The 223,933-nt window shown below is 46.0% G+C and carries 255 protein-coding genes, 1 tRNA gene and 5 pseudogenes (2 of these 261 only partly in view); 175 read left to right on the forward strand and 86 right to left on the reverse strand.

What is annotated here, in order from left to right:
- From rplD to dsbD, 29 genes are all read left to right on the forward strand, one after another.
- Window positions 1-64: the 3' portion of a 50S ribosomal protein L4 gene (gene rplD / locus C2747_RS00300; RefSeq protein WP_215328351.1), read on the forward strand. The gene continues 557 nt to the left of window position 1, outside the view; only the last 64 of its 621 coding nucleotides appear in the window; its start codon lies off the left edge, out of view; the stop codon is at window positions 62-64.
- Window positions 61-375, forward strand: a complete 315-nt coding sequence (gene rplW, locus C2747_RS00305) for a 50S ribosomal protein L23 (protein WP_076024545.1) — start codon at window positions 61-63, stop codon at window positions 373-375. The genes rplD and rplW overlap by 4 nt, the downstream gene beginning before the upstream one ends.
- A 2-nt stretch (window positions 376-377) precedes the next feature.
- Window positions 378-1,208 (forward strand): 50S ribosomal protein L2, encoded by an 831-nt coding sequence (rplB, locus tag C2747_RS00310; protein ID WP_215305633.1) that lies wholly within the window; start codon window positions 378-380, stop codon window positions 1,206-1,208.
- Between the two features lie 19 nt (window positions 1,209-1,227).
- Complete coding sequence (gene rpsS, locus C2747_RS00315; RefSeq protein ID WP_046329379.1) at window positions 1,228-1,506, forward strand: 30S ribosomal protein S19; 279 nt, start codon at window positions 1,228-1,230, stop codon at window positions 1,504-1,506.
- Between the two features lie 7 nt (window positions 1,507-1,513).
- Window positions 1,514-1,846 carry a 50S ribosomal protein L22 gene (rplV, locus tag C2747_RS00320; protein ID WP_205621309.1) on the forward strand — a complete coding sequence of 111 codons (333 nt, stop codon included), beginning with the start codon at window positions 1,514-1,516 and terminating at the stop codon, window positions 1,844-1,846.
- Window positions 1,847-1,854: 8 nt separating this feature from the next.
- Complete coding sequence (rpsC, locus tag C2747_RS00325; protein ID WP_215331773.1) at window positions 1,855-2,676, forward strand: 30S ribosomal protein S3; 822 nt, start codon at window positions 1,855-1,857, stop codon at window positions 2,674-2,676.
- Window positions 2,677-2,678: 2 nt separating this feature from the next.
- A complete protein-coding gene (gene rplP, locus C2747_RS00330; protein ID WP_088526677.1) occupies window positions 2,679-3,092 on the forward strand; it encodes a 50S ribosomal protein L16 in 414 nt (137 codons plus the stop codon).
- 14 nt (window positions 3,093-3,106) lie between these two features.
- Window positions 3,107-3,301, forward strand: coding sequence for a 50S ribosomal protein L29 (gene rpmC / locus C2747_RS00335; RefSeq protein ID WP_015420239.1), 195 nt, complete (start codon window positions 3,107-3,109; stop codon window positions 3,299-3,301).
- A gap of 12 nt (window positions 3,302-3,313) precedes the next feature.
- A complete protein-coding gene (rpsQ, locus tag C2747_RS00340) occupies window positions 3,314-3,583 on the forward strand; it encodes a 30S ribosomal protein S17 (protein ID WP_046329381.1) in 270 nt (89 codons plus the stop codon).
- Window positions 3,584-3,769: 186 nt separating this feature from the next.
- Entirely contained in the window at window positions 3,770-4,138 is a 369-nt protein-coding gene (rplN, locus tag C2747_RS00345) for a 50S ribosomal protein L14 (protein WP_015420241.1), read from the forward strand.
- A 9-nt stretch (window positions 4,139-4,147) separates the two neighbouring features.
- The gene (gene rplX / locus C2747_RS00350) at window positions 4,148-4,456 is read left to right on the forward strand and encodes a 50S ribosomal protein L24 (RefSeq protein ID WP_011901911.1); all 309 of its coding nucleotides are present in this window, start codon (window positions 4,148-4,150) and stop codon (window positions 4,454-4,456) included.
- Between the two features lie 16 nt (window positions 4,457-4,472).
- The gene (gene rplE, locus C2747_RS00355; RefSeq protein WP_215331774.1) at window positions 4,473-5,015 is read left to right on the forward strand and encodes a 50S ribosomal protein L5; all 543 of its coding nucleotides are present in this window, start codon (window positions 4,473-4,475) and stop codon (window positions 5,013-5,015) included.
- A gap of 9 nt (window positions 5,016-5,024) precedes the next feature.
- Window positions 5,025-5,330: a 30S ribosomal protein S14 gene (rpsN, locus tag C2747_RS00360; protein ID WP_015420244.1), complete on the forward strand. Its 306-nt coding sequence runs from the start codon at window positions 5,025-5,027 to the stop codon at window positions 5,328-5,330.
- A 24-nt stretch (window positions 5,331-5,354) separates the two neighbouring features.
- Complete coding sequence (gene rpsH, locus C2747_RS00365) at window positions 5,355-5,750, forward strand: 30S ribosomal protein S8 (protein WP_015420245.1); 396 nt, start codon at window positions 5,355-5,357, stop codon at window positions 5,748-5,750.
- A gap of 10 nt (window positions 5,751-5,760) precedes the next feature.
- Window positions 5,761-6,294 (forward strand): 50S ribosomal protein L6, encoded by a 534-nt coding sequence (gene rplF / locus C2747_RS00370; protein ID WP_215326128.1) that lies wholly within the window; start codon window positions 5,761-5,763, stop codon window positions 6,292-6,294.
- A gap of 13 nt (window positions 6,295-6,307) precedes the next feature.
- Complete coding sequence (gene rplR / locus C2747_RS00375) at window positions 6,308-6,661, forward strand: 50S ribosomal protein L18 (protein ID WP_046329386.1); 354 nt, start codon at window positions 6,308-6,310, stop codon at window positions 6,659-6,661.
- A gap of 18 nt (window positions 6,662-6,679) precedes the next feature.
- Entirely contained in the window at window positions 6,680-7,198 is a 519-nt protein-coding gene (rpsE, locus tag C2747_RS00380; protein ID WP_015420248.1) for a 30S ribosomal protein S5, read from the forward strand.
- Window positions 7,199-7,222: 24 nt separating this feature from the next.
- The gene (gene rpmD, locus C2747_RS00385) at window positions 7,223-7,411 is read left to right on the forward strand and encodes a 50S ribosomal protein L30 (RefSeq protein ID WP_046329387.1); all 189 of its coding nucleotides are present in this window, start codon (window positions 7,223-7,225) and stop codon (window positions 7,409-7,411) included.
- Window positions 7,412-7,438: 27 nt separating this feature from the next.
- Window positions 7,439-7,879 (forward strand): 50S ribosomal protein L15, encoded by a 441-nt coding sequence (gene rplO, locus C2747_RS00390; RefSeq protein ID WP_215308693.1) that lies wholly within the window; start codon window positions 7,439-7,441, stop codon window positions 7,877-7,879.
- 17 nt (window positions 7,880-7,896) lie between these two features.
- Window positions 7,897-9,234, forward strand: coding sequence for a preprotein translocase subunit SecY (secY, locus tag C2747_RS00395; protein WP_215331775.1), 1,338 nt, complete (start codon window positions 7,897-7,899; stop codon window positions 9,232-9,234).
- Between the two features lie 4 nt (window positions 9,235-9,238).
- On the forward strand, window positions 9,239-9,457 hold the full coding sequence (infA, locus tag C2747_RS00400; protein WP_015420252.1) for a translation initiation factor IF-1: 219 nt from the start codon (window positions 9,239-9,241) through the stop codon (window positions 9,455-9,457).
- 35 nt (window positions 9,458-9,492) lie between these two features.
- Window positions 9,493-9,609, forward strand: a complete 117-nt coding sequence (rpmJ, locus tag C2747_RS00405) for a 50S ribosomal protein L36 (protein WP_012357167.1) — start codon at window positions 9,493-9,495, stop codon at window positions 9,607-9,609.
- A 24-nt stretch (window positions 9,610-9,633) separates the two neighbouring features.
- Window positions 9,634-9,999: a 30S ribosomal protein S13 gene (gene rpsM, locus C2747_RS00410; RefSeq protein ID WP_215305638.1), complete on the forward strand. Its 366-nt coding sequence runs from the start codon at window positions 9,634-9,636 to the stop codon at window positions 9,997-9,999.
- An 18-nt stretch (window positions 10,000-10,017) separates the two neighbouring features.
- Window positions 10,018-10,425, forward strand: a complete 408-nt coding sequence (rpsK, locus tag C2747_RS00415; RefSeq protein WP_011901923.1) for a 30S ribosomal protein S11 — start codon at window positions 10,018-10,020, stop codon at window positions 10,423-10,425.
- 118 nt (window positions 10,426-10,543) lie between these two features.
- Window positions 10,544-11,167: a 30S ribosomal protein S4 gene (gene rpsD, locus C2747_RS00420; protein ID WP_173959392.1), complete on the forward strand. Its 624-nt coding sequence runs from the start codon at window positions 10,544-10,546 to the stop codon at window positions 11,165-11,167.
- A 23-nt stretch (window positions 11,168-11,190) separates the two neighbouring features.
- Window positions 11,191-12,171 carry a DNA-directed RNA polymerase subunit alpha gene (locus C2747_RS00425; protein ID WP_046329391.1) on the forward strand — a complete coding sequence of 327 codons (981 nt, stop codon included), beginning with the start codon at window positions 11,191-11,193 and terminating at the stop codon, window positions 12,169-12,171.
- A gap of 16 nt (window positions 12,172-12,187) precedes the next feature.
- Window positions 12,188-12,580, forward strand: coding sequence for a 50S ribosomal protein L17 (rplQ, locus tag C2747_RS00430; protein ID WP_015420256.1), 393 nt, complete (start codon window positions 12,188-12,190; stop codon window positions 12,578-12,580).
- A gap of 68 nt (window positions 12,581-12,648) precedes the next feature.
- Window positions 12,649-12,981 carry a divalent-cation tolerance protein CutA gene (gene cutA / locus C2747_RS00435; RefSeq protein ID WP_215331776.1) on the forward strand — a complete coding sequence of 111 codons (333 nt, stop codon included), beginning with the start codon at window positions 12,649-12,651 and terminating at the stop codon, window positions 12,979-12,981.
- Window positions 12,982-12,985: 4 nt separating this feature from the next.
- Entirely contained in the window at window positions 12,986-14,659 is a 1,674-nt protein-coding gene (gene dsbD / locus C2747_RS00440) for a protein-disulfide reductase DsbD (protein ID WP_215331777.1), read from the forward strand.
- A gap of 26 nt (window positions 14,660-14,685) precedes the next feature.
- On the opposite strand, the gene hemB is transcribed toward dsbD, so the two are convergent.
- Both hemB and yihA read right to left on the reverse strand, forming a co-directional pair.
- Window positions 14,686-15,681, reverse strand: coding sequence for a porphobilinogen synthase (gene hemB / locus C2747_RS00445; protein ID WP_215333002.1), 996 nt, complete (start codon window positions 15,679-15,681; stop codon window positions 14,686-14,688).
- A 7-nt stretch (window positions 15,682-15,688) separates the two neighbouring features.
- Window positions 15,689-16,354 carry a ribosome biogenesis GTP-binding protein YihA/YsxC gene (yihA, locus tag C2747_RS00450; RefSeq protein ID WP_215331778.1) on the reverse strand — a complete coding sequence of 222 codons (666 nt, stop codon included), beginning with the start codon at window positions 16,352-16,354 and terminating at the stop codon, window positions 15,689-15,691.
- 114 nt (window positions 16,355-16,468) lie between these two features.
- Here yihA and C2747_RS00455 point away from each other — a divergent pair, with 114 nt between their 5' ends.
- Window positions 16,469-17,194, forward strand: coding sequence for a c-type cytochrome (locus C2747_RS00455; RefSeq protein WP_215331779.1), 726 nt, complete (start codon window positions 16,469-16,471; stop codon window positions 17,192-17,194).
- A 91-nt stretch (window positions 17,195-17,285) separates the two neighbouring features.
- Here C2747_RS00455 and lysA read toward each other — a convergent pair whose 3' ends face one another.
- Window positions 17,286-18,584, reverse strand: coding sequence for a diaminopimelate decarboxylase (gene lysA / locus C2747_RS00460; RefSeq protein WP_215331780.1), 1,299 nt, complete (start codon window positions 18,582-18,584; stop codon window positions 17,286-17,288).
- A complete protein-coding gene (gene lptM, locus C2747_RS00465; protein WP_215331781.1) occupies window positions 18,581-18,772 on the reverse strand; it encodes an LPS translocon maturation chaperone LptM in 192 nt (63 codons plus the stop codon). The genes lysA and lptM overlap by 4 nt, the downstream gene beginning before the upstream one ends.
- Window positions 18,773-18,819: 47 nt before the next feature.
- On the opposite strand from lptM, the gene cyaY reads away from it, so the two are divergent.
- Complete coding sequence (cyaY, locus tag C2747_RS00470) at window positions 18,820-19,203, forward strand: iron donor protein CyaY (RefSeq protein WP_215331782.1); 384 nt, start codon at window positions 18,820-18,822, stop codon at window positions 19,201-19,203.
- A 12-nt stretch (window positions 19,204-19,215) separates the two neighbouring features.
- Here cyaY and aroB read toward each other — a convergent pair whose 3' ends face one another.
- From aroB to C2747_RS00490, 4 genes are read right to left on the reverse strand one after another with little or no spacing between them, the layout of a single operon-like run.
- Window positions 19,216-20,298: a 3-dehydroquinate synthase gene (aroB, locus tag C2747_RS00475; RefSeq protein WP_215331783.1), complete on the reverse strand. Its 1,083-nt coding sequence runs from the start codon at window positions 20,296-20,298 to the stop codon at window positions 19,216-19,218.
- A gap of 8 nt (window positions 20,299-20,306) precedes the next feature.
- On the reverse strand, window positions 20,307-20,831 hold the full coding sequence (locus C2747_RS00480; protein ID WP_215331784.1) for a shikimate kinase: 525 nt from the start codon (window positions 20,829-20,831) through the stop codon (window positions 20,307-20,309).
- 12 nt (window positions 20,832-20,843) lie between these two features.
- Window positions 20,844-21,965 (reverse strand): secretin GspD/PilQ domain-containing protein, encoded by a 1,122-nt coding sequence (locus C2747_RS00485; RefSeq protein ID WP_251374768.1) that lies wholly within the window; start codon window positions 21,963-21,965, stop codon window positions 20,844-20,846.
- Window positions 21,962-22,642, reverse strand: coding sequence for a hypothetical protein (locus C2747_RS00490; RefSeq protein ID WP_215331785.1), 681 nt, complete (start codon window positions 22,640-22,642; stop codon window positions 21,962-21,964). The genes C2747_RS00485 and C2747_RS00490 overlap by 4 nt, the downstream gene beginning before the upstream one ends.
- A 137-nt stretch (window positions 22,643-22,779) precedes the next feature.
- Between C2747_RS00490 and C2747_RS00495 the strand changes: the two genes are divergently transcribed.
- The 16 genes from C2747_RS00495 to hisD all read left to right on the forward strand — a co-directional run bounded on the left by C2747_RS00495 (window position 22,780) and on the right by hisD (window position 41,370).
- On the forward strand, window positions 22,780-25,116 hold the full coding sequence (locus tag C2747_RS00495) for a penicillin-binding protein 1A (protein ID WP_215331786.1): 2,337 nt from the start codon (window positions 22,780-22,782) through the stop codon (window positions 25,114-25,116).
- Between the two features lie 12 nt (window positions 25,117-25,128).
- The gene (locus C2747_RS00500; protein ID WP_215331787.1) at window positions 25,129-25,833 is read left to right on the forward strand and encodes a transposase; all 705 of its coding nucleotides are present in this window, start codon (window positions 25,129-25,131) and stop codon (window positions 25,831-25,833) included.
- 194 nt (window positions 25,834-26,027) lie between these two features.
- Window positions 26,028-30,773: a glutamate synthase-related protein gene (locus tag C2747_RS00505; protein ID WP_215331788.1), complete on the forward strand. Its 4,746-nt coding sequence runs from the start codon at window positions 26,028-26,030 to the stop codon at window positions 30,771-30,773.
- A gap of 48 nt (window positions 30,774-30,821) precedes the next feature.
- A complete protein-coding gene (locus tag C2747_RS00510) occupies window positions 30,822-32,285 on the forward strand; it encodes a glutamate synthase subunit beta (RefSeq protein ID WP_215331789.1) in 1,464 nt (487 codons plus the stop codon).
- 10 nt (window positions 32,286-32,295) lie between these two features.
- Complete coding sequence (locus C2747_RS00515) at window positions 32,296-33,162, forward strand: ABC transporter ATP-binding protein (RefSeq protein ID WP_251374769.1); 867 nt, start codon at window positions 32,296-32,298, stop codon at window positions 33,160-33,162.
- Window positions 33,159-33,956 (forward strand): lipid asymmetry maintenance ABC transporter permease subunit MlaE, encoded by a 798-nt coding sequence (gene mlaE / locus C2747_RS00520; RefSeq protein WP_215331790.1) that lies wholly within the window; start codon window positions 33,159-33,161, stop codon window positions 33,954-33,956. The genes C2747_RS00515 and mlaE overlap by 4 nt, the downstream gene beginning before the upstream one ends.
- Before the next feature lie 21 nt (window positions 33,957-33,977).
- Window positions 33,978-34,460 carry an outer membrane lipid asymmetry maintenance protein MlaD gene (gene mlaD, locus C2747_RS00525; RefSeq protein WP_215331791.1) on the forward strand — a complete coding sequence of 161 codons (483 nt, stop codon included), beginning with the start codon at window positions 33,978-33,980 and terminating at the stop codon, window positions 34,458-34,460.
- On the forward strand, window positions 34,460-35,206 hold the full coding sequence (locus C2747_RS00530; RefSeq protein WP_215331792.1) for an MlaA family lipoprotein: 747 nt from the start codon (window positions 34,460-34,462) through the stop codon (window positions 35,204-35,206). Before mlaD ends, C2747_RS00530 begins: the two co-directional genes overlap by 1 nt.
- A 73-nt stretch (window positions 35,207-35,279) precedes the next feature.
- Window positions 35,280-35,927: an MlaC/ttg2D family ABC transporter substrate-binding protein gene (locus tag C2747_RS00535; RefSeq protein ID WP_215331793.1), complete on the forward strand. Its 648-nt coding sequence runs from the start codon at window positions 35,280-35,282 to the stop codon at window positions 35,925-35,927.
- Window positions 35,928-35,985: 58 nt separating this feature from the next.
- Entirely contained in the window at window positions 35,986-36,222 is a 237-nt protein-coding gene (locus C2747_RS00540; protein ID WP_251374770.1) for an STAS domain-containing protein, read from the forward strand.
- A 1-nt stretch (window position 36,223) separates the two neighbouring features.
- Window positions 36,224-36,976 (forward strand): ABC transporter ATP-binding protein, encoded by a 753-nt coding sequence (locus tag C2747_RS00545; protein WP_215331795.1) that lies wholly within the window; start codon window positions 36,224-36,226, stop codon window positions 36,974-36,976.
- Complete coding sequence (locus C2747_RS00550) at window positions 36,973-37,761, forward strand: ABC transporter permease (RefSeq protein WP_215331796.1); 789 nt, start codon at window positions 36,973-36,975, stop codon at window positions 37,759-37,761. Before C2747_RS00545 ends, C2747_RS00550 begins: the two co-directional genes overlap by 4 nt.
- Window positions 37,762-37,827: 66 nt before the next feature.
- Complete coding sequence (locus C2747_RS00555; protein ID WP_215305660.1) at window positions 37,828-38,076, forward strand: BolA family protein; 249 nt, start codon at window positions 37,828-37,830, stop codon at window positions 38,074-38,076.
- A 34-nt stretch (window positions 38,077-38,110) separates the two neighbouring features.
- Entirely contained in the window at window positions 38,111-39,385 is a 1,275-nt protein-coding gene (gene murA, locus C2747_RS00560) for a UDP-N-acetylglucosamine 1-carboxyvinyltransferase (protein ID WP_215331797.1), read from the forward strand.
- 20 nt (window positions 39,386-39,405) lie between these two features.
- Window positions 39,406-40,032 (forward strand): ATP phosphoribosyltransferase, encoded by a 627-nt coding sequence (hisG, locus tag C2747_RS00565; RefSeq protein WP_215331798.1) that lies wholly within the window; start codon window positions 39,406-39,408, stop codon window positions 40,030-40,032.
- Between the two features lie 12 nt (window positions 40,033-40,044).
- On the forward strand, window positions 40,045-41,370 hold the full coding sequence (gene hisD / locus C2747_RS00570) for a histidinol dehydrogenase (RefSeq protein WP_215331799.1): 1,326 nt from the start codon (window positions 40,045-40,047) through the stop codon (window positions 41,368-41,370).
- A gap of 3 nt (window positions 41,371-41,373) precedes the next feature.
- Here the strand turns inward: hisD and hisC are convergent, their stop codons facing one another.
- Entirely contained in the window at window positions 41,374-42,441 is a 1,068-nt protein-coding gene (hisC, locus tag C2747_RS00575) for a histidinol-phosphate transaminase (RefSeq protein ID WP_215331800.1), read from the reverse strand.
- Window positions 42,442-42,567: 126 nt separating this feature from the next.
- Here hisC and hisB point away from each other — a divergent pair, with 126 nt between their 5' ends.
- The 13 genes from hisB to tatC all read left to right on the forward strand — a co-directional run bounded on the left by hisB (window position 42,568) and on the right by tatC (window position 50,476).
- Window positions 42,568-43,155: an imidazoleglycerol-phosphate dehydratase HisB gene (gene hisB, locus C2747_RS00580; protein WP_215331801.1), complete on the forward strand. Its 588-nt coding sequence runs from the start codon at window positions 42,568-42,570 to the stop codon at window positions 43,153-43,155.
- Between the two features lie 62 nt (window positions 43,156-43,217).
- The gene (gene hisH / locus C2747_RS00585) at window positions 43,218-43,880 is read left to right on the forward strand and encodes an imidazole glycerol phosphate synthase subunit HisH (protein ID WP_215331802.1); all 663 of its coding nucleotides are present in this window, start codon (window positions 43,218-43,220) and stop codon (window positions 43,878-43,880) included.
- 20 nt (window positions 43,881-43,900) lie between these two features.
- Window positions 43,901-44,662 (forward strand): 1-(5-phosphoribosyl)-5-[(5-phosphoribosylamino)methylideneamino]imidazole-4-carboxamide isomerase, encoded by a 762-nt coding sequence (gene hisA / locus C2747_RS00590; protein WP_015420287.1) that lies wholly within the window; start codon window positions 43,901-43,903, stop codon window positions 44,660-44,662.
- A gap of 11 nt (window positions 44,663-44,673) precedes the next feature.
- The gene (gene hisF / locus C2747_RS00595; RefSeq protein ID WP_215331803.1) at window positions 44,674-45,432 is read left to right on the forward strand and encodes an imidazole glycerol phosphate synthase subunit HisF; all 759 of its coding nucleotides are present in this window, start codon (window positions 44,674-44,676) and stop codon (window positions 45,430-45,432) included.
- An 89-nt stretch (window positions 45,433-45,521) separates the two neighbouring features.
- Window positions 45,522-45,848, forward strand: coding sequence for a helix-turn-helix domain-containing protein (locus C2747_RS00600; RefSeq protein ID WP_215331804.1), 327 nt, complete (start codon window positions 45,522-45,524; stop codon window positions 45,846-45,848).
- On the forward strand, window positions 45,845-47,092 hold the full coding sequence (locus C2747_RS00605) for a type II toxin-antitoxin system HipA family toxin (protein ID WP_215331805.1): 1,248 nt from the start codon (window positions 45,845-45,847) through the stop codon (window positions 47,090-47,092). The genes C2747_RS00600 and C2747_RS00605 overlap by 4 nt, the downstream gene beginning before the upstream one ends.
- 172 nt (window positions 47,093-47,264) lie before the next feature.
- Window positions 47,265-47,522, forward strand: coding sequence for a type II toxin-antitoxin system Phd/YefM family antitoxin (locus tag C2747_RS00610; protein ID WP_215331806.1), 258 nt, complete (start codon window positions 47,265-47,267; stop codon window positions 47,520-47,522).
- Window positions 47,523-47,662: 140 nt separating this feature from the next.
- A complete protein-coding gene (gene hisI / locus C2747_RS00615) occupies window positions 47,663-48,115 on the forward strand; it encodes a phosphoribosyl-AMP cyclohydrolase (protein ID WP_251374771.1) in 453 nt (150 codons plus the stop codon).
- 20 nt (window positions 48,116-48,135) lie between these two features.
- Window positions 48,136-48,516 (forward strand): phosphoribosyl-ATP diphosphatase, encoded by a 381-nt coding sequence (locus C2747_RS00620; RefSeq protein ID WP_215331807.1) that lies wholly within the window; start codon window positions 48,136-48,138, stop codon window positions 48,514-48,516.
- Between the two features lie 3 nt (window positions 48,517-48,519).
- Complete coding sequence (locus tag C2747_RS00625; protein ID WP_215331808.1) at window positions 48,520-48,876, forward strand: histidine triad nucleotide-binding protein; 357 nt, start codon at window positions 48,520-48,522, stop codon at window positions 48,874-48,876.
- Window positions 48,877-48,892: 16 nt separating this feature from the next.
- Window positions 48,893-49,135 (forward strand): Sec-independent protein translocase subunit TatA, encoded by a 243-nt coding sequence (gene tatA / locus C2747_RS00630; RefSeq protein WP_215331809.1) that lies wholly within the window; start codon window positions 48,893-48,895, stop codon window positions 49,133-49,135.
- Between the two features lie 28 nt (window positions 49,136-49,163).
- Window positions 49,164-49,640, forward strand: coding sequence for a Sec-independent protein translocase protein TatB (gene tatB / locus C2747_RS00635; protein WP_215331810.1), 477 nt, complete (start codon window positions 49,164-49,166; stop codon window positions 49,638-49,640).
- A 38-nt stretch (window positions 49,641-49,678) separates the two neighbouring features.
- Window positions 49,679-50,476, forward strand: coding sequence for a twin-arginine translocase subunit TatC (gene tatC, locus C2747_RS00640; RefSeq protein WP_215331811.1), 798 nt, complete (start codon window positions 49,679-49,681; stop codon window positions 50,474-50,476).
- On the opposite strand, the gene C2747_RS00645 is transcribed toward tatC, so the two are convergent.
- The gene (locus C2747_RS00645) at window positions 50,461-51,975 is read right to left on the reverse strand and encodes a tetratricopeptide repeat protein (protein ID WP_215331812.1); all 1,515 of its coding nucleotides are present in this window, start codon (window positions 51,973-51,975) and stop codon (window positions 50,461-50,463) included. The two genes, tatC and C2747_RS00645, sit on opposite strands and share 16 nt — an antisense overlap.
- A 208-nt stretch (window positions 51,976-52,183) precedes the next feature.
- Between C2747_RS00645 and C2747_RS00650 the strand changes: the two genes are divergently transcribed.
- Both C2747_RS00650 and C2747_RS00655 read left to right on the forward strand, forming a co-directional pair.
- Entirely contained in the window at window positions 52,184-53,482 is a 1,299-nt protein-coding gene (locus C2747_RS00650) for a porin (RefSeq protein ID WP_215331813.1), read from the forward strand.
- 174 nt (window positions 53,483-53,656) lie between these two features.
- Entirely contained in the window at window positions 53,657-54,835 is a 1,179-nt protein-coding gene (locus C2747_RS00655) for a phage integrase SAM-like domain-containing protein (protein WP_215331814.1), read from the forward strand.
- An 80-nt stretch (window positions 54,836-54,915) separates the two neighbouring features.
- Here the strand turns inward: C2747_RS00655 and C2747_RS00660 are convergent, their stop codons facing one another.
- Window positions 54,916-56,157 (reverse strand): porin, encoded by a 1,242-nt coding sequence (locus C2747_RS00660; RefSeq protein WP_215331815.1) that lies wholly within the window; start codon window positions 56,155-56,157, stop codon window positions 54,916-54,918.
- Between the two features lie 169 nt (window positions 56,158-56,326).
- Between C2747_RS00660 and C2747_RS00665 the strand changes: the two genes are divergently transcribed.
- Complete coding sequence (locus C2747_RS00665) at window positions 56,327-56,680, forward strand: winged helix-turn-helix domain-containing protein (RefSeq protein WP_215331816.1); 354 nt, start codon at window positions 56,327-56,329, stop codon at window positions 56,678-56,680.
- A 17-nt stretch (window positions 56,681-56,697) separates the two neighbouring features.
- Here C2747_RS00665 and mscL read toward each other — a convergent pair whose 3' ends face one another.
- Entirely contained in the window at window positions 56,698-57,120 is a 423-nt protein-coding gene (gene mscL, locus C2747_RS00670) for a large conductance mechanosensitive channel protein MscL (protein WP_215331817.1), read from the reverse strand.
- Window positions 57,121-57,256: 136 nt separating this feature from the next.
- Here mscL and petA point away from each other — a divergent pair, with 136 nt between their 5' ends.
- The 6 genes and pseudogenes from petA to C2747_RS00700 all read left to right on the forward strand — a co-directional run bounded on the left by petA (window position 57,257) and on the right by C2747_RS00700 (window position 61,308).
- Window positions 57,257-57,859 carry a ubiquinol-cytochrome c reductase iron-sulfur subunit gene (gene petA / locus C2747_RS00675; RefSeq protein WP_215331818.1) on the forward strand — a complete coding sequence of 201 codons (603 nt, stop codon included), beginning with the start codon at window positions 57,257-57,259 and terminating at the stop codon, window positions 57,857-57,859.
- Window positions 57,860-57,869: 10 nt separating this feature from the next.
- A complete protein-coding gene (locus C2747_RS00680; protein ID WP_215331819.1) occupies window positions 57,870-59,270 on the forward strand; it encodes a cytochrome b in 1,401 nt (466 codons plus the stop codon).
- 26 nt (window positions 59,271-59,296) lie between these two features.
- Complete coding sequence (locus tag C2747_RS00685) at window positions 59,297-60,070, forward strand: cytochrome c1 (RefSeq protein ID WP_215331820.1); 774 nt, start codon at window positions 59,297-59,299, stop codon at window positions 60,068-60,070.
- A gap of 99 nt (window positions 60,071-60,169) precedes the next feature.
- The gene (locus tag C2747_RS00690; RefSeq protein WP_215331821.1) at window positions 60,170-60,781 is read left to right on the forward strand and encodes a glutathione S-transferase N-terminal domain-containing protein; all 612 of its coding nucleotides are present in this window, start codon (window positions 60,170-60,172) and stop codon (window positions 60,779-60,781) included.
- A gap of 31 nt (window positions 60,782-60,812) precedes the next feature.
- Window positions 60,813-61,181, forward strand: a pseudogene (locus tag C2747_RS00695) (ClpXP protease specificity-enhancing factor); the annotation flags it as partial.
- A 51-nt stretch (window positions 61,182-61,232) separates the two neighbouring features.
- Window positions 61,233-61,308: transfer RNA gene (locus C2747_RS00700), tRNA-Thr, on the forward strand.
- 76 nt (window positions 61,309-61,384) lie between these two features.
- Here C2747_RS00700 and C2747_RS00705 read toward each other — a convergent pair.
- The 6 genes from C2747_RS00705 to hemA all read right to left on the reverse strand — a co-directional run bounded on the left by C2747_RS00705 (window position 61,385) and on the right by hemA (window position 67,678).
- Complete coding sequence (locus C2747_RS00705; protein WP_215331823.1) at window positions 61,385-62,704, reverse strand: MFS transporter; 1,320 nt, start codon at window positions 62,702-62,704, stop codon at window positions 61,385-61,387.
- 3 nt (window positions 62,705-62,707) lie between these two features.
- A complete protein-coding gene (locus tag C2747_RS00710) occupies window positions 62,708-63,982 on the reverse strand; it encodes a DNA recombination protein RmuC (protein WP_215331824.1) in 1,275 nt (424 codons plus the stop codon).
- A gap of 28 nt (window positions 63,983-64,010) precedes the next feature.
- Window positions 64,011-64,319 carry a Grx4 family monothiol glutaredoxin gene (gene grxD / locus C2747_RS00715; protein ID WP_046329433.1) on the reverse strand — a complete coding sequence of 103 codons (309 nt, stop codon included), beginning with the start codon at window positions 64,317-64,319 and terminating at the stop codon, window positions 64,011-64,013.
- A gap of 102 nt (window positions 64,320-64,421) precedes the next feature.
- A complete protein-coding gene (prmC, locus tag C2747_RS00720; RefSeq protein ID WP_215331825.1) occupies window positions 64,422-65,270 on the reverse strand; it encodes a peptide chain release factor N(5)-glutamine methyltransferase in 849 nt (282 codons plus the stop codon).
- 11 nt (window positions 65,271-65,281) lie between these two features.
- The gene (gene prfA / locus C2747_RS00725) at window positions 65,282-66,361 is read right to left on the reverse strand and encodes a peptide chain release factor 1 (RefSeq protein WP_215331826.1); all 1,080 of its coding nucleotides are present in this window, start codon (window positions 66,359-66,361) and stop codon (window positions 65,282-65,284) included.
- Window positions 66,362-67,678 carry a glutamyl-tRNA reductase gene (gene hemA / locus C2747_RS00730; protein ID WP_215331827.1) on the reverse strand — a complete coding sequence of 439 codons (1,317 nt, stop codon included), beginning with the start codon at window positions 67,676-67,678 and terminating at the stop codon, window positions 66,362-66,364.
- A gap of 42 nt (window positions 67,679-67,720) precedes the next feature.
- Between hemA and C2747_RS00735 the strand changes: the two genes are divergently transcribed.
- A complete protein-coding gene (locus tag C2747_RS00735) occupies window positions 67,721-67,978 on the forward strand; it encodes a GlsB/YeaQ/YmgE family stress response membrane protein (protein WP_215331828.1) in 258 nt (85 codons plus the stop codon).
- Window positions 67,979-67,983: 5 nt separating this feature from the next.
- Here C2747_RS00735 and C2747_RS00740 read toward each other — a convergent pair whose 3' ends face one another.
- From C2747_RS00740 to C2747_RS00765, 6 genes are all read right to left on the reverse strand, one after another.
- On the reverse strand, window positions 67,984-68,310 hold the full coding sequence (locus C2747_RS00740; RefSeq protein ID WP_215331829.1) for a type II toxin-antitoxin system PemK/MazF family toxin: 327 nt from the start codon (window positions 68,308-68,310) through the stop codon (window positions 67,984-67,986).
- Window positions 68,307-68,522, reverse strand: a complete 216-nt coding sequence (locus C2747_RS00745; RefSeq protein WP_215331830.1) for an antitoxin MazE family protein — start codon at window positions 68,520-68,522, stop codon at window positions 68,307-68,309. The genes C2747_RS00740 and C2747_RS00745 overlap by 4 nt, the downstream gene beginning before the upstream one ends.
- Before the next feature lie 70 nt (window positions 68,523-68,592).
- On the reverse strand, window positions 68,593-69,363 hold the full coding sequence (locus tag C2747_RS00750) for a uracil-DNA glycosylase (protein WP_215331831.1): 771 nt from the start codon (window positions 69,361-69,363) through the stop codon (window positions 68,593-68,595).
- Entirely contained in the window at window positions 69,363-71,147 is a 1,785-nt protein-coding gene (locus C2747_RS00755) for a M61 family metallopeptidase (RefSeq protein WP_215331832.1), read from the reverse strand. Before C2747_RS00755 ends, C2747_RS00750 begins: the two co-directional genes overlap by 1 nt.
- A gap of 12 nt (window positions 71,148-71,159) precedes the next feature.
- Window positions 71,160-71,876: a DsbC family protein gene (locus C2747_RS00760; RefSeq protein ID WP_251374772.1), complete on the reverse strand. Its 717-nt coding sequence runs from the start codon at window positions 71,874-71,876 to the stop codon at window positions 71,160-71,162.
- On the reverse strand, window positions 71,869-73,143 hold the full coding sequence (locus C2747_RS00765) for an FAD-dependent monooxygenase (protein ID WP_215331834.1): 1,275 nt from the start codon (window positions 73,141-73,143) through the stop codon (window positions 71,869-71,871). Before C2747_RS00765 ends, C2747_RS00760 begins: the two co-directional genes overlap by 8 nt.
- 39 nt (window positions 73,144-73,182) lie before the next feature.
- On the opposite strand from C2747_RS00765, the gene ychF reads away from it, so the two are divergent.
- Window positions 73,183-74,277 carry a redox-regulated ATPase YchF gene (gene ychF / locus C2747_RS00770; protein WP_215331835.1) on the forward strand — a complete coding sequence of 365 codons (1,095 nt, stop codon included), beginning with the start codon at window positions 73,183-73,185 and terminating at the stop codon, window positions 74,275-74,277.
- A gap of 69 nt (window positions 74,278-74,346) precedes the next feature.
- Here the strand turns inward: ychF and C2747_RS00775 are convergent, their stop codons facing one another.
- Window positions 74,347-74,697: a hypothetical protein gene (locus tag C2747_RS00775; protein WP_215331836.1), complete on the reverse strand. Its 351-nt coding sequence runs from the start codon at window positions 74,695-74,697 to the stop codon at window positions 74,347-74,349.
- A 110-nt stretch (window positions 74,698-74,807) separates the two neighbouring features.
- Here C2747_RS00775 and C2747_RS00780 point away from each other — a divergent pair, with 110 nt between their 5' ends.
- Entirely contained in the window at window positions 74,808-75,362 is a 555-nt protein-coding gene (locus C2747_RS00780; protein ID WP_215331837.1) for a hypothetical protein, read from the forward strand.
- Here the strand turns inward: C2747_RS00780 and trpC are convergent.
- From trpC to rpe, 5 genes are read right to left on the reverse strand one after another with little or no spacing between them, the layout of a single operon-like run.
- Complete coding sequence (gene trpC, locus C2747_RS00785; RefSeq protein ID WP_215331838.1) at window positions 75,359-76,162, reverse strand: indole-3-glycerol phosphate synthase TrpC; 804 nt, start codon at window positions 76,160-76,162, stop codon at window positions 75,359-75,361. The two genes, C2747_RS00780 and trpC, sit on opposite strands and share 4 nt — an antisense overlap.
- 11 nt (window positions 76,163-76,173) lie before the next feature.
- Window positions 76,174-77,196 (reverse strand): anthranilate phosphoribosyltransferase, encoded by a 1,023-nt coding sequence (gene trpD, locus C2747_RS00790; RefSeq protein ID WP_215331839.1) that lies wholly within the window; start codon window positions 77,194-77,196, stop codon window positions 76,174-76,176.
- A 24-nt stretch (window positions 77,197-77,220) separates the two neighbouring features.
- Complete coding sequence (locus C2747_RS00795; protein WP_215331840.1) at window positions 77,221-77,787, reverse strand: aminodeoxychorismate/anthranilate synthase component II; 567 nt, start codon at window positions 77,785-77,787, stop codon at window positions 77,221-77,223.
- Window positions 77,771-79,276 carry an anthranilate synthase component I gene (gene trpE / locus C2747_RS00800; RefSeq protein WP_215331841.1) on the reverse strand — a complete coding sequence of 502 codons (1,506 nt, stop codon included), beginning with the start codon at window positions 79,274-79,276 and terminating at the stop codon, window positions 77,771-77,773. Before trpE ends, C2747_RS00795 begins: the two co-directional genes overlap by 17 nt.
- Window positions 79,276-80,001, reverse strand: a complete 726-nt coding sequence (gene rpe, locus C2747_RS00805; protein WP_215331842.1) for a ribulose-phosphate 3-epimerase — start codon at window positions 79,999-80,001, stop codon at window positions 79,276-79,278. The genes trpE and rpe overlap by 1 nt, the downstream gene beginning before the upstream one ends.
- Before the next feature lie 49 nt (window positions 80,002-80,050).
- Between rpe and apaG the strand changes: the two genes are divergently transcribed.
- The 3 genes from apaG (at window position 80,051) to C2747_RS00820 (ending at window position 82,507) form a co-directional block, all read left to right on the forward strand.
- Window positions 80,051-80,425, forward strand: a complete 375-nt coding sequence (gene apaG / locus C2747_RS00810; protein WP_215331843.1) for a Co2+/Mg2+ efflux protein ApaG — start codon at window positions 80,051-80,053, stop codon at window positions 80,423-80,425.
- A gap of 126 nt (window positions 80,426-80,551) precedes the next feature.
- Window positions 80,552-81,706, forward strand: coding sequence for a murein transglycosylase A (gene mltA, locus C2747_RS00815; protein WP_215331844.1), 1,155 nt, complete (start codon window positions 80,552-80,554; stop codon window positions 81,704-81,706).
- Between the two features lie 24 nt (window positions 81,707-81,730).
- On the forward strand, window positions 81,731-82,507 hold the full coding sequence (locus C2747_RS00820) for an enoyl-CoA hydratase (protein WP_215331845.1): 777 nt from the start codon (window positions 81,731-81,733) through the stop codon (window positions 82,505-82,507).
- A gap of 22 nt (window positions 82,508-82,529) precedes the next feature.
- Here the strand turns inward: C2747_RS00820 and C2747_RS00825 are convergent, their stop codons facing one another.
- The 4 genes from C2747_RS00825 to bioA are packed head-to-tail and all read right to left on the reverse strand — an operon-like array spanning window position 82,530 to window position 87,034.
- On the reverse strand, window positions 82,530-83,723 hold the full coding sequence (locus C2747_RS00825; RefSeq protein WP_215331846.1) for a M20 aminoacylase family protein: 1,194 nt from the start codon (window positions 83,721-83,723) through the stop codon (window positions 82,530-82,532).
- 19 nt (window positions 83,724-83,742) lie between these two features.
- Window positions 83,743-84,465 carry a dethiobiotin synthase gene (gene bioD / locus C2747_RS00830; RefSeq protein WP_251374773.1) on the reverse strand — a complete coding sequence of 241 codons (723 nt, stop codon included), beginning with the start codon at window positions 84,463-84,465 and terminating at the stop codon, window positions 83,743-83,745.
- Window positions 84,462-85,691, reverse strand: a complete 1,230-nt coding sequence (locus tag C2747_RS00835; RefSeq protein ID WP_215331847.1) for an aminotransferase class I/II-fold pyridoxal phosphate-dependent enzyme — start codon at window positions 85,689-85,691, stop codon at window positions 84,462-84,464. The genes bioD and C2747_RS00835 overlap by 4 nt, the downstream gene beginning before the upstream one ends.
- Window positions 85,688-87,034, reverse strand: a complete 1,347-nt coding sequence (gene bioA / locus C2747_RS00840; RefSeq protein ID WP_215331848.1) for an adenosylmethionine--8-amino-7-oxononanoate transaminase — start codon at window positions 87,032-87,034, stop codon at window positions 85,688-85,690. The genes C2747_RS00835 and bioA overlap by 4 nt, the downstream gene beginning before the upstream one ends.
- Window positions 87,035-87,123: 89 nt before the next feature.
- Between bioA and bioB the strand changes: the two genes are divergently transcribed.
- From bioB to lpxC, 19 genes are all read left to right on the forward strand, one after another.
- Window positions 87,124-88,161, forward strand: a complete 1,038-nt coding sequence (gene bioB, locus C2747_RS00845) for a biotin synthase BioB (RefSeq protein WP_215331849.1) — start codon at window positions 87,124-87,126, stop codon at window positions 88,159-88,161.
- 13 nt (window positions 88,162-88,174) lie between these two features.
- Window positions 88,175-88,804 carry a 2-polyprenyl-3-methyl-6-methoxy-1,4-benzoquinone monooxygenase gene (gene coq7, locus C2747_RS00850; protein WP_215331850.1) on the forward strand — a complete coding sequence of 210 codons (630 nt, stop codon included), beginning with the start codon at window positions 88,175-88,177 and terminating at the stop codon, window positions 88,802-88,804.
- Window positions 88,805-89,078: 274 nt separating this feature from the next.
- Window positions 89,079-89,507 carry a division/cell wall cluster transcriptional repressor MraZ gene (gene mraZ, locus C2747_RS00855; RefSeq protein ID WP_215333006.1) on the forward strand — a complete coding sequence of 143 codons (429 nt, stop codon included), beginning with the start codon at window positions 89,079-89,081 and terminating at the stop codon, window positions 89,505-89,507.
- A 12-nt stretch (window positions 89,508-89,519) separates the two neighbouring features.
- The gene (rsmH, locus tag C2747_RS00860) at window positions 89,520-90,470 is read left to right on the forward strand and encodes a 16S rRNA (cytosine(1402)-N(4))-methyltransferase RsmH (protein ID WP_215331851.1); all 951 of its coding nucleotides are present in this window, start codon (window positions 89,520-89,522) and stop codon (window positions 90,468-90,470) included.
- Window positions 90,467-90,733, forward strand: coding sequence for a cell division protein FtsL (ftsL, locus tag C2747_RS00865; RefSeq protein WP_215331852.1), 267 nt, complete (start codon window positions 90,467-90,469; stop codon window positions 90,731-90,733). The genes rsmH and ftsL overlap by 4 nt, the downstream gene beginning before the upstream one ends.
- Window positions 90,734-90,780: 47 nt before the next feature.
- Window positions 90,781-92,502, forward strand: coding sequence for a peptidoglycan D,D-transpeptidase FtsI family protein (locus C2747_RS00870; RefSeq protein ID WP_251374840.1), 1,722 nt, complete (start codon window positions 90,781-90,783; stop codon window positions 92,500-92,502).
- The gene (locus C2747_RS00875) at window positions 92,499-94,052 is read left to right on the forward strand and encodes a UDP-N-acetylmuramoyl-L-alanyl-D-glutamate--2,6-diaminopimelate ligase (protein WP_215331853.1); all 1,554 of its coding nucleotides are present in this window, start codon (window positions 92,499-92,501) and stop codon (window positions 94,050-94,052) included. Before C2747_RS00870 ends, C2747_RS00875 begins: the two co-directional genes overlap by 4 nt.
- Complete coding sequence (locus C2747_RS00880; protein WP_215331854.1) at window positions 94,049-95,497, forward strand: UDP-N-acetylmuramoyl-tripeptide--D-alanyl-D-alanine ligase; 1,449 nt, start codon at window positions 94,049-94,051, stop codon at window positions 95,495-95,497. Before C2747_RS00875 ends, C2747_RS00880 begins: the two co-directional genes overlap by 4 nt.
- The gene (gene mraY / locus C2747_RS00885; protein ID WP_215331855.1) at window positions 95,488-96,657 is read left to right on the forward strand and encodes a phospho-N-acetylmuramoyl-pentapeptide-transferase; all 1,170 of its coding nucleotides are present in this window, start codon (window positions 95,488-95,490) and stop codon (window positions 96,655-96,657) included. The genes C2747_RS00880 and mraY overlap by 10 nt, the downstream gene beginning before the upstream one ends.
- A 10-nt stretch (window positions 96,658-96,667) precedes the next feature.
- Window positions 96,668-98,287, forward strand: a complete 1,620-nt coding sequence (murD, locus tag C2747_RS00890) for a UDP-N-acetylmuramoyl-L-alanine--D-glutamate ligase (RefSeq protein ID WP_215331856.1) — start codon at window positions 96,668-96,670, stop codon at window positions 98,285-98,287.
- Window positions 98,284-99,555: a putative lipid II flippase FtsW gene (ftsW, locus tag C2747_RS00895; protein ID WP_215331857.1), complete on the forward strand. Its 1,272-nt coding sequence runs from the start codon at window positions 98,284-98,286 to the stop codon at window positions 99,553-99,555. Before murD ends, ftsW begins: the two co-directional genes overlap by 4 nt.
- A complete protein-coding gene (murG, locus tag C2747_RS00900; protein ID WP_215331858.1) occupies window positions 99,552-100,625 on the forward strand; it encodes an undecaprenyldiphospho-muramoylpentapeptide beta-N-acetylglucosaminyltransferase in 1,074 nt (357 codons plus the stop codon). The genes ftsW and murG overlap by 4 nt, the downstream gene beginning before the upstream one ends.
- Complete coding sequence (murC, locus tag C2747_RS00905; protein ID WP_215331859.1) at window positions 100,622-102,058, forward strand: UDP-N-acetylmuramate--L-alanine ligase; 1,437 nt, start codon at window positions 100,622-100,624, stop codon at window positions 102,056-102,058. Before murG ends, murC begins: the two co-directional genes overlap by 4 nt.
- Entirely contained in the window at window positions 102,051-103,064 is a 1,014-nt protein-coding gene (locus C2747_RS00910; protein ID WP_215331860.1) for a D-alanine--D-alanine ligase, read from the forward strand. The genes murC and C2747_RS00910 overlap by 8 nt, the downstream gene beginning before the upstream one ends.
- A complete protein-coding gene (locus tag C2747_RS00915; RefSeq protein WP_251374775.1) occupies window positions 103,061-103,927 on the forward strand; it encodes a cell division protein FtsQ/DivIB in 867 nt (288 codons plus the stop codon). Before C2747_RS00910 ends, C2747_RS00915 begins: the two co-directional genes overlap by 4 nt.
- A gap of 9 nt (window positions 103,928-103,936) precedes the next feature.
- Window positions 103,937-105,166 carry a cell division protein FtsA gene (gene ftsA / locus C2747_RS00920; protein WP_215331861.1) on the forward strand — a complete coding sequence of 410 codons (1,230 nt, stop codon included), beginning with the start codon at window positions 103,937-103,939 and terminating at the stop codon, window positions 105,164-105,166.
- A 45-nt stretch (window positions 105,167-105,211) separates the two neighbouring features.
- Window positions 105,212-106,552, forward strand: a complete 1,341-nt coding sequence (ftsZ, locus tag C2747_RS00925) for a cell division protein FtsZ (RefSeq protein WP_215331862.1) — start codon at window positions 105,212-105,214, stop codon at window positions 106,550-106,552.
- A gap of 110 nt (window positions 106,553-106,662) precedes the next feature.
- Entirely contained in the window at window positions 106,663-107,163 is a 501-nt protein-coding gene (locus C2747_RS00930; RefSeq protein ID WP_215331863.1) for a peroxiredoxin, read from the forward strand.
- A 27-nt stretch (window positions 107,164-107,190) separates the two neighbouring features.
- Window positions 107,191-108,105: a UDP-3-O-acyl-N-acetylglucosamine deacetylase gene (gene lpxC / locus C2747_RS00935; protein ID WP_215331864.1), complete on the forward strand. Its 915-nt coding sequence runs from the start codon at window positions 107,191-107,193 to the stop codon at window positions 108,103-108,105.
- A gap of 2 nt (window positions 108,106-108,107) precedes the next feature.
- On the opposite strand, the gene C2747_RS00940 is transcribed toward lpxC, so the two are convergent.
- Window positions 108,108-108,641 (reverse strand): hypothetical protein, encoded by a 534-nt coding sequence (locus tag C2747_RS00940; RefSeq protein ID WP_251374776.1) that lies wholly within the window; start codon window positions 108,639-108,641, stop codon window positions 108,108-108,110.
- Between the two features lie 24 nt (window positions 108,642-108,665).
- On the opposite strand from C2747_RS00940, the gene secA reads away from it, so the two are divergent.
- From secA to C2747_RS00960, 4 genes are all read left to right on the forward strand, one after another.
- Window positions 108,666-111,431, forward strand: coding sequence for a preprotein translocase subunit SecA (gene secA, locus C2747_RS00945; protein WP_215331865.1), 2,766 nt, complete (start codon window positions 108,666-108,668; stop codon window positions 111,429-111,431).
- A 69-nt stretch (window positions 111,432-111,500) separates the two neighbouring features.
- Window positions 111,501-112,736 (forward strand): bifunctional glutamate N-acetyltransferase/amino-acid acetyltransferase ArgJ, encoded by a 1,236-nt coding sequence (gene argJ, locus C2747_RS00950; RefSeq protein ID WP_215331866.1) that lies wholly within the window; start codon window positions 111,501-111,503, stop codon window positions 112,734-112,736.
- Window positions 112,737-112,747: 11 nt separating this feature from the next.
- Window positions 112,748-113,608 carry an ATP-binding protein gene (locus C2747_RS00955; protein WP_215331867.1) on the forward strand — a complete coding sequence of 287 codons (861 nt, stop codon included), beginning with the start codon at window positions 112,748-112,750 and terminating at the stop codon, window positions 113,606-113,608.
- A 13-nt stretch (window positions 113,609-113,621) separates the two neighbouring features.
- Window positions 113,622-114,038, forward strand: coding sequence for an NUDIX domain-containing protein (locus C2747_RS00960; protein ID WP_215331868.1), 417 nt, complete (start codon window positions 113,622-113,624; stop codon window positions 114,036-114,038).
- On the opposite strand, the gene zapD is transcribed toward C2747_RS00960, so the two are convergent.
- Genes zapD through C2747_RS00990 form a run of 6 tightly spaced genes read right to left on the reverse strand, consistent with a single transcriptional unit; the run spans window position 114,035 to window position 119,360 of the window.
- Complete coding sequence (zapD, locus tag C2747_RS00965) at window positions 114,035-114,787, reverse strand: cell division protein ZapD (protein ID WP_215331869.1); 753 nt, start codon at window positions 114,785-114,787, stop codon at window positions 114,035-114,037. The two genes, C2747_RS00960 and zapD, sit on opposite strands and share 4 nt — an antisense overlap.
- An 11-nt stretch (window positions 114,788-114,798) precedes the next feature.
- On the reverse strand, window positions 114,799-115,485 hold the full coding sequence (gene coaE, locus C2747_RS00970) for a dephospho-CoA kinase (RefSeq protein WP_251374778.1): 687 nt from the start codon (window positions 115,483-115,485) through the stop codon (window positions 114,799-114,801).
- The gene (locus C2747_RS00975) at window positions 115,440-115,940 is read right to left on the reverse strand and encodes a prepilin peptidase (RefSeq protein WP_215331870.1); all 501 of its coding nucleotides are present in this window, start codon (window positions 115,938-115,940) and stop codon (window positions 115,440-115,442) included. The genes coaE and C2747_RS00975 overlap by 46 nt, the downstream gene beginning before the upstream one ends.
- Window positions 115,940-116,998 (reverse strand): type II secretion system F family protein, encoded by a 1,059-nt coding sequence (locus tag C2747_RS00980; RefSeq protein WP_215331871.1) that lies wholly within the window; start codon window positions 116,996-116,998, stop codon window positions 115,940-115,942. Before C2747_RS00980 ends, C2747_RS00975 begins: the two co-directional genes overlap by 1 nt.
- A 5-nt stretch (window positions 116,999-117,003) precedes the next feature.
- Window positions 117,004-118,074, reverse strand: a complete 1,071-nt coding sequence (locus C2747_RS00985) for a GspE/PulE family protein (RefSeq protein ID WP_215331872.1) — start codon at window positions 118,072-118,074, stop codon at window positions 117,004-117,006.
- On the reverse strand, window positions 118,071-119,360 hold the full coding sequence (locus C2747_RS00990; RefSeq protein WP_215331873.1) for an HlyC/CorC family transporter: 1,290 nt from the start codon (window positions 119,358-119,360) through the stop codon (window positions 118,071-118,073). Before C2747_RS00990 ends, C2747_RS00985 begins: the two co-directional genes overlap by 4 nt.
- 117 nt (window positions 119,361-119,477) lie before the next feature.
- On the opposite strand from C2747_RS00990, the gene C2747_RS00995 reads away from it, so the two are divergent.
- A complete protein-coding gene (locus C2747_RS00995) occupies window positions 119,478-119,972 on the forward strand; it encodes a methylated-DNA--[protein]-cysteine S-methyltransferase (RefSeq protein ID WP_433915498.1) in 495 nt (164 codons plus the stop codon).
- On the opposite strand, the gene C2747_RS01000 is transcribed toward C2747_RS00995, so the two are convergent.
- Window positions 119,969-120,958: a squalene/phytoene synthase family protein gene (locus C2747_RS01000; protein ID WP_215331874.1), complete on the reverse strand. Its 990-nt coding sequence runs from the start codon at window positions 120,956-120,958 to the stop codon at window positions 119,969-119,971. The two genes, C2747_RS00995 and C2747_RS01000, sit on opposite strands and share 4 nt — an antisense overlap.
- A gap of 108 nt (window positions 120,959-121,066) precedes the next feature.
- On the opposite strand from C2747_RS01000, the gene C2747_RS01005 reads away from it, so the two are divergent.
- Window positions 121,067-122,500 (forward strand): high affinity choline transporter 1, encoded by a 1,434-nt coding sequence (locus C2747_RS01005; protein WP_215331875.1) that lies wholly within the window; start codon window positions 121,067-121,069, stop codon window positions 122,498-122,500.
- 82 nt (window positions 122,501-122,582) lie between these two features.
- Window positions 122,583-123,602, forward strand: a complete 1,020-nt coding sequence (locus C2747_RS01010; protein WP_215331876.1) for a 2-dehydropantoate 2-reductase — start codon at window positions 122,583-122,585, stop codon at window positions 123,600-123,602.
- Between the two features lie 122 nt (window positions 123,603-123,724).
- On the opposite strand, the gene C2747_RS01015 is transcribed toward C2747_RS01010, so the two are convergent.
- Window positions 123,725-124,492, reverse strand: a complete 768-nt coding sequence (locus C2747_RS01015) for a fumarylacetoacetate hydrolase family protein (protein WP_215331877.1) — start codon at window positions 124,490-124,492, stop codon at window positions 123,725-123,727.
- A 55-nt stretch (window positions 124,493-124,547) separates the two neighbouring features.
- On the opposite strand from C2747_RS01015, the gene C2747_RS01020 reads away from it, so the two are divergent.
- The gene (locus tag C2747_RS01020) at window positions 124,548-125,483 is read left to right on the forward strand and encodes a reductase (RefSeq protein ID WP_215331878.1); all 936 of its coding nucleotides are present in this window, start codon (window positions 124,548-124,550) and stop codon (window positions 125,481-125,483) included.
- Here C2747_RS01020 and C2747_RS01025 read toward each other — a convergent pair.
- The gene (locus C2747_RS01025; RefSeq protein ID WP_215331879.1) at window positions 125,480-126,484 is read right to left on the reverse strand and encodes a polyprenyl synthetase family protein; all 1,005 of its coding nucleotides are present in this window, start codon (window positions 126,482-126,484) and stop codon (window positions 125,480-125,482) included. The two genes, C2747_RS01020 and C2747_RS01025, sit on opposite strands and share 4 nt — an antisense overlap.
- Before the next feature lie 75 nt (window positions 126,485-126,559).
- Here C2747_RS01025 and rplU point away from each other — a divergent pair, with 75 nt between their 5' ends.
- From rplU to proB, 4 genes and pseudogenes are all read left to right on the forward strand, one after another.
- Window positions 126,560-126,871 (forward strand): 50S ribosomal protein L21, encoded by a 312-nt coding sequence (gene rplU, locus C2747_RS01030; RefSeq protein WP_041484800.1) that lies wholly within the window; start codon window positions 126,560-126,562, stop codon window positions 126,869-126,871.
- A 34-nt stretch (window positions 126,872-126,905) separates the two neighbouring features.
- Window positions 126,906-127,166 (forward strand): 50S ribosomal protein L27, encoded by a 261-nt coding sequence (gene rpmA / locus C2747_RS01035; RefSeq protein WP_015420374.1) that lies wholly within the window; start codon window positions 126,906-126,908, stop codon window positions 127,164-127,166.
- Between the two features lie 87 nt (window positions 127,167-127,253).
- Window positions 127,254-128,348, forward strand: a complete 1,095-nt coding sequence (gene obgE, locus C2747_RS01040; RefSeq protein ID WP_215305744.1) for a GTPase ObgE — start codon at window positions 127,254-127,256, stop codon at window positions 128,346-128,348.
- A gap of 11 nt (window positions 128,349-128,359) precedes the next feature.
- A pseudogene (gene proB, locus C2747_RS01045) lies at window positions 128,360-129,154 on the forward strand (glutamate 5-kinase); the annotation flags it as partial.
- Window positions 129,155-129,189: 35 nt separating this feature from the next.
- On the opposite strand, the gene C2747_RS01050 reads toward proB, so the two are convergent.
- Window positions 129,190-129,756, reverse strand: a complete 567-nt coding sequence (locus tag C2747_RS01050) for a CNP1-like family protein (protein ID WP_251374779.1) — start codon at window positions 129,754-129,756, stop codon at window positions 129,190-129,192.
- The gene (locus tag C2747_RS01055) at window positions 129,753-130,349 is read right to left on the reverse strand and encodes an RNA pyrophosphohydrolase (protein ID WP_215331881.1); all 597 of its coding nucleotides are present in this window, start codon (window positions 130,347-130,349) and stop codon (window positions 129,753-129,755) included. Before C2747_RS01055 ends, C2747_RS01050 begins: the two co-directional genes overlap by 4 nt.
- A gap of 50 nt (window positions 130,350-130,399) precedes the next feature.
- Here C2747_RS01055 and C2747_RS01060 point away from each other — a divergent pair, with 50 nt between their 5' ends.
- Entirely contained in the window at window positions 130,400-132,142 is a 1,743-nt protein-coding gene (locus tag C2747_RS01060; protein ID WP_215331882.1) for a proline--tRNA ligase, read from the forward strand.
- Window positions 132,143-132,161: 19 nt separating this feature from the next.
- Here the strand turns inward: C2747_RS01060 and ffh are convergent, their stop codons facing one another.
- Window positions 132,162-133,544: a signal recognition particle protein gene (ffh, locus tag C2747_RS01065; protein ID WP_215331883.1), complete on the reverse strand. Its 1,383-nt coding sequence runs from the start codon at window positions 133,542-133,544 to the stop codon at window positions 132,162-132,164.
- Between the two features lie 149 nt (window positions 133,545-133,693).
- On the opposite strand from ffh, the gene C2747_RS01070 reads away from it, so the two are divergent.
- From C2747_RS01070 to C2747_RS01090, 5 genes are all read left to right on the forward strand, one after another.
- The gene (locus C2747_RS01070; protein ID WP_251374780.1) at window positions 133,694-134,413 is read left to right on the forward strand and encodes a cytochrome C assembly family protein; all 720 of its coding nucleotides are present in this window, start codon (window positions 133,694-133,696) and stop codon (window positions 134,411-134,413) included.
- A gap of 4 nt (window positions 134,414-134,417) precedes the next feature.
- The gene (gene ampD, locus C2747_RS01075) at window positions 134,418-135,233 is read left to right on the forward strand and encodes a 1,6-anhydro-N-acetylmuramyl-L-alanine amidase AmpD (RefSeq protein ID WP_285896673.1); all 816 of its coding nucleotides are present in this window, start codon (window positions 134,418-134,420) and stop codon (window positions 135,231-135,233) included.
- Between the two features lie 348 nt (window positions 135,234-135,581).
- Window positions 135,582-138,473 (forward strand): ribonucleoside-diphosphate reductase subunit alpha, encoded by a 2,892-nt coding sequence (locus C2747_RS01080; RefSeq protein ID WP_433915508.1) that lies wholly within the window; start codon window positions 135,582-135,584, stop codon window positions 138,471-138,473.
- Window positions 138,474-138,518: 45 nt separating this feature from the next.
- Window positions 138,519-139,685, forward strand: a complete 1,167-nt coding sequence (locus C2747_RS01085; protein ID WP_215331886.1) for a ribonucleotide-diphosphate reductase subunit beta — start codon at window positions 138,519-138,521, stop codon at window positions 139,683-139,685.
- Between the two features lie 334 nt (window positions 139,686-140,019).
- Window positions 140,020-140,328: a hypothetical protein gene (locus tag C2747_RS01090; protein ID WP_433915499.1), complete on the forward strand. Its 309-nt coding sequence runs from the start codon at window positions 140,020-140,022 to the stop codon at window positions 140,326-140,328.
- 203 nt (window positions 140,329-140,531) lie between these two features.
- Here C2747_RS01090 and C2747_RS01095 read toward each other — a convergent pair whose 3' ends face one another.
- The 7 genes and pseudogenes from C2747_RS01095 to C2747_RS01120 all read right to left on the reverse strand — a co-directional run bounded on the left by C2747_RS01095 (window position 140,532) and on the right by C2747_RS01120 (window position 146,259).
- Window positions 140,532-141,491 carry a carbohydrate kinase family protein gene (locus C2747_RS01095; RefSeq protein ID WP_215331887.1) on the reverse strand — a complete coding sequence of 320 codons (960 nt, stop codon included), beginning with the start codon at window positions 141,489-141,491 and terminating at the stop codon, window positions 140,532-140,534.
- Between the two features lie 57 nt (window positions 141,492-141,548).
- Complete coding sequence (locus tag C2747_RS10535) at window positions 141,549-142,067, reverse strand: DUF3426 domain-containing protein (protein WP_251374841.1); 519 nt, start codon at window positions 142,065-142,067, stop codon at window positions 141,549-141,551.
- 99 nt (window positions 142,068-142,166) lie between these two features.
- Window positions 142,167-143,096: pseudogene (gene prmA / locus C2747_RS10540) on the reverse strand (50S ribosomal protein L11 methyltransferase); the annotation flags it as partial.
- A gap of 34 nt (window positions 143,097-143,130) precedes the next feature.
- On the reverse strand, window positions 143,131-144,495 hold the full coding sequence (gene accC / locus C2747_RS01105; RefSeq protein ID WP_215331889.1) for an acetyl-CoA carboxylase biotin carboxylase subunit: 1,365 nt from the start codon (window positions 144,493-144,495) through the stop codon (window positions 143,131-143,133).
- Window positions 144,496-144,547: 52 nt separating this feature from the next.
- Window positions 144,548-144,997, reverse strand: a complete 450-nt coding sequence (gene accB / locus C2747_RS01110) for an acetyl-CoA carboxylase biotin carboxyl carrier protein (RefSeq protein WP_215331890.1) — start codon at window positions 144,995-144,997, stop codon at window positions 144,548-144,550.
- A 36-nt stretch (window positions 144,998-145,033) separates the two neighbouring features.
- A complete protein-coding gene (gene aroQ, locus C2747_RS01115) occupies window positions 145,034-145,483 on the reverse strand; it encodes a type II 3-dehydroquinate dehydratase (RefSeq protein WP_215331891.1) in 450 nt (149 codons plus the stop codon).
- A gap of 248 nt (window positions 145,484-145,731) precedes the next feature.
- Entirely contained in the window at window positions 145,732-146,259 is a 528-nt protein-coding gene (locus C2747_RS01120) for a TlpA family protein disulfide reductase (RefSeq protein WP_215331892.1), read from the reverse strand.
- A gap of 26 nt (window positions 146,260-146,285) precedes the next feature.
- On the opposite strand from C2747_RS01120, the gene mpl reads away from it, so the two are divergent.
- From mpl to mtgA, 6 genes are read left to right on the forward strand one after another with little or no spacing between them, the layout of a single operon-like run.
- Complete coding sequence (mpl, locus tag C2747_RS01125) at window positions 146,286-147,692, forward strand: UDP-N-acetylmuramate:L-alanyl-gamma-D-glutamyl-meso-diaminopimelate ligase (protein WP_215331893.1); 1,407 nt, start codon at window positions 146,286-146,288, stop codon at window positions 147,690-147,692.
- 5 nt (window positions 147,693-147,697) lie between these two features.
- On the forward strand, window positions 147,698-148,426 hold the full coding sequence (gene fabG, locus C2747_RS01130) for a 3-oxoacyl-ACP reductase FabG (RefSeq protein WP_215333013.1): 729 nt from the start codon (window positions 147,698-147,700) through the stop codon (window positions 148,424-148,426).
- 2 nt (window positions 148,427-148,428) lie between these two features.
- Complete coding sequence (locus tag C2747_RS01135) at window positions 148,429-150,417, forward strand: ribonuclease catalytic domain-containing protein (RefSeq protein ID WP_215331894.1); 1,989 nt, start codon at window positions 148,429-148,431, stop codon at window positions 150,415-150,417.
- Window positions 150,401-151,261, forward strand: coding sequence for an energy transducer TonB family protein (locus C2747_RS01140; RefSeq protein WP_215333014.1), 861 nt, complete (start codon window positions 150,401-150,403; stop codon window positions 151,259-151,261). The genes C2747_RS01135 and C2747_RS01140 overlap by 17 nt, the downstream gene beginning before the upstream one ends.
- Window positions 151,262-151,302: 41 nt before the next feature.
- A complete protein-coding gene (aroE, locus tag C2747_RS01145; protein WP_215331895.1) occupies window positions 151,303-152,211 on the forward strand; it encodes a shikimate dehydrogenase in 909 nt (302 codons plus the stop codon).
- A gap of 17 nt (window positions 152,212-152,228) precedes the next feature.
- Window positions 152,229-152,972 (forward strand): monofunctional biosynthetic peptidoglycan transglycosylase, encoded by a 744-nt coding sequence (mtgA, locus tag C2747_RS01150; RefSeq protein ID WP_215331896.1) that lies wholly within the window; start codon window positions 152,229-152,231, stop codon window positions 152,970-152,972.
- Window positions 152,973-152,974: 2 nt separating this feature from the next.
- Here mtgA and pyrF read toward each other — a convergent pair whose 3' ends face one another.
- Window positions 152,975-153,820: an orotidine-5'-phosphate decarboxylase gene (pyrF, locus tag C2747_RS01155; RefSeq protein WP_215331897.1), complete on the reverse strand. Its 846-nt coding sequence runs from the start codon at window positions 153,818-153,820 to the stop codon at window positions 152,975-152,977.
- 73 nt (window positions 153,821-153,893) lie between these two features.
- Between pyrF and corA the strand changes: the two genes are divergently transcribed.
- Window positions 153,894-154,865, forward strand: coding sequence for a magnesium/cobalt transporter CorA (gene corA, locus C2747_RS01160; RefSeq protein WP_215305764.1), 972 nt, complete (start codon window positions 153,894-153,896; stop codon window positions 154,863-154,865).
- 18 nt (window positions 154,866-154,883) lie between these two features.
- Here the strand turns inward: corA and C2747_RS01165 are convergent, their stop codons facing one another.
- Genes C2747_RS01165 through thiL form a run of 3 tightly spaced genes read right to left on the reverse strand, consistent with a single transcriptional unit; the run spans window position 154,884 to window position 157,005 of the window.
- Window positions 154,884-155,408, reverse strand: a complete 525-nt coding sequence (locus C2747_RS01165) for a CinA family protein (protein ID WP_215331898.1) — start codon at window positions 155,406-155,408, stop codon at window positions 154,884-154,886.
- Window positions 155,405-155,986, reverse strand: a complete 582-nt coding sequence (locus C2747_RS01170; RefSeq protein WP_215331899.1) for a phosphatidylglycerophosphatase A family protein — start codon at window positions 155,984-155,986, stop codon at window positions 155,405-155,407. Before C2747_RS01170 ends, C2747_RS01165 begins: the two co-directional genes overlap by 4 nt.
- Window positions 155,983-157,005, reverse strand: coding sequence for a thiamine-phosphate kinase (gene thiL / locus C2747_RS01175; RefSeq protein WP_215331900.1), 1,023 nt, complete (start codon window positions 157,003-157,005; stop codon window positions 155,983-155,985). Before thiL ends, C2747_RS01170 begins: the two co-directional genes overlap by 4 nt.
- Window positions 157,006-157,088: 83 nt before the next feature.
- Between thiL and C2747_RS01180 the strand changes: the two genes are divergently transcribed.
- Both C2747_RS01180 and C2747_RS01185 read left to right on the forward strand, forming a co-directional pair.
- Window positions 157,089-159,416, forward strand: a complete 2,328-nt coding sequence (locus tag C2747_RS01180) for an NADP-dependent malic enzyme (RefSeq protein WP_215331901.1) — start codon at window positions 157,089-157,091, stop codon at window positions 159,414-159,416.
- A 138-nt stretch (window positions 159,417-159,554) separates the two neighbouring features.
- On the forward strand, window positions 159,555-160,175 hold the full coding sequence (locus C2747_RS01185; protein WP_015420405.1) for a barstar family protein: 621 nt from the start codon (window positions 159,555-159,557) through the stop codon (window positions 160,173-160,175).
- A 53-nt stretch (window positions 160,176-160,228) separates the two neighbouring features.
- Here C2747_RS01185 and C2747_RS01190 read toward each other — a convergent pair whose 3' ends face one another.
- Window positions 160,229-160,990 (reverse strand): 16S rRNA (uracil(1498)-N(3))-methyltransferase, encoded by a 762-nt coding sequence (locus C2747_RS01190; RefSeq protein WP_215331902.1) that lies wholly within the window; start codon window positions 160,988-160,990, stop codon window positions 160,229-160,231.
- Window positions 160,991-161,033: 43 nt separating this feature from the next.
- On the opposite strand from C2747_RS01190, the gene tkt reads away from it, so the two are divergent.
- Together tkt and gap are read left to right on the forward strand one after the other, a co-directional pair.
- Complete coding sequence (tkt, locus tag C2747_RS01195) at window positions 161,034-163,028, forward strand: transketolase (protein ID WP_251374781.1); 1,995 nt, start codon at window positions 161,034-161,036, stop codon at window positions 163,026-163,028.
- Window positions 163,029-163,084: 56 nt separating this feature from the next.
- The gene (gene gap, locus C2747_RS01200) at window positions 163,085-164,113 is read left to right on the forward strand and encodes a type I glyceraldehyde-3-phosphate dehydrogenase (protein ID WP_215331903.1); all 1,029 of its coding nucleotides are present in this window, start codon (window positions 163,085-163,087) and stop codon (window positions 164,111-164,113) included.
- A 106-nt stretch (window positions 164,114-164,219) separates the two neighbouring features.
- On the opposite strand, the gene fur is transcribed toward gap, so the two are convergent.
- Window positions 164,220-164,672 (reverse strand): ferric iron uptake transcriptional regulator, encoded by a 453-nt coding sequence (fur, locus tag C2747_RS01205; RefSeq protein ID WP_215331904.1) that lies wholly within the window; start codon window positions 164,670-164,672, stop codon window positions 164,220-164,222.
- Window positions 164,673-164,720: 48 nt separating this feature from the next.
- Here fur and C2747_RS01210 point away from each other — a divergent pair, with 48 nt between their 5' ends.
- The 10 genes from C2747_RS01210 to hemL all read left to right on the forward strand — a co-directional run bounded on the left by C2747_RS01210 (window position 164,721) and on the right by hemL (window position 175,502).
- The gene (locus C2747_RS01210; RefSeq protein WP_251374782.1) at window positions 164,721-165,440 is read left to right on the forward strand and encodes an outer membrane protein assembly factor BamE; all 720 of its coding nucleotides are present in this window, start codon (window positions 164,721-164,723) and stop codon (window positions 165,438-165,440) included.
- 69 nt (window positions 165,441-165,509) lie between these two features.
- Window positions 165,510-166,310 carry a 4-hydroxy-tetrahydrodipicolinate reductase gene (dapB, locus tag C2747_RS01215; RefSeq protein ID WP_215333017.1) on the forward strand — a complete coding sequence of 267 codons (801 nt, stop codon included), beginning with the start codon at window positions 165,510-165,512 and terminating at the stop codon, window positions 166,308-166,310.
- Window positions 166,311-166,350: 40 nt separating this feature from the next.
- Window positions 166,351-169,023 (forward strand): leucine--tRNA ligase, encoded by a 2,673-nt coding sequence (gene leuS, locus C2747_RS01220; protein WP_215331905.1) that lies wholly within the window; start codon window positions 166,351-166,353, stop codon window positions 169,021-169,023.
- A 36-nt stretch (window positions 169,024-169,059) separates the two neighbouring features.
- Window positions 169,060-169,587 carry an LPS-assembly lipoprotein LptE gene (locus C2747_RS01225; RefSeq protein ID WP_215331906.1) on the forward strand — a complete coding sequence of 176 codons (528 nt, stop codon included), beginning with the start codon at window positions 169,060-169,062 and terminating at the stop codon, window positions 169,585-169,587.
- A gap of 19 nt (window positions 169,588-169,606) precedes the next feature.
- Window positions 169,607-170,668 (forward strand): DNA polymerase III subunit delta, encoded by a 1,062-nt coding sequence (gene holA, locus C2747_RS01230; protein ID WP_215331907.1) that lies wholly within the window; start codon window positions 169,607-169,609, stop codon window positions 170,666-170,668.
- Window positions 170,669-170,701: 33 nt separating this feature from the next.
- The gene (locus C2747_RS01235) at window positions 170,702-171,988 is read left to right on the forward strand and encodes a glutamate-5-semialdehyde dehydrogenase (protein ID WP_215331908.1); all 1,287 of its coding nucleotides are present in this window, start codon (window positions 170,702-170,704) and stop codon (window positions 171,986-171,988) included.
- A 45-nt stretch (window positions 171,989-172,033) separates the two neighbouring features.
- On the forward strand, window positions 172,034-172,459 hold the full coding sequence (locus tag C2747_RS01240) for a CopD family protein (RefSeq protein ID WP_215331909.1): 426 nt from the start codon (window positions 172,034-172,036) through the stop codon (window positions 172,457-172,459).
- A 34-nt stretch (window positions 172,460-172,493) separates the two neighbouring features.
- A complete protein-coding gene (locus C2747_RS01245; protein WP_215331910.1) occupies window positions 172,494-173,960 on the forward strand; it encodes a THUMP domain-containing class I SAM-dependent RNA methyltransferase in 1,467 nt (488 codons plus the stop codon).
- A gap of 22 nt (window positions 173,961-173,982) precedes the next feature.
- Window positions 173,983-174,153, forward strand: a complete 171-nt coding sequence (locus tag C2747_RS01250; RefSeq protein ID WP_215331911.1) for a rubredoxin — start codon at window positions 173,983-173,985, stop codon at window positions 174,151-174,153.
- Window positions 174,154-174,209: 56 nt separating this feature from the next.
- Window positions 174,210-175,502, forward strand: a complete 1,293-nt coding sequence (hemL, locus tag C2747_RS01255; protein ID WP_215331912.1) for a glutamate-1-semialdehyde 2,1-aminomutase — start codon at window positions 174,210-174,212, stop codon at window positions 175,500-175,502.
- Between the two features lie 25 nt (window positions 175,503-175,527).
- On the opposite strand, the gene C2747_RS01260 is transcribed toward hemL, so the two are convergent.
- A complete protein-coding gene (locus tag C2747_RS01260) occupies window positions 175,528-176,367 on the reverse strand; it encodes a symmetrical bis(5'-nucleosyl)-tetraphosphatase (RefSeq protein ID WP_215331913.1) in 840 nt (279 codons plus the stop codon).
- Between the two features lie 40 nt (window positions 176,368-176,407).
- Window positions 176,408-177,898 (reverse strand): cryptochrome/photolyase family protein, encoded by a 1,491-nt coding sequence (locus C2747_RS01265; protein WP_215331914.1) that lies wholly within the window; start codon window positions 177,896-177,898, stop codon window positions 176,408-176,410.
- A gap of 78 nt (window positions 177,899-177,976) precedes the next feature.
- Here C2747_RS01265 and C2747_RS01270 point away from each other — a divergent pair, with 78 nt between their 5' ends.
- The 8 genes from C2747_RS01270 to C2747_RS01305 all read left to right on the forward strand — a co-directional run bounded on the left by C2747_RS01270 (window position 177,977) and on the right by C2747_RS01305 (window position 184,527).
- Complete coding sequence (locus C2747_RS01270; RefSeq protein ID WP_215331915.1) at window positions 177,977-178,795, forward strand: YdcF family protein; 819 nt, start codon at window positions 177,977-177,979, stop codon at window positions 178,793-178,795.
- Window positions 178,796-178,953: 158 nt separating this feature from the next.
- Window positions 178,954-179,493, forward strand: a complete 540-nt coding sequence (locus C2747_RS01275; RefSeq protein ID WP_251374842.1) for a YqgE/AlgH family protein — start codon at window positions 178,954-178,956, stop codon at window positions 179,491-179,493.
- A complete protein-coding gene (ruvX, locus tag C2747_RS01280; protein WP_215331917.1) occupies window positions 179,486-179,911 on the forward strand; it encodes a Holliday junction resolvase RuvX in 426 nt (141 codons plus the stop codon). Before C2747_RS01275 ends, ruvX begins: the two co-directional genes overlap by 8 nt.
- 1 nt (window position 179,912) lies before the next feature.
- Window positions 179,913-180,419, forward strand: coding sequence for a bifunctional pyr operon transcriptional regulator/uracil phosphoribosyltransferase PyrR (gene pyrR, locus C2747_RS01285; protein ID WP_215333018.1), 507 nt, complete (start codon window positions 179,913-179,915; stop codon window positions 180,417-180,419).
- 5 nt (window positions 180,420-180,424) lie between these two features.
- Window positions 180,425-181,396: an aspartate carbamoyltransferase catalytic subunit gene (locus tag C2747_RS01290; protein ID WP_215333019.1), complete on the forward strand. Its 972-nt coding sequence runs from the start codon at window positions 180,425-180,427 to the stop codon at window positions 181,394-181,396.
- Between the two features lie 23 nt (window positions 181,397-181,419).
- Window positions 181,420-182,772 (forward strand): glycosyltransferase family protein, encoded by a 1,353-nt coding sequence (locus C2747_RS01295; protein ID WP_215331918.1) that lies wholly within the window; start codon window positions 181,420-181,422, stop codon window positions 182,770-182,772.
- Between the two features lie 5 nt (window positions 182,773-182,777).
- Complete coding sequence (locus C2747_RS01300; protein ID WP_215331919.1) at window positions 182,778-183,698, forward strand: DUF6492 family protein; 921 nt, start codon at window positions 182,778-182,780, stop codon at window positions 183,696-183,698.
- 22 nt (window positions 183,699-183,720) lie between these two features.
- Complete coding sequence (locus C2747_RS01305; RefSeq protein ID WP_215331920.1) at window positions 183,721-184,527, forward strand: DUF5672 family protein; 807 nt, start codon at window positions 183,721-183,723, stop codon at window positions 184,525-184,527.
- On the opposite strand, the gene C2747_RS01310 is transcribed toward C2747_RS01305, so the two are convergent.
- Window positions 184,508-185,437: a glycosyltransferase family 9 protein gene (locus tag C2747_RS01310; RefSeq protein WP_215331921.1), complete on the reverse strand. Its 930-nt coding sequence runs from the start codon at window positions 185,435-185,437 to the stop codon at window positions 184,508-184,510. The genes C2747_RS01305 and C2747_RS01310 overlap by 20 nt on opposite strands.
- A 235-nt stretch (window positions 185,438-185,672) precedes the next feature.
- Between C2747_RS01310 and rfbB the strand changes: the two genes are divergently transcribed.
- The 5 genes from rfbB to waaC are packed head-to-tail and all read left to right on the forward strand — an operon-like array spanning window position 185,673 to window position 190,280.
- Window positions 185,673-186,731: a dTDP-glucose 4,6-dehydratase gene (gene rfbB / locus C2747_RS01315; RefSeq protein WP_215331922.1), complete on the forward strand. Its 1,059-nt coding sequence runs from the start codon at window positions 185,673-185,675 to the stop codon at window positions 186,729-186,731.
- A gap of 7 nt (window positions 186,732-186,738) precedes the next feature.
- A complete protein-coding gene (rfbD, locus tag C2747_RS01320; protein WP_215331923.1) occupies window positions 186,739-187,701 on the forward strand; it encodes a dTDP-4-dehydrorhamnose reductase in 963 nt (320 codons plus the stop codon).
- Between the two features lie 25 nt (window positions 187,702-187,726).
- The gene (gene rfbA / locus C2747_RS01325; protein WP_215333020.1) at window positions 187,727-188,650 is read left to right on the forward strand and encodes a glucose-1-phosphate thymidylyltransferase RfbA; all 924 of its coding nucleotides are present in this window, start codon (window positions 187,727-187,729) and stop codon (window positions 188,648-188,650) included.
- Window positions 188,647-189,213 (forward strand): dTDP-4-dehydrorhamnose 3,5-epimerase, encoded by a 567-nt coding sequence (rfbC, locus tag C2747_RS01330; RefSeq protein ID WP_251374783.1) that lies wholly within the window; start codon window positions 188,647-188,649, stop codon window positions 189,211-189,213. The genes rfbA and rfbC overlap by 4 nt, the downstream gene beginning before the upstream one ends.
- Before the next feature lie 41 nt (window positions 189,214-189,254).
- Entirely contained in the window at window positions 189,255-190,280 is a 1,026-nt protein-coding gene (gene waaC / locus C2747_RS01335; protein ID WP_215331924.1) for a lipopolysaccharide heptosyltransferase I, read from the forward strand.
- Window positions 190,281-190,284: 4 nt separating this feature from the next.
- On the opposite strand, the gene C2747_RS01340 is transcribed toward waaC, so the two are convergent.
- Window positions 190,285-191,904, reverse strand: coding sequence for a TolC family protein (locus tag C2747_RS01340; RefSeq protein WP_215331925.1), 1,620 nt, complete (start codon window positions 191,902-191,904; stop codon window positions 190,285-190,287).
- Window positions 191,905-192,022: 118 nt separating this feature from the next.
- Between C2747_RS01340 and C2747_RS01345 the strand changes: the two genes are divergently transcribed.
- The 3 genes from C2747_RS01345 to trmB are packed head-to-tail and all read left to right on the forward strand — an operon-like array spanning window position 192,023 to window position 194,188.
- Window positions 192,023-192,868, forward strand: a complete 846-nt coding sequence (locus C2747_RS01345) for an undecaprenyl-diphosphate phosphatase (RefSeq protein ID WP_215331926.1) — start codon at window positions 192,023-192,025, stop codon at window positions 192,866-192,868.
- A gap of 42 nt (window positions 192,869-192,910) precedes the next feature.
- Window positions 192,911-193,369 (forward strand): DUF2721 domain-containing protein, encoded by a 459-nt coding sequence (locus tag C2747_RS01350; RefSeq protein ID WP_215331927.1) that lies wholly within the window; start codon window positions 192,911-192,913, stop codon window positions 193,367-193,369.
- Window positions 193,370-193,396: 27 nt separating this feature from the next.
- Window positions 193,397-194,188 (forward strand): tRNA (guanosine(46)-N7)-methyltransferase TrmB, encoded by a 792-nt coding sequence (gene trmB / locus C2747_RS01355; RefSeq protein ID WP_215331928.1) that lies wholly within the window; start codon window positions 193,397-193,399, stop codon window positions 194,186-194,188.
- A gap of 35 nt (window positions 194,189-194,223) precedes the next feature.
- On the opposite strand, the gene nusB is transcribed toward trmB, so the two are convergent.
- From nusB to ribBA, 3 genes are read right to left on the reverse strand one after another with little or no spacing between them, the layout of a single operon-like run.
- Window positions 194,224-194,733 (reverse strand): transcription antitermination factor NusB, encoded by a 510-nt coding sequence (gene nusB, locus C2747_RS01360; RefSeq protein ID WP_215331929.1) that lies wholly within the window; start codon window positions 194,731-194,733, stop codon window positions 194,224-194,226.
- An 8-nt stretch (window positions 194,734-194,741) separates the two neighbouring features.
- Window positions 194,742-195,260 (reverse strand): 6,7-dimethyl-8-ribityllumazine synthase, encoded by a 519-nt coding sequence (ribH, locus tag C2747_RS01365; RefSeq protein ID WP_215331930.1) that lies wholly within the window; start codon window positions 195,258-195,260, stop codon window positions 194,742-194,744.
- Window positions 195,261-195,275: 15 nt separating this feature from the next.
- Window positions 195,276-196,415: a bifunctional 3,4-dihydroxy-2-butanone-4-phosphate synthase/GTP cyclohydrolase II gene (ribBA, locus tag C2747_RS01370; protein WP_215331931.1), complete on the reverse strand. Its 1,140-nt coding sequence runs from the start codon at window positions 196,413-196,415 to the stop codon at window positions 195,276-195,278.
- Window positions 196,416-196,636: 221 nt separating this feature from the next.
- Between ribBA and C2747_RS01375 the strand changes: the two genes are divergently transcribed.
- Genes C2747_RS01375 through C2747_RS01400 form a run of 6 tightly spaced genes read left to right on the forward strand, consistent with a single transcriptional unit; the run spans window position 196,637 to window position 200,146 of the window.
- Window positions 196,637-196,894: a hypothetical protein gene (locus tag C2747_RS01375; RefSeq protein ID WP_215331932.1), complete on the forward strand. Its 258-nt coding sequence runs from the start codon at window positions 196,637-196,639 to the stop codon at window positions 196,892-196,894.
- Window positions 196,824-197,450, forward strand: a complete 627-nt coding sequence (locus tag C2747_RS01380; RefSeq protein WP_215331933.1) for a PilW family protein — start codon at window positions 196,824-196,826, stop codon at window positions 197,448-197,450. The genes C2747_RS01375 and C2747_RS01380 overlap by 71 nt, the downstream gene beginning before the upstream one ends.
- Before the next feature lie 7 nt (window positions 197,451-197,457).
- Complete coding sequence (locus tag C2747_RS01385) at window positions 197,458-197,787, forward strand: hypothetical protein (RefSeq protein ID WP_215331934.1); 330 nt, start codon at window positions 197,458-197,460, stop codon at window positions 197,785-197,787.
- Complete coding sequence (locus C2747_RS01390) at window positions 197,780-198,328, forward strand: GspH/FimT family pseudopilin (protein WP_251374784.1); 549 nt, start codon at window positions 197,780-197,782, stop codon at window positions 198,326-198,328. The genes C2747_RS01385 and C2747_RS01390 overlap by 8 nt, the downstream gene beginning before the upstream one ends.
- Window positions 198,329-198,376: 48 nt before the next feature.
- The gene (gene ribD, locus C2747_RS01395) at window positions 198,377-199,492 is read left to right on the forward strand and encodes a bifunctional diaminohydroxyphosphoribosylaminopyrimidine deaminase/5-amino-6-(5-phosphoribosylamino)uracil reductase RibD (protein ID WP_215331935.1); all 1,116 of its coding nucleotides are present in this window, start codon (window positions 198,377-198,379) and stop codon (window positions 199,490-199,492) included.
- A gap of 39 nt (window positions 199,493-199,531) precedes the next feature.
- The gene (locus tag C2747_RS01400; protein WP_215331936.1) at window positions 199,532-200,146 is read left to right on the forward strand and encodes a riboflavin synthase; all 615 of its coding nucleotides are present in this window, start codon (window positions 199,532-199,534) and stop codon (window positions 200,144-200,146) included.
- 200 nt (window positions 200,147-200,346) lie between these two features.
- On the opposite strand, the gene queC is transcribed toward C2747_RS01400, so the two are convergent.
- Genes queC through pal form a run of 3 tightly spaced genes read right to left on the reverse strand, consistent with a single transcriptional unit; the run spans window position 200,347 to window position 202,345 of the window.
- Complete coding sequence (queC, locus tag C2747_RS01405; RefSeq protein WP_215331937.1) at window positions 200,347-201,087, reverse strand: 7-cyano-7-deazaguanine synthase QueC; 741 nt, start codon at window positions 201,085-201,087, stop codon at window positions 200,347-200,349.
- Window positions 201,088-201,113: 26 nt separating this feature from the next.
- Window positions 201,114-201,845, reverse strand: coding sequence for a tol-pal system protein YbgF (gene ybgF, locus C2747_RS01410; RefSeq protein ID WP_215331938.1), 732 nt, complete (start codon window positions 201,843-201,845; stop codon window positions 201,114-201,116).
- Entirely contained in the window at window positions 201,845-202,345 is a 501-nt protein-coding gene (pal, locus tag C2747_RS01415) for a peptidoglycan-associated lipoprotein Pal (protein ID WP_215331939.1), read from the reverse strand. Before pal ends, ybgF begins: the two co-directional genes overlap by 1 nt.
- A 174-nt stretch (window positions 202,346-202,519) precedes the next feature.
- Here pal and C2747_RS01420 point away from each other — a divergent pair, with 174 nt between their 5' ends.
- Both C2747_RS01420 and C2747_RS01425 read left to right on the forward strand, forming a co-directional pair.
- Window positions 202,520-203,020 carry an Xre family toxin-antitoxin system antitoxin gene (locus C2747_RS01420; RefSeq protein WP_215331940.1) on the forward strand — a complete coding sequence of 167 codons (501 nt, stop codon included), beginning with the start codon at window positions 202,520-202,522 and terminating at the stop codon, window positions 203,018-203,020.
- A complete protein-coding gene (locus C2747_RS01425; RefSeq protein WP_215331941.1) occupies window positions 203,017-203,490 on the forward strand; it encodes an RES family NAD+ phosphorylase in 474 nt (157 codons plus the stop codon). Before C2747_RS01420 ends, C2747_RS01425 begins: the two co-directional genes overlap by 4 nt.
- Window positions 203,491-203,501: 11 nt before the next feature.
- Here C2747_RS01425 and tolB read toward each other — a convergent pair whose 3' ends face one another.
- The 4 genes from tolB to tolQ are packed head-to-tail and all read right to left on the reverse strand — an operon-like array spanning window position 203,502 to window position 206,726.
- On the reverse strand, window positions 203,502-204,809 hold the full coding sequence (gene tolB / locus C2747_RS01430; protein WP_251374785.1) for a Tol-Pal system beta propeller repeat protein TolB: 1,308 nt from the start codon (window positions 204,807-204,809) through the stop codon (window positions 203,502-203,504).
- Between the two features lie 3 nt (window positions 204,810-204,812).
- Complete coding sequence (tolA, locus tag C2747_RS01435) at window positions 204,813-205,628, reverse strand: cell envelope integrity protein TolA (RefSeq protein WP_215331942.1); 816 nt, start codon at window positions 205,626-205,628, stop codon at window positions 204,813-204,815.
- Window positions 205,629-205,647: 19 nt separating this feature from the next.
- Window positions 205,648-206,067 carry an ExbD/TolR family protein gene (locus tag C2747_RS01440; protein WP_215331943.1) on the reverse strand — a complete coding sequence of 140 codons (420 nt, stop codon included), beginning with the start codon at window positions 206,065-206,067 and terminating at the stop codon, window positions 205,648-205,650.
- Window positions 206,068-206,069: 2 nt separating this feature from the next.
- On the reverse strand, window positions 206,070-206,726 hold the full coding sequence (gene tolQ, locus C2747_RS01445) for a protein TolQ (RefSeq protein WP_215331944.1): 657 nt from the start codon (window positions 206,724-206,726) through the stop codon (window positions 206,070-206,072).
- A 76-nt stretch (window positions 206,727-206,802) separates the two neighbouring features.
- On the opposite strand from tolQ, the gene glyA reads away from it, so the two are divergent.
- Both glyA and nrdR read left to right on the forward strand, forming a co-directional pair.
- Window positions 206,803-208,047 carry a serine hydroxymethyltransferase gene (gene glyA, locus C2747_RS01450; RefSeq protein ID WP_215331945.1) on the forward strand — a complete coding sequence of 415 codons (1,245 nt, stop codon included), beginning with the start codon at window positions 206,803-206,805 and terminating at the stop codon, window positions 208,045-208,047.
- Between the two features lie 11 nt (window positions 208,048-208,058).
- Window positions 208,059-208,505 carry a transcriptional regulator NrdR gene (gene nrdR, locus C2747_RS01455; RefSeq protein WP_215331946.1) on the forward strand — a complete coding sequence of 149 codons (447 nt, stop codon included), beginning with the start codon at window positions 208,059-208,061 and terminating at the stop codon, window positions 208,503-208,505.
- A gap of 100 nt (window positions 208,506-208,605) precedes the next feature.
- Here nrdR and C2747_RS01460 read toward each other — a convergent pair whose 3' ends face one another.
- From C2747_RS01460 to C2747_RS01495, 8 genes and pseudogenes are all read right to left on the reverse strand, one after another.
- Window positions 208,606-208,833 (reverse strand): helix-turn-helix domain-containing protein, encoded by a 228-nt coding sequence (locus tag C2747_RS01460; protein ID WP_251374786.1) that lies wholly within the window; start codon window positions 208,831-208,833, stop codon window positions 208,606-208,608.
- 79 nt (window positions 208,834-208,912) lie between these two features.
- Window positions 208,913-209,298 (reverse strand): annotated as a pseudogene (locus C2747_RS10610) (type II toxin-antitoxin system RelE/ParE family toxin).
- Window positions 209,299-209,399: 101 nt separating this feature from the next.
- Window positions 209,400-210,065 (reverse strand): adenylate kinase, encoded by a 666-nt coding sequence (gene adk / locus C2747_RS01470; RefSeq protein WP_215331948.1) that lies wholly within the window; start codon window positions 210,063-210,065, stop codon window positions 209,400-209,402.
- A 104-nt stretch (window positions 210,066-210,169) separates the two neighbouring features.
- A complete protein-coding gene (gene kdsB, locus C2747_RS01475) occupies window positions 210,170-210,919 on the reverse strand; it encodes a 3-deoxy-manno-octulosonate cytidylyltransferase (RefSeq protein ID WP_215333024.1) in 750 nt (249 codons plus the stop codon).
- Window positions 210,920-210,950: 31 nt separating this feature from the next.
- Window positions 210,951-211,130 carry a Trm112 family protein gene (locus C2747_RS01480; RefSeq protein ID WP_215331949.1) on the reverse strand — a complete coding sequence of 60 codons (180 nt, stop codon included), beginning with the start codon at window positions 211,128-211,130 and terminating at the stop codon, window positions 210,951-210,953.
- A gap of 19 nt (window positions 211,131-211,149) precedes the next feature.
- Window positions 211,150-212,241, reverse strand: coding sequence for a tetraacyldisaccharide 4'-kinase (gene lpxK, locus C2747_RS01485; RefSeq protein WP_215331950.1), 1,092 nt, complete (start codon window positions 212,239-212,241; stop codon window positions 211,150-211,152).
- Window positions 212,242-212,282: 41 nt separating this feature from the next.
- Window positions 212,283-212,729, reverse strand: a complete 447-nt coding sequence (locus C2747_RS01490) for an ExbD/TolR family protein (RefSeq protein ID WP_215331951.1) — start codon at window positions 212,727-212,729, stop codon at window positions 212,283-212,285.
- On the reverse strand, window positions 212,726-213,352 hold the full coding sequence (locus C2747_RS01495) for a MotA/TolQ/ExbB proton channel family protein (RefSeq protein WP_215331952.1): 627 nt from the start codon (window positions 213,350-213,352) through the stop codon (window positions 212,726-212,728). The genes C2747_RS01490 and C2747_RS01495 overlap by 4 nt, the downstream gene beginning before the upstream one ends.
- Window positions 213,353-213,666: 314 nt before the next feature.
- Here C2747_RS01495 and xseA point away from each other — a divergent pair, with 314 nt between their 5' ends.
- The 3 genes and pseudogenes from xseA (at window position 213,667) to C2747_RS01510 (ending at window position 215,558) form a co-directional block, all read left to right on the forward strand.
- Window positions 213,667-214,881, forward strand: a complete 1,215-nt coding sequence (gene xseA / locus C2747_RS01500; RefSeq protein ID WP_215331953.1) for an exodeoxyribonuclease VII large subunit — start codon at window positions 213,667-213,669, stop codon at window positions 214,879-214,881.
- 56 nt (window positions 214,882-214,937) lie between these two features.
- A pseudogene (locus tag C2747_RS01505) lies at window positions 214,938-215,216 on the forward strand (type II toxin-antitoxin system RelE/ParE family toxin).
- A gap of 24 nt (window positions 215,217-215,240) precedes the next feature.
- Window positions 215,241-215,558 (forward strand): HigA family addiction module antitoxin, encoded by a 318-nt coding sequence (locus C2747_RS01510; RefSeq protein ID WP_215331954.1) that lies wholly within the window; start codon window positions 215,241-215,243, stop codon window positions 215,556-215,558.
- A gap of 262 nt (window positions 215,559-215,820) precedes the next feature.
- Here C2747_RS01510 and C2747_RS01515 read toward each other — a convergent pair whose 3' ends face one another.
- Window positions 215,821-216,198, reverse strand: a complete 378-nt coding sequence (locus tag C2747_RS01515; RefSeq protein ID WP_215331955.1) for a type II toxin-antitoxin system HicB family antitoxin — start codon at window positions 216,196-216,198, stop codon at window positions 215,821-215,823.
- Window positions 216,179-217,219 carry a UDP-N-acetylmuramate dehydrogenase gene (gene murB, locus C2747_RS01520; RefSeq protein ID WP_215331956.1) on the reverse strand — a complete coding sequence of 347 codons (1,041 nt, stop codon included), beginning with the start codon at window positions 217,217-217,219 and terminating at the stop codon, window positions 216,179-216,181. The genes C2747_RS01515 and murB overlap by 20 nt, the downstream gene beginning before the upstream one ends.
- A gap of 117 nt (window positions 217,220-217,336) precedes the next feature.
- Between murB and C2747_RS01525 the strand changes: the two genes are divergently transcribed.
- The 5 genes from C2747_RS01525 to C2747_RS01545 are packed head-to-tail and all read left to right on the forward strand — an operon-like array spanning window position 217,337 to window position 219,528.
- The gene (locus tag C2747_RS01525) at window positions 217,337-217,822 is read left to right on the forward strand and encodes a YajQ family cyclic di-GMP-binding protein (RefSeq protein ID WP_215331957.1); all 486 of its coding nucleotides are present in this window, start codon (window positions 217,337-217,339) and stop codon (window positions 217,820-217,822) included.
- Between the two features lie 8 nt (window positions 217,823-217,830).
- Window positions 217,831-218,010, forward strand: a complete 180-nt coding sequence (locus C2747_RS10615) for a CopG family antitoxin (protein WP_215331958.1) — start codon at window positions 217,831-217,833, stop codon at window positions 218,008-218,010.
- Window positions 217,982-218,911, forward strand: coding sequence for a site-specific tyrosine recombinase XerD (gene xerD, locus C2747_RS01535; protein ID WP_215331959.1), 930 nt, complete (start codon window positions 217,982-217,984; stop codon window positions 218,909-218,911). The genes C2747_RS10615 and xerD overlap by 29 nt, the downstream gene beginning before the upstream one ends.
- A 39-nt stretch (window positions 218,912-218,950) precedes the next feature.
- A complete protein-coding gene (locus C2747_RS01540; protein ID WP_215331960.1) occupies window positions 218,951-219,205 on the forward strand; it encodes a type II toxin-antitoxin system HicA family toxin in 255 nt (84 codons plus the stop codon).
- On the forward strand, window positions 219,202-219,528 hold the full coding sequence (locus tag C2747_RS01545) for a type II toxin-antitoxin system HicB family antitoxin (protein ID WP_215331961.1): 327 nt from the start codon (window positions 219,202-219,204) through the stop codon (window positions 219,526-219,528). Before C2747_RS01540 ends, C2747_RS01545 begins: the two co-directional genes overlap by 4 nt.
- Window positions 219,529-219,541: 13 nt before the next feature.
- Here C2747_RS01545 and vapB read toward each other — a convergent pair whose 3' ends face one another.
- Complete coding sequence (vapB, locus tag C2747_RS01550) at window positions 219,542-219,763, reverse strand: type II toxin-antitoxin system VapB family antitoxin (protein ID WP_251374787.1); 222 nt, start codon at window positions 219,761-219,763, stop codon at window positions 219,542-219,544.
- Between the two features lie 93 nt (window positions 219,764-219,856).
- Between vapB and plsY the strand changes: the two genes are divergently transcribed.
- From plsY to C2747_RS01590, 8 genes are all read left to right on the forward strand, one after another.
- Window positions 219,857-220,492, forward strand: a complete 636-nt coding sequence (plsY, locus tag C2747_RS01555; RefSeq protein ID WP_215331962.1) for a glycerol-3-phosphate 1-O-acyltransferase PlsY — start codon at window positions 219,857-219,859, stop codon at window positions 220,490-220,492.
- Window positions 220,489-220,860 carry an MAPEG family protein gene (locus C2747_RS01560; protein ID WP_215331963.1) on the forward strand — a complete coding sequence of 124 codons (372 nt, stop codon included), beginning with the start codon at window positions 220,489-220,491 and terminating at the stop codon, window positions 220,858-220,860. Before plsY ends, C2747_RS01560 begins: the two co-directional genes overlap by 4 nt.
- A gap of 81 nt (window positions 220,861-220,941) precedes the next feature.
- Window positions 220,942-221,193, forward strand: coding sequence for an antitoxin (locus C2747_RS01565; RefSeq protein WP_215331964.1), 252 nt, complete (start codon window positions 220,942-220,944; stop codon window positions 221,191-221,193).
- A gap of 1 nt (window position 221,194) precedes the next feature.
- Window positions 221,195-221,602, forward strand: a complete 408-nt coding sequence (locus C2747_RS01570; protein ID WP_215331965.1) for a type II toxin-antitoxin system VapC family toxin — start codon at window positions 221,195-221,197, stop codon at window positions 221,600-221,602.
- A 51-nt stretch (window positions 221,603-221,653) separates the two neighbouring features.
- Window positions 221,654-222,469: a GTP cyclohydrolase I gene (gene folE, locus C2747_RS01575; protein WP_215331966.1), complete on the forward strand. Its 816-nt coding sequence runs from the start codon at window positions 221,654-221,656 to the stop codon at window positions 222,467-222,469.
- A 14-nt stretch (window positions 222,470-222,483) separates the two neighbouring features.
- A complete protein-coding gene (locus C2747_RS01580) occupies window positions 222,484-222,717 on the forward strand; it encodes a hypothetical protein (RefSeq protein WP_251374788.1) in 234 nt (77 codons plus the stop codon).
- A gap of 147 nt (window positions 222,718-222,864) precedes the next feature.
- Window positions 222,865-223,173 (forward strand): high-potential iron-sulfur protein, encoded by a 309-nt coding sequence (locus tag C2747_RS01585; protein WP_215331967.1) that lies wholly within the window; start codon window positions 222,865-222,867, stop codon window positions 223,171-223,173.
- Between the two features lie 120 nt (window positions 223,174-223,293).
- Window positions 223,294-223,833: an HPP family protein gene (locus C2747_RS01590; protein WP_215331968.1), complete on the forward strand. Its 540-nt coding sequence runs from the start codon at window positions 223,294-223,296 to the stop codon at window positions 223,831-223,833.
- Window positions 223,834-223,877: 44 nt separating this feature from the next.
- Here the strand turns inward: C2747_RS01590 and C2747_RS01595 are convergent, their stop codons facing one another.
- Window positions 223,878-223,933: the 3' portion of a hypothetical protein gene (locus C2747_RS01595; RefSeq protein WP_215331969.1), read on the reverse strand. 274 nt of this gene lie beyond the right edge of the window; the window shows 56 of its 330 coding nt (coding positions 275-330); its start codon lies off the right edge, out of view — the gene reads right to left on this strand; its stop codon occupies window positions 223,878-223,880.

Raw genomic sequence — 223,933 nt, forward strand, 5'->3', positions numbered from 1 at the left:
TCAATACAAAAAAGTATTGGTAAGCAAAGCAGCGATCGCAAAAATTGAGGAGTTGCTGAAATGAGCCAAGTCCGTAAAAACGATCACAGCTTGATGAAGGTTCTGCTTGGACCGGTTATCTCTGAAAAAGCAACTATGGTTGCAGAGAAAAACGAACAAGTGGTATTTCAAGTTACACGCGACGCCAATAAGAGCGATGTGAAACAAGCAGTTGAGTTGCTCTTTAAAGTGCAAGTTGACTCTGTTCAAATCGTAAATCAAAAAGGTAAGCCAAAGCGCTATGGCCGTTTTGAGGGTCGTCGTGACCACACTAAGAAGGCCTACGTTAGCTTGAAGCCAGGTCAAGAAATTAACTTTGAAGCGGAGGCGAATTAATCATGCCTTTGATGAAGACAAAACCGACCTCACCAGGTCGTCGCTCAATGGTCAAGGTGGTCAATCCTGACCTGCATAAAGGTAAACCTTTTGCAGCGTTGGTAGAGCCACAGTTCCAAAAAGCAGGTCGTAACAATAATGGTCACATCACTACCCGTCATAAAGGTGGTGGTCATAAGCATCACTATCGTGTTGTTGATTTCAAACGCAACGACAAAGATGGTATTCCGGCAAAAGTAGAGCGCTTGGAATACGATCCAAACCGCAGTGCGAATATCGCATTGATCGTGTTTGCAGATGGTGAGCGTCGTTACATTCTTGCTGCAAAAGGCATGACTGTTGGTCAGCCATTGATGAGCGGCTCTGAAGCCCCAATCAAGTCTGGTAACAACTTGCCAATTCGCAACATTCCAGTTGGTAGCACCATTCATTGCGTAGAAATGTTGCCGGGTAAAGGTGCTCAAATTGCACGTTCAGCCGGTGGTTCTGCAGTGTTATTGGCTCGTGAAGGCGTATACGCTCAGGTGCGCTTGCGCTCTGGTGAAGTACGTCGTATTTTGATCGAGTGTCGTGCCACTATTGGTGAAGTTGGTAATGAAGAGCACAGCTTGCGCGTTATTGGTAAAGCTGGTGCAAATCGCTGGCGCGGTATTCGCCCAACCGTTCGCGGTGTGGCAATGAACCCAGTAGATCACCCACACGGTGGTGGTGAAGGTAGAACTGGCGAAGGCCGTGTACCTGTCTCCCCATGGGGCACACCAACCAAAGGTTATCGTACACGTCGCAATAAGCGTACAACTTCGATGATCGTTCAACGTCGTCAAAAACGTTAAGCGATAAGGATAAATAGATATGACACGTTCAGCTAAAAAAGGCCCATTTTGCGAAGCCAGCTTAGTAAATAAAGTTGAAGTCGCACAAGCCAACAAAGACAAAAAGCCGATCAAAACTTGGTCACGCCGTTCAACAATCCTCCCAGACTTTATTGGTCTGACGATTGCTGTACATAACGGTCGTCAACACGTTCCGGTATATGTATCAGAAAACATGGTGGGTCATAAGTTAGGCGAATTTGCCTTGACCCGTACTTTCAAAGGTCACGCTGCTGACAAGAAAGTAACGAAGAAGTAAGGGGATGATGATGGAAGTTAAAGCTATTCACAAAGGCGCCCGCATTTCTGCGCAAAAAACACGTTTGGTCGCTGATCAGATTCGTGGTTTGCCAATTGCACGCGCATTGAACATTTTGAATTTCAGCCCCAAGAAAGCTGCCTTCATTGTGAAGAAAGTTGTTGAGTCCGCAATGGCCAACGCTGAACACAATAAGGGTGCTGATATTGATGAGCTCAAGGTTTCAACAATTATTGTTGATAAGGGTACTTCCTTGAAGCGCTTCACAGCACGTGCTAAGGGTCGTGGTAATCAAATCGAAAAACAAACATGTCACATCACCGTGACCTTGAGTAACTAAGGGAAGATATGGGACAAAAGATAAACCCAACCGGATTCCGACTCTCGGTAACGAAGAACTGGACATCGAAGTGGTATGCAAACAATACTGATTTTGCAAAGATGCTCAAAGAGGATGTAGATGTCCGCATCTACTTGAAAAAGAAGTTGAAGAATGCATCTGTTAGCAAGGTAATCATCGAGCGTCCTGCAAAGAATGCACGTATCACTATCTATAGCTCACGTCCAGGTGTTGTGATCGGCAAAAAAGGCGAAGATATTGAAGTGCTCCGCCGTGAACTTCAAAAGCGTATGGGCGTTCCAGTCCATGTGAATATCGAAGAAATTCGTAAGCCTGAAGTGGATGCTCAATTAATTGCTGATTCTATTACTCAGCAATTAGAGAAGCGCATCATGTTCCGTCGTGCAATGAAGCGTGCAATGCAAAATGCAATGCGCCTTGGTGCACAAGGAATCAAGATCATGTCTTCTGGTCGTTTGAACGGTGCTGAAATCGCACGTCGCGAATGGTACCGTGAAGGCCGTGTTCCACTCCATACATTGAAGGCTGATATTGATTACGCTACATCAGAAGCGGAAACAACTTACGGCATCATCGGTGTAAAAGTTTGGGTATACAAAGGCGATACATTGGGTCGCGGTGCTGACGCTCCAGCTGTAACAGCAGAGCCAGCGGCTGATGAAAAGAAGCCACGTCGCGCACCAGCTAAAACAACCGCACGCAAACCAGCAGCTGACAGCAAGCCATTGGTTGCTGCTAAGCCAACAGTGAAGCGTGTACCGAAAGCCGTTGAAGCCGCAAGTGCTGAAGCGCAGAAGTCAGGAGAGTAAGCATGCTACAACCAAAGCGTCGTAAGTATCGCAAGGAACAAAAGGGACGTAACACTGGTGTGGCAACACGCGGTAGTTCAGTAGCCTTTGGTGACTTTGGATTGAAAGCTATTGGCCGTGGTCGTTTGACTGCACGTCAGATTGAATCTGCACGTCGCGCAATGACCCGTCACATTAAGCGTGGTGGTCGTATCTGGATTCGTATTTTCCCAGATAAGCCAATTTCACAGAAGCCAGCTGAAGTACGTATGGGTAACGGTAAAGGTAACCCAGAGTACTACGTAGCAGAAATTCAACCAGGCAAGATTTTGTACGAGATGGATGGAGTGGATGAAACATTGGCGCGTGAAGCTTTCAAGCTTGCCGCAGCTAAGTTGCCATTGCAAACCACTTTCGTGATTCGCCACTTAGGTTGATCGGGATAGAGATTATGAAAAAGACAGAATTAGCATCCAAAGACCTGGTTGCCTTGAACGCAGAATTGACAGAGCTCTTGAAGACAAGCTTCAAACTCCGTATGCAAAAAGGTACTCAGCAACTTACAAACACCAGCCAATTGGGTAAGACTAAGCGTGAAATTGCTCGCGTAAAGACTTTTATTACCCAAAAAACTGCACAGAAATAAGGAAAAAGGGATATGACAGAATTATCTAAACCCTTGCGCCGCACCCTAGTGGGTCGCGTCGTTAGCGATAAAATGCAAAAAACTGTGACTGTGCTAGTTGAGCGCCAAGTAAAACATGCGCTTTATGGCAAATATGTTGGACAGTCCAAAAAATACCACGCTCATGATGAAGCTGGTCAATACAAGATGGGTGATACCGTTGAAATTGCTGAATCTAGACCAATTTCACGTACTAAATCTTGGGTGGTAACCCGTTTAGTTCAAGAATCAAAGGGTATTTAAAGAAATATTAGGGATTTTGGCAAAATCTATTGCCAAATCCCTGTTTTACGTAGTATGATAGTTGGCTTCTCTGGTTTTATTAGGAGAAGCAGTGTTTTTTCATTAATTCCGGGTTTTAGCTTTCGTTAAAGCCCATAGACGGAACCAAGACTGTTTGCCTTTGGCTAACAAGTTGGGGATTAAAAAATGATTCAGACCGAAAGTAGATTACAGGTCGCCGACAACACAGGCGCCAGTGAAGTTTTGTGCATCAAGGTATTGGGCGGCTCTAAGCGTCGTTACGCCAGTATCGGTGATGTCATTAAGGTGACTGTAAAGTCTGCCGCTCCACGTGGCCGTGTAAAAAAAGGTGACATTTATAACGCCGTAGTGGTGAGAACCGCTAAAGGTGTACGCCGTCCAGATGGCTCATTGATTAAGTTCGATGGCAACGCTGCGGTATTGCTCAACGCTAAGTTAGAGCCAATTGGCACACGTATCTTTGGACCAGTCACACGCGAATTGCGTACTGAAAAGTTCATGAAGATCGTTTCTCTCGCCCCCGAAGTTATTTAAGAGGCTGATATGAAAAAGATTCGTAAAGGTGATTCAGTGGTTCTGTTGACTGGCCGCGATAAGGGCAAGCAAGGAACTGTTACAGCCGTTCTCGAGAACAAATTAGTGATCGAAGGCGTAAATATTTACAAAAAGAGCGTTAAGCCAAATCCAGCAGCCGGTGTTACTGGCGGCATGATTGACAAGACGATGCCTGTTCACATTTCTAATGTGGCTGTGGTTGACGGTAACGGCAAACCATCACGTGTTGGTATCAAACTCGTGGACGGTAAAAAGCAACGTTTCCTCAAAACCACTGGCGCAACTTTAAGCGCATAAGGGGCACGGAGAAATTATGAGCACACGTTTTCAAGAACACTATCGAGCAAAAGTTGTTGCTGATTTAATGACCAAGTTTGGCTACAAGTCGATCATGGAAGTTCCACGTATCACTAAGGTAACCCTAAATATGGGCTTGGGCGATGCAGTGAACGACAAGAAAATTATCGAAAATGCAGTTGGTGATTTGACTAAAGTAGCAGGTCAAAAGCCAGTTGTAACAAAAGCCAAAAAAGCGATTGCTGGTTTTAAAATTCGTCAAGGCTACCCAATTGGTGCCATGGTGACATTGCGCGGTCAGCGCATGTATGAATTTTTAGATCGTTTCGTTACTGTTGCTTTGCCACGCGTACGTGACTTCCGCGGAATTTCCGGTAAGGCATTTGACGGTCGTGGTAACTACAACATTGGCGTTAAAGAGCAAATCATTTTCCCTGAGATCGAATACGACAAAATTGATGCCCTCCGTGGTCTCAACATTAGTATTACGACGACCGCTAAGACTGACGAAGAAGCAAAAGCTTTGTTAGCAGCGTTCAAATTCCCTTTCCGCAATTAAGAGGCTAACGTGGCAAAACTATCCCTAATTGAGCGCGAGAATAAGCGCGCAAAAACTGTAGAGAAGTACGCTGTAAAGCGTGCAGAACTCAAAGCAATCATTGCTGATCAATCACGCAGCGATGAAGAGCGCTATGAGGCTCGCTTGAAGCTACAGGCACTTCCACGTAACGCAAGCCCGATTCGTCAAAGAAATCGTTGTTCATTAACCGGTCGTCCGCGCGGTGTATTCAGTAAGTTTGGTTTAGCGCGTAGCAAAATTCGTGAAATCGCTTTCCGTGGCGAAATCCCCGGTTTAACCAAGGCCAGCTGGTAAGCGGCGAAAGAATTAGGAGAACTCATGAGTATCAGCGATCCAATCGCCGACATGTTGACAAGGATCCGCAATGCGCAAGCAGTGCAGAAACCCGTAGTCTTGATGCCGTCGTCAAAAGTTAAAGTAGCTATTGCAAAAGTCCTGCAGGATGAAGGTTATATCGATAGTTTTGAAATCAAAGGTGAAGCAGCTAAGCCAGTGCTACATATTGAACTCAAATACTACGCGGGCCGTCCTGTTATTGAGCGTATTGACCGTGTTTCTACACCAAGTCTACGTATCTACAAAGGCCGTCATGACATTCCTGAAGTAATGAATGGCTTGGGCATTGCAATTATTTCAACCCCACAAGGCGTAATGACAGACCGCAAAGCACGTGCAAACGGCGTTGGTGGCGAAGTTATTTGCTACGTCGCGTAAGGAGAGAAATATGTCCCGCGTTGGTAAATCACCTATTCCAGTCCCTAAGGGCGCTGAAATCAGCATCAACGGTGCAAACATTACTGTTAAGGGTCCATTGGGCACTTTGACACATAACTTGCATCCTTCTGTTGGTTTGAAACAAGAAGACGGCGTATTGACAGTTGTTTTAAATAACAACACACCAGAAGCTGGTGCACAGTCAGGTACAGCCCGCGCTTTGGTAAACAACATGGTTGTTGGCGTAACTGCTGGCTTTGAGCGCAAGCTCAGCTTGGTAGGCGTTGGTTACCGTGCTGCTGCCCAGGGCGATTCACTGAAATTGCAGTTAGGTTTCTCACACGACATTATTTACAACCTGCCAAAGGGTGTAAAAGCTGAGACCCCAACTCAAACTGAAATCATTATCAAAGGTTCCAACAAGCAGCAAGTTGGCCAGGTTGCTGCTGAAGTTCGCGCATACCGTTCACCAGAGCCATACAAAGGCAAAGGCGTTCGCTACGTGGATGAGGTTGTACACCTGAAAGAAACTAAGAAGAAGTAAGCGAGATTAGAAAATGAATAAAGACGAATCCAGACAAAGACGTGCTAGGCAGACTCGTATTCGCATTGCCGAAGCATTGGCAAATCGCTTAACAGTTATCCGTAGCAACACACATATTTCTGCACAGGTCTATAGCCCATGTGGAACCAAAGTTGTAGCAGCTGCTTCAACAATGGAAAAAGATTTGCGCCAAGCGATCAAAAACGGCGGCAACGCTGAAGCTGCAAAACAAATCGGCAAGTTAGTTGCTGAGCGTGCTGTTAAAGCAGGCATTGTTGATGTTGCTTTTGATCGTTCCGGTCATCGTTACCACGGCCGTATTAAGGCCTTAGCTGAAGCTGCGCGTGAAGCCGGCCTGAAGTTCTAATAGGGTTTAGGAAAAAACATGGCAAAAATGCAAACCAAGATGCAAAACGAAGAGCGTGATGATGGTCTTCGCGAGAAGATGATTGCTGTTAATCGTGTAACTAAAGTGGTTAAGGGTGGTCGTATTCTCGGCTTCGCTGCACTCACTGTAGTTGGCGATGGCGATGGTCGTATCGGCATGGGCAAAGGCAAATCAAAAGAAGTTCCAGTTGCTGTTCAAAAGGCAATGGACGAAGCGCGTCGCAAGATGATCAAAGTTTCCTTACGTAAAGGTACTTTGCAACATACTGTGATCGGTAAGCATGGCGCGTCACGCGTGATGATTTCTCCAGCTAAAGATGGTACTGGCGTTATCGCTGGTGGCCCAATGCGTGCAATTTTCGATGTAATGGGCGTAACTAACGTTGTTGCTAAGTCACTTGGCTCAACCAACCCTTACAACATGGTTCGTGCAACGATTGATGGCTTGAGCAAGATGAGCACTCCTTCTGAAATTGCTGCTAAGCGCGGCAAATCAGTTGAAGAGATTCTCGGCTAAGACCAAAAGATTAGGAATCTATAAATGACAACAACTAACTCTAAAGTCAAACTGCAATTAGTACGCAGTTTGATCGGCACACGCGAAAGCCACCGTGCAACTGTTCGCGGCTTAGGCCTGCGTCGCATCAATTCTGTTTCAGAATTGGAAGACACGCCAGCTGTTCGCGGAATGATTAATAAAGTTTCTTATCTAGTTAAAGTCGTTGGCTAATAACTAGCAAGTAAATAGGCGAAGAATATGCAACTCAATACACTCAAACCCGCACCGGGCTCCAATAAAAATCGTCGTCGCGTAGGTCGCGGTATCGGTTCTGGTCTTGGAAAAACAGCTGGTCGTGGTCACAAAGGACAGAAGTCACGTTCAGGCGGATTCCATAAAGTGGGATTCGAAGGCGGACAGATGCCGATGTATCGTCGTTTGCCAAAACGTGGTTTCGTGTCCTTGACACGTCGTCATGTTGGCCAAATTACTTTGAACGACTTAGCAAAAATCAATCTACCAGAAGTGGATTTGTTGGTTTTGAGAGCTCACGGTTTTGCTGGTGAGCAGATTAATTCAGTAAAAGTGATTAAGACTGGTGAACTGTCTATTGCAGTAACCCTCAAGGGTATTACAGCTACTGCAGGCGCAAAAGCAGCTATTGAAGCGGCTGGCGGCAAATTGGTTGACTTGGTTTAATTCCTTTTTAGTAAATAATGGCACTCTCACCTAACAACGCAGCAAGTCTTGCTCAATCAGGAAACAAGTTTGGCGAATTACGCCAACGCTTGGTATTCCTGGTTTTAGCATTGCTAGTGTTCCGTTTGGGTGCGCATATTCCAGTGCCAGGCATTGATCCAGACCAATTGGCACAATTGTTTGCAGGGCAAAAGGATGGCATTTTGGGTATGTTCAACCTGTTCTCAGGTGGTGCACTATCGCGCTTCACAGTTTTTGCCTTGGGAATCATGCCCTACATCTCTGCTTCAATCATTATGCAGTTGATGACGATTGTTATTCCTACTTTAGAGTCTTTGAAAAAGGAAGGTCAAGCAGGGCAGCGTAAGATTACTCAGTACACCCGCTATGGCACTGTGTTTTTGGCAACATTCCAGGCTTTAGGTATTTCAGTTGCGTTGCAAGCCCAACCAGGTTTGGTTATTAACCCTGGCCTGATCTTTGAACTCAACACAGTAGTGACTTTAGTTACTGGCACGATGTTCCTCATGTGGCTTGGTGAGCAGATTACTGAGCGTGGTCTCGGTAACGGTATCTCCATCATTATTTTCGGCGGCATTGTTTCTGGCCTGCCAACTGCAATCGGTAGCTTGCTTGAATTAGTTCGCACCGGTTCAATGAATATCCTCTCCGCATTGCTGATCGTGGTGATCTGTATTGCAGTGACTTATTTTGTGGTGTTTGTAGAGCGTGGTCAGCGCCGTATTTTGGTGAACTACGCCAAGCGTCAGGTCGGCAACAAGGTATATGGCGGCCAGTCTTCATACTTTCCATTGAAGTTAAACATGGCCGGTGTTATTCCTCCAATTTTTGCTTCGTCTATTATTTTGTTCCCTGCAACTATCGCTGGTTGGTTTACATCAGGCGAGCCAACTAATATGTTTAGCAAAGTCATTAAGGACTTGGCTGCAACATTGGCTCCAGGTCAACCTGTTTACACAATCTTGTATGCTGCAGCGATTATTTTCTTTTGTTTTTTCTACACAGCTCTGGTTTTTAATAGCCGTGAGACTGCCGATAACTTGAAGAAGAGTGGTGCTTTTGTTCCAGGTATTCGTCCTGGTGATCAGACTGGTCGCTACATCGACAAAATCTTGGTTCGTTTGACGTTGGCTGGTGCAATTTATATGGTTTTGGTTTGCTTGTTACCAGAATTTTTAGTGTTGAAGTACAACGTGCCATTTTATTTTGGTGGTACTTCATTGTTGATTATTGTCGTTGTTGCAATGGATTTCATGGCTCAAGTTCAGTCATTTGTAATGCAACAACAGTATGGTTCTTTAATGAAAAAAGCTAACTTTAAGATGGGCGCTTAACTGAATGTCTAAAGACGATGTAATTCAGATGGCGGGAGAAATTATTGAGAATTTGCCGAACGCAATGTTTCGCGTGAAGCTAGAGAACGGACATGTGGTTCTAGGGCATATTTCTGGAAAGATGAGGATGCATTACATCCGCATCCTGCCAGGAGATAAGGTGACGGTGGAGATGACTCCTTACGACCTGACGCGCGCAAGAATCATTTTCCGGGCGAAGTAAAGATTAAGTAGTACATATTTTTTTAGAGGTGAGTTATGAAAGTTTTAGCATCCGTTAAGTGTATTTGCAGAAATTGCAAGATCATTAAGCGCAAACGCGTTGTTCGCGTGATCTGTTCTTCAGACGCACGTCATAAGCAGCGTCAAGGCTGATCTGGTTAATTAAGAGGAAATCTCATGGCACGTATCGCTGGGGTAAACATCCCAAATCATCAACATACTGTTATCGGTTTAACAGCAATTTTTGGCATTGGCACAACTCGTGCTCGCAAAATTTGTGAAACCACAGGTGTTGCTATCGACAAAAAAGTTAAAGATCTTACTGACGGTGACTTGGAAAAGTTGCGTGATGAAGTAGGTAAATTTATTACTGAAGGTGACCTTCGTCGTGAAGTAACGATGAACATCAAGCGTTTGATGGACTTGGGCTGCTACCGCGGCGTACGTCATCGCAAAGGCTTGCCTGTACGTGGTCAACGTACTAAGACGAACGCGCGTACCCGCAAGGGCCCACGTAAGTCTGGCGTGCAACTCAAGAAATAATCAAGAAAGTTTATTGACATGGCAAAACAACAATCCGCTTCTGCAGCTTCACAGCGTGCACGCAAGAAGGTTAAAAAGAACGTTGCTGACGGTATTGCACACGTTCACGCTTCTTTTAACAACACCATTATTACGATCACTGATCGCCAAGGTAATGCGCTTTCATGGGCAACATCTGGTGGCCAGGGCTTCAAGGGCTCACGTAAATCAACACCTTTTGCTGCTCAGGTAGCGGCAGAAGTAGCAGGTAAAGCTGCCGTTGAGTGCGGAATCAAGAACTTAGAAGTTCAGATCAAGGGTCCAGGCCCAGGTCGTGAATCAGCAGTTCGTGCATTGAATTCTTTGGGCATCAAAATCACAGAAATTCAAGACGTAACTCCAGTTCCACACAATGGTTGCCGTCCTCCTAAGCGTCGTCGTATCTAAGCTTGGATGTTGGCAGTACAACAGTTTTAGTAGTTTTTTATTAAAGCCCACTGTTCATCTGAATTAAAGGGTGAACTCACCGTCAGTCGTAAGGCTGCGGCAAAGAAAGGAAAGCATCGTGGCACGTTACTTAGGGCCTAAGGCCAAATTAGCACGTCGGGAAGGTACCGACTTATTTTTAAAGAGCGCTCGTCGCGCCCTGTCAGACAAGTGCAAGTTAGATACTAAGCCTGGTCAACATGGCCGCACATCTGGCTCAAGAACATCTGATTACGGTAATCAATTGCGTGAAAAGCAAAAGGTTAAGCGTATGTACGGAATTTTAGAGCGTCAGTTCCGTCGTTATTTCGCTGAAGCTGAGCGTCGTAAGGGCAATACTGGTTCAACATTGCTTCAGTTGTTGGAGTCACGTCTTGATAACGTTGTGTATCGTATGGGCTTTGGTTCTACTCGTGCTGAAGCGCGTCAATTGGTTTCCCACTGTGCAATTTTGCTCAATGGTAGCCCAGTAAATATTCCATCTATTCAGGTCAAGCCTGGTGATGTAGTTGCGATTCGTGAAAAAGCGAAAAAGCAAACACGTATTACAGAGTCACTCAATTTGGTTCAGCAGATGGCAGCAGTTGGCTGGGTATCAGTCGATGCAGCAAAGCTGGAGGGAACATTTAAGCAGGTGCCTGACCGTGAAGACATTAGCGGCGAAATTAATGAAAGTTTGATCGTCGAATTGTATTCACGCTAATTAGGCATTCTCAAGGAAAAAATATGCAAACAAATTTGCTCAAGCCAAAAATTATTTCTGTTGAAGCGCTTACTGCCAACCAAGCTAAGGTTGTTATGGAGCCGTTCGAGCGTGGCTATGGCCACACACTCGGAAATGCATTGCGCCGTGTTTTGTTATCTTCCATGGTTGGCTATGCACCAACTGAAGTAGCAATTGCTGGTGTTGTTCATGAATACTCCACATTAGATGGCGTTCAGGAGGATGTAGTTAACCTTTTGTTGAACCTCAAAGGTATCGTATTTAAGTTGCAGTCACGTGATGAAGTTACTATCAATTTGCGTAAAGAAGGTCCAGGCGTAGTTACAGCAAAAGATATCGACTTACCACATGATGTAGAAATCATTAATCCTGATCACGTTATCGCTCACTTGTCAGCTGGTGGCAAGTTGGATATGCAGATCAAGGTTGAAAAAGGCCGTGGCTATGTACCAGGCAATATGCGCCAATACCACGACGAAACTACCAAGATTATTGGCCGTATCGTGTTGGATGCTTCATTTAGCCCGGTAAGCCGTGTTAGCTATGCTGTTGAATCTGCTCGTGTTGAGCAACGTACCGACCTCGATCGTCTCGTAATGACAATCGAAACAAACGGTGTGTTGTCTCCTGAAGAAGCAATTCGTCAAGCTGCTACCATTTTGGTTGATCAGTTAGTTGTATTCGCAGCCCTCGAAAGCAGCGAAGTTTCTGGTGATCTCGCGCCAAGCCGCTCTTCAATGGTTGATCCAATGTTGATGCGTCCGGTTGATGATCTCGAACTCACAGTGCGCTCTGCAAACTGCTTGAAAGCTGAGAACATTTACTACATCGGTGACTTGATTCAACGTACAGAGAATGAATTGTTGAAGACGCCTAATTTAGGTCGTAAGTCTTTGAACGAAATCAAAGATGTATTGGCGGCTCGTGGCTTAAGTCTTGGCATGAAACTCGAAAGCTGGCCTCCAGCTAACCTCGAGAAATAATTAGAAAGGAAGCATCATGCGTCACGGAAACGGCTTACGCAAACTAAACAGAACATCATCACATCGCTTGGCGATGCTGCGCAACATGTCCAATTCTCTTTTGGAGCACGAAGTGATTAAAACCACTTTGCCAAAAGCAAAAGAATTGCGCATGGTTGTTGAGCCTTTGATTACCTTGGGTAAAAAGGATAACTTAGCAAACCGTCGCTTAGCATTCAATCGCACACGCGACCGCGATATCGTGACCAAACTCTTCACAGAGCTTGGCCCACGTTACGCAACTCGTCCAGGTGGCTATCTTCGAATTTTGAAGTTTGGCTTCCGTCATGGTGATAATGCACCAATGGCTTTGGTTGAGTTGGTAGATCGTCCGGAAGTTGAAGAAACAGCAGTAGCTGAAGAGGCTTAAGTCCTTTAGCAAGATTAAAAGCCAGGCTTCGGTCTGGCTTTTTTCATTTATACAGTTATAAATACCTCATGAGCCCTGATAAATCTGCTGAGTTACTGATTGTTGTCACTACTTTTGCATCGCTAGAGGATGCAAAGAAAATGGCGAATAAACTGATTGCGGATCGATTGGCTGCCTGCGTGCAAATTCAAGAGGGTATACATTCCATCTATCGGTGGGATGGCAAGATTTGCGAAGGCAAGGAAGTTCTACTGTCAGCAAAAACAATTGCAGATAAATGGATTGATATTGCTAATTTCATAAAAAGTCATCACCCTTATGATTTGCCTGAAGTGATTGCGTATGCCCCTGAAAATTATGAGGTGCATTATGGCAAATGGGTGGAGTCCGAGGTAAAGTAGTTCTATGAGATTCCTGAGTAAATTTATTCCTCTAGCAGCTGCATTGCTTTTTGTTATTAGTAATGCATTTGCAGCATCGGAATTCCTCCCTCCTGAAAAAGCATTTCAGGCTGAAGCGACATGGGTAGCCAATACAAATGATGTCGAGATAGAGATTTTCCCAGCCAAGGGTTACTACATCTATCAGGAATCCCTCCATTTCAAGATGGGTTCCGAGCCCAATAAATTAGGGCTTGTAAGGGTATCGCTCCCCACTGGGATTGAAAAGTATGACGCAACTTTTCAAAAGAAAATGCAAGTTTACAAACAAGCATTTCTTATTACCTTAGATAAAAAAGCTGAAGTAGGAAAGCCGCTCTACCTGGAGTTGGAATTACAAGGATGTGCTGAAGCTGGAATTTGTTATCCGCCAATGACCCTGAAATTTTTACTTTCAGGCCCCGGAGTAAAGGCTCGGCCGATACCTGAAGTATTGGATGGAGATAAGGCAAGCAAGGATTCAAAAACAGCATTGAGCTTGATGGACGTTTGGCGTGAGCGTGATGATGTTAATGTCATTAGTCGTTTTTTAGAGAGCACGCCCACAGCATATCTATTCTTGGCATTCTTCATTTTGGGCCTGGCGTTAGCTTTTACGCCTTGCGTTCTTCCAATGTTGCCAATCTTGTCGAGCATCGTGTTTGGAGTGCAGGGTAAGCAATCCATTGCTAAGGGTCGTGCAAGCCTCTTGGCGACCGCCTATGTACTTGGAATGGCTTGTGTCTATGCGTTAGCGGGGGTCTTGATGGCCGCCCTAGGCGGCAGCGTTCAGAGAGCCTTACAAAGCCCTATAGCGCTCATCGCGTTTGCATTACTGCTGCTGGCCTTATCAGGGAGTCTATTCGGCCTATACGAGCTCAGAATGCCCCAGTCATGGCAGCAAAAAATAGATCAATTAGCAGGACGTCACAAGGGGGGCAGCTTTGCGGGTGCCTTTGCTTTGGGTGGAATCTCCACATTAGTTGCGAGCCCTTGCATTACAGCCCCGTTGGCTGGAGTCCTTGCATTTATTGCTCAAACAGGCTCAATGAGCCTAGGGGCAGGACTTCTTTTTGTTATGGCTTTAGGCATGGGATTGCCACTTCTGTTTATTGCCATTGAGGCTCGCATCTTGATTCCATCAACCGGAATTTGGATGGTTTGGTTACAAAGAACATTAGGTGTTTTATTGGTCGCAACCGCTGCCTGGATCGCTTCCCCCTTATTGCAAAGTAGTAGTGGTGAGGCGGGCAAGACAATGGTCAATGGTCAGCGTCAACATCAGATCGGAAAAGCTAGTTTTGTCGTAATTGATTCTAGTGCACAGTTAGACCAATTTTTATCCCAAGCAAAAGAACAAAAGAAACTAGTACTTTTGGATTTTTATGCAGACTGGTGTATCTCTTGCAAGGAGATGGAGGTAAATACTTTTGCCAACCTTGAAGTGAATCAAGAATTACAGAAGTTTATTTTGATACAGGCTGATGTAACCAAGAACAATGCTGAGAATCAGGCCTTACTGAAACGCTTTGGATTGTTTGGCCCACCTGGAATTCTGATCTTTGATCTCAACTCAGGAGAGTTAAAAGATCAACGGGTAATTGGCTACATGCCACCACAACGTTTTGTTGAGCGTTTGAAAAAAGTACTAGGAAATTAAACCGCCTAAAATTGAATCAGCACAGATTATTTGCTTGTTTTGATTAAGTGCGCAGCCTCAAGTGCAAAGTAAGTCAAGATACCATCAGCACCAGCACGCTTAAACGCGAGCAAGGATTCCATCATCACCGCATCATGATCAAGCCAACCATTTTGTGCGGCGGCTTTGAGCATGGCGTACTCACCACTCACTTGATAAGCGTAAGTCGGGTAGTTGAATTCATCACGCACTCTACGAACGATGTCTAGGTAAGGCATGCCAGGCTTAACCATTACCATATCAGCACCTTCACTAATATCGAGCGCAACTTCCCGCAAAGCCTCGTTGGTATTGGCACAATCCATTTGGTAGGTTTTTTTATCGGCCTTACCTAAGTTTTTCGCTGAGCCCACTGCATCACGAAATGGGCCATAAAAAGCCGAGGCATATTTAGCTGAGTAAGCCATGATGCGGGTATGAATCAGATTCTTTTGCTCTAAGGCTTCACGAATCTTTCCGATACGGCCATCCATCATGTCTGATGGCGCAACAATATCAACACCAGCTTGTGCTTGAGCAACAGCTTGTTGTACCAAGATTGCCGTAGTCTCATCATTCAGAATTCGACCCTGATCATCCAAGACGCCATCTTGACCATGGCTTGTGTACGGGTCAAGTGCTACATCGGTCATGATGCCTAAATTAGGAAAGCGTTTCTTGAGCTCGCGCACTGCGTTTGGAACTAAGCCATTTGGATTAAATGCTTCTTTACCGTCAGGTGTTTTGAGGGACGCATCAATGACCGGAAAGATTGCCAACACGGGAATACCTAAGGAGATACATTCCTCGGCAACGTTAAAAAGTAAATCGAGTGATACGCGATTAACCCCAGGCATAGAAGCAACGGCTTGAGATTGATTTGTACCCTCGAGTAAAAATACTGGATAAATCAGGTCGCTTGCATTGAGTTGATTTTCTTGCATCAGGCGACGTGACCAATCATCGCGTCGCATACGACGAGGGCGATGAGCCGGGAAGCTCAATATAGAGTTAGCTTGTGATTTCATCTTCTTGAGTCTCCGCTGCAAATAACCATTTAATAACAATATTGTCGGCCTCTTCAAGACCAATGCGCTTGGTGCTTGAGAATAATTGTGCCGTAAGTTTCTTGGAATCACCATTACCATCAGGTAGCGCCGGATCATATTGCTGTAATTGTTTGCGTACCGCTTCTAAGGCATGCTTACACTCACTTTTATTGAGTTTGTCGCACTTGCTAAGCAAAATATGGATGGGTTTGCCGGTTGGGACGAACCACTGAATCATTTGCTCGTCTAATTCGGTAATGCCGCGCCTAGAGTCCACAATCAGTACCATGCCTACTAGTTGTTCCCGCTCTTGCAGGTAATCGCTGAGAAGGGCATTCCAGTGGTACTTGGTCTCATGATTGACGGCGGCGTAGCCATAGCCAGGCAAATCCACTAAATAGGCTAGGAGATCGTCTTTTGCAAAAAGGCCAAAATAGTTGATGTGCTGGGTGCGCCCAGGCGTTTTACTGGCAAAAGCAAGGCGTTTTTGGTTACAAAGCACATTAATTGCGCTAGATTTACCCGCATTGGAGCGCCCAGCAAAAGCGACTTCTCGGAGCGGAGTGGCAGGCAGGCAATGGGTGTCATTGACTGTGGTCGCAAAGCGGGCTTGAAAGAGTTTAGACATGTCCAGAAGCTATTGTAAAATCACGCAAAATCAATAAATATCTCATAATGTTGGGTGAAAGTTGTAAAAAGAAGGGCCCAAACATTTTTAAGAATTTTTGCCAAGGTAAACATAATGCGTCAAACCCCTAAAATCTCCAAATTAACTAGCTTACGTGCTGGCTTTGCAGTTCTCTCTATTTTCGCTCTAAGCGGTCTTGCACCACAAGCTCTTGCCGCTGATCCGGCACCCATGGCCCCAGATGCAGAAGCAAAGGCTGCTGCTCCAGCTAAGCCAAAAGTGGATGTCGTTGCTGGTGAAGCACTCTATAACGCTGGAGACGCAACTCGCGGAGTTGTAGCCTGTATTACATGTCATGGACCCAAGGGTCAGAGTGCTGTCGCTACTTGGCCGAAGTTGTCTGCTCAACATGCTGCATACACAGCAAAACAGTTAAAGAACTTTAAAGAAGGTACCAGGGCCAATGCCATCATGATGGGCATGGCTATGCCTTTAAATGAGCAAGATATGATCAATATCGGTACCTTCCTTTCTCAGCAGGCTCCATCTCAGGGTGTTGCCCAAAGCAAAGATGCTCTTACATTAGGTAAGAGCATTTATGGTGGCGGTATTGCATCGAAGGGTGTTCCAGCATGCGCTGGCTGCCATAGCCCTAATGGTGCAGGTATCCCTGCGCAATATCCACGTCAAGGTGGACAGTGGGCTGAATATTCCTACAATCAGCTAGTCAATTTCCGTGAAGGCGCTCGTAAAAATAGCACTCAGATGACATCAATTGCTACGAAACTTTCTGATCAAGAGATGAAAGCTGTTTCTGACTACATGGCAGGCTTGTATTAATTCCTGCTTAAGTACAATAAAAAACCCCGCTGATGTCGCGGGGTTTTTTATTGCTTGGAATTTACCAAGAGAAGTTAATTCAATAGCAGTATTAATTTGGTAAGGTGGTTTCACTAGCAAAGAGATCGGCAATATTCTCACGCGCACGAATGACATACGCATTCTTACCATCAACCATAATTTCTGCAGGCTTTGGCCTAGTGTTGTAATTAGATGCCATCACAAAGCCATAGGCACCAGCAGATAGGATGGCTAGCAGATCACCTTCTTCAACCGCAAGCTGGCGATCTCTTCCAAGCCAATCACCAGATTCACATACGGGTCCGACGACGTCATAAGTCGAACTTGCAACTTGCTTAGTTTGTACTGGAACGATCCCGTGATAAGCCTCGTAGAGCGCTGGGCGCATTAACTCTGTCATTGCTGCATCCACAATGCAAAAGTTTTTCTCAGATCCAGGCTTGAGGTATTCCACTTGGGTCAAGAGCACGCCAGCATTGCCTACCAAGGATCTACCAGGCTCTAAGACTATATCGAGATGCCCAAAGCCACGTTCAGCAACACGATTGAGTAAGGTGTTGGTGAACTCAGTAATATCAGGTGGGTTGTCGTCGCCATAAGAAATACCAAGACCTCCACCTAAATCAAGATGGTGGATTTCAATACCTTCTTTTTTCAATTGAGTCACTAGCTCGAGCACTTTATCAAGCGCATCAAGATAGGGTGCAGTGTTTGTGATTTGTGAGCCGATATGGCAATCAATACCAACTACATCAATTTGTGACAGTAATGCAGCTTCACGATATGTTTTTAAAACCTCGTGGTAAGCGATGCCAAATTTATTACCCTTTAATCCAGTAGAAATATAAGGATGCGTTTGTGCGTCTACATCGGGATTCACGCGCAAAGAAACTGGGGCGCGGCAATTGAGCTTATTAGCAACCCGATTAATTTGATGGAGCTCAGCAATCGATTCTACGTTGATACACTTAACGCCGGCCCTCAAAGCTTGCGTAATTTCATGAGCAGATTTACCAACACCTGCAAATACAAAACTTTTTGGATCTGCACCAACAGCAAGGGCGCGCGCTAATTCACCGCCGCTGACTAAGTCAAAGCCAGAGCCTAATTTTTTAAAGCAATCAATCACCGCTAAGTTGCTATTTGCCTTCATCGCATAGTGAACGCGAGCTCGTCTTTTGCCAGAGGAATCTACGCAAGCCTTATCGTAGGCCTGATAAGCCTCAGTTAATGCTTTTTTGCTGTACACATAAAGTGGAGTACCAAATTCTTTTGCCAAATCTGACAAAGGGATTTCCTCTGCATACCAAGTACCATTTCGTTCTGTAAATCCAGCTAAGTCGGGGAGTGGAATCGCTTTACTTGTCATTGCTTGGCCGGTGATGGGTTAGTTGCAACAGGGCTTTGGGGTGGATAGAGCTTGCCTTTGGGTTCTGGCTCAGCAGGAGGGCTAGGTGCTGGCGGTACATTTGGCAAATATAAGGGCCCTCTAACCCCACATCCAACAAGGGATATTAGAAGGCTAATGCCAAGAGTTCTTTTAAGAATCGCTATCATGAATGTCTCTAAAACGAATGATTGAATATAGCATGCAGGACTCTAATATGAAGCCAAGCAATTTAACTGTAGAAACGATTGACGATAAGCAATTTCATCAGTTGGGTAGTAATTTATTGGAGTCGATAGAAGTAGCCCTAGAAGCCGCAGACGATGCGCTAGACCTCGATCTGGATGTGGAGCGCCAGGGTGGAAATGTGATCAATATTCGGTTCAGGGATCGTAGCGTGATAGTGGTGAACACCCAGCCCCCTTTGCATGAGATTTGGGTGGCGGCTAAATCTGGCGGTTATCACTACCGTTGGGCCGGTACTGTAGCCTCACCACTATGGCTGGATACTAAAACTGGGCGAGAAATACTAGGCGACTTGTCCGAATTTGCCAGTGCTCAAGCTGGCCAGGCGATTACTATTGGCCCACTTCAGAAATAAGCAAACCAGGAATTAAGCTGCCCCGGTCGCTGTTAGGGTTTCGATAACCTGAGCATCGGGAACGCTTTTAATTTGGGCTTTACCAATCTTTTCTAAAACGACGTAGCGGATTTGTCCGCCCTCAGTCTTTTTATCCACTTGCATTAATTCCATATAACGCTGGGCGCCAAACTTGGGCGGCGCTATCGGCAGATTCATGGATTGAATGATTTGAGTGAGGCGCTTGGCCTCATCTTGAGTGATGAAGTTCAGGCGTCTTGAGAGGTCTGCACCCATGACCATGCCGCAGCCAACAGCTTCACCATGCAACCACTCGCCATAACCCATACCCGCTTCAATTGCATGACCAAAGGTATGCCCGAAATTCAATGTGGCACGAATGCCACCCTCTCTTTCATCGGCTGACACGACGGCTGATTTAATTTCGCAAGACCGTAAGACCGCATGCGCCATTGCTTCGGTGTCGCAGGCTAGCAATGCTTTTGCATTTGCTTCAATCCAATTTAAGAATTCAGCATCTGCAATAGCACCATGCTTAACTACTTCAGCTAGGCCTGCAGACAGTTCGCGTGCAGGCAATGTCTTTAAAGTATTGAGGTCGGCAATCACTGTTACTGGCTGATGAAACGCCCCGATCATATTTTTCCCGAGCGGATGGTTAATGCCCGTCTTGCCGCCCACAGAGGAGTCCACCTGGGCTAGCAAAGTTGTTGGGACTTGAATAAAACGAATGCCGCGCATAAAACTGGCAGCAGCAAAACCAGTCATGTCTCCAATTACGCCACCACCTAAAGCCACCAACATAGTTTGACGATCAGCGCCAAACTTGAGGAGGTCATCAAAAATCAACTGAAGATTTTTCCAGTCTTTATAAGACTCTCCGTCAGGCAAGACAATCGTTCTGACAGGCTTACCTAGTTTCTCTAAAGTCTTGGTGAGACGCCCTGCATATAGAGGGGCAACAGTCGTATTGGTAACAATATAAATCGATGTTGATTTTTCACAGGCGCTAAATAATTCTGCTTGATCGATTAAATCCGTACCAATATGAATGGGGTAGCTACGATTGCCTAGATCAACTTCTAATGTTTTCATAGATAAATTTATGCAGAGAGTTCGAGTTGCATGATTAAAGTATTGACTAGCTGATTTACGCTGGGTTTTCCAGTCTCAATAACGTAGTCAGCGATTTCGCGATACAAGGGATCACGAATTGTGTACAGGTTTTCTAGAATTTTTTTTGCATCACCATTTTTAAGTAGCGGTCTACTTTCACTACCTTTAGTGCGAAACCACAACTCCATGGGATTGGCGTGGAGATAAATTACTGTTCCTCTTTCGCTAAGGAGCTGACGATTCTCAGGCAGGAGTACAGCACCGCCACCAGTTGCCAAAATGACATCCTGTTCGGCCGTAATGTCATTGATGGCTTGAGCCTCGCGCTTGCGAAACCCCTCTTCACCCTCCATTTCGAAGATGACGGGAATCTTGACTCCACAACGATCTTCAATCACATGGTCAGCATCTAAAAAGCGGCGCCCTAATTTCTTGGCTAGCAATTTACCGACGGTCGACTTCCCAGCGCCCATGAGGCCAATGAGAAAGATATTGTTGGATGAAGAGTTCACCCTGTGATTTTATTAGTGTTTGTCCAGCACGGTGGGGGTTAAGAAGACTAATAGTTCAGTTTTATCTGCCAATTTGGACTTATGGCGAAATAAATGCCCGATCAATGGAATATCGCCTAGGAGTGGAACTTTGATCTCGTCATCGCGTTCAGTGGTTTGAAAGATGCCCCCAATGATGGCCGTACCCCCATTTTCAACGGTAACCTCAGAGCTGAGATTTTTGGTGTCAATCGCATAGCCCTGTTCAGTTTTCATGCCAATGGTGTCTTTATTGATCCCAACCAACATGGAGATCTTTCCATCGGGATGAATCTTGGGTAAGACCTCGAGGCGTAAATTGGCTTTGCGAAACTGTAATTTGCTTCCACTTTGAGAGCTGACTTGGTAGGGTAGTTCAGTTCCCTGCTCAATCGTGGCTTTGACTTGATCGCCAGTCATAATGCGGGGGTTCGAGAGAATCTTGCCCTGGCCATCTGACTCAAGTGCTGAGAGCTCTATTTGCAAAAGTCGTGCCGCATTCTTGGAAACTAAGGTGGCAGCCAATGTGGCTGGATTAAAGCCGGCTAAGCCGGTTCCTGCAAGGTCTAGGTTTGCACTTGCGCTTTGGTCTGGATGATTGCCAATGCCATTGGCTTGATATCCCAACTTCACGCCAAGTTCACGGGCAAAGCGCTGATCAGCTTCGACGATGCGCGCTTCTATCAGGATCTGACGGGGGCTATTAATATGATCACCCCCAAAAGGGAGGGCGGCATCCTCCCGACGAAATTTTTGAAAGCTTTGAATTTCTGCATGTGGACCAATCCAGTAAATATCGCCATTGCGGACAAGGCGCAATCCTCGGCTAGCCAGTATCGAATGGAGAGCGGTCTGCCAAGGGGTGTCCTTGAGGTCGACCGAGATTTTGCCCTGAATGGATTCGCTGAGGAGAAAGTTGGTATTCCCCATTTTGGCCAAAACCTGCAAAAGCTCAGTTATTTCAATTTGGCTAAATTGAAGGCTAATTCGACTCTCTTTAATAGTGCTTGGGGGTCTCACCTCAGGGAGATTTCCTTGCGCAGAATTGAGCAAAAAAACCTGCATCAGGGGGAGTAAGGTGGCGCGGGATTTCTGTAAGATCTTCAATAGAGTCATTCTGAGTTAGTAGATTTAAAGGTGATGGATTTACCTTTGGAATGAGTCAAGATGGCCAGCTCTTTTTCACCCTGAGTGAGGCGCCATTCCCCTAAAGCCAGATCCCCTTTACCCACCATCTTCGTAGACTTGCCGGTATGAAAAAAAGCCTGCTCAGCAGACCCCATCCGAGTAATACCTAGATACCTCCAACGACGAAGCTCTGCTTCATGCGGGATGGCGGCTGGCTTGCTTTGAGTAGCCTGTATTGGCAGCATTATCTTAATTGAGTGAATACTCACTTCTATTTCATCTAATACTTCATATAGATCTTCTCTCTCAGAACGCCATTCATTTTGAGAGGACTCCAATTCTTCTTTGAGGGCTAATAGTTGGCTTTGAAGTGTATTTATTTCTTGTTCAGCCCCATGCTGATTGGATTCAAAATAAAAAAAGACGCCGCCAGCACTGATCAACAGCATTCCTGCGGTTATCCAAATCGGACTTAAATTGATTCCTCTCAGCTCAAACGATTTATTCGAAAAAGGGGGCTTTGGGGTCTTGGCTTGGGGTGGTGTATCCATCCTGGGTGGAGAGCTAGTTTTACGAATTCCATGGGGATCTGGAATGGCGGGGTCATCTCCTAGCTCACTCAGAATGTCATCAAAAGATTGGGGGGAAATGTGGCGTGGAGGCATGCCATATTGTTCGTCTTGGTGACGGGAAAGGCGATCAGGGAAAGCGGAATTGAGCGTCAGAAAAGCACTAGGCAGTCAGTGAAAGGAGAGGTTGTAGACCTGGAGGGGGAATTACGTAAGCACCCTATAATTTGAATATGGCACTCCCCCCAAAAGACAAGCCGCCATTAAACAGGCGGTTTAACCGACAGCCTGATAGACGTCCTAGTCTGCCAAGAGGGGGGTCATTCTCGGCCAATAAATCCGGAAGCAATCCGCTCATCAAAGCACTTTTGATCATCAGCATGGTTTTTGCGGTGGTTGTTACCTTGTTGCTGGGATATGCCTTCTTAATAGCAAAGCCGAATTTGCCGAAGATCTCGGCCTTGGTTGATTACAACCCCAAAACACCATTGCGCATATATACAGCTGACAAAGTGCTGATCGGTGAGTTTGGCGAGGAGCGCCGTAAGGTGATCCCTCTGAATGAAATTCCAATAACGATGCGTAATGCAGTTTTGGCCATTGAGGATGATCGCTTCTACTCTCATGGTGGCGTGGACTACGTGGGTATCTTGAGAGCCACCCTTACCAATTTACGTGGCAATCTCTCCCAAGGCGCATCAACTATCACGATGCAGGTGGCTCGAAACTTCTTCCTCAGCAATGAAAAGACCTTTAGTCGCAAAATTTATGAGGTTCTCTTGTCTTGGGAAATCGAGTCTCAATTAAGTAAAGACAAAATTCTTGAGATTTACATGAATCAGATCTTTTTAGGGCAAAGAGCTTATGGATTTTCTAGTGCAGCTCAAATCTATTTCGGTAAAGAATTAAAGGATATTTCGATTGCTGAGTCGGCTATGTTAGCGGGCTTGCCTAAGGCGCCATCGGCATACAACCCTGTTAGCAATTTCCGTCGTGCCAAGATTCGGCAGGAATATATTTTGCAGAGGATGCGTGATTTGTCGTACATCACTCCCGAGCAGTATCAAATTGCTATGGCTGAAGAGTTGCGCATTCGCGGACTTGGAAATGAATTTAGTACTCGTGCTGATTTCGCTTCTGAGATGGTGCGTCAACTACTATTCACACAATACGGTGAAGCAATTTATTCTCAGGGTATAGATGTCTACACCACGATCTTGAAGGCAGACCAAGACGCAGCTTATAAAGCAGTGCGTCGCGGTATTTTTGAATACGACTTACGTCATGCATACCGTGGGCCAGAGGGATTTATTACTTTGCCAGAAGATATTGTGCTGCGTCAACGCGCGATTGACGAGGCTTTATTGGCTTACCCTCAGTTAGATGATTTGCAGTCCGGTGTTGTGCTTGATATCAAGCCAAAAGAAATGCAAGTGATGATTTCTACTGGAGATACGATCACGCTTAAGGGTGAGGGCATGAAGCTTGCAGCTGCTTCATTAACGGATAGTACTCAACCCAAAAAACGTTTGCGCGCTGGTGCGATTGTTAGATTACTCTCCGATGGCGGTGTTTGGAAGTTAGCGCAATTGCCGCAAGTTGAGGCTGCCTTTGTTTCTATGAATGCTGAGACGGGCGCAATTCTCTCCTTAGTAGGCGGCTTTGATTTCCGTCGCAATCAATTTAATCATGTGACTCAGGCGCAACGGCAACCGGGCTCATCCTTTAAGCCATTTATTTACGCTGCTGCAATTGAAAAAGGTTTTTATCCAGGCATGATGGTGAACGATGCGCCACTATCTATTGGCAGCATGGAGACTGGCAGCCAAGCTTGGGACCCGAAGAACTATGATGGCAAGTATGAAGGCATGATGCGTTTGCGTACTGCTTTGGCTAAATCAAAAAACTTAGTTTCAGTGCGATTGATTCGTGCCATTGGACCTTCATATGCTCAAGAATATATTCAGCGCTTTGGGTTTGAAGCAGAAAAGCATCCACCTTATTTAACAATGGCTTTGGGCGCGGGTTCAGTAACCCCCTTGCAAATGGCATCTGCTTACAGCGTATTTGCCAATGGTGGTTATCGTGTCGATCCATTCTTGATAAACAAGATGACGGATTCAAAAGGCACAGTTTTGTTTGAGGCCAAGCCTACTCGTGCGCGTGAAGATGCGCCCAGAGTGTTAGATGCGAGAACTGCCTTTGTAATGGATAGCATGTTGCAAGAGGTTACGAAAACTGGCACAGCAGGAAGTGCCAGAGCCAAATTGGGTCGCAGTGATATCGCTGGTAAAACAGGCACAACTAATGATTCTCATGATGCTTGGTTTGCGGGATATAACCCAAAGGTAGTAGCCATTGCCTGGATTGGTTTTGATAAGCCCGCGAGTTTGGGTGATCGTGAAACTGGTGGCGGTCTTGCTTTGCCAATGTGGATCTCTTATATGGGTACCGCTTTGAGGGATGAGCCGCAACAAGGCCGAGAAGTGCCTCCAGGCGTTACGCAGGTGGATGGTGATTGGTTTATTCCTGAGTTTTCTAATAACGGCGGCGTGCGCGAACTGCAGTAGTTCGCTTTAGCAATGGCAAGGCAAGCGCGTACCATTATTCCCGGTCAAGCAATGCATGTGATGGTGCGCGGCAATAATCGAGAAACACTTTTTTTTGGTGACGCAGATCGCCGCATCTATTTAGATTGGTTACGAGAGGCTGCCAAGCAATTTGGTAGTGCGGTACATGCATTTGCCTTGATGCCAAATCATGTGCATCTCTTAATGACCCCTCAGAACGCAGATTCACTTGCAAAGACAATGCAATCTCTAGGTAGGCGTTATGCCCAGTATTTCAATCAACAGCAGCAACGCTCAGGAACGATTTGGGAGGGACGCTACCGCTCCTCCTTAATAGATCCAGATTATTTTTTACGCTGCCAACGCTTCATTGAGCTCAATCCCGTGAGATCTGGTTTTGAGTCAAGCCCGCAGGCTTCCACTTGGACTAGTTTTACTTCCCATATTGGCGGTAATGCAGAGCCTTGGTTGGTTGACCATCAGCATTTTTGGAGCTTGGGTAATACTCCTTTTGAGAGGCAAATGCGATGGGCAGCATTCGTGAAAGAGGGTGCGCCTCATTGGGAGGATCAGCAAATCACCGAGGCTCTAGTGAGATCTAAGCCTTGGATCAGCGATAGTTACGCAGAAAAGCTGTTTAAAGACAATCCTGAGCAGGTATTGATACGACGCCGTGGACGGCCTAAAAAATTAATTTCAACTAATTCAATAGCTTAGAGTTTATTAAAGGTATCTTATCCTTAGCCTTACCATCATCAAACTCTGACTATGTCCCTTTTATTGAGATTAGTCTTCACTCCTCCCTAATTTAAATGGGACAGAGTGATTTTATTTCTATTGCTTCAATATGGGTATTCCCCTATATTAGATCCTCCAAAAGTAATCAGGCCCTGAGGGCAAGCGGAAATACTATGACTACACATATGAATACAGACCTTCGTCCAATCGCACAGGGTCTCTACGATCCACAAAATGAGCATGATGCTTGTGGCGTCGGATTTGTCGCCCACATCAAGGGCAAGAAGTCACATGAGATTGTTGCTCAAGGATTGCAAATTCTTGAGAACTTGGATCACCGGGGCGCTGTTGGTGCCGATCCGTTGATGGGTGACGGCGCTGGTATTTTGATCCAAGTGCCAGATACCTTGTATCGCGAAGAGATGGCAAAGCAGGGCATCGACTTACCGCCATTTGGTGAATACGGCGTTGGCATGATTTTTCTGCCAAAAGAACAGGCATCGCGTTTAGCTTGCGAACAAGAGTTAGAGCGCACAGTTCGCCTTGAAGGCCAAGTAGTTTTGGGTTGGAGAGATGTTCCTATTGATGTGAAGTTGCCGATGTCTCCAACAGTTCAAATGACAGAGCCATTTATCCGTCAAATTTTTATTGGCCGCGGCCGCGACATCATGACAACCGACGCACTTGAGCGTAAGTTATATGTGATTCGTAAAACTGCAAGCCATGCAATTCAAGATTTGCATTTAAAGCACGGTAAAGAATATTTTGTGGCGTCGATGTCTGCTCGCACCATTGTTTACAAAGGTTTGCTATTGGCGAACCAAGTAGGCGCGTACTACAAAGATTTACAAGATTCACGTACCGTTTCTGCATTGGCTTTAGTGCATCAGCGTTTCTCCACAAATACCTTTCCAGCCTGGGAGTTGGCTCACCCATACCGCATGATTGCGCACAACGGTGAGATCAATACAGTTAAGGGTAACGTCAACTGGGTCAATGCACGAGAGGGTGCAATCAGTTCCCCAGTGCTTGGTGACGATCTTAAAAAATTATGGCCACTCATCTATCCAGGTCAATCTGATACAGCGTGTTTTGATAACTGCTTAGAGTTATTAGTCATGTCAGGTTATCCATTGGCACAAGCAATGATGATGATGATTCCAGAAGCATGGGAACAGCACACATTGATGGATGAAAACCGCCGCGCATTCTACGAGTACCACGCCGCAATGATGGAGCCATGGGATGGCCCAGCAGCTATGGCCTTTACAGATGGTCGCCAGATTGGCGCTACCTTAGACCGTAATGGCTTACGTCCAGCGCGTTATTACGTCACAGATGATGACTTAGTCATCATGGGCTCTGAGGCTGGTGTTCTACCAATTCCAGAGAGCAAGATCGTTCAAAAATGGCGCTTGCAACCGGGCAAGATGTTCATGATTGATATGGAGCAGGGTCGCATTATTGATGACGTGGAATTGAAAGATGCCGTCTCTAAAGCTAAGCCATATAAGAGTTGGATCGATGCCGTGCGTGTGAAGCTAGATGAAGTCGATGCTAGCAAGGCAGACTTAGTAGACGAAAAAAATACTATTCGGCCTGCTGCAAAATTATTAGATCGTCAGCAAGCTTTTGGTTATACCCAAGAGGACATCAAGTACCTCATGGCACCAATGGCCATGAATGGTGAAGAGGCAATTGGATCGATGGGTAACGATAGCCCACTAGCCGTGCTCTCCAATAAAAACAAGCCACTCTATAACTACTTCAAACAATTGTTTGCACAGGTCACCAATCCGCCGATTGACTCTATCCGTGAAAACATGGTGATGTCTTTGGTGTCTTTCATTGGACCTAAGCCGAATTTGTTGGATACCAACAATATCAACCCACCAATGCGTTTGGAAGTGAATCAACCGATTTTAGATTTCAACGATATGACCAAGATTCGTCATATCGGTCACTACACCAACGGTAAGTTCCGTTCATATGAGTTGGATATTTGTTATCCAGCATCCTGGGGCAAGGATGGCATTGAGGCTCGCTTAGCATCCCTGTGTGCGGAAGCTGCTGATGCCGTGCGCTCTGGTTACAACATCTTGATCGTGAGCGATCGCCAGGTTGATGAGCAGCACGTGGCTATTCCGGCATTGTTGGCAACTTCAGCGATTCATCAGCATTTGGTTGAAAAAGGTTTGCGTACTAGCGTTGGCCTCGTAGTTGAAACCGGTAGCGCACGTGAGACACATCACTTCGCACTCTTGGCCGGCTATGGCGCTGAAGCAGTTCATCCCTACTTGGCAATGGAAACTTTAGCTGAAATGGCCAAAGGTTTATCTGGCGACCTGTCAGCAGAAAAAGCGGTCAAGAATTTTGTGAAAGCGGTTGGTAAGGGCTTGCAAAAAGTGATGTCCAAAATGGGTATCTCTACTTACATGTCTTACACCGGATCCCAGATTTTTGAGGCAATTGGTTTGAATAAGGATGTGATTGATCATTATTTCAAAGGCACTCCATCCAACGTGGGCGGTATCGGTGTATTTGAAGTGGCTGAAGAAGCTTTGCGTATGCACCAGTCTGCGTTCGGTAATGATCCTGTTTTGACCAATATGCTTGAGGCTGGCGGTGAGTATGCTTTCCGTATCCGCGGTGAAGACCATATGTGGACGCCAGATACGATTGCGAAGTTACAGCACTCTACCCGTGCTGGTATCGATAAGGGTTATCAAACTTATAAAGAGTATGCCAACCTGGTTAATGACCAAACCAAGCGTCAGATGACCTTGCGCGGTTTGTTTGAGTTCAAGATTGATCCAGTTAAAGCAATTCCATTGGATGAGGTTGAGTCCGCAAAAGAAATCGTTAAGCGTTTTGCAACAGGCGCGATGTCTTTAGGTTCGATCTCTACTGAAGCGCACGCTACTTTGGCGATTGCCATGAACCGGATTGGTGGAAAGTCTAATACTGGTGAGGGCGGCGAAGATCCAAACCGTTATGTGAATGAACTTAAAGGCATACCAATTAAGAAGGGCGAAACCTTAGCGAGTATTTTGGGTGACGACGTTGTTGAAGCAAATATTCCTTTGCTCGAAGGCGATTCATTGCGCTCCAGAATTAAGCAGGTTGCTTCCGGTCGTTTCGGAGTCACTACCGAATATCTGCGCTCTGCTGATCAGATTCAGATCAAGATGGCCCAAGGTGCTAAGCCAGGTGAAGGTGGTCAATTGCCTGGTGGCAAGGTTTCTGATTACATCGGTAAGCTGCGCTTCTCCGTACCAGGAGTTGGTTTGATTTCTCCTCCTCCACACCACGATATTTACTCTATTGAAGATATCGCCCAGTTGATTCATGATCTGAAGAACGTGAACCCTGCTGCTGATGTATCTGTGAAGTTGGTTTCTGAGGTCGGTGTTGGCACAATTGCTGCCGGTGTTGCTAAAGCGAAAGCCGATCACGTCGTGATCGCTGGACATGATGGCGGTACCGGTGCATCACCACTGTCTTCTATTAAGCACGCCGGTTCCCCATGGGAATTAGGTTTGGCTGAAACTCAACAAACATTAGTACTCAATGGTTTGCGCAGCCGTATTCGTGTACAAGCTGATGGCCAAATGAAAACGGGTCGTGATGTCGTGATCGGTGCTTTATTGGGCGCAGATGAGTTTGGTTTTGCAACAGCCCCATTGGTTGTTGAAGGTTGCATCATGATGCGTAAGTGTCATTTGAATACCTGCCCAGTTGGTGTTGCTACACAAGATCCTGAATTGCGCAAAAAGTTCTCTGGTAAGCCAGAACACGTTGTGAACTTCTTCTTCTTTATTGCTGAAGAAGTGCGCGAGATCATGGCTCAACTCGGCATTCGTAAGTTTGATGATTTGATTGGTCGCGTTGATCTCTTGGATACACGTAAGGGCATTGAGAACTGGAAAGTTCATGGCTTAGATTTCAGTAAGATTTTTGCTGAGCCTAATGTTCCTAAAGATACGCCCCGCTACCAGATCCTGACTCAAGAGCATGGCTTAGGTAGTGCGTTAGATAACATTCTGATTGAGAAGAGTGAGCCCGCACTACAAGGTGGCGAGAAAGTCTCTTTCATTGTTCCTGTCAAGAACGTAAACCGTACTGTTGGTGCAATGCTCTCCGGAGAGATTGCTCAGCGTTATGGCCATGCTGGTTTACCGGATGACACTATTCATATTCAATTGAATGGCACTGCTGGTCAAAGTTTCGCCGCCTTCTTGGCACGTGGCGTCACCTTGGATTTAGTTGGCGATGGCAATGACTACGTTGGTAAAGGCTTATCTGGTGGACGCGTCATTGTGCGTGCGCCACATGAGTTCCGTGGTGATACTGCTAAGAACATCATTGTTGGTAATACCGTTCTTTACGGTGCAATCGGCGGTGAAGCATTCTTTAACGGTGTAGCTGGTGAGCGTTTTGCAGTTCGTAACTCTGGTGCCACGACGGTTGTTGAGGGTACTGGTGATCACGGTTGTGAATACATGACTGGCGGCACTGTGGTGGTATTAGGCGCAACTGGCCGTAACTTTGCAGCAGGTATGAGTGGTGGTATTGCTTATGTTTACGACGAAGATGGCCTATTTGAAAAGCGCTGTAATACCAGCATGGCGACTTTGGAAAAAGTATTGCCTTCTGCTGAGCAGATTGCCCAGATGCCTCAGTCACAGTGGCATGCACCTATTGATGTTAAAGATGGTGGCGAGCGCATGACTGATGAGCAAATTTTGAAGGGCTTGATTGAGCGTCATTTCCGTCACACTGGTTCTGAGCGCGCTAAAGCACTCTTAGCTGATTGGGATAAGGCCCGTAGTCGCTTTGTGAAGGTACTTCCTACTGAGTACAAACGTGCTTTAGGTGAGCTGTGGGAAAAAGCCCAAAACAAAACTGTTGCGGCATAAGTCACTTCATTAATAAAAGACATTAAGAAAAGATACTAAGGATTCGATATGGGTAAGGTCACTGGATTTATGGAGTTTGAGCGCGTAGATGAAACCTACGAGGCTCCCGTTAAGCGCCTCCATCATTACAAAGAGTTTGTTGCGGCACTGACAGATGAGGAAGCTAAAGTACAAGGTGCACGTTGCATGGATTGCGGCATTCCATTTTGTAATAACGGTTGCCCAGTCAATAACATCATTCCTGACTTCAATGATTTGGTATTTCATGATGACTGGAAGAATGCATTAGATGTTTTGCAATCCACCAATAACTTCCCTGAATTCACTGGCCGTATTTGCCCTGCACCTTGTGAGGCTGCCTGTACCTTAGGTATTAATAGTGATGCTGTTGGTATCAAGTCGATCGAACATGCCATTATTGATAAGGGCTGGGAAAATGGTTGGGTTAAGCCGCAGCTGCCTAAATCTAAAACCGGTAAAAAAGTTGCCGTTGTTGGTGGTGGCCCTGCTGGCATGGCGACTGCGCAGCAATTAGCGCGCGTTGGTCACGACGTTACCGTATTCGAAAAGAATGATCGTGTTGGCGGATTATTGCGCTATGGAATTCCTGATTTTAAAATGGAAAAATGGCTGATCGACCGTCGTGTTGAGCAGATGCAAGCTGAAGGTGTGAAGTTTGAGACTGGTGTATTTGTGGGTAAAGAGGCGATTGGTGCTGAAGTAAAAAATTACTCCACAAAAACAGTGTCACCCGATCAGTTAATGAAAGATTTTGATGCTGTTGTGATTAGTGGTGGATCTGAGCAGCCACGTGACTTGCCAGTTCCTGGCCGTGAGTTGAAGGGTGTTCACTATGCTTTGGAATTCTTGATTCCACAGAACAAAGAGAATGCAGGCGATTTCAAAAATGAGATTTCAGCAGCTGGTAAGCATGTCATCGTGATTGGTGGTGGCGATACTGGATCTGATTGCGTGGGAACATCGAATCGTCATGGCGCTGCCAAGATTACTCAGTTTGAATTGTTGCCACAGCCACCAGAGACTGAAAACAAGCCTTTAGTATGGCCATATTGGCCAACTAAATTGCGTACATCCTCTTCGCACGAAGAAGGTTGTGAGCGCGATTGGTCTGTTGCGACTAAGCGTTTTGAAGGTAAAGACGGCAAACTTGAGAAGTTGATCTGTGTGCGCTTGGAGTGGAAAGACGGCAAGATGACAGAAATGCCAAACTCTGAATTTGAAATTAAGGCTGATTTAGTATTTTTGGCAATGGGTTTTGTATCCCCAGCAGCACAAGTGCTCAATGCCTTTGGCGTTGAAAAAGACGCCCGTGGGAATGCAAAAGCTACTGTTGATGGCCAAAATGCCTATCAAACTAATGTTCCTAAGGTGTTTGCTGCTGGCGATATGCGCCGTGGACAGTCTTTGGTGGTTTGGGCGATTCGTGAAGGCCGACAAGCTGCCCACGCAGTAGACGAGTATTTAATGGGGTCATCTGTTCTGCCGCGATAATATCGAGCATATGAACAGTGGCCATGCCAACTCGGTGGAAGTGAAGCAAAAAACCTCTAGCGGTGGCCATGGCGAAGTTGTCGTTTCAATCAAGGACGTCAACTTCTCTTATGCCCCTGGTGAGCGTCAAATTCTATCGGGACTCAATATGGAGTTCCGTCGTGGCCAAGTAGTTGCCGTCATGGGTGGCTCTGGTTGCGGCAAGACTACTATTTTGAGACTCATTGGCGGTCAGTTCACCGCGCAGTCTGGTCAAGTTTTATTTGAAGACCATGACATTGGCAAAATGAACGGCGCTGAATTAATGACCGCCCGTCGTCGCATGGGCATGCTTTTTCAGTTTGGCGCACTCTTTACTGATCTTAGTGTTTTTGAAAACGTCGCCTTTCCTTTGCGTGAGCACACTAATTTAAGTGAAGACTTATTACGCTCTTTAGTACTCATGAAACTCAATGCAGTGGGCCTGCGTGGTGCGCGTGATTTAATGCCGGCGCAAATTTCTGGTGGTATGGCACGCCGTGTTGCTTTAGCAAGAGCAATTGCGCTTGATCCTCCTCTGATTATGTACGACGAGCCCTTCGCTGGTTTAGATCCAATTTCATTGGGAATTACTGCGCGCTTGATTCGGGATTTAAATCAGGCCTTAGGTGCAACCAGTCTATTGGTGACACACGATGTGGAAGAGACTTTTGAAATTGCCGATTACGTATATTTCATTGCCAATGGTCGTATTGGTGCGCAAGGTACGCCAGCAGAATTGAGCCGATCTGCCGATCCGTTTGTTCGTCAGTTCTTGGATGCTTCGCCAGATGGTCCAGTGCCGTTTCATTATCCAGGCCAAAGCCTTGAAGAAGATTTTGGGGTGAGCTTGAAATGAGTCTCCTCCATCACACCTTAGATCTATTTGGCGACCTTGGATTTTTTATTCGTCGAAATCTAATAAGCCTTGGGCTTGCTGCGCGCATGTTTGCAGCCGTTATTTGGCGCTCTGGTTTTTTATTAAAAAGACCTCGCTTAGTTTCTGATCAAATTCTATTTGTCGGTAATCACTCCTTTGTGATCATCGCAGTATCTGGTTTATTTGTTGGCTTTGTTTTGGGTTTGCAGGGTTATTACACTTTGAATCGCTATGGTTCGGAGCAGGCTTTGGGTTTATTGGTTGCTTTATCGCTCACACGAGAATTGGGCCCTGTAATTACCGCCCTTTTATTTGCGGGCCGGGCCGGCACATCGCTTACCGCTGAGATTGGCTTAATGAAAGCCGGAGAGCAACTCAGTGCCATGGAGATGATGGCTGTGGATCCATTGAGTCGTGTGATTGCACCGCGACTATGGGCAGGCATCATTACCATGCCGATTTTGGCGACGATCTTTACAGCAGTGGGCGTGATGGGTGGCTATTTTGTTGGCGTTCCTCTGATTGGAGTTGACTCAGGAGCCTTTTGGTCGCAGATGCAAGGCGGGGTAGATCTCTTCTCTGACATTGGTAATGGCCTCATTAAAAGCTTGGTATTTGGTGTGGCAGTGACTTTTATAGCCCTGTATCAGGGTTATGAGGCAAAGCCTACGCCAGAGGGTGTATCTCAGGCAACTACGAGAACTGTGGTGATCTCTTCTTTATCGGTTTTAGCATTAGATTTCTTGCTCACCGCAATGATGTTCTCGAATTAGAAAGAATAAACTGGGACTCTTATGAGAAAAAGTGCTATTGATGTTTGGGTCGGAATCTTTGTAGCAATTGGTTTGCTGGCTGCTTTGTTTCTCGCATTGAAGGTTGGCAATATGAATGCTGTTTCATTTGCGCCTACTTATAAAATTTCTGCGCGCTTTGACAATATCGGCGGACTCAAGCCACGTGCGCCAGTCAAAAGTGCGGGTGTAGTCGTTGGGCGTATTGCAAATATCTCTTTTGACGATAAGACTTATCAGGCTACTGTCACCATGACCATTGAAGATAGTTATAAGTTCCCTAGGGATTCTTCCGCCAAAATTCTGACTTCAGGTTTATTGGGTGAGCAATACATTGGTCTGGAGGCCGGCGGCTCCGATGATATGTTGGCTGCTGGAGATAAGATCACTCAGACTCAGTCTGCAGTAGTGCTAGAGAACCTCATTAGCCAGTTCTTATATAACAAGGCTGCTGATAGTGGCCAAGACAAGGGCGCAGCAAAATAATGCCTTTACTAGCAAAGCTCAAGCGCATCGTGTTACTGGGCTTGGTTGGGGCCATGGTGGGTTGTGCTTCTATTCCTGCTGGAGTGGCACCTTCCCCACATGATCCTTGGGAGCCCTTCAACCGTTCCGTTTTTGAATTTAATGAAGGCTTAGATGCTTATGTACTAAAGCCGGTGGTTGCTGGTTATCGCTTTGTCTTGCCCGAGTTCGTTCGTGACGGTATTTATAACTTCTTCAGCAACTATAGTGACATCTACACAGCTCTGCAGAACTTATTACAAGGTAAGCCAAGCGATGCCTTTAGTGATCTGATGAGGGTGGTAGTCAACACCACCTTTGGTTTGGGTGGTTTGATTGATATGGCGACTCCCGGCGGCCTTCCAAAGCATAAGGAAGATTGGGGTCAAACCTTTGGTGTTTGGGGTATTCCTTCGGGCCCTTATGTCGTTTTGCCGTTCTTTGGTCCGAGTAGTGTGCGCGATACTTTTGGTACGGCGGCGGATTTGGAGTCTGACTACCTATTTAGCTTTGTCAAAGATATTGGTCTGCGAAACAGTATTACTGGCTTGCGGGTGGTTAACGCACGTAATACGTACTATGAAGCAGGTGACTTATTAGATGGGGCTGCAATCGATAAGTACAGCTTTATGCGAGATGCCTATATTCAGCGGCGTGAGTATCAGATCAATGAAGGGCGTGAAGACGAGGAGACATTAATGCCTCCTTATCAGAATCCCTATGAATAAAGGCGCTCAAGCCTAGCTTAGTTTCCTTAAGGGGCTAAAATGAGATCTAATGACTAGCCATAATCGAGGACACATGAAAAGCCATCCAACCATTCAAAAATACTGCGCAGCATTGCTATCAAGCTTATTTTTGTTTGCAGGTAGTGTTTTTGCTCAAGCGATTGATCAGTCCTCACCAGATGGTTTGATTAAGAACGTTGTTTCTGATGTGATGGCTTCTGTAAAGTCGGATCCGGAGATTCAAAAAGGGAATATCCCGCGCATTGTAGATTTAGTGGAAAAGAAAATTGTTCCTTACACCGATATGCGCCGCACTACTGAAATGGCGATGGGTCCAAACTGGAAAAAAGCGACTCCAGAACAACAGGCTCAATTAGTTTCTGAGTTTAAGAATTTACTGATTCGTACATACTCCGGCGCTTTGAGCCAACTGCGTGATCAAACAATTCAATTTAAGCCTTTGCGTGCCGCTCCAGACGACAAGGAAGTGGTTGTGAAGACTATAGTCATTGGTCGCGGTGATCCAGTGCCACTCGACTATCGCCTTGAAAAAACAGCCAACGGCTGGAGGGTTTACGACATGAACATCATGGGTGTTTGGCTGGTTGAGGCTTATCGCAATCAGTTTGCCAATCAAATTAGCCAGAATGGTGTTGAGGGTCTAGTGAAGTTCTTGCAGGATCGTAATAAGCAGCTTGCTGCGGCGAAGCCGGCCAACTAAAGGCCGCACAAGATCAATCAAAGATAAATATTAGATGCCATTTTTATTGCCTAGTTCAGTGACGCAAGACAATGTATTGCAGTTGGAGAAAGATGGCCTCTTCAATCTTGCGACATTAAGAGTGGTAGATTGCTGCAATCTCAAGGATTTTGACTCTACCGTGCTAACAGTCTTATTAGCATGGCAGAAGAAATTGCAAGCCGATGGTCAGCAGATTGTTGTGCAAAATGCACCTGAAAAATTAATCGTGTTAGCCGGCGTATATGGTGTTGCCCAGTTGCTAGGTTTGTCATAGTATGCACGCTGCAATATCAATTAAAAATGTATCCAAAAATTATGGCGCACTACAGGCGCTAGATGATGTTTCTTTATCCATTGAGCCAGGTGAGTTCTTTGGCCTGCTAGGTCCTAATGGCGCCGGCAAGACAACACTCATCTCCATATTGGCGGGTTTAGTTACTGCAGATGGCGGTCACGCTGCAATCATGGGGGCCGATGTTCAAAGTCAATTCCGTGACGCTCGCCGGATGCTGGGTGTCGTACCGCAGGAGTTGGTATTCGACCCATTCTTCACTGTCAGAGAAACACTGCAATTTCAGTCTGGTTATTTTGGGATTCGTCACAACGATGCTTGGATTGACGAGATCATGGCTAATTTGGATCTCACCGGTAAAGCGGATAGTAATATGCGCTCCCTATCTGGTGGCATGAAACGACGGGTATTGGTAGCTCAGGCCTTGGTTCATAGACCGCCAGTCATTATTTTGGATGAGCCTACTGCTGGAGTTGATGTGGAGTTGCGCCAATCGCTATGGCAATTTATTAGTCGCCTGAATCAAGATGGTCACACCATCGTTTTAACAACCCATTACCTTGAAGAGGCTGAGGCATTATGTCAGCGCATTGCCATGCTCAAGCAAGGAAAGATTGTTGCCCTAGATACCACTGCTAATTTATTGAGTCAGTATGGCTCGGTTAAAAAAGATGGTGAGGGTAAGACGGATCTCGAAGATGTGTTTGTCAACATCATGTCGGGAGGTGCTCGATGAAACCTATTTTGAATAAACTCCCAATCTCTTATGGCAGTGGCTTTCCGACCTTGCTCCGAAAAGAAATCAAACGTTTTTATAAGGTAGCGTTCCAGACGGTCGCCGCACCAGTTCTTACTGCTGTTCTGTATTTAATGATCTTTGGACATGTGCTCGAAGGCAAAGAGGTATATGGCCGCTTAAATTACACAGCTTTCCTGATTCCAGGTTTGGTCATGATGAGCGTATTGCAGAATGCTTTTGCAAATACTTCTTCATCTCTCATTCAGTCAAAGGTGACTGGTAACCTTGTCTTTGTTTTGCTAGCTCCCTTTAGTCATTTGGAGTTTTATGCTGCCTATGTCTTAGCTGCGGTGTTTCGTGGAATTGTTGTGGGTACTGGCGTATTGCTGATTACCGCTTGGTTTGCCATGCCATCTTTTGAATATCCCCTGTGGATCATGGCATTCGCTTTGTTGGGCGCTGCAATTTTAGGAAGCATGGGTTTAATTGCAGGCATCTGGGCTGATAAGTACGATCAATTGGCAGCCTTCCAGAATTTCATCATCATGCCGGCAACGATGCTGTCGGGTGTGTTTTATTCTATTCACTCTTTGCCAGCGGCATGGCAAGTGGTATCGCACTTTAATCCATTCTTCTACATGATCGATGGTTTCCGTTACGGCTTCTTTGGAGTGTCAGATATATCCCCGTGGAATAGTTTGGCGATTGTTACCTGCTTCTTTGTCGCAGTGTCAGCAATTGCTTTACGTTTACTGCAAAAAGGCTACAAGCTGAGGAACTAAGTGCGTAAGGCTTGTTTCAAAATTAGTAATTAAGAATATTTAGAAATTAGAAATCAGGAGATTGTGATGTTCCCAACCCCAGAACAAATTGAAGGCTATATTCAGCAAGGCCTCTCATGCACCCACGTTAAAGTTGAGGGTGACGGCCAGCATTTTTTTGCCACGATTGTGAGTCCAGACTTTGAAGGCAAACGTTTGATTCAGCGTCATCAATTGGTCTATGGCGCTATGGGCGACCGTATGAAGGCGGAGGTGCATGCTTTATCAATTAAAGCATTTACTCCTGAAGAGTTCGCACAAAACACCCCAACTTAAAAATACGACATTAGCTTTTTACTGGAATAGATTCATGGATAAATTACGAATGGTTGGTGGCACCCCCCTAAAGGGTGAGGTGCTGATTGCTGGTGCCAAAAATGCGGCACTACCCATTTTGTGCGCTTGCTTACTCACTGATCAACCGATTACTTTGCGTAATGTTCCTGACTTACAAGATGTTCGGACCATGCTCAAGCTCCTCCAAGAAATTGGTGTGACTGTGACTTTTCCAGATGCGAATGATCGTAATTGCGTAGTACTTAACGCGGCCAATATTAAGAGCTCTGAAGCAACTTATGAGATGGTCAAAACCATGCGAGCCTCTATTTTGGTTTTAGGTCCATTGCTTGCCAGAATGCATAGTGCTAAGGTTTCACTGCCAGGCGGATGCGCTATTGGCGCACGTCCAGTCGATCAGCACATCAAGGGCTTAAAAGCGATGGGCGTAAATATCCAGATTGAGAGTGGTTATATTCAGGCAGAAACTAAATCTGCTACGGGTCGTCTACAAGGCGCTTCCATCTTGACCGACATGATCACCGTAACCGGTACTGAAAATTTACTGATGGCTGCTACTTTGGCATCAGGTACTACCATCTTGGAGAATGCAGCGCGCGAGCCTGAAGTAGGGGACTTGGCGGAGTTGCTCGTCAAAATGGGTGCAAAGATTACCGGCATCGGTAGCGATCGCCTAGTCATCGAAGGTGTTGAGAAGCTCCACAGTGCAGAACATGCCGTGATTGCTGACCGGATTGAGGCAGGTACATTCTTATGCGCAGTTGCCGCCGCTGGTGGTGAAGTGTTGGTAAAGCACTGCCGTCCAGACACATTGGATGCGGTGATTGTCAAACTCAAAGAAGCTGGTTTAGAAATGGAAATCGGCTCCGATTGGATTAAAGCTTCTATGAAAGGCCGCCCCAAGGCAGTGAGTTTCCGCACCTCTGAATATCCAGCCTTCCCAACCGATATGCAGGCACAACTCATGGCAGTCAATGCGATTGCAGAGGGTAACGCCACTATTACTGAGACCATCTTTGAAAATCGTTTTATGCACGTTCAAGAGATGAACCGCCTCGGTGCAGATATCGCAATTGAGGGGAATACAGCAATTGCGCAGGGTGTGGAGAAGCTCTCTGGGGCTATTGTGATGGCTACCGATTTACGTGCCTCAGCCAGCCTAGTGATTGCTGGTTTAGCTGCTCAAGGCGAAACCCAGGTAGACCGGATTTATCACTTAGATCGGGGATATGACCGCATGGAGCAAAAGTTGACCCAATTGGGAGCCAACATTCAGCGCATCAAGTAAGCCTGATGGATAATTAGTCCATGAAGTTAACTCTAGCCCTCTCGAAGGGGCGCATCTTCGAAGAAACCGCTGAGATCTTATCTAAGATCGGTATTCGTCCGCTTGAGGATCCAGAAAAGTCACGCAAACTCATTATTGAAACCTCCAATCCTGACGTGCGACTAATTATCGTGCGTGCATCGGATGTGCCGACCTACGTTCAGTTTGGCGGTGCAGACTTTGGCGTTGCAGGTTTAGATGTCTTAATGGAAAACGGTACTGATGGTCTGTATGTTCCATTTGACTTAAAGATTGCCAAATGCCGTATGTCAGTTGCTGTTAGAGAAGGTTTTGACTATGCAGCAGCTGTTAAGCAGGGCTCGCGTTTGAAAGTTGCAACGAAGTACGTGAATTGCGCACGTGAGCACTTTGCTAACAAAGGTGTTCATATTGACACGATTCATTTGTATGGCTCGATGGAGCTAGCCCCATTGGTTGGTCTGGCAGATGCGATTGTGGATTTAGTATCCACTGGAAATACCTTGCGAGCTAATGGCTTAGTTGAGGTTGAGCCTATTGCTGATATCAGCGCACGCTTAGTGGTTAATCAAGCGTCTTACAAACGTAAGCGCACTCAGCTCCAGCCATTTTTTGAATTACTGAAGTAAAGAATAAATCCCATGTCAGCAATTAAAGTTAAACGCCTTAATAGTAAAGAGGCAGGGTTCAAAGAAACTCTACTCTCCAGTCTTTCTTTGCCTAGTGCAGATGATGAGGCGATTGATGCTGCGGTAGTGAACATTCTGGCGAAAGTCAAAAGTGAGGGTGATGCTGCAGTACTCACCTTTACAAAGCAGTTTGATCGCTTAAATGTTTCCAGTGTTGCTGAGTTAGAAATGTCTCAGGAAGAATTAAAAAAAGCCTATGAAGGTTTATTGGCTGAGCAAAAAAATGCTCTCGACGTTGCTGCGCAAAGAGTACGCACGTATCACGAGAAGCAAAGGATTGAAGCGGGCTGTCACTCTTGGGAATATGAAGAGGCAGATGGCACGCGCCTAGGTCAAAAGGTTACCGCTTTAGATCGCGTCGGCATTTATGTTCCTGGCGGTAAAGCGGCTTACCCTTCTTCTGTTCTGATGAATGCGATTCCCGCAAAAGTTGCTGGTGTCAAAGAAGTCATCATGGTGGTGCCTACTCCAGATGGTGCTCGCAATTCTTTAGTCTTGGCTGCTGCTTATTTATCTGGGGTTGATCGTGTCTTTACGATTGGTGGCGCACAAGCTGTTGGCGCCTTAGCGTATGGCACGCAGACTATTCCTGCGGTCGACAAAATTGTTGGCCCTGGTAATGCCTACGTAGCAGCCGCTAAGCGCAGAGTATTTGGTACTGTTGGCATCGACATGATTGCCGGTCCTTCAGAAATTTTAGTGCTTTGCGATGGTTCTAGTAACCCTGATTGGATTGCGATGGATTTATTTTCGCAAGCTGAGCACGATGAGTTGGCGCAATCTATTTTGCTTTGCCCAGACGAGCAATTTATTGAGCAAGTGCAAGTAAGTATTAACAAGTTATTGCCAGAAATGCCCAGAAAGAAAGTGATTGAAACATCGCTTACCAATCGTGCTTTATTGATTCAGGTAAAAGACATGGGTGAGGCTTGTGAGATTGCCAATGCGATTGCTGCTGAGCATTTAGAAATTTGTGCAACTGAGCCACGCAAATGGGCTGAGTTAATTCGACATGCTGGCGCTATCTTTATGGGCAATTACACCAGCGAATCTTTGGGTGATTATTGCGCAGGCCCCAATCACGTTTTACCAACAGCACGCACTGCACGCTTCTCTTCACCATTGGGTGTGTATGACTTCATTAAGCGCTCGAGCATGATTGAAGTGAGTGAAGCAGGTGCTCAGACCTTAGGTGCTGTAGCTAGTACTCTCGCGCATGGCGAAGGCTTAACAGCTCACGCCCGCGCTGCTGAAATGCGCCTCAAGAAATCGATTTAAGCGCTAGCCCAGAATTTCCTTCAGGGCACCAATCAATTCATTCGTTTGATCATCGGTACCGATAGTAATACGCAGAAATTCTTCAATCCTTGGTGACTTGAAGTGACGCACAATCATTCCACGATCGCGTAAGGATTGATACAGCTTTGCGCCAGCATGATTCGGATGGCGCGTAAAAATAAAGTTGGCTGTTGATGGCAAAGTATCAAAGCCTAGTGAGGCCAGTTCAGTTACTAAGCGTTCACGAGTTTGAATCACTTTTTTACTCGTTGATTCCAAATGGGCTTGATCTTCTATTGCAGCAATTGCTCCCGCCTGAGCCAAGCGGCCTAGCGGGTAAGAGTTAAAACTATTTTTTACACGCTCAAGACCTTCAATGAGGGCTGGGTGTCCCACTGCAAATCCAACGCGAAGTCCTGCTAGGGCGCGTGACTTGGATAGGGTGTGAACAACCAATAAATTCTCTGGGCAAGCGCTTCCACGAAGCAGTGGAATACAAGACTCAGTACCGTAATCCACATAGGCCTCATCGATCACCACTACTGAATCTGTGTTTCTACGCAGAAGAGCCTCAATCTCAGATCTAGGAATAGCTCGCCCAGTTGGGGCATTGGGATTGGGGAAAATAATTCCGCCATTAGGGGTTTTGAGGTCCTGAGTTTGAATCTCAAAATCAGAGCCCAGGGGCACCGTTTGATAGTCAATCCCAAATAATTTGCAATAGACTGGGTAAAAGCTATAGGTGATATCCGGAAACTGAATAGGTTTAGCTTGCTTAAGGAGGCCTAAAAAGACGTGAGCCAAAACCTCATCAGAGCCATTTCCTAAAAACACCTGTTTCGGGTCTAAGCCATGCAGATCGGCAATGGCCTTTTTTAGTGCCGCTCCTTCAGGGTCTGGATAGAGCCTTAAATCATCGGTATTTTGCTCATTTATGGCGGCTAGAGCCTTAGGCGATGGGCCATAAGGACTCTCATTCGTATTGAGTTTTACCAGCCGCTCCATTTGCGGTTGCTCCCCAGGGGTATAGGGGGTCAGGGTCTGAACAACGGGGCTCCAAAAACGGCTCATGAGGGACTCTAGTCAAAAATCAGCAAAAGTGAATAAACGTTAGCAATCAAAATCAGCATTTATATCTGTATTAGGAATGATATTATGAGGCTTCAATCAACACTTCGCCTCGCGGCGCACTGAAGCATGCGGCAAGCCGACGTTACCCGAAACACTTCGGAAACCAAAATTCAAATTGCCATCAATTTAGATGGCACAGGTAAAGCCGAGCTAGCCTCTGGCGTACCCTTCCTGAACCACATGTTGGATCAAATTGCCCGTCACGGCATGATCGACCTGAAAGTAGTGGCAAATGGAGATACCCATATTGATGATCACCACACCGTTGAGGATGTGGGCATTACTTTGGGTCAAGCATTTGCTAAGGCGGTTGGCGATAAAGCAGGCATTACTCGCTATGGCCACTCTTACGTTCCTTTGGATGAAACCCTGTCGCGCGTAGTGATCGACTTTTCTGGACGTCCAGGGCTGGAGTTCAACGTGCCATTTACCCGTGCACGCGTGGGTGACTTTGACGTGGATCTCAGCATCGAGTTCTTCCGTGGTTTTGTAAACCATGCCGGAGTGACTCTGCACATCGATAATTTACGTGGCATTAATGCCCATCACCAGATTGAGACTGTTTTCAAGGCCTTTGGTCGTGCGTTGCGCATGGCTTTAGAGTTGGATCCACGTGCCTCTGGTGTTGTTCCTTCGACTAAGGGCAGCCTCTAATCTAGAAAATTTCTAGCATTGAGTAGCAGACTGTCAAAAAACCACAGAACATAGGCTAATAAGTGGCGCAAACCATTGCGATCGTTAATTACGGAATGGGTAACCTGCGTTCCGTCTATCAGGCCTTTCATCATGTGGCACCAGATGCCAATGTTGTGATCGCGCATACCCCCGAAGAAATTATCTCCGCAGAGCGGGTGGTACTTCCAGGACAGGGGGCTATGCCTGATTGCATGAAGCACCTACAAGAGTCGGGTTTATTGGAGGCCTTGCTTGATGCCGCAAAAAATAAGCCTTTATTAGGTGTTTGCGTGGGTGAGCAGATGCTGTTTGATCAAAGTGCTGAAGTGAGAGCCAATACCAATTCAACTTGGACCCCTTGCTTGGGATTGATTCCGGGCGAAGTGCGACGTTTTGAGTTGACTGGAAAATTACAGCCAGATGGTTCTGCTTACAAGGTTCCCCATATGGGCTGGAATCAGGTTCGTCAGGATCGCCAGCACCCACTGTGGAATGGCATTCCAGATTTGACGAGCTTCTATTTTGTGCATAGTTACTATGTTGTGCCGCAGCGCAAGGAAGATATTGCAGGCTCAACTGAATATGGTGATTGGTTTACTTCTACCGTTGCAAGGGATAATATTTTTGCAACGCAATTTCATCCAGAAAAAAGCGCAGAATACGGATTAAAGCTCTACAAAAATTTTGTTTCCTGGCAACCTTAATACTTTTCTAACGTACCACTATGCTGCTCATTCCCGCGATTGACTTAAAAGATGGTCACTGTGTTCGACTCGAACAAGGTGACATGGATAAAGCCACTGTTTTTTCTGAAGACCCAGGCGCAATGGCTGCACATTGGATTAGCAAGGGTGCACGTCGTTTACATCTGGTTGATTTAAATGGTGCGTTTGCTGGAAAACTCAAAAATGAATCTGCTATCAAATCTATTTTGAAAGCAGTCGGTGATGAGATTCCGGTTCAGCTAGGTGGCGGTATTCGTGATCTAGAGACTATTGAACGTTTATTGGATGATGGTATTAGTACGGTAATTATTGGTACGGCGGCCGTGAAGAGTCCCGGCTTTGTACAAGATGCTTGCACTGCTTTTCCTGGCCACATCATGGTGGGCTTAGATGCCCGTGATGGCAAAGTCGCCACAGATGGTTGGAGCAAGATTACGGGTCATGAAGTCATCGACCTTGCTAAGAAATTTGAAGATTACGGCGTTGAAGCCATCATCTATACCGACATTGGTCGTGATGGCATGATGAAAGGCATCAACATGGATGCCACGATTAAATTAGCGCAAGCGATTCGGATTCCGGTAATTGCTAGCGGCGGCTTATCTAATAACCAAGATATTGAAGCCTTGTGTGAAGCTGAAGCTGAAGGCGTGATGGGTGTTATCGCTGGGCGCTCAATTTACGCTGGTGATTTAGATTTAACTGCGGCGCAAAAATATGCCGACGAGTTAACGCTCAAGTTTGCTAAGAAAATTATCTAAAGTGCTCACCAGTGCTAGCTAAAAGAATTATTCCCTGTCTTGATGTCACGGCAGGGCGCGTTGTTAAAGGCGTGAACTTTGTGGGTCTGCGTGATGCGGGTGATCCGGTAGAGATTGCTAAGCGCTACAACACACAAGGCGCCGATGAACTTACCTTCTTAGACATTACTGCTACCTCTGATGGCCGTGACCTTATATTGCACATCATTGAAGATGTAGCATCGCAAGTATTTATTCCTCTGACTGTTGGTGGTGGTGTACGTGCAGTAGCAGATGTACGACGCTTGCTCAATGCGGGTGCTGATAAGGTCAGCATGAACTCTTCTGCAGTGGCAAATCCAGATTTAGTTTCGGATGCGGCAGCTTACTATGGCTCTCAGTGCATTGTTGTTGCGATTGATGCCAAGAAGACTGAGGCGGGTAATTGGGAAGTATTTACTCATGGTGGCAGAACGGCAACTGGTATGGATGTAGTGACCTGGGCAACTGAAGTTGCTAAGCGTGGCGCTGGAGAAATTTTGCTCACCAGCATGAATCGCGATGGCAGTAAAGATGGTTTTGATCTGGAGCTTACTGCAGCAGTGAGCGATGCAGTAAGTGTCCCGGTGATTGCTTCTGGTGGTGTGGGCAATCTGCAGCATTTAGTCGATGGCATTACCAAAGGCCATGCAGATGCTGTCCTTGCGGCTAGTATTTTTCACTATGGTGAATACACAGTTGGTCAGGCAAAAGAATATATGGCAAGTCAGGGTGTTGCGGTAAGGCTCTGATTGTTGGGTTGCTAACCCCTATTATTTAAATAACGAATATATTATAATAAGTGTTTTTTATCTAACTTATACGTTATATAATATTAAAAATGAAGCCTAAAACAATACCACCCAGAATGGCGCGTTCCCTAGTAAAGCTTGGCGAAGACATTGATATTGCTAGGAAAAAGCGGCAATTAACTATGGCAGCCTTGTGTGAGCGAGCGGGTATCTCAATTCCGCTATATCACCGGCTAGTTGCTGGCTCACCAGGGACTTCAGTGGGTGCTTATGCGATGGTTTTTTTTGCTTTGGGCTTAGGCACTCCTTTTGATGAGCTTTGTGATGTCAGTAAGGACGACACAGGTCTTTTGTTGGATGAGCAACGTTTACCGAAGCGGATTCGTAGTTCCCGCAATCAAACGGGAGCCCTATGAAAAAAAGCATCTCTGTTTTTTTAGGAGACGTTCCTACTGAGGTGGGAGTCCTAAGCTATGAGATCAGGGGGGCGAGGCGCTCCACCTCTTTTTGTTACTCACAAGACTGGTTACAGAATCCAAAACATTTTCCTCTGTCGCCAGACTTACCACTTGTGCCTGGACATCAGTTTCATCCCAATAAAGACCACAATCAATCGGCTTTTTTCACTTGCTTTGCAGATGCCGAGCCAGACGGGTGGGGTCAAATGGTTATCAAGCGAGATTATGCAAGGCAAAGAAAAAAGCTTGATAGCGATCTGACCGCAATGGGCTTACTAGATGACTTTGACTACCTTCTGTGGATAAACGACTACAGCCGGCTTGGAGCCATTCGTTTTCGTGATGAGCGAGGGGCATTTCTTCGGCCCGATGACGGGGAGGGGCAGACCCCACTATTAATTGATTTACCCAATTTATTATCCGCATCAAAAGCAGTGGAGCAGAATAAGGAAACTGCCAGAGATCTCGAATATCTTCGTGGGAATGGCACATCCCTTGGCGGTTTAAGGCCTAAATGCAGCATTATTGATGAGGATGGATCACTAGCTATTGGAAAATTTCCCAGCATCAGTGATACGCGATCAATTGTTCATGGAGAGGTATTGGCGCTCACACTAGCAAAGTCTGCTGGCATAAACGCTGCAAGTGCTCGTGTCATTGAAACTAAGTCGGTGCCGGTAGCCTTAATTAATAGGTTTGATCGATGCAATGGGCAAAGATTAATGTATTTATCTGCAAGATCCTTAATGCAAGCTAGACCAAACCAGCAATACACCTACGTAGATATTGCAAATTCTATTCGAGAAAATGGAAGTCAAGTAAGCAATGACCTAGAGGAGTTGTGGCGTAGGATGGTCTTTAATATTCTCATTAATAACGTAGATGACCATCTTAATAACCATGGCTTTTTACACCAAGCTAATAATCAATGGCGACTAGCTCCAGCATTTGATCTGAATCCATTTCCCGATAAGCAGCGCCTCCTTAAAACTTGGATATCTGAAGAGTCTGGTGATAATTCTTCAATTGCCGATGCTGTTGCATCGGCTGCCCTTTTTGAGTTGTCAGAAAAAACAAGTAGCAAAATCCTCCAAGAAGTTAAGGGGGCCGTTTTAGGTTGGAAAAAAATTGCCAATCAGATTGGTATGAGCTCCCAAGATATTCAAAATTATGAACCAGCTTTTGAACATCCGGAGTACTAGCTTTATTATTGGCAATTCTGTCGCAGGTCAGTAATTTTTGTAGGATCAAAAAAGATTGGGCAATCCAACCTAAGTCCAAAGAATCAAGCTGTTCTTGATCTTTTAATAAGGTCTTACGAAGTTATTAGAAGTTTTTCTTATAAACTAATTTAATAAACCAGTAAGGTAGTTTATGAAGTCAGCTCCTATTAGCATTGATGTTTTCGAAGTAAAAGTCCGTCTAGCAGAACTGTTCAGAAAAGTAAGTGATGGCCAGGTAGTTCGGATTACGCGACGTGGTAAACCAATTGCAGATTTGGCGCCAATTACAAACGATAAAGTGGAGTCAATAGCTATAGCCGCTAAAAAAATGCTGACGCTGATGAAAGGTGCGTCAGCACAGACTGAGATTGACATCAGGCCCCTCATTAATGCTGGTAGAGATACCTGAATTTTTGATTTTTACAGGGCGGGCAACCAGATTGCACACTATATCTAGTAGCTTGAGAGAATAGCGAAGATTTATCAGCATAAATTACGGGCTAAAAGGCCATTATTTCTGTCAAAATGAGGCAAATGTCAGATAAAACAATGAATTCAAATACAAATCCAGAAGACGCAGCCCTATTGGACGCTGTAACTTGGAATGAGCAGGGATTGGTTCCAGTGATCACCCAAGAGGCCGTCAGCAAAGATGTTTTGATGATGGCCTGGATGAACCGTGATGCACTTTTGGAAACCTTGCGTCTAGGCGAAGCCGTATATTGGACTCGCTCACGTCAAAAGCTCTGGCATAAGGGTGAAGAATCTGGTCACACCCAAAAAGTGAAGGAAATTCGCCTCGATTGCGATGGGGATACGATCCTCTTATTAGTTGAGCAAAAAGATCGTATCGCATGCCATACAGGCGCTCATAGTTGCTTTTTTAGAGTAATGAATAAGCCTAAACTGACTTGGGATGACTTTTTTGAGGCGACTAAGGATTTAAAGCCAGAGGATTTAGAAGATTTTCTAAGTCCAAAAGATCGTTATCCGGGCGCATAAAAAATGAAGTTGACTATTAAATGAATATTTCAAAAGTAGATTTAGCATACCTGGCTGACATAGTAGACGAGCGACGTGATGGATTTAAAGCCGGCCAGGTTGATCCCAAGACTTCTTATACTGCCTTACTCTTTTCGAAGGGTGATGATGGGATTTTGAAGAAAATTGGTGAAGAGGCCACTGAAGCGGTGATGGCGGCTAAGGATGCGCGTAACTCCAATCTAGCCCCAGAGCAGCAAAAGCTTTTAGTGGGCGAGATGGCAGATCTTTGGTTCCATTGCTTAATTGCTTTGTCTCAATTTGGCTTGCGTCCAGAAGATGTGATTGCTGAGTTACAGCATCGTCTGGGCACCTCAGGCATTGAAGAAAAGGCTGCCAGAAAAGCGGCTAATCAGGAGTAATGGATGTCTCATGACCCAAATTGCCTATTTTGTAAGATTTCCCAGGGATTAATCCCATCTCAGAAGGTTTATGAGGATGAGGAGATTTACGCCTTTAAGGATATCAACCCAGCTGCCCCCATCCATTTTTTGATGATTCCTAAAAAACATCTACCCATGTTGGAGTCAGCAGAAGTGATTGATGCGCCATTGCTAGGTAGAATGATGGAATTAGCACCGCGTCTCGCCAAAGAGCAAGGTTGCCGTCCTGGAAAAGATGGTGGCTTTAGATTGGTGGTGAACAATGGTGCAGATGGTGGGCAAGAGGTTTATCACTTGCATTTGCATGTGATGGGCGGTCCGCGCCCCTGGAAAAAATAGTCCGAGGAGATTAAAAATGGGTTCATTTAGCATTTGGCATTGGTTAATTGTGTTGGTAATCGTGATGTTGGTATTCGGTACCAAAAAATTGCGCAATATCGGCGCTGATTTAGGTGGTGCTGTTAAAGGCTTTAAAGACGGCATGAAGACCTCTGAAAGTACTGATGAGTCGCAAGACAAAACCAAGGAACAGATTCAGAGTGCATCGGCATCTGCAGAAAAAACTGTGGATGTTCATGCTAAAGATATCAATAAGTAATTGTTGATGGAAATAATGCGCACCCGCAATGATTGATCTTGGAGTTTCAAAGCTTGCACTTATTGCAGTAGTTGCATTGGTGGTGGTTGGTCCCGAGCGTCTACCAAAGGTTGCTCGCATGGCGGGAAATTTATTTGGTCGTGCGCAACGCTATATGGCGGACGTAAAGTCAGAAGTCAGTCGCCAGATGGAAGTGGAAGAGTTCAAAAAGTTGCGTGAAGAGAGTACTTCAGTTTTAAAAGAGGTGGAAAGCAGTCTTCAGTCCACTGTCAACGAAGCAAACGCTAATCTCAGCGACCAAGCTGATATCTTTGAAAATAATTTCACTAGAGCCCCGCTAGACGCAAAAGAAGTATTACGTAAATCGATGCGTCAGGGGCGTCAAAGTTGGGGTGTCAGACGTGCAGCTAGACCAGTTTGGTTTAAGCGCTCTACTGGTATGCGTACACGAGTTCAATCTGGTGCCGCTCGTATGAAGCGCTTTCACCATAGTGCTAACAAGTAATAAAAGAATAAAAATTACAATAATAAAAATATCCACGCATGACTGAAAATAATTCCACAGAAGATTCGGGTCTACAAGAATCTTTCCTTTCTCATTTGTATGAGTTGCGTGATCGTATTATTAAATCGGCCTTGGCCATTATTGCGGTGTTTCTCTGCTTGGTGTACTGGGCGCCTGATATTTTTCATTTGTTTGCGCAACCATTACTTTTGGCATTACCTGCTGGTGGCAAGATGATTGTGACTGATGTGACGGGCTCATTTTTTGTGCCCATGAAAGTCACCATGCTGGTTGCTTTTCTGATTGCACTGCCGGTGGTGATGTATCAGTTATGGGCATTTATTGCCCCGGGTCTCTATCAACATGAGCGTAAGTTGATTGTGCCTTTAGTAGTTAGTAGCTACAGTCTATTTATTTTTGGTATGGCGTTTGCCTACTTCTTGGTATTTCCAACGGTATTTGGTTTTATGGCAAGTTATAACGCTCCCTTGGGCGCGGAGATGTCTACGGATATCGACAATTACTTGAGTTTTGCAATGACAACCTTTTTGGCATTCGGTATTACCTTTGAGGTGCCGGTGGTAGTGGTGGTGCTAGTACGTATGGGCTTGGTTCCCCTAGCTAAGCTTAAAGAGATTCGCCCTTATGTGATTGTTGGTGCTTTTGTAATTTCCGCTGTTGTAACACCGCCGGATGTACTGTCACAGCTTCTGCTTGCAGTGCCGATGAGCCTGCTCTATGAGTTAGGTTTATTAGTTGCTCGCTTTTATGTGCCAAAACCCACGGATGATGACACCGATGCAGCTTCAGGAGCGGATACTCAAGCTAGTGTTTGATCCTGTGCAAAGGTGGCATTAAGCCATTCCATCACTCGGTCAAAGCGATAGCGTCTCTGTCGTAAGTTCCCCTCAAGATTAGTTTCGCTATTAGCAAAGGCTTTTCCAGCAACAAGCAAAGAGCGACGTTGCTGGGTGGTATCAATCTGAATTAGTCGTGGCAAAATTTTGGGTAATTCATGCCGAATATCCACAACAACACAGTGCTCATGTTGTAGTTGACTGACATCACACAATAAAAACTCGGCTTTACTCAAATTAAATTGATTGGCAATCACGAGCCTATGACAGAGTAGAACCCACTCAGCATCTAGCTGATGTTCTGCATGATGGTTTAAGGCTTTCTCGGCATAGGTTGCTAACCCATACCAACCATTTTGCTTTGGGTTGGGCGCACTCTCTAAAACCTTGCTCAACAACTCTTTTGCTTCCGCTACACCTTGTTGTTGTGCCTGCCATATCCAATAGGAGGCCTGTAGTCCACGAACCTTCTCCACAACCTTCTCACGCTTACGCCAGAGACTAGCGCCTCGTCTGAACTGGGCTTGGGCATGGCCTAAATCTGCCGCACGATCAAAGCAGCGATCGCTTTCAGCAGCGCTGTATCCAGAGAACTGGGGGCGGCGATAGATCTCACCTAATGCAAACCAAGCATCACGATCCCCATCTTTAGCCGCTAACTCTAGCCAGTAGGCTGCTTTCTTAAGAGAGGCATTGGATTTGGTAGTAGGTTCGCCAGGATTATTTTCAAGCGAATGCGCTGTATTCAATTGCGCTAACCGTAAACCCAGCGTGAGCTTAGCAATGGTGAGTCCTAGTTCTGCAGCTTGCATTAGCGCCGCTTCATTGTGTTCGGAGAGCCAAGAACCCCAGAGAGAGGAGAGTGTCTCATCCTTAGGTTGTAATTTAATGAGCAGCTCTTTTGCCGAAGTGGTGAACGGTGTTTCTGAATCCGCTAAATTGAATAAAAATTCTTTAGCGAGTTTTTGTAGAGCCGAAAGATCACGATGAACGCCGTTACCGCCAACGCTAAAACCAAAGACGTCATCACCGCCATCTTGCCTTGAGATCCAAATCGCTAGTTCTGATTGCAACTCTCTTTTGCTGGGGTCAAGAAGTAGGTCTGCTAGTTGCCACTGCGCAGCATCACTTGCATCCATATTTGCTTTAGCGATTCTCCAGAATGATTGCCACCCAAAAGAAAAGGCTGCTGAATGCAAGGTGTCTTGCAAAGGTACTGCGGAGATTTGCCTCAAAATCCCCAGCATTTCCGGAGAAGCGTGATCCAGCTCAGGCGTTTCTGTATTGGCAGAGCTCAACTGGCTAACCGTCTGATTTTGAATGGATAAATACGATTTCTCTAGCCAAATCAATGCATTAGCTGGTTGAATCGGGGTTTTAAATGCCCCAGTCAAATAGGCAGATGCCAAATTTTGTTGTGCGGATACATCACCCAATCGCGCAGATTGGAGGATTTTTAAGAATTCACGGCTCGCCATATGACAATTTTGGCATCTAAGCCCCTCAAAAGACAGAAATCAAAGCCCTTGTTGCCCTGATACAACGAAGAAAGCCAAAAAACTGCCTTTTGACAAGCAAAAACAACTCCTAATTGCCCTTACCCCCAGTCTGGGGGATCAATGCAAGCAAAATTCATAAGTCCCAGATTTATTTGGGCATTACTTTCAATTTATGGAGATTTAAAGAATGAAAAAATCGCTATTAGCAGTTGCAGCAATCGGCGCATTTGCGTCAGCAGCTCAAGCTCAGTCCTCAGTAACCGTATACGGTATCTTGGACGTTGGTTTTGTTGGTTCACATTACAACGGTACCTCGCTGACACCCAATTCATCAACAACTGGTATCGCACAATCTGGTTCTGCTGTGGGCGGCGGCCAAGCGGTAAATGCTAGCTCTGCTAGTTTCGGCCAATCTGCAGAATCTACAAGCCGTTTAGGTTTTAAAGGTTCTGAGGATTTAGGTGGCGGAACATCAGCTATTTTCACTGTTGAAGCAGCATTGAATCCTAACGGCCAAGCAAACGCATTTGCTTTTAACCGTCAAACATTTGCTGGTCTGAAAAAGAACGGTCTAGGTTCTGCAACTATCGGTACACAGTACACGCCAATTTTTGATGTAATGGCAACGACTGATGCTGCTGGTATGAATAACTTAGCAGGTAACGCTGTTTACGCTACTAACATTCAGTCTTCTACTGGTACATACAACACCGGTTTGCCTAATTATGTATCCAACACTTCTACTTCAACTACTGGCGCTCCAATCAGTATTGACGCAAACAGCGGTGCTTATGTAACTCGCGCTTCAAATGCAGTGAAGTTCCAGTCTGATCGCATGGCTGGTGCGCAAGTTCAAGCTTTCTATGCTCAATCAAACCAAAGTCAATCAGGCCTTACAGGAGCTGGTGTTAGTGGTGCGTACAACAACACAATGTTTGGTTTTAATGCTGATTATGTTTGGAATAAGTTGAACGTGGTAGCTGCTTATCAGTCCATCAGATCACAAAATGGCCAAGTAGCGCAAACAACTTCCGGAACTTCAACTGGTTTGATTTTGGCCAACGGTACAGCTGGTTCCTTCGGTACTAATAATTCTGATAACCAAACGTATGCTGCTGCGACTTATGATTTTGGTATCGTAAAGACATATGCTCAGTACATTACACGTAAGGCATTTGCAACTGCTGATAACAACTTTGGCACTTCACGCTCTGCTTATCAGTTAGGTGCTAAGAGCTTTATCACACCAACTATTTCTGTATACGCAACATACGGTATGGGTAAGTCAAGCTACGCTCAGGCTGGTACAGCTTATGCTAACTTCCGTACTACTCAGATCGGTTCAGACTACTACTTGAGCAAGCGTACAAACTTGTACGTTGCATACGGTTCATTTAACCAGTCAAGCAACGGTGCAACTGGCACAACTGGCGTATCAGGTGTGTCAGGCATGAACTACGCTTCTGGTATCCGTCACACTTTCTAATTCGATGCTAGCGCAAGCTAGTTAAAGTTGGAAATATTAAAACCACCCTTCGGGGTGGTTTTTTTATGAAAATTTTTTAGTTTCAATCTTATTTCTAATGGTGAAAATTATCTTAAATACTGATGTAAATTTTTATAAATAAGTTGTACAAATACATCAAATTAAGTATCAAAAATGAAATGTATTTATAACCCCCCCCCAAATAATCATTTAGCTGCAAATGATGAATTTATCTGGGGCTCTGAGCACAGCCTTAATCTCTCGCCCATTCAATCTAATCGGGTTGCTCAGTGGCCTAAAGTAGGATTTGAAAGGGCCTCACTACCGTCAAATAAACCCCCTCAGCAAGTCTTCTTTGAAGATGTTGCAGATAAAGCACTTCAGAGAGAAATCTCTAAACATGTCCAAGGGGAGACCACCCTACAAACTCTAGGCATGTTTAAGAGTCGACTTAGAGCTAAGTTGCTCCCTTACTTTCATGGGTGCTTAATTACTAAAATTGGGTATGAGCAGATAGCTGAATTTGTAAATTACCTGCATCAGGCCAAGATCAGGCCAGTAACTATTAAGCAGTATTTGGGCTTACTCAAGCGAATCTTAACCTTAGCCCTAGAGCAGGAGTTAATTTATAAAATCCCACTGTTTCCTAAAATGAGGGCTAAAAGCATTCCAAGGGGAAGTTTTACATGCAGTGAGTATAGGCAAATACTTAATGCGAGTAGGCGCTTATGTGACCCTAATACCCTTGCCATTAAAAATCACAGAGTAACTGCGGGTGGTGCTTATAAGGTACGCGATACAGTTCCTGTAGAGATGACATGGTTAATACAGTTCATGGTGAACTCATTCGTTAGGCCGGTGGATATAAAGCTAATTAAGCATAAACATGTGGAATCGGTCTCAGGAATAAATACTTATTTGCGGCTGAACTTGCCAAAAACAAAGGGGCACTCAGGGCAGATTGTTACCTTGAGTTCTGCAAAATATATCTATGACCGTTTGAAGTGTTATCAGGCCTCTAGGGGATATGGCAATCCCGAGGACTTCTTATTTTTGCCAGAGGCTAAGGATCGGCAGGGCGCTATTCAGCTAATTACAACCCATTTTAGAAAAATACTTAAAAGTGCTAATGCAACATTAGGGCAAGAGGATCAGAATCGAACCTTGTACAGCCTGAGGCACACTGCCATTACTTTTAGACTGCTTTATGGAAGAGGTATTGATTTGCTTACGCTTGCAAGAAATGCCCGAACATCAGTAGAAATGATTGAAAGATTCTATTCGTCTAACTTAACGGCCGAGATGAATATAGAAATGCTGCAATCAAAGCGAACAACACCTTTACTAAAGTGATTAAGAAAAAACCCACTGTGTTGCCACAGTGGGTTAATTAATGCCTAACTAATTATCAACTAGCTTACGCTAGCATCTAATTAGAAAGTGTGACGTACGCCAGCGGCGTAGTTCATACCTGAAACACCTGATACACCACCAGTAGTTGCACCATTGCTTGACTGGTTAAATGAGCCGTATGCTACGTACAAGTTTGTACGCTTGCTCAAGTAGTAGTCTGAACCCAACTGCGCTGTACGGAAGTTAGCATAAGCTGTGCCCGACTGAGCGTAGCTTGACTTACCCAAACCGTATGTTGCGTATACAGAGATAGTTGGTGTAATGAAGCTCTTAGCACCCAACTGATAAGCAGAGCGCTGTGAACCATAGCTGTTATCAGCAGTTGCGAATACCTTACGTGTGATGTACTGAGCGTATGTCTTTACGATACCAAAGTCATAAGTTGCAGCAGCGTATGTCTGTGAATCACTAGCATTAACACCCAAGCTACCAGCAGTACCGTTAGCCAAAGTATAAGCAGTAGTTGGGGCTGCAGCACCATTTTGTGCCCTGAAAGTCTGGTAAGCAGCAACAACGTTCAACTTGTTCCAAACATAGTCAGCGTTAACACCAAAAACTGTGTTGTTGTTTGCGCCAGAGCCTACAGTGTTTGACTGGCTTTGGTTGGATTGTGCGTAGAATGCTTGAGCTTGGAAACCACCCATGCGCTCAGACTGCACCTTCAATGCGTTTGAAGCACGAGTTACATAAGCGGAACTTGCTTCATTCAAGCTTGTGGATGCTGTAGAAGAAGCAGTAGTATATGGAGCCAAACCAGTGTTGTAAGTACCAGTAGTTGATTGCAATGAACCAGAGTAAATGGCGTTACCAACTAAGTTGTTCATGCTAGCAGCATCTGTAGTAGCCATTACATCAAAAATTGGTGTGTACTGAGTACCGATTGCTGCGAAACCTAAACCATTCTTACTTAAACCAGCAAATGTTTGACGGTTAAAAGCAAATGCGTTTGCTTGGCCGTTAGGATTCAATGCTGCTTCAACAGTGAAGATTGCATTCAAACCACCACCTAAATCTTCTTTACCTTTGAAACCTAAACGGCTTGTAGATTCAGCAGATTGACCAAAACCAGCAGAGCTACCGTTAGTAGCTAAACCACCAGACGTTGAGTTACCCATTGAAGCGTTTGCGCCTGTAGAAGTACCGCTGTAATGTGAACCAACAAAACCAACGTCCAAGATACCGTATACGGTTACTGAGGACTGAGCTTGAGCTGCTGACGCAAATGCGCCGATTGCTGCAACTGCTAATAGCGATTTTTTCATTCTTTAAATCTCCATAAACTAAGGAATAAAGACTTAAAGACTTTGAAATCACAATTTGCTATTGAGGTTGGTGGGAATCTTTATGAAGAAAGCCGCTTCTGCGTATCAATGTTTGATAAAATAATGAAATGTCTAAAACTATTACTCATGCAACATTATTGAGTCAGCAGTGAAGCAGGACCCCCTTGGCGATGTATATTTCCGATTTTTGCGGCTCTTAACGATCTTAGAGACCACGCCGACATTCCCGTGTTTAGATTCTGTCGAGAGAAAGTTGCTCGAATTTATTGCAATGCACGAAAGTGATGGCCGTGGACCACTTGTCAGTGAGACAATTTATTCAAGTGATATCGGGTCTCCAGCAACCCTGCATCGTCGGATTGCTGTATTGAAAAAACATGAGCTGCTTCGTTATGGCGACGATATTGATGGCCGTAAAAAGTACCTTGAACTAACACCCAAAGCAAAGAGCTACTTTGCAGAGCTTGGGAAATGCATTCTCAAGTCTGCAAAAGTGACTTAATCTCTTTTCAGGCGCCTTTATTTCTTCAGGCTATCCCTAATTTCTCTAAGTAGCGCGATGTCTTCTGGTGTTGCTGGTGCTGGCGGCGCATCCATGATCCGCACTTTATTGATGATTTTTACCATCTGGAAAATCACAAAGGCCAGCAGGATGAAATTTATTGAGATGGTGATGAAGTTGCCATAGGCAAAAATCGGTACCCCAGCCTTTTTTAAGGCATCAAATGTTCTAGGCACACCCTCTGGAATGTGTCCCAAAATGACAAAAAGGTTGGTGAAATCGATATGACCCCCCAAAAGGGTAGAAATCACTGGCATGACGATGTCATTTACTAGGGAATCGACGATTTTCCCGAAGGCACCGCCAATAATGACACCTACCGCTAAGTCGATGACATTTCCCTTAACGGCAAAGTCCCGAAATTCCTTTAAAACGCTCATAAATAGCCTCCTTTTCTCTCAGATTGAGATTAACCCAGAATTAAGCCCATAACTTTGATGCGTACCTCATTTTTACTTTAAAATCTTACCTTTAAGCAATTTCCACCTATTAATGCCCTATCAAGGAATTTTGTAAATGAGTGACAAGCCCAGTATGGATAAGGATCGTCGTAAATGGTTGATCGCTACATCAGCGGTCGGCGGTGTTGGTGCAGCTGCAGCCCTTTACCCTTTTGTGGACAGTTTTGAGCCTTCTGAGCGCGCTAAAGCCGCTGGAGCTGCTGTTGAGATTGATATTTCTGGCATGAAGCCAGATGAGATGAGAATGGCAGAGTGGCGCGGTAAGCCGGTATGGGTTGTGCGTCGCACACCCGAGCAGCTTGCTGAGTTATCCAAAATTGATGGGGAATTAGCTGATCCAGATTCTCTGCGCAATCCAGCACAATTAACACCAGAATACGCACAAAACCAATGGCGCTCAATTAAGCCTGAGTACTTTGTAGTGGTTGGCATTTGTACTCATTTGGGCTGTTCGCCATCTGCTAAGTTTGAAGCTGGTGCCCAGCCGTCCTTGCCAAGTACGTGGCCAGGAGGTTACCTATGCCCATGTCACGGCTCTACATTTGATATGGCCGGCCGTGTATACAAAAACAAACCAGCTCCAGATAACCTTGAAGTGCCGCCACATATGTATTTGAGCGACACCAAGATTCTGGTTGGTGAAGATAAGAAGGCCTAAGGAGAGATAAATGGCATTTCAAGAAAAAGTAGTTCCAGCAAACGCATCTGCCGCAGTGAAGATGATGGCTTGGGTTGATTCGCGTTTACCGGTGACAGATGCATTTAAGCGTCACATGAGTGAGTATTACGCTCCTAAAAACCTCAATTTCTTCTACATATTTGGTGCTCTCGCCATTGTGGTTTTGGCTATTCAGATTGTTACCGGTATCTTCTTGGTAATGAACTACAAGCCAGATGCTGCTAAGGCATTTGAGTCTGTTGAATACATCATGCGCGAAGTGCCATTTGGTTGGTTGATTCGTTATATGCATTCGACTGGCGCCTCGATGTTCTTTGTGGTGGTCTACATGCATATGTTCTGTGGTTTGATTTACGGCTCCTATCGCAAACCGCGTGAACTGATTTGGATTTTTGGTTGCGCCATTTTCTTGTGCTTGATGGGCGAGGCGTTCTTTGGATACTTGCTCCCATGGGGTCAAATGTCTTACTGGGGTGCTCAGGTTATTGTGAACTTGTTCTCCGCTATCCCATTGATTGGTCCAGACCTCTCCTTATGGTTGCGTGGTGACTATGTAGTTGGCGATGCAACTTTGAATCGCTTCTTTGCATTCCACGTCATCGCCATTCCACTAGTGTTGATCGGTTTAGTTGCGGCACATATTTTGGCTTTGCATGAAGTGGGTTCGAATAATCCAGATGGTGTTGAAATTAAGAACACGCTGGATGCTAATGGCCATCCTGTTGATGGCATTCCATTCCATCCTTTTTACAGCGTTCATGACGTGATGTATTTGGGCGGTTTCTTGATTATTTTTGCTTCGATTGTGTTCTTTGCGCCAGAGATGGGCGGCTATTTCTTAGAGGCGAATAACTTTATTCCAGCAAACCCATTTGTAACGCCATCGCATATCGCACCAGTGTGGTATTTCACACCGTTCTACTCGATGTTGCGTGCCACTACAACGAACTTCCTATTGCCTTTGTGGATTTTCTTGGCAGTGATTCTTGGAATGTTTGCCCTTAAGTCAAAAGACATTAAGGTCAAGGGCGCTTGCGTAGCTATCGCTGTGGTTTTGGCTGCTGGCTTTTATGCACTTGATGCGAAGTTTTGGGGTGTTGTGATCATGGGCGGTTCAGTAGTGATCCTGTTCTTCTTGCCATGGTTAGATCACTCCCCAGTGAAATCCATTCGCTATCGCCCAAAGTTCCATAAATATATTTATGGCATCTTTGTTGTGACTTTTGCGATTTTGGGTTACTTGGGTATTGAGGCACCATCACCCGTGTACGAAAAGATTTCTCAGATTTGCACTATCTATTATCTGGGCTTTTTCTTGGCAATGCCGTTCTGGAGCAAGCTTGGTACATTCAAGCCAGTTCCAACACGCGTTACCTTTGAGTCCCATTAATTCACGCTGAGATATTAGGAAATAGTATGAAACGAATTCTGCAAAATTTGATGGGCATCTGCCAGGCAACTGTTTTAGTTGCGGCACTTGGTTTTGGCTTCAATGCAAATGCAAACGAGGGTGGCTATCCCCTGGATACTGCGCCTAGTCGCGTGAGTAACAATGCCTCCTTGCAAAATGGTGCCAAGATATTTGTGAACTATTGCTTGAATTGTCATGCGGCAGCCAGCATGCGTTACAACCGTTTACGTGATATCGGCTTGAGCGACCAACAGATCAAAGATAATTTGATCTTGACGGATGCGAAGGTTGGCGATCTGATGACGATCTCTATGACACCTAAAGAAGGTAAGGCTTACTTTGGTAAGACTCCACCAGATTTATCTGTTGAGGCTCGTGCACGCGGTACTGACTGGCTCTACACCTACTTCCGTACTTTTTACAAAGATGACACCACGCAAACAGGTTGGAATAACTTGGTGTATCCAAACGTAGGGATGCCACATGTTTTATGGCAACTACAAGGCGAACGTGCGGCAAAGTTTGAGGATCGCCCAGATCCACACGATGCAAACCGTGTAGAGAAAAAGTTCGTTGGATTTGAGCAATTAACCCCTGGAACAATGAAGTCACAGGAATACGATGACAATATTGCTGACTTGGTGGCATTCTTATCCTGGATGGCTGAGCCAGTTCAGCTAGAGCGTAAGCGTCTTGGAGTTATCGTGCTGATCTTCTTGGCAATTTTCACCCTCTTGGCTTGGCGTTTGAACAAGGCTTATTGGAAAGACATTCACTAATTCAATTTGATGGGCCCTAAGGCTAGGGCTCATTAGTGAACCGATTTAACGCTGTTGTGCGTTTGTTGTACGGAAGTAGATATTTAAGGAAATAAATTTATGATGGTGTTGTACTCGGGCACAAATTGCCCATTCTCGCAACGCTGCCGTCTGGTGCTTTTTGAAAAAGGCATGGACTTTGAAATTCGTGATGTGGACTTGTTCAACAAGCCAGAAGACATCTCGGTAATGAACCCTTATGGCCAAGTTCCAATCTTGGTTGAACGCGATTTGATTTTGTATGAGTCAAACATCATTAATGAGTATATTGATGAGCGTTTTCCTCACCCACAGTTGATGCCACCTGATCCAGTTGCTCGTGCACGCGCGCGTCTCTTCCTTTTCAATTTCGAAAAAGAGTTGTTTGTACACGTTGCAGCCTTGGAGAATGAAAAAGGTAAAGCATCTGAGAAGTCTCATGAAAAAGCGCGATTAGCCATTCGTGATCGCTTAACTCAGCTTGCCCCCATTTTTGTGAAGAACAAATACATGTTGGGCGAAGAATTCTCCATGCTGGATGTAGCAATCGCTCCTTTATTGTGGCGTTTGGAGCATTACGGTATCGATCTTTCACGCAATGCTGCCCCTCTCTTAAAGTATGCTGAGCGTATTTTCAGTAGACCTGCTTACATTGAGGCTTTGACACCATCAGAAAAGGTAATGCGTCGCTAAGCGGCTCATTACTCAGGCTGGCAGAATAAGCATGTCTGACATTCCAAGTAATAAACCCTACCTAATCCGTGCCCTGCATCAGTGGTGCACGGATTTTGGTTTTACGCCTTTCATTGCAGTCTTTGTTGATTCTAGTGTTGAAGTGCCTATGGAGTTTGTGAAGAAGGATGAGATTGTTTTAAACCTCTCCTTGGAGGCCTGCCATCAGCTGAATTTAGATAATGATTGGATCAGTTTTCAGGCAAGATTTGGCGGAGTCCCAAGAAAAATCATGGTCCCCGTAAGTCATGTTTTAGCAATCTATGCACGAGAGAATGGCCAGGGAATGTCCTTCCCTTTTGATGCCACTCAGGCCGGCAAACTTAAAGAGGATGCCTCCGAGAATGCTGAAAAACCGAAAGCCAGCAGACCTTCCTTGACGATTGTGAAATAGGTTAAAATATTATTCGTTGCCCCTTTAGCTCATCTGGTAGAGCAACTGATTTGTAATCAGTAGGTGGTCTGTTCGAGTCGGACAAGGGGCACCAAAATTCAAAACCTAAGTTCTCACGAACTTGGGTTTTTTCAATTATGGTGCCAGTATTGAAGTGTGTTGCGTGCCACTTAATTGAGTAGGTTCGCTCTTCTCGTTTCTGGTAAATACAGAATTGCCACGATTGCCCCGCTAGCCAAGAAAATAGTCGGATACCAGAGCCCCGCAAGACTGCTTTCCCAGTGTTGATTCAGCCAGGTCACAATCAATGGTAGAAGTCCGCCTATCCACCCGGCAGCTAGATTGTGCGGAAGGGTAGCTGCACTGTTTCTGGTTTTGGCAGGGAATAGCTCTGCAAGAAGCGCTGTTTGCGGGCCCACTACCAGTGCAAGGATTGCTGATAAGCCAATTAAGATTCCTGCTATCAATAAGATAGATCCGCTATTACTTTGTAGTAAATAAAACGCTGGCAGTATTAGTGTTGCGCCCAAGAGGAGGCCGCTGACAACGACAGGCTTTCTGCCAATCTTATCTGAGAGCCATCCCGCAAATACCGTGAAAGGCAATAATGCAACTGTTGCGTACACACTGAGTTGATCAACTAATTGAGGGGCAAGCCTTACGGTAGTCTTTAGGAAGACTGAGGTGTAAACCTGTACGCAGAAAAACAATACTGCGCCGCCAGCAGAGATACAGAAAAAAAGGAGAAACATTTTCTTTCTGGTTTCTGGATCTTTCAGGTTGTCACGCAATGGGCTTTTAGACTGGGCCTCTGTTTTGCTGAGTTGCAAATAGATTGGCGTTTCTTCCAGAGCCATGCGAGCTTTAAATGCAATCAAGAGCAGAATCAGTGAGACCCAAAATGGCACACGCCAGCCCCAGGATAGAAATTCTTCTTGAGTAAGATAGGTTTGTAGCGAGGCGATTTGGAGTGTGGATATTAAGATCCCAAGCGGCCCCATGAGCTGTAAGAAGCTGGTTTTAAATCCGCGATGAGAGTCACCGGCATGCTCAGTGAGGAAGACAGCACTGCCGCCAATTTCACCCCCTGCTGAGAGGCCTTGAAGCAGTCTAAGGCCTACCAGCAGAACAGGTGCCCAGATACCGACTTGGGTATAGGTTGGTAAAAATCCGACACAGACAGTAGCAAAACTCATCAATACTATAGTGATCATGAAAACAGGTCGTCGCCCAATGCGGTCGCCAATGCTGCCAAATATCGCTGCTCCAATAGGCCTCACCACCATACCCACACCAAAGGTCGCCAAGCTGGCTAATAGGGCGTTATTGGGATCGCTAGAGGGAAAGAAAAGGGGACCAAAAACTACTGCAAGAGTTGCAAAGGTCAGAAAGTCGTACCACTCTAAAAAGGTTCCAAAGCACGCTGCAATGGCTACTTTTCTATAGGAATGCGATGCAGCTTTGATTTCTAATGCGGGAATAGCAGCCAATTTTTATTCTGAGTCGCTTGACGATTCAATTAAGGGTGCGGATAAATTTTTGCTAGGCTTCACACCAAGCTCACGTACTTTTTCCGCAGTACGAATCAGATTACCTTTTCCAGATTTGAGTTTATTAAAGGCGTCGTGATAACTCGTTTGGGCTTGATCTAAGCGTTGACCAAGTTTTTCAAGATCATCAACAAAGCCAACAAACTTGTCATATAGCGTGCCACACTGTTTTGCAATTTCAAGGGCGTTGCGGTTTTGATGATCTTGACGCCATAGGTGGGCAACGGTACGCAGTGTAGCCATCAAGGTACTTGGGCATACCAGCACAATATTCTTGGCTAGTGCCTCTTGGTATAAATTGGGCGCTGTCTTCAAGGCTAGCAGGAATGCAGGTTCAATGGGCACAAACATCAATACAAAGTCTACTGAGCCAATACCATACAAAGAGCTGTAGTTCTTACTTGAGAGGCCTTGAATGTGTTGTCGAAGAGATTGAATATGTGCAGCCAACTCTTGCTCTGAGATTATCGGATCGGTTGCCTCAGCATGACGGGAGTAGGCCGTAATAGAAACCTTGCTATCAACCACTAAGCTTCTACCCTCTGGTAACTTAACTACCACGTCAGGTTGGAGACGCGAGCCATCAGTCTGAGTATGGCTATCCTGAACTAGATATTCTTCACCCTTTCGTAGGCCTGAAGATTCGAGAATGGATTCTAAAACCAATTCACCCCAATTACCTTGTACTTTCGAGTCACCCTTCAGTGCTTGGGTCAGCGAACGTGTCTCATCAGACATGCGTAAATTCAGATTAGCTAGACGCTCGATTTCACTCTTGAGAGCAAAGCGCTCGCGTGCTTCATTTCCGTAGGAGGTATTTACCTGCTCTTTAAATTCTGAAAGCTTAGTTTGTAGTGGTTTCAGAAGGGCATCTAAGCTAGCAACGTTCTGCTCAGTAAAGCGCTTGGACTTATCTTCCAAAATTTCATTGGCAAGATTTTTGAATTGGCTAGTGAGTGCCTCTTTAGCCTCATTAAGGGATTCAATTCTTCCTAAGCCCTGTTTACGCTCAGAATCTAATGCCGCCTCAAGTCGAATGGCATTCTGTAATGCCTGATCACGCTCTACCCGTAAGCTGGCAGAAAGAGCGCCATCAGTTTGAATTTGTTGCTCCACTCTAGTGAGAGCCGAGCGCAAATTGAGTGCATAGACCAAAAGGCCTGCGCATAAACTGAATGGCAGGCCAAATAGTAAAAGAGAGCTTAAGTCAAAAGTCACAAATATGAGCTATGTGTATTTTGTGTAATTAGCCTTGTACAAGCTTTTTCAACTCACCGCTTTCAAACATTTCAGTCATGATGTCTGAGCCACCAATAAATTCGCCATTGATGTAGAGCTGAGGAATCGTTGGCCAGTTAGCAAATTCCTTAATGCCCTGACGGATTGCTTCATCTTCCAGAACGTTAACGGTATGAAGAGTTTCTACACCACTTGCGCGCAAAATATTGATCGCGTTCCCGGAAAAGCCGCATTGCGGAAACTGGGCATTACCCTTCATAAACAAAACAACGGGATGGCTAGTAACGATTTCTTGAATTTTTGCTTGGGTGTCCATATTTTTTCCTGAATTGATGCTAATTAAAGATGATGATGTACTGCTAATAATGGGGTAATTTTAAGTCTATCTGAAGAAAAGGGTTAATTCCCTTTATCGGTTTTAGAGCCTTTTTCGTCCAGAAGCTGCTCGGCAGTGACCTGCTAAATCCAGGTGCGCCTGCACACCTATTAAACCCGCTACTTTCATCAACCCCATCACAGCCTCAGATTGATCAAAGCCATGCTCGACGGCAATCAAGCCGCCAGGTTTGAGGTATTGATCTGCCCCCGCAATAATGATCTCTAAGCAGCTCAGCCCACTAGCGTAATCGGTCAGAGCAGATTGAGGCTCAAAGCGCAGATCCCCTTGAGTAAGGTGGGGGTTCTCATGGGCGATATAGGGCGGATTACTCACAATCACATCAAATTGGCTTGGTTCGGTCAATGCCGTATACCAGCTACCCAGTAAAAACTGGACTTGATCTAATAGCTTCAGAGATTGTGCATTTTGCTTTGCAATAGCCAGAGCCTCAGTCGATTGATCAGTTGCAATCAGCGATGCCAGGGGCGCAGTGCTTGCGATAGAAAGTGCAATAGCACCAGAGCCAGTGCCCAGATCTAATACTCTTATATGTTTATTGAGTTTAGTAATTTCAGTAAGGGCAATCTCTACGAGGAGCTCAGTTTCTGGGCGGGGAATAAGCACCCCGGGGCCCACTTCTAACTCAATATTGTGAAAGCCCTTCCTACCCAAGATATACGCAATGGGTTCCCCCAAAACTCTCCTGGAGACTAGGTTTTCCCATTCTCCAAAAGCTTGCTCATTCAAACCCATACCATCACGAGACAGCAGGGCAGAGCGTGGGAGTTGGTAGTGTTTCTCTAGGATGTGGGCTAGTAAGATCCGCGCTTCATTAGCGGGCAACTCGCAACTGCTAATTAATTCGCGTAAAGATTGGCTGACACTCATCCGGGTTGTGATTAATTGTCACCAAGGGCTGCAAGAAGCTCCGCCTGATGCTCAGACGCAAGGGCATTGCATAGATCGTCAATATCACCATCCATCATGGCATCGATCTTATAAAGCGTGAGATTGATGCGGTGATCGGTAATACGACCTTGCGGAAAGTTATAAGTCCGAATGCGATCGCTACGATCACCAGTGCCAACTAAGGACTTTCTGGTCTGGGCTTCTAGCTGATGTTTTTCACGCTCGCGGGCATCCATAATGCGCGAGACTAGAACCTTCATCGCTTGTTCACGATTACGGTGCTGACTACGATCGTCTTGGCACTCAACTACAGTGCCGGTTGGTAAATGGGTAATACGTACCGCAGAGTCGGTTTTATTAATATGCTGACCACCAGCACCTGAAGCTCTAAAAGTATCAATGCGTAATTCAGCTGGATTAATTTTGACTGCCTCTAATTCATCAGCCTCTGGCATCACCGCTACCGTGCAAGCCGAAGTATGAATACGTCCCTGCGTTTCTGTTTGGGGAACACGTTGCACACGATGGCCACCAGACTCAAATTTGAGACGAGAGTAGACGGACTGACCTACCAAGCGCAGAACAACTTCTTTATATCCACCCAGATCGGATTCAGCTGCATTCACCACTTCTACTTTCCATCCCTGACGCTCAGCAAAGCGCGTATACATTCTGAGAAGGTCGCTGGCAAAGAGTGCGCTCTCATCACCGCCGGTACCCGCCCGAATTTCTAAGAAAACATTGCGCTCATCATTCACATCTTTAGGTAGGAGTAGTTTTTGAAGAACGCCTTCAAGCTCTTCCATAGTGGCTTGAGCTTGCTTCTGCTCTTCATCAGCAAAGTCCTTCATGTCAGGATCCTTGCGCATCTCTTCTGCAGCTTGAGCATCAGCCTCAGCTTGTTTGTATAAGCCGAATTGCTCCACCACGGTTGCAATATCAGAATGCTCACGCGTGAGCTTTCGATAGTTGTCCAGGTCTTTAGTGGACTCTTCGGTAGTCAGTAAGGAATTGAGTTCGGCTAAGCGCGTGTCTAGGTGGTCTAGCTTAGCCCGCATGCTGGGCTTCATCTAATGGTCTTCTGGTTTGGAGTGCGAGGCAAATAATTTGGGAAGCAACTTAATCAGGACATCACGCTCAGCGCCATTAGAATGTTGTAAAGCATGTAGTGAGCCATGCAAGAACTTATTCGTTAAGCCTTGAGCCATCGCATTGAGAACTTCTTGTGGATCATCGCCACGCATCAATCGTTTCATCGCGCGATCGAGTTCAAGTTGCCTGAGGTGCTCGCCTTGTTGCTGAATATCCTGAATCAGCGGCACAGTCTTACGGCCTTGCATCCAGTGCATGAAATTACCAACCCGATCTTCAATAATGGCTTCGGCCTGACTCACTGCCGCTTGGCGTAAGGAGGCACCCGTCTGAATCATGACGCCTAAATCATCGACTGTATACAAATAGATGTCATTTAAGCGGCTAATCTCTGGCTCAAAATCACGGGGAACCGCTAGATCAATCATCACCATGGGTTTGCGGCGACGTTGCTTAAGAGCGCTCTCCACCATTCCTAAACCGATAATTGGCAGTGATGATGCTGTACTTGAAATGATGATGTCAAATTCATGCAATCGACTTGGCAGCTCTGAGAGCTTGAATGATTCTGCTTGAACATCTTGAAGAGAAATCGAGTCTGCTAATTCTTGTCCACGTTCAATGCTGCGATTGGCAATCGCCACTGCTTTAGGCTTACGTGCCACGAAATGGGTGGCACATAAAGTGATCATGTCGCCAGCGCCAATAAACAGAACGCGTTGGTCAGTAATGCTTTCAAAAATACGCTCAGCTAATCGAACGGATGCAGCTGCCATCGAGATTGAGTGAGCACCAATCTCTGTTGAGCCACGAACTTCTTTTGCAACAGCAAAGGTTTTCTGAAAGAGTTGATTGAGATAAGTGCCAAGGACGCCTGCATCATTTGCAGTACGCACAGCATCTTTCATCTGACCTAATATTTGGGTTTCGCCAATCACCATGGAGTCCAGACCGCAAGCCACTCTAAAAGCATGGCGTACCGCATCAGACTGCGGTAGTGAGTAAATGTGTGGCTCTAAACTGCTTGGAGCCAGTTGTTGGGTTTTGGCTAACCAATCAAAAGTGGCTTCATGCAATAGGCTCGCTGCATCTGCATCGTTAGCGGCACAATAGAGCTCGGTGCGATTGCAGGTAGACAGAATGGTGGCTTCAGGCAGGCCGGCCTGATTCGCACCAACAAGATGTTGGCGAAGATCGTGCAACGCTTCTTGAAGAAATTCAGGGTCAAAGGCGACCTTTTCCCGAATGGCGACCGGCGCTGTGTGATGATTGATGCCGAGTGTCAACAACTTCATAATGGTGATTATAGATTTGATGTCAGCAACAAGGGGGTGGCAATGGGGTTTTTAGCTTTTCTGGTGATCGGTGGCTTAACTGGCGTATTTGCCTTGGTTTTTTACCCAGGAAAACGTCAACCCAAGCCCAAGATTCAGAAATTCCTCATGGCAGTCTTGGTTGGCACTATTGCTGCCCTAGCTAGCTCCTACATAGGGCAATTTGTAGGCTTATTTCAGTCGGGTCAGATGCTAGAGTGGCTCAGTGCCATAGTGGCTTCTTGTCTTATTTGCTCTTTTTATGCAGCAGTTGCTAAATAGACTGCTTAGGCCAAGCCTAGCCAAAGAGCCAATGCTCTGTTAACTCGCACCATCATCACATCACTAAGTTCGCCAATAATTGCCCCAATCTTTTCAATTCGAATGGATTGAATTTTGTCGATTTGTACTTGGGAAGGTTTAGTTAGCCCATTAGACCCATCTGGCTCAATATCGAGTCGGAATATTGGGGCTTGCATAAGGTTGCTTGAAATCAAGGCAATCGTTACCGTTGCATGAATATCACTGAATACGTCTGATTGAAGGACTAAGGCTGGTCTAGGCTTTCCAAAGTCACCTTGCATAGCAACCGTTACTACGTTGCCACGCTTCATGCTTCATCCAAATCAGCTAATGAGTCGTCGAGAAAGGCCATCAGCTCATTGTCTGCGCGATCGGCAGCGGCTACTAGAGCTGATTGGCGACGACATTCTTCAAAAAAGCCGGGGGCTTGAGTATCTGGAACCCATATTTGAATAGGCCGTAATCCAGCATCTCTGAGGGCTAGCCGGTGTTTTTGGACTCTAAGTGCGGCATTTGAAGGCATTTTTTTAGACCCTTTATTTAAGTTACATGTAACATTTTAACTTGCTTATTTGTAACATGTTATGCCAAGGTCAATCCCCTGCAGAAAACAAGTCTAAGCTGTTTGGATTGTTCCTATCTACCCAGATGATCGGCTCTAGACCCAGCCTCAGAAGCCAATCATTGGCCTTAGTGAAGTGCCCACAACTTGCCTTTGCACCAGGCTGAAGAAAGGGCTTCTCTGTTTTATAGACCCCCAGCCCAGAAGGATGGGAGGATTGCAGAATTAATTGATGTTGAGCTGCCTCAATTAGGGGTAACTTGGATTGGGCATGACCGCCCCACAGCATCCAAACCAGATTAGGCTTTTGCTGCGCCAAGCCACTAATAAGTCTATCGATAAGGGGTTTCCAGCCTAGGTTGGCGTGACTGCCTGCTTCACCTAATTTAACGCTGAGAGCGGTATTGAGAAGCAGGACACCTTGCTCAGCCCAAGCATGAAGGTCACCATTCGGAAGAGCCCCAAAACCCTCTAGCGCCAGCGCTTTACTGATATTGCGCAAAGAACTCGGAAACTGGCGAGAATTTGTTGGAATATGACTCGGAACAGAAAAAGCCAAGCCCTGGGCTAGTCCAGGAGAGTGATACGGATCTTGCCCCAAGATAACGACCTTGACTTTGGTAAGCGGGGTTAATGTCAGCGCTTTGAAGAAATTCTGCGGCTCCGGACAAATCTTCTTAAGCTCATTGTTGATCTCAGTCCTCAGATTGGTCTGCAGTGTTTGCCACTCAGAAGATTCAAAATAATCTCCGAGTAGGGCGCGCCAATCCTCTGGAATGTCAGCCGCAGAAAATGAATGCATTACTCAGCTGGCGTGAGTATGTACTGGAGTGGAATTTGATCATCCTCAAGAACGGTCATGCACTCGTGCTCTAGATCATCGCGATAAAAACAAATCTGAATGACTTGCCCCGTGATCAAACTAGATAACACCTTATCCCAACGTGCCGCAGTAATCCGTTCACCATTGATGCTGGCTACAAGATCTCCGGTAGCTAGACCAGCTAATTGCGCGGCACCACCGTCAAGTACGTAAGTTACCTTTAGCCAGCCACCTACTTCAGTGTGACGCAACCCAAGTTGTAATTTAATTTGCTCAAGCTTGGAATGGGGTTTTTGCTTCACTGTAATAGTTTGCGAATGAATCCATCTCTGAATGGGAATATCTTCAATGCCAAAAATGTAACGAGACTTAAATTCAACCCAAGTTTTGGAGAACCCCTTCCCAAGTAGTTTGAGTATTAACTCATCCAAGCCGTCTTCAGCAATACCATCTAGCGTGACTCCATGGGTTTGCCAAATGAGACGCATCAAATCATCCAAGGACTGGCGGTTGCTTGTAAAAGCCCGAATCTTGAGATCTAAACCTAAAGCTAGCAAAGCGCCCTTGCCGTAATAACTTACCACTGCATTTGGCGTGTTTTCATCGGCTTGATAGTATTTTGTCCAGGCATCAAAAGAGCTATCTGCTAGGCTTTGCTTTAGTCTGCCTGGGCTACACAAAATACTATTCCAATTATTAGTAACTAACTTAAGGTAGGTTTTGAGATCAATACGTTTACTGCGGAATAGTTGTAAGTCATCGTAGTAGCTCGTAAAGCCTTCAAATAACCACAGTAAACGGGTATGGTTTCTGCGATCGAGTTGATAGGGTTGAAATGCCTTTGGCTGAATGCGCTTGACTAACCAGGCGTGGAAGTATTCATGGCTACAGAGACCCAGAAACTCACGATAGGATGTCTCATCTAAGGGGGTATTGACTTGAGGGATCTGATCACGACGGCACAGCAGAGCAGTGCTATTGCGATGCTCGAGTCCGCCATACCCAGAGAGAACCGCATTCACCAAAAATAAGTAATTCTGGAAAGGTGCTTTCTTAGTCTTTGGTTCAAAGAGGTTAATAGTGCAGGTACAGATTGCCTGAAGATCTTTTGCTAGGCGCTCCAGATCAACTTCATGAATACAGCCCTGAATAGCCATGGCATGTGATACACCATTTGATTGCCAATGTGCAATCTGAAATTCACCCATCGCAATTGGATGATCTAAGAGATCATCATAATTTTTGGCGAGATAAAAGCCGTAACCCTGATCATCTATCTTGGCTGGCTGTAAGCCTGTCTGAACAGTCCAAGCATTTGCATGACTATCTTTAGGTGGAACTAATACTATTGCGCAGGGTGAAGACTCTTGACTTTTGACTGCTATGCAGAGGCTACTTGGATTAATAAACGCACGCTCAGTACCTAGGTAAGCGGCTCGTACTGAAGAATCAAATGCATATACCGTTGTGAGGACTTCTACTGGACCAGCCACCTCGGGTAAGCGCCACTGATCGTTATCGATTCGCTCTAAGATTAGAGCTTCATTTGGCTTATCCAGTGCAAACGCTTCGATCGTTTCAATTTGCTTGCTGAAATCACGTATTAAATAACTTCCCGGAATCCAGGCAGGCATTTGCAGAATCTGTCCGTTGGGTGAGGGATTCTCAATACGTAACTTCACATGAAAGCGGTGACCGTGCAAATCCGCCGACCAAATGGTGTACTGGATTGCTGGTAGATCAGAGGTATTTAATTTGTTCATTAGAATTGCCTGTTACTTCAGACTGCTAAATTTCTTTTCAATATCGGTGACCTGAACAGCGCCAGGAAAGCGGCTGCCATCAGTAAAGAAAATAGTAGGTGTACCTGTGATGCCATAAGTTTTGGCAAAGGCCATATTCTTATCTAAAGGCGTGGTGCAGTCGCTCTTACCGCTAGGGGCAATCCCATTGATCATCCAATCGATGTAGGCTTTCTGGGGGTCAGCAGAGCACCAAATTTGTTTCGACTTTTGCGCAGAGTCAGCTGACAGAATTGGGATAAGGTAGGTGTAGATCGTCACGTTATCTAGTTGCTGCAAGGATTTTTCTAAACGCTTGCAGTAACCGCAATTCGGGTCTGAGAAAATAGCTAACTGTCGACTGCCATTACCGCGTACTACTTTTAAAGCATTTGATGGATTGAGTTCAGACCATTTGATGCGATTGAGATCTGCCTGTTTTTGCTCGGTTATATTTTTCCCGGTAGCGATCTCAATGATTTCACCTTGGATTAAATATTTGCTATTAGCATCGGTATAAAAAACCTCATTTCCAACCAATACTTCATATATGCCGGAGATGGGTGATTGAGAAACACTTTTGATTTTCGTGTTTGGACCAATCTTCTTTTGGAGCTCAGATCGGACTTGCTGTTCCGATTGTGCGTTGACCACTCCTGCTAACAATGCTAGAGAGCAAGCTAAAGCAAGAGTAGAAAGTAATTTATTCAAAATCAGCATCCCCGAGAGCGCGTTCAATGAGGCGCCGTTTAATAAAGTGACTGCGATTGACCATACCCAGCCCCCAATTACGTAATTGCTTTTCAGTGTTACTGCTTGCTGAAAAAAGTTTTTTAAGTTTGTCTGTTACCCAGAGTAATGCGCTGGTGTCACCTTGACGTTGACGCTCGTAGCGACGTAGAAGCACTATGTCATTTGGCGGTCTAAAAGACTCTCGTTTACCTAGAACATGAAGAAGCGATGCAACATCCCTGAGACCTAAATTCAAACCCTGTCCTGCTAGCGGATGAATGACATGAGCGGCATCTCCAATCAGAACTACTTTGGGATTTTCTGCTGGGCCAATAAATCGACTCGCTTGAATTTTTCTAAGAGGGAAAGTGGCTGGCGTTGAATTGAGCGTGAGCTCTCCAAGTTGAGCGGCGATTGCTCCATTAGCAATTAAGGAGAATTTTTCAGCCCACCCTGCAAAATCGAGCTTCAAAAGATCCTCGGCATTTTCTGGTGAGGTGGACCACACCATCGACACTTGTTTATTTGGTAGCGGTAGCATCGCCACAATATCGCCACCTGGCAAAAACCACTGATAAGCAGTTTCTAGATGGGCGTTACTGCAAATCCAATTGGCTACTACAGCATTTTGTGAGTAGCTTTCTTCTTTTGCAGAAATCCCTAACTCTGAGCGGATGGGTGAATTAGCACCATCAGCCGCAATCAGGAGTTGGGCTCTCAAACTTGATCCATCTTTTAGGTGGAGCAGAACTCCATCAGCAATCACTTGAATGTTTTCGACTGCGCCATTAATCCGCTCTAATTTACTTTGGAAGCGTGAGGCTTGGTCAAGGGTGTGCTCAATCACATTCGATTCGCCAATCCAGGCTAGCTGGGGAACGCCTGCTTCAAAAGCAGATAGATGTAGCTGATCCTGGTTTTCACCGCGATCGCCAAAAATGCGCATATCTCGAACAGCTTGCAAGCGGCTGTGATCAACCGCATCCCAGACTTGCAGATGAGCTAGTAATTTTTGAGTGCCGGGAGAAAAAGCATAAATACGCTGACCCCACTGACTGCCCTCGGGGGCGGCAAGCACTTGCCCTAAGTCGGGGGCAATCTGAACCGTTTGCAACCCAAGTTGCGCTAGACCTAAGGCGCAAGCCTTGCCCACTATGCCTCCGCCGACTATAGCGATATCTACAGTCCGTATCTGAGAGGTATTTTTTGGCAATTTAACCGAGCTATTTGAGTGAACTTCTGACATATCTCGATGATATCGAAACTAGCCCTTTACAATACAGCTATGTCTTTGAAATGTGGCATCGTCGGCCTGCCTAACGTCGGCAAATCTACCCTCTTTAACGCGCTTACCAAGGCTGGAATCGCGGCGGAAAACTATCCTTTCTGCACGATCGAGCCTAATGTAGGCGTGGTCGAGGTTCCTGACCCCCGTCTTGCCGCCTTGGCTGAGATCGTCAAGCCTGAGCGCATCCTGCCTGCAGCTGTCGAATTTGTCGATATTGCGGGATTGGTAGCTGGCGCCTCCAAAGGTGAGGGCCTTGGGAATCAATTTTTAGCCAATATTCGTGAAACTGACGCCATTACCCATGTAGTGCGCTGTTTCGAGGATGCTAATGTGATCCACGTAGCCGGAAAGATTGACCCAATTTCCGATATCGGCGTGATCGACACAGAATTGGCCTTGTCAGACTTAACGACGGTTGAAAAAACGCTACAGCGCTCAAGTAAGGCGGCTAAGTCAGGTAATGACAAAGAAGCATCAGCTTTGGTGGCTGTGCTGACCAAAGTGCAAGCCCATTTAGATCAGGCTCAGCCGGTGCGCAGCATGAAGCTGACCGAAGAAGAAAATTTGCTCTTAAAGCCGCTCTGCTTAATTACAGCAAAGCCGGCCATGTATATCGCTAACGTCAAAGAAGACGGTTTTGAAAACAATCCGCATTTAGAGGCGGTGATTCAGCATGCGGCCAAAGAGGGCGCCCCAGTAGTGGCGGTATGCGCCGCAATTGAGGCGGAGATTGCTGACCTTGATGACGCCGACAAAGTGGAGTTCTTGGCGGACCTAGGTATGGAAGAGTCTGGATTGGATCGTGTGATTCGTGCGGGTTATAAGTTGTTGGGTTTACAGACCTACTTTACCGCTGGAGTTAAAGAGGTTCGTGCTTGGACTATTCACCAAGGTGACACTGCTCCCCAAGCTGCAGGAGTTATTCATACGGACTTTGAGCGTGGCTTTATTCGTGCGCAAACTATTGCATATGAAGACTTTGTTCAATTCAAGGGCGAGTCTGGTGCCAAAGAGGCTGGCAAGATGCGTGCTGAAGGTAAGGAGTATGTCGTTAAAGATGGCGATGTCTTAAACTTCCTCTTTAACGTCTAAAGCATCATCTCTAAAGAAAAAGCCCTTATTAATAAGGGCTTTTTTGCTTTCTTGGGTGGGGGTGAGTAATCAACCCGCTTTGACAGCCTTTTCTAAGCACTTAGAAATTTCTTCGTAGCGTTTGATGGCAACCTTAGTGGGTACTACTTCTTTTTTACGTCCATCTTCATTCGCTGCCATCTTGATGTAGCCCATGGCGCTGAGATTCTTCAGGCGCCCGTGCAGTGTGGCTTGGGAGCCAAACTCAGATAGAGAAATTAAATCACCGACCAAGAGGGATTGCCCAGCATGAAAGCTTAGAATGATTTTGTCCAACAGACTTTCTTCAATAGAGTCGAGTTTTTTGCCAGGATTGATGCGGTCTAGTACATCAATCAGATTTAAAAAACGAATGTAGCAAGAAGATTTAGTTGTAGACATTATTTGGTGCGCTGTGTATGAGTAATTAGCCTTAGGGTTAATACTATTGTAGACCTATTCATCTTGTACGCAACTTGTATGTATTTGTAGAATCAACCATACTCGTAGTAATGGATAAAATACTTCGCGAATGGATGGTTGGATTTATCGTAAGCGTGTTTGCTTATTCAAGCCTTTTTTGTATTAACGCATGGCTTACAACGCACCTTAGCTATAGTCTTGGCGTCAATTGGATTTATCTTCCAGCGGGCTTACGTTTATTTCTGACACTCATCTTTGGCTTATCTGGCGCCGTTGGCATTGCCATTGCTTCATTTGTAATTTGTTTTTTTGGACCATTTCCATTCGAGCTCACCACCTACATTGGTATCGGCTTGATTTCAGGCTTTGCACCCTATCTAGCAAAACTCTTTGTTGCGAGCAATATCAGCATCTCATCCGATTTAAGTAACTTAAGCGTACAGAAACTAGCAATTTGTGTTGTGATTTACGCTGCCCTCAGTTCAGGCTTGCACCAATGGTGGTTCGCAGTTCGAGGTATTGATGAGGCTGGAACTCTCAATCATTTTCTAGTCATGGTGATTGGCGACGTGCTCGGGGCAGTAATACTTATCGGGCTTGTTAAGTATGGCTTAGACCTAATGAAGCCCTCTAAATCCAATTAATTAAATAGCTGGCTCAAAGCAGCACCTGGATCATCCGCCCTCATAAAAGCTTCACCCACTAAGAATGCATTGATTTGATGATCGCGCATCAATTGCACGTCTGCACGATTCATAATTCCTGATTCGGTAACCAGGGTTTTTCCAGTGGGAACCATTGATAGCAGGGACAGGGTGGTTTGAAGAGTCACTTCAAAAGTTTTCAGGTTGCGATTATTGATTCCAAGTAGTGGCGTTTTTAATTCAAGGGCTTGTTCTAATTCAGGAGCGTTATGAACCTCAACGAGGACATCGAGACCGAGTTCATGCGCACAAGCTTCTAGATCCTTCATTTGATTGAGCTCTAAGCAAGCCACAATGAGCAAAATAGCATCGGCACCGATTGCCCTTGCTTCATAGACTTGATAAGGGTCGATCGTAAAGTCTTTGCGTAAGACTGGAATATTGCATGCAGCTCTTGCGGCCTGAAGGTAGGCATTAGCCCCCTGAAAATACTCTTTGTCTGTAAGTACGGATAAACAGGCTGCCCCATTTTTTTCGTAGGACTGAGCAATCTCAGCTGGCTGAAAATTTTCCCGCAAGATTCCTTTGCTGGGGCTAGCTTTCTTAATCTCGGTAATCACGCCGGCTTTGCCTGCTGCAATCTTTCGCTCAATAGATTGAATAAAGCCCCGTGGCTTAAAAGATGCGTCACGATTATTTTCTTCAGCTTGATCACGTTGATTGACTAGAGAGATTTTTTTCAAATCAGTAGCAATCTCTATTTTCTTGGTAGCAACAATTTTGTCGAGGATATCGCTCATGAAGATCTTAATTAGTGTTGGGTTGCTGCTACAAATTGGTCTAGCTTTTGACGGGCGGCGCCAGATGCAATGGCTGCTTGCGCCATCTGAATACCGCTAGCGATACTTGGTGCTACATCAGCTACATAAAGTACTGCACCAGCATTGAGACAAACGATATCACTAGCTGGGCCGGATTTTTTATTGAGTACATCCAAAACAATGGCTTTGGATTCTTCGGCATCAGCTACCTTAAAGTCATTAGTCGGAGCCGTACTTAAACCAAAGTCTTTTGGATGAATCTCATATTCATGAACCTGGCCCTCTTTTAATTCGCCAACGAGGGTTGGGCCCTCGAGAGAAATCTCATCCAAGCCATCACGGCCATAAACCACCAATGCATGATCCATGCCCATGGCTTGCAATACACGTGCTTGGATGCCGACTAAGTCCGCATGGAAGACGCCCATCAGGATGCGCTTGGCATCTGCTGGGTTTGTAAGGGGTCCCAGAATATTAAAAATCGTGCGTACACCCAAGTCTTTACGAATCGGCACCACATTCTTCATTGCAGGGTGATGGTTCGGCGCAAACATAAAGCCTGCCCCTACATCAGCAATACATTTTGCAACCTGCTCAGGTGAGAGTGACAGCTTAACGCCTAAGGACTCCAGAATATCTGCGCTTCCGGATTTGCTACTCACGCTGCGATTGCCGTGCTTAGCAATTTTTGCACCAGCCGCTGCAGCGACAAACATGGCAGCTGTAGAGATATTGAAGGTGTGAGCACCATCTCCACCTGTACCGACTACATCCACTAAATTTTTTCTATCCTCTACATACACTGGCGTCGCAAATTCACGCATGACTTGCGCAGCTGCGGCAATTTCACCAACAGTCTCCTTTTTGGTACGTAGAGCAACAAGTAGGCCAGCAACTAAAGTTGGCGGCATTTCACCACTCATGATCAGACGCATCATGGCAGTCATCTCATCATGAAAGAGTTCACGATGTTCAATGCAACGCTGTAATGCTTGCTGTGGGGTAATGGACATAGGGATTGACTGAATGCCTGTGATTTATTTGGCTTGCAAGAAATTCTTCAGCAGTGCATGGCCATGCTCAGAAAGAATTGATTCTGGATGGAACTGCACGCCTTCTACCGCGAGTTCTTTATGGCGTACGCCCATAATTTCACCATCAGAAGAAGTGGCTGTTACTTCAAGCACTGCGGGCAACGAGCTCTTTTCAATTGCAAGAGAGTGATAGCGCGTTACTTTAAATGGGTTAGGCAAATCTTTGAAAACACCAACGCCAGTATGTTGAATATCATCCGTTTTGCCATGCATAACTTTCTGGGCACGAATAATCTTGCCGCCGAATGCTTCACCAATTGCTTGGTGCCCCAGGCAGACGCCTAGGATTGGAATCTGTCCTGCATAGCGTTGAATCGTAGCCACTGAAATTCCTGCTTCAGCTGGACTGCAGGGTCCTGGTGAAATGCAAATACGAGCAGGGTTGATCTTGGCAATCTCTTCAACAGAAATTTCATCATTACGGAAGACCTTTACCTCTTCACCAAGTTCTGAAAAGTATTGAACGAGGTTGTAGGTAAATGAATCGTAGTTATCAATCATGAGGAGCATCGAGTCCTCCCTGTACTAAGTCAGCTGCCATCAATACTGCTCGAGCTTTCACTTCAGTTTCTTTCCACTCGGCAGTGGGGTCAGAGTCTGCAACTACACCAGCACCTGCTTGAGAATGCAATACGCCATCACGAATCACGCCGGTACGAATAGCGATCGCCACATCCATATCTCCAGAGAAGGAGAGGTAGCCTACTGCACCACCATAGACACCGCGTTTCACAATTTCCATCTCATCAATAATTTCCATTGCCCGAATTTTTGGGGCGCCCGATAAAGTGCCGGCAGGGAAGGTTGCGCGCAGAACATTCATATTACTCATATTGTCTAACAGCTCGCCTTCAACAGAGCTCACAATGTGTTGTACGTGAGAATATTTTTCAATCGACATCGAATCTGTCACTTTGACGGTGCCAGTCTTGGCAATGCGACTCACATCGTTGCGTGCTAAGTCAATCAACATGACATGCTCAGCAATTTCTTTTGGATCGGCAAGTAATTCTGTAGCAAGGCGCTCATCTTCTTCAGGTGTCGCACCACGAGGGCGTGTGCCGGCTAATGGACGAATCGTCACAATCTTCTGACTCTCACGTTGCTCTTGGCGTACCAAGATCTCTGGTGATGAGCCTACTACCTGCAGATCACCAAAGTCGTAGAAGTACATATAAGGTGATGGATTCAAAGAGCGCAGTGCACGATAGAGAGCAAGCGGTGAATCTGTAAATGGTTTGCTGATACGCTGGCCAATCACTACCTGCATGCAATCGCCAGCCAAAATATATTCTTTGGTTTTCAGAACCGCATTTTCAAAATCAGCCGCCTTAAACTTGCGGATCAATTCTGTTTTGGTGCTTGGCAATGAGGCTGGCATGCTCACAGGCTTACTTAAGCAAGCAAGTAATTCTTTTAATCGAGCTTGGCCCTTTTCAAAACTATCTGTCACGCTGGGGTCTGCATAAACAATTAAATAAATGCGACCTGCAACGTTATCAACCACTGCTAACTCTTCGGTGAGCATCAATTGAATATCGGGTACACCCAATTCATCTGGCAGATGGTGTTTTGCTAAACGCGATTCAATATAGCGAACCGTGTCATAGCCAAAGTAGCCGGCAAGCCCACCACAGAAGCGTGGGAGGCCGGGTTGCAGTGCTACTTTAAAGCGCTTGAAATAAGCGTCCACAAAATCCAATGGGTTGTCATGATTGCTTTCAACCACCTTGTCATTGAAGAGTACTTCAGTGAGTGGTGCATCAGGCGTTCCTACTGTTCTCAAAATAGTTTTTGCAGGTAGACCAATAAAAGAGAAGCGACCAAAGCGCTCACCACCTAGGACAGATTCAAGTAGATAGGTATTCTTTTGTCCAAAGGCTTGAGTGAGTTTGACGTATAGCGAGAGCGGTGTCTCTAAGTCTGCTAAAACTTCTTTCACTAATGGAATGCGATTGAAACCCTGTTTTGCGAGGGCAAGAAATTCTTCGTGCTGCATTACGCTTTTCCTGATGTCGCTAGTTCTGCGCGCATCGCTTTAATCACGTCGGCATAATTTTCTTTGCCAAAGATTGCGGAGCCAGCAACAAAAGTATCTGCACCAGCTTTGGCTACTTCTGCAATATTGTCGACCTTAATTCCACCATCCACTTCAAGGCGAATATGGCGACCAGTTTCTTGTTGATAACGATCTAGGCGCGCACGTACTTGAGCAATCTTATCTAGCGTGCACGGGATAAATGATTGACCACCAAACCCGGGATTGACTGACATCAATAAAACCAGATCAAGTAAATCAAGTGTGTGATCTAGGTGATGAAGTGGTGTTGCTGGATTTAAAACTAAACCAGCCTGACAACCTTGATCGCGAATCAAATTCATTGTGCGATTCACATGAGGACTTGCCTCTGGATGAAAGCTAATCAGGTTTGCACCTGCTTTTGCAAAATCTGGAATGAGGCGATCTACTGGTTCCACCATGAGGTGCACATCAATCATCGCTGGCTTGCCATCTTTTGTTGCATGTGGGCGAATTGCCTCGCAAACCAAGGGGCCGATAGTCAGGTTGGGAACGTAGTGGTTGTCCATCACGTCAAAGTGAATCCAGTCTGCACCCGCCAAGAGAACATCCTGGACTTCCTTGCCTAAGCAGGCAAAGTCGGCCGACAAAATGGAGGGGGCAATGACAAACTGGCTATTTGAGGGTGATTTCTGGCTATCCATCCCTAGATTCTAGCTTGCAGTTGGGCTTAGGATGGAGCAGAATTCGAGCATGAATCCTCATGAAATCAGCATTACGGTCAAAACCCAGTATTTGGCCGACCAGTCTGACCCCGATAATCGTCAGTTCGCCTTTGCCTACACGGTCGCCATTAAAAATACCGGTACGGCCAGCATCCAGCTCATTGCCCGCCATTGGTTCATTACCGACGGGGAAAATGATGTCCAGGAAGTCCGTGGCTTGGGGGTAGTGGGCCAACAACCCCTTTTGCGGGCAGGGGAACAGTTTGAGTACACCAGCTGGGCAACTTTACCGACGCCGGCGGGAACCATGCGTGGGGAGTATTTCTGTGTCACTGAAGAAGCTCAGTTTTTCCAGGCCCCAATTCCTGAATTTGCCTTGGTAATGCCCAGAACCTTGCACTAGGTTCCCCAAACCCCCTATTTTTTGCCCTTACCAGTCCACAGGACGATAAAAAGCAGCAGGGCTAAGGCTAGGCCACCCTCCAAGGCAAACAAGATCATGGGGTATTCATCGAGTACATTGGCAATCATGATTTCTATATCCAAATTAATAAGTTGCAAAAATACTTCGCAAGTCTTTACCTGCAGTGTATTCGCTGTCAGTATCACCATCTTATTAGCCGCTTGCTCTACGCCTTCTACCCGTGGATCTGCTTATCGATCTAGTGGTGCTGCTCCAACTAGCTACAGCTCCTCGATTGCCAGCTTCCGATCTGTTTCCTGGCAGGACTTATCTGGCTGGCAAGAAGATGATTTAACCCAAGCTTGGCCAGCTTGGCTCAAGAGTTGTGATTCCCTGCGTAAACGTTATAGTGAAATCAATTGGCGCCAAGTTTGCTCCCAAGCCTCAACAATTTCAGGCCGTGATGGACGTGCGATACGCCAATATTTTGAGGGAAATTTTCAGGCATACGAAGTACGTAACATTGCTACAGGCAACGAATCTGGACTAATCACCGGTTATTACGAGCCCGTCATGAATGGCTCCCAGACCCGCACCGCCACTTACTCTGTTCCCTTGTACGGCCTGCCAAATGCCTGGAAAGGCTCAAAACCAAGCCCTGCGCCAGCACGTGCAGAGCTCATGAGTTCTGGCGTACTTCGGGGTTCAGAGATCGCCTGGGTACAAGATCCTGTAGCTGCTGCCTTTATGCAAATTCAGGGGTCTGGAAAAATTCGTTTAGAAGATGGACGTGTATTACGACTTGGTTATGCCGGCACTAATGATCAGCCGTTTAAGTCTTTTGCCCAGTGGTTGCTCGATCGCAAAGAGATCACGCGCGGTGAGGCAACGATGCAGGGTATTTCTACATGGGCTAAGCGCAACCCAGGCCGAGTTGAGGAGATGCTCAATGCCAATCCTCGATTTGTATTCTTTAAAGAGTTGCCGAGTAATGTCAGTCCTGATCTAGGTCCAAACGGTGCTCTAGGGGTGCCTTTAACAGCCGAACGAAGTATTGCCATTGATCTGAAAGCAATGCCCTTGGGTGCCCCAGTCTTCTTGAGCACCACTAAACCCTTGAGCAGCCAAACCTTACAAAAGTTAGTGATGGCGCAAGATACAGGCAAGGCCATTGTGGGCGGGGTACGAGCAGATTACTATTGGGGATCAGGAGATTCTGCAGGTGAGTTAGCGGGACGCATGAAGCAAGATGGCAAGATGTGGTTATTGTTGCCACGCTGAACAAATTATTTTTGAAAGAGATCGATGACCTACAACACCATATTGACTGAAGTGGATGGCAAAGTTGCCGTCATTACTCTCAATCGTCCTCAGGTATTAAATGCTCTCAATGATGAGTTAATGAATGAGTTAGGTAAGGCCTTGTTGAGTTTTGATGCTGACGACAATATTGGTTGTATCGTCATCACCGGTAGTGAAAAAGCTTTTGCCGCCGGTGCGGATATTGCAACGATGGCAAAGTATGGATTTGCCGATGTTTATCGTAGCGGCTTTATTTCTCGTAACTGGGAAGAGATCAAGAAGGTACGCAAGCCAGTGATTGCGGCAGTGTCTGGATATGCTCTTGGTGGTGGGTGTGAGTTGGCGATGATGTGCGACACCATCATGGCAGCTGATAACGCGAAATTCGCTCAACCAGAGGTGAAGTTGGGAATCATTCCTGGTGCTGGGGGCACACAACGTTTGCCCCGCGCAGTCTCAAAAGCAAAGGCAATGGATTTAGCGCTGACCGGCCGCATGATGGATGCGGCTGAAGCCGAGCGCTCTGGTCTTGTGGCCCGTATTTTCCCGCAAGCAGATTTACTAAAAGAAGTGAAGGTAATTGCTACAACTATTGCAGACATGCCACTGCTGACTGCGATGATGGTGAAAGAAGCAATTAATGCCGCATACGAAACTACGCTATCAGAAGGCATGCACCTTGAGCGTCGTCTATTCCATTCTTGCTTTGCAACTAATGATCAAAAAGAGGGTATGGCAGCTTTCATGGAAAAGCGCCCAGCGAAATTTACGAACTCGTAAAAATTTCAGCACTCAGAGTAAATTATTTTTCTAAGTAGCGTTGAGCTAGCTTGACCCAGTAGCTAACGCCTACGGGGATCAGTGCGTCATTAAAGTCATACGAAGGATTATGCAGATGACATGGACCCATGCCATGACCTACCGAGCGGTGATCGCCATCACCATTACCTAGAAACACATAGCAACCCGGTTTCTCCAGCAGCATGAACGCAAAGTCTTCTGCACCCATGGTTGGGTCGATAGAGGTATTGACGTTTTGCGCTCCGACCAGCTCACTCATGACCTCGCTTGCAAAATGCACTTCCTTGTCATGATTGATAAGTGGGGGATAGTTGCGAGTAAAGCCCACTTCTGCTTGACAGTCAAATGCGCTAGATACGTTATGAGAGATTTCTCGTAAGCGTTGCTCAATCAAATCTAAAACCTCTAAGGTGAACGTGCGAACGGTTCCACCAATAAACGCACTATCTGGAATGACATTACTTGTCTCGCCCGCATGGAACTGCGTTACCGATAACACTGCCGCATCTACTGGGCGCTTATTGCGTGTAATGATGCTTTGCAGGGCTTGCACAACTTGAGTACCAGCAAGCACGGGATCAGCACTATTGTGTGGCAAGGCGGCATGTCCACCCTTACCTCGAATGGTGATCTCAAAAGTATTGCTTGAGGCCATCATCGGCCCAGAAGTCACGCCAAAATGACCTTCAGCAAGTCCCGGCCAGTTGTGCAGACCAAAGACAGCATCGCAAGGAAATTGTTTAAAGAGTCCATCGTTAATCATTTCTTTCGCGCCAGCACCACCTTCTTCTGCTGGCTGAAAAATGAAAATGACTGATCCGGTAAAGTCTCGATGATTGGATAAGTATTGAGCGGCACCCAAGAGCATGGCAGTGTGACCATCGTGGCCGCAGGCATGCATCTTGCCGGGATTCTTTGAAGTATGTTCAAAGTTATTGTGTTCTTGTAAAGGCAGCGCATCCATGTCGGCACGTAATCCAACCATTTTTCCTGGACCTAATTCCCCGTCCAGCCTTCCAACAATTCCAGTTTTTCCAAGGCCGCGATACACCGTAATTCCCCAGCTCGAAAGCGCTTCGGCTACCAGATCAGACGTGCGATTTTCTTCAAAACGCAATTCTGGATGCGCATGAATATTACGTCGGATCTCTTGAATAGCTGATGCGGAGTCTATGATTTCTGGAAGTAATCGCATAACTTCATCTTATCTGAATTTACTCAGGCAGTTTTATATGCCCTGCAGCAAATCGCAAGGCCTCTATGGAATAGGGGGCATTCTCTAATTTCTGAAGCTGCTGAGGAAGGGTTGGAACAAGGCCTAAAAAGGGCGCAAAAATTCGGTCCTTTAAGGTTTGAATATTTTCAGCTAACAGAGGCATGTCCTCTGAAAGCGTATTGGCTACCCAACCCGCAATTGTCAACTGGCGCGACACAATGGCTTCACAAGTGAGTAGGGCATGATTAATGCAACCCAAGCGCATGCCCACAACGAGAATGACGGGTAAATCCATCGCCTGCGCTACATCCCCTAAATCTTCCTGCTCGTTTAGTGGGACCAAGAACCCACCTGCACCTTCAACCACTACCGAATTAAATGCTGAGGCCAATGCATTGAATTCATCCAAGATTAAGGTAGCATCTAAATGCACCTTATTTTTTTGGGCAACGAGATGAGGGGCTGCCGCCACATCTAAAACGAATGGACAAAGACTTTGCTCGCCAGAATTAATTCCTAAGGCAATGCGCAATGTCTCTAAGTCTTCATTGAGTTTTTGGCCGCTAGCATCAATATAAGTGCCTGCAACCACGGGTTTGAAACCTATTGCGCGAATACCAGCTTCTCTCAGTTTAAGAATGAGTGCGCCGCTGACCAAAGTTTTGCCAACTTCAGTATCAGTGCCCGTAACAAAAAAACTGGTAGATGTACTCAGTGTCATAAGTTGCTTTTTACTTCTTGCTCAATTATCTGCAATGTCTTGATCAGCTCGCGTAAGTCATCAACACTATGGTTTGCAGAAAAAGTGATGCGTAGACGAGAGCTGCCAACGGGAACGGTGGGCGGTCGGATTGCTGGAATCCAATAACCTGCCTCATCCAAGAGCTTAGCCGCTGCCAATGCGCTGGCATTGCCGCCTAAGATCACTGGCTGGATTGGGGTGGATGAAGGTGTTTTTTCCCAGTTTTGGAAAGTCATTTCATCATGCCAAATTTGAATCAGTTGATTCAATTGTTTGCGACGTGCAATACCTTCCTTGCCCTCGATGAGTTCTAGGCTGGTAAGTAGAGTGTGTGCAATCGCTGGCGGCGTAGCAGTACTGTAAATATAGGGGCGCCCCTTTTGGATGAGCCATTCAATAAAGGGTGCAGCTGCACAAATAAATGCACCACTAACACCAGCCGCTTTACCAAGCGTGCCAATGTAAATAATTCTTTCTGAATATACGTCCGATTGCTCCAGAATGCCATGACCCTGTTCACCAAGCACGCCAAAACCATGCGCATCATCAACCATCAGTAGCGCATCATATTGCTCGGCAAGATGTAGTAGATTTTTTATGGGCGCAATATCCCCATCCATACTAAAGACGCCATCGACCACAATCAATTTGAGTGGATGTGTATCTTGCTGTAATAATTCTTCTAGAAAATCAAGATTTTGGTGATCAAACAAAGTCACCTTGGCTTTAGTTTGTGAACTTGCCAAGCGGACCCCATCAATCAAAGAGGCATGATTGAGTTTGGCTGAATAAATACTGACTTCACCTTGATTGGCAAGTCTACTAAGGCCGGTAATCGCGTTGATGTTCGCAAGATAACCAGTACTAAAGAACAATGCTCTTGCATCGGGGATATGTTTACTCTCACAAGCTGCTAATTTTTTTTCAAGTAAATCATGCGCAACGCTATGGCCGCTGATTAAGTGTGATGCACCGCTACCAACTCCATATCGTTTTGCGCCTTCCGCAAGCGCAGTAACCAACTCAGGGTGATTGGCTAGGCCTAAGTAGTCGTTACTACAAAACGCTTTGAGTTCTCGTTGATCAACCTGGGCCTTGGTGTCACAGGGTGATGCGGTGGTACGCAACTTACGCCTAAGCAACTGCGCATCTAGATCGGCAATCTGATGCTCTGCCATATCTCGAGCTTTAAAGTTTTCACTCATACCAGAACCTGATTGAGAGCGTGCTGTACAGAGACACCCATTTGCATCGTTTCTTCTGAAGAAAGAATATAGGGCGGCATGACGTAAATCGTATTACCAATAGGTCTGATCAGAATACCCTCTGCCATCCCTGCTGAAAACATCTCTCGTGAAAACGTAGCTGAATTATTTAGTGATTCAGGTTTGACATCAAAGGCGAGGATCATGCCCTGCTGGCGCCAATGTTCAATACGTAGATCTGCTTTTGCCCAAGCAAATGCCTTAGCAAGATCTTGGCTACGTTCAATATTTTTTTCAAGAACAGATTCAGTTTCGAAGATTTCTAGGCAGGCGAGGGCAGCAGCGCATGCTAATGGGTTGCCTGTGTAGGAGTGCGAGTGTAAGAAACCTTGTTGCAGTTGATCGCCATAAAAGGCACGATAAATTTTGTCAGTTGTCATGGAGAGTGATAAGGGAAGATATCCACCACTGATGCCTTTAGAAAGCGTCAAGAAGTCCGGCCAAATTTCTGCATGCTCACAAGCAAAAAACTTTCCTGATCGACCACAGCCTACTGCGATCTCATCGGCGATGAGGTGAATGTTGTAACGATCACAGATTGATCTGACAAGGCACAAATATACAGGAGAGTACATTGCCATTTGCCCAGCGCATTGAACGAGTGGTTCAATAATGATTGCGGCGATATTGTGATGTTCTGTCTTCAGTAACTCTTCTAATTTTTCTGCTGCCCATATGGCAACATCGTCAGCGCTTTCACCGGGCCTTGCTTTGCGAGTATCTGGCGACGGTACGGTAAAAACATCTTGCAATAGTGATCCATAAGCTTCTCGAAAGATCGCCACATCAGTGACTGCTAATGCGCCCAAAGTTTCACCGTGGTAACCATTTTCTAAGCAGACAAATTTTTTCTTTTGGGGTTGATGATTCAGTCGCCAGTAGTGATGACTCATCTTCAAAGCAATCTCTACCGCAGACGCACCATCGGATGCAAAAAACACGTGACCCAAATGACCTTGAGTTAGGGCGGATAGTTTCTCGGACAGCTCTATAACGGGAGGGTGGGTAAATCCGGCGAGCATGACATGCTCAATTTTTTCAAGCTGACTCGTAATGGCTTGGTTAATGCGCGGATTGGAATGCCCAAACAGATTAGTCCACCAAGAGCTGATGCAATCTAGGAGGGCATTGCCCTGGTCATCGAAGAGCCAAGCGCCCTTACCTTTAGTAATGGCGATTAATGGCAAGGACTCGTGATGCTTCATCTGAGTGCAGGGATGCCAAACGGCATCTAGGCTGCGATCAACCAGAGAGGTTTGATTTGGATCAGAAATAAGCTTCATGTTTGGTATTTGACCACTAGTTTTTCCTAATTTAGGCCTGTATCTGTTATGTTTATGGCTTGAATTGATCTATTTTCTGGAATTCGACCATGCAGGCCACCCAAACTATTGAAAAACCCCTCACCCAAGTCAAGTCTCAAAAGGATTTGCATAAGGTGGTTGATGCTTTGGGCGCTTGGTCGGTAGCCCAGGTTGAGGCTCTATTTGCTCTGCCATTGAGCGATTTGATGTTCAAGGCACAAGAGACACATCGTGCCCACTTCCCTGATGGTGATGTGGAATTGGCTACGCTGTTGTCAATCAAGACCGGCGGTTGTCCCGAGGATTGTGGATATTGCCCTCAGGCGGCTCGTTATGACACTGATGTCAAAGCGAACAAGTTAATGGATTTAGATGAGGTGCTTGAGGCTGCCAAAGCAGCCAAGGCTGCTGGTTCAAACCGTTTTTGTATGGGCGCCGCTTGGCGGGAGCCCAAAGATCGCGATATTGAAAAAGTCGCCGCCATGATTAAGGGTGTCAAGGCTTTAGGCCTTGAAACCTGTGCGACCCTGGGGATGCTAGAGCCCAATCAGGCTCAAGCCCTACAAGAGGCAGGCTTAGATTTCTATAACCACAACCTAGATACCAGCGAGGACTTCTATCGCTCAGTAATCTCTACTCGGGGCTATCAAGACCGGTTGGACACGATTTCTAATGTGCGTGCTGTAGGCATGTCAGTATGTTGTGGCGGTATTGTGGGCATGGGTGAGTCCCGTGAACAACGAGCAGCCTTCTTGGCGCGTTTGGCTAATTTAAGTCCGTATCCAGAGTCAGTCCCCATTAACCATTTGGTACCTGTAGCAGGAACGCCTTTGGCAGATCAGAGGCCCTTAGATCCATTGGAATTTGTGAGAACCATTGCTGTAGCTCGTATCACTATGCCGCGTGCACGTGTGCGTCTCTCAGCTGGACGTCAGGAGCTGGGTAGGGCAGTTCAGGCCATGTGCTTCCAGGCTGGTGCCAATTCGATTTTCTATGGTGAGCAACTACTCACTACCGGTAATCCCGAGGCAGAACAAGACCGTGAGCTATTGGCTGAGTTAGGCTTGAAGACTAAGCAGAGCAGCAAAACAGAGGTTTTAGTCTAATTTTCACCAGCTTATGGCACTAATCGATCGCTTCATTATTGAGTTTGATACAGCCCTACGCTCGGTAGTCGGGGGTGCTCATGCCCATCGTCCAATGCCGGGTTCCAATGCCCCATCAAGCGGATTATTGGATGCCAAAGAGCGAGAACATGCAGCTGGATTAATGCGTGTGAATCATGTTGGCGAGGTCTGCGCTCAAGCTCTTTATCAAGCTCAAAAATTAGTAGCTCGCAACCCTGAAATTCGGCAGATGTTAGATGACTCTGGCCAAGAAGAAATGGACCATTTGGCTTGGTGCGAAACACGCCTCCAAGAGTTGGGCTCGCACACCAGTTATCTCAACCCGATTTGGTATGCAGGGTCCTTTGCCATCGGCATGGCTGCTGGCTTGGCGGGTGATAAGTGGAGCCTGGGATTTGTTGCTGAAACCGAAAAGCAGGTAGAGAATCACCTCGAGAGTCATCTCGAAACATTGCCTGCAGAAGATGAGCGTTCTCGCGCAATTGTTAACCAAATGCGTATCGATGAAATTGAGCATGGACAAGCCGCAATTTTGGCTGGTGGAGCGGTTTTACCGAAACCCATTCAGGGTCTAATGCAGGTAATGTCTAAAGTGATGACAAGTACTGCTTACAAAATTTAGTTCTAAATTATTTATTTCGGATATTTTTCTTTGAAGTACTGTTCATTAATACAGTATATTTATCTATTATTAGGCTTGATATCTAAGACCTATTCTTAAGTATATTTTCCAAGCCATTGTTTCAAGTAGCATTTTTATAGGCACCATTTTATCAACATATGACGCTAAGTGTTTGTAATCACTAGGAAATTTCCTAAAAAATAAGCCAAAAACACTTGACCCTCTTAATACGATCCTCTAAAGTGGGAGGAAGTGTGAAAAAGTGGGGTAAATGGTGTTTCAAGGTGCGTCAGCTCTCAATTTAGATGCAAAAGGCCGCATGTCTGTGCCGGCAAAGCATCGTGACGCCTTGTTAGTTCAAGGTGAGGGTCGAATTACGCTCACAAAACACCCTAACGGATGCCTACTGCTATTCCCTCGACCCGAGTGGGAAACTTTTCGTTCACGTGTAGCGCAATTGCCGATGGATGCCCATTGGTGGCGCCGTATTTTCCTTGGCAATGCCGCAGAAGTCGATTTGGACAGCGCCGGAAGAATTTTGGTGAGCCCAGAGTTGCGATCAGCCGCTGACATTGAAAAAGAAGTGATGTTGCTCGGTATGGGTAGTCATCTAGAGTTGTGGGACGCCGCTACTTACGCTGCAAAAGAACAGGCTGCCATTGCACAAGGTATGCCTGAAGCCCTGAAGCAATTTAATTTTTGATGACAGGGTGCCATGAACATAACTCATCGCCCAGTATTACTGGCCGAGGCGGTGACGGCGCTGGTCAGTGGACCACTCATCACCTCTTCTGCAGCTTCAAAAAATCTACTCTTGATCGATGGAACCTTTGGGCGCGGTGGTCATACTCAAGCCTTATTGGCGCAACTACCTGCCAATGCGCGAATGATTTCTTTCGACAAGGATTTGGATGCGATCGCAGTAGCGGAAAAAATCAACGACTCTCGTTTACGCATCGTGCACGACAGTTTTGCGCAGATGGATCAGTACGCGGACCCAGAGTCAGTCGATGGAATTTTGCTAGATCTTGGCATCAGCTCTCCACAAGTAGACGAAGCACATCGTGGATTTTCTTTTCGCAAAGATGGTCCGCTCGATATGCGCATGAATACGGATCAGGGCTTGACGGCAGCCCAATGGTTGGAGCAAGCATCGCAAGAGGACATCACCCGCGTGATTAAGACTTATGGTGAGGAACGTTTTGCATCTCAGATTGCTAGAGCTATTGTGGCTAAGCGAGAAGAAGGCTTATCTCCAAAAACAACCTTGCAATTAGCAGGTCTGGTAGCCAGCGTGGTTCGTACAAGAGAAGTTGGTCAAGATCCTGCGACTCGTACATTCCAAGCACTCCGAATTTTTATTAACCGTGAGTTAGAAGATTTAGAGCTCGGATTAAAGGCGGCGCTCAATTTATTGAAGCCAGGCGCGCGCTTAGCAGTGATTAGCTTTCATTCTCTTGAGGATCGGATTGTGAAGCAGTTCTTGCAGTCACACGCCAAGGTTGAAGTGCCTCGAGGTTTGCCTGTCCGCGATCGAGATTTACCGCAAAGTGACTTAGAGATTATTGGACGTGTTAAGCCAAGCGCTGATGAGATTCGAGAGAATCCTCGCGCTCGTTCCGCCATCATGCGTGTTGCTGAAAAACGCGCAGGAGTGCTAGCTTGAATCGCGCCACGCTTACCTTGCTGGTATTGCTATTAGTTTGCGCGCTATCTTTGGTCGCAGCGCAGCAGCGTACGCGTAAATTATTTATTTCGCTAGATCGCGCACAAATCGAAGAGCGCAAACTCAATCAGGACTGGTTACGCTTGGAGTATGAGCAGCGTAATTTATCGAAGTCCGCACGAATTCGTGATGTTGCGCGTAATCAGTTGCATATGGTCCCTATATCTCCAGAGCGTACTTTGTACTTGAAGGAGGCTAGATGAGGACTGTAGGTTTTTCAACTACACCCAATTTAGTCTTGCGTCTGCCAATGTGGCGGTCACGCTTGATGCTGTTCATGTTGTTCTTCGTCTTCATGTTGTTGCTAATCCGCGCTTTTTGGATTCAGGGCCCAGGAAATGCTTTTTATGAAGCTAAGGGTGTACGTGGTACACAGCGTGAGTTGGAGTTACCTGCTTCCCGTGGAAAGATATTGGATCGCAATGGCCAAGTCATTGCTACGAGCTTGGAAGCAAAGTCAGTGATCGCCTATAACGATACTGTCCCCGATGATTTAGCTGCAGATAAGGTGCAAAAGTTAGCAAGTCTCTTACAAATTAGTGAATCTGAATTACGTAAGAAGTTAAAAGAAGATCGCAAGCAGATTTTCTTGAAGCGCCAAGTAGATCCAGTAGTAGCGCAACAAATTAAGCAATTAGAAATTCCGGGAATTGGCTTGAATAACGAATACCGTCGCTTTTACCCAGAGGGTGAAGCGATGGCGCACGTTGTTGGCTTTACAAGCGTAGAAGATCGTGGCCAAGAGGGCATGGAACTTTCAAGGGAAAAAGAATTGGCTGGGCATCCAGGTGCTCGTCGAGTAGTGGTTGATCGCCTCGGTCGTGTTGTTGAAGATGTTGCCATTTTGCAGTTACCGCAAAACGGCAAGGATTTACAACTTTCTATTGATAGCAAGATTCAGTTTCTAGCTTACAACGCTGTTAAAAATGCAGTTGAGCAGCACCGTGCAAGCGCTGGCGGTGCTGTCGTATTGGATACGCAGACCGGCGAGATTCTGGCTTTAGCAAATTACCCAAGCTATAACCCAAACGATCGCAAGAAGCTCACGGGTGAGCAGTTACGTAATCGCGTTTTAACCGACACCTTCGAGCCTGGCTCAACCATGAAACCATTAACCGTAGCGATTGCTTTGGAGAAGGGGGTTATCACCCCCAATACCAATATGGTGATTGGTGCTAAGTACTTGGTGGGTCCAAAGCCGATTACGGATACCCACCCTTATGGTAATTTAACCGTCTCTCAAATTATTCAAAAATCGAGCAATATTGGTACAGCCAAAATTGCGATGAATAATTTATCTGCCGAAGAGATGTGGAATTTTTATACATCTGTTGGCTTGGGTCAGACGCCGAAGATTGGCTTTCCTGGTGCTGTGGCTGGCACTGTGCATCCCTTTAAAAAATGGATGCCAACGGATCAGGCGCGGATTGCGTTTGGTTATGGTATTTCAGGTTCACTCTTTCAGGTAGCTCGTGCATATACGATCTTTGCACGTGATGGTGAATTGGTGCCGCTCACGATTGAGCGTAGTCCAGAATTCAAGCCTGGTACACATATCATTTCTGCCAAGACGGCCATTGAGATGCGCAGCATGATGGAGTCAGTAACCGAGCCTGGAGGCACTGCCATTAAAGCGCAAGCTGAGGGTTATCGAGTTGGCGGAAAAACAGGTACCGCACATAAATTGGTGGGTAAAGGCTATGGCAATAAATACCGCGCTTACTTTGCAGGCCTAGCACCGATTAGCGCTCCTCGCATTGTAGTTGCCGTCATGATTGATGAGCCGACTGGTGGTAGTCATTATGGTGGTGATGTTGCTGCACCTGTCTTCTCCACTATCGTGAGTGAGACCCTGCGTACCTTAAATGTATTGCCAGACAGTAATGTTAAGCAGATGACGCAACAGGATAAAAATCCTACAGAAATTCAAACTGCTGCAGTCAAAACAAATGCAGCGGTTTTAAAAAGATGATGACAATGATCCACATTGAGCCCCATCTCTTAATCTCGCATTTACGTGATCTCACTTCAGCGAATGCAAAAGTAACTGCGGATAGTCGTCAAATTCATTCTGGCGATATCTTCTTTGCATACGCTGTTGGTCATGGTAATGCGCTACGAGATGGTCGCGATTACATTGCGGCCGCCTTAGCAAATGGTGCTGCGGCAGTAGTATTCGATCCTGCTGAGGGCGTTGCTAATCAATACTTAGATCACCCTGAATGTTTTGCTGTCGAGCATTTAGCAATCTTGGCTGGAGAGCTCTGCGCGGAGTGGTATGACTACCCAAGCAAAAATCTCAATGTCATCGGTGTCACAGGTACCAATGGAAAAACCAGTATTACCCAGTGGCTGGCGCAGGCTATGGATGAACCCAATCATCGCACTGCAGTATTGGGCACATTGGGTACTGGATTTCCGGGGGCACTCATTCAGACTGGTTACACCACGCCCGATGCGCCGCAACTACAAACTCAATTAAAAGAATTGCTTGATGCAGGCGCTCAAAATCTGGCCATAGAGATTTCTTCCCATGCATTAGATCAAGATCGTGTTGCTGGCTTGGATGTACGTAGTGCGGTATTTACTAATCTCACGCAAGATCATTTGGATTATCACGGTACGATGGGAGAGTACGCACAAGCTAAGGCTAAACTCTTTAAGTTACCTCAGCTTCAAAATGCCATCATCAATTTTGATGATGCATTTGGGCGAGAGTTGGCGATGAAGCTTCTAGCTAGTGACGATCCTCAAGTATGGGGCTACGCCTTAAGTAGTAATGCATTTGTTGGATTTGAAAAATTTAGCGATCGTCTGAAGCGTACTTATGCAGAAAAGACTTTATTTGCAAATGCTGGCTATGAATCTCAATTTAATTGTGATTCCATGGGATCAAGCGCTGTTCAGCTTGCGGTATTGGGTGAATTTAATCTCAGCAATTGTCTTGCTGTGTGGACTGTCCTTTTAGCGCAAGGTTTTAGCCCACTTGAGGCCTCTAAGCGCTTGAGCAAGCTAAGTGCTATTCCAGGACGTATGGAACTGATTCACTTGAATAAAACACAAAGAACTGAGGGCCCATTGATTGTGGTGGATTATGCCCACACACCAGATGCCCTCACTAAAGCATTGAACGCATTACGCCCAGTCGCAAATCAACGCAATGGAAAAATGTGGTGCGTCTTTGGTTGTGGTGGTGATCGAGATTCAGGTAAGCGTTCCCAAATGGGTCGTGCGGCTCAAGAGTTTGCCGATCATATTGTGATTACAAGCGATAACCCTAGATCTGAAGATCCAGCATCTATCATCGCCATGATTCAAGCTGGTATGTCAGGTGACTTGGGCAATGTTCAAATGCTGCCCGATAGAGCGGCTGCCATTATGGCTGCGGTACGACATGCCGATGTCAAAGACATTATTTTGGTTGCCGGTAAAGGGCATGAGTCTACTCAAGAAATCAATGGCAAGAAATTTGATTTTTCTGATCAAGAACACATTCGTTTAGCAGCAGGAGGTAGCGTATGAGTGCGCCTATGACTACTCTTGCTCAAGTGCATGCTATGTTGCCAGGCAGTAAGCTGATTCACGCTGATATGGAATCTGCGCGAGAGATCACAATTTCTCATATTGGTAGTGATAGTCGCCAGATTCAGTCTGGTGAATTATTTATTGCCTTGGCGGGAGAGCGTTTCGATGCGCATGATTTCTTGGGTGATGTGGCCACAGTAGGCGCAAGTGCAGCGCTCGTAAGTCAAGAAGATAAGTGTCCAACAAACTTAGCTGCAATATGTGTTCAGGATGTTAAGCAAGGTTTAGGTGAATTAGCAAAGGTATGGCGTGCGCAGTTTTCTATTCCAGTGGCTTTGGTAACTGGATCCAATGGTAAGACCACTGTAAAAGAGATGATTGCCTCCATCTTCAAGGTAGCCGCCGGCGAAGAATGTACCTTAATAACCAAGGATAACCTTAATAATGATATTGGCCTGCCTTTAACCTTGCTACGCATGCGACCGACTGATCGCCTAGCAGTGATTGAGTTAGGCATGAATCATCCTGGTGAAACGGCAGAGTTAGCGGTTATTGCTCAAGCCAATATTGCCCTCATTAATAACGCTCAACGTGAGCATCAAGAATTTATGTCGACAGTAGAAGCTGTTGCAAAGGAGCATGCAACTGCCTTAAGTTCACTTCCTGCGGACGGTGTCGCAGTATTTCCGGCGGACTCTGAATTTTCTGATGTTTGGTACCAAGCTGCTGCAGGACGCAAGGTCATTGATTTTGCTTTATCTACTAACGCTGCGTTAGCTACAGCCTCTGTTACAGGCAAGTTATTGGCTAGCGGAAAAATGGAGATTGCAACTGAACTCGGCAAAATTGAAGTCCAGCTCAAGACCTTAGGAAATCACAATGCGCGTAATGCCTTAGCAGCTAGCGCAGTTGCTTTAGGCGCCGGTTTAAGTTTGGAGCAAATTCAAGCGGGTCTGGAATTGTTTGTCCCAGTAAATGGACGCATGCAGTCCAAACCTTTAAATGCAGGCCGCACTCTGATTGATGATAGCTATAACGCCAACCCCGATTCTGTCAGAGCTGCTATTGATGCACTGAAACAGTCTGGAAATACTTCTTGGTTGGTGCTGGGCGATATGGGTGAAGTGGGCGATCAAGGCCCTGCGTTCCATAAGGAAGTCGGCGCCTATGCTGCTGAGCAGGGTGTCAGTAAGTTATTTGCACTCGGGGAGCAGTGCAAATTTGCGGTGCGAGAGTTTAATGAGTCAGAGAAGTTTTCGCTTACCAGTAGCGCTACTCATTTCGCCACATTGGATCAGTTGCTTGAAGAGCTCAATGCAGCACTGGCAAATCAAGAGTCGAGCAAGCATATGCATTTAGATATTTTGGTTAAGGGATCTCGTTTTATGCGTATGGAGCGTGTAGTGCAGGCCTTATTAGAGGAGGCTAAAACATGCTCTTAATGTTGGCGCAATGGTTGCAAGATGATTTTGGATTTTTCCGAGTCTTTAGCTACATCACGTTTAGAGCGGTGATGGCAACAGTGACTGCTTTACTGATCGGTTTGGCGGCTGGTCCGTGGGTTATTCGGAAGTTGACCGCATTAAAGATGGGTCAAGCGGTTCGTACAGATGGCCCACAAACCCATTTAGTGAAATCAGGTACCCCTACGATGGGTGGCGTACTGATTCTGCTGGGTATTTTTATCTCCTGCATGCTGTGGGCTGATCTGAGTAATCGTTTTATCTGGATTGTGATGATTGTGACTTTTGGATTTGGCTTAATTGGTTGGGTTGATGATTACCGCAAAGTAGCGCGGAAGGATCCTAAAGGAATGGCCTCAAGAGAAAAATTCTTTTGGCAAACTTTGATTGGCTTATTTGCCGCTATTTATTTGGCTTTCTCTGTATCCGAAGTGAATAACCTCAAAGTTTTGCAGTTGTTCCTTGATTGGCTTAAGAGCGGCTTCGCTTTGGACTTGCCAGCTAAATCAAACTTACTCATTCCCTTTATGAAAGAGGTGAGTTACCCACTAGGCGTAATGGGCTTCATCATTCTGAGTTACTTGGTGATTGTTGGAAGTAGCAACGCCGTTAATCTGACGGACGGACTAGATGGTTTAGTGATCATGCCAGTAATACTGGTTGGCGCTGCTCTAGGTGCATTTGCTTATGTGATGGGTAATGCGATTTACGCAAAGTATTTGTTGTTTCCCTATATTCCCGGTGCAGGTGAGCTCATGATTTTCTGTGGAGCTATGGGTGGTGCGGGATTGGCTTTTCTTTGGTACAACACGCATCCTGCGCAAGTATTTATGGGTGACGTTGGCGCGCTCGCATTAGGTGGTGCACTCGGAACTATTGCTGTGATTGTTCGCCAGGAAATCGTACTCTTTGTCATGGGTGGGATCTTCGTCGCAGAAACACTGTCAGTGATGCTGCAAGTCTTCTGGTTCAAATTCACTAAGAAGCGTTATGGTGAAGGCCGCCGTATCTTTAGGATGGCTCCGCTGCATCACCATTTTGAATTGGGTGGCTGGCGCGAAACGCAAGTTGTAGTTCGCTTCTGGATCATCACTATTTTATTAGTTCTCATTGGCCTCTCCAGCCTGAAATTAAGGTAAGCCAAAGAATATGCATAACTTAGACCAAGCCTTCGCTAATCCAGCTCTCATCGCAGATGAGGGTTATCAAGTACCCCAACATTTCTTGATCCTAGGATTAGGTGAATCTGGCTACGCTATGGCCAAGTGGTGTTTGCGAAATGCCGCAAAGGTTAGTCTGGCTGATACGCGTGATCGTGAAAAGCTGAATGAACGACAAAAAGCCTGGTTGGCAGATCTTGAATTTTCGGGACTTCAAAAGGCTTATTTTGGCCCTTTAGATGACCTTAATTTAAAGAGTGTTGAAGTTATTGGAATCAGTCCTGGTTTATCGCCATTTCAAGAGCCGACAGCTTCTTTCTTAGCTAAAGCACAAGAATCCAGTATTGATATCTGGGGGGAATTGGAGTTCTTTGCTAGAGCCATTGCTGCATTGGATCGTATGGCTCAGGTTAAACAGTTTCAATACAAGCCCGCTGTATTAGCTATCACTGGAACAAATGGAAAGACAACCACCACGGCGTTGACAGGGCAGTTATGTGAGCGGGCTGGTAAGAGAGTTGCCGTAGCTGGCAATATTAGCCCAGCAGCTTTAGATAAGTTGATGTCGTGTTTGGATGAGTCTGATCAAGTTGCCGACATGCCTGAGATATGGGTACTCGAGTTGTCTAGCTTCCAGCTGGTTTACACAAGTACCTTCAATGCAACAGCGGCGACCGTATTAAACATTACGCAAGATCACTTGGATTGGCATGGTGATATGCAGGCGTATGTTGATGCAAAAGCCAATATTTTTGGGCAGGACACTATCTGTATCTTGAATCGCGATGATTCGCTAGTGATGAATCTGCTTACTGACGAGCAGAAATCCAATAAATCCGTCATTACTTTTGGTGCCAGCCGTCCTGATGAGCGGGGTGCCTTTGGAATCGAACATGATCTGCGTGCCGGTGGAATTGATTGGTTAGTCTGGGCTGAAGTAGATGAAGATCTTGAGCCGCAACCGAAGCGTCGTCGTAAAGCAGTTGTTGTAGAGGATGAGCCATTAAGGCTCAAGCGCTTGATTCCAGCTGATGCTCTACGAATTCGCGGCCGCCACAATGCATTAAATGCCTTGGCTGCATTAGCCTTGGCACGATCAGCTGGTTTGCCAATGAATATGCTTTTGCATGGTTTACGTGATTACCACGGCGAGCCTCATCGTGTTCAAAGTGTTTCGATTGTGTCGAATGTTGAATATGTAGACGACAGCAAGGGCACTAACGTAGGAGCAACAGTAGCCGCTTTGAATGGTCTAAGCGCTAATGAGTCTGGCAAACGGATCTGGTTGATTGCTGGCGGTGAAGGCAAGGGCCAAGACTTTAGCCCCTTGCGTGAGCCTGCATTACGTTTTGTAAAAGGCGTCTTCCTCATTGGTAAAGATGCCCCAATCATTGCTGAAGCTTTGGGTGACTCCGTATCTTATGTCATGAGTGAGACCCTGCAAAGCGCAGTTGCACAAGCCGCAAAACAAGCTCAGTCAGGCGATATCGTTTTGTTATCACCGGCTTGCGCTAGTTTTGATCAGTTCAGTGATTACGTGGCACGTGCTGAGGCGTTTATTGCCGAAGTTCAGGAATTGGGAATGCAATTCGAAGGAGCTGATGCATGAGTTTGAAGGAAAAACTTTTTCCTGAGAATCGTTTGGGCCTTGACCGCTTCTGGAATTTCTCCAGAGGCGGGATAGATAATTTTCGTAGCGGCTTGAGAGATGCAGTCTCTGGCGTTGAGCAAACTCGTTCACGCATGATGGACTATGACCAGCTATTGGTATGGGCAGTATTGTCTTTGGCCTTAATTGGATTAGTGATGGTCTACTCTGCATCCATTACTTTAGCCGATGGCCCTAAGTTCGCAAATTTCAGCAGTAACTTCTTCTTAATTCGCCATTGCATTTCATTAGCAATTGCCGTTGGTGTAGCTATTTGGGTCTTTAAGATCCCAACCCACATATGGGATCGCTACTCTCCAATCATTTTTGGATTCACTGTCCTGCTATTAATCGCTGTGCTCATCCCCGGTATTGGAAAAGGCGTGAATGGTGCGAAGCGTTGGATTCCATTGGGTCTAATGAACTTCCAGCCATCTGAATTAATGAAGTTTGCTGCAGTGATATTTGCTGCAAGCTATACAGTTCAACGCCAAGAGTATCTCCACTCATTTGTTAAAGGCATGCTTCCAATGGGCATTGCTGTTGCCTTAGTTGGCGGCCTATTGATGGCTGAGCCAGACATGGGTGCGTTTGTTGTGGTTGCCTTAATTGCTTTTGGCATTTTGTTCTTGGGCGGTATTAACGCTAAGTTGTTTGGCGGCTTGATCTTAGTTGGCTTGATGAGTGGCGCCACGATGATTGCGCTTTCACCTTTCCGGCGTGGCCGCATGTTGGCCTTTATGGATCCATGGCAAGTCGACAATGCAGCAAATAAAGGTTATCAATTAACCCATTCGCTGATGGCTTTCGGCCGTGGTGAATGGTTCGGCTTAGGTCTGGGTGGCAGTGTGGAAAAATTACACTACCTTCCTGAGGCGCATACGGATTTCATCATGGCAGTGATTGGTGAAGAGCTTGGATTTGTCGGTGTAGTAGTGATGATCTTCTTGTTCTACTGGATCGTGCGTCGCGCATTCCTGATCGGCCGTACTGCATTGCAACTAGATCGTAGTTTTGCTGGTCTTGCCGCTAAGGGTGTGGCGATATGGATTGGTTGGCAAGCATTTATCAATATGGGTGTGAACTTAGGTTTACTTCCCACAAAAGGCTTAACACTCCCACTAGTGAGTTATGGCGGCTCAGGAATCTTGATGAATGCCGTTGCCATAGCAATGCTACTTCGGATTGATTACGAAAACCGAATCTTGATGCGGGGCGGCAAGTTATGACCAAGCCATCCATCTTGATTATGGCCGGCGGTACTGGGGGGCATATTTTCCCGGGGCTAGCTGTTGCTGAGTACCTGCGTATTTGTGGGTGGAATGTATCTTGGCTTGGCAATCAGGGTGGTATGGAATATCGCTTAGTGAAAGCTTGCGACTTCCCATTTGAGGCAATCAACTTTGGTGGCTTGCGTGGCAAAGGTATTAAAGCGACATTGATGCTGCCATTTAATCTTGCTAGAGCCTGTATGCAGAGCTGGAAGATCATGCGCCGCATCAAACCAAATGTAGTTTTAGGTATGGGTGGATACATTACATTTCCTGGTGGCTTGATGACTAAGTTCTTGAAAAAGCCATTGGTTCTACATGAAGCTAATTCCGTAGCTGGAAGTGCAAATCGTGCTTTATCCAAAATTGCTATGCGTACCTTGACTGGCTTTCCAGATACGATGACTCACGCTGAGTGGGTAGGCAATCCAATTCGTGAAGAATTTGAAACTGTAGCAGCGCCAGAAAAACGTTACACAGCGCGTACCGGACGTTTATCGATTCTAGTGGTTGGTGGCAGCTTAGGTGCCGCAGCTTTAAATGAAGTCATTCCAGCAGCCTTAGCGCTAATAGATAAGGATGCACGTCCACATGTAATTCATCAGGCAGGTGATAAACATCTTGTAGATCTACAACAACGTTATGCCAGCCTAGGTATTACTGCTGACATTCGCCCTTTCATTGACGATATGCCAAGCGCCTACGCTCAAGCAGATCTGGTGATTTGCCGCTCTGGTGCGATGACTGTCTCAGAGATCGCAGCTTGTGGTGTGGCATCTTGTTTGATCCCGTTTCCATATGCGATTGATGATCATCAGACTGCAAATGCACGATTTTTATCGGATGCAGATGCGGCTATTTTGTTGCCACAACAAGATCTCAATCCGCAGGATCTGGCATCTATGATTCAAAACTTCAGCCGCCAAGATTTACAAAGGATGGCCAAGCGTGCTCATGCTTTAGCGAAGCCTCATGCAACTGAGCGTGTGGCTGAAGTATGTGCAGATTGTGCAGGAGTAGGTATATGAAACATATCGTGCAGCAAATTCACTTTGTTGGCATCGGCGGCGCAGGCATGAGCGGTATTGCCGAAGTCTTGCTGAATCTGGGATATCAGGTATCTGGATCTGACTTAGCTGAAGGTGCTGTAACGAAGCGCCTAAAAGATTTAGGTGCAGTGATTCATATTGGCCATGACCCTAAAAATATTGGTACTGCAGAGGCGGTGGTAATTTCTACTGCGGTTGCGGGCAATAATCCAGAGGTGCTGGCTGCTCGCGCAGCTAAAGTTCCCGTGATTCAGCGTGCAGTCATGCTCGGTGAGCTTATGCGCTTAAAGCAGGGTATTGCAATTGCAGGTACTCATGGCAAAACAACAACGACTAGTTTAGTTGCCTCAGTCTTGGCTGAAGGTGGTTTAGATCCAACCTTCGTTATTGGGGGTAAGTTAAATTCTGCAGGTGCTAATGCACGTTTAGGTCAGGGTGACTTTATTGTGGTGGAGGCGGATGAGTCTGATGCCTCTTTCTTGCAATTATTTCCTGCGATGGAGGTCGTTACCAATATTGATGCTGATCACATGGATACCTACCAGCATGACATGGCCAGATTGAAGCAGGCTTTTGTCCAATTTATTCAGCGCATGCCTTTCTATGGTGTTGCCGTTCTGTGTATTGATGATGCCAACGTTCGAGACATTATTCCGTTTGTATCTCAGCCAGTACTACGCTATGGCTTATCTGATGATGCAGATATTCGTGCAAGTAATGTACGGGCTGAAGGTACTCAGATGCACTTTACGGTTGATCGTAAAACTGTGCGCCGTCATGGCAATAAGCCAGGCCGTCTTGAGGTGCAATTAAATTTGCCCGGCATACACAATGTTCAAAATGCATTGGCAGCAATTGGTATTGCAACTGAATTAGGTGTTAGTGATGAAGCTATTGTGAAGGCTTTATCTGAATTTAGTGGCGTTGGTCGTCGCTTCCAAAGGTATGGAGAAATTTCTTTGGCCTCTGGCGGAAGCTTCACATTAATAGATGATTACGGACACCATCCTGTTGAAATGGCGGCTACTTTATCTGCAGCCCGTGGCGCTTACCCAGGCCGTCGATTGGTATTGGCATTCCAACCCCATCGCTTTACAAGAACACGTGATTGCTTTGGTGAATTTGTACAAGTTCTTAAAAACTTTGATGCACTCGTATTAACCGAAGTTTATCCAGCTGGAGAAGCGAAGATTCCAGGTGCGGATGGTCAGAGTCTCATGAAGGCAGCGCTTACCGCTGATAAGACTACTCACTCTTCATTGGATAGTAATGCCGTCGCCTTTGCGTCAACCGTTTCGGAGATGCCAGAAAAACTCAGCGTCGTGTTGCGTGATGGTGATGTCTTAATCACGATGGGTGCAGGCTCGATCTCTGGATTGCCTCATGTATTGGCAGAGGCAAAACATGTCTAATCTAAACCAATCGTTGCTGTCTTGGGGTGAGCGAGTGAAGCAAGAGCTCGCAAACTTGGATGTTAAATCTCTCGGTCGGGTGGGTGTATTGCTTGGTGGTCGCTCTGGTGAACGAGAGATTTCCTTGATGTCGGGTAATGGTGTTTTGGAAGCACTGCTCTCCAAAGGGGTTGATGCACATCCATTTGATCCAGGATTACGTTGCCCAACTGAGTTGGCCCAAGAAAAATTTGACCGTGTTTTTATCTCTTTGCATGGACGTTATGGCGAGGATGGCACTATCCAGGGATTGCTCGATCTATTAGGCTTGCCTTACACCGGTAGTGGTGTACTGGCGTCTGCATTGGCTATCGACAAAATTGCGACCAAGCTTGTTTGGCTTAGTAGCGGTCTTTCAACTCCTGAATTTGAAGAGCTTAAAGCTGACAGCGACTGGAATGCCGTAGTAAAGCATTTGGGCTTGCCATTAATTGTGAAGCCTGCACATGAAGGCTCTTCACTTGGTTTAACTAAAGTGAAATCCGTTGAAGAATTACCTGCTGCCTATAAGTTAGCCGCCGGAATGGATAAAAAGGTGATTGCAGAGGCTTGTATTGTTGGTGATGAGTTGACTTGCCCGTTGGTTGGATTTGGAGCAAATGCTGAAGCCTTACCTGTGATCAAAATCATTCCACCAGAAGCGAACTACGATTTCCATAATAAGTATTTCTCTGATGAGACCAAATACTTATGCCCAACTGGACTTGCGCCAGAAGTAAATAAAGCAGTTCAAGAATTGGCCTTAGCATCTTATCGTGCGCTTGGATGCAAAACTTGGGGTCGAGCTGATGTGATGCTCAATCAAAAAACTGGCAAACCTTATCTCTTGGAGATGAACACCTCTCCAGGTATGACCTCACATTCTTTGGTTCCTATGGCGGCAAAAGCGGCTGGTATTGAATATGCCGAACTAGTTCTCTGGGTCATTAGCCAAACCTTAAAAAGCAAAGGGGCTGCGCAAGCATGAGTTGGATTAGCGCCTTTATGAACGGTTTCGGTGAAGTGTTTGCTTCATTGGCATCCCCTCTTTGGAATCATGCAGAGCGGATGCAAAAGTTGAGCCGTTTCTTGATGCGCTGTTTTGCAGTCATGATTTTCCTTGGAATTTTGGTGTGGTTGAGTCAGCGTCCAGTATTTGCATTACGCCAAGTGGTGATAGAGCCAGTGGCTGGTCAAACGCTAAAGCATATAAATAAGCCTGTAGTTAAGCAGCAGGTTTTAGAGACTGTCCAAGGTAACTTCTTTAGCGTGAGATTGGAAGATGTGAAGCGTGGTTTTGAGTCGATGCCTTGGGTACGTCATGCCAACGTTCGCAGAGTCTGGCCTAACGGATTGATTGTGAGTATTGAAGAGCAAAAGCCTTTTGGTACTTGGGGCGGCGCTGACAGTCAAACTTTAATGAATACTCATGGGGAGCTCTTTGCTGGGCGCGTCTCTGATGTGGGGGATGGCATTTCTTTGGTTGATTTCTCGGGGCCAGATGATGCCAGCAAAGAAGTGATGCGTTTGTACGAGAGGGCAAACGCTTGGTTTAAGCCCTGGAGTGCAGAAGTGAAAAGCTTAACTCTTTCTGAGCGCTATGCCTGGCATGTGAAGTTATCCAATGGCATGAAGGTGGAGTTCGGTCGGGATGAAGAGAATTCTGACAAAACATTAACTGAAGATCGTGTGGCACGCCTCTTTAAGTATTGGCCGCAGGTTCAAGAAAAGTGGGCTAACCGAGTAGATGCAATCGATCTGCGCTACGCAAATGGTTTTGCAGTGCATCTTGCTTCGGCAAGTTTGAAAAAAAATGAAGTAGATGGCAAAAAAAGCGAGCAGAAGCAATGAGGAATGAGAATGAGTAAAGACAACCGCGATTTATTGGTCGGATTAGATATTGGAACATCCAAGGTGGTTGCTTTGGTTGCTGAGCTGGCAGCTGATGGTCAATTTAATGTCGTTGGCGTTGGTCAAACTGCATCCAAGGGTTTGAAAAAGGGTGTAGTTGTCAATATTGAAGCTACTGTTCAGTCTATTCAGAAAGCGCTTGAAGAAGCTGAAGTGATGGCCGACCGCCAGATCGTGCAGGTCTTTACTGGCATTGCTGGAAATCACATTGTGAGTTTCAACTCTAGCGGTATGGTGGCAATACGCGATAAAGAAGTTAGTGCTGGTGATGTTGAGCGTGTTTTGGAAACTGCTAAAGCAATCAATATTCCAACGGATCAACAAATCCTTCATATTCTTGTTCAAGAATTCATTATTGATGGGCAAGAAGACGTACGCGAGCCAATAGGTATGAGTGGTTTACGCCTGGAAGTAAAGGTACATATCGTTACTGGTGCTGTTAGTGCCGCACAAAATATTGTGAAGTGTGTACGTCGTTGTGGTTTGGAGGTTAATGATTTAATTTTGCAGCCTTTGGCTTCGAGTTTGGCTGTATTAACTGAAGATGAAAAAGAGTTGGGTATTGTTTTAGTAGATATTGGTGGTGGTACAACTGATATTGCGATTTATTGCCAAGGCTCTATTCGACATACTGCAGTGATCCCGATTGCAGGCGATCAAATTACGAATGACATTGCTATGGCATTGCGTACCCCGACTATTGATGCGGAAGATCTCAAGATTCAATATGGTATTGCTCGCCAAGATATGGCCGATCCAACCACCATGATTGATGTCCCAGGTGTTGGTGATCGTGAGCCGCGCCCAATGTCAAAGCAAGCTTTAGCTGCTGTAATCGAGCCACGAGTTGAAGAGCTATTCACATTGGTTCGAGGCGTTGTACGTGATTCTGGTTACGAAGACATGGTGTCTTCAGGAATCGTACTAACTGGTGGAACATCCCTGATGCCAGGAATGGTTGAGCTTGCTGAGCAAGTGTTCTTGCGCCCAGCGCGTATCGGCACTCCTGAGTACCGCGGGCACCTACATGAGGTTTTACGCAACCCCCGTTTTGCTACCAGCATCGGTTTATTAATGGAAGGCCAGGCGCAGTTATTGCGTGGCCGTCGAGTATCACAATCAGGCGCGCTGCAAAGTGTGATGGCGCGCATGAAGGAATGGTTCGCAGGAAATTTTTAAGTTTTTCGTCGTCGTCAATGTAGTACTTATTACCTAGGAGGGTATATGGAATTTGAAATATTAGATCAAGAAACAGCCGGCAAAACCATTATTAAAGTGGTTGGAGTTGGTGGTGCAGGTGGTAATGCAGTTCAGCACATGATTCGTCGCGGTGTTAACGGCGTAGAGTTTATTTGCATGAACACCGATGCTGGCGCTTTACAGCGTTCTGAGGCATCTGTGAATTTGCAACTAGGCTCTAGCGGACTCGGTGCTGGTGCAAAACCTGAAATCGGTGCAGCTTCGGCTGAAGAAGCGCGAGCACGTATTGCAGATACATTGCAAGGTGCACACATGGTGTTTATTACTGCCGGCATGGGTGGTGGCACCGGTACTGGTGCAGCGCCAATTGTTGCTCAAGTTGCTAAAGAGATGGGTATTTTGACTGTCGGTGTAATTAGCAAGCCATTTGACTTTGAAGGCGTGAAGCGTCTTAAGGTTGCAGAAAACGGCGCGGCTGAACTGGAGTCTTACGTAGATTCATTGATCGTAGTTCTCAATGAAAAGCTCTTTGAAGTCATGGGTGAAGACGCTGAGTTTGATAAGGCATTTGCATGCGCTGATGATGTATTGCATAACGCTGTTTCAGGTATTGCAGAAATCATTAACGTACAAGGTTTGATCAACGTCGACTTTGAGGATGTGAAAACAGTCATGGGCGAACAAGGCAAGGCGATGATGGGAACTGCAACAGTTTCTGGCATGGACCGCGCACGCTTAGCTGCTGAAGCTGCAGTTGCTTCACCACTACTCGAGGGCGTCGATTTGTCTGGTGCACGTGGTGTATTGGTCAATATCACCGCTAGCCGTTCATTGAAGTTGTCTGAGACTCGTGAAGTCATGGCGGCAATTCGTGGCTATGCTGCAGATGATGCGACTGTGATTTTCGGTACTGTTTATGACGAGAGCTTAGGTGATGCCTTGCGCGTCACTGTTGTTGCTACTGGTTTGAATAATCCACAAGCACGTCAACATCATCAACCAGAAGTGGTTTGGAGGCAAGCTACTGGTACGCATGATGCTATGCCAACGATGGCTGACTTAAACAGCTTTGCTCCAGCAAGTGCTTCAGCAGCAATGAGCAAAGTAAATCTTGACTCAGCTTTGAGCACGAGTGCAGGTTTGGCAATGACAGGTATGGGAAGCGCTCCTGCGATTGCTGCTCAACCAGCAACTAGCGGTGTTGATTACAGTCAATATGATTTGCCACGTGTATTCCGTAGTTCACGGGAAGCTACACCAGCCCCTACATTAGGTGCTGATAGCTCGCCACAGGCTAAAACCATGCTTGATAAGGGGGCTGATTACTACGAAATCCCAGCTTTTTTACGTAAGCAAGCAGACTAAACCACTGCTCATACAATAGACCTTGCAGAATGCCAGCGCGGCGCCCCTCCGGACGACGAATCCCGCGCTAGCGTTGGCATACTCATGACAACTATTTCATTGGAGACTTTATGATCGCAGTCGGACAAAAATTACCAAACGCTACTCTTTATGAGTTCTTGGATGAGGCCAGCGAAGGTTGTGCTATTGGACCAAACACATTTGAAGTTGAAAAACTCACTGCCGGCAAAAAGATTGTGATCTTTGCTTTGCCTGGCGCATTTACTCCGACTTGTTCAGCAAAGCACGTTCCTAGCTATGTTGAGCACTTTGATGCAATCAAAGCAAAAGGTGTTGATGAGATTTGGTGTATTTCAGTAAACGACCCATTTGTAATGGGTGCTTGGGGCCGCGATCAAAAAGTGGGTAAAAAGATTCGCATGTTGGGTGATGGTAGTGCTGAATTCACTAAGAAGCTTGGCCTGGAATTGGATTTAACTGCTCGTGGTTTGGGTGTTCGTTCAGATCGTTATGCCATGATTGTTGAAGATGGTGTTGTGACAACCTTGGATCGCGAAGCACCTGGCAAGTTTGAAGTAAGTGATGCCGCTTCTATCTTGAAAAAGCTTTAATCAATCCTTCCTGAATTTAGATAAACCATGATGAAGCAACGCACAATCGCTACTCCGATTAAAACTGTGGGGATTGGTTTGCACTCTGGGCGCAAGGTGACTTTGTCTATTAAGCCTGCGCCGGTAAATTCAGGAATTGCATTTGTTCGTGTAGATACCCCGGAGCAATCGGTTATACCGGCCACTGCTCTGGCGGTTTGTGACACTCGCCTAGCCTCAGTGATACAAAAAGATGGCGTGCGTGTTTCCACTGTGGAACATTTACTTTCAGCTTGTGCAGGCCTAGGACTTGATAATTTATTAATTGAGCTGGATGGTGAAGAAGTGCCCATCATGGATGGCAGTGCAGCTTCATTTTTGTTTCTAATGGAATCAGCCGGTATAGCTGAGCAAGAAGCTTCTAGACAGTTTGTGGTCATTAAAAAATCTGTAGAAGTGAAGGATGGCGACAAGCTTGCGCGCCTAGAACCTTTCTTTGGATTTAAGTTGGACTTCACCATTGACTTTAAACATCCGGCAGTTGATAAAACTGGTCAGCGCTTTGTGGTGGATTTTGCTGAGCATGCTTATCGTAGTGAGATTGGTCGTGCCCGAACCTTTGGCTTTGCTCATGAGGTTGAGGCCTTGCGAGAGATGGGATTGGCGCGTGGCGGAAGTTTAGATAACGCGATCGTGCTCGATGAGCATCGTATTCTGAATAACGAAGAGTTACGTTATGAAGATGAGTTTGTTCGCCATAAAATTTTGGACGCCATTGGCGACCTGTATTTAGTTGGACATCCGATTGTGGGTTCCTATGTTGCTGAAAAATCAGGACACGCCTTAAATAACGCGCTCTTGCGTAAGCTTTTGGAAGATCCTAGTGCTTATGAAATTAGCAGTTTTCCAGAAAATAAGGCTCCCTCAGCCTATTCCAAAGAGAGTCAACCCCTCTTTTTCTAGGTTTATTTAGGCTTACTCTGAAGTAGGCGTTCAACCGCCTTATGAAGCTCCGAATCCGGTGCCAATCTATCCAACAATGATTCCCAAGAAGCCCTTGCAACTGCATTAAAGCCTTTTGGTTTTTGATTGGCCTGGAGCCCCTCGCGGGGCTTGATTTCCCAGGTGGGTGGCGCTGGTTTAAGGCGCACCTTAATGCTGGTGCAGACAACGCCTTTTTTGGCTAACTCATTGATTAAACTAGGTAAAACTTGCTGAAGGCGGGTTGCAATACTCGCCCCATTAACGAGTAAAAAGAGCTCATTTTGAGCTCCAGAACGCCATCCAGCCTCAATTTTGGGCGCTAAGTTATCTAAGTCCAATTCGAATAAGGCTGCTTTCAGGGCAATTTTGAGTTTGGCTAGATCTTCGGTTTTGGCCAAAATTCCACCCAAGCCCTCTGACTCGCGCAAATACTCCAACCACTCATGGGCGGCTTTCGTGCGGATAGGTTTGGGAGCAAAGTTCATATAAAAAGAGGGTGCGGGTGATAAACTCAAGGTCTTAATTTACTTCAATATCCCATGGTAATCGGTCTTCTTAAAACCCTGGTCGGCAGTCGTAACGACCGCCTCTTAAAACAGTATCGCAAAGTAGTTGCCAAAGTTAGCGCTTTCGAGCCTAGCATGCAAGCTTTGGATGATGCCGCACTGCAAGCAAAAACTGCTGAGTTCAAGTCACGTTTAGCTGCGGGTGAGTCATTGGATGATATTGCTCCAGAAGCTTTTGCTGTAGTTCGTGAAGCAAGTACACGAGTGATGAAGATGCGCCATTTTGATGCGCAGATGATGGGTGGCCTCGCATTACATCAAGGCAAGATTGCTGAAATGGGCACCGGCGAAGGTAAGACCTTAACCGCTACGCTTCCTGTATATTTGAATGCCCTCACAGGTCAGGGTGTCCACGTTATTACAGTCAATGATTACTTGGCTCAGCGCGATGCTGAGTGGATGTCAACGCTCTACAACTTCTTGGGTATGAAAGTGGGTGTGAATCTATCGCAAATGGATCACACCACTAAGCAAGAGGCTTATGCAGCTGATATTACCTACGGTACTAATAACGAGTTTGGCTTTGATTACCTTCGGGACAACATGGTGCAAGATCTGGGTCAGCGTGTTCAACGTGGCCTAGCCTATGCGATTGTTGACGAGGTAGATTCTATTTTGATTGATGAGGCGCGGACCCCATTGATCATTTCGGGTCAGGCTGAAGACCATACTGATTTGTATATCAAGATCAATTCGTTACCTGCTTACTTAGAGCGCCAAATCGGTGAAGAGAAAGCGGATGGTACTGGTGTTGAAAAGCCGGGCGATTACTGGGTTGATGAAAAGTCCAATCAAGTTTATTTAACAGAGCGCGGCCATGACAAGGCTGAGACAGTCTTAGTTGAGATTGGCGCCTTGAATGATGGCGGCTCTTTGTACTCACCGCAAAATATTACTTTGATGCACCACGTGTACGCAGCATTGCGTGCGCATACTCTGTACAACCGCGATCAGCAATATGTTGTACAAAACAATGAAGTCATTATTGTTGATGAGTTCACGGGACGCTTAATGCAGGGTCGTCGCTGGTCTGATGGCTTGCATCAAGCTGTGGAGGCAAAAGAAGGTGTGCAGATTCAGAATGAGAATCAGACGCTAGCCACGATCACTTTCCAGAACTACTTCCGTATGTACGGCAAGTTGGCTGGTATGACTGGTACTGCCGATACTGAAGCTTATGAGTTCAAGGAAATCTACAGTCTTGAGACTGTAGTCATTCCTCCAAATCGGATTAGCCAAAGAAAAGATCGTCAAGATCAGATCTATAAGACATCGCGCGAGCGTTACGACGCAGTAATTAAGGATATTGAGGATTGTTATAAGCGTGGTCAACCTGTCTTGGTGGGTACAACTTCGATTGAGAACTCAGAACTCATTGCAGGCTTGTTAGGTGAGCGTCAATTACCCCATCAGGTCTTGAATGCGAAACAGCACGCTCGCGAAGCCGAGATCATTGCTCAAGCTGGTAGACCTAAGATGATCACTATTGCTACCAATATGGCGGGCCGTGGAACAGATATCGTTTTAGGTGGAAACGTTGGCAAACAATCTTCTTTGATCGAAGCGGATGCCGGTCTACCCGATGTAGAAAAAGCAGCCAAGATTAAGACTTTGCAGGACGAATGGCAAAGCTTGCATGATCAAGTATTAGTTGCTGGTGGTTTGCATATTATTGGCACAGAGCGCCACGAGAGTCGTCGTATCGATAATCAGCTTCGTGGTCGTGCTGGTCGTCAGGGTGACCCAGGCTCTTCTCGCTTTTATCTTTCTTTAGATGATTCGCTTTTGCGTATTTTTGCTGGAGATCGTCTGCGTGCAGTCATGGATCGCCTCAAGATGCCGGATGGCGAGCCGATTGAGGCGGGTATGGTGACTCGCTCTATCGAGTCCGCTCAGCGTAAAGTTGAAGGCCGCAACTTTGATATTCGTAAGCAATTGTTGGAGTATGACGACGTTGCTAATGATCAGCGTAAAGAAACATATCGCCTTAGAAATGAGGTTCTCGAGAGCGCCGATGTTGGTGAGTTGATTGCTAACTTGCGCGAAGATGTATTGCGTGGCATTTGCGCTCTATATATTCCTTCGGAGTCCATGGAAGAGCAGTGGGACTTGCTTGGTCTGGAGAAAGCGCTGGCAAGCGACTGGGGTTTAACGGTTGATCTGAAAAATTGGGTTGAAAATGCTGCATCTATGGACGATGAGCAAATTGTTGATCGTGTACTGGCAGCCGCAACAGAAACTTATGATGCAAAAGTAGAGCTTTCCGGACGCCCATCTTTCGCTGGGTTTGAGCGCTCGGTGTTGCTCTACAGTTTAGATACCCATTGGCGTGAACATTTGGCCGCTTTGGACCATTTGCGGCAAGGTATCCATTTGCGTGGCTATGCTCAAAAAGATCCGAAACAAGAGTACCGTCGCGAAGCATTTGAGCTGTATGGTGAGCTACTCAATGTCATCAAGAATGATGTTGTGAAAAGCATCATGACGGTGCAGATTCGCAGTGCCAGTGAATTAGATGAAGCCTCCGAGTCAATCAATGAGGATTTAGCCAAACTCTCTGATGTGCAGTATCAGCATGCCGATGCAGATCTTGAGGTGGCTGGGTCGACTGGCGATCGTGGCGCAGCCATCGAAATAGCTCCAGCACCATTACGCGCTGGTCCTAAGGTGGGTCGCAATGATCCTTGCAGTTGCGGAAGCGGTAAGAAGTACAAGAACTGCTGCGGCGCATTAAGTTAAATCAATTAGGATTAAAAAGAGCTGCCAGACCCGGCAGCTCGGCAATGCCTCATCTACAATTGTCAGATCATGACAGTTAACTTACCACTACCCCAAAAAAATCAACTAAAGCCTGTTAAAGGTTTTCAGATGGGCATCGCTGAAGCTGGAATCAAAAAAGCCAATCGTAAGGATCTATTGGTGATGACCTTAGTCCCTGGCTCACAAGTTGCCGGTGTTTTTACCTTAAACCGTTTCTGCGCTGCGCCGGTTCAGGTTTGTCGTGAGCATTTGGCTCTAGATGGGTCTAAGGGTGAGATTCGTGCTTTGGTAGTCAATACTGGTAATGCCAATGCAGGCACCGGTGAGCGAGGCATGCAAGATGCTTTAGCAACTTGTGCCGAGTTAGCAAAAGAGCTCAAGCTCAATCCAGAACAAATTTTGCCTTTTTCAACTGGCGTGATTTTAGAGCCACTTCCAATTGATAGATTGATTTCTGCTTTACCAAAAGCAGTGGCCAACCTAGACGAAGACCATTGGTTTGATGCTGCAGAAGCCATCATGACAACGGATACGCAGCCTAAGGCGACATCGGTGCTGGTGCAGACTCCTTCTGGCCCCGTGACTATTACTGGTATCTGTAAGGGCGCGGGAATGATTCATCCAAATATGGCAACCATGTTGGGATTCATCGCAACTGATGTTGGGTTTGCGCCAGGCCTACTTGCTTCCTTGACTCAAGAGATTGCTGATCAGTCATTTAACGCAATTACGATTGATGGTGATACTTCGACCAATGACTCCTTCATCATCATGGCAACTGGTCAATCAGCCGTGCAGATTAAATCAACAGATGATGTTGGTTATGGTTTAGTTCGGACTGCATTAATTGATCTTGCGCGTAAGCTTGCTCAAATGATTGTGAGGGATGGTGAGGGCGCAACAAAATTTATTACGATTGATGTGCAAGGCGGCAAGACCAAAGAGGAGTGTCGCTTGGTAGCAGAAGCAATCGCCCACTCGCCTTTAGTAAAGACCGCCTTCTTTGCGAGCGATCCTAATTTAGGCCGTATTCTTGCTGCGATTGGCTATGCTGGCATCACCGACCTTGATGTCAATCAAGTACAAATGTGGCTTGGAGACGTGTGGGTTGCCAAGAATGGTGGCCGCAATCCTGATTACCAAGAGGCTGATGGTCAAAGGGTAATGCAGGCACCAGAAATCACTATCAAGGTTGACTTAGGTCGCGGATCAGCGCAAGAAACAATGTGGACCTGTGACTTATCGCATGACTACGTTTCCATTAATGCTGATTACCGCTCATAGGAATTCGTGAAATGAATGAAAAATTAGAGCAACTCTTAAGTCATCTTGAGACGTTTCTGCCTAAAGCATTGACCGAAGAGCAGTGGAAATCTTCAACTGCTTTTAGATGGCGTCGTCGCGATAGCATCTTTGGAAGCATTGGATTTTTGCAGCCAGTAAAGCATGTCGCCGATATCTCCTTTGATGATCTAAAAAATATCGATCGTCAACGTGACGCTATTCGTGATAATACGAAAAACTTTATTCAAAAAAAACCTGCAAATAATATTTTGTTAACAGGCGCTCGTGGTACAGGAAAATCTTCCCTCATCAAAGCTAGCCTACATGAGTTTGCTAGCCAGGGCTTACGCTTGGTTGAAGTTGAAAAAGAGCATTTGGCGGACTTAGCTGATATCACCGATTTATTAGCTGATCGTCCAGAGCGTTTTATTGTTTTTTGTGATGACCTCTCATTTGAGGATGGTGAGTCTGGCTATAAGGCGATGAAGTCTGCTTTAGATGGCTCTGTATCAGCTCAAGTCGACAATATTTTGATTTATGCTACCTCCAATCGACGCCATCTCTTGCCTGAATATATGAAAGACAACGAGAGTTATGTTCATAGCGACGATGGAGAAATTCATCCGGGTGAAGTTGTGGAGGAAAAAATTTCTCTATCAGAGCGTTTTGGCTTGTGGCTTTCTTTCTATCCACCAAAACAAGATGAGTATCTAGAGATTGTTGCCCATTGGTTACGCCATTTTGGTTTAAGTGATGCGCAGATTGAGGGTGCTAGAGCTGAAGCGTTGGTTTGGGCTCTAGAGCGTGGCTCACGTTCTGGTCGCGTAGCTTGGCAGTTTGCTAAGCACTGGGCTGGTTCACATACTGCTTAATCACTGACGATTTATGAGTGACACCAATCGCCCTGTAAACGAAGTTGCCGCTGGAATTCTGCTAGATGCGGAAGGTCGGTTTCTAATGGGCCAGCGCCCTGAGGGCAAGCCTTATGCTGGCTACTGGGAAGTGCCGGGTGGAAAAATTGAAGCTGGCGAATCTGTATTTGCAGCACTAAAACGTGAATTACAAGAAGAGCTTGGAATAGATATTGAGTCTAGTGAAGAGCTAGTTATTTTAGAGCATGACTACCCACATGCTTATGTACGCTTGCATGTCAGCATCATTCGAAAATGGTCTGGAGTGCCTACAGGTTGTGAGGGTCAGGCGCTCTCTTGGCAGTTGCTTGGAGATGCACTTCCGACGGTAGAGCCTTTATTGCCGGCTGCGTGGCCCATGCTAGAAAAGCTCAAACAGCTAAAGATTTAAAGCTGGCAGAGGGTGAGCCTAAAAGGCACATCCTCATTCATGGTTTGCGGCTTTTTGTCTTGATCGATCTTCAGAAACCGAATAGAGAGTAGATATTTATTGGCGCTGATTTCTGAGAAGAGGGCGTCATCTTCAACAGCAATGCGCATTAATTGATACACCTTGCCTGATGGAGCCTGTTGATAAGCACCTTGATGTGCCACAACATCTTTAGCCTCGCCAGACTGGCGCAGTAGTCTTAAGAAAATCTGGCAAGCTTCATGCCATGGCAAAAGTGGCGCAACATACTTTTCTAACAATTCTCTACGTTGAGTAGAGGGGGTGTTTTTCCAGGCATGGTAGCTTGGTAAATCAATTGGACTTGTCCCACCAGGAATATTTAATCGGGTCCGGATAGCATTAAGCCACTCACTCTCAGTAATTGCAGCGTTGGGCTTACCCACAGACTGATTGATATTTTGCGCAGCTTTGTCAATTTCAGAAAGAGTTTGTGTAAGCGCTTCTTGGTCTACTTTTTGGGAGGACTTTAAACCATTCAAGGTATATCTTTGACGCTCAAATTCTTTGAGAAGCAGGGATTTAATATCGCCTCGAGATCCAATGTCACCCAGGTCAAACAACATGGCAATGGCATTGTGGTGTAGCTCGGGATCATCGGATCGAAGGAAGTGATTAAAGCGGGCGAACAAATACTCTAGTCGAAGCATGCTTCGAACTAATTCATTGAAGGGGTATTCGTAGACAATCACAAGCCTATATTCTATGACGAACTTAAAGGTTCTTCTAAAATTTTGAGCAATTGTTGGTGCAGTTTTAAAACTGCTGGTTTGAGCTCATCTAAGCCACCCTGATTTTCAATTACAGCATTAGCTGCTGTTAGGCGAGCATTTCGGCTAGTTTGTGCTTTGAGAATATTTTCCACATCGGAGCGTGTCATATTGTTGCGGTGCATCACTCGTTGAATTTGGGTTTCTTCTGGGCAATCCACCACCACAAGATGGTCAATGAACTTGATCCAAAATCCAGATTCAATTAAGAGGGGAACCACAAAAACCAGGTAGGGCACTCCAGACTTCGCTAGTTCAAGGGCTTGCTTGGCAGTTTCCTCTTGAATTAAGGGGTGGGTGATGTGCTCTAAAACCTGACGGGCGCTAGGATTTTCGAATACTACAGACCGCATTTTGGATCGATCAAGAGCGCCTTGGGGATTAATAAAGTCGGCACCGAAAGCCTTGGTAATCAGTGGAATGGCTGTTCCGCCAGGAGCAGTGATTTGATGTGAGATCTTATCTGTATCAATAATGCCGGCTCCATGCCCAGCCAGCAGGTCACTAACTGCCGTTTTGCCAGACCCAATGCCACCTGTTAAGCCAATCAGGGGAATTTTCCCTTTCAAGGCTTTTAGATCAGCTTGGGCAGAATCCAAGTTTGAATGAGTTGAGGCCATAACAACTCAATGATGCCAGCAATAGCTAAAAAAGGGCCAAAAGGAAATGCTTCCCTTAAATGATGTCTGCGCAATTTGAGCCAAATAATGCCACCCAGTACCCCTGTAACGGAAGCCATGAGGAGGATGCTAGGTAAAGTGCTCCAGCCTAAGCAGGCACCCAGCGCCGCTAAGAGCTTCGCGTCACCCATGCCAATCCCATCTCGGTTTTTCAGGAGGCGAAAGCTAGTATTTAATACCCACAAAAAACCATATCCTAGAAATGCCCCAAAGAATGCCGAGCTTGGGGTGGTAAAGCGTAAGTCTGAAAATGCGTTGAAAGCAATCCCTAGAAGGATCAAGGGGAGGGTGATTGCATTCGGCAGGCGGAAAGTGCGCCAATCAATATAAGCCAAGTACAGCAAAGCCAGTATCAGCAGAGATTGAACTATCAAGATAGTTACTTTGGGATCCACTAAACGATTTGTCCTAAATTAAAAATGGGTAGATATAAGATTATGACTAAGCTACCAATGACGGCGCCAACAAACAGAATTAATGCAGGCTCCAAGCTTTGGCTGAGTGCATTGAGTCGGCTACTCAGCTGTGAGCCTAGGGTGGTAGCGCGCTTATTTAACATCTCAGCCAATGCGCCACTTTCTGCGCCGATATGAAGAAGCAGTAATGTCTCTACGTCAAGAATTCTTGACTGAGGATCGGCTCGTTTGAGTGATTCTCCCAAGGGCCAGCCACGAGTGAGGTGTTTAAATATCTCCGCACTAAAGTCATGGCTCACCCAGTGATTAGAGGATTGTGCAGTAACCCTCAGAGCATCTGGGAGTGGTAAACCTGTTTCTAATAAATGACCTAGGGTACGACACCAGTGGCTCAGCGTTGCCAGCCTAAAGAGATTGCCAAAGAATGGCATGCGTAATAAGAGGACATCACAGTATTTTTGGAGTGAGCTTGATTTGAGCCAGGTATACACAAAACCTGTGGCCATTAAGAGAATGCTCAGCAATATTTCTATAAAGTAATTTTGAATGCCTGTAGAAATAGAGATGAGGATTCTGGTTGGTGCTGGTAGCTCAGCCTGAAAATGTCCAAAGACTTCCTTAAATACGGGTACAACCCATATCATCATGACTAGGACAAGCAGAAAAGACGTTGCTAAAGTAATGATGGGATATGTTAGTGACTGCAGTACTTTTCTTCGCAGCTCAATCTGGGCTTCTAGTTGTTGTGAGATTGTGCGTAGCGCCAAGCCAAGGTCACCAGTTCTCTCGCTGACCCTGATGAGATTAGTAAATTCTGAAGAGAATTTTCCATCTTGTGCGCTTAGGCAAAAAGAAAAACTATTACCTTTTTGTAGCAGTGCGCGCACATCCTTTAGCCAAACCTGCCAGGATTTTGGTGCAGACTGAATCAGTAGCTGGATGGCATTAAGCAAGGGAAGTCCAGCCTGAAGCAGGGCGAGCATCTGCTCTGCAAAATGGAGTTGCTCAGACTTGCTAAGTGTTTTCTGAAAAAGCATTCGGACTAATGCCAAGTGCCAAGCTCGGCATCTAGCGATATCTGATCTACTAAGCCGGACTGTAGTAATTGCGCCCCTGCTGCGTGGATATCAAGCGCATGAGCTGATTCAAATAAATGTTTGCTTCCCAACACCTCATGGATGCCAATACGTCCAAAATAGCCAGATCCCTTACAAAGCTTACAAGGCGCCTTACTCAGGTTGAGATTGCATTGATTGCAGAGTTTACGAATTAATCTTTGAGAGCTAACGCAACGAAGACAAGATTCAATAGACTCTTGATCTACTCCAAGGCTTTTAAGTCGGCTTAATGCGCCAATGGCATTGCGTGTATGAAGAGTGCTTAAAACTAAATGCCCGGTTTGTGCTGCTTGAATAGCAAGCTGTGCACTGGCAGCATCCCGTATTTCACCAATCATGATGACATCCGGATCTTGGCGCAAGAGTGCGCGAATAATGACTGAAAAATCTAATCCCGCTTTTGGGTGATAAGTCACTTGATTTATTCCAGGTAGCCGAATTTCAATTGGATCTTCGACTGAGCAAATATTACGTTGCACTTGGTTCAATGAGTTCAAACAGCTATATAAGGTTCGAGTCTTACCGCTTCCGGTAGGCCCTGTTACCAGAATCAATCCATTGGTTTGGCTAATAGCGTCTCGAACTATTCCTAGTTGCTCTGGCAGTAATCCAATTTGATCCAGTGCCAACTCTTCCAAGCAGCTGGGCAAAATACGTACTACCGCTTTTTCACCATATAAGGTGGGAAGAATAGATACTCGGCAATCGATATTGGGGTGGCTAAAGTCATGGCCAATCACAAGACGACCATCTTGAGGTAAACGTTTTTCTGCAATATCAAGACGTGCCAATATTTTGATGCGCGTGATTAGACGTTCATGAAAATCAATGGGGTATTGGTTTTGTAGAGTGAGGCGACCATCGATTCTCGTGCGCACTACTGTTTCTAGAGATCTCGCCTCAATATGAATATCCGTAGCCCGATTATTTAATGCATCAACAGCGATGTCATGCCAGGTCCGAATAATGTGAGAGTCATGTAGTAAGTCGCTCAATCTTGATTCGGTTGAGTGAGGGGTTGGTATAGCTTCACTGTTTTTACGCCCTGCTCATCAAACTGTACGATTTCCATCACCACGCCAGCAATTCGAATGCTGACATCATAATCAGGAATTGCTTCGAGCTTTTCTAGGATAAGACCGTTTAAGGTACGGGGCCCATCGAGCGGGAGATCCAACTTCAGAAGTCGATTTAAATCTCGCAATGAGGCAGTACCGCTAGCAAGGTAAGTTCCATCAGCAAGCCAATGAGGTTCATTAGAAAGATTGGAGAATGAAGTGGTGAACTCGCCGATAAGCTCTTCCACAATATCCTCAAAAGTGACTAGACCAAGGACTTCGCCATATTCATTCACGACTAAGCTGAGTCGCTGTTGGTTATCCTGGAAAAATTGCATCTGCTGCAGAACGGGCGTCCCACTAGGAATGAAGTAGGGCTCATTGAGCAGAGATCTAAAATCTTCATGATGAAGCTCTGCATTACCTAGCAATGAGAGTGCTTTTTTCACAGATAGAATTCCGACAATGCGCTCAGAGTCGCCATCGCATACTGGAAGTTTGTTGTGATAGCAGGTTTCTAATTGTTCTATTACCTCGTCAATAGGGCGAGAGAGATCTAGCACTTCAATTTTTGAGCGCGGTGTCATCACATCATCAACCAAAATATTTTCAAGATTGAAAAGATTTAGCAAGATATTGCGATGGTGGGCAGAAACAAATCGATTAGATTCCAGAACTAAGCTACGCAACTCTTCTTTGCTCATGACTCCCTTATCAGTTGAAGCTTGTAATCCTGATACCTTCATCAACCCCGATACAAAGCTATTGATGAACCAGAGTGGTGGCTTCAGTGCAAAGGTGAGGGGGAGAATGAGCCAGCCAACATTACTCGCAATTTTTTCTGGAAAGGCTGCGCCGATCACTTTCGGAGTGATCTCGCTAAAAATAATGATGAGTAGAGCAACAACTAATGTGGCAATAGATAACACTAGGCCGCTATCGCCAAAAATATGTAAAGCAATACCAGTAACTAAGATTGGTAGGATGGTGTTGATAAGATTATTCGATATCAGCAGTACTGAAAGCAGTGAATCCATGCGCTTTAATAGTCGCTCGGCAAGTGCAGCTCCAGCATTGCCACCATGAGCCATGGCGCGCAGGCGATGACGATTGGAAGAAAGCATGCTGGTTTCGGCCATAGAAAAGAAACCAGAGAGTGCGAGTAAGAATAGGACTAATGCGACTTGGCCAATAAAAGGCCAATCATCAAAAAAAGTGTCCATCAGTTATGCCTGCAAAGAATAAGGAACAACCAATATAGCAAAGTGCTATTTCAGTAGCTATAGCTATATCGGAATCCTGTATGAATTTACCCCTCAATCTGTGTCAGAATCTTCTGCATGCCGACCCTTAAATCAATCGAGTATTGCGTGATACCCGCCCCTTTTGGGCGTCTAGGCGTGCAAACTGAGCTAGTAGATGGCAGTCTGATGATCTCAAAAATTGATTATCTGCCACTAGATGCTGCCTTGATTCCTCCCGGGAATGCCTTGGCGAAGGCTTTTTCAAAGCAGAGCATTCAATACTTCAATGACGCTTCATCAACATTTGATATCCCACTCAAGCCTGCCGGCACGCCTCACCAGCAAAAAGTCTGGAATGCCACTCTAGGCATTGAGGCGGGAAGGACCATTACCTATGGTGAGATTGCAAAACAGATTAAAAGTGGACCTCGTGCAGTTGGTACTGCTTGCGGTGCCAACCCTTACCCTTTGGTTACTCCGTGCCATAGAGTAGTTTCCGCTCAAGGTCTTGGGGGTTTTATGAAAGAGGATAGTCCGGGTTTTTATCGCCAGATCAAAATTTGGCTCTTAAAGCATGAGGGCGTGCTTTAGGTATTCTTGGTCGAGAGTTTTCTAAGTTGCTGAGATGCTGCGTAAAAGAATGATTTCATTAAGAGTTTATTTCCGGCCGCGATCTTTGTGAAGGCGTAAAAAATCCAAACGGAATTTCTAGATAGTTTCACTTCAGACTGATTGCTAAATTCTTTTCTGCTGGCAATTTTTTCAAGTGTCATAACAGCAAGCCCGAAGGCTAGGAAGCAGAAGCGTCTCATGCCTATTTCATTCTCTGGAAGTAAAAGAATGTAGCTCATTGAGTCTTGAAGTTTTTCGTAGGCAAGCTTCAGAAGCTCTACTTGGCTCATCTGCGCTGGCTTCCAGGAAACTCCACGTGCACGATCTGCTGGTGAGTCTTTCAGAATATTGGTCATTTGTAAGGCTTGACCAAAAGCGATGGCTAACTGCTCATGTCCTTGAATCCGTTTTGCAAACACAGGGGAGTAGTTACTAAAAATACTTGTCAATAACTCGCCCACTACGCCAGCTACTACATAGCAATACTCTTCAAATTCTGCGAGGTCTTTTAATCCCTCTTGCGATTGTCGATTATGAAAATGGGACATACCATCAGACATAATCGAAACACAGCGGCTAATGGCAGCTTGATCGCTATCTGGGAAAGTGTGCAGAATGCGAAGAACAGTAGGGGTGTGCGCAATTAAATCAAGCTCATCAGCATTGGAATAGCTCTTGAGAGCATCTAGGCAGGGAGTTACAAATGACGCTACTGGAATAGTCCCTAGTGTCGCCTCTAAAAATAGCTTAGATAAGTGCTGTTTTTCTGCTGGATTGAGCTCAGCCGCATCCTCGATCGTGTCGACAATACGGCACAGTAAATAGGTGTTGCCAACCACTATTTCAATCGCTGGTGGCAATAGAGGGATTGTGAGCGCAAAAGTGCGTGATACAGAACCCAAAATCGCTTTTTGATAGGCTAAATCGCTATTGGGGTTCTCTTTAGGGTGCACGGCGGAATTCACCCCTGAATTATGTCAGACCGGCATGCCCAAATTTAACCCTAATTGCTTAAATGCCATAAGTAACAAAGCCATATAATTTGTGCAAATTCCAGAAGGAGAAATTAGGCGATGTTGATTTGGTTTGTCATCATCTATTGGGTGGTTTCTGTAGGCATTGGTCTATGGGCTGCGCTACGAGTCAAAAACACCGCTGACTTTGCCGCAGCAGGTCATAGCCTTCCTTTGCCTATTGTTACCGCCACCGTATTTGCCACTTGGTTTGGCTCGGAGGCAGTTTTAGGCATTCCTGCAACCTTCTTAAAAGAGGGTTTAGGTGGAATCGTATCTGACCCCTTTGGCTCATCTTTATGCCTCATATTGGTGGGCCTGTTTTTTGCTCGTCACCTCTACAACCGTCGAATGCTCACAATCGGTGATTTCTTTAGGGAGAAATACGGTCGTACCGTGGAAGTGCTGGTGACCCTTTGTATTGTGATCTCTTATTTAGGCTGGGTTTCAGCTCAAATTAAAGCCCTTGGCCTAGTTTTTAATGTAGTTTCCGATGGCAGCATCACGCAAACAGCCGGCATGTTGATTGGTGCTGGGAGTGTGCTGATTTATACCTTGTTTGGCGGTATGTGGTCAGTAGCCATAACCGATTTCATTCAGATGATCATTATTGTGGTGGGCATGCTCTACATTGGTGGAGAAATGACAACCCAAGTTGGAGGAGTTGGTATCGTTTTTGATCATGCACTCGCAGCAGGTCAATTCTCTAATTTTTGGCCCGATATGAACCTTGCCTCCATGCTGGGTTTTACTGCGGCTTTGTGCACCATGATGCTGGGCTCCATTCCACAGCAAGATGTCTTTCAGCGGATTACATCCTCCAAGAACGTCAACATTGCCGTTCAGGCAGCCTTATTGGGTGGGGTTCTGTATTTTGTATTTGCCTTTGTGCCCTTATACCTGGCTTATTCAGCAACCATCATTAGCCCGGATTTGGTAAAGCAGCACATCGACACTGATCCACAAATGATTTTGCCTAAGCTTATTCTGAATCATGCTCCATTAATTGCACAGGTAATGTTTTTTGGCGCCTTACTGTCGGCAATTAAAAGTTGTGCCAGTGCCACTCTGTTAGCACCCTCTGTCACTTTCGCTGAAAATATTGTACGAGGGTTTTTTAAGCATTTATCTGATCAACACTTACTGAAGATTATGCGAATCACCGTCCTCTGTTTTACCGTAGCGGTTACCTTTTTTGCAATTAATTCAGAGCTATCTATTTTTAAGATGGTTGAAAATGCCTACAAGATCACGCTCGTAGCAGCTTTTGTACCCTTAGCATTTGGCGTGTATTGGTCAAGAGCAAATTCTTTGGGTGGTTTGTTAGCTGTTTTAGGGGGCTTAGTAGCTTGGATAGGCTGCGAAATGATGGCCCCGACAGCAATCCTTCCCCCTCAATTGGCTGGCCTTTTAGTCAGCATTATCGGCATGCTGTTGGGTGGCTTGATAGCAGGGCCGAGGCCAATAGCACGCTCAGGCGCACTGAATAAGTAGGGCCTCAATATTTTATTGCACCCCTAAATGTTCTCCTCTAATATGAGATTAATTCAAAATTTTTTATCTTTATGGAGTTCCTATGAAAATCTGTGTGATCGGTGGAGGGGGTGCGATTGGCGGCTATCTTGCTGTCATGTTGGCACGAGCCGGTAATGACGTTACAGTAGTCGCCCGTGGCGCAACCTTGGCAGCAATCAAAGAGCGTGGCCTTGCATTAATTATGGATGACCAGCCTGAGCCTTTGGTAGCAGAGGTAAAAGCGGTTGAAAAAATTCGGGATGCCGAAACACCTGATGTGGTGATTTTGGCAGTAAAAGCCCATCAGGTTGAGCCGATCATTGAAGATCTCGCTGCGATCATGGGGCCTGAGACAATTCTAATTCCGATGCAAAACGGAATTCCTTGGTGGTACTTCCAGAAGTTGGGTGGCGACTATCGAGATCACTCGGTTGAAACGGTTGATGCGGGTGGCGTTGCTAAAAATGCAATCAATCCCAATAACATTATTGGTTGCGTAGTGTATCCGGCTACCTTTACTCAAGCCCCTGGTGTGATTCGTCACGTTGAAGGTAATCGCTTCCCATTAGGCGAGCTAGATGGTCAGCAAACTGAACGTATTCAGAAGATATCTGAAATGATGTCAGCAGCTGGATTTAAGTCACCTATCCTGGAAGATATTCGCTCTGAGATTTGGCTGAAATTGTGGGGCAATATGACCTTCAATCCAATCAGCTCTTTGACTCACGGAACATTGGAAGGTATTTGCCAATATCCACTGACTAAAGAGTTGGCCCGCAATATGATGGCTGAAGCACAAACTATTGCTGAGAAGTTGGGTGTCACTTTCCGGGTGGATATTGAACGTCGTATTGCTGGTGCAGAGAAAGTGGGTAAACACAAGACCTCGATGTTGCAGGACTTAGAAGCAGGTCGTAGCTTGGAGATTGATGCCTTATTGGGCTCGGTAATTGAGCTTGGCCAGATTACCAAAATACCAACACCGTGCCTCAATACAGTCTTTGCTTTAACAAAGTATCTTGATGAAAATGTCCAAGCCTCTAAGGGTAGCTTGGCATTGCCATCTGTTTCTGGTTATTAAGAATCTGCTGCAATAGGTCGATTCAATATTCAAAGTAATTGAGCATTAAAAAACCCTCGCTACTAAACATAGCGAGGGTTTTTGTTTTGAGGGTTTAGTTTTAGATCAACAACCTTGATCATTTATTCGAAGCGATTGTCCAGGCGTCCAACACCCTCAATAATGATGCTGACATTGCTACCGGGCTTCATAGAGCCAACACCAACAGAGGTACCACAGGCGATGATGTCACCAGCTTGCAGTGGCACATCTTGAGAGATTAGGCTGACTAATTTTGCTACTGGAAAAATCATGTCGGAGACGGGATAGTTCTGACGTTCTTGATCATTGAGGATTGTTTTAATTGTTAACTTGCTTGGATCTACATCCGTAGTGATGTATGGGCCGAAGACGCCAAAGGTATTAAAACTCTTGGAGCGCGTCCACTGGGCATATCCAGGATCGCGATTTAATATCTCAATTGCAGTGACATCGTTAATACAGGTGTAACCAAAAATAGCATGAGCTGCTTGAGTCTCATCTGCTTCATGACAGGCTTTACCAATGACAATGCCGAGTTCACCTTCATAAACTACTTTTCCAGAGTAAGACTTGGGAGTGCGGATGACTTGGTTGGCTGCCAAGAAAGAATTATTGCCTTTCAGAAAATACAAAGGCTCTGCTGGTACAGCATGCTCAAGCTTGGTCACTAGCGCATGAAAGTTATCTACCATAGCAACCATTTTGGATGGGGTGCATGGGATATCGATAGTGACATCAGATAACTTCAATGTCTCGCCAGTAGCTTGCGGATGATTGAATAGATCACCGGTGTACACGGCAACCTGATCACCTTGTACTTGTCCTAAGCCGGTCTTGCCTTGATGTTGAAACCTGAGCCATTGAGCCATAATGAATTCTCCTGATGGTTAATATTTATAAGCAATATCTTACAGGGATGGATTGATGGCTAAGCATTCTGAATTACTTTTTGCGCCCGAATTAGATCAGCCAGTTCGCTATATTGAGCGTACCCGTAATTACTATCTTGGTTTGGGGTATGAAACGCCGTATGTTTGGGCGCATTACATTGATGTGCCTTTTACTCTGTTGCAAAAGCCTCTTAATCAATCGATCCTGGGTTTAGTAACTACTGCCGTTCCCTTTGATGCTAGCAAGGGCCCTCAAGGACCTGGCGCACCCTATAACGCTGCAGCTAAGTTTTATGACCCCTATATCTACCCAACTGATGAGAGTGTAGATCTGCGTATTGCGCATGTCGGTGTTGATAGGCTCAATGCCAACATGCAAGATAGTAGTTGTTGGTTTCCAATCAGTGCGGCAAAGCGGGCTGTTGCAAAGGGACGCATTCAATCCCTATCCCAGCATTTTTACGGCTTACCAACTAATCGCAGCCAACGCCATACTCTGGAAATGGATGCACCTTTGATTCTGAGCAAGATGCGCGCAGATCATGTTGATGTTGCTGTATTAATTCCAAATTGCCCGATTTGTCATCAAAGTCAAAGCTTATTGGCACGTTATTTGGAGGAGGCTGGTATGCCGACGGTCATTATGGGGGCGGCGAAAGACATTGTTGAATATTGCGGAGTGCCTCGCTTGCTTTTTAGTGACTTTCCGCTAGGTAATGCTGCGGCACTCCCTAATGATGAGCAATCGCAAGACTCTAATTTTGAATTGGCTCTGCGCTTGCTTGAAGGTGCTCCAGGTGCCCGAACCACGGTGCAGTCCCCCTTAGTGTGGTCAGTTGACCCCACTTGGAAATTAGATTATTCCAATCTTGATCGATTGTCTCCGGAGGAGATATCGCGATTGCGTGATGAAGCTGAAAAAGCGCGCATCACAGCGCGTGATATCAGAATGAAAAGTGTTGGCGCTTAGGCCTGTCTAGATAGCGAGTATCTACTCAAGGCATGTAGCGCTGTTGTCGCCTCATTTTGAGGAAATTCTTTAAGGCATTCGAGTGCGAGATCAACTTCTCGCTTTGCGGCAGCTTGGGTGTAATCCAACGCGCCAGAATTTTGAACCGCACTCAGAATCTGTTGGAAGACATCATCTGGCAAATCTTGATTTTGTTCAATTGCTGCACGAACCAGTAAGCGCTCCTCGGTGCTGCCATTTTCAAGAAGATAAATGAGTGGTAGCGTAGGCTTGCCTTCTCTTAAGTCATCACCAGCATTTTTCCCCATTTGGGATGCATCAGCGGTGTAATCGAGAAGGTCATCCATTAATTGAAAGGCGGTGCCAATATGGCGACCAAATGCTGCAGACTGCTCTCTTTGCTTGGCATCGGTCCCAGCCAAAACTGCCCCAAGCTCTGTAGATGCTTCAAATAACTTAGCGGTTTTATATCGGATCACCCGCAAATAGCTTTCTTCATCGACTTCAGGGTCGTTCATATTGAGAAGTTGTAAAACCTCGCCCTCAGCAATCGTATTGGTGGCATCGGACAGAATTTCCATGATTCGTAGGTCATTGGGCCCCACCATCATCTGAAAGGCCCTTGAATACAGAAAATCGCCTACTAGCACGCTTGCTGCATTGCCAAAAGCAGCATTGGCGGTTTCTCTACCCCTTCTGAGGGTGGATTCATCAACAACATCGTCATGCAAAAGGGTGGCTGTATGGATAAATTCCACCACTGCTGCCAGCTCTAGTGCATGTGGGTTCGCTTGGTTATTGGCTAAAGCTTTGCTGACTAAAAGTAAAAGGGCGGGTCTAACCCGTTTGCCACCTGCCTGGATGATGTAAGTCGAGATTTGATCAATTAAGGCGACTTTTGAGGCCAATCGCAGGCGAATAACTTCATCTAAGGCCTTGAAATCTAAGGCAATTGGGGCCAAAATTTGGCTTAATTCGTTGTTTTTGACAGTGCTCCTCATGCAAGATATAATAATTGGCTTAGCTCATCCAGGGTGGATTAGCTTAAATGTAGATATTAATTGAGGTTTCACACCATGTACGCGGTCATAAAAACCGGTGGCAAACAGTATAAAGTTGCTGCAGGCGAAAAATTGAAAATAGAACAGATACCAGCGGAAATCGGCAGCGAAATCACTCTTGACCAAGTCTTAGCCGTAGGCGAAGGCGCTTCACTCAAATTGGGTGATCCATTGGTTAATGGTGCAGCTGTGATGGCCACTGTCGTCTCCCAGGGACGTCACGATAAAGTGACAATCTTTAAGATGCGCCGTCGCAAGCATTATCAAAAGCACCAAGGCCATCGTCAGAATTACACAGAAATTCTGATTAACACGATTAAAGCCTAATTTAGGCTAACGGCTCAATAGCAGGAGAAAAGATATGGCACAGAAAAAAGGCGGCGGCTCGACACGAAATGGCCGCGACTCAGAATCGAAACGCTTAGGCGTTAAAGTTTTTGGCGGCGAGCAAATCAACGCTGGCAGCATCATCATTCGTCAACGTGGTACACGAGTACATCCGGGTATGAACGTTGGTATTGGTAAAGATCACACTTTGTTTGCCTTAGTTGACGGACAAGTGGAATTTGGCGTTAAGGGTGCTTTGAAGAAGGCCCAGGTTTCAGTTCTCCCGCGTTCATAAGACGCCTGACTGAGACACGTTTGATTCAGATTTATTCCGAATTTTACTCTTAGGAACAGGCCTCGCTAAGCGAGGCCTTTTTTATTCATGAAATTTATAGACGAAGCTCGTATTGAAGTCATAGCTGGCCAAGGTGGCGCCGGGAGTGCCTCTATGCGCCGCGAAAAGTTTATCGAATTCGGTGGTCCTGATGGTGGCGACGGCGGCAAAGGCGGAAGCGTTTGGGCTACTGCGGATCGCAACATCAATACCTTGATTGACTATCGCTACGCTAAAACGCACACCGCAAAAAATGGTGAGCCTGGCCGTGGCGCTGATTGCTATGGTCGCGCTGGTGACGACATTGAGTTGCGTATGCCAGTGGGCACCATCATTTCTGATTATGAAACTGGTGAGCCGATTGCTGACTTAACCACTCACGGTGAGCGTCTTTGCTTGGCGCAGGGCGGTGTTGGTGGTTGGGGAAATATTCACTTTAAGAGTAGTACGAACCGCGCCCCTCGCCAAAAGACGAATGGGAAAGATGGCGAGCGTCGTAAGCTCAAGTTAGAACTAAAGGTATTGGCTGACGTAGGTTTGCTGGGCATGCCTAATGCCGGTAAATCGACTTTGATTACCGCCGTATCTAATGCACGTCCAAAGATTGCAGACTATCCATTTACAACGCTGCACCCGAATTTAGGTGTAGTGCGTGTAGGCGCTGAGCGCAGCTTCGTGATTGCTGACATTCCTGGATTGATTGAGGGTGCTGCTGAAGGTGCTGGTTTGGGCCATCGTTTCTTAAGGCACCTACAGCGTACTGGTGTGCTCTTGCATTTAGTTGACATCGCACCGTTTGATGACAATATTGATCCGGTAGCCGATGCCGTTGCTATTGTGAACGAATTGCGTAAGTACGATGAAGCTCTAGTTGAAAAGCCACGCTGGTTAGTGCTGAACAAAGTCGATATGATTCCTGAGGAAGATCGCAAGAAGGTAGTTGCGGACTTTATTAAACGGTTTAAGTGGAAGGGTCCCGTATTTGAGATCTCTGCCTTGACAGGTCTAGGTTGCGATAAGCTGTGCTACTCATTGCAGGATTATTTAGATTCTGTTCGCAAGGATCGGGACGATGCAGATGAGCGTGCTGCTGATCCGCGTTACCAAGATCAAGTTCAGCCAGAAGATAAGACTCCAGATTAATCAGTAGTCACTTGAGATCCGTATTTGTTATGAACACTCAGAAAACTAAACGAATCGTAGTGAAAGTAGGCTCAAGCCTAGTCACCAATAATGGTGAGGGCTTGGATCATGCTGCAATTGGTATGTGGGCCGAGCAAATGGCTACCTTATTAGCCGATGGCCATGAGGTGTTGATGGTCAGTTCTGGCGCGATTGCTGAGGGAATGCAACGTCTTGGATGGAATAAGCGCCCTACAGAAATTCATCAGCTGCAAGCTGCGGCCGCCGTTGGTCAGATGGGCCTGGTGCAAGTTTATGAAAGTTGTTTTGCACGTTTTAATTTACGCAGCGCACAGGTCCTATTAACTAATGCTGATTTGGCAGATGTTGAGCGCAATGCTAATGCCAAGGCAACTTTAGATACCTTGTTGAAGTTGGGCGTTGTTCCCATCATCAATGAAAACGATACCGTGGTTACCGACGAAATTAAATTTGGCGATAACGATAGCTTGGCTGCTTTGGTAACGAATTTAATTCATGCGGATTTATTGGTAATCCTGACGGATCAGGGTGGCTTATATACTGCCGACCCGCGTCAAGATGCCTCCGCTACTTTGTTAAGTGATGCTATTGCTGGTGATCCTACTTTAGAGAAAATGGCTGGCGGCGCTGCAAGCGAGTTAAGTAAGGGCGGCATGCTGACCAAAGTATTGGCCGCGAAAGTTGCCGCTTTAACGGGCGCAGATACTGTCATCGCTTCTGGGCACGAGCCTCAGGTTCTTACTCGCTTGATGAGTGGGAAAAAAATTGGTACCTGCTTAAGTGCTTCCTAAGTCATTAGATTAGCTTCAGATTTTTTAAATTACATCACGCCATTTGAGTTAGTAGGTTTACTCTGCCCAGTAAAGCCGTTCGGATTAAGTGAATTAACGATGGCCTTGATGCTCTTTTCTTGAGAAGAGAAATTGCAAAATGCACCTTGGGCCAATGCGGCTTGATAACGATTTGGTACATTGCTCTGAATAGCACGCCAAGTGGATAAGGGATTTTCTTTCCAGACACCATTCTCTAGGGTGCCATAGAGGCGCCATTGGAAGGAGTCACAGCGAATACCTTCGTATTGGACTTGGCTGTTGCCATTGGGGCTTGTCAGAATCACGGTATATCTGGTGATGCCATCGTTGCCAATCAAAATAGAGTTGGTATCAACTGCAAACTTAAAAATAGTCTGTTGTGAGACATAAAAAGGCTGAATAGTTGCTTTATTGGGAGGATTTAGCGGCATCGCTGTTGCACCCTCTTTAAAGACCATCGGTGCAAATGGATCAACACCACTTTCTAAAGGGTCGCCAGCACATCCAGCGAGGGCCAAACCCAAAACTAGACTGAGGATGGGAAGTCGAAGACTGCAAATAGAGAATTTCATCATGGTTTATCGGTTGGCTTTTCTTCTTTGAACTCATTTTCCTCTTCTCCGTACCAGGATTGAAGTAAATCGAGCGGAGATCCCCAGGCAAGTTGCTGCATACGCATGCCGCGGGATAAATAGCGCGCAAGCTCAGAAAGGGCTAATTGGTAGACTTCGCGCTTGAAATCAATGACGGAATCGAGTTGAATCCAAAAAGGCACCCAGCGCCAAGCATCAAACTCAGGATGCTCCGAGGCGCGTAGGTGAATATCGCTATCAAGGCCTACTAAACGCAGTAAAAACCAGATTTGTTTTTGGCCGCGATAGCTTGCGCGATGATTTTTTGAGGTTTGCTGGCGGCGTAAGAATTCCTCCGGGACGTCATAACGAAGCCAATCCCTGGTTCGTCCAATAATTTGGACATGTTCTGGCAACAAGCCAACTTCCTCATGCAATTCGCGGTACATGGCCTGCTCTGGGCTCTCTCCATGTTGAATCCCGCCCTGCGGGAACTGCCACGAATGCTGCCCAACGCGTTTTCCCCAGAAAACCTCGTTATGGCTATTGAGGATGACTATGCCGACATTGGGTCGATACCCTTCACGGTCAAGCATGAGATCGCGCCTCAAATCCTTTAAAATCAATGATTTGATTATATCCATACATGAAAGCTTCACAATCATTTCTCGCTACGCTTAAAGAAGCCCCTTCAGACGCTGAGGTGGTATCGCACAAACTCATGGTGCGCGCCGGTTTAATTCGTAAGCTCAGTGCAGGCATTTACAACTATCTGCCCTTGGGTTTGAAGTCCATCCGCAAGGTTGAAAATATTATTCGCGAAGAAATGAATCGCGCTGGTGCCATTGAGTTACTCATGCCCATGATTCAACCTGCAGAGTTATGGCAAGAGACCGGTCGTTGGGAAAAGATGGGCCCAGAATTGCTCCGCATCAAAGATCGTCATGATCGCGATTTTTTAATTCAGCCAACCTCTGAAGAGGTAGTGACCGATTTAGCTCGCAACGAAATCAAGAGTTACAAACAGCTCCCAGTGAATTTTTATCAAATTCAGACGAAGTTCCGCGATGAGCGCCGCCCACGTTTTGGAATTATGCGTGGACGCGAGTTCAGTATGAAGGATGCTTACTCCTTTGACCGTGATGCTGAGGGTCTGAAGAAGTCCTATCAAATCATGTTTGATGCATACACTCGTATCTTCAAGCGCATGGGTTTGAAGTTCCGTGCAGTCACAGCAGATAACGGCGCTATTGGTGGATCAGGCAGTCAAGAGTTTCATGTGATTGCCGATACTGGTGAAGATGCGATTGTCTATTGCCCGAGCTCGGATTACGCTGCCAATCTAGAAGCTGCTGAATCAGTCTCATTGATTGGGGCACGTGCTACTGCAACTCAGACGATGACTAAGATCGCGACACCAAATCAAACAAACTGTGCAGACGTTGCTAAGTTTTTAAACTTGCCGCTAGAGCAAACCGTGAAGTCCTTACTGTTTGCTGCTGATCAAGAAAAAGGCCCAGCAAAATTATTTATGGTGCTAGTGCGTGGTGACCATGAGCTTAATGAAATCAAGGCGAGCAAGATTCCTGGTATGACTGAATCACGCTTTGCTAGTGAAGCTGAAATCAAGCAAGCCTGTAATGCGCCAGCGGGTTATTTAGGCCCAGTTGGTGTGACTGCAGATGTTACTGTAGTCGCAGATCGTACCGTTGCCAATATGGCTGACTTTGTATGTGGCGCTAATGATGCTGGTCATCACTTAACTGGTGTGAACTGGGGCCGTGATTTGCCAGAGCCTGTGGTGATGGATTTACGTAATGCCGTAGCGGGAGATCCTTCGCCTGATGGTAAAGGGGTTGTCGATATTTGTCGCGGTATTGAGGTAGGTCATGTATTCCAATTGGGTACGCGTTACTCTGAGGCGATGGGCTGCACTTACTTAGATCAGCAAGGCAAAGCCCAGCCGATGGTGATGGGTTGTTATGGTATTGGCGTAACGCGTTTACTGGGCGCTGCAATTGAGCAGGGCAATGATGAGCGTGGAATTATTTGGCCGATTTCGATGGCACCATTTGAAGTGGTGATCTGTCCAATGGGTTACGACAAGTCAGAGGCGGTGAAAGTTGCTGCTGATCAATTACATGATGAATTGGTTGCTGCCGGCGTAGATGTAGTACTCGATGATCGAGGCGAGAGACCGGGCGCGATGTTTGCTGATTGGGAGCTCATTGGTGTTCCGTTCCGCGTTGTGATTGGTGATCGCGGTCTTGCAGATGCTCAAGTGGAATTTAAAGGTCGTACTGATACTGAATCAGAAAATATCCCACTAGCAGACATTAAAGCAAAAGTGATTGCTGCAGTTGATGCAGCTAAGAAACTTGTTTCTTAAATCAAACAGTTTTTAAGTCTTATTTTTTAAAGAGTCCGCCAATACCTTTGGCGGCTCCTTTAGCTGCCATGGAGGCCATGGTGCGCGCCATCTTGCCGCCCTTGAATTGTTTCATCATGGTTTGCATTTGCTCAAACTGTGCCAGTAAACGATTCACTTCTTGAACCTCGACACCCGCACCAGCTGCAATGCGTCGTTTGCGAGTCGCTTTTAGCAACTCAGGTTTCGCACGTTCCTTTGGAGTCATGCTGTCGATGATGCCGCGCATGCGTTTGGTTTGTTTATCGGCAGCACTCAAATTCGTTTTGGATGCCGCTTGTGCCATATGACTTGGTAACTTATCCATCAAGCTGGCCATGCCGCCCATTTGTTGCATTTGTGCGAGTTGATCCCGAAAGTCGCCTAGATCAAATCCACCTTTAGAAATCTTACTTGCCAGCTTTTCAGCCTTGGCAACATCCACGTTTTGTTGGGCTTGCTCAACTAGGGCAAGAATATCGCCCATGCCTAAAATACGGCTTGCCATTCTTTCAGCATCAAATGCTTCGAGGCCGTCCATTTTTTCGGCAACGCCAATGAACTTGAGTGGTACTCCAGTAACCTGACGCACTGAAAGCGCCGCGCCACCGCGTGAATCACCATCTAGTTTGGTAAGAATTACACCGGTAAGTGGAAGAGCTTCATGGAAAGCTTTAGCTGTGTTGACTGCATCTTGACCCAGCATGGCATCCACCACAAACAGTGTTTCAATTGGATTGAGGTTGGCGTGCAAGGTTTTGATCTCTTGCATCAGCGCTTCATCAATACCGAGACGACCGGCTGTATCTACTAACAACACATCAAAGTAATGGCGGCGCGCCCAATCCAATGCTGCCGCAGCGATTTCACTCGGCTTTTGATTGATGTTGCTTGGGAAAAACTCAGCGCCAACTTGTTTGCTGACAGTCTCTAGCTGCTCGATAGCCGCAGGACGATAGACGTCACAAGAGACAGTGAGCACTTTCTTTTTCTTCTTTTCTTGCAAAAACTTGGCTAACTTACCAACCGAGGTGGTTTTTCCTGCACCTTGTAAGCCGGCCATCAGGATGACTGCTGGTGGTTGGGTTGCCAGATTCAGTTCGCCACTTTGGGTAGCGTCACCTCGCATGACTTGGGCTAGTTCACGCTGAACAACACCAACCAGCGCCTGACCTGGGCTGAGGCTTCCGACCACCTCTTCGCCAAGGGCTTTAAATTTAATTTGCTCAAGTAGGGATTTAACGACTGGAAGCGCAACGTCCGCCTCCAGCAAGGCCAGGCGGATCTCCCGGAGCATTTCTGCAGTGTTTGCCTCGGTAAGGCGCGCTTGCCCCCGCATTGTTTTAACAACACGAGATAGGCGATCGGTGAGATTCTCAAGCATTTATCGATTAGACTTTCTAGATGGATATTTTAGGTTACTCAAGCTTAGGCTGGCTCCCTTCTGCACTTTATTTACTTCTTTTGGTCTTTTTGGGTTCGCGGCCCAAGGGAAAGATTGAATCTCCGGCTTTTACAGGCCTAGTTCAGGCATTGATTCTATTGATTTTGCTGGTGCACGGAATTGAGTTACATGACTCGGTTTTTACACCCGAGGGATTTGTATTTGGTTTCGCTCAAGATCTTTCTCTGATTGCTTGGGTGGGCCTTGCCTTTTACTGGTTTCAGTCATGGTTCCTGCCGATCTCCAGTTTGCGATGGCTTGTCTTGTGTTTTGCTCTGGTTTGCTCTGTATTGCCAGTCATGTTTTCCGGCACCTTGATTTCTCCAAAAGCGGTCTCCGATCCCTGGTTTAAGGGGCACTTTATTGTTGCCACTATTTCAGTTGGATTATTGAGTTTGGCTGCAATGCATGCCATGTTGATGAGTATTCAGGATCGAGCATTACATCGGCAGCTGGCCGTCATCCCTAATAGTCGTATTTCCCATTGGTTAGAAGACTTGCCGCCATTGATGGCAATGGAAAGTCTCCTTTTCAGCTTGCTTTACGTGGGTGTTGCACTGCTGAGTTTGACAGTATTTTCTGGACTCCTGTTTTCGCAAACGCTATTTGGTAAGCCACTTGTTTTCGACCACAAAACTATTTTTGCTTTGATCTCCTGGATCTTATTTTCTGGCCTTCTAATAGCCCGTTGGCGCGTTGGTTTACGTGGGCGCGTAGCTGTTCGTTGGGTCTTGAGTGCTTATGCCGCCTTGCTTCTGGCCTATGTTGGCAGTCGATTTGTGTTGGAAGTGATTCTTCAGAGAGCATGACGTTTTGATTAAGTGGCTTCTATTAATTGCTGGCGCAGGTGCTTTTTACCTTTGGATAAAAGGTAAAAAACAAGTAAAGCTCAATACGGATGAGGCTAGCAAGATAAAGGCAGAGAGAAGTAAGGTTGTTGAGCCGGAGGTAATTGTCCAGTGCAACCATTGCTCTGTGCATCTTCCAAAGTCTGAAGCGATCATGCAGGAGGCGCGCTTCTATTGCTCTCAAGAGCATCTCAATAGCTTGGACGCCCAAGGCTGGCTTGGTTCTGCTGCTTGGCGAAACTCACCTAACCAAGATGTTCGACCAGAAGGCCTTGCGCCGGATTTGGTAGTGATTCATTACATCAGTCTTCCGCCCAGTGGATTTGTTGATAAAAATTCCACCCACTTCATCATGGATTTTTTTCAAAACAAGCTTGATTCTTCCTTGCATCCCTATTTTGACGAAATTGCTGATCAAAAGGTATCCAGCCATTTTTTGATTTCTCGCCGTGGCGAGGTCTTTCAGTTCGTATCCACCCACAACAAAGCCTGGCATGCTGGCGCCTCATCCTTTTTGGGGCGAGAAAAGTGCAATGATTTTTCGATTGGTATTGAGCTAGAGGGGGATGGCGATCATCCCTTTGAGGATATTCAGTACCTCGCCTTGGCTAAATTAAGCTCCCAAATACACTCCGTTTATCCCAATCTTCAATTTGCAGGGCACAGCGATATTGCGCCAGGCAGAAAAGCTGACCCAGGCAGGCAGTTTGATTGGAAAAAGTTTCAGGGTAAAAACAACATACCTTTAGAAAAATTACCCTTTGGATTAGAGCCGCGTTAGGTCTCTAAATTAGTATGTGAGCACACGCTCACTTTCTTACCCTTTAGCTAAAAAGGGCTACAAAAACTGCACCAAGATGAACCCTAATTTCTTGAAAATATAGGGAAAAATACTTATAAATATTCGTCAGAAATGTCTTACTAATTTCTAAATATTTCCCTATACTTAGTGTCCAATGCACCTCAAAACACTAGATGTAGTGTTTGAACACAGCAATACCCTATTGTTTTTTAATGATTTTTGTCCAAATAACTATATAAAAGCAGGAAAAATATGACATACGCCAACCCCCAGACAGCAGGACAGACTGCCGGCACAAATAATCCGGGGATCAGCCCCTCTGAATCGATGAATCAAACCCCATCTGCTGGCTTTGTTGCTGGTGGCGTAGGTGGTGGCCAAGCTACCCAATTGTCTGATTACAAGATTATTCGCCGAAATGGCTCAGTGGTGGCATTTGAGCCATCCAAAATCGCCATTGCAGTTACAAAAGCATTTCTAGCAGTTAATGGCGGTCAAGGCGCTGCTTCTGCTCGTGTACGTGAGCAAGTTGAGCAACTAACCCACGCAGTAGTTCGTGCTTTACTGCGTAGCCGCCCAAATGGTGGCACTTTCCATATTGAAGATATTCAAGATCAAGTGGAATTGGCCTTAATGCGCAGTGGTGAGCACAACGTTGCTCGTGCATATGTTCTTTATCGTGAAAAGCGCAATCAAGAGCGTGCTGCACAGCAGACCACTGCACAAGAAACACAAGCATCTACTCAGGCTGCTGAGCCAGGTTTAAAGGTGTTGGACAACGGTGTTGAGAAGTTATTAGATATGGCCGCCTTGCGCACCATTATCGAAGCTGCCTGTGAAGGCCTTGGTAATAACATTGATGCAAGCCCAATCATTACTGAAACTATCAAGAATTTGTACGATGGCGTACCAATGGCTCAGGTGTATGACTCCGCTATTTTGGCATCACGCACTTTGATTGAAAAAGATCCTGCATACAGTCAAGTAACTGCTCGTATCTTGATGCACGTGATTCGTAAGGAAATCCTCGGTCGCGAAGTATTGCAAGGCGATATGCAGGCTGAGTACGGCAGCTATTTTGCCAAGTACATCAATGAAGGTATTTCTGCTGAGCTCTTAGATCCACGTATGCGTGAGTTTGACTTGCCAAGATTGGCCGCCGCTTTGAATGCGAGCCGTGATTTGCAGTTCAACTACCTCGGTTTGCAAACTTTGTATGACCGTTATTTCTTGCACATTGAAGACCGCCGTATTGAAATGCCACAGGCATTTTTCATGCGTGTTGCAATGGGCTTGTCTTTGAATGAGTTGGATCGTGAGCGTCGTGCAATCGAGTTTTATGAAATCCTTTCTACATTTGATTTCATGTCCAGTACGCCAACCTTGTTTAACTCAGCGACTACACGTCCTCAGTTATCCAGCTGCTACCTGACAACTGTGGATGATGATCTTGATGGCATCTATGAAGCTTTGAAAGAGAATGCACTCTTGTCGAAGTTTGCTGGTGGTTTAGGTAATGACTGGACAAACGTACGCGCCTTAGGAAGTCATATCAAGGGCACTAACGGCAAGTCACAAGGTGTGGTGCCATTCTTAAAAGTGGTGAACGATACAGCGGTTGCAGTGAACCAAGGTGGCAAGCGTAAGGGCGCAGTTTGTGCCTATTTAGAGACATGGCACTTAGATATTGAAGAGTTCCTGGAGTTGCGTAAGAACACCGGTGATGATCGTCGCCGTACGCATGATATGAATACTTCCAACTGGATCCCTGATTTGTTCATGAAGCGCGTAATGGAGGGTGGTGAGTGGACATTGTTCTCACCTTCAAATACACCTGATCTGCATGATAAATTCGGTAAGGCTTTTGAAGAGGCGTATGTTGCCTATGAGAAAAAAGCAGACGCTGGTGAATTGAAACCATTCCGACGCATTCCTGCGCAGCAATTGTGGCGCAAGATGTTGGGTATGTTGTTTGAAACTGGCCATCCATGGATCACATTTAAAGATCCTTGCAACATTCGTAGCCCGCAACAACATGTTGGCGTAGTGCACTCTTCTAATTTGTGTACTGAGATCACTCTGAACACAAACGAGAGCGAAATTGCGGTATGTAACTTAGGTTCTGTGAACTTGACAGCGCATATGACTACCGATGCATCTGGCAAGATGATTTTGGATCACGAGAAGCTCCAGAAAACAATTCGCACTGCGATGCGGATGTTGGATAACGTGATTGACATCAACTATTACGCTGTTGCTAAAGCGCGTAACTCTAACTTGAAACATCGTCCAGTTGGTATGGGCATCATGGGCTTCCAGGATTGCCTGCATATGCAACGCATTCCCTACGCAAGTGAAGAGGCAGTGAAGTTTGCAGATTCTTCAATGGAGGCGGTGTGCTACTACGCTTATCAAGCATCTAATGAGTTGGCTGAAGAGCGTGGTGTCTACACTACCTATGCAGGCTCTCTATGGGATCGTGGCATCCTCCCGCAAGACTCAGTGGCCTTATTGGCAGCAGAGCGTGGCGGTTATCTTGAAGTAGACAGCTCCTCCACCATGAATTGGGATGGCTTACGTGCACGTATCAAGCAATTTGGTATGCGTAATTCCAACTGCGTTGCGATTGCACCGACAGCGACGATTTCCAATATCATTGGTGTATCAGCTTGTATTGAGCCGACATTCCAAAACTTGTTTGTGAAATCTAACCTCTCAGGCGAGTTCACGGTAGTTAACGAGTACTTGGTTCGTGATTTGAAAGATCGCGGCCTCTGGGATGAAGTCATGATTGCGGATTTGAAGTACTTTGACGGTACCTTGTCCAAGATTGATCGTGTTCCACAAGATTTGCGTGATTTATATGCCACAGCATTTGAAGTGGAGCCAAGCTGGTTGGTTGAAGCTGCCTCACGTCGTCAGAAGTGGATTGACCAGGCGCAGTCACTCAATATTTACATGGGTGGTGCATCTGGCAAGAAATTGGATGACACGTATAAATTGGCATGGTTGCGTGGTTTAAAGACTACCTATTACCTCCGCACAATGGCTGCAACGCACGTTGAGAAGTCTACGGTTGCAAGTGGTCAGTTAAATGCGGTATCTAGCGGTGGTGGAGTAAACGGCACAGATGCGGCATCAGCACAAGAGTTAGATGGTCCAGCCTGCACAATGCGCCCTGGAGATGCTGGATTTGAAGAATGTGAAGCATGTCAGTAAGCCTTTTGCTAACTGATATAAAAATATAAGAATTAGGAGAAAGTTATGTTGAATTGGGAAGAAGAAGTCGCACCCGCATTGGCACCAGCCATGCTGACACCACAGCCAGTGGTAGCTGAGGTACAACGTCCGCAGCCAGACCAGGTTGCCATGACCCCACCCGCACAAGCTGTTTCTTCAGCTAGTGGCGCAGCTTTACGTGTCAATGCTGCTGATAAGCGTGTGATCAATGCCAAGACTGACGTGAATCAGCTGGTTCCATTTAAATATAAGTGGGCTTGGGAGAAATACTTAGCTGGTTGTGCAAACCATTGGATGCCACAAGAGATCAATATGAATCGCGATATCGCGCTTTGGAAGGATCCCAATGGCTTAACTGAAGATGAGCGTCGCATCATTAAGCGTAATCTTGGTTTCTTCACGACCGCGGATTCTTTAGCGGCAAACAACATTGTTTTAGGTACTTATCGCCACATTACTGCCCCAGAATGCCGTCAATATCTATTGCGTCAGGCTTTTGAGGAGGCAATTCATACTCACGCCTATCAATATATTGTGGAATCTTTGGGTTTAGATCAGAGCGAAATCTTTAATGCGTACAACGAAATCGAGTCTATTCGCGCCAAAGATCAGTTCTTAATTCCATTTATTAATGTGTTGACTGACCCTAATTTCAAAACCGGGACATTAGAAACTGATCAAATGCTGCTCAAATCATTGATCGTTTTTGCCTGCGTAATGGAAGGATTATTCTTTTATGTTGGTTTTACGCAAATACTTGCAATGGGTCGCCAAAACAAAATGACGGGTGCTGCTGAGCAGTATCAATACATCCTTCGTGATGAGTCAATGCACTGTAATTTTGGTATTGATTTAATTAATCAAATCAAGCTGGAGAACCCGCAGTTATGGACTTCTGCGTTCAAAGACGAGATCAAATCTATCTTCGAAAAAGCAGTGGAATTAGAGTACCGTTATGCAGAGGATACGATGCCTCGTGGAGTGCTCGGATTGAACGCGCCGATGTTCAAAGGTTACCTAAGATACATCTGTAATCGCAGATGTTTGCAAATAGGACTTGACGCGATGTTCCCAAATGAAGAGAATCCATTCCCATGGATGTCAGAAATGATTGATCTGAAAAAAGAGAGAAACTTTTTTGAGACACGCGTTATTGAGTATCAAACTGGTGGTGCGCTAAGTTGGGAATAGGTAGTTAATTAAAAAGCGCATTGCCGGCTAAATAGGAGATTAGACGGTTGGATAGTTTTAAAAGTCAGCAAAACCAGACTCAAATCCGAAAACCCTTGTCCAAGGGTGCCTGGTCTACTCTCTCTATTTTTTCCAGCATATTGAAGAAGCCGTTACCCTTTGGGGTCACGGCTTTTTTTCCAAGATTCATTAGCGTGCAGCACTTAGTATCAAGCCGCGCGCCGATGAATGGCTCGCTCGTCGGCTCCAATCGGTTGCAAAACCAGGCGGAAATGAATGGTCGGGTCTTCTTAATCGGTAGTTTGTACTAATCCTCACGTGAAGGAGCATTACTATGGCAATCGCCAAGAAGAAAGTTGCTGCAAAGAAACCAGCTGCAAAGAAAAAAGTAGCTGCTAAGAAGCCTGCTGCTAAAAAAGCTGCTGCTAAAAAGCCTGCTGCTAAAAAAGCTGCTGCTAAAAAGCGTCCTGCTGCTAAAAAAGCTGCTGCTAAGAAGCCTGCTGCTAAAAAAGCTGCTGCTAAGAAGCCTGCTGCTAAAAAAGCTGCTGCTAAGAAGCCTGCTGCTAAAAAAGCTGCTGCTAAGAAGCCTGCTGCTAAAAAGCGTCCTGCTGCTAAGAAGCGCGTAGCTGCAAAAAAAAAGTAAGTAAGCCTGCTGCGAAGAAAGCGGGCAAAGCTGTAAAAAAGCCCGTGGCTAAAAAAGCTGCAGTTTCAACTACGTTGAATCCAGCCGCTGCTTGGCCCTTCCCAACTGGCACACGCCCATAAGCCCTGCTTGTAGGCGGGTGAAGTTCAAAGGGATCTCTCACGAGATCCCTTTTTTATTGCTACTTCAGGTAATTATTGGCTTTAGAGGGCAAATCCAAACGCGGATTTGAATTGAGCAGCGATATCATCTTTGCTCATTTGGTGATTTTGTGGTCCCTGGTGGGTAATTTTGATTGAACCCATCAAACTAGCTAATCGGCCGGTGGTTTCCCAATCCATGCCATTTTCCAATCCAAACAGCAATCCACCCCGAAATGCATCACCGCACCCAGTGGGATCAACTACTTTTGCTGCTGGTACCGGCGGAATCGCAATACATTTACCCTCAAAGTAGATATCTGCACCTTCAGCACCCTTGGTAACAATCAAAGCTTTTACTCTTTCAGCTACTTTTGCCAGGCTCAGGCCAGTTCTTTGAGAAAGCATTTCACCTTCATAGTCATTTACGGCGAGATAGCTTGCAATATCTACCAGCTCAAGGAGTTCCGGACCATTAAACATCGGTAAACCTTGGCCCGGATCAAATACAAAAGGAATCCCTGCTTCAGCTAACTGGTGACAGTGTTCCCACATCCCTTGGCGGCCATCCGGAGCAACGATTCCGAATTTGGCGGCACCTTTAGCATTCTTACTGCGCTCAGCAATCACTGCAGAAACTTGGTTGAGATGAGATTCACCCATTGCACCCGGATGAAAAGCAGTAATTTGATTATTGGCTTGATCGGTGGTGATCATCGCTTGAGCGGTGAATGCTTGTTCAATTTGACGAATGTGCGTTGCATCAATCTTTAATTGTTTGAGGCGATCAAGATAGGGGGCTGCATCACCGCCTACGGTTGCCATGATGATGGGGTCGCCACCAAGAAGGCTCAGGTTGTAAGCAATATTGCCTGCGCAACCACCGAATTCACGACGCATTGTAGGAACGAGGAAGGCGACATTGAGGATATGAATCTGCTCTGGCAGGATTTGATCGGCAAATTTGCCTTCAAAGTTCATGATGGTGTCGTAAGCGATGGAACCGCAGATCAGGCTGGCCATAAATAATTACTTTCTAATGAAATTCAATTGGAATGAGTGTGAAATAGGATTTACTACCTATTTTTCAGGGTAAAAAATTCTGACACGATAGCCCGCAGCGTTTTGCAGAAGAGAAATCGGCAATGCAGAAGAAAAGATCTCACCAGAAGGGGCGCCTTGACGTAAAAAATCAGGATGCGATTCTTGCCAAGTGCTTGGTAACCATTCTTGCGGAGTAAATCGAATCGTTTTGATCTCAGATTCCTCTGCATCAGTGAGAGAAATTTCTAAATTCGGGAATAAAACAGGCAGTGCAAGACGATTTTGTATTTCAACTTGCAGCACAGATTGATTTGAGGCGTTTTTAAGGCCCTCTCGCGCGTTTTCAGGTGAAAGAGTAACCGAAGTTATTTTCCAAGCAGCAAAATCGCTTACAGAGCGATTTACACACCCTAGTGCGCGACACAATTGTTGATCCAACTTCTGCAAAAGAGAAAAACTCGTTGTTGCAATCGCAGAAGAGCTGCCATCAACACGCGTTGCTAATGTTGGTAGTAAAGAATTTCTAGAAAGGTGCTCGCCAACAATGATGAGCAAAAGGAAAAAAAGGCTGAGAAGGATTAACTTAAGACTTTTTTTTTGAGTCAGAGCTGAAGTAACTCTATTTTTGTCAACTGAACTCGCTTTAGCGCCCTGCTCTGGAAGTGTGCCGTGTAAGCAGACCCAACCTTCACTCTCTTTCCAGATAGATAGGGTTAACCATTGACTATAAGTTGCAATGACTTCCTCTGCTTGACGAGCCAGAACACCTGAGAGAACAATTTTTCCACCAGGGCGCATCTTGTTTACTAAGGCTGGCGCTAGAACTTGTAGCGGATTGGCCAAAATATTAGCCATCACGATGTCGTATTTGGTTTCTGATGCGAGTTCTGGTGCATTTTCGTTAGGCAGGACAAATCGAATGACTGTCTTGTTGATTTCCGCATTGCTACGTGCTGCAACCATCGCTTGTGGATCGATATCAGTGCCAACTACTGGCTTGCATCCCAGTTTCGCAGCGGCAATGGCCAAAATTCCAGATCCGCAACCGTAATCGAGCAAACTTTGGTTCGCAAGCATGGTGTTTTTTTCAAGCCAAAGTAAGCAAAGGTGCGTAGTAGGGTGACTGCCGGTACCAAATGCCAAGCCTGGGTCGACCGCCAAACAAATTGCGTTGGGGTCGGTGGGCGCTTCATGCCAAGAAGGTACTACCCAAATACGCTCACCAATCTGAATCGGAGCAAATTGACTTTGGGTTAAGCGAACCCAATCTTGTTCTTCAACAATCTTTTCTTGCGGGGTTGGGAGATTGAATCCTGCTTCCTGGAGGGATGCGAGAAGCTCGGGGATAAAGTTTGCTGCATCAGAGTCATCCATTTCTGGATTGAATAGTGCAGTTACAGAAGATCGATCCCAAGCTTGAACTTCTGGTGAGAGTCCTGGCTCGCCATAGAGTGGGTTTTCATCGTAACCACCTGCGGCATCATCTTCAACAGTGACTGAGAGTGCGCCCACTTCCAGCAAAGCATCGCCTAAAGGCTCTGCAATCTCTGCTGGGACCGTGAAAATCAGTTCACGATAGGACATGCTTACTCCAGATTGGCATCAGCTGATCTGCAACTCAGGGCTTACCGCGACTAGCGGCTTGCTCTTCGAGGCGATGCTCCAAATAGTGAATACTGGTTCCGCCTTCGATGAAGTTCGGATCGAGCATGAGTTCACGGTGCAGTGGCACATTGGTTGTTATGCCATCGATCACCATCTCAGAAAGCGCAATCTGCATACGGCGAATCGCTTGCTCGCGAGTATTGCCGTAAGCAATCAACTTGCCAATCATAGAGTCGTAATTGGACGGCACTACATAACCACTATAGGCATGTGAGTCGACACGAATCCCAGGACCACCTGGCATGTGGAATGAACCAATTTTTCCTGGGCTTGGTGTGAACTTGAATGGGTCTTCTGCATTCAGACGGCATTCGATGGCATGACCACGGAAAACAATGTCTTTTTGGCGATAGCTGAGTTTTAAGCCGGCAGCGATGCGAATTTGTTCTTGAACAATATCAACGCCTGTAATCATTTCGGTGACTGGATGCTCTACTTGAACACGGGTGTTCATCTCAATAAAGAAGAATTCGCCATCTTCATACAAAAACTCGAAAGTACCAGCACCACGGTAACCAATTTTTCTACAGGCTTCAGCACAGCGCTCACCAATTTTGGCGATGGCACGGCGATCAATGCCAGGTGCCGGAGCTTCCTCAATCACTTTTTGGTGGCGACGTTGCATGGAGCAATCACGTTCACCTAACCAAATGGCATTGCCATGGGTATCAGCCAAAATCTGGATCTCTACGTGGCGAGGCTTTTCTAAAAACTTCTCCATGTAGACTTCGGGATTACCAAAAGCACGACCCGCTTCTTCTTTAGTCATATTGACCGCATTGAGAAGGGCGGCTTCGGTATGCACAACACGCATGCCACGACCACCACCACCGCCAGCAGCCTTAATGATGACTGGATAACCTACTTTTTTGGCGGTAGCAATAATTTCTTTAGGATTGCTTGGTAAGGCGCCTTCAGAGCCTGGAACGCAAGGAACACCTGCTTTGATCATGGCGCGCTTGGCTGAAACCTTATCACCCATCAAGCGAATTGAAGTTGCAGTGGGACCAATAAATGCAAAGCCGGATTTCTCAACGCGTTCTGCAAAATCGGCGTTCTCAGAGAGAAAACCGTAGCCAGGATGAATTGCTTCAGCATCCGTTACTTCCGCCGCTGAAATGATGGCCGGCATATTGAGATAGCTCAGTGGTGATGGCGCAGGCCCAATACAGACTGCTTCATCTGCAAGCTTTACATATTTAGCTTCTTTGTCTGCGGTTGAGTAGACCACCACAGTTTTAATTCCCAACTCGCGACATGCGCGTTGGATGCGGAGAGCAATTTCTCCGCGATTGGCAATCAGAATCTTATCGAACATGTCGGCTCTGAGTTAAATAACGGTGGATTGGAATAGATCTAAGGGAGATCTATTAAGCGATGATGAACAGCGGTTGATCAAATTCAACGCCTTGACCGTTTTCACACAGAATTTGCTTAATAACGCCTGCTTGCTCAGACTCAATTTCATTGAGAAGTTTCATCGCTTCAATAATGCACAGCGTTTGACCCACTTTGACGGTGTCGCCAACTTTTACGAAATCCGGAGACTCGGGGTTTGGGGCGCGATAGAAAGTGCCCACCATTGGTGAGCGAGCAATAAAACCAGTTTCAGCAGGCGCTTCCTCGATATTTGGTGCAGCCGCAGGAGCGGCTTGCGTAGCTTGAGCAGGCGCTGGATTGGCGTAAACCAGTTGACCTGCAGGAGCGGGAGAGCCGGCATTCACAATGCGAACACGGTCTTCACCTTCATTGACTTCTAATTCAGAAATTCCTGATTCAGAAACAAGGTCGATTAGGGTTTTAAGTTTTCTTAGGTCCATGGAAAGGCTTCCTCTCGGGTAATTCTGAATAAATCTTTATTTTTGTAAACGTGCAATAGCTGCTTGGAGAGCCAATTCGTAACCAATGGCGCCCAAACCGCAGATAACGCCGGTAGCAATATCAGACAGGTAGGAGTGTTTGCGGAACTCCTCACGTTGATGAATATTAGACAGGTGTACTTCAGTAAAAGGGATGGCAACCCCAGCCAGTGCATCACGCAAGGCAACGCTGGTATGGGTAAAAGCGCCTGGATTGATGATGATGAAATCCACCCCATCTTGTTTGGCCTTTTGAACTCGGTCAATCAGCTCGCCTTCATGGTTACTTTGGAAGGTAGATAAATCAACTGAGTGGGATTTGGCGATCGCACCTAGCTTTGTATGAATATCTTCCATGGTAGTTTTGCCGTAAACCTCTGGCTCACGGGTTCCCAACAGATTGAGGTTGGGGCCTTGGATAACGAGAATTGAAGTATTTTTCGACATAGATCGATATTTTTAGAGGCAGTTAGGTTTTATTACGGAGATAAAGCTTTCCTCTGAAAACTGCTTATTCAATGATGAATCTTCTTCATCTTGCACTTAAAGTATACCTCCGGAGTGCTGTCCTAAGCCCAAAAATGACCCAATAAACTCACTATTTTTTATGCTTTGAAGTGTAAATACTGCAATATTCAGCTCAAAAACTGCTCATGTTGACCGCAATGGTGATTGCAAAGATCATTTAAAAAGTCTTATAAAGCTGATTTAATTACACTTCTGAGCTCTTCTTCGCTTATCTTTCCTAATTTGCTGCTAGTAGACTTGCCTTGAGAATTAATAATGACGGTGTAAGGAAGTGCACCTTGGGCATTCCCCATCTGCTTCGAGATATTACTGCCCTCAAGTCCGCCAATCACAACTGGGTAAGAAACTGGGGTCATTTCTAGGAATTGACGAATATTAGAGGGTGAATCGATGCCAATACCGACAAATAAGACATTTTGGCTCTTGAACTCTGCTTGTAATTTATCCAAAGTGGGCATTTCTTCAACGCAGGGAGGGCACCAGGATGCCCAGAAGTTCACCACGAGCACTTTTCCGCGCCATTGTTCGGTATCAACTGATTTTCCATCCGGTGTTTGCCATAGGTTGGCAAAAAAGGCCTTGATAGCAGGGTCATCTGCAAGCTCTGATCTGAAGATCCATTGCGAGGTCGCCACTCCTGCAGCAAGGGCTACGAGGCTAAATCCAATGATGCTCACCCACTGTCTTCGATTCATTGCTGCTCCTTAGCTAAAATTCCCCAATGCATATTCATATCTTGGGCATTTGCGGTACTTTCATGGGCGGCATTGCCGCAATCGCTCGGCAGGCCGGACACCGTGTAACTGGCTGTGATGCCAACGTATATCCACCGATGAGCACGCAGCTTGAAGCGCAGGGCATTGAGCTCATTGAGGGATTCTCACCGGATCAATTATTACAGTTTGAGACGATGCCGGATTTATTTGTGATTGGTAATGTCGTTTCTCGTGGCAATCCACTGATGGAAGCTATTCTGAATCAAGGTCTTCCTTACACATCAGGCCCTCAGTGGCTGGGTGAGCAAGTTCTTTTTGGTAGACATGTTTTGGCTGTTGCCGGTACGCATGGCAAAACCACCACCTCTGCCATGCTGGCCTGGATCTTAGAGTTCAATCATTACAAGCCCGGTTATTTGATTGGTGGAGTGCCATTGAATTTCACGGTATCGGCCCGCTTAGGCGAGAGTCAATATTTCGTAATCGAGGCCGATGAATACGATACGGCGTTTTTTGATAAGCGTAGTAAGTTTGTTCACTATCGCCCGCGTACCGCTTTATTAAATAATCTCGAGTTTGATCACGCCGATATTTTTGCTGATCTTGCTGCAATCGAAACCCAGTTTCATCATTTAGTGCGCACAGTACCGGGTAATGGTCTCGTGGTCGTCAACGGCGAAGAGCCCGCATTAGAAAGAGTCATAGCACGTGGCGCTTGGGCGCCTGTTGAAAAGTTTGGTCAAGATAAACACAATGCCTGGTCTTTGATTTCTCAAGATGCTGATGGTTTTATTGTTTTGCAAGAGGGTAAAGAAGTTGCAACGGTCGCGTGGGCCCCAGACTCTGGTGTCATGGGTCGACATAATCAGCTCAATGCATTGGCAGCTATTGCGTCAGCAAATCATATTGGTATTTCACCAGCCGATGCCGCACGCGCTTTAGCTGAGTTTAAAAATGTGAAGCGTCGTTTAGAGACGATTGGCGTAGCAAATGATGTAACCGTTTACGATGACTTTGCGCACCACCCAACCGCAATTATTACTACTGTAGATGGCTTACGTCGCCGCATAGGGCAGTCACGAATTTTGGCAGTATTAGAACCTCGTTCCAATACGATGAAGCTGGGTGTCATGAAAGCGCAACTACCTCATAGTCTAGAAGCTGCTGATAAGATTTTTGCTTACGGCGCAAGCGCTGGTAAGGATTCCTTAGGCTGGGACTTAAATGAAGTCTTAGCCCCATTAAATGCAAAAAGTGACAATCGTGCTGCAGCCTTTGATGATCTAGCTGCTTTAGTTAAGGCTGTTACAAATGAAGCCAAGCCTGGCGATCATATTCTGGTGATGAGCAATGGTGGCTTTGGTGGAGTGCACCAAAAAATATTGACTGCAATACAAGAGAAAGCAAAGTAATGAGTATGAGACTAAAAGATAAAGTAGCCATCATTACTGGTGCTGCGAAAGGCATTGGCCTTGCGACTGCAAAACGTTTTGCGCAAGAAGGCGCAAAGGTCATGATTGCGGATGTCAATCCCGAGGCGGTTAAAGCTGCATCAGATCTCATTCCTAACTCAGAAGCCTATGTCATGAACGTGACTGATCGTACGAGTATTGAAGCGGCTGTTGATCAAACTATGCAGCGCCACGGCCGTATTGATATTTTGATTAACAATGCTGGCATCACGCAAGATGCACGCTTAGTCAAAATGACCGAAGCACAGTTTGATACGGTGATTGATGTCAATTTGAAGGGTGTCTTCAATTGCACGCAGTTGGTCGTTCCACATATGCTGGAGGCTGGTAAGGGCGCTGTCGTCAACGCCTCTAGCGTTGTCGGCATTTATGGAAACTTCGGTCAGACAAATTATTCAGCTACGAAGTTTGGAGTGATTGGATTCACTAAAACCTGGGCGCGTGAATTAGGTCCAAAAGGTATTCGGGTAAATGCAGTATGCCCAGGGTTTATTGCCACTGAGATGGTCAAAGCTATGCCAGAAAATATTTTGAAAGATATTGAAAGGCGCAGTTGGTTGGGTCGCTTGGGCACTCCAGAAGAAATGGCGAACGTGTATTTATTCTTGGCGAGTGATGAAGCTAGTTATGTGAATGGTGTTGCACTTGAGGCCAGCGGCGGGATCTCACTCTAACAATGCATCTTTTATACGAAGAGGGTGGCGACATCAAGGTCGCCACAGTCCAGTCTGCCTCAGGCGCTGGCGATGCTGAATCTTGGCAGGCAACTAGTCTGTCTGGGAAAAAGATTAAGTTAAAGGCTAAAGAAGTTTGGCTCCGTTTTGAAAAGCCAGAACCTCAAGCCTTAATGGATGAGGCAAGCACTTTATCCAAAGAGATTGATCTGCAGTTTTTATGGGACTGTGCCCCTGATGAAGAATTTGGTTTAGTAGATGTTGCTCAAGAGTACTTCGGCGCACAAGCTAGCGTAGCGCAACAGACTGCATTAGCCATTGCATTGCAGGGCGCGCCAGTATTTTTCCGTCGCAAAGGGCGCGGACGTTTTCAAAGGGCGCCACTAGAGCAACTGCAGGCTGGTTTAGCTGCGCTCGAGCGCAAGCAAAAAGAATTAGAGCAGCAGACTGCATGGCAACAAGAACTGGTAGCTGGAGTCTTTCCAGAAACACTCAAGTCTCAAGCACATCAACTTTTATTTTCTCCGGATAAAAATACCTCTGCCTATAAAGCATTGATTGCAGCGTGTACTGAGTCAGGAGAGTCGCCTGCCCAGCTCATGATCCGTTGTGGTGCGATTGACTCACCCTTGCAATATCACCAGGGGATGTTCTTAAAAGCGCATTTCCCACAGGGCTCCGAGCATGACCCAAGTTTGGCGGTGGATCAAGCTGCGTTAGATGCTGCTATTTCAGAATTGCCTATCGCTGAAGTCACTGCGTTCTCAATAGATGACTCAGGTACTACTGAAATTGATGATGCTTTATCAGCCACTACGCTCGAGGGTGGCGGACATCGTATCGGTATTCATATTGCGGCACCTGGCTTGGTGATCGCTAAGGATGATGCTTTAGATAAAGTTGCACGTACTCGCATGTCTACCGTGTATTTCCCTGGCGACAAAATTACGATGTTGCCCGATACGGTGATTTCGCAGTTTTCATTAGATGAAGGCGCTGCTCGTCCGGCCTTATCAATCTATGTCGATATCGATTCGACCGGAGTGCTAGATAAAGACTCCTTGCAGTTGCGTGCCGAGATGGTTCCGATGGGGGCAAATCTTCGCCTTGAGAATTTAGAGCATCTGGTAACAGAAGAAAGTTTGGCAGATGAATCGGCTGACTATGCTTATCGTCAAGAGCTCAGTGTGTTGTGGGCCGCAGCAAAGTTATTGCATGCAGGGCGCCAGGAGCAGCGTGTAGTGAATGGTTTGCGTCCTGAGCAATTAGGGGTCTTGGATCCCAATGCCTTAGCGAGAGACTTTCATTTTCAAATTAAAGAAGTTGATGGTGTGCGGCGGGTAGACATTACTCCTCGTCAACGCGGCTCCATCCTCGATACCATCGTTGCTGAGTGGATGATTTATTGTAATAGTGCCTCAGGACGCTTGTTAGCAGATCATGGGATACCTGGTTTGTTCCGTACTCAAAAGGGTTGGGGCCCCTTACGCACGCGTATGCAGACAACTCCTGGTCCACATGAAGGATTGGGTTTGGAGTATTACGCCTGGTGCACGTCTCCATTGCGCCGCTATTCAGATTTGGTGAATCAATGGCAGTTAATCGCTATAGCTAAACATGGCATTACCGCTAAGATGGTGGCGCCGTTTCCTCCGCGAGATGCGGCATTAATGGGTATCGCTGCTGATTTTGAAGCTTGCTATTCAGCCTATGGTGAATATCAAGATCGCCTTGAGAAATATTGGTGCTTACGCTGGGCTACTCAAGACGAAGTTCCTAAGCAAGTTTTTGTGAGACATCTTAAGGAAGGCATGTCCCGAGTAGAGCCAGTCCCATTGCATCTTCCAGTTCCAGAGTTGGCGACCCATCCACGTATGACTCGAGCTGAAGTCAGTATTGCTGATATTGATCTTCTGCAGCTCACAGCAGGGGTTCGAGTGCTTCATATAGAAACTCCAGAGGTTCCTGAGAGTGATGCAAGTCCCACCTAAGCTGACTCAGCTAGTAGTGCGCTTAGATGCTGGTTGGCGCCGCTACCCATTTCGCTATGCCCTAGGCCTCTCGATTTTGGCCCACCTTATTTTTCTATCGTTCCGCTGGGGCATGGGAGAAATAGAAAATCGTCGTTTAAATACGCCACTCAGTGTTGTCTTAGTGAATGCTAGTAATCAAGTGGCACCTAAGCAGGCCAATAAATTAGCGCAAGCGGATTTGCATGGAGGCGGTAATACCCCCAATCAAGATGCTAGTGCGCTCCATCGAGCGAGGTTGGGCGCGGATGCGCGTCTCGAGGTTTTAGAAAAACAGCAGAAACAAATGCTAGCCAAGCTCGAAGCAGATCGAGCGTTGTCAGGTGGTCGTAAAAGTGGTGATGAGAAAAAAACTGCATCCCAATTGAACTCTTTGGAGGCTGAGCTAGCCAAGCGTTTACAGGTCAATGGTCGCGAGCCTCGACGTAAGGTCATGACTGGTGCTAGTACAAAGGCGGTCGTATTTGCACAGTATTACGATGCGATGCGTCAAAAGATAGAGGCTTATGGCAGCGCATTTTTCCCGCGGGCCAACGGTCGCCCCTTATATGGCAGTTTGGTGATTGTCCTTAGTGTGGATGCCCAAGGACGCATTGCCAATAATGCTCAGGGTAAGGATGGTTTGAGTATTGGACGAAGCTCTGGCAATCCTGAGTTAGATCGCCAGGCCTTAGCGATTGTTCGTGCTTCTGCCCCCTTCGGAGCTTTCCCTGCAGAAATGCGCAATCAGATTGATATCCTGGATTGGGTTTCTACATTTGACTTCACGCGGGATGGATCTGATCGCTTGGATTTGCGTCCTTAATTCAGAAGACATCATTCAACTTCGCTTATCCTGTAGTCACTATGAGTCAAGCCACTTCAGCTGAGTTGCATACAGACCCCACCCAATTTCCTGGTGTGGATGTTTATGCGGTCGCCGGTAATCCAATCTCACATAGCAAATCACCTGTTATTCATAAACGATTTGCTGAGCAGTCCAATCAGAAAATGCATTACGGGCGTTTACAGCCTGAACTTGGTGAATTCAAACCCGCTGTGCAAACTTTCTTTGCTGCTGGTGGCAAGGGTATGAATATCACCGTGCCATTTAAATTAGATGCCCAGGCTTTTGCAGATGTATTAACACCGCGCGCGCAGCTTGCTGGCGCTGTAAATACTTTACGCATTCAAGATGGAAAAATCTTTGGTGATAACACTGATGGTGCTGGCTTAGTCAGAGACCTATTGGCTCAAGGTATTCAGATTCAAGGCTCCCGAATTTTACTGCTGGGAGCGGGTGGTGCTTCTCGCGGAGTGCTTGGTCCTTTATTAGAGCAATCGCCGGCAGAGTTAATTATTGCCAATCGATCCAATGTCAAGGCCGAGGATTTAGTTCAATTATTTAGTGATTTGGCTCACTCCCTACAGGTTGTATTGACTGCAGTTACTTTAGGCGAGCTGGAAGATGTAAGTAAGACCGCATCTCCTTTTGATCTCATTATTAATGCTACTGCTGCTGGGTTGTCAAATGAATCTCCTATTAGCGATGCCGCAGCAAGCAATGTATTTACTCCTCAGTCTTTTGCCTACGACATGGTCTACGGCAAAGTCACTGCCTTGATGCAGCAAGCATTACATCGCGGTGCAAGGGTCAGTGATGGCTTAGGTATGTTGGTTGAGCAAGCCGCAGATGCTTTCTTAATTTGGCGTGGTGCCCAGCTTGCTGATGCGATTGATTCTCGCGCTGTATTGGCAGAGCTTCGTAATTCCTAGTTTCTAGCTGAGCTTCGATGCGCTGGCTTTCTTACTTTCTGAAGTGTTTGCTGGGTGGCTTTGTTGCTATGCAAATGTACTTTGTCATTCAGATTGGATTATGGGCAACGCTTGATCCAAGTAGTACTGCATTTCAGAGGGCTGAACGTTGGCGCCTTTGCGGCCTATCTTGGTCTTGCCCGGTGCAGTCATCTTGGGTGCCATACGACAAAATCTCTGCCAATCTCAAACGTGCTGTTTTAGTGAGTGAAGACGATATCTTCTTTCAGCATATGGGTGTCCGGGTTGAGGATATGAAAAAAGCTTGGACTAAAAACTCACAACTCAATCAACAGGGTAGTGGTAAATCTAAAAATGCTTTGCGTGGCGGTTCTACGATTACACAGCAGCTAGCAAAGAATCTATTTCTTTCATCCGAGCAGAATTATTTTCGCAAAGCGCAGGAGCTCATCATTACCGGTTTGTTGGAGGTAATACTTCCTAAGCAACGTCTTTATGAAATCTACTTAAATTCAGTGGAGTGGGGCGAGGGCATCTTTGGTATTGGCGTAGCTTCTCAGCATTATTACGGCATTAAGCCTGCATCGCTTGATCGCGAACAGGCTGCAGCTTTGGCTTCCGCTTTACCGGCGCCGAAGTGTTTCGATAAATCTCAATACTGTCGCAAGGCCAATATTCATTTCCCTACGCGGCAAGACTTTATTCTGGAAAATATGGACAGGGTTGCTTTAGCACCCACTCAGAAACCAAAAGCGCGCTAGTGTTACTTGGTGCTTGCGGTTCTTAGCGCATCTCTCGTTGCGATGGCGATTTCCCTAGCTGCCTTGGCAAAATCATTTCCTGAGCTTGCATACAAGATTGCTCTAGAGGAGTTGATCATCATGCCTACGCCAGGTTGATTGGGTATACCGCCAGCCTTAACAGTGGCATCGATATCGCCACCTTGAGCGCCAATGCCGGGGATGAGTAAAGGCATATCACCCACAATCGCTCGCACCTGAGCAATTTCCTCGGGGAAGGTTGCGCCAACCACGAGGCTGATTTGTCCTGAGGTATTCCATTGTTTTGCAGCGAGTTTGGCTACATGCAGGTAAAGGGGTTCACCATCAGGCGACACATTTAAGAACTGAAGGTCGGAGCCCCCAGGGTTTGAGGTGCGACATAAAACAATCACACCCTTACCGGCGTGCTTTAGGTAGGGCTCGATCGTGTCAAAGCCCATGTAAGGGTTCACGGTAACGGCATCCGCACCATAACGCTCAAAGGCTTCTAGGGCGTAGTGGTCAGCCGTACTACCGATGTCGCCACGCTTGGAGTCCAAGATGACGGGGATGTGGGGGTATTTATCTTTAAGGTAGCGAGTCAGCTTTTCGAGTTGAGCTTCGGCTCTTTGGGAGGCAAAGTAAGCGAACTGGGGCTTAAAGGAGCAGGCGGTATCCGCAGTGGCATCAGCGATCTCGCGGCAGAACTCAAAAATCCCCTCAGGCTTACCCTGAAATACAGCCGGCAAACGCTTGGGATCTGGATCAAAGCCCACACACAACATACTGCCTTGGGAAGCCCACGCGGACTGTAGTTGTTGGGTAAAGGTATTTGAGCTAGAGTTCATTGGGATTAAGCTTATTTTAGTCAAACTGTTATATCCATAGGATAAACTAGCGACCATTCCTTAGGAGTTCACCATGATCAATTTGTTCGTCCTGCAAAATGGCCGCCTCTCTCAAGAGCAAGTGGAAGATCGCAATGAATTGTTGCAATACTCCAACCCTATCTGGATCGACGTAGTTGACCCTGAAGAGGAAGAACTCCTGTGGATTAAAGAGGCTTTTGGCGTTCTTTTGCCTGAATTGGATGATTTGGGTGACTTAGAGGCTTCTGCGCGGTATTTCGAGGCAGATGACGGCCACCTCCATATTCGGACTGATTTCTTATTGGACGAAGAAGAAACTTCTCGCAACGTACGAGTTGCTTTTGTGATGACCAAGCAAGTCTTGTTCTCCATTCATGACGAAGATTTACCGGTATTCCGCTTGGTGCGTTTGCGTGCCCGTTTGCGTCCAGGTTCAGTCAGTAATGCGAAAGACGTTTTACTTGACCTGTACTCCACTGATGCTGAGTATTCTGCGGATGCTTTGGAAGAGGTTTATGAAAATCTCGAGCTAGCAGGTAAGCGCGTGTTGCAAGATGACATCACCGATAACGATGCGGAAGAGGTACTTGAAACTATTGCCAAGGAAGAGGATACGAACGGGCGTATTCGTCGTAATGTGATGGATACCCGCCGTGCATTGTCTTTCTTAATGCGCAGCAAATTATTGTCTGATGAGCAGCAGGAAGAGGCACGTCAGATTTTGCGAGATATTGATTCACTAGAAAACCATACTGCCTTCTTATTCGATAAGATTAACTTCTTGATGGATGCGACGGTTGGTTTTATTAATTTGAACCAAAGTAAGATCATCAAGATCTTCTCGGTGGTATCAGTTGCCTTAATGCCGCCAACTTTGTTAGCGAGTGTGTGGGGAATGAACTTCCGTTATATGCCCGAACTAGAGCAGACCTGGGGTTATCCAGTTGCCATTATTTCTATGGTGATTTCAGCGATGATTCCATTGGGCTACTTCCGCCACAAGGGCTGGCTGAGCTCACGCTAATTTTGTAGTGCTACCTTGTTAGGCGTTTTTTGGTTTAAGTAACTCCAAAAATTGAGAGAGTGCAAAATCACACGCTTGTTCTCTCACTACCTGACGATCACCGTTGAAGAGTTTGGTCAGGGTGACAGTATTAACAAGATCATGCCCAATATTTTCTTTAATCGCCCAGCCAAAGCAGATGGTACCAACTGGCTTTTCTATTGAACCACCTGTTGGACCAGCGATACCAGTAATGGAGATGGCTGCATTGACATTGGCATTGCGTAGCGCTCCCTCAGCCATCGCTTTGGCAACTGGTTCGCTGACTGCGCCAAAAGATTCAAGGATTTCCACTGGAACATCTAAACATTCAGATTTTGCGGCATTGCTATAGGTGATATAGCCGCGCTCAAGCCAATCACTTGAGCCTGCTAAGTCTGTCAGTGTCGCGCAGACAAGGCCGCCAGTGCAGGATTCGGCCAAAGCGATTCTCCAACCTCGGCTTATTAGAGCTAGGGCAACTGCTCTCGCCAGTTCATGCTGAGGATCGTTATTATTTTTCATGAGAGATAGCCCAACCCAATTTGTATAAGCGCTATTGTGAGAAGCGTAAAAAATGCTGCAGCAAGATCATCTGCAATGATTCCAAAACCACGCCACAACACCACGGTAAAGCTCGATGGAGAAGAAGGATCACTATCCTCTAAATGTTTAAAGTGCCGATCGATCATTCCGATCGGACCGGGTTTTACGGCATCAAAGAATCGAAATAGTGCAAATACCAAAATCTGTATCCATAAGTTTGCTGGCATGATAAATATCAATACAAGCCAGAAAGCGACCACTTCATCAAGCACAATGCCACCAAAATCTTTTTTCCCTAACTCTTCACTGACTTGCCCACAAATCCAACAACCCAGAACAATGCTTAGGCCAATGATCCACCACCACGTTACAGTTGATAGAAAGTAATCACCCAATAAGAAAATAGCCCAAGCCCACAGTGTTCCTGAAGTGCCAGGTGCAAATGGCGCTAAACCACTACCAAGTCCAAACGCTAGGGCGCGACTAGGCTTAGCAAACACCCACTTGAAGCTGGGGGTCAATGTGGAGGTGTCTGGTGAATTGGTTTGGGTATTCATGCGAAGTGATTAAAAGATTTCAGCAGTAAACCTGCTTGCTGAGAATTTACTTCTTTTCCATCGTTATCGATGATGTGTATCTCGGGTGCTGAGTGCTGCATGGATTTGACACTGCCAATTTGAGTGAGTGGAAGATGCAGCTCGTTACTGATTTTGATGATCGTATCTCTTGCACTGCTTGCCGCAGTAAAGCACAGATCGTAATCATCTCCGCCACTCGCTGCATATTGATTCTGAATAGTGGGCGACTGTTTGCGTAGCGTTGTAGATTTAGGTATACGCTCTAAAAAGATTTCTGCATCTTTATTTGATTGCCTGAGGATATGCCTCAGATCACCCAATAGACCATCGGAGACATCTAAAGCAGAATTGGCAATACCTCTTAAAGCAATGCCCAATTGGACTCTAGGAATGGGTTGATGCATGCGTACTGCAATCGCTTCCAAATCCCCGCTTTCTAATTCAAGTTCATGACGCAGTGCAGCAAGAGCAAGTCGGGCATCACCAAGGGCTCCTGAAACCCAAATGTCATCACCCTCTAATGCCCCAGACCTACGAATGGCTTTGTCTTTTGGAATACTGCCAAAAGCAGTGATGCAAATATTGAGTGGACCGGCGGTAGTATCGCCACCAATGAGGGGGCAAGAAAATTGATTGGCGATTGCAAATAAACCTTTACTAAAGGCTTCTAACCAAGCTGAATTCGCCTCCGGTAGTGCCAGTGCGAGTGTGAAACCGAGTGGCCTAGCACCCATTGCTGCTAGGTCTGAGAGGTTGACTGCTAACGCTTTCCAGCCTAGCCACTCTGGATTGGCATCTGCAAAAAAGTGTCGTCCAGATACCAACATGTCGCTGGTAATGGCAAGCTCCTCAGCAGGGTCGGTTTTTAGTAGGGCGCAATCATCACCAATTCCCAGCTTTACTGAGCCAGGCTTATTGGCAAGCATGAGTTCTGACTGCGTTTGAAAGAAACGCTGAATCAGATCAAATTCGCCAAGCGAGGGGGTTTGAGATTGCATGCCCTATTTTATGGCTCTTGGGACTCTTCCATCTGAGAGGAATAGAATTAGAGCTTAAATACGTCTGATTGATGAGTGAACTGATGAGCAAACCAAGCAATAGCAGTAAAGAACAGCAAATAGCAGATTTAAGGGCAGCAGCTCTTCACTACCATGAGTTCCCAACCCCAGGCAAGATTGAAATTGCCCCAACGAAGCAGTTAACCAATCAGCGTGACTTAGCCCTGGCCTACACGCCTGGCGTTGCTGCGCCGTGCGAGGAGATTGTTAAAGATCCCGCCAATGCTTTCAAATACACAGCTCGAGGTAATTTAGTCGGCGTGATCACCAACGGTACGGCAGTATTGGGCCTCGGAAATATTGGACCATTGGCTAGTAAGCCAGTGATGGAAGGTAAAGCAGTTCTCTTTAAGAAATTTGCTGGCATTGATGTTTTTGATATTGAAATTAATGAAAACGATCCAGATAAATTAGTTGAAATCATTGCAGCCCTCGAACCCACCTTTGGTGGTATTAATTTAGAAGACATCAAAGCACCAGATTGTTTTATCGTCGAGCGCAAGTTGCAAGCGCGTATGAAGATTCCGGTCTTTCATGATGACCAACATGGAACTGCGATTGTGGTTGCTGCTGCGATTCTGAATGGCTTAAAAGTAGTCGGTAAAGATGTTGCTAATGTGAAATTAGTCACCTCTGGTGCTGGCGCTGCTGCATTAGCTTGTTTGGATTTATTGGTTGACCTTGGAATCCCACGTAAGAATATTTGGGTTACTGACTTAGTTGGTGTTGCATACAAAGGTCGTCAAGAATTAATGGATCCTGAGAAGGAGCCGTTCTGCCAAGAAACTGATTTGCGTACCTTGGATCAGGTGATTGAAGGCGCTGATATTTTTCTAGGCCTCTCAGCTGGCGGTGTTCTGAAGCAATCGATGGTGAAGAAGATGGCTGATAAGCCATTGATCTATGCCCTGGCAAATCCAACTCCTGAGATTCTGCCTGAGGAGGTCAAGGAAGTTCGTCCTGATGCGGTAATGGCAACGGGTCGTACTGACTATCCAAACCAAGTGAATAACGTGTTGTGCTTTCCATTTATCTTCCGTGGTGCATTAGACGTTGGTGCTACGACCATCACACGTGGCATGGAAGTCGCAGCGGTAAAGGCTGTGGCGGAGTTGGCGCGAGCAGAGCAGAGCGAAATAGTGACCTCGGTATACGGCATTGAGAACTTGTCTTTTGGTCCGGAGTATCTAATTCCGAAACCGTTTGATCCGCGTTTGATTACCGTCATCGCGCCTGCTGTTGCTAAAGCAGCAATGGAGGACGGCGTGGCGCTACGTCCAATTAAAGACTTCGATGCTTACCGCAATCAGTTGCAACAATTTGTGTACCACTCCGGTACTTTGATGAAACCATTGTTTAGTATTGCCAAACGAGTACCGGCCGCACAAAAGCGCATCGTGTTTGCCGAAGGTGAAGATGAGCGTGTATTGCGTGCAGTACAAATCATTGTCGATGAGCATTTGGCTACACCAATTTTGATTGGTCGCCCTGCGGTAATCGAGCATCGCATTGACAAGTTCGGATTACGCATTAAAGCGGGTGAAGACTTTGATATCGTAAACCCAGAGAACGACCCACGCTTCCGTGATTTCTGGCAAACCTATTTAGATTTGACTGAGCGTAAAGGCGTCACTGAATCTTTTGCCAAGTTAGAAATGCGTCGCCGCAATAGCTTGATCGGATCCATCATGATTAGCAAAGGTATGGCTGATGGCATGATCTGCGGAACCGTTGGCAACTTAGCAACCCATTTGAAGTACATCGATGAGGTAGTGGGTCAAGAGCCGGGCGCTAATGTTTATGGCGCGATGTCTGGATTAATTTTGCCTGGTCGCCAAGTGTTCTTGGTAGATACCCATGTGAATATCGATCCAACAGCAGAGCAATTAGCTGAGCTCACACTGATGGCTGCAAACGAAATGCGTAAATTGGGTATAGCACCTAAGGTGGCACTCTTGTCTCATTCTAATTTCGGCTCTAGTAGCGCCCCATCCGCAGTCAAAATGCGTGACGTACTGGCTTTGATTCAAAAAGCAGATCCCGCTCTTGAGGTGGATGGTGAAATGCACGGTGATAGCGCTTTGGATGAAACCATTCGCGCTGGTGCGGTTACTTCATCACCATTAAAAGGCGATGCTAATTTGTTGGTTCTGCCAAATATTGATGCTGCCAACATTTCTTACAACTTATTGAAGACCGCTGCGGGTAACGGTATTGCAATCGGACCATTACTCTTGGGGGTTGCTAAGCCAATTCATATTTTGACGCCAGCAGCTACAGTGCGTCGTATCGTCAATGTGACGACTTTGGCGGTAGTTGAGGCAGCAAGCAACGCTAGGGGGAAAGCCTAAGCCCTAGGGTTAGGCTTTTATTTATGTTAGTTGGTATTAACTAACATAAATAATTTTTATATAAATCAATGGTTTATATAAAATGCACTGTAATTGGGCTTGATTTGATGGCGTGTTAAGGGTAACCTAGCATCCATCATGAATAATCGCTCTGAAAACGGCACTACAGTAGGCTTCGACGAACACAGTCGGGCTGAAAGTTGGGATAGCAACGATCGACTAGAAACCGAGTCATCTGCTGCCAATATCTATGCCGAGGGCGGTTTATCTCGTTTACAAACCTATGCAGCAAATCAAGTTTCGGGGAAAAAAGTGACAGCTTCTTGGCGTGCCGCTTTGGCCGTTCGCGATGCCGGACCGCCGGCAATGTTGCGCAGTGTGCGCCCTAATATCGTGCAATCTATTCGTGCTTTTCGTACTCCTGACCTTCAGGAGGCAGCCACTGAACTTGGCCAGCATTTCATTTACGCCAATTGTGCAAATGCGATGACTAAAGGTGAAGTTTTAGAGGCAATTGCGATTGCTTACACCTTCACTAAGCAACAAGCTAAGAATTTCGATCCTTTATTGGATGCTTTGACCACTACTGTTGATAAGTCAGGCCCCCAGCCAGGCTTCGTAGTGGTGCTCGAAGGCTTGCCTTGTACTCAGAAGTTTGACAAAGAAGCTCGCGAGACCCTGCTTGATGTGTTCCGTGATGCCGTGGACTTCTGGTCCGAGCGCCGCACACCGTATCGCGTGTTCTACTCTTTTGCCTAATCACTCGTTTTAACGAGAGAAGCAGTAAGACAGTAAAACAATAAAAATCGCCACTATTTGAGGCGATTTTGCATTTCTGGGTCCCAAATGCTGTGAACAGCAGTAATTGCCACAATTCCAGCAGTCTCGGTTCTCAATACACGATCTCCTAGAGAAACTAGTTGATAACCCGCTGCTTGAGCTTGCGCCTCCTCTTCTGGGGAGTGCCCACCTTCCGGCCCAATCATCAAAATAACATCCTGCGGCAAGCTATCAAGCAAAACGGAATACAGGCTTTTATCGGTATCAGGACTTAAAAGTAGTTTAAGTTTGGCTTTTTGTGGCTTCTGTAGATAACTTGCAAAACTTTGTACGGGTTCTACAGTAGCTAAGACAGTACGATCACATTGCTCGCAGGCCGCCTGAACAATACCCTCCCAGTGGAGAAGGCGTTTTTGAGCGCGTTCAGCGTCACTCGAGCGAGTTAATTTGATCACTGAGCGCTCGCATTGCAAGGGTGTAATGACCTGAGCGCCAGTCTCTATGGCCTTCTCAACCACCCAGTCCATCTTGTCGCCTCCAGCCAGACCTTGCGCCAAGGTAATGGCATAAGGGCTCTCACGATGCGTGTCTTGGCGAATATCACTTAGCTCGGCTTCCCCTGATTTATTGGTGAGTGAGATCAACTTGGCCTGGGCAACTTGGCCTTTTCCATCGAAGATGGGGAAAAATTCACCGACTTGGATGCGGCGCACGCGCAAGTGATGGGCGAGCTCAGGGGTGAGGGTATTTGGCTTTTGGTTTTCCCATGGGCCGGGAAGATAAAATTGAGGCATTACCGAAATATAGCTAATTAATTTTCTCGAGACCTAATTTACGATGTCAAACCTTCAAATTCGTATGGCAAATGCCATTCGCGCTTTATCCATGGATGCAGTTCAACAAGCCAATTCCGGACACCCTGGAATGCCAATGGGTATGGCTGATATTGCAGTCGGTCTGTGGAATGAACATTTGCAACACAATCCAACGGATCCGCATTGGATGAATCGTGATCGTTTTGTTTTATCCAATGGCCATGGCTCGATGCTGTTGTATTCCTTATTGCATCTCACTGGTTATGACTTGCCGATGAGCGAGTTAAAAAACTTCCGTCAGTTGCACAGCAAAACTGCTGGACATCCTGAGTATGGAATTACTCCTGGAGTAGAAACCACTACGGGTCCTTTGGGTCAGGGTATTTCAAACGCGGTTGGCATGGCGCTGGCAGAAAAATTATTAGCAGGGGAATTTAATCGCCCAGGTCACGATATTGTGGATCACTACACCTATGTGTTTTTAGGTGATGGTTGTTTGATGGAAGGCATCAGTCATGAAGTATGTTCATTGGCCGGCACGCTCAAACTCAATAAACTCATCGCACTCTGGGATGACAACGGCATCTCGATTGATGGCAAAGTAGTTTCTTGGTTTAACGAAGATACGCCAAAGCGTTTTGAGGCCTATGGCTGGAATGTGATTCGTGCGGTGGATGGTCACGATGTAGAAGCGGTATCGAGCGCGATTGCCAAGGCGAAGAAGAGTGATAAGCCAACCTTGATTTGTTGCAAGACTGCGATTGGTCAGGGCTCCCCCAATATGGCCGGTAGTGACAAGGTACATGGCTCACCATTGGGCGCAGCTGAAATCGCTGCAACCCGTGTTGCATTGAACTGGCCATATGCACCGTTTGAAATTCCAAACGATATTTACGAAGCTTGGGATTTCAAGAAGCGTGGTCAAGCTGCTGAGCATGAGTGGAATAAAGAATTCCAAGCCTACAAAAATAAATACCCAGAATTGGCTTCTGAATTACAGCGCCGTATGCAAGGCGATTTATCCAAAGACTTCTCTAAGACTTTAGATGCCTATTTAAAAACTTGTGAAACCAAAGCAGAAACAATTGCTACTCGTAAGGCAAGTCAAAATGCCATCGAGGCATTGGCGCCTGCATTGCCAGAGTTTATGGGCGGCTCTGCCGACCTAACAGGATCGAACTTAACGAACTGGTCTTCATGCAAGCCCGTACGTGGTGATCAGTGGGGTAATCACATTAATTACGGTGTTCGTGAATTTGGTATGAGTGCCATCATGAACGGCATCGCTTTGCATGGTGGATATATTCCATTTGGCGGAACGTTCTTAACTTTCTCCGATTACAGTCGCAATGCATTGCGCATGGCTGCATTGATGAAGTTACGTAGCATCTTTGTCTTTACGCATGACTCTATTGGCTTGGGTGAAGACGGCCCAACCCACCAGTCTGTTGAGCATGTAGCAAGCTTGCGCCTCATTCCGAATTTAATGGTGTGGCGTCCATGTGACACCACTGAGAGTGCAGTTGCGTGGGGCTCTGCAATTGAGCGTAAGCATGGCCCAAGCGCTTTGATCTTCAGTCGTCAAAATTGCCCATTTGTCTCTCGCAATAGCCAGCAAGTAAAGGATATTGCACGTGGTGGATATGTTTTGCGTGATCCCAAGAAATCCAAAATTGATGCGGTGATTATTGCTACGGGATCTGAGATTGCCTTGGCATTACAAACAGCAGAACGTTTAGAGGGTGAAGGCTTTGGTATTCGGGTTGTATCGATTCCGTCGACGACAGTCTTTGATCAACAAGATTCCGCATACAAAGCTAAAGTATTGCCGGCGGATATTCCGCGAATTGCTGTTGAAGCAGGCGTAAGTGATTTCTGGTGGAAGTATGGTTGTGCTGCTGTGCATGGTGTTGATACTTTCGGTGAGTCTGCGCCAGCGCCAGTGCTCTACGAATACTTTGGCCTGACTGTGGATCAGATCTCAAAAACTGTGAAGCAGTGTATTACAAAGAAATAGAAACGATCAGAAACACAGTATTTATTTAAGAATTCAAAATTAGCAAGGGAAATGGAATGACAATTCGTGTCGCAATTAACGGCTATGGTCGTATTGGTCGTATGGTCTTACGTGCATTGTATGAAGATCAAGTCAATGGCAAGCCAAGGCGCGATATCAAAATCGTCGCAATTAATGCGATGGGTGATATCGACATCAATGCGCACTTAACGCAATATGATTCTGCACATGGCCGCTTTCCTGCCGAAGTAAAAGTAGATGGCGATTGCATGGTAGTCAATGGCGATCGCATCAAGATGTTCTCTACTCGCAATCCTTTGGAAACTCCTTGGGGTGAGTTGGGTGTGGATTTAGTACTTGAGTGCTCAGGTAAATTCACCTCAAAAGAAAAAGCCATGGTGCATATTTCTCAGGGCGCGAAGAAGGTATTGATCTCTGCTCCAGGTGAAAAAGATGTAGATGCCACCATTGTTTATGGTGTGAACCAACAAGTTCTAAAGCCAAGCGATATCGTGGTCTCTAACGCAAGCTGTACGACTAACTGTTTGGCTCCATTGGTAAAGCCATTGCTAGAAAAAATTGGGATCGAATCTGGTTTGATGACCACGATTCATGCGTTTACTAATGATCAGGTTTTAACCGATGTGTATCACAAGGATATGCGCCGTGCGCGTTCTGCTGTGACCAGCATGATTCCAACCAAGACAGGTGCTGCAAAAGCAGTTGGCTTGGTATTGCCAGCTTTAGCAGGGCGCTTCGATGGTTTTGCAATGCGCGTACCCGTCATTAATGTTTCTGTTGTGGATTTAACGTTTGCTGCCAGCCGCGCTACTAGTGTGGATGAAGTGAACTCTATCCTCAAGGCAGCCAGTGAAGGCGAATTGAAGGGCATTTTGGGATTCAATACCTTGCCTTTGGTATCCATCGACTTCAACCACGACCCACGCCCGAGTATTTACGATGCTTCCCAGACTCGCGTGTCGGCAGATGGCAAGCTGGTCAAAGTCTTAGCTTGGTATGACAACGAGTGGGGTTATTCAGTCCAAATGCTGAATGCTGCCCAAGCATTAATGGCTGTAAAGTAAGTAGATAGATGGGGTTTTAAAGTTAAAAGTTCTTAAAATCTTGCTTTATATGCAAAAAAGACCTCATTTGAGGTCTTTTTTCGTTATTTGCTCTTATTTTCCTGAATTAGGACTTTAGCTTATTGCGACAATTCTTCTTTTGGCAGTGACCATACATGGCTAAAGAGTGTTCCTGGAGCTTGAAACCGAGGTTTTTAGCAATATCGCGCTGTCTTTTCTCGATAGCTTCATCTACAAACTCCTCAACATGACCGCAATCGAGGCAGACCAAGTGGTCGTGATGCTGACCCTCGTTCAGTTCATAAATTGCCCTGCCATCACCTTTGCTGGACTCAAAATGACTACGGAGTAAGAGGCCTGCTTGCTCAAACTGGGTGAGCACTCGATAAACCGTGGCTAAACCAATTTCTTTGTCATCTTTGGCCAGGGCCATAAAGACGTCTTCGGCGCTAAAGTGCGTGCCACCATTTTGATGAAAAAAGTCCAAGATTTTCATGCGTGGACCGGTTGCCTTAAGGCCAATATCGCGTAAATCTGCTGGAGTCGGGTTTTGGTTCATATTCAGGGTTTGGGAGCTAAAATCAATGTCTTAATGATACGGCCTGCCATGCAAAATTGCCTTCAACTTTTTACCTGTCTATTGAACTCCATTTTTAGGGTTTTTGACCTTGCTCGGATCGGCTTGGTCATTACTGCAGTGAGTTCGGTAATGATTGCTACTGGCTGCACCAGCGCTGTTGATGACACACAACGCGCCTGGATGAATAAAGTCTTTAGACCGTATGTTCCAGATGTGGTGCAGGGCAACTTTATTTCGAGTGAGCAATACGCCAAGTTACAAGTGGGGCAGAGTCGTGAGCAAGTGCGTCAAATTCTAGGTACACCTTTGCTGGCAAGTTATTTCCATGCAAATCGCTGGGACTACGTTTTTGAATTTAAACGTGATAATCAGAAAATGAGTAAAGAGCGTCGCGTCACCGTATTTTTCGAAGGTGATAAGTTAGTTAAGTTCCAAGGCGATGCGTTGCCAACCGATATTGAGTTGGTTGCTGAAATTGATGGCTATGCAAAAACCAAACGCTCATTCTGGGATGTGATGACGGGATCGAACAAGCCTCCAGTAACTCCACCTTTGCAGCAGCCAGAGTTACTGGTTCCTAGCCCAACTAATAATTTGCCCGCCGGGGCTACAGTGCCCGCTGCTCCTGCTAGCAGTTCATTTTGGGACTTTTTTAGCTTTTCAAAAAAGTCGCCAGATGCTCAGCCGGTGCCTCAACAGTTAGGCCCTGGTGCACTCAATGTCCCGCAGGCTAGCGAAGTTAAATAAAGATAATTGTTGTGTTGATGTCGAGTGAAGTTTTTCGGCAACCTTGAATAAGAAATGAAGATACAAATGATGAAAATCGCAATTGCTGGTGCAACCGGCCGCATGGGAAAAATGTTGATCGAGGCTGTGCTCAATTGCACGGATGCTGAGCTTGTTGGTGCGCTGGAGCATGAGTCTTGCCCTTTGCTTGGTGAAGATACGGGCGCGTTCTTAGGTAAAAAAACTGGTGTAGCCATTACATCGGATATTACGAAGGCTTTAAGTGGTGCTGAGTTTTTGATTGACTTCACTCGTCCCGAGGGCACGATGGCGCACTTGGCTGTGGCACAAAAGACGAACACCAAAATGATTATCGGTACTACCGGCCTGAGCCCAGAACAAATTGACAGCCTGAAGAAAGCCGCTGCAAATTTAGCTATCGTATTTGCGCCAAACATGAGTGTGGGCGTGAATGCTACATTTAAGTTGCTAGAGATCGCTGCCAAGATGTTGAACGAGGGCTATGACATTGAAATTGTTGAAGCCCATCACCGTCACAAGGTAGATGCCCCATCAGGTACCGCCCTCAGAATGGGTGAAGTGATTGCGGATGCGCTTGGTGAGAAATTGGAAGATGTTGCGGTATATGCACGCGAAGGTCACACCGGAGAGCGCAAAGTGGGCTCGATTGGTTTTGCCACTATTCGAGGTGGAGATATTGTGGGTGATCACACTGTCTTATTTGCGGGCGAGGGTGAGCGCATTGAGATTAGCCATAAGTCTTCTAGTCGTCAGTCTTATGCACAAGGTTCGTTGCGCGCTGCACGCTTCTTGCAAGGTCAAAGCTCTGGCATGTATGACATGCAAGATGTGCTTGGACTGCGTAAGTGAATTTTCAGTAAAACAGAATAGAAGAAAAGAGTTGTATTGAATGAGTAAGGATTACGATCACCGCAGTATTGAAGCTGCAGCACGCGCTGATTGGGAAAGTGCGCAAGCTTATAAGGTGGCCGAGAACGCAGTAGATTCTTCCGGTAAGCCAAGGCCAAAATACTATGCCTGCTCTATGTTGCCTTACCCATCCGGTAAGTTGCATATGGGACATGTTCGCAACTACACCATTAATGATGTGATGGCCAGACAGTTGCGTATGCAGGGCTACAACGTACTCATGCCAATGGGTTGGGATGCGTTTGGTATGCCCGCTGAAAACGCGGCGATTCAGAATAAAGTGCCCCCGGCTAAATGGACCTACGACAACATTGCTTATATGAAAAAGCAAATGGCGGCGATGGGTCTTGCAATTGATTGGTCGCGCGAAGTGGCTACTTGTAGTCCCGATTACTATCGTTGGAACCAATGGCTCTTTTTAAAGATGCTTGAAAAAGGTATTGCTTATCGCAAGACCCAAGTTGTGAACTGGGATCCAATCGATCAAACGGTATTAGCAAACGAGCAAGTGATTGATGGGCGCGGTTGGCGCTCTGGTGCATTGGTCGAGAAACGTGAAATACCAGGCTACTACTTCAATATCACTGCTTATGCAGAACAATTACTGTCTGGCCTAGATAATTTAGGTTGGCCTGAGCGTGTGAAGACCATGCAGCAAAATTGGATTGGTAAGAGTCGTGGTGTGCGTTTTGCGTTTAAGCATGAGATTGCTGATGCGCACGGTAACTTTGTTCAAGATGGTCAGCTGTATGTATTTACAACGCGTGCTGACACCATTATGGGTGTTACTTTCTGCGCTGTTGCAGCCGAGCATCCACTGGCAACATTAGCGGCTACTAATAATCCAGAGTTAGCTGCATTTATTGAGAAATGCAAAACGGGTAGCGTGATTGAAGCTGATCTAGCTACTCAAGAAAAAGAAGGCATGTTCACAGGTTTATATGTGACGCATCCACTAACTAAAGAGCCGGTACCAGTTTGGGTTGGTAACTACGTCTTGATGTCTTATGGCGATGGCGCCGTGATGGGTGTGCCTGCGCATGATGAGCGGGACTTTGCATTTGCTCTCAAGTACGACTTGCCGATTAAGCAAGTGATTGCTTTGCGCACTCCATCAGAAATATTCAATACTAGCCATTGGCAAGATTGGTATGCCCAAAAGGATGATGTCGTTTGTCTTAATAGCGGTAAGTACGATGGCTTATCGCATGAAGAGGCCGTGGATGCAGTAGCCAAAGATTTAGAGAAAATGGATATTGGTGAAATCAAAACCACTTATCGTTTGCGTGATTGGGGCATTTCTCGTCAGCGCTATTGGGGAACGCCGATTCCGATTATTCATTGTGGCGATGAGCATAATCCTGGTTGCGGAGCGGTCCCAGTGCCTGAGGCAGATTTACCAGTAGTGCTGCCGGAAGATTGCGTGCCAGATGGTAGTGGTAACCCACTCAATAAACGTGCCGACTTCCTCAATGTCAAGTGTCCAAAATGCGGTAAGCCTGCGCGTCGTGAGACTGACACCATGGATACCTTTGTGGATTCTTCTTGGTATTTCATGCGTTACACCGGTCCAGACGCGAAGACGATGGTCGATGAGCGTAATGAATACTGGATGCCAATGGATCAATACATTGGCGGTATTGAGCATGCGATTTTGCATTTACTCTATGCGCGCTTCTGGACTAAGGTCATGCGTGATCTCAATCTCATTACTTTTGATGAGCCCTTCCAAAACTTATTGACGCAAGGGATGGTGCTCAATGAGACTTACTACTCTGAAGAAGCATCTGGTAAAAAAACTTGGTTGAATCCTTTAGATGTTGAGCTCGAGCTCGATGACAAAGGTCGTCCTCAAAGTGCCAAGCTGAAAGGCGATACTTCTGGCACGCCAGTCATTATTGGTGGCGTTGAGAAGATGTCTAAGAGTAAAAACAATGGCGTTGATCCTCAAGCCTTGATTGATCAATACGGCGCCGATACTGCGCGCCTCTTTGTGATGTTTGCAGCTCCTCCTGAGCAACAACTTGAGTGGTCCAGTGCAGGTGTAGAGGGTGCATCACGCTTCTTGCGCCGTGTCTGGATGTATTCCAGTAGTCAGGCGGATGCAATTCGTGCTGCTGGTGAAGTGTTGCCAGGCGATTTAAATGATGCAGAAAAAGAATTGCGTCGTGAAGTACATACCATTCTGAAGCAGGCAAACTTTGACTATCAGCGTCGCCAGTACAACACGGTAGTTTCTGCAGCAATGAAGATGCTCAATGTCTTAGAGCCCGTGAAATTAGGTGACAAGAGCTCTATCCGCCCAGCAGTATTGCGTGAGTGTTTAAGTATCTTAATTCGGGTGCTTTACCCAGTAGTGCCTCACTTGACCCATGCCCTCTGGAATGAGATTGGCTGCGATCAATCTTTTGGTACTCTTTTGGATGCGCCATGGCCTGTGGTGGACGAAGCTGCGTTGATTCAAACTGAGTTGACCATCATGTTGCAAATTAATGGCAAGTTGCGTGGCGATATAAGAGTGCCTGCCGATGCCACTAAAGAGCAAATTGAGGCTTTGGCATTACAAAGCGAGCCTGCTATAAAAGCATTAAACGGCGCTGCACCTAAAAAGGTGATTATGGTTCCAGGTCGCTTGATTAATATTGTTGCTTAGATCGCTAACACTTTATTTTGAATAGAAACTAAACACATGCGCGTAAATCACCTTCGACGTACTATGCTGGGGTTTCTAGCCTTGGTTCCAGTCAGTGGTTTGATTGCCTGCGGCTATCGTTTGCGTGGCATGGTCGATTTGCCATTTAAGGTTATTGCAATTACTGGTAATCCATCACCTCCTTTGCGCGCTGATTTGCAAACAGCTATCTTGACTGGTACTGATGCGAAGGTGGCGATTAACCCTAAAGATGCTGATCTTATCTTAGAGGTTACCAACGATCTAAATGGCCGTGAGATCTTGGCATATAACTCGAATGGTCAGGTTTCTGCTTACCGCTTAAATATTCGGGTTGGATTTAGGGCGTACGACAATTCTGGAGCAGATGTAGTGCCTGAAGCTGAAATCTATATGACTCGCGATATGGACTTCTCGGTATCGACCGTTTTAGCGACCGATGTCCAAATACAACAATTTTTATCTTTGATGCGCAGAGATCTGGCCGTTCAAATTCTGCGTCGTGTTTCTGCATCTGCCCGAGCACCACAGGCTCGAAGCTTTTAAAGAATGACGACCCAATCGCATGGTTAAGAGCGACGCCCTACAGGTTCATTTGAAGTCGCTTAACTCTGCGGCTTCATTAAATCCTTTGTATATTTTTAGTGGTGATGAGCCCCTTTTGATGATGGAGGCGATGGATCAGTTGCGTGCCACTGCCAAAAAAATGGGTTACACCGATCGTGAAGTTTTATTACAAGAGCGCGGGTTTGATTGGAGTGCTCTTTTAAGTGCTGGTCAGACCATGTCTTTATTTGGAGATAAGCGCTGGGTTGAGTTACGCATACCGACAGGTAAGCCGGGTCGTGATGGCGCAGATGCGCTCAAGCAATTCTCCGCTCAAATCGAGTCTCAGTCGCTAGGGTCTGATGGTCCAGATACGATTTTTTGCATCATCTTGCCTAAATTGGATGGCAAGACCAAAACCTCTGCTTGGTTTAGCGCTTTGGATGAGGCGGGTATGGCGATTCAATTGGATTCCTTGGATCGCACGCAATTGCCGCAGTGGATTGCGGGTCGCCTAAAGAAGCAGGGCCAAGAAGTGCAGTCGGGCCCAGACGGCCAACGCGCCTTAGCCTTTATTGCTGAGCAGGTGGAGGGAAACCTCATCGCCGCTCATCAAGAGATTCAGAAGTTGGGTTTGTTGCATCCTGCTGGCGTTCTTACTGAGGAACAAATTCGGTCAGCTATTTTGAAAGTGGCTCGTTATAACGTCTTTGAATTGACTGAAGCAATGCTAGCTGGTGATCTGTCTCGCCTCAATCGTATGTTAGATGGCCTTAAAGGTGAGGGTGAGCCCCTAGTTTTGATTCTATGGAGCGTGACGGAAGAGCTTCGGATACTATCGAAACTAAAAGCTGCAAGTGATGCTGGGGAGTCTGTACAGAACTTAATGCGCGCTAACCGCATCTGGGGCAATAAGGAGCGTTTATATCCTATGGCGCTAAAACGGGTACAGCCTTTAAAGTTGCGCAGAGCGATGCAGGTGGCTGCAGGTTTAGATCGTCAGGCCAAGGGATTGCATGCGGCAGAATTACCAGCAGACCCTTGGGATGGTTTGCGCTTAGTGGGTAATTTATTACGCTAGATAAAACAATATTAATTTTGACATAGTAAATATATGAGTAATTCAACAAATACCATTCAACACATAATGCAAGATATTGGCCGACGTGCTCGTCAGGCATCGCGTGCAATGGCGCGGGCATCAAGCGAGCAAAAAAATCAGGCGCTATTGCATATTGCTAAGTTAGTTCGTGAGCGCTCCGAAGAAATTGTTCGAGTGAATGCATTGGATGTTGCTCGCGCCAAAACCAATGGTCAGGATGCGGCATTTATTGATCGCCTCACCATGACGCCAAAGACTATTGAATCTATGGCATTGGGATTAGAGCAAATTGTTTCCTTAGAAGATCCGATTGGAAAAATTACCCCATTGCAAAAGCAGGCTTCTGGTATCGAACTTGGACAGATGCGAGTGCCACTAGGTGTGATCGGCATTATTTATGAATCTCGTCCGAATGTGACGATTGATGCTGCTGCACTATGTCTTAAGTCAGGTAATGCCGTTATTTTGCGCGGTGGCTCAGAGGCGATTGATTCAAATACCTTGTTGGCGCAATTGATTCAGGAAGGTTTGGATGCTGCCAATCTACCCAAGGATGCGGTGCAGGTTGTGAGCTCTACAGATCGCGCTGCTGTTGGCGAAATGATCACTATGACCCAATATATTGATGTGATCGTGCCACGCGGTGGCAAGAGTTTGATTGCCCGCTTGATGGCAGAAGCGCGCGTACCAATGATTAAGCATTTGGACGGCATTTGCCATACCTATATTGATGCAGATGCGGATGTCGCAATGGCAATCCAGGTTTGTGATAACGCCAAGACTCAGCGCTATGCGCCTTGTAATGCGATGGAAACACTTTTGGTCAACAAAACGATTGCACCTCAAGTGTTGCCAGCGCTTTGTAAGATATACCAAGACAAGGGTGTGGAGTTGCGCGTCGATGACCAAACCAGAAATACTCTTGAGGCAGCCGGTTTTAAAGACCTAGTCAACGCCACTGAAGAAGATTGGCAAACAGAATATTTGGCACCAATTTTGTCGATTAAGACTGTTGCCGATATGGATGAGGCAATGGGCCATATTGAGCAATATGGCAGTAAACATACCGATGCCATCATTACCAATAATCAAGCGCGGGCCAATCGTTTCTTGCGTGAGGTCGATAGTGCCAGCGTAATGGTCAATGCCAGCACCCGCTTTGCAGATGGCTTTGAGTATGGGCTCGGTGCCGAAATTGGCATCTCGAATGACAAGCTGCATGCTCGTGGCCCTGTTGGTCTAGATGGTCTGACTTCTCTCAAATACATCGTCATAGGTCATGGCGAAATTCGTACTTAAATGCGTACTTAATCTAGTCTCATAATAGAACGGAAATAATTGATCATGGGTAATGCATATTTGTGGACCAAGACTTTTCATATTGTCTTAATTGCTTCTTGGTTTGCCGGCTTGTTTTATCTTCCGCGTATTTTTGTGAACTTGGCTGATGAAAAAAACCCCGAGGTCTACGCGCGCCTTTTAGGAATGGCGAATCGCTTATTTCGATTTATGACCATATTGGCAGTACCGGCCGTATTGCTAGGTCTTGCTTTATGGTTGCACTTCAAAATAGGTTCAGGCGAAGTGTGGATGCATGCCAAGATGTTCTTTGTACTTCTAGTGATTGGCTATCACCATGCTTGCTGGGGTTTGCTCAAAAAGTTCCGTAATGGTGTTAATACCCATTCAGGAGTTTGGTATCGCTGGTTTAACGAAGCACCAGTCCTCCTCCTGTTGATCGTGACAGCTCTAGTTGTAATTAAGCCTTAATTTTTTATTTCATCCTTTTTAGATTGCTAGCCTCATGAGATTTTTTGTTGTTTGTCCAGGTGGACTGGAAGTACCTCTTGCACAAGAGCTAGCAAGTATTGCGCAGCGTCCCGACTGTAAAGCCTTGGGTGCTTGGGTGATTGATCCTACGCCTACGAGCCCTACAGGTGGAGTGGGTTTGGCGGCGCCAATATCGGCTGCTATGGCATTGAACTTACATTCACGGATTGCCAGTCGAGTATTGCTCCAGATGGCGGAATCGCCATACCGCCAGGAAGAAGACTTGTATAAGTTGGCTAGTGGTTTAGCTTGGGAAGAGTGGTTTTCTTCTAAACAAACTTTACGTGTTGATGTCACGGCGCATCGCTCCCCATTAAAGAGTTTGAATTTCGCGACCTTGAAGGTTAAGGATGCGATTGTTGATCGCCTCCGTGATGTGACTGGTGATCGTCCAAGTATTGATACCGCATTTCCAGATGTGCGGGTACAGGCTCATCTCACGGCAACTCATGCCACGATCTATTTGGATACTTCTGGTGAGGCTTTATTCAAACGTGGCTGGCGTGATGAAAAGGGTGACGCACCTTTAAAAGAAAATCTTGCAGCAGGTATTTTGTCCATTACTGGGTGGAAGCCTACGCAAACTTTATTTGATCCGATGTGCGGTAGTGGCACCTTTCTGGTTGAGGCCGCGCAAATGGCGCTGGCCATTCCGCCAGGGGCTATTCGAGCGGGGATGTATGGTGATGATGCTAAGCCGAGTCGTTTGGCCTATCGCCCATTAGTCACTTCTGCTCATGGCTTTGGATTTCAGCGACTCAAACCATTCAATGAGTCTACTGAACAAAAGCGCTGGGTCTCTCTAAAAGACGCTGCACATGCTGAAATGATGGAGAAGCGTAAACAGTTTCCAGATTCAGAGTCTTTGGGTATTAGTGGTGGCGATATTAATGAGCGCTTGGTAGCCATGTTTAAGGGTAACTGGCAGCGGGCTCAGTTGCCGGGGTTGCCAGTAACGCGTCAAATTGATGCTTTAGCAAGTAGGCCGCCAGCAAATGCTCAAAATGGGGTGATGCTATTGAACCCGCCTTATGGTGAACGCTTAGTCATCAAGGGTGGACGAGGTCAAGATCGCGCTACGGGTGGTGATATAGAGCGAGACGAGTATGAGCAAGCCGAGGAGCCGGAAGATCGCTATGCCTTTAATCTGGAAACAGGGCGTCAAAGCGCTAAACGCTCTAGCCGTGAGTCTCTCAAAAAGTTACAAGCTCAAGAAGAGCAAGATCCAAAATTTGTAGAGTTCTTAAGGCAATTTGGCCAGCATCTGAAGGATGCTTTTGGTGGCTGGAATGTCTTTGTATTAACCGCGGATATGGCCTTACCAGGACAGTTGCGTATCAAAGAGTCTAAGCGCACCCCTTTATTTAATGGCCCTCTAGAATGCAGGTTGTTTAAGTTCGAGATGCATCAAAAACGTGATGCTGCATCCGATTTAAAATAAATAATAGATAAGGAAGACGGTAATGGAATTTAAAACATATATGTGCTTAATTTGTGGCTGGGTCTATGACGAAGCTGCAGGTGTACCTGAAGAGGGTATTGCTCCAGGCACACTTTGGAAAGATGTGCCCATGAACTGGACCTGTCCTGAGTGTGGTGCACGCAAAGAAGACTTTGAAATGATGGCGATCTAATAGATCAATTTAATTAGACAATATTTAAATTCAATAGCTAAATCGGGAAAAGTATCGTGGGAAAAAATGACATCTTATTTGAGCGCGCACAAAAAACAATCCCTGGGGGTGTGAATTCTCCAGTACGCGCCTTTCGTCAGGTAGGTGGTACACCACGTTTTGTTGCTAAAGCTAAAGGACCTTATTTCTGGGACGCTGAAGGTACGCGCTATATTGATTTAATTATGTCTTGGGGTCCCATGATCGCCGGCCATGCGAATCCAGAGGTAGTGGAAGCAGTAAAGCAGGCTGCAGAAACTAGCTTTAGCTACGGCGCTCCTACCGAAGGTGAAATTGAATTAGCGGAACGCATCTGCCAGTTGGTTCCCAGTATTGAGCAAGTAAGAATGGTATCGAGTGGAACCGAAGCCACCATGAGCGCTCTGCGTCTTGCACGTGGCTTTACCGGTCGCGATCTCATTATTAAATTTGAAGGTTGCTATCACGGCCATGCCGACAGTCTTTTGGTGAAAGCGGGCTCTGGCCTCTTGACCTTTGCAGATTCAACTCAAAATGCACCATCATCTGGGGGTGTTCCTAATGATCTAGTGAAGCACACACTGGTATTGCCATATAACGATGTAGCAGCCCTGAAAGAAGTATTTACAAAGCAGGGTGATCAGGTTGCTGCGGTGATTATTGAGCCGTTTGCTGGCAATATGAATCTCATTAAGCCCTCAAAGGAATTTCTATCGACACTGCGTCAGCTAACAAGTCAGCACGGCAGTGTATTAATTTACGACGAGGTGATGACCGGTTTTAGAGTTGCTTTGGGTGGTGCGCAATCCCTACAAGGCATCACTCCTGACCTTACTTGTCTTGGCAAGGTTATGGGCGGCGGCATGCCGATGGCTGCTTTTGGCGGTAAAAAAGAAATCATGTCCAAACTTGCCCCCTTGGGTAACGTTTACCAAGCGGGTACCTTGTCCGGTAATCCAGTAGCCGTAGCAGCAGGATTAAAGACGCTGGAGATTATTTCTCGAGAAGGTTTCTTCGACTGTCTGACTGGGCAAACTGAAAAACTGATGGCTGGCTTAAAACTGGCTGCGGATGAAGCAGGCGTGCCATTTGCGGTTAGTAGCGTTGGCGGGATGTTCGGCTTCTATTTTGCGAATGAGGTTCCAACTTCTTTTGAGGCAGTGACTAAAACTGATATCGAAGCGTTTAAGAAATTCTTCCACTTGATGCTTGATCAGGGGGTATATTTAGCACCATCTGCGTATGAGGCTGGATTTACTTCGATTACTCACGACAATGCAGTTTTAGAAGAGATCATCACTGCAGCGAAAACTGCATTTAAGAAGCTATAAGAAACTATCAGAGGCAGGGTCAGAATTACATTCTGAGTGGATGGTCATAGCCATCCACTTGGATAATTTCCAGTCTCTTACTCGGTTTACCTGACTCCGGAATTTCCATAGCGGTGAGCTTGCCACCCCAGACGCAGCCTGTATCCAGCCCAATGACATTGTCATGTTGTAGTAGTCCCAAGGTCGACCAGTGTCCAAAATAAATCAAGGAGTCTTGAGTTTTTCTTTTGGGTGTTTTGAACCAAGGGATGTAGCCTTTTGGCCCATCCTCAAAACCTTCCTTGCTTTCAAACTCCATCATGCCTGCTGGAGTGCAAAAACGAATACGGGTTAGCGTGTTGGTGATAACGCGCAAGCGCTCGTAGCCCTTGAGGGAATTACTCCATTTATTTGGGGTATTGCCATACATATTGGCTAAAAAATCTTTATAGGTTTTTTTGCGCAGCGCTTTTTCTACTTCTTGCGCGCACTCAATTGTCTGTTGCAGATCCCATTGAGGTAGTACACCTGCATGTACCGTTAAGACCTTGCCATTACTCAAGGCCATTGGCCGATGGCGTAACCAATGAATTAATTCTGCTCTATCGGGTGCATCTAGGATGGGCTGAACGGTATCTAGACCCTTGGTTTTGCGGATACCCGCATCTATCGCAAGTAAATGGAGATCATGATTTCCAAGAATGCACTCGATGCGTTTGTCTTCTTGTAATTGTTTGAGGTAGCGTAAGGTACCCAAAGAGTCTGGGCCTCGATTAACGAGGTCGCCCAAGAAAATTATCTTGGACTGTTTGGGAAGTTTTTTGACGAGCGCCTTCAAGGAGGGCGCGCAGCCCTGAATATCACCTACGGCATAGATTTTGCTCATTCCCTATCTTAAAGCGGAAAGTATCAAAGTCGTGATTAAGTTAGTCAGTTGCCGATTCTGGATTAACTTTTTTAACCACGCTATAGCGCACCAAGGTCTTTTTGCGCGCCTCATCATGATTCACAACCGGTAGAGGGTAGTCACGCCCTAGAAGAACGCCGGCTGCTTCTAGTTCAATATGACCAGCTTCCCAAGGGGCATGAATGGATTTCTTGGAAAGCTTGTCTAGTTGAGGCAGGTAGCGACGGATAAATTTGCCTTCAGGATCAAACTTCTGAGATTGGGTAATGGGGTTGAAGATTCTGAAGTAGGGTTGTGCATCGCATCCTGAGGAAGAGGCCCATTGCCAGCCACCATTATTAGAAGACAACTCAAAATCATTGAGGTATTTTGCGAAATACATTTCACCCCAGCGCCAATCAATGCCTAAATCCTTAGTAAGAAAGCTAGCAACCACCATGCGCAGGCGATTGTGCATATAACCACTTTGATTGAGTTGGCACATAGCGGCATCTACCAATGGGTAACCTGTTTTGCCATCACACCAAGCTTTAAATAATTTCTTGGCAGTAGCACCACTTTCCCATTCGATATTGTCATAGTCTGGTTTGAAGGCTGCACCCTCAGCAAGACGTGGATGATTTGCCAGAATCATGAAATAAAAATCACGCCAAATCAGCTCACTTAACCAGATCGTTGCACCCATACTGCCAGCAAGCATGCGGCGGTGCGCTTCACGTACCAATCCTCGGATCGAGAGCATGCCAAAGCGGAGGTGTGTCGATAGATAGCTCACACCTTTGATGGCAGGGAAGTCTCGGCCGATTTGGTATTGATCGATGCGGTGGAGGAAGTCTTCTAGGAAGGTCTGGCCACCTTCAGATCCTGGTGGAAGATAGGCTTCAATCCCTGTCGGGCTAAAGCCCATGAATTCTAATGATGGGAGGGTTGCCTCTAATGATTTGGGGATAGCGGCTAGCTGACCTTTTTTAGGATCGCAGTCATAAGCGGCAATATCTTTTTCTTGAAGCGTCTTGAGCCAATTATTTTTATAAGGCGTGAAGATTGAGAAGACGGTATTGGAGTTAGTAAGAATCTCTTTTTTCTCAAAGATGACTTGATCTTTGAAGGTCTCCAATTCAATACCCAGTTTTTCTAGTGATCTGCCAACAGACGCATCGCGAGCAATGGCCGAGGGCTCATAGTCATGATTGGTGTAAACGGTGTTGACACCCAAAGTCTCTGCAATTCTCGGAATGCACGTATTGGGTTTACCGTATTGAGCAATGAGTCCACCACCTTGTTTGCGTAATTGCGCATCTATTTGTTGCAGACCTTGCCAAATAAAGTCTACGCGCCGATCATGTTTAAGACCGCTTGCATCTAGATCTTCAGCTTTTAGCGGATCCAGAATTTCGGTATCGAAGATAAACGCTAGCCAAACTTGATCATTATTTTTTAGGGCGTGATGAAGCGCGGCATTGTCATACAGGCGTAAATCACGGCGGAGCCAAACGAGAGCTTTTTTCATAGCCCTTATATTAGGGCTAATTAGGCGGACTTGCTTGGCTTGCGAGTAATATCCTGCTTATTAATAGATTACTAATTTATGGATACTTTATTTTTTGTTTTCTCTAAGATTGTGCAGTTTTGCATTGAGCCCCTCAACTGGGTAATCGTTTTTGTGGCCTTCAGTTTGTTATTTCTGGGTCTACGAAAACCTCATCTTTGTAAACGATTCTTGCTTTTAGCTTTGGCGGACTTACTGCTGGTTGGATGGTTGCCAACCTCCGAGGTCTTTTTAAGGGCTCTTGAAGATAGCGTCCCTAAAATTCAGCTCACTCAGATGTCAGAGGCGGACTTTGGTGGGATCATTATTTTGGGTGGTGCTATTGAGGGTGGTGATATCGCTCTAGATCGGGGCGAGGTATCCATTTACTCCTCAGCTGAGCGTGTCACTAAAGCCTTTGAGCTCATTCGGAAGTATCCCGATCTACCCTTTATCTTTAGCGGCTTCTCTGGTCGCCTGTCGCCTGTCGGAATGTCTGAAGCAGATGCCTTTAAGCAATTGGTAGCGGAGCAGGGCTTGCCAGACAAAAATGCCCATTATGAAAATCAATCCCGCAATACCTATGAAAATGCCATATTGATGAAGCCCATGATTTTGGAGTTGGGCGCTAGGGGCGCCAAAGATGCTGATGCACCCCCAAAACCTTGGCTATTGATTACCTCGGCATCGCACATGTACCGATCAGTAAAGATTTTCCAAAAACAGGGAATTGCTGTGATTCCGGTTCCTGTGGATTACCAAACAGGCAATCGATTGCGCTGGAGTAGGTTTGATTTGGAGGATGGCGTCCAAGATTGGCATAAGGTAATGCATGATGGGGTTGGGCTTTTGGTCTACTGGATCACCGGAAAGATCTAACTAGGGTAGAGAATTCGGTAAAATAAACTCACATGAACATGGCTAAAAAAGCCCCTGTGGGTCAAGCTGCAGAACCCACCCAGACTTCCCAAGCTTCTGCTGCTGGGTCCTCAATTGCTTATTCCGCTAATCATCTGGCAAATCAATTCCTGATTGCCATGCCCGGGATGGTCGATCCCAATTTTGCAGGTTCAGTCATCTATCTTTTTGAGCATACCGAACGGGGTGCGATGGGTTTGGTAATCAATCGCCCGACTGAGCTCGGTATGGGCGCCTTATTTGAGAAAATTGAGGTCAAGCTGGAGGCTGAGCCAGTATCAGATCAACCGGTCTATTTTGGCGGGCCAGTGCAAATTGAACGTGGATTTGTCTTGCACGAGCCCACCGAAGAAGTGGCTTATAGCTCTTCTTTGGCCGTTCCAGGGGGCTTGACCATGACGACGTCCAAGGATGTGCTTGAGGCAGTAGCTGTCGGTTCTGGGCCCAGTAAATTCTTAATGACCTTGGGTTATGCGGGTTGGAGTGCTGGGCAACTTGAGGAGGAGATTACCCTCAATGGCTGGATGAACGTCCCTCTTTCCCAGCAGCAAATGGTTGAAATTATTTTTGATACCCCTTCTAGCCAGCGCTATGAGCGGACGATAAGTCTATTGGGATTTGATCCATCCCATCTATCTGGTGAGGCAGGGCATGCCTGAGGGCATCAAGAGGGGCACAGAGTTGACGGTCATGGCTTTTGACTTCGGGACGCGACGTATTGGAGTTGCCGTTGGAAATACTCTGACCAAAGCTGGCCAGCCCTTAAAGGTTATTGAGGAGCCATCTGAGGATGTGCGATTTAGGGCTATTCAGGCTCTCATCAAAGAGTGGCAGCCAAATCAGTTGGTGGTGGGGCTGCCATGCCATCCTGACGGTACTGAGCATGAGATGAGTGCCAAAGCTCGCCGCTTTGGCAATCAGCTGCACGGACGCTTTCAGTTGCCTGTGGATTGGGTGGATGAGCGCTACAGCTCAGCTGTTTTGGAGGGTGATCCTGATATGCGAGACAATTTGGATGCGCAGTCTGCTGCCTTAATTTTGGAGCAGTATTTTCTTGAAAAGAATGGGATTAGTTGAGATGAATGCAGAGCAGTCCTATCTAAAATTACTAGAGACTTTGAGTCAGCGCCAAAAGGTAGGCGATGTATTTGAGTTGGCTGGTCTTGCAATGGGAGGGGCGTGGATTGCAGAACGTTTAGCTACCGATTTAAATCTTCCCCACTTTGGCGTAATTAATATGGCGTTTCATCGAGATGACTATGCTGAGAAGGGTATGACAGCGCTTCGTACTGCCAGCACGATGTCTACCTACCTTCCTTTTGAGGTCAATGGTGCAAACGTGATTTTGATTGATGACGTTTTGCTCACTGGCCGTACGGTTCGCGCAGCACTCAATGAGTTATTTGATTTTGGTCGACCTGCCCAAGTGGAGTTGATGGTTTTGGCGGATCGTGAGAATCGTGAGTTGCCGATCTCAGCAGATTTTGTAGGGGAGCAAGTGAGTGTTCCAGAGAATCAAATATTGGTTTTAGAAAAAGATGATGCTGGCAAGTTCAGCTTCCAATTAGAGGAGCGCGCAGCATGAGCGGAATGAATGATTTAGTCAACGCCCCGGTAAATCAATTTAATGCTGCCGGTGAGTTAACTCACTTGCTAACCTTAGAGGGTTTGCCAAAAGAGCAAATCCTCCACATCCTCGATACCGCACAACAATTTGTTAGCGTGACAGATCCTGCGCGAGAAGTAAAAAAAGTTCCACTACTTCGTGGCAAGAGTGTCTTCAATCTATTCTTTGAAAACTCCACGCGTACCCGCACTACTTTTGAGATCGCTGCTAAGCGTTTATCAGCAGATGTCATTAACTTGGATATCTCTACATCCTCTACTGCAAAAGGCGAAAGTCTTTTGGATACGATTGATAACTTAGTGGCTATGCAGGCGGATATTTTTGTAGTGCGTCACAGTGTTTCGAGGGCGCCCATTGAAATTGCACAACACGTTCCTGCGCACGTCCACGTAGTCAATGCCGGTGATGGTAGTCATCAGCATCCGACTCAAGGCTTGCTCGATATGTACACGATGCGCCACTTTAAGAAAGACTTTAGTGGTTTGAAGGTTGCTATCGTGGGTGACATTGTCCATAGTCGAGTTGCTAAATCGAATATCTGCGCCTTAAGAACATTGGGCTGTACGGATATTCGTGCGATTGGCCCTGAGAGTCTTTTGCCAAGTGATTTAGATATGCTGGGGGTCAAGGTATTCCACAGCATGGAAGAAGGACTTAAGGGTGTTGACGTGGTGATGACTCTGCGTATCCAGAAAGAGCGCATGGAAGCAGGACAAGTTCCAGAGGGCGATGCTTTCTTTAAGCAATATGGTTTAACGTCTACACGTCTTGCTTTGGCCAAGCCTGATACCATCGTAATGCACCCAGGCCCCATGAACCGTGGCGTTGAAATTGATTCTGTAGTAGCCGATGGTCCTCAGTCGGTCATTCTCAATCAGGTTACCTTTGGTATTGCGGTGCGGATGGCGGTCATGTCCATCGTTGCTGGTAATTAGCCCTCCTTACGAATCATTTGCTAATGCAAAAAAAGAACTGGTTGATTCTGTCGCATGGCTTCAATATGGATGGGCGCGCATCTAGCCTCACCATTACGGACAAGATTCCTTATCTGTTAGATGCTGGTATCAAGCCGCAGGTCTTTAGTGCAATTACTGGTATTAAAGATGTCCGCTTCCCGCACAAGCAATTTTTAGCTTGGGGTCCAGCAGCCTTTCGTTTTGATTTTCGCCATTGGATTGCAAATCAGTATGGTCGTGGGCCCTTCTATAAAGTTTCTACTGGCTTAGTCTCTTTGTTACTCGCGCCGTTCATCGCGCTGGAGAAATTCTTTCTTGGTTACTCTAGTCAGTGGTCTTGGGCCATGCCGGCCTACGTGCATGGCCTAAAGCTAATTAGAGATGGTAAGGTCGATTTAATTTATTCAACCGGAGGCGCTTGGTCTGCGCACTTAGCAGGTTTATGGCTCAAGAAAAAAACTGGATTACCTTGGATAGTGGAGATTCATGATCCACTGGTGATACGTCAGAGCCCGACCGATCCTGGTTTTGATAAGCCTAAAAATCGCGATGCACAATTTCGTCAATACTTAGAAAAACAAATTTGTAAATATGCGGATTTAGCCTGGTGGTTTACAGACGGCGCTTTGCATTACGCAAAAGTTCGCAATCCGAATCTCAATACACCAAACAACGCCCATGGTTTTATGGTTCTGCCAGGTGCAGAGCCTCCGGGAGGTCTAAGTGCATCGAAGATGCATCAATATTCTGAGCATCTCAATTTATGCCACTTTGGATCATTGGCTAATGATCGCTCGCTCTCAACAATCCTGAAGGCACTTGTCCCACTGTTTAAGAAGTTTCCTGAAGCTAGAGAGTGCATTCGGGTTCATGCTTATGGTGCGCCTTTAGATTCACTAACAACCGAGTCAATTAAGAGTCTTCAGTTCGAAGATGTATTGCTAGCTCATGGTCGATTAGAAAAAGATCCAGTAACTGGTAAATCAGGTAGAGAACGTGTAGCAGAAAAGATGCAATCGGCAGATGTGTTGATTCTCTTGCATGGTAATGATGAGTGGTGCGCTGAATATATTCCTTCAAAGTTATATGACTACCTTTGGACGGGTAGGCCTATTTGGGGTATTACCCATCGCAATCCTCAGCTCGATCAGATGTTATTGGACCGGTCCGCCTACTTGAGTCCGCAGAGTGATGTAGATGCTGTAGAGCTTGCTCTAGAAAGAATCTGGCTTGACTGGAAAAATCAACAATTAATAGAGCCTAAGTGGTTGCCAGTAGCTGTTGATCAAGCTGTTCAGAAAATTCTGGCAACAGTGGATGGAAGTTTATCCGCTAGCACTCAAAAGAAAGATTGAAGACTATGTTGAATTTTGTTTTGTATTGCTGCACTTTCAGAAAAGACTTATTGCGAACTGTGAAGTTAGCTGAAAGCATTCGTAAGTATAATAAAAATAAGATTCCTTTCTATATATCCGTTCCAGCGGATGATGTTGAATTATTCAAAGAATATCTAAAAGAATTCGATGTCATCATTTTTGATGAAAAAGATATTTTTGTAGCCAATCCAAAATTAGATATTCACAAGTTATATTCCATTCGTGGCGGACTAAGACAACAGGTCATTAAGTCTGAGTTTTGGAGATTGGGTATCTCAAAAAACTATTTAGTTCTGGATTCCGACTGTATTTTTATTCGTGATTTTGACGAGAATGATTTCCTCTTTAAAGATGATGTGCCTTATTCCATCATTCATGAGGGTCGTGACCTTCTTCAGGCTACCGAGCGTTTTGGACCTAAGAAAATTCGCCAACATTTTTTAGCGGATCGCGAACCTATTAAGGCTGTCCTGGGGCGAACTGGCGTAACTTATGATTTTGGTTATGCGCCATTCCTATGGAGTGCTAAGGTTTGGGAGTCTTTGGATGCAAATTACCTCACTCCAAATGGCATGAACTTTTTAGATGCCGTTTTGCTTTGTGGTTCTGAATTTACTTGGTATGGCGAGTCGCTAATTAATTTTCATGCGATCCCAATTTACCCGCGTGAGCAGCTATTTAAACACTATCACTATGAGCATCAATTGTGGGCAGATCAAGTGTTGGGCTATCAGGAAAGACTCTTGGCCCATGACTACTTAGGTGTTGTCTATCAATCCAACTGGGAGAGTTGGGGAGATTTTGGCCCTTCCAGTAAGAGCATTGCATCTAGGGTGTGGAGAACAGTCAAGAGAGCCCTCAAGAAGTTGCAGTTCAAGCTTTCGCTTTTGCTTGGCTTCTTTTAGTTTGAATACCCATAACTAAACAATGCTGAATTTATCGAATGTCACCCTGCTTTGCGTTGAAACAAGGGATCCAGAATTAGCGCATTGGGCAATTGATCGATGCCTAGCGGGTACCCACTTTGCTAAGGTGGTGCTGATAACCAATCTGGATTTAGTTAAAAACAAACGAGCAGATATTGAATATGTCCAGGCCCCACCCATTGCTACTACTGAGGATTATTCCAATCTCCTACTAACAGGGATTGATCAGTATGTAGTGGGATCCCATGTGCTAGTTATTCAGTGGGACAGTTTTATTACGCACCCCAATCTTTGGTGTAATGAATTTCTGGATTACGACTATATTGGTCCGGTTTGGCCTCATCATCCAGAGACCCCCGTAGGCAATGGCGGTTTCTCCCTAAGATCTGTCAAGTTATTGCAAGCAATCAAGCGCCCAGGCTTTATCAAGAGGCATCCAGAGGACTATTGCATTTGTGCGGATAACAAAGACTTTCTTGAAAAAGAATGCGATATCCAGTTTGCGCCATCTGAGATTGCTGAACAGTTTGCAGTTGAGCGTTCAGAGTGGCATGACGCATTTGGATTTCATGGATTCTTTAACTTTGGCAGAGTGCTGAGCGACGAAGAATTGACTGCATTTTTGAAAATGATCCCCAACTCATATTTAAAAGGCGTTGATGCGTTCGATTTGGTGAATTATCTATTGCTTGAAAATAAGTTATGCCTAGCTTTATTGATTGGTTCACGTATCCAATTTACTTGGAAGTTTCGAATGCGCTATTTAAAAATGAAATATCGATTGCTTTTTAAGTCAATCCCAATTTGAGATCGACGTTCATTTTTTCTATAGCTTCTATTACTTCAGGTATGCCAAAGCCATGGATTGAATCAGGCTCAGTAGATATGATAATTTTTGAAGAGTCTGAGGTTGGCCCCCATATTATCGATTTTGAGTCACCCTTTTGATAAATTGCGATTATTGGTTTGTTGAGTGCTGACGCAATATGAACAATTGATGTGTCCGGCGAAATAATGACGCTACTTTGTCTACATAATTCAATCAGGCCATAAATGCCTGGGGTTGTAAGATTTAGAACTTCAACAGACTTATCTTTGGCTGATAAGCTAAGGGATATTTCTCGGGCTACATCCTCCGTGTGATCCTCGCAACATAAAATTATTTTAGATTTTGGAATCGATTTTCTTAATTCGCTAATCAACTTAATTGCTGAAATCTTGTTAATTGATCTTTTTGACTCCAAAACTCCACCAAATAGATTGAGGAGAATATGCGGATTTAATGCATTCGTCACTCGGAGTGCTGGTAAAGAGAGCTTAGGTTGAATATCTCGATGAAAAATTTGATTTAGCGCATTCTGTTCTCGCCATAACGCATGCTTATTTGGGTCAATTGCGCTAATTATTAGCTTGCATGGGTTAAGTAATTTAAGAATAACTCGAATTTTTTCAGATCTTGGCTTATTCCAGGAGATAACGTAATCGTATCTATTCTTCCTAAGTTGCCATCCGATCTTGATTACTTGCAGCCAGCTTGGTGAATCCAGTTCATATACAACATTAATCCGACTGTCTCTCTGCCAGAAATTTAGAGTGCCCTTACTTGCGGTGCAGTCAATTCTGGAATTGAGGTCTTGATTTTTTATACCTGACACTAATGCAGTATGAATAATTGCATCACCTAATTTTCCATCATGAGAAAAGAAAAGATAATTCAACAGCTGCTCCTGAGCATGAATCTGCCCTATATATTTTATAAAATTGGTAAAATAGGCTCTTGTTTATGGCTAATAAGAAAATGTATTAATCTCATTCTATATAATTTTAGGAATATTTATCGCTTTGATATTAAAGAACTCATGCCAGTCTAACCTATTATTAGATGGCGAATGTTTCGAGTTTATATAAAGCTTATCTTATGACAGTTTTGAAATTTTAAGTGGGGTGGTGTAATTGATTTTAGTTACTGGCGGCGCTGGCTTTATCGGGGCAAATTTTGTTTTGAATTGGTTGGCTGATCCAAAGGCTGAGGGCATCATCAATCTTGATAAGCTGACCTATGCTGGTAATTTAGCCACTCTCGAGTCCTTGAAGGATGATCCGCGCTATGTTTTTGTGCATGGTGATATTGGCGATAAAGAGCTGGTGACGAAGTTGTTGAAGGAGCATCAGCCGCGTGCGATTGTCAATTTTGCTGCTGAGAGCCATGTGGATCGTTCCATTCATGGTCCTGCTGAATTTGTTACTACCAATATTGTTGGCACATTTAATTTGCTTGAATGTGCTCTTGAATATTGGAATGGTTTAGATGGGTCCGCCAAGCAAGCCTTTCGCTTTCATCATGTATCGACTGACGAGGTTTATGGCTCGCTGTCTGCCACTGACTCTGCATTTACAGAAACCAATTCCTATGAGCCTAATAGCCCATACTCCGCATCGAAAGCAGCCTCCGATCATTTAGTGCGTGCCTGGTTCCATACCTATGGCTTTCCGGTAGTGACAACTAATTGCTCCAATAACTACGGTCCATACCACTTCCCAGAAAAGTTAATTCCTCTGGTGATTCTAAATGCACTTAACAGTAAGCCATTACCAATTTATGGTGATGGTCAGCAGATTCGTGATTGGCTCTATGTTGGGGATCATTGCTCGGCCATTCGTGAGGTATTGGCCAAAGGCGCATTAGGTGAAACTTACAATATTGGTGGCTGGAATGAAAAGGCCAACATTGATGTTGTAAAAACTATTTGCGCAATTTTGGATGAGCTCAAGCCTCGCGCTGACGGCAAGTCATATGTTGATCAAATTGCCTATGTTAAGGATCGCCCAGGTCATGATCGTCGCTATGCAATTGATGCTAGTAAGGTTGAGCGTGAGCTTGGTTGGCGGCCGGCGGAGACCTTTGATACTGGCATTCGTAAAACGGTGCAATGGTATTTGGATAATCCCGTTTGGATTGAAGGCGTAGTCAGCGGCTCTTACCGTGACTGGCTCTCCAAGCAGTACAGCTAAAGCGCAAATGAAGATCCTCGTATTTGGGAAGGATGGCCAATTAGGAAAAGCTTTCCAAGAAGTGCTAGGTGTGCGCACATCAGTATTGCTTGCAAAGCCAGTAGTCCAGTTTGTTGGGCGCACCGAATGTGATCTTGCTAACGGAGAAGCACTTACTCAACTGCTGAATCAATTTCAGCCTCAGTTGATTATTAATGCCTCTGCTTATACGGAAGTCGATAAGGCGGAGACAGAATCCGATTTAGCTTTTGCTATTAATGCAAGAGCGCCAGAAATCATGGCCCAATATGCTGCAGACCATGGCGCTACTTTTCTGCACTACTCCACTGACTACGTCTTTGATGGTGAGAAATACGGCTTTTACCTAGAAGACGATATACGCAACCCTCTAGGGGTATACGGAAAAAGCAAGGCTGCTGGCGAAGAGGCTATTGCCAGAATCTTTGCTAGCAATAACGATAGTAGTCAATATGCCATCTTCAGAACCAGTTGGGTTTATGGCGATGGCGGTAACTTCATTCGAACCATTTTGCGACTAGCTATGGATCGTGAAGAGTTGAAAATTATTCATGACCAATTTGGTGTCCCCACGAATGCTAATTGGTTGGCGCAAGTGAGTCTAGATTTAGCCCTGGATGAACATGCCTGCTTAAGAAAATTCATATCGGGCATCTATCATGCTGTTCCTGCTGGAGAAACTACTTGGCATGGTTTGGCATGTTTGGCTGTGCAAGCAGCTCTCGATGCTGGGGCAGCCCTGAAAGTTAATCCAGCTTCCATTCAGCCTATTCTTGCGGTGGAATACCCTTTACCAGCCCCAAGACCCATGAATTCAAGGATGTCCACGGATAAGCTCCATCAAGTCTTTGCTAGTTGGGGTGATATGTCAAAATTGGAACAATTAAATCAGCCTTGGGATGAGGCTGTCCGGTCTTATGTCGCTAATTTGGCCAAAGACGGACTTATCTAGAAAGAATGCTATGGCAGTAAATCAGATGAATCGTAAAGGCATTATTTTGGCGGGAGGCTCGGGTACTCGCTTGTACCCAGTAACTCAGGCTGTCTCTAAACAGTTAATGCCTGTCTATGACAAGCCCATGGTCTATTACCCTTTGACGACGCTGATGCTTGCAGGTATTCGGGATATTTTGTTGATTTCTACGCCACATGACACACCACGTTTTGCTGAATTGCTAGGCGATGGCTCCCAATGGGGGCTGAACATTGAGTATTGTGTTCAACCGTCTCCTGATGGATTGGCTCAAGCCTTTACTCTAGGTAAGAATTTCCTTGGTAATAATCCAAGCGCTTTGGTGTTGGGTGACAATATTTTCTATGGCCATGAATTGGTTGATCAGTTAGATAGCGCTCATGATCGTGCTAGTGGCGCAACTGTATTTGCTTATCACGTAAATGATCCAGAGCGATATGGTGTTGTCGAATTTGACAAAGATTACAAAGCACTCTCCATTGAAGAAAAGCCTTTAAAGCCGAGAAGCAGCTATGCGGTAACGGGTCTGTATTTTTATGACAATCAAGTGTGTGATATCGCCTCTTCGATAAAACCTAGTGCACGTGGTGAACTCGAGATTACCGATGTCAACCGCGTTTACCTTGAAAAGAATGAGCTCAATGTGGAAATTATGGGCCGTGGTTTTGCCTGGCTAGATACTGGAACACACGATTCATTATTGGATGCTGCTGGCTTTATTGCTACCCTGCAAAAGCGTCAGGGTCTGATGGTGGCTTGCCCGGAAGAGATTGCCTATCGCCAAGGTTGGATCAGCGCTGAAGATGTTCTTAAGGTTGCCGCTCAACTAAGTAAAAATAGCTATGGTCAATACCTCAGTAAGATTGTGAACGAGCTCAATACCTCCGGCCAAGCCGTTTCCTTATCGCATAAGAAGATGATTGGATGAGCACGCCGTTGAAGTTGCAAATCACTCCCACTGCCATTCATGATGTATTGGTAATCGAACCTAAAGTATTTGGCGATGAGCGCGGCTGGTTTACTGAATCCTTTAATGCTCAAGATTTTTCAGCGGCTACTGGCCTGAATGTGGAATTTGTTCAGGACAACCATTCTTTTTCTCGCCAATGGACATTGCGTGGTTTGCATTACCAGCTAGAGCAAACGCAGGGAAAGTTAGTTCGTGTTGTGGCTGGTAGCGTTTTTGATGTGGCTGTAGATATTCGAAAAGACTCACCAACTTATGGCAAGTGGGTCGGATTGGAATTAAGCGCTCAAAATCATAAGCAACTCTGGATTCCTGAAGGCTTAGCCCATGGCTTTCTCGTCTTATCAGAAGCCGCAGAGTTTTTATACAAAACGACCGACTACTATCATCCGCAAAGTGAAGCTTGCTTAGCCTGGAATGATTCGACCGTCGGCATTGAATGGCCGCTGCCTGCAGGTGTTGCCCCAAATATGAATGCCAAAGATTCTGCAGGTTTATCGTGGGATGCTGCTCCTAAGTTTTAATTAAATTTAGGAGCCTTCCTAAAAGATAAGATAATGCTCGCATGAGCGCTTCTCCCAGAATCCTGTTGGTAAAACTATCCTCCCTCGGGGATGTATTGCACAACTTGCCGATTGTGTGGGATCTGCGTTCGCGTCTACCGGATGCTCAAATTGATTGGGTTGTGGAAGAGGGGTATGTCCACCTACTCACCCCACTTTTATCCCGAGATAGTTTTAGAGGTATCGATCGCATTATTCCTTTTGGTTTACGCCGCTGGAAGAAAAATCTTTTTAGCTTGGCAACCTGGAAAGAGTTTTTTTCATTTAGAAAAACACTTCAATCCACCACCTATGACATTTTGATCGAAACACAGGGCCTACTTAAATCAGCGATCGTATGCTCCCTAGCTAAGAAAAGTTCTCATGCCGTGGTTGCAGGTCTTGCTGATGCAACGGAGTTTTCTGGATACGAGCCTTTGGCTAGATCTTTCTATAACCAGTCAGTGCAAGTTCCTACGCAGTGCCATGCGGTCGATCGTTCGCGTTGGGTCATGTGCTCAGCCTTGGATTGGTCTTTGATAGAACGAAGTGATGCACCGCAGTTTTATCCCTCAGAATTTATTTCCAGTATTCCAAAGAGCGCTGTTGAAGGATTGATTGCGCCATATGTCTTATGCTTTCATTCGACTGCTAGAGAGGCTAAGCGTTGGCCCAATAGTCATTGGATTGAGTTTGGTAATGCACTTTCTGCTCTTGGATATCAAGTCATCTTTCCATGGGGCAGCGCTGCAGAAAAGAATGTCAGTCAATTGCTTGCTGCTCAAATAGCCAATGCTTTTGTGCCACCTGCGTTTTCTATTGCAGATGCATTCTCCGTAATTTCGGGTGCTGCATTGACGGTAGGGGTGGATACTGGTCTGACGCATTTGGCGGCGGTGCTCGATAAATCTACAGTAGAGATTTATTGCGATTCACCGCGCTGGAAAACCGAAGGTTATTGGTCTCAGCGCATTGCTAATGTGGGTGACATTCAAGATCCACCAAGCGTTCAAGAAGTTCTTGACGCATCCTTGAAGCTTCTAAAGTAAGTTCTTAGCGCAGCAAGGCATTGATAGAAATCAGATCTTCATCTGATAGTGAGGCTGCATGGGCTTTAAGCCTCATCGCATTCAGAATGGTGTTGTAGCGCGCCTGTTGCAGTTGTGAGCGGGTAGTAATGAGCGTATCCAATGCAATGAGCACATCAATATTAATCAGCGTCCCCACTTGAAATCCTAACTTGCTGGACTCCAGCGCAGAGTTAGATGATCGCTCTGCTGCTTCATAGGCTTTAACACTAGCTAAGCCTCCATAAAACCCAGTAAAGGCAGTCCTCGTATTTTGGGCTGCAGTGCGCCGAGCATTATCGTAACTAGCTTTAGCGGCATCGAGTAAGGCTGCATTCTGACGAATAACGGAACTATTAAATCCTCCTGAAACCAGCGGGATTGTCATTTGCAGGGCAATAGTATTGTTGTAAATATTGGTGTTTGCAGGTGTGTAGCTATTAGCGCTTCCATTTGCGGTGTTGTAGCCGGCTGTTCCAACGAAGTTGACAGAGGGGTAATTGAGCGCTTGCGAGCCACGGTAAGTGCTCTCAGCAAGACTAACGGATAGTTGACCAGCTAATACATTAAAGTTTGCAGTTTCCGCCTGCTGGATCCAATCATCCAGAGTTTGGCCTTTTGGTAGTTGTGGGTTAACACTTTCCGCAATCGGAATGCCGCTACTATCTTTATTTTTGGAGCGAGGATCTTTTAGGACGCCATCAATCTTCGCTTCTTTAATTAGTGGACGTAGCGTACCTACCGGGCGCCCAGTGAGTTGTTCCAATACACCACGCTTAACCACCAAATCAGCTTGAGCGCCAATCTCTTGAGAGTTGGCAAGATCTAATGCTGCCTGTGCTGTATTGACATCAACAATGGTGGCTAAGCCAGCATCAAATTTCGCTTGTGCGATCTCCAGTTGTTGTTTGATGAGACTTTTCTTATTACGAAAAAGTTCTACGTTATCTTGGCTGGTGAGTGCATCAAAGTAAGCTTGTGAGACTCTCAATATGAGATCTTGTTGCGCTAAATAAAAACGCATATCTGCAATTTTGGTATTGAGGTCACCTTGTTTAGATGCCTCAAATGCTGCCATATTAAAAACGGGTTGCGTGAGGGTGACGGTATAACCCTTTTGATCAAAAACGCGAGAGTTACCTGAGAAGCTTGTTAAGGCTGATCCATTGGTTGCATGTTGGTAGTACCTAGTTCCAATTGGAGCTGCGCTTGCTTGAGGAAGCAAGAGGGATAGGCCTTGCCAATAGAGCTCTTTGCTTGCCTGGTAGTTAAAACGTGCCGCGTTGAGGACTGGGTCGCTAAATGCGGCCTCTTGATATAGGCGAATGAGGTCTGAAGCCTGCCCTGCAGGGTTGGCTGCACCATTTCCATTAATGTTTGAGGGTGCGGCAGAAGTCGGTATAGCCTGCTGAGGGGCGAGCACCATTTGTGGGGGTATATCTAGCCCAATTAAGGCTGGAGCGCTCATTGGGGTGGGTAGCGATGGCTTTGCCCCATTGGCAGCCTGCGCAAAGGTGTTGGTTGACGTCGCGCTGAGTCCTAGTACTTGGCACAGGATTAAGCTTAGGGTGCTGAGTTGCGAGAGACGAAAACGGGGTGGGGTCATCTGATTTAATTACTTTTTATATGCCATGAAGTTTAAGGCTTATTTCAGTAAAACGTCTTAATTGAACCTCATTTTGCCAAATCTTCTGCTTGGCTTCATCTATCTATAAAATTGAGACATGGATCTAATTTTGCTAGGTAAAGCAGTAATACTAGGAGTTGTCGAGGGCTTAACGGAGTTTTTGCCGATCTCTAGTACTGGACACCTGATTTTGGTGGGTGATTTACTCGACTTTAATGATGAGCGGGGGAAGGCCTTCGAGGTCATCATCCAGTTTGGCGCCATTTTGGCCGTGTGCTGGGAGTTCAGAGAAAAGCTCTGGAGGGTCGCCTCTACTCTCAAAACAAGTGCGATCTCTCGGCGTTTTGTAATGAATCTACTCATTGCATCGATTCCGGCGATGGGTCTGGCCTTCCTATTTGGTAAGTACATTAAGGCCGTGTTGTTTGCCCCCATTCCGGTTGCCAGTGCTTTTATCGTAGGAGCGCTTGTCATCTTTTGGGCTGAAAAACGTCAGAAAACTGTTGCTGCGAGCAAAAACTCCATTCAGTCGGTGGATGATCTCACTTCTTTGGATGCATTGAAGGTGGGCTTAGCCCAGTGCGCTGCTTTAATACCAGGAACCTCTCGCTCCGGAGCGACCATTATTGGAGGGATGTTATTTGGTTTACCGCGCGCAGTAGCTACGGAGTTCTCATTCTTCTTGGCTATTCCAGTCATTGGTGGGGCTACTGCCTACGAGTTGCTTAAGCTTTGGAAAAATCCAGTTTCTTTATCTGGAGACTTTACTTGGGCAATTGTTGTCGGCTTTATTGCTGCTTTTGTATCCGCTTTCATTTGCGTACGTTGGCTGATTCACTATGTTGCTGGACATAACTTCATCCCTTTTGCATGGTATCGAATCATCTTTGGTGTGCTGGTGTTATTGAGTGCATACAGCGGTTTAGTTGCTTGGTCACATTGAGATAGCTCTCATCAACATTAATAAAGATTGACTGGAAAACTGATGGATGCATCAATAGACGCAATTACGAACAATATTCAATTGGCTCTTGCCCCAGTGTTCCTCTTGACTGCGGTGGCTACATTAATTAACGCAATCTCCGCTCGCCTGGCGCGCTCTGTCGATCGTATGCGAGCTATTCAGCACCGTATTCAAGAAGGCGGAATTCAGGATCAAGTTTTACTGAGTCATATGATGAAAGAGGCTAATGAAGCAAAAGTGCGAGGCCGTCTTTGCACTGTTGCCATTTTCTTTGACGTACTCAGTGGTGTATTTATTTCACTTACCGTACTGGAGCTGTTCTTCTTTCAAGCAGGCGCGGTTCGATCATTGCAGGCAACTTATGTCATTTGGACTTTCGTACTCGGACTAGTCTCATTTATGACTTCGCTCTCTATCGTTTTGAGTGAAGTGGTGTATGCCTATCGTTCGGCTGGTTGGAATACGCCCTTTCCAAAATAAACCGTTAAAGATAAGTATTTGGTGATCATGACAAGAATAGATCGTATTCGGTCCTTTGTCCTACGTGCAGGCCGCACTACCGGGGGGCAGCAGCGTGCTATTGATGAGCTGGGCCCCCAGTTTTTAATTCCGTTTCAAGAGCATGTTTTAGATCTGCAGCAAACATTCGATGGCTCATCACACTCCAAGATCTTGGAAATTGGTTTTGGTATGGGTGAGACTACTGCCAAAATTGCTGCTTTGCGCTCTGAGGATGATTTCTTGGCGATTGAAGTGCATCCTCCAGGCGTTGGTGCTTTGCTGAAGTTGATTGGTGAGAATAATCTCACCAATTTGCGATTGATTCGCCATGATGCCGTTGAGGTTCTGGAGAAAATGATTGCCCCCAATTCTTTGGATGGCATCCACATTTATTTTGCAGATCCTTGGCACAAGAAGCGCCACCACAAACGCCGTTTGATTCAGACGCAGTTTGTAAGACTATTGATCTCTCGTTTGAAGCCCGGGGCTTATTTACACCTCGCAACTGATTGGCATAACTATGCTGAACAAATGTTGTTGGTCTTAAATGCGGAGTCTGATTTAGTGAATACCTCAACCGAGCAAATGAGCGTTGAAACTTTTTCTGCGGCTGATGTAGCGAGCGATCTTGAGCTTGCTAAAGAGTCTTTTAAGGAATTTAAACCCACCCTCGAACAGCTAGATGCCAAACATCCTGGATATGTGGAGAGGCCTGCGTATAGGCCGACCACGAAGTTCGAAAACCGCGGAATTAAGTTAGGCCACGGGGTGTGGGACTTGGTTTATAAAAAGAACTAAAACCAATCACCCAGAGCGAGACCTTCGCTATTTGCTTAACCCGCTTGAATTTCAGTGCTACGTAACTGTTGGGCGAGTAAGTCTAAGACACCGTTGACGTATTTATGGCCATCAGTGCCACCAAAGGTTTTAGCCAATTCCACCGCCTCATTAATAGCTACTTTATAGGGAACCGCTAAATCAATAGCCAGTTCGTATGTACCGATGAGTAGGGCAGCATGCTCTACAGGCGACAATTCATTAATAGGGCGATCGAGTGCTGGGGTAATGATGCCCTCTAGCTCATCAGTGCGCTCTAGTACGCCAGTAAAAATACCCTGAAACAAATCATGTTGGCAGCGACGAAAGCCAGGATCTTCGGCTAACTGCTTGGCAATTGCTGCAGCATTCGGCAGACTACCTGCACGACGCATGACTAGGCTTTGATAAACGCCTTGTAAAGCGTATTCACGGGCACGACGACGTGGTGTGAGTGAGCGCTTGGGTGCGCTAGGCGCACTCGGCGTACCAGGTGCTGCCTGTGGGCTAGGGACATTTTTATTCATCTTGGGAATTACTCTTCTGAAGGATTGATTTCAAAATCAATATCGGGAGTAAGGGCTAAGGCGAGGTTAGCCATTTCCACAACGGCTCTTGCGCAATCAGCACCTTTTACCTGAACACGAACCTGGGCTTGCTCATCCGTCTCACAGGTGAGAACACCATTGGCGATCGGCAATCCAGATTCAAGGCAAACACGGGTAATGCCAGCACCAGATTCATTCGAAACGAGTTCAAAGTGATAAGTCTCGCCACGGATGATGGCGCCTAGCGCAACCAAGCCATCAAACTCGCCTGTTTCAGCTAACTTTTGAAGTGCGAAAGGAATTTCTAGTGCGCCAGGCACAGTAACTAATTTGATGTCCGATTGCGATACACCTAACTTAATTAGCTCTTCAATGCAGGCGGTAGTCAGGGCAAGGCAATGCTCTTCATTGAAGCGTGCTTGCACAATACCTACGCGCAGATCTTGACCGTTGAGGTCGGTAGCGAGTACGCCTACTGCAGATTCATCATTGGATGTATTCATCATGTTTCCTGGAATTACTTATTTTGTAGGTTCAAATGGGGTGTAGCCGGTCACTTCAAGCTTGTATCCGGAAAGGCTAGGTACTGGGTTTGGATTAGCAAGTAAGCGCATTTTTCCAACGCCGATATCTTTGAGGATTTGAGCGCCGATGCCATAGCTGCGGAAATCCGTTTTTCGAGCCAATGGCTTTTCTGCTGTTTCAGCATAAGTGCCATTCAATTTATGAAACTGAGCCAACCAGTCTGCATCATTAGGCGCCGCAATGCCAGAAGCATTGAGTAAAACTGCCACACCAGAAGGTGCCGCTGCTAACTTTTGCAAAGCCTGTGCCAAAGGCCAAGAGTGCGTACTGACATTCGAGTCTAAGAAATCTAATACTGTGACGGGCTCATGAACGCGGACTAAGGTTTCTTCAGTCTCTATAGGCTTGCCATGCACTAGCGCCAGGTGAATACAAGAACTTGGTGTATCGCGATAAATGATTCCCTGAAACTTACCCCAAGGAGTAGTGAACTCACGCTCACCTTCGCGCACCACAATACTTTCGTGTTGGCTACGGTATTGAATCAGGTCAGCAATGCTGCCGATTTTTAGTTGATGTTCTTTTGCAAATTCAAGCAGGTCTGGTAATCGCGCCATGCTGCCATCATCTTTCATGATCTCGCAGATAACGGCGGTAGGAGAGCATCCAGCCATTGCAGCTAAATCACATCCAGCTTCAGTGTGACCAGAGCGTATCAATACGCCACCAGGTTGTGCCATCAAAGGAAAAATATGGCCGGGCTGAACTAGATCATTGGGTTTTGCATTTGCGGCAACTGCCGTCTTGATCGTGTGGGCACGATCCGCTGCTGAGATACCAGTAGTAACACCACTGGCTGCCTCAATCGAAACGGTGAAGTTGGTGCCCATTGAGGTGCCGTTGTCCCTGACCATCAAAGGCAGGTTGATTTGCTGGCAGCGCTCACGCGTTAAAGTCAAACAAATCAAGCCACGACCATGCTTGGCCATGAAATTGACAGCCTCTGGAGTGACGTGATCGGCGGCGAGCACTAGGTCGCCTTCATTCTCGCGATCTTCTTCATCGACCAGAATGACCATCCTGCCGGCTTTGAGCTCGGCAACAATTTCTTCTGTGGAGGCGAGGTTATTTTGCATAGCCCTCTATTTTAAGCTGAGGAGGGGTTTTCGGGCTTCGGGCTGGGATCTTAGGAGTGATATTGGAGCAATATCCAGTTTTTCTGACAATAAGCACCCATGCAAGGCCTATTTTTACCACTCTAGTCTCGAGAAAATGGCCTGTGCACACTCGAATTCAAAAATCCTCACTGCCTCAGTCAAATGCTAAGCCCAATGGATTCATCTTATTAGAGGTTCTGGTGGCAATGAGTCTAGTTGCAAGTAGTTGGGTAGGCCTGAGCAATATCTATCAAGGGATGATTTTGCGCTTGGGTCAACTAGAGGAGAAAAGGGTGGGACTTAGAAAAGAGATGGATCAGCATGAGCTCGCCATATTGACTGCTGCGCAATCAAATAACTCAAACCAAACTTCACGAAAGTTAGCAGATGAATCTATTGGAGTGTCTCGTCGGTCTCGCCCTATCCCTAGTCTTGGTCGCACCACTCATAAAAAATAGTGGTGAGTTCATCAGTAAGCAAATTCAGTATGAAAAATCACAGTCGCTGACTGCAGAAGCAGATCGTGCGCTGGAATTAATCGGGCGTGCTATTCGAATGGCTGGTTATCAAAATGCTACTTCAGCAATTGCATCTGCAAGAAAAAATACTGCTTCGATCGATTACCTTCAGGTTCAAAAAAATCATGGATATCAAGGATCGGATTCGCTAATGGTGAAACAGGAAATCTCTCAAGGGCTAGACTTTGATTGCATTGGCAATACTTTGTCAAAAGAGCGCACTAAAAATAATTTAGCGCATCAAGGATTTTTAGTAGATCGGCAAGCATCTGCACCTAAAGGTGCAAAGGTTAATGGTGGCTCATTAATCTGCCAATCACTGGATCGCCAAGGACAAATCCAAAATACCACCTTAATGAATGGCATTCATCATCTTTCCTTTGAAGCCCTTCCAGCTAGTGCCGGCAAGGCTTTTAAGGTCAAGCTAGAGATGACTGATGGCGCATATATTCACCAGAAGTTTGAGCGCATATTTACCACTCGTAATCTGCTGTGAATCTACTGTGATTATTGCTTGGGTCTTATCGCTGCTGACACTACTCTCTATGCTGGTCATGCAGTTGGAGCGCTTAGCTGCGCTTGAAGTTATAAGTGTCAATACTTATGCAGAAGCCCAGAAGGAATTTATTGCTGCAGAAAAAGCGCTTCTTGAATGTGAGCAACATCTTTCTAATATCGCCGTCTTAGAAAATGCTGCTTGCCATATACAGTCAGTCGGAAAAAATCTTTGGTTGATATCTAGTAAATCAAAACCTAGCTTAGAGATCCTTCTATTTCTGGATGAAAAGACCAATAGCGCTACACGAGTAAATTGGCGGCAAAACTTTGAATAAGCAGGATCAAGGTTATAGCTTGTTAGAGTTAATGGCCGTTGTGCTGATCATCGCCATCATTGCAATATCGACACTACCCCTTTTGCATGAGCAAATGGCCGTTCGAGAAATTGAGATCATTGCGAGACGTTTTATTGCGCATGCTCAATTTGCAAGAGCTCAAGCATTTCTATTGGGCGCGCCTGTGCGCATTACTCCAACGAATGGGGGTCTTTGGGAAGAGGGTTGGGCGGTTAAAAACGTTTGCGATGAACGCCGGCCAAAATCAACTTGTATTGAGAGGCTCTGGATTTCTCAAGGTGATCTTGGGCAGGTGTATTTCAAGGGCGGGGGTAAGCAGTTTATTGATCCTCATACATCCAAGAGGGGTATTTTGTTCAATGCTGCCGGTGCTGCCAAAACAGCCCAAGGCGGGTTTGTAGCAAACCGCTTGATCTTGGGTCATGACCGAGATTCAAGACTCGAGCGGCAGCTCATATTGGGCAGTGGGGGCCGCTGGAGAATTTGTGATCCGACCAAGGACTCCAAAGCCTGTAAGTAATGTGGGTAAATTTGCTGCTTCTGTCCACAATCGGTTTTAATAGACCCCATGTACACCGCAGTCGACCACCAATTTATGAGCCAGGCCTTAGCCGAGGCTGGGAATGCCCTTTACCTATCCAACCCCAACCCCCGGGTGGGATGCGTCATTGTGAAAGATGGAGAAGTAATTGGGCGTGGACATACCCAAAGGGTGGGTGGACCCCATGCGGAAGTTCAGGCTTTAGCTGATGTGAAAACAAAAGGACTGGATCCCGCTGGATCAACGATCTATGTCACCTTAGAGCCCTGTAACCACACTGGTAAAACGCCGCCTTGTGTCGACGCCTTAATTGCAGCCAAACCAGCCATGGTGATTGTGGCAATGTCTGACCCCAACCCCTTAGTTGGTGGCAAAGGACTTGAGCGATTAAAGGCTGCGGGTATTGATGTGCGTTGCGGCTTAATGGAATCTGATGCTCAAGCATTAAATCAGGGATTTATTTCTAGGATGACCCGAGGCTTACCTTGGGTGCGTATGAAGATCGCTGCCAGCTTAGACGGCAAGACGGCTTTAGCAAATGGCCAAAGCCAATGGATTACCGGCCCTTTAGCTCGGGCAGATGGCCATCATTGGCGTGCTCAAGCTTGCGCGATATTAACTGGTGTGGGAACCGTTAAAGAAGACGACCCAAGTCTCAACGTGAGAGATGTCAAAACCGAACGCCAGCCTTGGAGAATTATTGTGGATTCCAAACTAGAGACGTCACTGAACGCTAAGGTATTGAGTAAGCCCCAAGCATCTGGCGTCATCTTGGTTTGCGCTTCATTAGATTCTCAAGAGAGTCAAGCTAAGGCAAAAGCATTTGAGGCTCTTGGTGTTGAAGTTATTGCGATGGCTAACACAAATGGCAAGGTGGATTTGCCAAAACTATTTGCGTACTTAGCAAAAGAGCGCCACATGAATGAAATCCATGTCGAGTCTGGATTTAAGTTAAACGGATCTTTGCTGAGGGAGAATTGTGTTGATGAGCTCTTGCTCTATTACGCACCCTTCTTTATGGGTGAGGGCATTGGAATGGCCTATATCTCCCCATTAGCAACTTTAGACCAACGTCAAGATTGGCAAATCATGGATCAAAGTCTGTTTGGCTCCGATCTTCGTTTGCGACTGAATAAGAAATAACGATTCAAAAAAATACAAACCCCTATTGAAGATCTCACTATGTTTACTGGAATTATTACGGCAGTTGGTCAAATCAAAAGTGCTCAAGCCAAAGGCGACGGTCTGCATCTGGTTGTCGAAGTGCCTTCTGGGTATCTCGATGATGTTGCATTAGGTGACAGCATTGCGATTCAGGGCGCGTGCATGACTGCTACTGAATTAACTGACACCACTTTCGCTTTAGATATCTCACGCGAGTCTTTGAACAAGACGATTGGCCTAGATAAAGTAGGGCCAGTGAATCTAGAAAAAGCCCTACGACTCAATGATCGCTTAGGCGGTCATTTGGTTAGCGGCCATGTGGATGGTGTTGGCAAGGTAGCACACTTTGCAACTGTCGCTAACGACGCTTATGGTTCTTGGCTGCTGCAAATTGAAGCCCCTAAAGCATTGGCGCCATTCTTGGCATACAAGGGATCAATTGTTGTAAATGGTGTTTCGTTAACAGTCAATCAAACGCAAGACAGCAAAGACGCTTGCTTAGTGAATATCAACATCATTCCCCACACTCTAGAGAACACGACTTTGGGCAAATTAAAGCAGGGTGATGCAGTGAATTTGGAGGTAGATTTAATTGCGCGTTATGTTGAGCGGATGTTGAGCACGACTAAGTGACGAGAGGTTTATGAGAGATTTAGTACGTTTCTTAAATGAGAGCGAGTACCAGTCTGCATTGGTCGATATTTCAAGGTTTATAGACAATGAGCCGTATCCTCAAAGCGAGGATGGTAATAGATTTGAAATGCTATTAGTACTTGTTCAAGCTTACGAGAGCAGGCACTACCCTATAAGCTCTGTTGATAAAGGCGGGTGAATTACTTCTTCTGGTAGCGTGTCGGATCGCTCAGGTTGGCTTGTTTAAAACCTACCTGTCTTAGGCGACAAGACTCGCATTCACCACAAGCCTCACCCAGGTCATTCGCCTGATAGCAAGAAACAGTTTGCGAGTAATCGACACCTAAGGTAGTGCCCAGTTGAATGATTTCTGCCTTGCTCATGCTAATGATTGGCGCATGAACCCGAAAGCGATTTTCATTATTGAGCGCTTCAACACCAGCCTTAGTGGCTAAGTTCGCCATAGTCTCAAATGAGGCTACATATTCTGGGCGGCAGTCAGGATAGCCTGAGTAGTCCACAGCATTAGCGCCATAAAAAATATCTAAACCGCCTAAGGACTCCGCCCAACCCAGTGCGAGCGATAACAAAATCGTATTGCGAGCGGGCACATAAGTAACGGGAATTTCTAGATCTTTGCCTGGGGTAATTGGGATATCGATAGATGAGTCAGTCAGGGCTGAGCCACCAAAACGCGTCAGATCTAAATTCACTACCTCGTGACGAATGACGCCCATCTTTTTGGCAATATGTTTTGCTGCTGCTAACTCAGAAGAGTGGCGTTGGCCGTAACCGACTGATAGCGCATAGGGTGCATATCCAAGATCTTTTGCCAAAGCCAGAATGGTGCTGGAATCCAATCCACCAGAAAACAAAATGACGGCTGGGGCATTGGGTTTACGGGGGGCAATATTCTGAAATGCGGCAGACAGCTTAGACATAGTACAAATATATTTTTCTTAACTACTTACTTTGTTGCAGCGAGAAGCTGTTGTGCATCTTTTGCTGCTTCACTAGCAGGATACTTGCTGATAATCTCAGTAAAAGTTTTCTTGGCGGCCGCTTTGTTACCGCTTTCTAATTGCGCATTTCCGAGTGTCAACATAGCTGATGGAATGCGGGAGTGATTAGGAAAGCGCTTAATCAGACTCTGCAGCTGTGCAATTGCACCGGTGTAATCCTTGTTGGCGTATTTGCTATTGCCACTCCAAAAGAGTGCCAGCGGAACGTATGGACTCTTAGGGTAACGGTTCACAAAGGCTGAAAAACCCTCATCGGCTTTCTTAAGACTACCGGTCTGGAAGGCCTTTAAGGCATCGTCATAAGATTTTTTCTCGCCAGGTTGAACAGTGCCAGTGACGCCTTCAATCGTTTCTGTGCGGGGCTCAAAATTACCTAAGCGGTTATCTAGGTCTTGATAGTAAGTTTTCTGACTGGTGCTAATGTCCTCGCCTTGTTTCTCTAGATTTTCAATCTTGCCGCGAAGCTCTGCGTTATCCGTCTTAAGTTTCTCAATCTGATTTTGTAAATCTATCTGCGTAGTAGCAAATGATCTGCGCAAATCTAGGATGGCTTTGCGTGCATCATCATCGGCAAATAGAGCCCAAGCATTACCAGAGGCGCTTAAGCAAAGAGCAGCTGCACTTAAACAAAACGCTCGTGAGAGCGTTTGTTTAAAAGAGTGTGAGAGCTTAGGCATTAGTTTGTAATGTAAACAATGTCAGCACGGCGATTTTCTGCCCACGCTGCTTCGTTGTCACCTTCAGCTTTTGGTTTTTCTTTGCCAAAGCTCACTGCTTCCATTTGATTTTCAGAAACGCCCATCAAGTTGAGTGACTTACGGACAGCGTCTGAACGACGTTGACCTAAGGCCAAGTTGTACTCTGCGGTACCGCGTTCATCGGTGTTACCTTGAATAATGACCTTTTGCTGAGGATTGGCTTTTAAAAAGCTTGCATGCGCAGACAATTGTTTTTGATATTTAGTTTGAACGGTGTACTCATTTAAATCAAAGTACACGCTACGTTGGAAGAGTGGGCTACTAGGATCATTCCATGGCTGTGAGCCAAAGTTGCCGCTGCCGCCACCGTTAGCGCCATCAACATCATCTAGTTTGACGCTAGAGCAAGCTGCTAAAAATAGTGCTGTTATGCCAATAAGGCTGAGGGTTGCGGCACGGCGTGCGATAGAAATTTTCATGATCTGTCCTTTTTCCTACAAATTAAGTAACTAAATTAGCTAATAGCCAATATTATGCCCCTAAGATTGCTCTATTTGAATAGAAATTGCGTTGGGTAGTAGCCTAAATCGGGTGTGGATACTTTTATTTTTACTCAAATGAGTTAAAATAAAGCCTCATACGAGGATTTTAATATGCCCAGCGTAATCCCGAAAAAAGCTGCCACGAAAGTACTTCTTAAATCCCCGCCGGTAATAACCCAGCTGGACTTATCTTTTGCCACCATTTACAAAGTTGAGCCGATCGATCGCATTAAGTTGATCCGTGACGGAGTTCCTGCTAGATATATCAATGTTATTTCTGACTCCATGGGAATTACAAAGGAAACCTTATTTAAGTTCTTGAATTTACCGAAGTCGACCATTGATAAGAAATCCGTCGCAAACCAAATGCTACCGATTGAGCAAGGCGAGCGTTTAATCGGTATGGCGAAACTTGTAGGGCAGGTAGAGTCAATGATTACGGAGTCGGGAAATCCAGATGGATTTGACGCTGCTAAGTGGGTCGCAAGCTGGCTTGAAAAACCTTCCCCAGCATTGGGTGGCGAGAAGCCATCAGCCTACTTAGATACAGTTTCTGGTCAAGAGATGATTTCTGATCTCCTTGCCAAAATTCAAACTGGAGCATATGCATGAGCGTCCAGGCAGTTTGGAGAATTGCGCTTGATGCCCCCCTATTTAAGGCGGATGATCTTAGTGGGGAAGGTGCAAAAAAATCTGGTGGAAGATGGAATAAAAAAGGGACATCCGTTCTATATACCTCGGAGTCCATCGCACTTGCTTGTCTGGAAACTATGGTGCACATCAATGCGCAAGGACTTCCCCTGACCCGCTATCTGGTGCGAATTGATATCCCAGTAAGGGTATGGAATTTAGCTAAGAGGCTAAATGCCAAAACAGCTGGTACTGGTTGGGATGCATTGCCAGCGGGAACTGCCAGTATTGAGAAGGGTCAGAAATGGCTTCAGTCGAATACAAGTGCTTTGTTGTTGGTGCCTTCAGTTGTTATTCCTCAAGCAAGCAATGTATTAATTAACCCTATGCATCCAGACATCAAGCTGATTAAAGCTAAGAAAATTGAACAATTTTCTTATGACCCAAGTTGAGTGGGTCAGCCTTAATCCATAAATGGTCCCCACGATGGCTGACGTACGTCAGATCCTGGAATGCTTAATATCTGCTTAGAGTTTCCGTCTACTGATACCGCAGCCAAGACCCGTTTGCCACCCACCTTTGTGGAATACAAGACATAACGACCATTTGCGGCAAACGATGGAGACTCATCACTGGTTCCGTCGGTGAGCGCTTGGGCATCGCCTGTTGCTAGATTCAGAATATGCAAACGGAAAGCCCCGCCAATGTTGGCGATATAGGCTAAATACTTGCCATCCGGGGAAATGCGCGGTGAGGTCACAAAACCTTGCTTATAAGTAGTGCGTTTTGTACCTTCGGCCTGCTCGCCCTCAGAGCTCATGCGATAAATCTGTGGATTGCCACCACGATCGCTCGTGAAGTAGATGAAGCGACCATCAGCTGAATATTGAGGTTCAGTGTCAATGGTGTATCCACGAGTAAGGCGCTGCAAGCCGGTTCCATCCGCATTAATACTGTAGATCTGGGTGTTGCCATCTTTTGAAAGGGAGATCGCTAGCTTTTTGCCGTCGGGTGACCAGGCTGGCGCACTGTTATTTCCTTTTTGATTTGAGAGGGCAATGCGGCGACCAGTAGCGAGTTCGTGAACATAGATGACTGGCTTGCGATCTTCAAAAGAAACATAGGCCACTTTCTTGCCATCAGGGGACCATGATGGAGAGATGATTGGCTCACCACTACTCATAGCATTACGAATATTTTGACCATCCGCATCGGAGATGACTAAGCGGTAGCGTTTACCTTCTTTAATTACATAAGAAAGTCGTGTAGAAAAGATGCCGCGCTCACCTAGTAATTTCAAGATGATGTCGTCAGCAATTTTGTGACCAACAGCACGCAAATTATCTGTACTGGAATTGAGATTGAGGCCGCCTAAGCTTTGGGACTTGCGCACATCAAATAATTTGTAACGAATCTCAAACTGACCTGCGCTCGACTGCACTATAGAGCCCACCACTAAGGCATCTGCACCGCGTGCCGCCCAAGACTTGTAGTTTGGTGTCCCCTCATCACTCTCGCTCGCATTACCGTTCTCGGTATTTTTAAAATAACCACTACGTGCTAAGTCTTGGCGAATAATGTCAGTCACACTAGTTGGCAGCTTGTTCTCGTCTTTAAAACGCATCACTGCGATGGGATAGAGAGACTGTCCTACGCCAGTGATTTCAATATTCATTTGCGCTAGCGCTGAAGAGCTCATGCCAGTCATCGATAGCATCACTACCAATACTGACACTACTAATGAAAAATTCTTTTTAGCAAATTGCAACATGCTTTAGTCCTTGGGTTTAAAGGTCAGCTTAACTTCTCTTTGAGGAATTTTGCCATTGTCGTCTTTTGGCAGACTTTCTGCGCGAGTCAGTGCAAGAAGAACTGCGCGATCCCAGCCGGCATTACCGCTAGAAGTGACGAGATCTGTATTTAAGATTGCGCCATCTGGCGCCAGGTTTACTTTAACAACTGCTGCAGGATTGCCGCTAATGGATTCTGGGTTAAACACGATGAGCGGTTTGACTTTCTTCACCACTTTATCTGTCCAGCCAGGAGGCGCATTGCCACCACCGCCAACACCGCTACCACTGGTGCCACCACTACCGCCTTCAGCACCAGCCGCTGCGCGTAAGCGTGCCAGCTGATCTGCGCGCACCTTTTCTGCCGCAGCATTAGCTTTGGTTTCTGTAGGTGTAGCAGCTTTTGGTGCTTCAGCCTTTTTAGGTTTCTCTTTTTCCTTCTCCTTGGGTGGAGTTGGCTTAGTTGGAGTAACTGGTTTAGGGGTCTCTTTTACTTCTTTCTTGGGGGGCTCTTTCTCAACCTGCTTTTTCTTGATCGCGATGTCAGCCGCTTCTTCCTTTATCTCGGTTTTGATTTCAGGAACGACAGGCGCTTCGACTTGTTGGCTTGCATCCCAAAGTTCAACTTCAACGCCTGAAGGAGTTGAGTTGTTCCAGCTAATGCCGATGACTAAGAAGGCCAATAGACCTACGTGCACAGCCAGAGAAAAACTAAAAGCACGTTTTGTGCTTTCGTTTTTAGTGGGGCGGCCTCGTTTAAAGTTTAACGGGCTTGAGCGAAAAGTTTGCGCGCTATTCATGTATGCAATGCAAAGAGGCTTATTGACTTTTCACGGCAAGGCCGATACGTTTCACGCCATTTTCTTTGAGCTTGGACATCACTTCCATTACCACTTCATACTTAATGGATTTGTCAGCAGCAAGCACAACAGGTTGCTCAGCAGACTTTTCTGCTTGTGAGCGCGCAAATGCACCAAGTTCAAATTTATTTAATGTTTGAACGGGATCACCATCTTTACGAACGATGACATTTTCATTGGCATCGATGGTTAAAAAGACGGGCGGCAAAGATTGCACTTTTGCACCACCTACGGTTGGCAAATTGACGACGCCAGGATTGACCATCGGAGCGGTCACCATAAAGATCACGAGCAGCACCAACATCACATCAATGTAAGGAACCACATTGATGTCGGCCATTGCCCGACGTTTGGAAGATTTTCTGAGTGAGCCGGCCATGCTCATCTGCCTGAAGCTTGACGTTGCAAGATGTTGGTAAATTCTTCGATGAAGGTTTCAAAACGAATCGCTAGGCGATCCACATCTGTGGCTGCGCGGTTGTAGGCAACTACGGCAGGAATAGCGGCAAACAGGCCAATAGCAGTAGCCACTAGCGCTTCAGCAATGCCTGGGGCAACTGCCGCTAAGGTTGCGTTTTGTACGTTAGCTAGACCGCGGAAGGCATGCATGATGCCCCAAACAGTGCCAAAGAGGCCGATATAAGGTGAGACTGAGCCTACAGACGCCAAGAAGGGTAGGTTGGCTTCCAGTATGTCCATTTCGCGCTGGTAGGTGGCTTTCATGGCGCGGCGGGCAGCATCTATCTCTCGCCCCTTATTAAACTCCTGCATACCAGCCTCAAAGATATGCTCCAAGACGGCATCGCTTCGGGTATTACGCTGAGCGGCATCCAAAAGGGTATTGAGATCACCACCCGACCAAAAGTCCCGCTCAAAGCGCTCGGTATCGCGCCTTACCCCTCTTAGGGTGGCAGTTTTCTTAAAAATGATGGTCCAAGAGGCTATAGACATGCCCAGTAATAACAACATTACTAACTGGACTAATAGGCTGGCATTAAGGACGAGAGAGAGAAATGAGAGGTCTTGAGTAGGTGTCATGGTGGATTTTGTATGATGTAGGTTGATTTTACTAAGTTAATTCACTCAGCAATACAACTTCATCAGGATTATGACCATGTTCGACCGCCAAAATACCTTAGCCAAAACCGACCCAGAATTGTGGGCATCGATTCAGAATGAAAATAAGCGTCAAGAAGACCATATTGAGCTGATTGCTTCTGAGAACTATGCCTCACCAGCGGTGATGCAGGCACAGGGCTCCCAGTTAACTAATAAGTACGCTGAAGGCTACCCAGGTAAGCGTTATTACGGCGGTTGTGAGTTTGTCGACGTGGCTGAGCAGTTGGCGATTGATCGAGTAAAGGCTTTATACGGTGCTGAGGCGGCGAACGTGCAGCCCCATTGCGGCGCATCTGCAAACCAAGCAGTATTTTTGGCTTTCCTAAAACCTGGCGATACCTTCATGGGAATGAGTTTGGCTGAAGGTGGCCACTTGACCCACGGCATGGCTTTGAATATGAGTGGTAAGTGGTTCAATCCGATTTCCTATGGTCTTGATAAAAACGAAGCGATCGATTACGAACAAATGGAGCGTTTAGCTCGTGAGCACAAGCCTAAATTAATTATTGCTGGCGCATCTGCTTACTCTCTCGTGATCGATTGGGAGCGCATTGGTAAGTTAGCAAAAGAAGTCGGCGCCATTTTTATGGTCGACATGGCGCATTATTCTGGTTTGATAGCTGCTGGCGTGTATCCAAACCCAGTGCCTCATGCGGATATTGTTACCTCCACAACACACAAGAGTTTGCGTGGCCCTCGCGGCGGTATCATCTTAATGAAAGCTGAGCACGAGAAAGCAATTAACTCTGCAGTATTCCCTGGTCTACAAGGTGGTCCATTGATGCATGTGATCGCAGCTAAGGCGACAGCGTTTAAAGAAGCGCAAGAGCCTGGCTTTATCGAGTATCAAAAACAAGTGATTGCAAATGCAAAAGCTTTGGCAGAGACATTAATTGCTCGTGGCCTGCGGATTGTTTCTGGTGGCACAGATTCTCATGTGATGTTGGTGGATTTGCGCGCCAAGAAGATGACTGGTAAAGAAGCTGAGCGTGTACTGGGCGAGGCGCACATTACTTGCAATAAGAACGGCATTCCGAATGATCCAGAAAAGCCAATGGTGACGAGTGGTATTCGTTTGGGCTCACCAGCAATGACCACGCGCGGCTTTAAAGAAGCAGAGGCGCGTCAAGTTGGTAATTTCATTGCAGACGTTTTGGATAACCCAAACGATGCTGACAACATTGCTAAGGTTCGTGCGCAAGTTGCTGAGTTGACTAAGCGCTTCCCAGTCTACGGTTAAGCGAGTATCCATTGCGCTGCCCCTTTTGCCATAACGACGATACCCAGGTACTAGATACTCGGGTATCGGACGAAGGCGACACCATTCGCCGTCGCCGCCGTTGTGCCAAATGCGATAAACGATTTACGACTTACGAGCGTGTAGAACTGGCCTTGCCGGCTATCGTTAAAAAGAATGGCAGCCGTGTTGATTACAGTCATGACAAGCTAGCTAGCTCAATTAAGCTGGCATTACGCAAACGACCCGTCTCATCCGATTCTGTAGATGAAGCGATTGCTCGTATTGAAGAGAAGTTACTGAGCCTTGGTGAAAAAGAAATTCCGAGTGAGCGCGTTGGTGAACTTGTAATGCGTGAACTCAAGCGTCTGGATAAAGTGGCTTACATCCGCTTTGCCTCTGTCTACAGAAGCTTTGCAGATATTGAATCTTTTGAGAGTGCGCTCAAAGAGCTGAAATAGGCTTTCGATAGCCCCATTCTGCTGCGATTTTTCAAATTATAAGAATCTTATGCAAGGTTATGCTTCTTACATAACCTTGCATAAGATTCTTATATTTCGATTACAAAATAACTTCCAGACCCTTTCTTTCGATTAACGATAAAAGTTTTAAAGAGGTCCCGCTTGGCTTTTTATCTCCAGCCTCCCACTTTTGGATTGTTGATAGGCTGGTATTAATTGCTAACGCAAAAACAGCCTGACTCAAATGAGTCTTGCTGCGAAGTTGTTTGATTCGCTTAGCAGTCATTGGTTTAACCTCTAGATGCCGCAAAGCCTCAAATTCATCCATACTTCTCTTAGTAATGACGCCGGCTTTATGAAGGCCCCTTACGGTGTCTGTCATCTCCTCAATAATTCGACTTTTCGTTTTATTTAGCATTGTTTATTAACTCCTTTAGTTCTCCTACGAGAATTACCTCTTCGATATCTTCATCAGTCAGACATAAAAGTCTACTTGCTGCTCCTTGTAGATGAACTAATTCATCATCATTAATGTTATCTTTCTCATTCTTGGCAAAGCCAAAAAGAAAAAACCATTTTCTAGAAAACTTTCCCGCCACTAATGTTCTGGCCCCAGCACTTTTACCCATGCCTGCCAAAGCAATTCTTTTTTATAAACATTCCCACCAAGATCTGCATCAATGAGGCCGGCCTCCATTTCAGTAATTGCGAAAAGTAGATCCTGATCTTTTAGGCTAGTTTTTCTCATCCACTTGGCAAAAATTTTTGTCTTGAAGGCACTTTTTTTGGTCATAAAAAACTATACCACTAAGTACGTTATTTAAATAATACCCCTTTTTCCGACAAAGAAAAAGGGGCTGCAAAAGCAGCCCCTTTAATCGGTGATGGTGTTGATTATTTCAATTGTGCAAAGATGGAAGCGGTAATGTCATCAACGTTACCAGTGCCACTGACCTTGCGATAGGCCGGAGCCTTTACCTTGTCAGCTGCATTACTTTGCGTTGCCCAAGTAGAGTAGTACTCCACTAGCGGACGAGTCTGGTCGTTATAAACCTGCAAGCGCTTGCGAACCGTTTCTTCTTTATCGTCATCGCGCTGAATCAAGGCTTCACCAGTCACATCGTCTTTACCTTCGACTTTCGGCGGGTTGAATGTCACGTGATAAGTGCGACCGGAGGCTGGGTGAACACGACGACCGCTCATGCGATCAATGATGGCATCAAATGGAACGTCAATTTCGAGAACGTAATCGATTGGCACGCCAGCATCTTTCATGGCTTGTGCTTGGGGGATCGTTCTTGGGAAACCGTCAAACAAATAGCCCTTACTACAATCGGGTTGAGTTAAGCGATCTTTGACTAAGCCGATGATGATGTCGTCGGAAACAAGGCCGCCGGCATCCATAATTTTTTTAGCGGCAATGCCAAGTTCAGTTCCAGCTTTAACGGCAGCGCGCAACATGTCGCCTGTCGAGATTTGTGGAATCGCAAATTTTTCGCAAATGAACTGAGCTTGTGTTCCCTTGCCAGCACCTGGTGCACCGAGCAGAATTAAGCGCATTGTTTTCCCCTTAGAAGACACTTATTGTCCCGTATTTTTTCGGGATACTTTGTTATCAATTCCTAGGATTATCCCCGAGAACCCCCGAATAACCAGATTCTGGGTTAGCCGGCCAATATGCGGCGTACCCGCTCGAGGTCTTCGGCTGTATCAACCCCTGCTGGTGGGGCTTCGCTAGCTGTGTGGACGGCAATACGATAGCCATTCCAGAGGGCGCGGAGCTGTTCTAGAGCTTCTGCTTGCTCCGGTGGTGCCGGCTCAAGACGGGTGTAGGCCTGCAGAAAATCAGCTCGATAGGCGTAGATGCCCAAATGACGTAAACGAGTGATTGCTTGCTCAGAGTCCGGATCTCGCACAAACGGAATGGTGGATCTAGAGAAGTAGAGCGCCTCATTAGAGCGGTTGAGGACTACTTTGACTACATTGGGGTTATTAATTTCTGTGGCGTCAGTAATGGGTACCGCCACAGTTGAAATCGCACACGCGGTATTGTCGGCCAAAGTTTGAGCAACCTGATTGATCAACTCTGGAGGAATCAGTGGTTCATCGCCTTGCACATTCACAATCAAAGTATCTGCTGGAAGTTTCAACAGTTGAGCTACTTCTGCAATACGGTCTGTGCCAGTAGGGTGATCTGCACTAGTTAATAAACATTCAATCCGATGTTCATCACACGCAGCCTGAATTTCTGGCGAGTCTGTAGCAACTACAACGCTTTGGGCATTGGATTGCTGCGCACGCTCAGCCACACGAATCACCATGGGCTTACCGCCAATGTCAGCAAGTGGCTTACGAGGCAAGCGAGTAGAGCCAAGCCTTGCAGGGATAACAACTAAGAACTCTGGAGTGTTAATGCTCATGCGTTTGATTGTGCACAATCAGTTCTTAATGGGTTTCATCAGCAGAAAGACTGCGGGCTTCATCGACGAGCATGACAGGAATGTCATTTCGAATGGGGTAAGCCAAGCGATCCGCTTTGCAGATGAGCTCGTGTTTTTCTGCATCCAAATGCAAAGTACTTTTGCACAAAGGGCAGACCAAAATCTCTAATAAGCGCTTATCCATATTTGATCTTTGCTATCTTTTATAAAGTGTATTGATTTGGATCAGGTCTTTGCAAAATGGATTGCAACCAATCTGACAATGTATTGGGAATCTCTAAACTCATCGGAACCACCCAAATGCGTTCATCCTGTATTGAGGTGCATTTTACGGCATCCTTTTCGGTAATGAGAATGCACTCTGCATTGATGGCAGAGAAAAATTCTGGGGTGTAGCTAGCATGATCAGCCAAACCAATGCATTTGCCTGCTATGCCGTGTCTGAGTAAGTCATCAAAAAAGCGCTGTGGATTACCAATTGCGGCAATAGCAGCAATTTTGTTTGGAAGGTACTTATCGGCAATAGTCGCTAGTGACTGCGTGTTGCTTGGATTATTCAGTTGATAGGGCGTACCTAGTTGACTACCCAATGTGAAAGCACGTCGCCCTAAAAAATATTCATCAATGTGATTGGAGGGTGCGGTTGCCCCAGTCATTAAAGTGGCGTCGCGCTCGCGGGATGCAGGCTCACGTAAAGGACCGGCAGGTAGCAAGAAGCCATTACCTTCGCCACGTTGATCACGCACTACAAATTCAATATCACGACCGCCTTCTCTTGCAGGCCAGCGCAGCAGACTTCGATGCTGCAAGCCATCATCGCTGATGATGACGTTCACCGAGGGATCCTGTTTCAACAGAGACTGAATGCTGAGGGTTCGTTTGGGATGAACCCAAATCGGAAACTGATTGTCTGTGCGCTTGGCAATTAAGACTGGTTCATCGCCAACTTCTGCAGGATTGGAATCACTGTGTACTTGGCGGGGTGCGCTTAATGTAGATGCACCATAACCTCTACTAATAATTCCGGGTTTCCAGCCCATGCGTGCGATTCGCTCTGCTAATGCAATGACAATGGGCGTTTTACCGGTGCCGCCTACGCGGATGTTGCCAACAATAATGATGGGTACAACTTGTGGTTTGCGTCTACCTAAATTCAACTCGTTTAACAGATCTAAGGCTTGGTTTATCCAACCGTACACTTTGGACAAAGGCCAAAGCACAAGACTGGTTGGCCCGCGTCTTTCCCAAAACCGGGGAGCCTGATTAAAGAAAGAAGATTTTTTTGGCAATGACATTAAAGGCGATTTGCTGAGCTCAATGTTTCTGGTGTATTTGATTATTTTTTAGTAGTTTGACTGCTAAATACGATATTGGATAGGTTGGCATCACGCGCTGCCTCTAAAGCGCTCATGACTGCCTGATGAGGGGCTTTAGCATCGGCATCGATGTTGACTTGGATGGCGTTGTCTTTGTTGATTGTATTCAGGCTATTGCTCAGTTGGCTGCGGTCAGTTACCTTGCCGTTAATGGCAAAGCGCCCATCACGACTTACTGCAATATGAATTTGTTTCACCTCCGACTGGCTTGCTGCGCCATTGGCAGTAGGCAAGGTGATGGCTAACTCTTGGTAGCGGGTAAAGGTGGTGGAGATCATCAGAAAGATCAGCACTACTAACAGCACATCAATAAAAGGAATGAGATTGATCTCAGGCTCTACCGAAGATGGCTGCATCCCTAATGAAAATTGACCTCGACGCTGAAGCTTATTTTCTAACCAACTCATTTGGTATCTGCAGAATGTGGATAGAGTTTTTTAAACAATTGACGAGTAAATTCTTCGCACTCATGTTGGCGTTGATTTGCCATTGCACGCAGACCGCGCCATGCAGCTAAAGCAGGAATAGCAATCAGCAAGCCAAATGCGGTGTTGTATAGGGCAATAGAGATGCCATGCGCTAGCTGCTGGGGGCTGCCGACGCCCTGGCTACCAAAGATTTCAATCATGCCGACAACGGTCCCGAAGAGTCCTAATAGGGGCGCAACAGTCGCTATGGTGGCCAAGACGCCAAGATAACGCTCTAGCTTTAACCAAGTGGATTGAGCGCTGGCTTGTAATTCTTCTAGGGCAGAGTCTGCGGAGCTGCCAGAGGCTTTTTCCCGAAGGATGCAGGCAAAGAGGCTACCTACAGGGGAAAGTTGGCTAATGGCACTGATTTCAGGCTCTGAGACTGTTTTTTGCTGGGAAATAGCATTGGCTAAGCCAAATACCGTCTCCAGACTATCTTTCGGAAATAGGTGAATTTGGCGCAAATACCAGGCGCGCTCAATGACAATAGCCAGCCCGATAATGGAGATGAGAAGAAGGGGCCATATAGGCCAGCCAGCAGACAGTAAGATTGAGTACATAAGCTCAGTACTTTAGCTGAATTAAAAACCCGTTTTCACAAAGGCATCCTGTGGATAACTCTGTGCAAAACTTTTTAGAAAATGTGTTGTAAGTCCTTGATTGATGGTGATGGCTCCCTATTCCTTAGGATTCAGTCTAAGATAGAGATTAACAATTCATGATATAAATCAATAGGATAGAGATAATCTGTTGGTTTTATGAGACGTTTTGGGTCAGTAATTACTCACTTCTAGACACTAGACCAAGAGCGAATAAGCTTCTGTGGATATTTATTGGCCGCAACACCTGATACTTGCGTAGAAAAAGAGAAAAAATGTCGGAAATATCAAGAGAAATCCTCAGTGTTGGCGATCTAAACCGCGCCATTGCAAGCTCTTTAGAGGAGCGCTTTGATACCGTCTGGGTTAGCGGTGAGATTTCCAATTTCAAGGCCTATGACAGTGGGCATTGGTACTTTTCCCTTAAGGATGAGGAAGGGCAGATCCGTTGCGTGATGTTCCGGGGTCGCAATGGACAAGTCGGATTTATGCCTCAATCAGGGGATTTGGTAGAAGTTGCTGCCAATCTCGGTTTTTATGTTCCGCGTGGGGACATTCAGCTAACGGTACAAAGCATGCGACGTGCTGGCATGGGCGGTCTTTATGAAGCCTTTTTAAAGCTCAAGGCTAAGCTCGCCAAAGAAGGCTTATTTGATCTTGAGAATAAGCGCCCCATTCCAACCCATCCGAGATCGATCGGCATCATTACTTCGCCGCAGGCGGCAGCTCTAAAAGATGTTTTAAGCACGCTTGCAAGAAGAGCGCCGCATATACCGATTGTGATTTACCCAACCCTGGTCCAAGGACCAGATGCACCAGCTGGAATTATTTCTGCACTGAAGGCTGCCGAAAAAGAAAATGCAGTCGATGTGATTTTGTTGGTTAGGGGTGGCGGCAGCATTGAAGATCTCTGGGCATTTAATGATGAGAAGTTGGCTTACGCAATTGCGCAGTCTCCCATTCCAATAGTCAGTGGCGTTGGTCATGAAACCGATGTCACGATTGCTGACTTTGTTGCTGACTTACGTGCACCCACTCCTACAGGCGCGGCAGAATTGGCAGCGCCACGACGCGATCAAATGCTTCAAGAGTTAGACGCCATCATGCAAGCGTTGCTGCAAAGAGTGAGTCAGCGAGTAGAGCGTGAAGCGCAAACCTTAGATCAATTAGCCTTACGTCTCAGTCATACCTTGCCTAATCCCGATCGGATGCGTGAGCAAATTAGTGGTTGGCAAAAACGACTCAATCAAGCTTGGTTAGTCAGGGTTGAGAATTGGAAGCGAGATCAAAGCCACTTCCAATCTCAACTTGAAATGCTCAACCCGCAAAGAACTCTAGAGCGCGGTTATGCAGTCATCTTGAGTAAGGAAGAACAAGCAATGCATGCGGTGCGTAGCCCCAACGAGCTCAATACCCAAAGCGTATTTGAGGTGCGACTGGCAGAGGGGCGGGTAGAGGTGGAGTTTTCAAAAATTAGTCAGGCCAATTAAAAGCCTTAATGTGTTTGCGTGTATGTATAGCTATGCTATACAATATACAATGAGGGATGATTAAATCTTTTAGGCATAAAGGTTTGGAGTTGTTTTTTCAAACCGGAAAAAAGACTGGGATACAGTCTTCCCATTCAAATAAATTGAGTAGACAGTTGGCTAGATTGGATGAGGCCACATGTTGGGAGGATGTCAATATTCCTGGGTAGAGGCTACACCTACTCTCAGGAAAACTAAATAATCATTACTCATTAGCCGTGAGTGGCAATTGGAGAATTACTTTTAAATTTGATGATAAAGATGTCATATTGCTTGATTATCAGGATTACCATTAAGTGACAAGTTTAGGAATACAAAACATGAGAAAAATGCATAATCCACCTTACCCTGGCTTGATCATCAAAGAGGATATTCTCCCTGCATTGGGTATGAGCGTAACTGAGGCTGCAGACCAGTTGGGCATTACACGCGTTGCACTTTCCCGTGTAATTAATGGGAAGGCTGCTATTTCACCGAACATGGCCTTACGCATTGAGAAATGGCTGGGGATTAAAAACGGTGGTAGCGCAGATATTTGGCTAAGTCAGCAGGCGACATACGATTTATGGAAAGCGAGAAAGTTGGGTGTGCCAAAGGTAAAGTCAGTTGGCGTTGTTCTTGATCTTGTTCTGACCTAATCCGATTTCATTGGAAAGCTATGGGTGACTTGCGTCGGGAACTTCAGAGTGCACTAGATCATAAGCTCGAATGTAGTCACATGTAAGTTCAAAAAAATCAAGAAGCGGGTGTGTCTCTGATAATCCAATGATCTCACTTAGCGTGTCTGCGATATGAACCATATCCCAATATTGTTTTTCAGAATATATGGTGTGAGGTTTTAGTTGCGCGTCCATACTAATTTTTTGAAATTATTTAAAGGAATTTTTGATCGTGGTTAGGCTAAGCAAATCTTGAGTCCAATCCTTCTGATACCTTGTCCGTCATTATTTGATAGAGGCGTAGCCGTGCCAATTCAAGCGGGGGTAGAGAAATTATTTTTTGCCCGCGCTTTACCCTACTCGGCTTAGGTAATGCTTTGCCCGCATCGACATAAAGGGACAGCCCAGTAACAAGGGCATCAACCGCATTTTCGAGCGCCTCTTTTTCATTGGCTCCAAACGTAATTGCTTCTGGCACATCCCTAAATGTGACTAAGATATTGGAGCCGTCTTTTGTAAGTTTTGCAGGGTATTGGGGCATCACGTTATCGTACAGCCAGTAATTAAGCTGGACATAAACGTGGTTATTCGATATTTTTCTAAAAAATATTTGGCTCAATCTCGAGTTCCACTCCGAATTTCCCCAGCACTGCTTCCTGAATACTTTTTGCTAGATTGAGGATATCAGTTGATGTCCCGCTGCCATGATTTACGAGTACTAGTGCTTGGTTTTCATAGACACCAACAGGGCCAACACGTTTGCCTTTAAAGCCGCATTGGTCAATCAGCCATCCGGCTGCCAATTTTCGTTTGCCATTGTCATCTGGATAAGAAACCAGATTCGGAAATTGCTTGCTCAGTTGCTCGCATTGTTCAGTGTTAACAATTGGGTTTTGGAAGAAACTCCCAGCATTGCCTATGACCTTGGGGTCTGGCAATTTCTTAGATCTGATGGCGCATACGGCATCAAAAATTTGCTTTGCACTTGGGTTCAAGTTTGACTCAGAAAATTGCTTTGCTAGATCGGCGTACTGTAATCGCGCCTGCCAAGCCTTGGGGATTTTAAAAACAACCTTTGTCACGATCAATCGGTTTGGATTTTGCTTGAAGTAGCTATCGCGATAGGAAAACTGGCAGGCCTCTTGCGGGAGAGTGACAAAGGCATGAGCCGCAGAATCAAATGCCTCGATGCTGTCGATGTATTCCCCGATCTCAACACCGTATGCCCCAATGTTCTGAATGGGCGCGGCGCCGACAGTTCCTGGAATCAGTGCGAGGTTCTCAAATCCCGGGATATTGTGCTCTAGTGTCCAAGCAACTAATTCGTGCCAGTTAACACCGGCGCCCACCTCAAGCCATGAGTTGGCGTCATCCGATTTAACAAGATCTTGACCGAGAATATTAATAAGTAGGGTCGCTCCAGGCAAAGACTCTGGAAGAATCACATTGCTTCCGCCGCCTAATGTACGCCAGGCCAGTTTTTTATCCCCAAGCTCTTTCATGAGGGCTGGTAACTGATCCGCGGATGTGATCTCGTATGCCAATTCCGCAGTGGAGTCTAGGCCAAAGCTATTCCGGTGCTTGAGCCCTAGATTGGGAGTCAATTTTGCTTGATTGGGCGCATTTTTCGCGGAGTTCATGCCACAATCTTATTCGTGTTCGAGTTTCTGTTCGTAATTTATGAAAAAACTTGAAAAGTAACAATGCAATGATTGAATTTGCAGAATTCATTACCCAGATTAATTAAGGAGTTTGAGATGCCCTCATTTGACGTAGTGTGTGAGCCTGACATGATTGAGTTGAAAAACGCAATCGAGCAATCCAATAAAGAGATTACCAATCGTTTTGACTTCAAAGGCTCCGATAGCCGAGTAGAGCAAAAGGACGAGACTTTGATCTTGTTTGGTGATGACGACTTTAAATTGGGTCAAGTTCGTGACGTGCTTTATAGCAAGATGGCTAAACGCAATGTCGATGTGCGTTATCTCAAAGACGACAAAAAAGAGACGATTGGTAGTGATAAGCGCAAGCAAACCATGAAGATCCAAAAAGGCATTACTTCAGAGTTGGCTAAAAAAGTAGTGCGCATCATCAAAGACAGCAAGATCAAAGTGCAGGCGAGTATTCAGGGGGATGCAGTGCGTGTAACGGGTACTAAGCGCGATGACTTGCAAGAAACGATGGCTATGCTTAAGAAAGGAGTCAGCGAGGCTCCATTAGGCTTTAATAACTTCCGTGACTAATTGACTGTATGACCACAAAATCGCCCAGAAAAGCCAAGGCTATTCCCGTCTTTTGTAGGGAAAGCGAGGAACGTGCTCTTTGGAAGACGCAAGATGCTTCTAAATACTTTGATTTTTCTAGGGCGATTCAACCCTCCCTTGTTAATTTAAAACCTAGCAATGGTCGGCACTCGAAACCAGCACCCTGATATTCCTCTATTGAGTGCCGAAGCCATCGAGCGCTTCTGTGATGCTTGTTGGTTGGAGGATGGCTTGGCAAAAAACAGTTTGTCCGCCTACCGCCGAGACCTATTGCTCTTGGCGCAGTGGCTTCAAAAAGACTCCGGCACTGATCTCTACGGGGTTGCTGAAAAAGATCTCACTGCATACATTGCGCATCGACGCGCAGATAAAGCAACCACTGCTAATCGTCGGTTGACGGTATTTAAGCGCTTTTATCGTCATGCTCTGCGTATGAACTTAGTTAAAAGTGATCCTTGCATTGGTTTACGTGCTGCAAAACAAGCACTGCGTTTCCCTAAGACCTTAAGTGAAGATCAGGTTATCGCCTTGCTGAATGCCCCCGATGTGGAGACTTCGCTAGGATTGCGTGATCGCACCATGTTGGAATTAATGTATGCCAGCGGCTTGCGTGTCTCAGAAATCGTTTCCTTAAAGACAGTTGCTCTAGGATTAAATGAAGGTGTTATCCGGGTGGTGAATGGTAAGGGCGGTAAAGAACGACTAGTTCCATTTGGTGGTGAGGCAGGGCAGTGGTTGCGCCGATACTTGGCTGAGGCCAGAACGCCATTGCTAGAAGGTAAAACTTCGGATGCGGTATTTGTGGGGCGTCATACCGGAACTGGCTTAACTCGTCAGGCTTTCTGGGCGCTGATCAAGCGCTACGCCACTATTGCTAATATTCCTGTTGCCTTATCTCCCCATACCTTACGCCATGCTTTTGCTACCCATTTACTGAACCATGGTGCAGATTTAAGGGTGGTACAGCTTCTGTTGGGTCATGCTGATATCTCTACTACACAGATCTATACCCATGTCGCTAGAGAGCGTCTGAAGTCGATTCATCACAAGCATCATCCGCGCGGTTGATGCTTGTGAATGATATCATTTTATGATATCATTAAGGTAATGAATAGCAAACACCAAAAAACTTTACAGGCAGTATTTGCAAAACCCACTTCTGCGACTATCGAGTGGAGAAAAATTGAATTATTGTTGATAGCAATTGGTAGTCAATGTGTTGAAGGTGAGGGGTCTAGAGTAAGTTTTCTAATGAATAACCACAGGCTGGATCTTCATAGACCGCACCCCGGCAAAGAGGCAAAGAGGTATCAAGTAAAAGATGTTCAAAGTTTTTTGGTCCTAATAGGAGTTAAGCCATGAACAAACCGCTAAGTTACAAAAATTATTCTGCCAACGTTGAGTTTGATGCCGATGACCGTATTTTTATCGGTCACTTGACGGGCATTACGGATATCGTCTCTTTTCATGGTGAGTCTGTTTCCGAGTTAATCAAAGCCTTCGAAGCAGCAGTGGATGGGTACATCACTATGTCTGAACTACATGGCGTCAAACCACAAAAACCCTACTCTGGAAAGTTGATGTTGCGTATTTCACCTGAAATACATGCCAAAGTAGCGAGAACTGCTGAGGCGTCAGGAAAAAGTATTAATGCCTGGGTCGCCGATATATTGCAGGCCGCGTAGTAGAGTCCTTGCATTATAGTTTTGGCTCCTCACGATCCTTCATAAAGTCATCGGATGCGGGTGATCCGTTTAGGAAAAAGTTATCCCAAGTATTTTCTAGCGGTGAAATGATTCGCTCATGACCGCGAATACAAAAAATGAATTTTTTTGCCTCATCCGGTAAATGGGCTTTAGAGGGCAATCTCACGGCCTGGGTGCGATCATCAGTAAAGACCGTCGTAATTACGATTGGCATAGCATCTCCTGATTTTTACAGCATTGGCAAACGGATTACCTTCAATTGTGGGTGATCAAAAGCCAGTTTTAAGGAAGTGGTTAAGATAGCACTATGAATTTAACTTTAGATCTATTGCTGATTCCGATTGCTTACCTGATTGGTTCCATCTCTTTTGCGGTAGTGGTGAGTAAGTGCATGCGTTTGCCTGACCCCCATTCTTATGGATCTGGCAATCCGGGCGCAACCAATGTTCTCAGAACAGGTAACAAGCTAGCAGCCGTGCTCACTTTGATTGGCGATGCCTTAAAGGGCTATCTTGCAGTCATGCTGGCGAGAGTATTGCTCGGCGATGAATCTTTAACATCAACACTCAGCTCTTGGTTGTTATGTGGTGTTGTGATTGCAGTGTTCTTGGGGCATCTGTTCCCGATCTTCCATAGCTTCAAAGGTGGTAAAGGTGTTGCTACTGCCTGCGGTATTTTGTTTGGGATTAATTGGATTTTGGGTTTAGCAACTCTAAGCACTTGGATCATTGTGGCGATGTTTATGCGCTACTCATCTTTAGCTGCTTTAGCAGCTGCAGTCTTTGGCCCAATCTATTTTGTATTTTTGTTTGGCTTTCAGCCGATGGGCATTGCGCTGCTGGTAGTTTGTCTTCTGTTGATCTGGCGTCATCGCAGCAATATTCACAATCTCATGAACGGTAAAGAAAGTCGAATTGGCTCCAAGAAAAAAGGACAGTCATGACGATTGCTTATTGGTGCGTTCTGTTTATGGGACTCTTTCCAATCGTGGCAGCGGGGATTGCCAAAAAAGGATTTGAGGGCTATGACAATGGCATGCCAAGACAATGGCTTGCTCAGCAGACAGGTTTTCGGGCGCGAGCCAATGCGGCGCAAGCCAACCTTTTTGAATCTCTTCCCCTCTTCTTTGCTGCGGTAATCATTGCATCTATAAGCAATGCACCACAAGCTAGGATTGATTTATTGGCAATCGGATTTGTACTGACGCGCATTGCCTATCTTATTTGCTATTTAGCTAATTGGCCAACTACTAGGTCAATCGTGTGGCTGATTGGATTAGCTTGTGTAGCGGCCATATTCTTCCAGATTTAGGGGTATTTCGGATTAGTTTGCCACCCCTTAAAATGTAATATATCATTGAGACATTACACTTTGATGTGCGAGGTAAGTTAAATGACTAGTATTGCTAAATTATTCATGAGTGGGCGGAGTCAAGCCATTCGCTTGCCTGCTAAGTTGCGCTTTCAAACAAGCCAAGTTCGCATTGAACAGGTTGGAAATGCTCTTTGGGTAACGCCCGATCAGCCGCAGGAACAAAATCTAGGGAAGTGGCTCACTTCTTTTTACGAACAAAACGAGCCCTTACCAAAAGACTTTTTGGAAAATCGAGAGGATCATCCAGCTCAAGAGCGGGATTGGACTTGATTTGATTAAGAGGCAAAAAACTTTTGACACCAATATCTGCAGTTATATTTTGCGTCGACATCCGCAGAATATGCTGGATCGTTTTGCGCAATTAGATCAACGTGATGTGTGGTTATCTGCAATCGTAGCAGCGGAGTTACGTTTTGGGGTGGCTAAGCTAGCATCTCCTCGATTTAGTGCTGCAGTAGAAGCATGGTTGGATAGTTTTGAAGTGCGTCCCTGGCCAGTAGAGGCAACGCATCACTATGCGCAAATACGGTCTGAGCTTGAAAAGATTGGTAGACCAATTGGCGGCATGGATCTCATGATTGCCGCTCACGCCATCTCTGAGCAAAGCACTTTGATAACTAACAATGCCAAAGAGTTTCATCGGGTTTCTAATCTTGCTGTTGAGGAGTGGACTCTTTGATAACGCTCTTGCATTTATTTTCTTATTCGTAGTACCCTTAAAAATATACCTATGCCCTTGAAAAAATCTACCCCAAAGTCTGTAAGCGCTAAAAAAGTTGCAGCGAAAAAAGGGAGTCCTAAGAATCCAGTAAAGCCACAGATACTTGCTGCTGAACACAAGAATAGCAAAGCAGCAGAAAAGAGTGATGCCGGCATCCCTCTCTCTGTAGTGATTCGTCGCCGTATTGAGGCCAAGAAGGCACGCTTTCATGCAAATGACAATATTGCTAAATTCATTCAGCCTGGAGAATTAGAGGGCTTAGTAGATGAAGTTGCTGAAAAGATGCAGGCTGTTTTAGAAAGCTTGGTGATTGATACTGAGAGTGATCACAATACTAAAAACACCAGCCAACGGGTGGCTAAGATGTTTGTGAAAGAAGTGTTTAATGGTCGTTATGTTGAGCAACCAACGCTCACTAAGTTTCCGAATGTCAGTCGCTTAAATGAGCTGATGATCATTGGCCCTATTACTGTTCGCAGTGCTTGCTCTCATCACCTCTGCCCAATCATGGGTCGTATTTGGATTGGGGTATTGCCAAGCAAAGAATCTGCTCTCATTGGTTTATCAAAGTACTCACGCTTAACTGAATGGGTCATGTGTCGTCCACAGATTCAGGAAGAGGCGGTAGTGGAGTTAGCCGATATGCTGGAGAAAAAAATCAAGCCTACTGGTGTTGCTGTTGTGATGGAGGCAGATCACTTCTGCATGCAATGGCGTGGTGTTAAAGATCGCGATTCTAAGATGGTGAACAGCGTGATGCGTGGCGCCTTCTTGAAAGACTCCAATTTGCGTAGAGAGTTTTTATCCCTCCTGGATAAAAGGTAGGTAAGCGCCACCGCATGACATTAACTAAACTAGGTAAGCATCTAACGAAAATCACCATGACTTTGCTGGTGGGATCTTTCTTGATGGGGTGTTCTTCATACCCCGACGTGAATACTGATCCAGCTAAAAACAATAAAGTCACGTTTCAGCGTGATGCCCTTGATTGCGCGCAATCCTATCCAGACTCAGGATCAGGTGTTCATGTAAAACAGCGTATTGCCTGCATGAATCTCAAGGGCTGGCATTAGAAATTCATAGTAAATTCAGTTTGAGAACAATTCTCAACAAAATAGTCATATAAAACAGATAGTTATAGTGCCTATAGTTGACTAATTTGATCTGCTCTATGATCTAATCATTGCAATTTTTGCTCTATTTCACTCTCTGGAGAACATATGAAAAATAGTCGTCGCCAATTTATGATCTTGTCCGCTGCTGGTGCTTGCACTTTGGCTTTGAACGGTCAAGTTCAAGCTCAAGCCATGGTTGCTGAAACGGATCCGCAAGCTTCTGCATTGGGTTACAAAGCTAACGCTACTACAGTAGATAAAGCAAAGTATCCTAAGTACGCTGCTGGTCAAGCGTGTACGAACTGTGCTTTATTCCAAGGCAAAGCTGATGCAGCAGCCGGTGGTTGCGCATTGTTTGCGGGTAAGCAAGTTGCTGGCAAAGGCTGGTGTTCTGCTTACGCTAAGAAGGCTTAATGCCCAATTCGTTGTGAGTGTGATTAAAAAAGCTGCTTCGGCAGCTTTTTTATTGGGCGCGCAGATTCAGTTTCATTGAACGCAGGTTTATGATGGTCTGGACATTTTGATAGAAAAAGCATGAGACCCCATTACAAGAATCTACTCAAGCACCACTCCTTTTACTTGGGCGGTGATCAGACGCAGGTGCCTTGGATTGAGAGAATTCGCTCCGTGATAGGGGCTTTTATTGGTCTAATGTTAGTACTCACTACTGCTAAGTACCTTCGTGAGCTTAGCGGCCTTGATGAATGGCTGATGGCTTCCTTGGGAGCAAGCGCTTTACTGGTTTTTGCCTTGCCGGGCAGTCCTATGGCTCAGCCCTGGGCTGTGATTGCTGGCAATACACTATCTGCCTTGGTCGGGATTGCCGTCATTCATCTAATCCATGAGCCCCTTTTGGCAATGCCGCTAGCTGCTAGCCTATCTATCTTGGGTATGTTTGTTTTGCGTTGCCTGCACCCACCCGCAGCAGCGGTTGCCCTGATTGTGGTCCTGGGGCATGTCATGCATTACCGATATGCCTTCTTCCCAGTCATGGTCGATTCAATATTGCTGGTGATGGCTGGGGCGGTTTACAGCAACTTAACTGGTAAACGCTACCCCAATAAACCCAATTAATCTATTAAAAACAATAACTTAAGATTAATTACGCTTAGTTGCTGCTATGGAAGCGATGCAGTCTTTGATACCGTAATTGTGATATTTGCCAGCATTTTCA

Source organism: Polynucleobacter corsicus, assembly GCF_018688255.1.
Lineage (GTDB): Bacteria > Pseudomonadota > Gammaproteobacteria > Burkholderiales > Burkholderiaceae > Polynucleobacter > Polynucleobacter corsicus.

Coding starts and splice junctions, on each gene's coding strand:
- cyaY (WP_215331782.1), top strand. CDS start 18,820: ATGAAGCCAAGCAATTTAACTGTAGAAACGATTGACGATAAGCAATTT.
- murD (WP_215331856.1), top strand. CDS start 96,668: ATGCATAACTTAGACCAAGCCTTCGCTAATCCAGCTCTCATCGCAGAT.
- C2747_RS00990 (WP_215331873.1), bottom strand. CDS start 119,360: ATGGACACTTTTTTTGATGATTGGCCTTTTATTGGCCAAGTCGCATTA.
- C2747_RS01545 (WP_215331961.1), top strand. CDS start 219,202: ATGAACAAACCGCTAAGTTACAAAAATTATTCTGCCAACGTTGAGTTT.
- C2747_RS01495 (WP_215331952.1), bottom strand. CDS start 213,352: ATGTACTCAATCTTACTGTCTGCTGGCTGGCCTATATGGCCCCTTCTT.
- thiL (WP_215331900.1), bottom strand. CDS start 157,005: ATGCAATCTCAAACCCCCTCGCTTGGCGAATTTGATCTGATTCAGCGT.
- infA (WP_015420252.1), top strand. CDS start 9,239: ATGTCTAAAGACGATGTAATTCAGATGGCGGGAGAAATTATTGAGAAT.
- C2747_RS00510 (WP_215331789.1), top strand. CDS start 30,822: ATGGGTAAGGTCACTGGATTTATGGAGTTTGAGCGCGTAGATGAAACC.
- C2747_RS01060 (WP_215331882.1), top strand. CDS start 130,400: ATGAAAGCTTCACAATCATTTCTCGCTACGCTTAAAGAAGCCCCTTCA.
- petA (WP_215331818.1), top strand. CDS start 57,257: ATGAGTGACAAGCCCAGTATGGATAAGGATCGTCGTAAATGGTTGATC.
- C2747_RS01085 (WP_215331886.1), top strand. CDS start 138,519: ATGTTGAATTGGGAAGAAGAAGTCGCACCCGCATTGGCACCAGCCATG.
- C2747_RS01260 (WP_215331913.1), bottom strand. CDS start 176,367: ATGAGCAAAATCTATGCCGTAGGTGATATTCAGGGCTGCGCGCCCTCC.
- plsY (WP_215331962.1), top strand. CDS start 219,857: ATGAATTTAACTTTAGATCTATTGCTGATTCCGATTGCTTACCTGATT.
- C2747_RS01010 (WP_215331876.1), top strand. CDS start 122,583: ATGAAAATCTGTGTGATCGGTGGAGGGGGTGCGATTGGCGGCTATCTT.
- C2747_RS00490 (WP_215331785.1), bottom strand. CDS start 22,642: ATGCCTCCACGCCACATTTCCCCCCAATCTTTTGATGACATTCTGAGT.
- C2747_RS01210 (WP_251374782.1), top strand. CDS start 164,721: ATGCAAAATTGCCTTCAACTTTTTACCTGTCTATTGAACTCCATTTTT.
- hisI (WP_251374771.1), top strand. CDS start 47,663: ATGAATTCAAATACAAATCCAGAAGACGCAGCCCTATTGGACGCTGTA.
- C2747_RS01080 (WP_433915508.1), top strand. CDS start 135,582: ATGAATCAAACCCCATCTGCTGGCTTTGTTGCTGGTGGCGTAGGTGGT.
- C2747_RS01490 (WP_215331951.1), bottom strand. CDS start 212,729: ATGAGTTGGTTAGAAAATAAGCTTCAGCGTCGAGGTCAATTTTCATTA.
- C2747_RS01245 (WP_215331910.1), top strand. CDS start 172,494: ATGAGATTTTTTGTTGTTTGTCCAGGTGGACTGGAAGTACCTCTTGCA.
- tolQ (WP_215331944.1), bottom strand. CDS start 206,726: ATGACACCTACTCAAGACCTCTCATTTCTCTCTCTCGTCCTTAATGCC.
- pyrR (WP_215333018.1), top strand. CDS start 179,913: ATGAATGCAGAGCAGTCCTATCTAAAATTACTAGAGACTTTGAGTCAG.
- C2747_RS00515 (WP_251374769.1), top strand. CDS start 32,296: ATGAACAGTGGCCATGCCAACTCGGTGGAAGTGAAGCAAAAAACCTCT.
- glyA (WP_215331945.1), top strand. CDS start 206,803: ATGTTCGACCGCCAAAATACCTTAGCCAAAACCGACCCAGAATTGTGG.
- C2747_RS00980 (WP_215331871.1), bottom strand. CDS start 116,998: ATGCTTTTTCAGAAAACACTTAGCAAGTCTGAGCAACTCCATTTTGCA.
- C2747_RS00820 (WP_215331845.1), top strand. CDS start 81,731: ATGACCTACAACACCATATTGACTGAAGTGGATGGCAAAGTTGCCGTC.
- dsbD (WP_215331777.1), top strand. CDS start 12,986: ATGAGATTCCTGAGTAAATTTATTCCTCTAGCAGCTGCATTGCTTTTT.
- C2747_RS01400 (WP_215331936.1), top strand. CDS start 199,532: ATGTTTACTGGAATTATTACGGCAGTTGGTCAAATCAAAAGTGCTCAA.
- C2747_RS01540 (WP_215331960.1), top strand. CDS start 218,951: ATGAATAGCAAACACCAAAAAACTTTACAGGCAGTATTTGCAAAACCC.
- hisC (WP_215331800.1), bottom strand. CDS start 42,441: ATGAGCCGTTTTTGGAGCCCCGTTGTTCAGACCCTGACCCCCTATACC.
- xseA (WP_215331953.1), top strand. CDS start 213,667: ATGTCGGAAATATCAAGAGAAATCCTCAGTGTTGGCGATCTAAACCGC.
- rpsQ (WP_046329381.1), top strand. CDS start 3,314: ATGACAGAATTATCTAAACCCTTGCGCCGCACCCTAGTGGGTCGCGTC.
- C2747_RS01560 (WP_215331963.1), top strand. CDS start 220,489: ATGACGATTGCTTATTGGTGCGTTCTGTTTATGGGACTCTTTCCAATC.
- accC (WP_215331889.1), bottom strand. CDS start 144,495: ATGTTCGATAAGATTCTGATTGCCAATCGCGGAGAAATTGCTCTCCGC.
- tatC (WP_215331811.1), top strand. CDS start 49,679: ATGACTGAAAATAATTCCACAGAAGATTCGGGTCTACAAGAATCTTTC.
- C2747_RS00485 (WP_251374768.1), bottom strand. CDS start 21,965: ATGACTCTATTGAAGATCTTACAGAAATCCCGCGCCACCTTACTCCCC.
- C2747_RS01005 (WP_215331875.1), top strand. CDS start 121,067: ATGTTGATTTGGTTTGTCATCATCTATTGGGTGGTTTCTGTAGGCATT.
- C2747_RS01095 (WP_215331887.1), bottom strand. CDS start 141,491: ATGGCCAGCCTGATCTGCGGTTCCATCGCTTACGACACCATCATGAAC.
- yihA (WP_215331778.1), bottom strand. CDS start 16,354: ATGTCTAAACTCTTTCAAGCCCGCTTTGCGACCACAGTCAATGACACC.
- ybgF (WP_215331938.1), bottom strand. CDS start 201,845: ATGCCTAAGCTCTCACACTCTTTTAAACAAACGCTCTCACGAGCGTTT.
- C2747_RS00765 (WP_215331834.1), bottom strand. CDS start 73,143: ATGTCAGAAGTTCACTCAAATAGCTCGGTTAAATTGCCAAAAAATACC.
- lptM (WP_215331781.1), bottom strand. CDS start 18,772: ATGATAGCGATTCTTAAAAGAACTCTTGGCATTAGCCTTCTAATATCC.
- C2747_RS01170 (WP_215331899.1), bottom strand. CDS start 155,986: ATGAATACCCAAACCAATTCACCAGACACCTCCACATTGACCCCCAGC.
- aroB (WP_215331783.1), bottom strand. CDS start 20,298: ATGAAAACATTAGAAGTTGATCTAGGCAATCGTAGCTACCCCATTCAT.
- corA (WP_215305764.1), top strand. CDS start 153,894: ATGATCAATTTGTTCGTCCTGCAAAATGGCCGCCTCTCTCAAGAGCAA.
- C2747_RS00605 (WP_215331805.1), top strand. CDS start 45,845: ATGAAAAAAAGCATCTCTGTTTTTTTAGGAGACGTTCCTACTGAGGTG.
- C2747_RS00650 (WP_215331813.1), top strand. CDS start 52,184: ATGAAAAAATCGCTATTAGCAGTTGCAGCAATCGGCGCATTTGCGTCA.
- C2747_RS00690 (WP_215331821.1), top strand. CDS start 60,170: ATGATGGTGTTGTACTCGGGCACAAATTGCCCATTCTCGCAACGCTGC.
- C2747_RS01055 (WP_215331881.1), bottom strand. CDS start 130,349: ATGCTTGACCGTGAAGGGTATCGACCCAATGTCGGCATAGTCATCCTC.
- C2747_RS01025 (WP_215331879.1), bottom strand. CDS start 126,484: ATGAGGAGCACTGTCAAAAACAACGAATTAAGCCAAATTTTGGCCCCA.
- hisB (WP_215331801.1), top strand. CDS start 42,568: ATGCGGCAAGCCGACGTTACCCGAAACACTTCGGAAACCAAAATTCAA.
- mlaD (WP_215331791.1), top strand. CDS start 33,978: ATGAGAAAAAGTGCTATTGATGTTTGGGTCGGAATCTTTGTAGCAATT.
- C2747_RS01140 (WP_215333014.1), top strand. CDS start 150,401: ATGCAAGTCCCACCTAAGCTGACTCAGCTAGTAGTGCGCTTAGATGCT.
- C2747_RS00740 (WP_215331829.1), bottom strand. CDS start 68,310: ATGAAGCGTGGCAACGTAGTAACGGTTGCTATGCAAGGTGACTTTGGA.
- fabG (WP_215333013.1), top strand. CDS start 147,698: ATGAGACTAAAAGATAAAGTAGCCATCATTACTGGTGCTGCGAAAGGC.
- C2747_RS01290 (WP_215333019.1), top strand. CDS start 180,425: ATGAATGATTTAGTCAACGCCCCGGTAAATCAATTTAATGCTGCCGGT.
- mltA (WP_215331844.1), top strand. CDS start 80,552: ATGATTTCTATATCCAAATTAATAAGTTGCAAAAATACTTCGCAAGTC.
- xerD (WP_215331959.1), top strand. CDS start 217,982: ATGGTCGGCACTCGAAACCAGCACCCTGATATTCCTCTATTGAGTGCC.
- C2747_RS01180 (WP_215331901.1), top strand. CDS start 157,089: ATGAGCAAACCAAGCAATAGCAGTAAAGAACAGCAAATAGCAGATTTA.
- C2747_RS01525 (WP_215331957.1), top strand. CDS start 217,337: ATGCCCTCATTTGACGTAGTGTGTGAGCCTGACATGATTGAGTTGAAA.
- C2747_RS01340 (WP_215331925.1), bottom strand. CDS start 191,904: ATGACCCCACCCCGTTTTCGTCTCTCGCAACTCAGCACCCTAAGCTTA.
- C2747_RS01425 (WP_215331941.1), top strand. CDS start 203,017: ATGAGCGTCCAGGCAGTTTGGAGAATTGCGCTTGATGCCCCCCTATTT.
- ftsZ (WP_215331862.1), top strand. CDS start 105,212: ATGGAATTTGAAATATTAGATCAAGAAACAGCCGGCAAAACCATTATT.
- C2747_RS01240 (WP_215331909.1), top strand. CDS start 172,034: ATGGGTAATGCATATTTGTGGACCAAGACTTTTCATATTGTCTTAATT.
- bioB (WP_215331849.1), top strand. CDS start 87,124: ATGCAGGCCACCCAAACTATTGAAAAACCCCTCACCCAAGTCAAGTCT.
- leuS (WP_215331905.1), top strand. CDS start 166,351: ATGAGTAAGGATTACGATCACCGCAGTATTGAAGCTGCAGCACGCGCT.
- rpsK (WP_011901923.1), top strand. CDS start 10,018: ATGGCAAAACAACAATCCGCTTCTGCAGCTTCACAGCGTGCACGCAAG.
- C2747_RS00505 (WP_215331788.1), top strand. CDS start 26,028: ATGACTACACATATGAATACAGACCTTCGTCCAATCGCACAGGGTCTC.
- C2747_RS00550 (WP_215331796.1), top strand. CDS start 36,973: ATGAAACCTATTTTGAATAAACTCCCAATCTCTTATGGCAGTGGCTTT.
- hisG (WP_215331798.1), top strand. CDS start 39,406: ATGAAGTTAACTCTAGCCCTCTCGAAGGGGCGCATCTTCGAAGAAACC.
- C2747_RS00530 (WP_215331792.1), top strand. CDS start 34,460: ATGCCTTTACTAGCAAAGCTCAAGCGCATCGTGTTACTGGGCTTGGTT.
- coaE (WP_251374778.1), bottom strand. CDS start 115,485: ATGGCCTCAACTCATTCAAACTTGGATTCTGCCCAAGCTGATCTAAAA.
- coq7 (WP_215331850.1), top strand. CDS start 88,175: ATGGCACTAATCGATCGCTTCATTATTGAGTTTGATACAGCCCTACGC.
- murC (WP_215331859.1), top strand. CDS start 100,622: ATGAAACATATCGTGCAGCAAATTCACTTTGTTGGCATCGGCGGCGCA.
- C2747_RS00825 (WP_215331846.1), bottom strand. CDS start 83,723: ATGCGATTACTTCCAGAAATCATAGACTCCGCATCAGCTATTCAAGAG.
- ffh (WP_215331883.1), bottom strand. CDS start 133,544: ATGCTTGAGAATCTCACCGATCGCCTATCTCGTGTTGTTAAAACAATG.
- C2747_RS00955 (WP_215331867.1), top strand. CDS start 112,748: ATGAATGAAAAATTAGAGCAACTCTTAAGTCATCTTGAGACGTTTCTG.
- C2747_RS01350 (WP_215331927.1), top strand. CDS start 192,911: ATGGATGCATCAATAGACGCAATTACGAACAATATTCAATTGGCTCTT.
- C2747_RS00535 (WP_215331793.1), top strand. CDS start 35,280: ATGAAAAGCCATCCAACCATTCAAAAATACTGCGCAGCATTGCTATCA.
- hisD (WP_215331799.1), top strand. CDS start 40,045: ATGTCAGCAATTAAAGTTAAACGCCTTAATAGTAAAGAGGCAGGGTTC.
- C2747_RS01050 (WP_251374779.1), bottom strand. CDS start 129,756: ATGATGAAATTCTCTATTTGCAGTCTTCGACTTCCCATCCTCAGTCTA.
- rplP (WP_088526677.1), top strand. CDS start 2,679: ATGCTACAACCAAAGCGTCGTAAGTATCGCAAGGAACAAAAGGGACGT.
- murB (WP_215331956.1), bottom strand. CDS start 217,219: ATGAACTCCGCGAAAAATGCGCCCAATCAAGCAAAATTGACTCCCAAT.
- C2747_RS00750 (WP_215331831.1), bottom strand. CDS start 69,363: ATGCATTCATTTTCTGCGGCTGACATTCCAGAGGATTGGCGCGCCCTA.
- C2747_RS01295 (WP_215331918.1), top strand. CDS start 181,420: ATGCAAAAAAAGAACTGGTTGATTCTGTCGCATGGCTTCAATATGGAT.
- C2747_RS01020 (WP_215331878.1), top strand. CDS start 124,548: ATGGCTAAGCATTCTGAATTACTTTTTGCGCCCGAATTAGATCAGCCA.
- lpxK (WP_215331950.1), bottom strand. CDS start 212,241: ATGTCATTGCCAAAAAAATCTTCTTTCTTTAATCAGGCTCCCCGGTTT.
- rplB (WP_215305633.1), top strand. CDS start 378: ATGCCTTTGATGAAGACAAAACCGACCTCACCAGGTCGTCGCTCAATG.
- grxD (WP_046329433.1), bottom strand. CDS start 64,319: ATGGACACCCAAGCAAAAATTCAAGAAATCGTTACTAGCCATCCCGTT.
- cutA (WP_215331776.1), top strand. CDS start 12,649: ATGAGCCCTGATAAATCTGCTGAGTTACTGATTGTTGTCACTACTTTT.
- bioA (WP_215331848.1), bottom strand. CDS start 87,034: ATGAAGCTTATTTCTGATCCAAATCAAACCTCTCTGGTTGATCGCAGC.
- C2747_RS01225 (WP_215331906.1), top strand. CDS start 169,060: ATGCGCGTAAATCACCTTCGACGTACTATGCTGGGGTTTCTAGCCTTG.
- rpmC (WP_015420239.1), top strand. CDS start 3,107: ATGAAAAAGACAGAATTAGCATCCAAAGACCTGGTTGCCTTGAACGCA.
- tolB (WP_251374785.1), bottom strand. CDS start 204,809: ATGTTGCAATTTGCTAAAAAGAATTTTTCATTAGTAGTGTCAGTATTG.
- holA (WP_215331907.1), top strand. CDS start 169,607: ATGGTTAAGAGCGACGCCCTACAGGTTCATTTGAAGTCGCTTAACTCT.
- mtgA (WP_215331896.1), top strand. CDS start 152,229: ATGCGCTGGCTTTCTTACTTTCTGAAGTGTTTGCTGGGTGGCTTTGTT.
- rpmJ (WP_012357167.1), top strand. CDS start 9,493: ATGAAAGTTTTAGCATCCGTTAAGTGTATTTGCAGAAATTGCAAGATC.
- C2747_RS00660 (WP_215331815.1), bottom strand. CDS start 56,157: ATGAAAAAATCGCTATTAGCAGTTGCAGCAATCGGCGCATTTGCGTCA.
- C2747_RS00775 (WP_215331836.1), bottom strand. CDS start 74,697: ATGTCTACAACTAAATCTTCTTGCTACATTCGTTTTTTAAATCTGATT.
- pyrF (WP_215331897.1), bottom strand. CDS start 153,820: ATGAACTCTAGCTCAAATACCTTTACCCAACAACTACAGTCCGCGTGG.
- rfbD (WP_215331923.1), top strand. CDS start 186,739: ATGAAGATCCTCGTATTTGGGAAGGATGGCCAATTAGGAAAAGCTTTC.
- adk (WP_215331948.1), bottom strand. CDS start 210,065: ATGCGCTTAATTCTGCTCGGTGCACCAGGTGCTGGCAAGGGAACACAA.
- C2747_RS01460 (WP_251374786.1), bottom strand. CDS start 208,833: ATGGATGAATTTGAGGCTTTGCGGCATCTAGAGGTTAAACCAATGACT.
- rplX (WP_011901911.1), top strand. CDS start 4,148: ATGAAAAAGATTCGTAAAGGTGATTCAGTGGTTCTGTTGACTGGCCGC.
- apaG (WP_215331843.1), top strand. CDS start 80,051: ATGAATCCTCATGAAATCAGCATTACGGTCAAAACCCAGTATTTGGCC.
- C2747_RS00680 (WP_215331819.1), top strand. CDS start 57,870: ATGGCATTTCAAGAAAAAGTAGTTCCAGCAAACGCATCTGCCGCAGTG.
- C2747_RS01120 (WP_215331892.1), bottom strand. CDS start 146,259: ATGAATCGAAGACAGTGGGTGAGCATCATTGGATTTAGCCTCGTAGCC.
- C2747_RS01345 (WP_215331926.1), top strand. CDS start 192,023: ATGGATCTAATTTTGCTAGGTAAAGCAGTAATACTAGGAGTTGTCGAG.
- tatA (WP_215331809.1), top strand. CDS start 48,893: ATGGGTTCATTTAGCATTTGGCATTGGTTAATTGTGTTGGTAATCGTG.
- C2747_RS01580 (WP_251374788.1), top strand. CDS start 222,484: ATGACATTAACTAAACTAGGTAAGCATCTAACGAAAATCACCATGACT.
- C2747_RS01265 (WP_215331914.1), bottom strand. CDS start 177,898: ATGAAAAAAGCTCTCGTTTGGCTCCGCCGTGATTTACGCCTGTATGAC.
- waaC (WP_215331924.1), top strand. CDS start 189,255: ATGAGCGCTTCTCCCAGAATCCTGTTGGTAAAACTATCCTCCCTCGGG.
- C2747_RS00995 (WP_433915498.1), top strand. CDS start 119,478: ATGCCGACCCTTAAATCAATCGAGTATTGCGTGATACCCGCCCCTTTT.
- C2747_RS00655 (WP_215331814.1), top strand. CDS start 53,657: ATGAAATGTATTTATAACCCCCCCCCAAATAATCATTTAGCTGCAAAT.
- rpsE (WP_015420248.1), top strand. CDS start 6,680: ATGGCAAAAATGCAAACCAAGATGCAAAACGAAGAGCGTGATGATGGT.
- vapB (WP_251374787.1), bottom strand. CDS start 219,763: ATGCCAATCGTAATTACGACGGTCTTTACTGATGATCGCACCCAGGCC.
- queC (WP_215331937.1), bottom strand. CDS start 201,087: ATGTCTAAGCTGTCTGCCGCATTTCAGAATATTGCCCCCCGTAAACCC.
- rplN (WP_015420241.1), top strand. CDS start 3,770: ATGATTCAGACCGAAAGTAGATTACAGGTCGCCGACAACACAGGCGCC.
- C2747_RS01135 (WP_215331894.1), top strand. CDS start 148,429: ATGCATCTTTTATACGAAGAGGGTGGCGACATCAAGGTCGCCACAGTC.
- argJ (WP_215331866.1), top strand. CDS start 111,501: ATGACAGTTAACTTACCACTACCCCAAAAAAATCAACTAAAGCCTGTT.
- trpC (WP_215331838.1), bottom strand. CDS start 76,162: ATGAGCGATATCCTCGACAAAATTGTTGCTACCAAGAAAATAGAGATT.
- C2747_RS00610 (WP_215331806.1), top strand. CDS start 47,265: ATGAAGTCAGCTCCTATTAGCATTGATGTTTTCGAAGTAAAAGTCCGT.
- C2747_RS00930 (WP_215331863.1), top strand. CDS start 106,663: ATGATCGCAGTCGGACAAAAATTACCAAACGCTACTCTTTATGAGTTC.
- C2747_RS01250 (WP_215331911.1), top strand. CDS start 173,983: ATGGAATTTAAAACATATATGTGCTTAATTTGTGGCTGGGTCTATGAC.
- nusB (WP_215331929.1), bottom strand. CDS start 194,733: ATGAATAAAAATGTCCCTAGCCCACAGGCAGCACCTGGTACGCCGAGT.
- rpsC (WP_215331773.1), top strand. CDS start 1,855: ATGGGACAAAAGATAAACCCAACCGGATTCCGACTCTCGGTAACGAAG.
- ribH (WP_215331930.1), bottom strand. CDS start 195,260: ATGATGAATACATCCAATGATGAATCTGCAGTAGGCGTACTCGCTACC.
- rplU (WP_041484800.1), top strand. CDS start 126,560: ATGTACGCGGTCATAAAAACCGGTGGCAAACAGTATAAAGTTGCTGCA.
- C2747_RS01420 (WP_215331940.1), top strand. CDS start 202,520: ATGCCCAGCGTAATCCCGAAAAAAGCTGCCACGAAAGTACTTCTTAAA.
- C2747_RS00600 (WP_215331804.1), top strand. CDS start 45,522: ATGAAGCCTAAAACAATACCACCCAGAATGGCGCGTTCCCTAGTAAAG.
- mraY (WP_215331855.1), top strand. CDS start 95,488: ATGCTCTTAATGTTGGCGCAATGGTTGCAAGATGATTTTGGATTTTTC.
- C2747_RS00555 (WP_215305660.1), top strand. CDS start 37,828: ATGTTCCCAACCCCAGAACAAATTGAAGGCTATATTCAGCAAGGCCTC.
- lysA (WP_215331780.1), bottom strand. CDS start 18,584: ATGACAAGTAAAGCGATTCCACTCCCCGACTTAGCTGGATTTACAGAA.
- C2747_RS00755 (WP_215331832.1), bottom strand. CDS start 71,147: ATGAACAAATTAAATACCTCTGATCTACCAGCAATCCAGTACACCATT.
- dapB (WP_215333017.1), top strand. CDS start 165,510: ATGAAAATCGCAATTGCTGGTGCAACCGGCCGCATGGGAAAAATGTTG.
- rfbA (WP_215333020.1), top strand. CDS start 187,727: ATGAATCGTAAAGGCATTATTTTGGCGGGAGGCTCGGGTACTCGCTTG.
- tolA (WP_215331942.1), bottom strand. CDS start 205,628: ATGAATAGCGCGCAAACTTTTCGCTCAAGCCCGTTAAACTTTAAACGA.
- trpD (WP_215331839.1), bottom strand. CDS start 77,196: ATGTCCATTACCCCACAGCAAGCATTACAGCGTTGCATTGAACATCGT.
- C2747_RS01235 (WP_215331908.1), top strand. CDS start 170,702: ATGAGTAATTCAACAAATACCATTCAACACATAATGCAAGATATTGGC.
- obgE (WP_215305744.1), top strand. CDS start 127,254: ATGAAATTTATAGACGAAGCTCGTATTGAAGTCATAGCTGGCCAAGGT.
- C2747_RS00910 (WP_215331860.1), top strand. CDS start 102,051: ATGTCTAATCTAAACCAATCGTTGCTGTCTTGGGGTGAGCGAGTGAAG.
- C2747_RS00455 (WP_215331779.1), top strand. CDS start 16,469: ATGCGTCAAACCCCTAAAATCTCCAAATTAACTAGCTTACGTGCTGGC.
- rpmD (WP_046329387.1), top strand. CDS start 7,223: ATGACAACAACTAACTCTAAAGTCAAACTGCAATTAGTACGCAGTTTG.
- prmC (WP_215331825.1), bottom strand. CDS start 65,270: ATGAGTGTCAGCCAATCTTTACGCGAATTAATTAGCAGTTGCGAGTTG.
- C2747_RS00500 (WP_215331787.1), top strand. CDS start 25,129: ATGGCAAGGCAAGCGCGTACCATTATTCCCGGTCAAGCAATGCATGTG.
- mpl (WP_215331893.1), top strand. CDS start 146,286: ATGCATATTCATATCTTGGGCATTTGCGGTACTTTCATGGGCGGCATT.
- C2747_RS00795 (WP_215331840.1), bottom strand. CDS start 77,787: ATGCTCCTCATGATTGATAACTACGATTCATTTACCTACAACCTCGTT.
- mlaE (WP_215331790.1), top strand. CDS start 33,159: ATGAGTCTCCTCCATCACACCTTAGATCTATTTGGCGACCTTGGATTT.
- rpmA (WP_015420374.1), top strand. CDS start 126,906: ATGGCACAGAAAAAAGGCGGCGGCTCGACACGAAATGGCCGCGACTCA.
- bioD (WP_251374773.1), bottom strand. CDS start 84,465: ATGACACTGAGTACATCTACCAGTTTTTTTGTTACGGGCACTGATACT.
- aroQ (WP_215331891.1), bottom strand. CDS start 145,483: ATGTCGAAAAATACTTCAATTCTCGTTATCCAAGGCCCCAACCTCAAT.
- ychF (WP_215331835.1), top strand. CDS start 73,183: ATGTCTTTGAAATGTGGCATCGTCGGCCTGCCTAACGTCGGCAAATCT.
- hisA (WP_015420287.1), top strand. CDS start 43,901: ATGCTGCTCATTCCCGCGATTGACTTAAAAGATGGTCACTGTGTTCGA.
- ruvX (WP_215331917.1), top strand. CDS start 179,486: ATGCCTGAGGGCATCAAGAGGGGCACAGAGTTGACGGTCATGGCTTTT.
- rpsH (WP_015420245.1), top strand. CDS start 5,355: ATGAGTATCAGCGATCCAATCGCCGACATGTTGACAAGGATCCGCAAT.
- ribD (WP_215331935.1), top strand. CDS start 198,377: ATGTACACCGCAGTCGACCACCAATTTATGAGCCAGGCCTTAGCCGAG.
- C2747_RS01165 (WP_215331898.1), bottom strand. CDS start 155,408: ATGAAAAATAATAACGATCCTCAGCATGAACTGGCGAGAGCAGTTGCC.
- C2747_RS00625 (WP_215331808.1), top strand. CDS start 48,520: ATGTCTCATGACCCAAATTGCCTATTTTGTAAGATTTCCCAGGGATTA.
- trpE (WP_215331841.1), bottom strand. CDS start 79,276: ATGCAGCACGAAGAATTTCTTGCCCTCGCAAAACAGGGTTTCAATCGC.
- C2747_RS00745 (WP_215331830.1), bottom strand. CDS start 68,522: ATGCCTTCAAATGCCGCACTTAGAGTCCAAAAACACCGGCTAGCCCTC.
- rplO (WP_215308693.1), top strand. CDS start 7,439: ATGCAACTCAATACACTCAAACCCGCACCGGGCTCCAATAAAAATCGT.
- trmB (WP_215331928.1), top strand. CDS start 193,397: ATGACAAGAATAGATCGTATTCGGTCCTTTGTCCTACGTGCAGGCCGC.
- rplW (WP_076024545.1), top strand. CDS start 61: ATGAGCCAAGTCCGTAAAAACGATCACAGCTTGATGAAGGTTCTGCTT.
- C2747_RS00545 (WP_215331795.1), top strand. CDS start 36,224: ATGCACGCTGCAATATCAATTAAAAATGTATCCAAAAATTATGGCGCA.
- C2747_RS00835 (WP_215331847.1), bottom strand. CDS start 85,691: ATGAGTGAAAACTTTAAAGCTCGAGATATGGCAGAGCATCAGATTGCC.
- C2747_RS01565 (WP_215331964.1), top strand. CDS start 220,942: ATGACTAGTATTGCTAAATTATTCATGAGTGGGCGGAGTCAAGCCATT.
- rplQ (WP_015420256.1), top strand. CDS start 12,188: ATGCGTCACGGAAACGGCTTACGCAAACTAAACAGAACATCATCACAT.
- rfbC (WP_251374783.1), top strand. CDS start 188,647: ATGAGCACGCCGTTGAAGTTGCAAATCACTCCCACTGCCATTCATGAT.
- rsmH (WP_215331851.1), top strand. CDS start 89,520: ATGAACATAACTCATCGCCCAGTATTACTGGCCGAGGCGGTGACGGCG.
- C2747_RS01305 (WP_215331920.1), top strand. CDS start 183,721: ATGCTGAATTTATCGAATGTCACCCTGCTTTGCGTTGAAACAAGGGAT.
- C2747_RS00870 (WP_251374840.1), top strand. CDS start 90,781: ATGTGGCGGTCACGCTTGATGCTGTTCATGTTGTTCTTCGTCTTCATG.
- fur (WP_215331904.1), bottom strand. CDS start 164,672: ATGAACCAAAACCCGACTCCAGCAGATTTACGCGATATTGGCCTTAAG.
- ftsW (WP_215331857.1), top strand. CDS start 98,284: ATGAGTTTGAAGGAAAAACTTTTTCCTGAGAATCGTTTGGGCCTTGAC.
- ftsA (WP_215331861.1), top strand. CDS start 103,937: ATGAGTAAAGACAACCGCGATTTATTGGTCGGATTAGATATTGGAACA.
- rplF (WP_215326128.1), top strand. CDS start 5,761: ATGTCCCGCGTTGGTAAATCACCTATTCCAGTCCCTAAGGGCGCTGAA.
- C2747_RS01300 (WP_215331919.1), top strand. CDS start 182,778: ATGTTGAATTTTGTTTTGTATTGCTGCACTTTCAGAAAAGACTTATTG.
- C2747_RS01275 (WP_251374842.1), top strand. CDS start 178,954: ATGCCCGGGATGGTCGATCCCAATTTTGCAGGTTCAGTCATCTATCTT.
- C2747_RS01585 (WP_215331967.1), top strand. CDS start 222,865: ATGAAAAATAGTCGTCGCCAATTTATGATCTTGTCCGCTGCTGGTGCT.
- tatB (WP_215331810.1), top strand. CDS start 49,164: ATGATTGATCTTGGAGTTTCAAAGCTTGCACTTATTGCAGTAGTTGCA.
- murG (WP_215331858.1), top strand. CDS start 99,552: ATGACCAAGCCATCCATCTTGATTATGGCCGGCGGTACTGGGGGGCAT.
- C2747_RS00735 (WP_215331828.1), top strand. CDS start 67,721: ATGGGGTTTTTAGCTTTTCTGGTGATCGGTGGCTTAACTGGCGTATTT.
- gap (WP_215331903.1), top strand. CDS start 163,085: ATGACAATTCGTGTCGCAATTAACGGCTATGGTCGTATTGGTCGTATG.
- mscL (WP_215331817.1), bottom strand. CDS start 57,120: ATGAGCGTTTTAAAGGAATTTCGGGACTTTGCCGTTAAGGGAAATGTC.
- pal (WP_215331939.1), bottom strand. CDS start 202,345: ATGAAAATTTCTATCGCACGCCGTGCCGCAACCCTCAGCCTTATTGGC.
- ribBA (WP_215331931.1), bottom strand. CDS start 196,415: ATGCAAAATAACCTCGCCTCCACAGAAGAAATTGTTGCCGAGCTCAAA.
- C2747_RS01015 (WP_215331877.1), bottom strand. CDS start 124,492: ATGGCTCAATGGCTCAGGTTTCAACATCAAGGCAAGACCGGCTTAGGA.
- C2747_RS00495 (WP_215331786.1), top strand. CDS start 22,780: ATGGCACTCCCCCCAAAAGACAAGCCGCCATTAAACAGGCGGTTTAAC.
- rplV (WP_205621309.1), top strand. CDS start 1,514: ATGATGGAAGTTAAAGCTATTCACAAAGGCGCCCGCATTTCTGCGCAA.
- accB (WP_215331890.1), bottom strand. CDS start 144,997: ATGGACCTAAGAAAACTTAAAACCCTAATCGACCTTGTTTCTGAATCA.
- C2747_RS01190 (WP_215331902.1), bottom strand. CDS start 160,990: ATGCCTCAATTTTATCTTCCCGGCCCATGGGAAAACCAAAAGCCAAAT.
- C2747_RS10615 (WP_215331958.1), top strand. CDS start 217,831: ATGACCACAAAATCGCCCAGAAAAGCCAAGGCTATTCCCGTCTTTTGT.
- C2747_RS00685 (WP_215331820.1), top strand. CDS start 59,297: ATGAAACGAATTCTGCAAAATTTGATGGGCATCTGCCAGGCAACTGTT.
- secA (WP_215331865.1), top strand. CDS start 108,666: ATGGTAATCGGTCTTCTTAAAACCCTGGTCGGCAGTCGTAACGACCGC.
- rplE (WP_215331774.1), top strand. CDS start 4,473: ATGAGCACACGTTTTCAAGAACACTATCGAGCAAAAGTTGTTGCTGAT.
- rpsS (WP_046329379.1), top strand. CDS start 1,228: ATGACACGTTCAGCTAAAAAAGGCCCATTTTGCGAAGCCAGCTTAGTA.
- C2747_RS00875 (WP_215331853.1), top strand. CDS start 92,499: ATGATGACAATGATCCACATTGAGCCCCATCTCTTAATCTCGCATTTA.
- C2747_RS00425 (WP_046329391.1), top strand. CDS start 11,191: ATGCAAACAAATTTGCTCAAGCCAAAAATTATTTCTGTTGAAGCGCTT.
- C2747_RS01270 (WP_215331915.1), top strand. CDS start 177,977: ATGGATACTTTATTTTTTGTTTTCTCTAAGATTGTGCAGTTTTGCATT.
- rpsM (WP_215305638.1), top strand. CDS start 9,634: ATGGCACGTATCGCTGGGGTAAACATCCCAAATCATCAACATACTGTT.
- C2747_RS00960 (WP_215331868.1), top strand. CDS start 113,622: ATGAGTGACACCAATCGCCCTGTAAACGAAGTTGCCGCTGGAATTCTG.
- C2747_RS01440 (WP_215331943.1), bottom strand. CDS start 206,067: ATGGCCGGCTCACTCAGAAAATCTTCCAAACGTCGGGCAATGGCCGAC.
- C2747_RS01590 (WP_215331968.1), top strand. CDS start 223,294: ATGAGACCCCATTACAAGAATCTACTCAAGCACCACTCCTTTTACTTG.
- C2747_RS00880 (WP_215331854.1), top strand. CDS start 94,049: ATGAGTGCGCCTATGACTACTCTTGCTCAAGTGCATGCTATGTTGCCA.
- C2747_RS01185 (WP_015420405.1), top strand. CDS start 159,555: ATGAATAATCGCTCTGAAAACGGCACTACAGTAGGCTTCGACGAACAC.
- lpxC (WP_215331864.1), top strand. CDS start 107,191: ATGATGAAGCAACGCACAATCGCTACTCCGATTAAAACTGTGGGGATT.
- C2747_RS00620 (WP_215331807.1), top strand. CDS start 48,136: ATGAATATTTCAAAAGTAGATTTAGCATACCTGGCTGACATAGTAGAC.
- C2747_RS01510 (WP_215331954.1), top strand. CDS start 215,241: ATGAGAAAAATGCATAATCCACCTTACCCTGGCTTGATCATCAAAGAG.
- rpe (WP_215331842.1), bottom strand. CDS start 80,001: ATGGATAGCCAGAAATCACCCTCAAATAGCCAGTTTGTCATTGCCCCC.
- hemA (WP_215331827.1), bottom strand. CDS start 67,678: ATGAAGTTGTTGACACTCGGCATCAATCATCACACAGCGCCGGTCGCC.
- prfA (WP_215331826.1), bottom strand. CDS start 66,361: ATGAAGCCCAGCATGCGGGCTAAGCTAGACCACCTAGACACGCGCTTA.
- C2747_RS01090 (WP_433915499.1), top strand. CDS start 140,020: ATGGCAATCGCCAAGAAGAAAGTTGCTGCAAAGAAACCAGCTGCAAAG.
- C2747_RS00780 (WP_215331837.1), top strand. CDS start 74,808: ATGGATAAAATACTTCGCGAATGGATGGTTGGATTTATCGTAAGCGTG.
- secY (WP_215331775.1), top strand. CDS start 7,897: ATGGCACTCTCACCTAACAACGCAGCAAGTCTTGCTCAATCAGGAAAC.
- C2747_RS01480 (WP_215331949.1), bottom strand. CDS start 211,130: ATGGATAAGCGCTTATTAGAGATTTTGGTCTGCCCTTTGTGCAAAAGT.
- folE (WP_215331966.1), top strand. CDS start 221,654: ATGCCCTTGAAAAAATCTACCCCAAAGTCTGTAAGCGCTAAAAAAGTT.
- C2747_RS01380 (WP_215331933.1), top strand. CDS start 196,824: ATGAATCTATTGGAGTGTCTCGTCGGTCTCGCCCTATCCCTAGTCTTG.
- aroE (WP_215331895.1), top strand. CDS start 151,303: ATGAGTCAAGCCACTTCAGCTGAGTTGCATACAGACCCCACCCAATTT.
- murA (WP_215331797.1), top strand. CDS start 38,111: ATGGATAAATTACGAATGGTTGGTGGCACCCCCCTAAAGGGTGAGGTG.
- rplR (WP_046329386.1), top strand. CDS start 6,308: ATGAATAAAGACGAATCCAGACAAAGACGTGCTAGGCAGACTCGTATT.
- C2747_RS00645 (WP_215331812.1), bottom strand. CDS start 51,975: ATGGCGAGCCGTGAATTCTTAAAAATCCTCCAATCTGCGCGATTGGGT.
- tkt (WP_251374781.1), top strand. CDS start 161,034: ATGTCAAACCTTCAAATTCGTATGGCAAATGCCATTCGCGCTTTATCC.
- C2747_RS00915 (WP_251374775.1), top strand. CDS start 103,061: ATGAGTTGGATTAGCGCCTTTATGAACGGTTTCGGTGAAGTGTTTGCT.